Source organism: Streptomyces griseofuscus (assembly GCF_014673495.1).
In the GTDB taxonomy this organism is placed as follows: Bacteria; Actinomycetota; Actinomycetes; order Streptomycetales; family Streptomycetaceae; genus Streptomyces; species Streptomyces murinus.
The window spans coordinates 2,457,219-2,687,904 of sequence record NZ_CP051006.1; the positions used below are offsets into that span (position 1 = coordinate 2,457,219).

Annotated in this window: 184 protein-coding genes, 1 tRNA gene, 3 rRNA genes, 2 pseudogenes and 1 riboswitch (2 of these 191 only partly in view); of the genes and pseudogenes, 67 read left to right on the forward strand and 123 right to left on the reverse strand. The window is 71.3% G+C overall.

Annotated features, from left to right (window positions below; all coding sequences use genetic code 11):
* Together HEP81_RS10710 and HEP81_RS10715 are read right to left on the reverse strand one after the other, a co-directional pair.
* Positions 1-57, reverse strand: the beginning of a protein-coding gene (locus HEP81_RS10710) for a pPIWI_RE_Y domain-containing protein (protein ID WP_157854407.1). Its footprint begins 1,089 nt before the window's first position; the window shows 57 of its 1,146 coding nt (coding positions 1-57); it begins with the start codon at positions 55-57; its stop codon lies beyond the left edge, outside the window.
* Complete coding sequence (locus HEP81_RS10715) at positions 54-1,616, reverse strand: PD-(D/E)XK nuclease family protein (protein WP_037654190.1); 1,563 nt, start codon at positions 1,614-1,616, stop codon at positions 54-56. Before HEP81_RS10715 ends, HEP81_RS10710 begins: the two co-directional genes overlap by 4 nt.
* 39 nt (positions 1,617-1,655) lie before the next feature.
* Between HEP81_RS10715 and HEP81_RS10720 the strand changes: the two genes are divergently transcribed.
* Positions 1,656-2,558: a serine/threonine protein kinase gene (locus tag HEP81_RS10720; protein ID WP_157854405.1), complete on the forward strand. Its 903-nt coding sequence runs from the start codon at positions 1,656-1,658 to the stop codon at positions 2,556-2,558.
* 30 nt (positions 2,559-2,588) lie between these two features.
* Here the strand turns inward: HEP81_RS10720 and HEP81_RS10725 are convergent, their stop codons facing one another.
* Both HEP81_RS10725 and HEP81_RS10730 read right to left on the reverse strand, forming a co-directional pair.
* Positions 2,589-4,607, reverse strand: coding sequence for a tetratricopeptide repeat protein (locus HEP81_RS10725; protein WP_167739847.1), 2,019 nt, complete (start codon positions 4,605-4,607; stop codon positions 2,589-2,591).
* Positions 4,558-5,349, reverse strand: a complete 792-nt coding sequence (locus HEP81_RS10730) for an AfsR/SARP family transcriptional regulator (protein WP_037654185.1) — start codon at positions 5,347-5,349, stop codon at positions 4,558-4,560. Before HEP81_RS10730 ends, HEP81_RS10725 begins: the two co-directional genes overlap by 50 nt.
* 245 nt (positions 5,350-5,594) lie before the next feature.
* Between HEP81_RS10730 and HEP81_RS10735 the strand changes: the two genes are divergently transcribed.
* The 4 genes from HEP81_RS10735 to HEP81_RS42140 all read left to right on the forward strand — a co-directional run bounded on the left by HEP81_RS10735 (position 5,595) and on the right by HEP81_RS42140 (position 7,342).
* Positions 5,595-5,753 (forward strand): hypothetical protein, encoded by a 159-nt coding sequence (locus HEP81_RS10735; protein WP_157854403.1) that lies wholly within the window; start codon positions 5,595-5,597, stop codon positions 5,751-5,753.
* A 335-nt stretch (positions 5,754-6,088) separates the two neighbouring features.
* On the forward strand, positions 6,089-6,811 hold the full coding sequence (locus HEP81_RS10740) for a hypothetical protein (protein WP_190275979.1): 723 nt from the start codon (positions 6,089-6,091) through the stop codon (positions 6,809-6,811).
* 35 nt (positions 6,812-6,846) lie between these two features.
* The gene (locus HEP81_RS10745) at positions 6,847-7,089 is read left to right on the forward strand and encodes a helix-turn-helix domain-containing protein (RefSeq protein WP_051850084.1); all 243 of its coding nucleotides are present in this window, start codon (positions 6,847-6,849) and stop codon (positions 7,087-7,089) included.
* A 124-nt stretch (positions 7,090-7,213) separates the two neighbouring features.
* A complete protein-coding gene (locus HEP81_RS42140; protein WP_274599484.1) occupies positions 7,214-7,342 on the forward strand; it encodes a hypothetical protein in 129 nt (42 codons plus the stop codon).
* A 138-nt stretch (positions 7,343-7,480) separates the two neighbouring features.
* Here HEP81_RS42140 and HEP81_RS10750 read toward each other — a convergent pair whose 3' ends face one another.
* The 4 genes and pseudogenes from HEP81_RS10750 to HEP81_RS10765 form a co-directional block, all read right to left on the reverse strand.
* Positions 7,481-7,873 (reverse strand): type II toxin-antitoxin system death-on-curing family toxin, encoded by a 393-nt coding sequence (locus HEP81_RS10750; protein WP_037654179.1) that lies wholly within the window; start codon positions 7,871-7,873, stop codon positions 7,481-7,483.
* Positions 7,870-8,064 (reverse strand): annotated as a pseudogene (locus HEP81_RS42325) (ribbon-helix-helix protein, CopG family). The gene HEP81_RS10750 and the pseudogene HEP81_RS42325 overlap by 4 nt, the downstream one beginning before the upstream one ends.
* 420 nt (positions 8,065-8,484) lie before the next feature.
* Positions 8,485-9,813, reverse strand: coding sequence for a class I SAM-dependent RNA methyltransferase (locus HEP81_RS10760; RefSeq protein WP_037654177.1), 1,329 nt, complete (start codon positions 9,811-9,813; stop codon positions 8,485-8,487).
* A 158-nt stretch (positions 9,814-9,971) separates the two neighbouring features.
* Complete coding sequence (locus HEP81_RS10765) at positions 9,972-12,047, reverse strand: APC family permease (protein ID WP_037654175.1); 2,076 nt, start codon at positions 12,045-12,047, stop codon at positions 9,972-9,974.
* Between the two features lie 420 nt (positions 12,048-12,467).
* On the opposite strand from HEP81_RS10765, the gene HEP81_RS10770 reads away from it, so the two are divergent.
* Positions 12,468-13,139, forward strand: coding sequence for a potassium channel family protein (locus HEP81_RS10770; protein ID WP_037654174.1), 672 nt, complete (start codon positions 12,468-12,470; stop codon positions 13,137-13,139).
* Positions 13,139-13,813 carry a potassium channel family protein gene (locus HEP81_RS10775; RefSeq protein WP_037654173.1) on the forward strand — a complete coding sequence of 225 codons (675 nt, stop codon included), beginning with the start codon at positions 13,139-13,141 and terminating at the stop codon, positions 13,811-13,813. Before HEP81_RS10770 ends, HEP81_RS10775 begins: the two co-directional genes overlap by 1 nt.
* Before the next feature lie 189 nt (positions 13,814-14,002).
* Here the strand turns inward: HEP81_RS10775 and HEP81_RS10780 are convergent, their stop codons facing one another.
* From HEP81_RS10780 to HEP81_RS10810, 7 genes are all read right to left on the reverse strand, one after another.
* Positions 14,003-14,800: a DUF3159 domain-containing protein gene (locus HEP81_RS10780; protein WP_037654169.1), complete on the reverse strand. Its 798-nt coding sequence runs from the start codon at positions 14,798-14,800 to the stop codon at positions 14,003-14,005.
* 3 nt (positions 14,801-14,803) lie between these two features.
* Positions 14,804-15,202 carry an OB-fold nucleic acid binding domain-containing protein gene (locus HEP81_RS10785; RefSeq protein WP_078967283.1) on the reverse strand — a complete coding sequence of 133 codons (399 nt, stop codon included), beginning with the start codon at positions 15,200-15,202 and terminating at the stop codon, positions 14,804-14,806.
* Between the two features lie 68 nt (positions 15,203-15,270).
* The gene (locus HEP81_RS10790; protein ID WP_037654166.1) at positions 15,271-15,984 is read right to left on the reverse strand and encodes a response regulator; all 714 of its coding nucleotides are present in this window, start codon (positions 15,982-15,984) and stop codon (positions 15,271-15,273) included.
* Positions 15,978-18,572, reverse strand: coding sequence for a sensor histidine kinase (locus HEP81_RS10795; RefSeq protein ID WP_037654165.1), 2,595 nt, complete (start codon positions 18,570-18,572; stop codon positions 15,978-15,980). The genes HEP81_RS10790 and HEP81_RS10795 overlap by 7 nt, the downstream gene beginning before the upstream one ends.
* Before the next feature lie 194 nt (positions 18,573-18,766).
* Positions 18,767-19,531: a DUF3710 domain-containing protein gene (locus tag HEP81_RS10800; RefSeq protein WP_037654164.1), complete on the reverse strand. Its 765-nt coding sequence runs from the start codon at positions 19,529-19,531 to the stop codon at positions 18,767-18,769.
* Between the two features lies 1 nt (position 19,532).
* Positions 19,533-20,111 (reverse strand): dUTP diphosphatase, encoded by a 579-nt coding sequence (dut, locus tag HEP81_RS10805; RefSeq protein WP_051850075.1) that lies wholly within the window; start codon positions 20,109-20,111, stop codon positions 19,533-19,535.
* Positions 20,108-20,692 (reverse strand): PaaI family thioesterase, encoded by a 585-nt coding sequence (locus HEP81_RS10810; RefSeq protein WP_037654161.1) that lies wholly within the window; start codon positions 20,690-20,692, stop codon positions 20,108-20,110. The genes dut and HEP81_RS10810 overlap by 4 nt, the downstream gene beginning before the upstream one ends.
* 81 nt (positions 20,693-20,773) lie before the next feature.
* Here HEP81_RS10810 and HEP81_RS10815 point away from each other — a divergent pair, with 81 nt between their 5' ends.
* Positions 20,774-21,256 carry a DUF3093 domain-containing protein gene (locus tag HEP81_RS10815; RefSeq protein ID WP_037654158.1) on the forward strand — a complete coding sequence of 161 codons (483 nt, stop codon included), beginning with the start codon at positions 20,774-20,776 and terminating at the stop codon, positions 21,254-21,256.
* 84 nt (positions 21,257-21,340) lie between these two features.
* On the opposite strand, the gene HEP81_RS10820 is transcribed toward HEP81_RS10815, so the two are convergent.
* From HEP81_RS10820 to HEP81_RS10835, 4 genes are all read right to left on the reverse strand, one after another.
* The gene (locus tag HEP81_RS10820) at positions 21,341-22,255 is read right to left on the reverse strand and encodes a hypothetical protein (protein ID WP_037654157.1); all 915 of its coding nucleotides are present in this window, start codon (positions 22,253-22,255) and stop codon (positions 21,341-21,343) included.
* Positions 22,256-22,268: 13 nt separating this feature from the next.
* A complete protein-coding gene (locus tag HEP81_RS10825; protein ID WP_037654155.1) occupies positions 22,269-22,565 on the reverse strand; it encodes a DUF4193 domain-containing protein in 297 nt (98 codons plus the stop codon).
* Positions 22,566-22,967: 402 nt separating this feature from the next.
* Positions 22,968-24,215: a sensor histidine kinase gene (locus HEP81_RS10830; protein WP_037654154.1), complete on the reverse strand. Its 1,248-nt coding sequence runs from the start codon at positions 24,213-24,215 to the stop codon at positions 22,968-22,970.
* Between the two features lie 6 nt (positions 24,216-24,221).
* On the reverse strand, positions 24,222-24,875 hold the full coding sequence (locus tag HEP81_RS10835; RefSeq protein ID WP_007387794.1) for a response regulator transcription factor: 654 nt from the start codon (positions 24,873-24,875) through the stop codon (positions 24,222-24,224).
* A gap of 413 nt (positions 24,876-25,288) precedes the next feature.
* Here HEP81_RS10835 and HEP81_RS10840 point away from each other — a divergent pair, with 413 nt between their 5' ends.
* A complete protein-coding gene (locus HEP81_RS10840) occupies positions 25,289-25,462 on the forward strand; it encodes a hypothetical protein (RefSeq protein WP_164932606.1) in 174 nt (57 codons plus the stop codon).
* A gap of 111 nt (positions 25,463-25,573) precedes the next feature.
* Here the strand turns inward: HEP81_RS10840 and HEP81_RS10845 are convergent, their stop codons facing one another.
* Positions 25,574-26,389, reverse strand: coding sequence for an inositol monophosphatase family protein (locus tag HEP81_RS10845; RefSeq protein WP_037654151.1), 816 nt, complete (start codon positions 26,387-26,389; stop codon positions 25,574-25,576).
* 8 nt (positions 26,390-26,397) lie between these two features.
* Positions 26,398-27,525, reverse strand: coding sequence for a ferrochelatase (locus HEP81_RS10850; RefSeq protein WP_037654150.1), 1,128 nt, complete (start codon positions 27,523-27,525; stop codon positions 26,398-26,400).
* Between the two features lie 173 nt (positions 27,526-27,698).
* On the opposite strand from HEP81_RS10850, the gene HEP81_RS10855 reads away from it, so the two are divergent.
* Together HEP81_RS10855 and HEP81_RS10860 are read left to right on the forward strand one after the other, a co-directional pair.
* Positions 27,699-28,952: an MFS transporter gene (locus HEP81_RS10855; RefSeq protein WP_037654149.1), complete on the forward strand. Its 1,254-nt coding sequence runs from the start codon at positions 27,699-27,701 to the stop codon at positions 28,950-28,952.
* Positions 28,900-30,231 carry a D-arabinono-1,4-lactone oxidase gene (locus HEP81_RS10860; protein WP_037654148.1) on the forward strand — a complete coding sequence of 444 codons (1,332 nt, stop codon included), beginning with the start codon at positions 28,900-28,902 and terminating at the stop codon, positions 30,229-30,231. Before HEP81_RS10855 ends, HEP81_RS10860 begins: the two co-directional genes overlap by 53 nt.
* On the opposite strand, the gene HEP81_RS10865 is transcribed toward HEP81_RS10860, so the two are convergent.
* Positions 30,155-30,934, reverse strand: coding sequence for a hypothetical protein (locus HEP81_RS10865; RefSeq protein WP_037654147.1), 780 nt, complete (start codon positions 30,932-30,934; stop codon positions 30,155-30,157). The genes HEP81_RS10860 and HEP81_RS10865 overlap by 77 nt on opposite strands.
* Before the next feature lie 480 nt (positions 30,935-31,414).
* Here HEP81_RS10865 and sepH point away from each other — a divergent pair, with 480 nt between their 5' ends.
* A complete protein-coding gene (gene sepH / locus HEP81_RS10870) occupies positions 31,415-32,458 on the forward strand; it encodes a septation protein SepH (protein ID WP_037654365.1) in 1,044 nt (347 codons plus the stop codon).
* 68 nt (positions 32,459-32,526) lie between these two features.
* On the opposite strand, the gene HEP81_RS10875 is transcribed toward sepH, so the two are convergent.
* Positions 32,527-33,378 (reverse strand): sulfurtransferase, encoded by an 852-nt coding sequence (locus tag HEP81_RS10875; protein ID WP_037654146.1) that lies wholly within the window; start codon positions 33,376-33,378, stop codon positions 32,527-32,529.
* Positions 33,379-33,712: 334 nt separating this feature from the next.
* On the opposite strand from HEP81_RS10875, the gene HEP81_RS10880 reads away from it, so the two are divergent.
* Positions 33,713-34,504: a VOC family protein gene (locus HEP81_RS10880; RefSeq protein ID WP_037654145.1), complete on the forward strand. Its 792-nt coding sequence runs from the start codon at positions 33,713-33,715 to the stop codon at positions 34,502-34,504.
* Positions 34,505-34,548: 44 nt separating this feature from the next.
* On the opposite strand, the gene HEP81_RS10885 is transcribed toward HEP81_RS10880, so the two are convergent.
* Genes HEP81_RS10885 through HEP81_RS10905 form a run of 5 tightly spaced genes read right to left on the reverse strand, consistent with a single transcriptional unit; the run spans position 34,549 to position 40,392 of the window.
* The gene (locus HEP81_RS10885) at positions 34,549-35,199 is read right to left on the reverse strand and encodes a thymidine kinase (RefSeq protein WP_037654144.1); all 651 of its coding nucleotides are present in this window, start codon (positions 35,197-35,199) and stop codon (positions 34,549-34,551) included.
* A 53-nt stretch (positions 35,200-35,252) separates the two neighbouring features.
* Entirely contained in the window at positions 35,253-36,443 is a 1,191-nt protein-coding gene (locus HEP81_RS10890; protein WP_037654143.1) for an alkaline phosphatase family protein, read from the reverse strand.
* On the reverse strand, positions 36,443-37,039 hold the full coding sequence (locus tag HEP81_RS10895; RefSeq protein WP_037654142.1) for a DUF5998 family protein: 597 nt from the start codon (positions 37,037-37,039) through the stop codon (positions 36,443-36,445). Before HEP81_RS10895 ends, HEP81_RS10890 begins: the two co-directional genes overlap by 1 nt.
* Position 37,040: 1 nt before the next feature.
* Entirely contained in the window at positions 37,041-37,493 is a 453-nt protein-coding gene (locus tag HEP81_RS10900) for a hypothetical protein (RefSeq protein WP_051850074.1), read from the reverse strand.
* Positions 37,494-37,503: 10 nt separating this feature from the next.
* The gene (locus HEP81_RS10905) at positions 37,504-40,392 is read right to left on the reverse strand and encodes a bifunctional acetate--CoA ligase family protein/GNAT family N-acetyltransferase (RefSeq protein ID WP_172636840.1); all 2,889 of its coding nucleotides are present in this window, start codon (positions 40,390-40,392) and stop codon (positions 37,504-37,506) included.
* 145 nt (positions 40,393-40,537) lie between these two features.
* On the opposite strand from HEP81_RS10905, the gene HEP81_RS10910 reads away from it, so the two are divergent.
* Positions 40,538-40,819, forward strand: a complete 282-nt coding sequence (locus tag HEP81_RS10910) for an HPr family phosphocarrier protein (RefSeq protein ID WP_037654141.1) — start codon at positions 40,538-40,540, stop codon at positions 40,817-40,819.
* Between the two features lie 214 nt (positions 40,820-41,033).
* On the opposite strand, the gene HEP81_RS10915 is transcribed toward HEP81_RS10910, so the two are convergent.
* The 4 genes from HEP81_RS10915 to HEP81_RS10930 all read right to left on the reverse strand — a co-directional run bounded on the left by HEP81_RS10915 (position 41,034) and on the right by HEP81_RS10930 (position 45,844).
* Positions 41,034-41,720: a GntR family transcriptional regulator gene (locus HEP81_RS10915; RefSeq protein ID WP_037654140.1), complete on the reverse strand. Its 687-nt coding sequence runs from the start codon at positions 41,718-41,720 to the stop codon at positions 41,034-41,036.
* Between the two features lie 199 nt (positions 41,721-41,919).
* Positions 41,920-42,663 (reverse strand): M23 family metallopeptidase, encoded by a 744-nt coding sequence (locus HEP81_RS10920; protein ID WP_037654139.1) that lies wholly within the window; start codon positions 42,661-42,663, stop codon positions 41,920-41,922.
* 13 nt (positions 42,664-42,676) lie between these two features.
* Positions 42,677-42,835: riboswitch (cyclic di-AMP (ydaO/yuaA leader) on the reverse strand.
* A gap of 226 nt (positions 42,836-43,061) precedes the next feature.
* Positions 43,062-44,432, reverse strand: coding sequence for a M16 family metallopeptidase (locus HEP81_RS10925; protein WP_037654360.1), 1,371 nt, complete (start codon positions 44,430-44,432; stop codon positions 43,062-43,064).
* A 17-nt stretch (positions 44,433-44,449) separates the two neighbouring features.
* Positions 44,450-45,844: a M16 family metallopeptidase gene (locus HEP81_RS10930; RefSeq protein ID WP_037654137.1), complete on the reverse strand. Its 1,395-nt coding sequence runs from the start codon at positions 45,842-45,844 to the stop codon at positions 44,450-44,452.
* A gap of 294 nt (positions 45,845-46,138) precedes the next feature.
* Here HEP81_RS10930 and HEP81_RS10935 point away from each other — a divergent pair, with 294 nt between their 5' ends.
* Entirely contained in the window at positions 46,139-48,598 is a 2,460-nt protein-coding gene (locus HEP81_RS10935) for a DNA gyrase/topoisomerase IV subunit A (RefSeq protein WP_037654134.1), read from the forward strand.
* Here HEP81_RS10935 and HEP81_RS10940 read toward each other — a convergent pair whose 3' ends face one another.
* Together HEP81_RS10940 and HEP81_RS10945 are read right to left on the reverse strand one after the other, a co-directional pair.
* On the reverse strand, positions 48,599-49,717 hold the full coding sequence (locus HEP81_RS10940) for a CobW family GTP-binding protein (RefSeq protein WP_037654131.1): 1,119 nt from the start codon (positions 49,715-49,717) through the stop codon (positions 48,599-48,601). It abuts the gene before it with no gap.
* A 216-nt stretch (positions 49,718-49,933) separates the two neighbouring features.
* A complete protein-coding gene (locus tag HEP81_RS10945; RefSeq protein ID WP_037654129.1) occupies positions 49,934-51,082 on the reverse strand; it encodes a citrate synthase/methylcitrate synthase in 1,149 nt (382 codons plus the stop codon).
* Between the two features lie 120 nt (positions 51,083-51,202).
* Here HEP81_RS10945 and HEP81_RS10950 point away from each other — a divergent pair, with 120 nt between their 5' ends.
* From HEP81_RS10950 to HEP81_RS10960, 3 genes are all read left to right on the forward strand, one after another.
* The gene (locus HEP81_RS10950; RefSeq protein WP_037654127.1) at positions 51,203-52,465 is read left to right on the forward strand and encodes a citrate synthase; all 1,263 of its coding nucleotides are present in this window, start codon (positions 51,203-51,205) and stop codon (positions 52,463-52,465) included.
* A gap of 118 nt (positions 52,466-52,583) precedes the next feature.
* On the forward strand, positions 52,584-53,525 hold the full coding sequence (locus HEP81_RS10955; RefSeq protein WP_037654125.1) for a sucrase ferredoxin: 942 nt from the start codon (positions 52,584-52,586) through the stop codon (positions 53,523-53,525).
* 36 nt (positions 53,526-53,561) lie between these two features.
* Positions 53,562-55,226, forward strand: a complete 1,665-nt coding sequence (locus HEP81_RS10960) for an ATP-binding protein (RefSeq protein ID WP_190275980.1) — start codon at positions 53,562-53,564, stop codon at positions 55,224-55,226.
* Between the two features lie 21 nt (positions 55,227-55,247).
* Here HEP81_RS10960 and HEP81_RS10965 read toward each other — a convergent pair whose 3' ends face one another.
* The 3 genes from HEP81_RS10965 to HEP81_RS10975 form a co-directional block, all read right to left on the reverse strand.
* The gene (locus HEP81_RS10965; protein ID WP_037654123.1) at positions 55,248-56,300 is read right to left on the reverse strand and encodes an ABC transporter substrate-binding protein; all 1,053 of its coding nucleotides are present in this window, start codon (positions 56,298-56,300) and stop codon (positions 55,248-55,250) included.
* A 112-nt stretch (positions 56,301-56,412) separates the two neighbouring features.
* Positions 56,413-57,276 (reverse strand): ABC transporter permease, encoded by an 864-nt coding sequence (locus HEP81_RS10970; protein WP_037654121.1) that lies wholly within the window; start codon positions 57,274-57,276, stop codon positions 56,413-56,415.
* Positions 57,266-58,081, reverse strand: a complete 816-nt coding sequence (locus HEP81_RS10975) for an ABC transporter ATP-binding protein (RefSeq protein ID WP_037654120.1) — start codon at positions 58,079-58,081, stop codon at positions 57,266-57,268. Before HEP81_RS10975 ends, HEP81_RS10970 begins: the two co-directional genes overlap by 11 nt.
* Before the next feature lie 158 nt (positions 58,082-58,239).
* On the opposite strand from HEP81_RS10975, the gene HEP81_RS10980 reads away from it, so the two are divergent.
* Positions 58,240-58,932 (forward strand): response regulator, encoded by a 693-nt coding sequence (locus HEP81_RS10980; protein WP_037654117.1) that lies wholly within the window; start codon positions 58,240-58,242, stop codon positions 58,930-58,932.
* Positions 58,933-58,951: 19 nt separating this feature from the next.
* Here the strand turns inward: HEP81_RS10980 and HEP81_RS10985 are convergent, their stop codons facing one another.
* The 6 genes from HEP81_RS10985 to HEP81_RS11010 form a co-directional block, all read right to left on the reverse strand.
* Complete coding sequence (locus HEP81_RS10985) at positions 58,952-60,556, reverse strand: solute symporter family protein (protein WP_037654115.1); 1,605 nt, start codon at positions 60,554-60,556, stop codon at positions 58,952-58,954.
* Positions 60,553-61,101 carry a DUF485 domain-containing protein gene (locus HEP81_RS10990; protein WP_078967282.1) on the reverse strand — a complete coding sequence of 183 codons (549 nt, stop codon included), beginning with the start codon at positions 61,099-61,101 and terminating at the stop codon, positions 60,553-60,555. Before HEP81_RS10990 ends, HEP81_RS10985 begins: the two co-directional genes overlap by 4 nt.
* Before the next feature lie 70 nt (positions 61,102-61,171).
* Entirely contained in the window at positions 61,172-61,867 is a 696-nt protein-coding gene (locus HEP81_RS10995; protein WP_037654111.1) for a response regulator transcription factor, read from the reverse strand.
* A complete protein-coding gene (locus HEP81_RS11000; RefSeq protein WP_037654109.1) occupies positions 61,864-63,015 on the reverse strand; it encodes a sensor histidine kinase in 1,152 nt (383 codons plus the stop codon). Before HEP81_RS11000 ends, HEP81_RS10995 begins: the two co-directional genes overlap by 4 nt.
* On the reverse strand, positions 63,012-63,563 hold the full coding sequence (locus HEP81_RS11005; protein ID WP_037654107.1) for a DUF1453 family protein: 552 nt from the start codon (positions 63,561-63,563) through the stop codon (positions 63,012-63,014). Before HEP81_RS11005 ends, HEP81_RS11000 begins: the two co-directional genes overlap by 4 nt.
* Before the next feature lie 689 nt (positions 63,564-64,252).
* On the reverse strand, positions 64,253-66,376 hold the full coding sequence (locus HEP81_RS11010; RefSeq protein WP_037654104.1) for a DNA gyrase/topoisomerase IV subunit B: 2,124 nt from the start codon (positions 66,374-66,376) through the stop codon (positions 64,253-64,255).
* Between the two features lie 439 nt (positions 66,377-66,815).
* Between HEP81_RS11010 and HEP81_RS11015 the strand changes: the two genes are divergently transcribed.
* Positions 66,816-67,046 (forward strand): DUF7455 domain-containing protein, encoded by a 231-nt coding sequence (locus HEP81_RS11015; RefSeq protein WP_037654102.1) that lies wholly within the window; start codon positions 66,816-66,818, stop codon positions 67,044-67,046.
* Positions 67,047-67,155: 109 nt separating this feature from the next.
* Here the strand turns inward: HEP81_RS11015 and HEP81_RS11020 are convergent, their stop codons facing one another.
* The 6 genes from HEP81_RS11020 to HEP81_RS11045 all read right to left on the reverse strand — a co-directional run bounded on the left by HEP81_RS11020 (position 67,156) and on the right by HEP81_RS11045 (position 75,826).
* Positions 67,156-68,052 (reverse strand): serine protease, encoded by an 897-nt coding sequence (locus HEP81_RS11020; protein ID WP_051850073.1) that lies wholly within the window; start codon positions 68,050-68,052, stop codon positions 67,156-67,158.
* 140 nt (positions 68,053-68,192) lie between these two features.
* Positions 68,193-69,728 carry an RNA polymerase sigma factor gene (locus tag HEP81_RS11025; RefSeq protein WP_037654354.1) on the reverse strand — a complete coding sequence of 512 codons (1,536 nt, stop codon included), beginning with the start codon at positions 69,726-69,728 and terminating at the stop codon, positions 68,193-68,195.
* A gap of 408 nt (positions 69,729-70,136) precedes the next feature.
* Positions 70,137-71,024, reverse strand: a complete 888-nt coding sequence (locus tag HEP81_RS11030) for a FadR/GntR family transcriptional regulator (protein WP_078967281.1) — start codon at positions 71,022-71,024, stop codon at positions 70,137-70,139.
* A gap of 166 nt (positions 71,025-71,190) precedes the next feature.
* Positions 71,191-73,398, reverse strand: coding sequence for an ABC transporter ATP-binding protein (locus HEP81_RS11035; protein ID WP_479681814.1), 2,208 nt, complete (start codon positions 73,396-73,398; stop codon positions 71,191-71,193).
* Between the two features lie 139 nt (positions 73,399-73,537).
* Positions 73,538-74,296 carry an NUDIX hydrolase gene (locus HEP81_RS11040; protein ID WP_037663211.1) on the reverse strand — a complete coding sequence of 253 codons (759 nt, stop codon included), beginning with the start codon at positions 74,294-74,296 and terminating at the stop codon, positions 73,538-73,540.
* Between the two features lie 108 nt (positions 74,297-74,404).
* Positions 74,405-75,826 carry a DUF4192 domain-containing protein gene (locus tag HEP81_RS11045; protein WP_051850670.1) on the reverse strand — a complete coding sequence of 474 codons (1,422 nt, stop codon included), beginning with the start codon at positions 75,824-75,826 and terminating at the stop codon, positions 74,405-74,407.
* 133 nt (positions 75,827-75,959) lie between these two features.
* Between HEP81_RS11045 and HEP81_RS11050 the strand changes: the two genes are divergently transcribed.
* Together HEP81_RS11050 and HEP81_RS11055 are read left to right on the forward strand one after the other, a co-directional pair.
* A complete protein-coding gene (locus HEP81_RS11050; RefSeq protein WP_037663213.1) occupies positions 75,960-78,140 on the forward strand; it encodes a RecQ family ATP-dependent DNA helicase in 2,181 nt (726 codons plus the stop codon).
* Between the two features lie 1,019 nt (positions 78,141-79,159).
* Complete coding sequence (locus HEP81_RS11055; protein ID WP_037663216.1) at positions 79,160-79,774, forward strand: hypothetical protein; 615 nt, start codon at positions 79,160-79,162, stop codon at positions 79,772-79,774.
* Between the two features lie 374 nt (positions 79,775-80,148).
* Here the strand turns inward: HEP81_RS11055 and HEP81_RS11060 are convergent, their stop codons facing one another.
* From HEP81_RS11060 to HEP81_RS11085, 7 genes are all read right to left on the reverse strand, one after another.
* On the reverse strand, positions 80,149-80,772 hold the full coding sequence (locus tag HEP81_RS11060; protein WP_078967745.1) for a hypothetical protein: 624 nt from the start codon (positions 80,770-80,772) through the stop codon (positions 80,149-80,151).
* A 69-nt stretch (positions 80,773-80,841) separates the two neighbouring features.
* Positions 80,842-81,543, reverse strand: coding sequence for a ribonuclease HII (locus HEP81_RS11065; RefSeq protein ID WP_037663219.1), 702 nt, complete (start codon positions 81,541-81,543; stop codon positions 80,842-80,844).
* Positions 81,544-81,874: 331 nt separating this feature from the next.
* Complete coding sequence (locus tag HEP81_RS11070; RefSeq protein ID WP_051850671.1) at positions 81,875-82,165, reverse strand: hypothetical protein; 291 nt, start codon at positions 82,163-82,165, stop codon at positions 81,875-81,877.
* Between the two features lie 46 nt (positions 82,166-82,211).
* Complete coding sequence (locus HEP81_RS11075) at positions 82,212-82,934, reverse strand: zinc-binding dehydrogenase (protein WP_157854659.1); 723 nt, start codon at positions 82,932-82,934, stop codon at positions 82,212-82,214.
* Entirely contained in the window at positions 82,820-83,182 is a 363-nt protein-coding gene (locus HEP81_RS42655; protein ID WP_421673954.1) for an alcohol dehydrogenase catalytic domain-containing protein, read from the reverse strand. The genes HEP81_RS11075 and HEP81_RS42655 overlap by 115 nt, the downstream gene beginning before the upstream one ends.
* Positions 83,175-84,623 carry an MFS transporter gene (locus HEP81_RS11080; RefSeq protein WP_037663221.1) on the reverse strand — a complete coding sequence of 483 codons (1,449 nt, stop codon included), beginning with the start codon at positions 84,621-84,623 and terminating at the stop codon, positions 83,175-83,177. The genes HEP81_RS42655 and HEP81_RS11080 overlap by 8 nt, the downstream gene beginning before the upstream one ends.
* 370 nt (positions 84,624-84,993) lie before the next feature.
* Entirely contained in the window at positions 84,994-85,560 is a 567-nt protein-coding gene (locus HEP81_RS11085; protein ID WP_243279376.1) for a TetR/AcrR family transcriptional regulator, read from the reverse strand.
* A gap of 266 nt (positions 85,561-85,826) precedes the next feature.
* Here HEP81_RS11085 and HEP81_RS11090 point away from each other — a divergent pair, with 266 nt between their 5' ends.
* Positions 85,827-86,090: a hypothetical protein gene (locus HEP81_RS11090; RefSeq protein WP_051850673.1), complete on the forward strand. Its 264-nt coding sequence runs from the start codon at positions 85,827-85,829 to the stop codon at positions 86,088-86,090.
* 49 nt (positions 86,091-86,139) lie between these two features.
* Here the strand turns inward: HEP81_RS11090 and HEP81_RS11095 are convergent, their stop codons facing one another.
* From HEP81_RS11095 to HEP81_RS11105, 3 genes are all read right to left on the reverse strand, one after another.
* On the reverse strand, positions 86,140-87,045 hold the full coding sequence (locus HEP81_RS11095; RefSeq protein ID WP_037663225.1) for an ADP-ribosylglycohydrolase family protein: 906 nt from the start codon (positions 87,043-87,045) through the stop codon (positions 86,140-86,142).
* Positions 87,046-87,057: 12 nt separating this feature from the next.
* Complete coding sequence (locus tag HEP81_RS11100) at positions 87,058-87,717, reverse strand: histidine phosphatase family protein (RefSeq protein WP_037663228.1); 660 nt, start codon at positions 87,715-87,717, stop codon at positions 87,058-87,060.
* Positions 87,718-87,821: 104 nt separating this feature from the next.
* The gene (locus HEP81_RS11105) at positions 87,822-88,427 is read right to left on the reverse strand and encodes a YdbC family protein (RefSeq protein ID WP_037663230.1); all 606 of its coding nucleotides are present in this window, start codon (positions 88,425-88,427) and stop codon (positions 87,822-87,824) included.
* A gap of 149 nt (positions 88,428-88,576) precedes the next feature.
* Here HEP81_RS11105 and HEP81_RS11110 point away from each other — a divergent pair, with 149 nt between their 5' ends.
* Both HEP81_RS11110 and HEP81_RS11115 read left to right on the forward strand, forming a co-directional pair.
* Positions 88,577-89,104 (forward strand): TerD family protein, encoded by a 528-nt coding sequence (locus HEP81_RS11110; RefSeq protein ID WP_037663231.1) that lies wholly within the window; start codon positions 88,577-88,579, stop codon positions 89,102-89,104.
* A 20-nt stretch (positions 89,105-89,124) separates the two neighbouring features.
* Complete coding sequence (locus HEP81_RS11115; RefSeq protein WP_037663232.1) at positions 89,125-90,195, forward strand: protein kinase family protein; 1,071 nt, start codon at positions 89,125-89,127, stop codon at positions 90,193-90,195.
* 195 nt (positions 90,196-90,390) lie between these two features.
* Here the strand turns inward: HEP81_RS11115 and HEP81_RS11120 are convergent, their stop codons facing one another.
* Both HEP81_RS11120 and nrdR read right to left on the reverse strand, forming a co-directional pair.
* Entirely contained in the window at positions 90,391-93,291 is a 2,901-nt protein-coding gene (locus tag HEP81_RS11120) for a vitamin B12-dependent ribonucleotide reductase (RefSeq protein ID WP_037663235.1), read from the reverse strand.
* Between the two features lie 163 nt (positions 93,292-93,454).
* Positions 93,455-94,024 (reverse strand): transcriptional regulator NrdR, encoded by a 570-nt coding sequence (gene nrdR / locus HEP81_RS11125; RefSeq protein ID WP_037663286.1) that lies wholly within the window; start codon positions 94,022-94,024, stop codon positions 93,455-93,457.
* A 586-nt stretch (positions 94,025-94,610) separates the two neighbouring features.
* Here nrdR and lexA point away from each other — a divergent pair.
* Entirely contained in the window at positions 94,611-95,390 is a 780-nt protein-coding gene (lexA, locus tag HEP81_RS11130; protein ID WP_037663236.1) for a transcriptional repressor LexA, read from the forward strand.
* Between the two features lie 80 nt (positions 95,391-95,470).
* On the opposite strand, the gene HEP81_RS11135 is transcribed toward lexA, so the two are convergent.
* The 4 genes from HEP81_RS11135 to HEP81_RS11150 form a co-directional block, all read right to left on the reverse strand.
* Positions 95,471-97,480 carry an ATP-dependent DNA helicase gene (locus HEP81_RS11135; protein WP_037663238.1) on the reverse strand — a complete coding sequence of 670 codons (2,010 nt, stop codon included), beginning with the start codon at positions 97,478-97,480 and terminating at the stop codon, positions 95,471-95,473.
* 76 nt (positions 97,481-97,556) lie between these two features.
* Positions 97,557-98,192: a GNAT family N-acetyltransferase gene (locus tag HEP81_RS11140; protein ID WP_078967749.1), complete on the reverse strand. Its 636-nt coding sequence runs from the start codon at positions 98,190-98,192 to the stop codon at positions 97,557-97,559.
* A gap of 88 nt (positions 98,193-98,280) precedes the next feature.
* Positions 98,281-100,257, reverse strand: coding sequence for an IucA/IucC family protein (locus HEP81_RS11145; RefSeq protein WP_037663240.1), 1,977 nt, complete (start codon positions 100,255-100,257; stop codon positions 98,281-98,283).
* A gap of 346 nt (positions 100,258-100,603) precedes the next feature.
* Positions 100,604-102,277, reverse strand: coding sequence for a diaminobutyrate--2-oxoglutarate transaminase family protein (locus HEP81_RS11150; RefSeq protein WP_063755290.1), 1,674 nt, complete (start codon positions 102,275-102,277; stop codon positions 100,604-100,606).
* 304 nt (positions 102,278-102,581) lie between these two features.
* On the opposite strand from HEP81_RS11150, the gene HEP81_RS11155 reads away from it, so the two are divergent.
* The gene (locus HEP81_RS11155) at positions 102,582-103,811 is read left to right on the forward strand and encodes a trypsin-like serine peptidase (protein WP_182789200.1); all 1,230 of its coding nucleotides are present in this window, start codon (positions 102,582-102,584) and stop codon (positions 103,809-103,811) included.
* Between the two features lie 107 nt (positions 103,812-103,918).
* On the opposite strand, the gene hflX is transcribed toward HEP81_RS11155, so the two are convergent.
* The 6 genes from hflX to miaA all read right to left on the reverse strand — a co-directional run bounded on the left by hflX (position 103,919) and on the right by miaA (position 113,061).
* Complete coding sequence (gene hflX / locus HEP81_RS11160) at positions 103,919-105,409, reverse strand: GTPase HflX (RefSeq protein WP_037663242.1); 1,491 nt, start codon at positions 105,407-105,409, stop codon at positions 103,919-103,921.
* Positions 105,410-106,019: 610 nt separating this feature from the next.
* Positions 106,020-107,630 carry a M1 family metallopeptidase gene (locus tag HEP81_RS11165; RefSeq protein WP_078967746.1) on the reverse strand — a complete coding sequence of 537 codons (1,611 nt, stop codon included), beginning with the start codon at positions 107,628-107,630 and terminating at the stop codon, positions 106,020-106,022.
* 276 nt (positions 107,631-107,906) lie between these two features.
* A complete protein-coding gene (locus HEP81_RS11170; protein ID WP_037663243.1) occupies positions 107,907-110,105 on the reverse strand; it encodes a RelA/SpoT family protein in 2,199 nt (732 codons plus the stop codon).
* Positions 110,106-110,387: 282 nt separating this feature from the next.
* Positions 110,388-111,257 carry a diaminopimelate epimerase gene (dapF, locus tag HEP81_RS11175; RefSeq protein WP_037663244.1) on the reverse strand — a complete coding sequence of 290 codons (870 nt, stop codon included), beginning with the start codon at positions 111,255-111,257 and terminating at the stop codon, positions 110,388-110,390.
* 97 nt (positions 111,258-111,354) lie between these two features.
* On the reverse strand, positions 111,355-112,014 hold the full coding sequence (locus HEP81_RS11180) for a hypothetical protein (RefSeq protein ID WP_037663246.1): 660 nt from the start codon (positions 112,012-112,014) through the stop codon (positions 111,355-111,357).
* A gap of 108 nt (positions 112,015-112,122) precedes the next feature.
* On the reverse strand, positions 112,123-113,061 hold the full coding sequence (gene miaA / locus HEP81_RS11185; RefSeq protein WP_037663248.1) for a tRNA (adenosine(37)-N6)-dimethylallyltransferase MiaA: 939 nt from the start codon (positions 113,059-113,061) through the stop codon (positions 112,123-112,125).
* A 376-nt stretch (positions 113,062-113,437) separates the two neighbouring features.
* Between miaA and HEP81_RS11190 the strand changes: the two genes are divergently transcribed.
* A complete protein-coding gene (locus HEP81_RS11190) occupies positions 113,438-113,722 on the forward strand; it encodes an antitoxin (RefSeq protein ID WP_037663251.1) in 285 nt (94 codons plus the stop codon).
* Positions 113,723-113,881: 159 nt separating this feature from the next.
* Here the strand turns inward: HEP81_RS11190 and HEP81_RS11195 are convergent, their stop codons facing one another.
* Both HEP81_RS11195 and miaB read right to left on the reverse strand, forming a co-directional pair.
* Positions 113,882-114,598, reverse strand: coding sequence for a class III extradiol dioxygenase subunit B-like domain-containing protein (locus tag HEP81_RS11195; RefSeq protein WP_037663253.1), 717 nt, complete (start codon positions 114,596-114,598; stop codon positions 113,882-113,884).
* 543 nt (positions 114,599-115,141) lie between these two features.
* A complete protein-coding gene (gene miaB / locus HEP81_RS11200; RefSeq protein WP_106980091.1) occupies positions 115,142-116,668 on the reverse strand; it encodes a tRNA (N6-isopentenyl adenosine(37)-C2)-methylthiotransferase MiaB in 1,527 nt (508 codons plus the stop codon).
* A 728-nt stretch (positions 116,669-117,396) separates the two neighbouring features.
* On the opposite strand from miaB, the gene HEP81_RS11205 reads away from it, so the two are divergent.
* From HEP81_RS11205 to HEP81_RS11245, 9 genes are all read left to right on the forward strand, one after another.
* Positions 117,397-121,821, forward strand: a complete 4,425-nt coding sequence (locus HEP81_RS11205) for a non-ribosomal peptide synthetase (protein WP_051850674.1) — start codon at positions 117,397-117,399, stop codon at positions 121,819-121,821.
* A gap of 6 nt (positions 121,822-121,827) precedes the next feature.
* Positions 121,828-122,097, forward strand: a complete 270-nt coding sequence (locus HEP81_RS11210; RefSeq protein WP_051850675.1) for an acyl carrier protein — start codon at positions 121,828-121,830, stop codon at positions 122,095-122,097.
* Between the two features lie 5 nt (positions 122,098-122,102).
* Positions 122,103-122,855 carry a thioesterase II family protein gene (locus tag HEP81_RS11215; protein ID WP_037663298.1) on the forward strand — a complete coding sequence of 251 codons (753 nt, stop codon included), beginning with the start codon at positions 122,103-122,105 and terminating at the stop codon, positions 122,853-122,855.
* Positions 122,849-123,475, forward strand: coding sequence for a LysE family translocator (locus HEP81_RS11220; RefSeq protein WP_093679379.1), 627 nt, complete (start codon positions 122,849-122,851; stop codon positions 123,473-123,475). The genes HEP81_RS11215 and HEP81_RS11220 overlap by 7 nt, the downstream gene beginning before the upstream one ends.
* Positions 123,476-123,601: 126 nt before the next feature.
* Positions 123,602-123,961, forward strand: coding sequence for a DUF6204 family protein (locus tag HEP81_RS11225; RefSeq protein ID WP_037663257.1), 360 nt, complete (start codon positions 123,602-123,604; stop codon positions 123,959-123,961).
* A gap of 89 nt (positions 123,962-124,050) precedes the next feature.
* Positions 124,051-124,491 (forward strand): MarR family winged helix-turn-helix transcriptional regulator, encoded by a 441-nt coding sequence (locus HEP81_RS11230; protein ID WP_037663259.1) that lies wholly within the window; start codon positions 124,051-124,053, stop codon positions 124,489-124,491.
* Between the two features lie 130 nt (positions 124,492-124,621).
* Positions 124,622-125,314 (forward strand): TetR/AcrR family transcriptional regulator, encoded by a 693-nt coding sequence (locus tag HEP81_RS11235; RefSeq protein ID WP_243279377.1) that lies wholly within the window; start codon positions 124,622-124,624, stop codon positions 125,312-125,314.
* Positions 125,212-125,883, forward strand: a complete 672-nt coding sequence (locus HEP81_RS11240) for an enoyl-CoA hydratase-related protein (RefSeq protein ID WP_037663262.1) — start codon at positions 125,212-125,214, stop codon at positions 125,881-125,883. Before HEP81_RS11235 ends, HEP81_RS11240 begins: the two co-directional genes overlap by 103 nt.
* A 99-nt stretch (positions 125,884-125,982) precedes the next feature.
* A complete protein-coding gene (locus tag HEP81_RS11245; protein ID WP_037663263.1) occupies positions 125,983-126,438 on the forward strand; it encodes a PaaI family thioesterase in 456 nt (151 codons plus the stop codon).
* Here the strand turns inward: HEP81_RS11245 and HEP81_RS11250 are convergent.
* Positions 126,435-126,863, reverse strand: coding sequence for a pyrophosphohydrolase domain-containing protein (locus HEP81_RS11250; protein WP_037663265.1), 429 nt, complete (start codon positions 126,861-126,863; stop codon positions 126,435-126,437). The two genes, HEP81_RS11245 and HEP81_RS11250, sit on opposite strands and share 4 nt — an antisense overlap.
* 121 nt (positions 126,864-126,984) lie before the next feature.
* Here HEP81_RS11250 and HEP81_RS11255 point away from each other — a divergent pair, with 121 nt between their 5' ends.
* Positions 126,985-127,983, forward strand: a complete 999-nt coding sequence (locus HEP81_RS11255) for a TAXI family TRAP transporter solute-binding subunit (protein WP_037663267.1) — start codon at positions 126,985-126,987, stop codon at positions 127,981-127,983.
* Here the strand turns inward: HEP81_RS11255 and HEP81_RS11260 are convergent.
* Positions 127,973-129,373, reverse strand: coding sequence for a sensor histidine kinase (locus HEP81_RS11260; protein ID WP_037663269.1), 1,401 nt, complete (start codon positions 129,371-129,373; stop codon positions 127,973-127,975). The genes HEP81_RS11255 and HEP81_RS11260 overlap by 11 nt on opposite strands.
* A gap of 9 nt (positions 129,374-129,382) precedes the next feature.
* A complete protein-coding gene (locus tag HEP81_RS11265; protein WP_037663270.1) occupies positions 129,383-130,069 on the reverse strand; it encodes a response regulator transcription factor in 687 nt (228 codons plus the stop codon).
* A 293-nt stretch (positions 130,070-130,362) separates the two neighbouring features.
* On the opposite strand from HEP81_RS11265, the gene HEP81_RS11270 reads away from it, so the two are divergent.
* From HEP81_RS11270 to HEP81_RS11300, 8 genes are all read left to right on the forward strand, one after another.
* Positions 130,363-131,139, forward strand: a complete 777-nt coding sequence (locus tag HEP81_RS11270; RefSeq protein WP_037663271.1) for an amino acid ABC transporter ATP-binding protein — start codon at positions 130,363-130,365, stop codon at positions 131,137-131,139.
* 81 nt (positions 131,140-131,220) lie between these two features.
* Positions 131,221-132,054: a glutamate ABC transporter substrate-binding protein gene (locus HEP81_RS11275; protein ID WP_037663272.1), complete on the forward strand. Its 834-nt coding sequence runs from the start codon at positions 131,221-131,223 to the stop codon at positions 132,052-132,054.
* Between the two features lie 79 nt (positions 132,055-132,133).
* Positions 132,134-132,799 (forward strand): amino acid ABC transporter permease, encoded by a 666-nt coding sequence (locus HEP81_RS11280; RefSeq protein ID WP_037663273.1) that lies wholly within the window; start codon positions 132,134-132,136, stop codon positions 132,797-132,799.
* Entirely contained in the window at positions 132,796-133,731 is a 936-nt protein-coding gene (locus tag HEP81_RS11285) for an amino acid ABC transporter permease (RefSeq protein WP_037663276.1), read from the forward strand. The genes HEP81_RS11280 and HEP81_RS11285 overlap by 4 nt, the downstream gene beginning before the upstream one ends.
* 179 nt (positions 133,732-133,910) lie before the next feature.
* Positions 133,911-135,512, forward strand: coding sequence for an FAD-dependent monooxygenase (locus HEP81_RS11290; RefSeq protein ID WP_190275981.1), 1,602 nt, complete (start codon positions 133,911-133,913; stop codon positions 135,510-135,512).
* A 337-nt stretch (positions 135,513-135,849) separates the two neighbouring features.
* Positions 135,850-135,921: a putative leader peptide gene (locus tag HEP81_RS42330; protein WP_309544753.1), complete on the forward strand. Its 72-nt coding sequence runs from the start codon at positions 135,850-135,852 to the stop codon at positions 135,919-135,921.
* A 64-nt stretch (positions 135,922-135,985) separates the two neighbouring features.
* Complete coding sequence (locus tag HEP81_RS11295) at positions 135,986-136,537, forward strand: cupin domain-containing protein (protein WP_078967680.1); 552 nt, start codon at positions 135,986-135,988, stop codon at positions 136,535-136,537.
* Entirely contained in the window at positions 136,534-136,947 is a 414-nt protein-coding gene (locus HEP81_RS11300; protein WP_243279382.1) for a rhodanese-like domain-containing protein, read from the forward strand. The genes HEP81_RS11295 and HEP81_RS11300 overlap by 4 nt, the downstream gene beginning before the upstream one ends.
* A 189-nt stretch (positions 136,948-137,136) precedes the next feature.
* On the opposite strand, the gene recX is transcribed toward HEP81_RS11300, so the two are convergent.
* From recX to HEP81_RS11330, 6 genes are all read right to left on the reverse strand, one after another.
* Positions 137,137-137,955, reverse strand: a complete 819-nt coding sequence (recX, locus tag HEP81_RS11305) for a recombination regulator RecX (RefSeq protein ID WP_037662250.1) — start codon at positions 137,953-137,955, stop codon at positions 137,137-137,139.
* A gap of 2 nt (positions 137,956-137,957) precedes the next feature.
* Entirely contained in the window at positions 137,958-139,082 is a 1,125-nt protein-coding gene (gene recA, locus HEP81_RS11310; RefSeq protein ID WP_037662252.1) for a recombinase RecA, read from the reverse strand.
* Between the two features lie 257 nt (positions 139,083-139,339).
* Positions 139,340-140,614, reverse strand: coding sequence for an AI-2E family transporter (locus tag HEP81_RS11315; protein ID WP_375139855.1), 1,275 nt, complete (start codon positions 140,612-140,614; stop codon positions 139,340-139,342).
* A 136-nt stretch (positions 140,615-140,750) separates the two neighbouring features.
* Positions 140,751-140,945, reverse strand: coding sequence for a DUF3046 domain-containing protein (locus tag HEP81_RS11320; RefSeq protein ID WP_037662254.1), 195 nt, complete (start codon positions 140,943-140,945; stop codon positions 140,751-140,753).
* Between the two features lie 149 nt (positions 140,946-141,094).
* A complete protein-coding gene (locus HEP81_RS11325; protein ID WP_037662257.1) occupies positions 141,095-142,210 on the reverse strand; it encodes a hypothetical protein in 1,116 nt (371 codons plus the stop codon).
* A gap of 148 nt (positions 142,211-142,358) precedes the next feature.
* On the reverse strand, positions 142,359-143,774 hold the full coding sequence (locus HEP81_RS11330) for an NsdA family TPR-like regulatory protein (RefSeq protein WP_063755280.1): 1,416 nt from the start codon (positions 143,772-143,774) through the stop codon (positions 142,359-142,361).
* Between the two features lie 210 nt (positions 143,775-143,984).
* Here HEP81_RS11330 and HEP81_RS11335 point away from each other — a divergent pair, with 210 nt between their 5' ends.
* From HEP81_RS11335 to HEP81_RS11370, 8 genes are all read left to right on the forward strand, one after another.
* Positions 143,985-144,968, forward strand: coding sequence for an acyltransferase domain-containing protein (locus HEP81_RS11335; RefSeq protein ID WP_051850583.1), 984 nt, complete (start codon positions 143,985-143,987; stop codon positions 144,966-144,968).
* A gap of 65 nt (positions 144,969-145,033) precedes the next feature.
* Entirely contained in the window at positions 145,034-146,914 is a 1,881-nt protein-coding gene (locus tag HEP81_RS11340; RefSeq protein WP_037662260.1) for an acyl-CoA dehydrogenase, read from the forward strand.
* Positions 146,911-148,008 (forward strand): 3-oxoacyl-ACP synthase III family protein, encoded by a 1,098-nt coding sequence (locus tag HEP81_RS11345; protein WP_037662261.1) that lies wholly within the window; start codon positions 146,911-146,913, stop codon positions 148,006-148,008. Before HEP81_RS11340 ends, HEP81_RS11345 begins: the two co-directional genes overlap by 4 nt.
* 68 nt (positions 148,009-148,076) lie before the next feature.
* Entirely contained in the window at positions 148,077-148,952 is an 876-nt protein-coding gene (locus HEP81_RS11350) for an SDR family NAD(P)-dependent oxidoreductase (RefSeq protein WP_051850586.1), read from the forward strand.
* 10 nt (positions 148,953-148,962) lie between these two features.
* A complete protein-coding gene (locus tag HEP81_RS11355) occupies positions 148,963-150,075 on the forward strand; it encodes a beta-ketoacyl-ACP synthase III (RefSeq protein ID WP_243279387.1) in 1,113 nt (370 codons plus the stop codon).
* Positions 150,072-150,344 carry an acyl carrier protein gene (locus HEP81_RS11360; RefSeq protein WP_051850584.1) on the forward strand — a complete coding sequence of 91 codons (273 nt, stop codon included), beginning with the start codon at positions 150,072-150,074 and terminating at the stop codon, positions 150,342-150,344. The genes HEP81_RS11355 and HEP81_RS11360 overlap by 4 nt, the downstream gene beginning before the upstream one ends.
* The gene (locus HEP81_RS11365; RefSeq protein WP_037662262.1) at positions 150,341-151,564 is read left to right on the forward strand and encodes a beta-ketoacyl-[acyl-carrier-protein] synthase family protein; all 1,224 of its coding nucleotides are present in this window, start codon (positions 150,341-150,343) and stop codon (positions 151,562-151,564) included. Before HEP81_RS11360 ends, HEP81_RS11365 begins: the two co-directional genes overlap by 4 nt.
* A gap of 191 nt (positions 151,565-151,755) precedes the next feature.
* Complete coding sequence (locus tag HEP81_RS11370; protein ID WP_190275982.1) at positions 151,756-152,751, forward strand: hypothetical protein; 996 nt, start codon at positions 151,756-151,758, stop codon at positions 152,749-152,751.
* A gap of 100 nt (positions 152,752-152,851) precedes the next feature.
* Here the strand turns inward: HEP81_RS11370 and HEP81_RS11375 are convergent, their stop codons facing one another.
* From HEP81_RS11375 to HEP81_RS11385, 3 genes are read right to left on the reverse strand one after another with little or no spacing between them, the layout of a single operon-like run.
* Positions 152,852-153,160 (reverse strand): AzlD domain-containing protein, encoded by a 309-nt coding sequence (locus HEP81_RS11375; protein ID WP_037662266.1) that lies wholly within the window; start codon positions 153,158-153,160, stop codon positions 152,852-152,854.
* Positions 153,157-153,927: an AzlC family ABC transporter permease gene (locus HEP81_RS11380; RefSeq protein ID WP_037662268.1), complete on the reverse strand. Its 771-nt coding sequence runs from the start codon at positions 153,925-153,927 to the stop codon at positions 153,157-153,159. Before HEP81_RS11380 ends, HEP81_RS11375 begins: the two co-directional genes overlap by 4 nt.
* A 53-nt stretch (positions 153,928-153,980) precedes the next feature.
* Positions 153,981-154,922, reverse strand: coding sequence for an AraC family transcriptional regulator (locus HEP81_RS11385; RefSeq protein WP_051850585.1), 942 nt, complete (start codon positions 154,920-154,922; stop codon positions 153,981-153,983).
* 109 nt (positions 154,923-155,031) lie between these two features.
* On the opposite strand from HEP81_RS11385, the gene HEP81_RS11390 reads away from it, so the two are divergent.
* Together HEP81_RS11390 and HEP81_RS11395 are read left to right on the forward strand one after the other, a co-directional pair.
* Positions 155,032-159,999, forward strand: coding sequence for an ATP-dependent helicase (locus HEP81_RS11390; RefSeq protein WP_037662270.1), 4,968 nt, complete (start codon positions 155,032-155,034; stop codon positions 159,997-159,999).
* Positions 160,000-160,438: 439 nt separating this feature from the next.
* Complete coding sequence (locus tag HEP81_RS11395) at positions 160,439-161,284, forward strand: Fpg/Nei family DNA glycosylase (protein WP_037662271.1); 846 nt, start codon at positions 160,439-160,441, stop codon at positions 161,282-161,284.
* A gap of 22 nt (positions 161,285-161,306) precedes the next feature.
* Here HEP81_RS11395 and HEP81_RS11400 read toward each other — a convergent pair whose 3' ends face one another.
* From HEP81_RS11400 to HEP81_RS11445, 10 genes and pseudogenes are all read right to left on the reverse strand, one after another.
* Positions 161,307-161,600: a hypothetical protein gene (locus tag HEP81_RS11400; RefSeq protein WP_037662273.1), complete on the reverse strand. Its 294-nt coding sequence runs from the start codon at positions 161,598-161,600 to the stop codon at positions 161,307-161,309.
* A 59-nt stretch (positions 161,601-161,659) separates the two neighbouring features.
* A complete protein-coding gene (locus tag HEP81_RS11405; RefSeq protein WP_037662276.1) occupies positions 161,660-162,130 on the reverse strand; it encodes a Dps family protein in 471 nt (156 codons plus the stop codon).
* Between the two features lie 253 nt (positions 162,131-162,383).
* Positions 162,384-162,758 carry a helix-turn-helix domain-containing protein gene (locus HEP81_RS11410; protein WP_037662279.1) on the reverse strand — a complete coding sequence of 125 codons (375 nt, stop codon included), beginning with the start codon at positions 162,756-162,758 and terminating at the stop codon, positions 162,384-162,386.
* Between the two features lie 109 nt (positions 162,759-162,867).
* Positions 162,868-163,413 carry a CinA family protein gene (locus tag HEP81_RS11415; RefSeq protein ID WP_037662281.1) on the reverse strand — a complete coding sequence of 182 codons (546 nt, stop codon included), beginning with the start codon at positions 163,411-163,413 and terminating at the stop codon, positions 162,868-162,870.
* Positions 163,410-164,222 carry a CDP-diacylglycerol--glycerol-3-phosphate 3-phosphatidyltransferase gene (gene pgsA, locus HEP81_RS11420; protein ID WP_037662283.1) on the reverse strand — a complete coding sequence of 271 codons (813 nt, stop codon included), beginning with the start codon at positions 164,220-164,222 and terminating at the stop codon, positions 163,410-163,412. The genes HEP81_RS11415 and pgsA overlap by 4 nt, the downstream gene beginning before the upstream one ends.
* Entirely contained in the window at positions 164,219-165,691 is a 1,473-nt protein-coding gene (rimO, locus tag HEP81_RS11425; protein WP_078967681.1) for a 30S ribosomal protein S12 methylthiotransferase RimO, read from the reverse strand. The genes pgsA and rimO overlap by 4 nt, the downstream gene beginning before the upstream one ends.
* A 93-nt stretch (positions 165,692-165,784) precedes the next feature.
* The gene (locus HEP81_RS11430; RefSeq protein ID WP_037662288.1) at positions 165,785-166,627 is read right to left on the reverse strand and encodes a helix-turn-helix domain-containing protein; all 843 of its coding nucleotides are present in this window, start codon (positions 166,625-166,627) and stop codon (positions 165,785-165,787) included.
* Between the two features lie 337 nt (positions 166,628-166,964).
* The gene (locus HEP81_RS11435) at positions 166,965-169,754 is read right to left on the reverse strand and encodes a DNA translocase FtsK (RefSeq protein WP_172636843.1); all 2,790 of its coding nucleotides are present in this window, start codon (positions 169,752-169,754) and stop codon (positions 166,965-166,967) included.
* Between the two features lie 124 nt (positions 169,755-169,878).
* Positions 169,879-170,558, reverse strand: a pseudogene (locus HEP81_RS11440) (response regulator).
* Positions 170,559-170,832: 274 nt separating this feature from the next.
* On the reverse strand, positions 170,833-176,292 hold the full coding sequence (locus HEP81_RS11445) for a HAMP domain-containing protein (RefSeq protein ID WP_106980060.1): 5,460 nt from the start codon (positions 176,290-176,292) through the stop codon (positions 170,833-170,835).
* Positions 176,293-176,701: 409 nt separating this feature from the next.
* On the opposite strand from HEP81_RS11445, the gene HEP81_RS11450 reads away from it, so the two are divergent.
* Positions 176,702-179,464, forward strand: coding sequence for a SpoIIE family protein phosphatase (locus HEP81_RS11450; RefSeq protein WP_037662297.1), 2,763 nt, complete (start codon positions 176,702-176,704; stop codon positions 179,462-179,464).
* Between the two features lie 72 nt (positions 179,465-179,536).
* Here HEP81_RS11450 and HEP81_RS11455 read toward each other — a convergent pair.
* The 8 genes from HEP81_RS11455 to thyX form a co-directional block, all read right to left on the reverse strand.
* Positions 179,537-179,609 (reverse strand) — tRNA-Thr (locus HEP81_RS11455).
* 84 nt (positions 179,610-179,693) lie between these two features.
* Positions 179,694-180,356, reverse strand: a complete 663-nt coding sequence (locus HEP81_RS11460) for a DegT/DnrJ/EryC1/StrS family aminotransferase (protein WP_037662299.1) — start codon at positions 180,354-180,356, stop codon at positions 179,694-179,696.
* A gap of 114 nt (positions 180,357-180,470) precedes the next feature.
* Positions 180,471-180,587, reverse strand: a 5S ribosomal RNA gene (gene rrf / locus HEP81_RS11465).
* Between the two features lie 70 nt (positions 180,588-180,657).
* A 23S ribosomal RNA gene (locus HEP81_RS11470) occupies positions 180,658-183,779 on the reverse strand.
* A 283-nt stretch (positions 183,780-184,062) separates the two neighbouring features.
* A 16S ribosomal RNA gene (locus tag HEP81_RS11475) occupies positions 184,063-185,587 on the reverse strand.
* The 16S, 23S and 5S rRNA genes sit together here, the layout of an rRNA operon.
* 487 nt (positions 185,588-186,074) lie before the next feature.
* Positions 186,075-187,760 carry a ribonuclease J gene (locus HEP81_RS11480; RefSeq protein WP_037654410.1) on the reverse strand — a complete coding sequence of 562 codons (1,686 nt, stop codon included), beginning with the start codon at positions 187,758-187,760 and terminating at the stop codon, positions 186,075-186,077.
* A 195-nt stretch (positions 187,761-187,955) separates the two neighbouring features.
* Complete coding sequence (gene dapA, locus HEP81_RS11485) at positions 187,956-188,855, reverse strand: 4-hydroxy-tetrahydrodipicolinate synthase (protein ID WP_037654412.1); 900 nt, start codon at positions 188,853-188,855, stop codon at positions 187,956-187,958.
* 224 nt (positions 188,856-189,079) lie between these two features.
* Entirely contained in the window at positions 189,080-189,829 is a 750-nt protein-coding gene (gene thyX, locus HEP81_RS11490) for an FAD-dependent thymidylate synthase (RefSeq protein ID WP_037654413.1), read from the reverse strand.
* 178 nt (positions 189,830-190,007) lie between these two features.
* On the opposite strand from thyX, the gene HEP81_RS11495 reads away from it, so the two are divergent.
* Entirely contained in the window at positions 190,008-190,244 is a 237-nt protein-coding gene (locus tag HEP81_RS11495; protein WP_037654415.1) for a hypothetical protein, read from the forward strand.
* Positions 190,245-190,334: 90 nt separating this feature from the next.
* Positions 190,335-190,883 carry a membrane protein gene (locus tag HEP81_RS11500; protein ID WP_037654416.1) on the forward strand — a complete coding sequence of 183 codons (549 nt, stop codon included), beginning with the start codon at positions 190,335-190,337 and terminating at the stop codon, positions 190,881-190,883.
* A 151-nt stretch (positions 190,884-191,034) separates the two neighbouring features.
* On the opposite strand, the gene HEP81_RS11505 is transcribed toward HEP81_RS11500, so the two are convergent.
* The 5 genes from HEP81_RS11505 to rpsO all read right to left on the reverse strand — a co-directional run bounded on the left by HEP81_RS11505 (position 191,035) and on the right by rpsO (position 196,547).
* Positions 191,035-191,490, reverse strand: coding sequence for a membrane protein (locus HEP81_RS11505; RefSeq protein WP_037654417.1), 456 nt, complete (start codon positions 191,488-191,490; stop codon positions 191,035-191,037).
* Between the two features lie 14 nt (positions 191,491-191,504).
* Positions 191,505-192,257 (reverse strand): 4-hydroxy-tetrahydrodipicolinate reductase, encoded by a 753-nt coding sequence (gene dapB, locus HEP81_RS11510; RefSeq protein WP_037654419.1) that lies wholly within the window; start codon positions 192,255-192,257, stop codon positions 191,505-191,507.
* 72 nt (positions 192,258-192,329) lie between these two features.
* Positions 192,330-193,709, reverse strand: a complete 1,380-nt coding sequence (locus HEP81_RS11515; RefSeq protein WP_037654420.1) for a M16 family metallopeptidase — start codon at positions 193,707-193,709, stop codon at positions 192,330-192,332.
* Positions 193,706-195,922, reverse strand: a complete 2,217-nt coding sequence (locus tag HEP81_RS11520; RefSeq protein ID WP_037654422.1) for a polyribonucleotide nucleotidyltransferase — start codon at positions 195,920-195,922, stop codon at positions 193,706-193,708. Before HEP81_RS11520 ends, HEP81_RS11515 begins: the two co-directional genes overlap by 4 nt.
* Before the next feature lie 337 nt (positions 195,923-196,259).
* Positions 196,260-196,547, reverse strand: a complete 288-nt coding sequence (gene rpsO / locus HEP81_RS11525) for a 30S ribosomal protein S15 (RefSeq protein WP_030177470.1) — start codon at positions 196,545-196,547, stop codon at positions 196,260-196,262.
* A 282-nt stretch (positions 196,548-196,829) separates the two neighbouring features.
* Between rpsO and HEP81_RS11530 the strand changes: the two genes are divergently transcribed.
* Entirely contained in the window at positions 196,830-197,123 is a 294-nt protein-coding gene (locus HEP81_RS11530; RefSeq protein ID WP_037654424.1) for a DUF397 domain-containing protein, read from the forward strand.
* A gap of 72 nt (positions 197,124-197,195) precedes the next feature.
* On the opposite strand, the gene HEP81_RS11535 is transcribed toward HEP81_RS11530, so the two are convergent.
* Positions 197,196-198,692: an outer membrane protein assembly factor BamB family protein gene (locus HEP81_RS11535; RefSeq protein ID WP_037654428.1), complete on the reverse strand. Its 1,497-nt coding sequence runs from the start codon at positions 198,690-198,692 to the stop codon at positions 197,196-197,198.
* A 64-nt stretch (positions 198,693-198,756) separates the two neighbouring features.
* A complete protein-coding gene (gene eccD / locus HEP81_RS11540) occupies positions 198,757-200,250 on the reverse strand; it encodes a type VII secretion integral membrane protein EccD (RefSeq protein WP_037654430.1) in 1,494 nt (497 codons plus the stop codon).
* Between the two features lie 305 nt (positions 200,251-200,555).
* Between eccD and eccCa the strand changes: the two genes are divergently transcribed.
* From eccCa to HEP81_RS11560, 4 genes are all read left to right on the forward strand, one after another.
* A complete protein-coding gene (gene eccCa / locus HEP81_RS11545) occupies positions 200,556-204,521 on the forward strand; it encodes a type VII secretion protein EccCa (protein ID WP_078967296.1) in 3,966 nt (1,321 codons plus the stop codon).
* Between the two features lie 236 nt (positions 204,522-204,757).
* On the forward strand, positions 204,758-205,207 hold the full coding sequence (locus tag HEP81_RS11550; protein ID WP_037654433.1) for a hypothetical protein: 450 nt from the start codon (positions 204,758-204,760) through the stop codon (positions 205,205-205,207).
* Entirely contained in the window at positions 205,207-207,423 is a 2,217-nt protein-coding gene (locus HEP81_RS11555) for a DUF6571 family protein (protein ID WP_051850089.1), read from the forward strand. Before HEP81_RS11550 ends, HEP81_RS11555 begins: the two co-directional genes overlap by 1 nt.
* Complete coding sequence (locus HEP81_RS11560; RefSeq protein ID WP_157854417.1) at positions 207,423-208,367, forward strand: hypothetical protein; 945 nt, start codon at positions 207,423-207,425, stop codon at positions 208,365-208,367. Before HEP81_RS11555 ends, HEP81_RS11560 begins: the two co-directional genes overlap by 1 nt.
* 76 nt (positions 208,368-208,443) lie before the next feature.
* Here HEP81_RS11560 and HEP81_RS11565 read toward each other — a convergent pair whose 3' ends face one another.
* From HEP81_RS11565 to eccB, 7 genes are all read right to left on the reverse strand, one after another.
* Entirely contained in the window at positions 208,444-208,746 is a 303-nt protein-coding gene (locus HEP81_RS11565) for a WXG100 family type VII secretion target (protein WP_037654435.1), read from the reverse strand.
* Positions 208,747-208,777: 31 nt separating this feature from the next.
* Positions 208,778-209,116, reverse strand: coding sequence for a WXG100 family type VII secretion target (locus tag HEP81_RS11570; protein ID WP_037654437.1), 339 nt, complete (start codon positions 209,114-209,116; stop codon positions 208,778-208,780).
* A gap of 77 nt (positions 209,117-209,193) precedes the next feature.
* Positions 209,194-210,420, reverse strand: coding sequence for a S8 family serine peptidase (locus HEP81_RS11575; RefSeq protein WP_190275983.1), 1,227 nt, complete (start codon positions 210,418-210,420; stop codon positions 209,194-209,196).
* Between the two features lie 28 nt (positions 210,421-210,448).
* Positions 210,449-212,146, reverse strand: a complete 1,698-nt coding sequence (locus HEP81_RS11580) for a glycoside hydrolase family 25 domain-containing protein (protein ID WP_051850091.1) — start codon at positions 212,144-212,146, stop codon at positions 210,449-210,451.
* Entirely contained in the window at positions 212,146-212,568 is a 423-nt protein-coding gene (locus tag HEP81_RS11585) for a hypothetical protein (RefSeq protein WP_051850092.1), read from the reverse strand. The genes HEP81_RS11580 and HEP81_RS11585 overlap by 1 nt, the downstream gene beginning before the upstream one ends.
* A gap of 153 nt (positions 212,569-212,721) precedes the next feature.
* Positions 212,722-213,969, reverse strand: a complete 1,248-nt coding sequence (gene mycP / locus HEP81_RS11590; RefSeq protein WP_172636845.1) for a type VII secretion-associated serine protease mycosin — start codon at positions 213,967-213,969, stop codon at positions 212,722-212,724.
* A gap of 10 nt (positions 213,970-213,979) precedes the next feature.
* The gene (gene eccB / locus HEP81_RS11595; RefSeq protein ID WP_037654440.1) at positions 213,980-215,509 is read right to left on the reverse strand and encodes a type VII secretion protein EccB; all 1,530 of its coding nucleotides are present in this window, start codon (positions 215,507-215,509) and stop codon (positions 213,980-213,982) included.
* A gap of 363 nt (positions 215,510-215,872) precedes the next feature.
* Here eccB and eccE point away from each other — a divergent pair, with 363 nt between their 5' ends.
* From eccE to HEP81_RS11610, 3 genes are all read left to right on the forward strand, one after another.
* Positions 215,873-217,045 (forward strand): type VII secretion protein EccE, encoded by a 1,173-nt coding sequence (gene eccE, locus HEP81_RS11600; protein WP_037654673.1) that lies wholly within the window; start codon positions 215,873-215,875, stop codon positions 217,043-217,045.
* Positions 217,042-217,821: a hypothetical protein gene (locus HEP81_RS11605; RefSeq protein WP_037654441.1), complete on the forward strand. Its 780-nt coding sequence runs from the start codon at positions 217,042-217,044 to the stop codon at positions 217,819-217,821. The genes eccE and HEP81_RS11605 overlap by 4 nt, the downstream gene beginning before the upstream one ends.
* Positions 217,822-218,132: 311 nt before the next feature.
* The gene (locus tag HEP81_RS11610; RefSeq protein ID WP_051850093.1) at positions 218,133-221,294 is read left to right on the forward strand and encodes an SCO5717 family growth-regulating ATPase; all 3,162 of its coding nucleotides are present in this window, start codon (positions 218,133-218,135) and stop codon (positions 221,292-221,294) included.
* 89 nt (positions 221,295-221,383) lie between these two features.
* Here HEP81_RS11610 and HEP81_RS11615 read toward each other — a convergent pair whose 3' ends face one another.
* The 6 genes from HEP81_RS11615 to infB all read right to left on the reverse strand — a co-directional run.
* Positions 221,384-222,331 carry a bifunctional riboflavin kinase/FAD synthetase gene (locus HEP81_RS11615; protein ID WP_037654443.1) on the reverse strand — a complete coding sequence of 316 codons (948 nt, stop codon included), beginning with the start codon at positions 222,329-222,331 and terminating at the stop codon, positions 221,384-221,386.
* Between the two features lie 141 nt (positions 222,332-222,472).
* Positions 222,473-226,036 (reverse strand): trypsin-like peptidase domain-containing protein, encoded by a 3,564-nt coding sequence (locus HEP81_RS11620; RefSeq protein WP_243279389.1) that lies wholly within the window; start codon positions 226,034-226,036, stop codon positions 222,473-222,475.
* Between the two features lie 242 nt (positions 226,037-226,278).
* Positions 226,279-227,184 (reverse strand): tRNA pseudouridine(55) synthase TruB, encoded by a 906-nt coding sequence (gene truB, locus HEP81_RS11625; protein ID WP_037654445.1) that lies wholly within the window; start codon positions 227,182-227,184, stop codon positions 226,279-226,281.
* Positions 227,181-227,633: a 30S ribosome-binding factor RbfA gene (gene rbfA / locus HEP81_RS11630; RefSeq protein ID WP_037654448.1), complete on the reverse strand. Its 453-nt coding sequence runs from the start codon at positions 227,631-227,633 to the stop codon at positions 227,181-227,183. The genes truB and rbfA overlap by 4 nt, the downstream gene beginning before the upstream one ends.
* A gap of 66 nt (positions 227,634-227,699) precedes the next feature.
* Positions 227,700-227,993, reverse strand: coding sequence for a DUF503 domain-containing protein (locus HEP81_RS11635; protein WP_037654450.1), 294 nt, complete (start codon positions 227,991-227,993; stop codon positions 227,700-227,702).
* Positions 227,994-228,711: 718 nt separating this feature from the next.
* Positions 228,712-230,686, reverse strand: partial view of a translation initiation factor IF-2 gene (gene infB, locus HEP81_RS11640; protein ID WP_078967299.1) — the 3' portion only. 1,082 nt of this gene lie beyond the right edge of the window; the window shows 1,975 of its 3,057 coding nt (coding positions 1,083-3,057); its start codon lies beyond the right edge, outside the window — the gene reads right to left on this strand; its stop codon occupies positions 228,712-228,714.

A 230,686-nucleotide genomic window follows, 5' to 3' on the forward strand; every position in this document is an offset into this window, starting at 1 on the left:
CTCGGGCGCCTCGCCGGCGTCCGGCCGATCGACCCGGCCGACCGACCCCGCCCTCATGCCGCGGCCTCGCTGACGGACGACGCCGTGCACCAGCGGGCCACTTCGCACCGCTCGCAGGAGCGTCCGGGCCGGGCCGCGTACTGGTCGTCACCGTGCCAGTCGGCCACCATCGCCCGCAGTACCTTCTCGGCGGTGACCCGATTGGCCGGGGCGAAGGGATCGATGATCTCCAGGTCGGCGCCGCCAGGGCGCAGCACCTCTAGCTCGACCCGGGCGCGGAACGGTTCACCGCCCAGGTCACCGCGGGCGATCAGTACGACGGCCAGGGCCAACTGCGGATAACGCTCCAGCAGGGGGCGGTCGGACCGCCGGTCGGTGACGGAGGTCTTAGTCTCGCGCCACACCCATGACCCGGCATCCCGGTAGAGCAGGTCGGGCGCGGCCAGGACCACCACGTCGGCGGTGGTGTCGTGCCGCACCACCCGGGGCTCGGTCCGCACATCCGTGCCGTCCCCGACGTACCGCAGCGGGCAGACCGCGGCGTGCCGCCGCAACAGCAGGGCGCCGAGTGCGCGTTCGTCTGAGGGCAGGTCGAATCCTTGCGGGACCCACTCCTCGGGGACCTCGACCGTGCAGGGCCGAGGCGATCCGTGGGCGTGCCGTTCGGCGAGGTAGGCATGCAAGGCCCGGCCGCGCTCGGCCGTCACCTCGCGTTCGACGGAGTCCGCCGTGGGCAGGTGCAGCCGGCGCATGTGGTCACGCGCCGGGCAGGCTCGGTAGGCCCGCCCGCTGGTGACCGACCAGGTGCGGCGGGGCCGGTCGTGCGCCTCGATGCCCAGCAGTCCGGGCGCTGTACGCAGGGCCGGGCACACCGACAGGTAGGGGCATTCGCCACAGGCGGACCCCGGGCGGTATTCCCGTCCGTCCAGTACGCCGGCCAAGGCGGCGGGGCCGTGTTCGCGGTACCGAGCGCGCGCCTCTTCCCGGCTTCCCACGAAGAGCTCCCGCGTACGGCCGTCGAAGAGCGCGAACTCCACGATCCGTACGTGCTCCGGCGGCGGTCCGGGGGCGCCCTCGGCCAGCACCAGGGCGACGGCCGCGGTGAAGCCGTCGGGCGGCAAGTCCCGCAGGCGGTGCACGGGCAGACGAAGCTCGCGGTAGGCACCGTCTGGGGAAGCCAGGCAGCGGCCCCACACGGTGAGGCGGTACTCCTGGGCGTCGCGCGGGTCGGGACCGGACGGCCGGTAGCGGTACGTCCACGGCTCGGGCACCTCGTGCAGGGGACGTTCCGGGTCGAGAGGGAAGGCCGACTCGTACATCTGAACGCCGTGCTCCGACCAGGTCCGCAGACCGTCGTGCAGGGGCCCGGTACGTGTCCGAGGCGGGCTGCCGGCAGGCCCCGAACGGATGTCGCAGGCAGCCATGAAGGGGCCCAGAGCGAAGTGCTCCAGCCTCTCACGGCGGCGCGGTACGGGGTCGGTGGTGTGGTAGCCGCGGGTCTTGAGAGCGTCAGCGGCGGGGCATCGGAACTCTCCCCGCTTGAACATTCCGGCGGATACCGTGATGACTTCGGAGGTGCGGGTGACCCCGTCGGGGGGCAGCCATGGCTGTGACATTTCGTGCTCCATTTCCGTACGGAGGAAAGGTGGATGGCCGTGAGGGAGATCGAGGAGATCGGCGATGTGGAGAGGCGCTACGAAGTGCTGGACATGGTCGGCGACGGCGGCCAAGGCGACCTTTTCCTCGGGCGTGACCGCAACAGCGGGCAGAAGGTGGCGTTAAAGCTTCAGAAGGCCCGGGACCTCGGACCCGAGAGCGATTTCCACTGGGCCGGCGATGAACTCCTCAAAGAGGGATCACGCATGATGATGCTGACGGGAATCCAGGCGATTCCCGAAGTCATCGCCACGGGGACACACCGGCGACGCCGGTGCCTGGTCATGGAATTTGTCGAAGGGCACCAACTGCAGAAGGTCCTGTCGGCGGCCCTGCCCGTCAAGGATCCTGGGACCGTTGCGGCCGTCATCGGCCAACTGTGCGAAATTCTGGCAGAAGTCCACGACCGGCATTTGGTGCACTGCGATCTCAAGCCCGAGAACGTCATCGTGCAGCCGGACGGCCGTCTCCGGCTCATTGACATGGGCCACGCGGTCATGGCGGATCAGGAGACGGAATACGCACGCGGCACGCGCGGCTGGGCCTCCCCCGAGCAATCCGACGCGTGCCCGTCAGGTCTGACGCCGCAAGCGGACATCTTCGCACTTGGCTGCATCCTGCTGGAGATGACCGTGATGCGCCTGCCCTACGGCGGACAGGACGAGCGGGCGGAAGAGGGCACCCCGGTGCTGCCGGCCGACCGGCTCGCCAAACTACCCCCGGAGTTCGCCTCCCTGGCGCTGTGGATGGTCCGGTGGAAGGCGGCGGAGCGCCCCGCTGACGTCCGTGAAGTGTTCGATCGGCTCCGCTGCTACCTACCCCAGCTCGGCTTGCAACGGCCATCGAAGCCCCTGCGCCCGGACCCGACCGAGTACTACCGCACGCATCCGCCCCGGCTTTGACGGTGAGCCGACGGCCGCCGACCAGGCGGGTCACCTCAGCCCTTCCAGCCGCTCCCGGACCTCCCGCACCCCCTCACCGTCCATCAGCTCACGCAGCACGATGACTCTCTCCAGCTCCCGCACCGCCGCGTCGGTGTCGCCGGCGGACACCAGGACATCAGAGAAGAGCATCCGTACCTTGTCCTCGTTGGGCCAGTTCTCCTGTTCGCGGTAGATGTCGGAGGCCTGCCGGTACAGGGCGATGGCCTCCTCCCGTTCGGAACGGGCCAGGTGCACCTTGGCCAGGGTGAACAGCACATCGGCCAGGCCGCTGCGCTCCGCCGTGCGCTCCACCACGCCCAGAGCGTCGGCGCACCGACGGAGCGCCCGCTCGTGCTCGCCCCGGTCGAGGTGGAGCGCGCCGAGGGCGTTCAGAACAGCCGCTTCCCCGACCCGGTCGGACACCTCCCGACACAACTCCAGTGCACGGTGGAGCACTTCCTCCGCTCCCGTCAGGTCGTCCTGCTTGCGCAGGGTGAGCCCGAGCCGGTGCAGCGTATGGGCCAGACTCAGCCGGCCTTCCGTGCTGCGGTCCTCCTCGCTGAGCCGGACGGCCCTGCGCAGGGCGCCCACCGCCAAGTCGTACTCAGCGAGCCGCCAGTGGGTCCCTGCCAACGACCGGTGGACCATGGCACAATCGACCGGACCGGCGACGGCTTCCGCCGCCTCGGCGGCGTACCGGAGGTTCTGCCGCGCATCATCGAGCAGACGGCGGCGCCACTGGTAGATGACCAGGGCCATCGGAAGCAGCCATATGTACCGGTCGATACGCCGATTGATCGCCAAGTGAATGCCTCGCTGGACGGTGGCGTACTCCTCATCCAGGAACGCCATCGCCTCCGCGAGGTCCGCGGGGTCGGTGACCCTGACCGCTCCGGGCTCGCCGGTGGGCAGGGTGCGTTCGCGGTCGAGCACCCGGTCGCAGGCGCGGACGTTGTGCAGCAGGTGTTCCAGCACCTGTCGTACGGTCGCCCCCTCGATCTCCGCGTTCTCTCCGTCCGGCGCCGGCCGCACGTGCCGAAGGGCGAAGGCCCGCACGAGGTCGTGCAGCCCGTAGCGATCGCCCTGATGTTCCACCAGGTTCGCCGCCACGAGGTCCACCAGGGCCAGGTCGGTACGCGTCCCTTCGTCCACTGCCCGTCCCAGATCCATCACCGCCTCCCAGGAAGCGCTGGGCCCGGGGTGGACGGCAAGCTGCCACAGCAGCAGCCGGGCTTCCTCATTCAGCACGCGCACGGAGCAGTTGAGCGCGGCGCGGACCGACAGTTCGTGCTCGGGCAGGTCCAGGGTGTCCAGCTTCGCCCGTTCCAGCTCCTTCTCCATCTCCCGCACCAGGGCAGGGAGGGTGTGCAGCGGACGCGCACCGACCTCCAAGAGCCGGGCCACCACCACGAGGGCCAACGGCAGCCGACCGCAGAGGTGGACCAGCTTGCTGAAGGGCACGGCGTGCTTGGCCCGGTCCTCGGCCGACACTTTCTCCTGGAGTACCTCCAGGGCGTCCGCCTCGTGCAGCGGCTCCATCTTGCGGAACAGCACCTTTCTCTCGGACTGCAGCCGCAAGAGGTCGTTACGACTGGTGACGATCACGGCGCAGGTACCGTCTCCGGGAAGCAGCGGCAGCACCTGCTGGGCGCTGCGCGCGTCGTCGAGGACGATGAGCACCGACCGGTGGGCCAGTGCCGACCGCAGCGCGTTGCTCTTGCTCTCCGTTCCGGTCACCGTGGTGTAGGGCGGCAGCGCGGCCAGAAAGCTGTCCAGGATCTCGTCCGGTTCGGCGGGCCGCACGTCTCCGTCGGCGAATCCGTTCAGTTCGCCGCGCAGCACCCCGTCGGGAAACCGCTCCCGCAGCCGACCGGCGAGGTTCTCGGCCACCGTGGTCTTCCCGACGCCCGCCATGCCGCTGATCAGGACCAGCGCCAGATTGCCGGCGTCCTGTTCCTGGCACACGGCCTCGAAGAGGTCACCGATCAGCTCGTCCTGCCCGATCGGCTTGCGCCTGCCGCCGGGCAACTGGTCGGGAACGGGGGGGCAGGAGCGCCCCGCCCGGCCGGCGGCCCTCTCCCCGGACCTGGTCGATGGCGCTCTGTACATCGACGTCCGCTCTTCCGTTGCGCTTCTCCCACTTCTTGATGAGCCGCTCACGTCGGGCCTCCGGCAGGTCTGCGTGGGCGAGCAGGTAGAACCGGAAGATCTGGGGTAATTCCGGCGCACGCTCGAACCATTTCTCCGTCTCATCGCGCAGCCATTTGACTTCCCATGACTTGTAGGCTGCGTCCAACCGCGCGTACACGGCGGCCATCAACTCGGCCCGTAGCTCCTCCCGACGCAAGTGGAAGCCGGCCTCGGACAGTCCTTGCAGCGGTTCGTCCTCGCCGTCCCACTCCTCCAAGGCCGCGCCGAGCAGCTCGAACTGCGCTTTGCAGGTCAATCCTTCAGCCTGCTTCACCTTTTCGCGAAAACGGAGCAGGTCGACGTCTCCCACCGGCACGCGGAGCGTGCAGTAACCCGACTTGCCGCTATGGGGCACGCACTCCTGGCCCAGCCCCTTCCGCAGGTCGGCGACGACGCGGTCAACCAGATTGCCGACGTCCTCGACGCCCTCCCAGAGGACTTCGGCTATGTCCTTCCTCTTACATCGGCAGTCTGGCGAGGTCACCAGGAGCGCGAACAGGGCCGCCACCTTCGACCCTTCGACCACCCTCCTGCCGCCGCCCCCTTCGGCTCGCACCGGGCCCAGCACGTACCCCTCCATCGCCTTCCCCCTCAGCGCACCGCAGTCAGTGATCCGGCCCCTTGCCGGCGCTCCTTCATCCGTGCGCCGCGCTGTGTCGCTTCATACGCGCTTGCTTCTTCACGCCCCCCGGGGACTCAGTTATCCCTCAGTTTTCGCTCTGCGGCCCCGCTTCACCCCCGGGCACGATGGCACCAGCCGCTCGCAGAAGCACGAAACGGCGGCTTAGTCATCCATCGACTCATCAGAGAGGAACTGCGAACCCGATGAACAGCCGTCAGCGGAACCGCCGGGCAGCCCGTCTGCGCCAGTCCCCCGACTGGCCGCCGAGCCGCCGCCGGCGGGCGGCCGTCCGGACCGAGGACACCACCCCGGCGACCCCGCCCACCGAGGCGCCGGACACCTCGTCCTCCGAGACCGCCTGAGCGCAACAGTCGTGGGTGCCCGTTCTGTACGGGCACCCACCAGCCTCGCGAACTTCGTCACCGGCGAACTCGCGGCCTGGCTGCCGCGCTTGTTACACGCTCGTGGTCAAAGGCGGCGTTACCTGGTCGAGAAGACCACTACCGCATGCTCACGCATCAAAGTGAGGCTGGTGGGACTCGTCTCCGCTTGACGCGGATATGAGGCGATACGTCCCCACCACAGGACACACCTCGTCCAGCATCTCGGTTTCTCCAGCACCTCCGGACTCAGGTTTCCGCAGTCCGAGAGAGGACATTTCCTGATGTATCCGCTGCACAGCAGTGCGTTCGCCTCAGTGAGGCGGCACTTCGACGATCCCCGGACCAGTGACGCGGTCTTCCTGCTCGTTCCCACGGACACCGACGAGGCTGATCCGGTCTGGCTGACCGCCGCCGAGACGCACGAGGCCTTGTACGGCCCCGGCTCCGACCCGCAGTTCGCCACTGCGGTCTGGAAGGAGGTCATCCGCGCGGCGCAGAGCGACCTGACTCCAGACAGCACGGGGAAACTCCTGGCGATCTGGCTGGCCCTGCCCCGGTTGACCGGGACGGCCCACCGGATCTGCACGCGCCTGCGGGCCGACCGGTCGGACGTGGAGGCCGAAATGGTCCTGGCTCTCCTGGAGAAGCTGGCGGATCGGGACGGCGCGAGCTGTCTCACCGACTCCTCCCTGCTGCACGCGGCGCGCGCCAGGGCGTGGCATCTCGCCCGGGAAGGGCTGCGGGAGCTTCCCTCCACCCAGATCGAACGCATCACCGAGGAGCACGCTCTCACTGCGTCCGGCGAGGAGGCGGACGCTCCGGCGGCGGAGAGCCTGGACGTCCGGGTCGACCGTCCGGACGGCCCGGACGGGCTGTGCGCACCGCTGCGTTTCCGGGTGCGCCCGGAGCATCTGCGCCGACAGGGAATCTTCATCAACACCGACGACGGGTCGGCGGGTCACAGCCCCGGGAAGAGGCGACGGCCCGGGCGCCGCGCGGACACCCGGCCGGTCCGCCCTGCGGGGAGGCGAGGGTGAAGGACCCTGCAGAGGGCCGCCTCAGTTTCACGGAGATGTTCGACCTGCCCGTCGCAGTGGACCTGCGCACGGCGGCCCGAGCACTCGGAATCGGCTCGACGACCGCGTACCGGCTGATCCGCGAGCACGAGTTCCCCTGCCCCGTCCTCCGTATCGGACGTAGGTACAGGATTCCGACCAACGAGCTGATGCGCGCCCTGGGGATCGAGGACCGCCCGCTGTACAGCGTGGACCCGGAAGACGACACGGACGATCCGAGCGTCGGCTTCTTACGGTAACCAACGTGCGGCTCCGTGGCATCGACCATGGAGCCGCACGGCCCTGCCTCCTACGACGGGCCGTTCGCCGCCGACGTGCGCCGCACGGTTCTCCACTGCCGCTCGGCAATCGGAGGGCGGAGGGATGCCCTCCTTCTTCGCCGAGCGGTTCGGCAGCCGACAGCCCTGGCGCGTCGGCCAGTTCGTGAACGCGCCGGCGATCACCGACCCGAGCTACGGCGAGCACGCCCGTCAACCCCGAACCTGCCGGTGAGCCGTCGACGCACGCTTCGGCGCCCGCGTCATGATCGCCGCGCCCGGCCGGGGCACGGATCTGAACGGCCCGGCGGACTGCCAGAAGCCAGCACCGCTCTCAGAACCTCATTCCGTCCCGTACCCACGACGTCGAACGTCAGGAAACGGGGAACCAAGCCGACAGGCGCTTTGCAGTAGCCGGTACATCGATGTTGTCCTGCGCGACTTCCTCGACGAACGGGCCAGCCACGGAGACGGGTGGCGGCGCGGTACCGGCGCTGACGCCGTTGAACCGCAGGAAGACACGCATGGCAAGCCAGGCGGTGCGCTTGTTGCCGTCGATCAGCGCGCGATTGCGAGCGACGGAGTGCAGCAGTGCCGCCGCCTTCTCATGCTGCGTGGGATACAGCTCGGCCCCGAACACGTTCGTCCGGGGCCGTTCGATCGCTGACACCAAAAGTCCCATGTCACGCACGCTGTGCTCGGTATCGTTGACCGTGCGGGCGATGGCCAGGATCTCGTCGATATGGATGTAGCGCACTTGGGTCACTTCAGGTAGTCCAGGATCTCCGCATCGCTGTCCATCAGCTCGGCCAGGACGTCATCAACCTTCAGCTCGGCCCGATGCTGGGCGTCACGGATGGCCTCGATGGCAAGTTCCTGCTTGCTGCGACCCTCCCGACGAGCCCGCTCGGTGAGCTTCGCGTCAAGGTCTTCGGGGAGTCAGAGTGTCATCGCCATACAGGAATGATACCGGGCTGGTATCTCGGCGGCGAGGTTATATCAGCCACTCAAGATCGGACACGACGCCGTCCTTCGTGGCCCGGTCGGACCGCGGTCTCGGTTCCGAGGTGCGTGCGACGAGGTAGCAGCACGCGCCACCGCTGGCGAGGTGCAGTCGGCCCCCGAACCGGAGTCCTTGCCCCGCGCCGACGGCCCCGGTCTGCGGCCCAGGGCCGGAGAAGTCCGAGGTTGAGGCTTCCGATATTCGAGCGTCATCCGAGCGTCAAAAATTCTGCATTGCGCATCGCCACGTCGCCGCGAAACCCGAGCCTGCCCTCGAACCTGCAGCTCAGAGCGTTCTGCACAAGCGAACCTGAGTCGACGCATTCCGCGAGCGAAAACAGGTCGAGCTGACCACCTGAAATGCAAAACGGCAGGTCAGATGCCCTTCTCGGCAGGCTCCAGAATCGCCACGCACTCCACATGATGCGTCATCGGAAACAGATCGAACGCCCGCAACATCCGCACCCGATACCCGTTCTCCCCGAAGTACCCCAAATCCCGCGCCAGCGCCGCCGGATCGCACGCCACGTATGCGATGCGTCGTGCCCGCAGGGACGCGAGGTGCTTCACCGTGTCGCGGCCGGCGCCCGCGCGGGGTGGGTCGAGGACGATCAGGTCGACCTCGGTGATGCCCGTGCGCGGGAGGACGGATTCGACCTTGCCCTGTTCGATGCGGACGCGGGGGAAGTCGGCCAGGTTGTGGCGGGCGTCCTCGACGGCGCGCTTGCCGGACTCGATGCCGAGGACCGCGCCCTTGTCGCCGAGGCGGTCGGCGAGGGCGCCGGCGAAGAGGCCGACGCCGCAGTAGAGGTCGAGGGCCATCTCGCCCTTACGCGGCAGCAGGCCCTGCATCACCGCGGTGACGAGGGTGTCCGCCGCCTTCGGGTGGACCTGCCAGAAGCCGCCGGCGCCGACCCGGTGGGTGCGGCCGTCCGCGCGCTCGCGGACGAAGGGGCGGCCGTGCACGCGGTGCACGCCCCCGGCCTTCTCGTCGACCCGCATGACCGAGACCGGCTTGTCCAGCTCGACCAGGGGCAGCCGGCCGCCCGGACGCGGGGTGAGGATCACCTGGCGGTCCTGGGAGCCCGTCGCCGCGATCGCCTCGACCGACTCCATGCCGGCCCAATCGTGCTTCTCGATGCCCAGCTCCGACACGCCGGGCGCCGCGATCATGCAGTGGTCGATGCGCTCGACCTCGTGCGAACGGTGCCGGCGCAGACCGGCGTGGCCCTCCGCGTCGACCGCGTACTGCACCCGGGTGCGCCACTGCGGCACCTCGCCGGCGGGCAGCTTGTCGCCCTCGGCCGGGACCACCGTGCCGTCCCAGCCGGCCTCCTCGGGGGTGAGACCCGCGAGCCGGCGCAGCTGCTCGGCGAGCACGTCCGCCTTCAGCCGGCGCTGGGCGCCCGGCTTGGCGTGCTGCCAATCGCAGCCACCGCAGCGGCCGGGCCCGGCGAAGGGGCAGGGCGCCTCGATACGGTCCTTGGACGCCTCCAGGATGCGTACGGCGTCCGCGCGCAGGAAGCGGGCGCCCTCCTCGCCCTCGGTGACCTTCGCCACCACGCGCTCGCCGGGCAGCGCGTGCCGGACGAAGAGGACCTGGCCCTCGGCGGTACGGGCGATGCAGTGGCCGCCGTGGGCGACGGGGCCGATCTCGACCTCGTACTCCTCGCCCACCAGAGACGTGGTCGGTTCTGCCTGCATGGTGGGGGGCTCCAGAGGATCGGGTTCGCGACGGAGGACGGCAAAGAAGCAGACGAGCTGCGCAGACGGGTCCGGGGCGGTCGAGCGCAGCCCGCTGGACCGACAACAGCCCACCAGTCTACGGCCTCGCCGCCCCGGTCCCGTACCCCGGTGTCTCGTCAGTCCTTGGGCGAGGACCCCGACGACCCCGATGGCTCCGACGGCTCCTTGGGCCGCTCCCCCGCCGGGCCGCGGCGGACCGCGCCGGGCGCGCTCCACTCCTGGCGCCTGCGGGCCCGCATCTTGGCCGCCTCGGAGGAGGCCAGCTGGTAGGGCACGGAGGTGACCATCACACCGGGTGTGAACAGCAGGCGGCCCTTGAGGCGCAGGGCGCTCTGGTTGTGCAGCAGGTGCTCGTACCAGTGGCCGACCACGTACTCGGGGATGATCACGGAGACCGCGTCCCGCGGGGACTCCTTGCGCAGGCCCTTGACGTACTCGATCACCGGCCGGGTGACCTCGCGGTACGGCGAGTCGAGGACCTTCAGCGGTACGTCGATGCCGCGCCGCTCCCACTCCTCGCGCAGCGCCTTGGTCTCGGCCGGGTCCACGTTGACGGTGAGCGCCTCCAGGCTGTCGGAGCGCATCAGCTTGGCGTAGGCCAGGGCCCGCAGAGTCGGCCGGTGGATCTTGGAGATCAGCACCACGGAGTGCACCCGGGAGGGGCGGACCAGGTCGTCGTCCGGCTCCTCGGGCGCGGCGATCTCCTCGGCGACGCGGTCGTAGTGCTTGCGGATCGCGGTCATGGTCGCGAAGAAGATGCACATGCCCAGCAGGGCCACCCAGGCGCCGTGCGTGAACTTGGTGACCAGGACGACGACCAGCACCAGGCCGGTGAGGAAGGCACCGAAGGTGTTGATCGCCCGCGAGCGCATCATGTGGCGCCGCTTGGCCTGGTCCTTCTCGACCGCCAGGTGGCGGTTCCAGTGCCGGACCATGCCGGTCTGGCTCAGCGTGAAGGACACGAACACGCCGACGATGTAGAGCTGGATCAGGCGCGTGGAGTCGGCGCCGTAGATCACGGTCAGCAGCGCGGCGGCGCCTGCGAGCAGCACGATGCCGTTGGAGAAGGCGAGCCGGTCGCCGCGGGTGTGCAGCTGGCGGGGCAGGTAGCGGTCCTGGGCGAGGATCGAGCCGAGCAGCGGGAAGCCGTTGTACGCCGTGTTGGCCGCGAGGAACAGCACCAGCGCGGTGGCGGCGGCCAGGAGCACGAACAGGAAGCTGCCCTTGCCGAAGACCGCCTCGGCGACCTGGGAGATCACCGGGTTCTGGACGTAGCCGGAGCCGATCGGGTGGCCGTTGTGCAGCAGGTCGGTGGCCGGGTTCTCGGCCATGCGCACCTTGGTCGTCGCGGCCAGGGCGATGATGCCGCAGAACATGGTGACGGCCAGCAGGCCCATCGCCGCGAGCGTGCTCGCCGCGTTCTTGGACTTCGGCTTACGGAAGGCCGGGACGCCGTTGGAGATGGCCTCGACGCCGGTCAGGGCGGCACAGCCGGAGGAGAAGGCGCGCAGCAGCAGGAAGACCAGCGCGAAGCCCGCGAGGCCCTGGTGCTCGGCCCTGATGTGGAAGTCGGCGGTCGGCGCCCGCATGGTGTCGCCGAGCACCAGGCCGCGGAAAGCGCCCCACAGGATCATGATGAAGACGCCGCCGACGAACACGTACGTCGGGATGGCGAAGAGCTTGCCGGACTCCTTGACGCCGCGCAGGTTCATGAGCGTCAGCAGGACGATCACGACGGTCGCGCAGAGCACCTTGTGTTCGACCACGAACGGGACGGCCGAGCCGAGGTTCTCGATACCGGAGGCGATGGACACCGCGACGGTCAGCACGTAGTCGACGAGCAGGGCGCTCGCGACGGTGAGGCCGGCCTTGGGACCGAGGTTGGTGGTCGCCACCTCGTAGTCGCCGCCGCCGCTCGGGTAGGCGTGCACGTTCTGGCGGTAGGAGGCGACCACGGTGAACATCAGCACCACGACCGCGACGGCGATCCAGGGGCTGAAGTGGTACGCCGACACGCCCGCGATGGACAGGACCAGCAGAACCTCCCCCGGCGCGTAGGCGACGGAGGACAGCGGGTCGGAAGCGAAGACGGGGAGTGCGATGCGCTTGGGCAGGAGGGTTTCCCCCAGCCGGTCGCTGCGCAGTGCGCGCCCGATCAGGATCCGTTTGGGCACGTCGGTCAGTTTGGACACGAGAGAGGATCGTAAGCCTTCGAACTGGCAGCCGCCCACCCTGTCCGCAATATCTTCCCCATGGGTGAACTCGGCGGTGGAGTGATGTACGGATTCCGTGGCGCGGGCCCGGGTCGTGCCTAGATGGCAAACCCCGTCTGTCACCGACCCCTGGAGGCCCCATGCCGCCGACCGCTGAGCTGATCGGGGCGGTGCTCGCCCTGGCCGGCCTCGGAATCCTGACCGTGTGCAGCGTGCGCAGCATCACTCGAAGACGGGCGGATGAGCCGCTATGAGGCCGTCTGAGCCCCTCTGAGCCCGGTGCGCGGGCGCTACCCGGGCACGGGGGTGCCCGGTGAGGGTGATGCGTGTGTAGCTTGGGCGGCAGTCTGAGAACCTGTTCAGGCCAAGCCAACGACTCTTGACATCGGAAGGACGGTCGTGCACATCGTCATCATGGGCTGCGGGCGAGTAGGCTCCGCTCTCGCCCAGACCCTGGAGCAACAGGGGCACACGGTCGCCGTGATCGACCAGGACCCGACCGCCTTCCGTCGGCTGGGACCGGGATTCGGAGGCCGCCGGGTCACCGGAGTCGGCTTCGACCAGGACACCCTGCGTGAGGCGGGGATCGAGGAGGCGGGCGCCTTCGCGGCCGTCTCCAGCGGCGACAACTCCAACATCATCTCCGCGCGGGTCGCGCGCGAGATGTTCGGCGTGGAGAACGTGGCCGCCCGTATCTACGACCCCCGGCGCGCCGAGGTCTACCAGCGCCTCGGTATCCCGACCGTGGCCACGGTCCGCTGGACCGCCGACCAGATGCTGCGCCGGCTGCTGCCCTCCGGGGCCGAGCCGCTGTGGCGCGACCCCACCGGCGGGGTGCAGCTCGCCGAGGTGCACGCCTCCCCGAAGTGGGTCGGCCACAAGATCAGCAAGATGCAGGAGGACACGGGCGTCCGGGTGGCGTTCCTGACCCGGCTGGGCGAGGCGATCCTGCCCACCTCCCAGACGGTGCTCCAGGAGGGCGACCTCGTGCACGTGATGATGCGGACGGACGACGTGGAAGCGGTCGAGGCGGCGTTCGCCGGGGGCCCGGAAGAAGAGGGCGGTCACTGATGAGGGTCGCCATTGCCGGAGCCGGCGCCGTCGGCCGCTCGATCGCGGGCGAGCTGCTGGAGAACGGCCACGAGATCCTGCTCATCGACAAGGCCCCGACCGCCATCTCGGTGGAGCGGGTGCCGCAGGCCGAGTGGCTGCTGGCCGACGCCTGCGAGATCACGTCCCTAGACGAGGCGGCGCTCCAGCGCTGCAACGTGGTGATCGCCGCCACCGGTGACGACAAGGTCAACCTGGTGGTGTCGCTGCTCGCCAAGACGGAGTACGGCGTCCCGCGTGTCGTCGCCCGGGTCAACAACCCCAAGAACGAGTGGCTGTTCAACGAGGCCTGGGGCGTGGACGTGGCCGTCTCCACCCCGCGTCTGATGTCCGCCCTGGTCGAGGAGGCGGTGAGCGTCGGCGACCTGGTACGGCTGCTGCGCTTCAGCCATGGCGACGCCAACCTCGTGGAGCTGACGCTGCCCGAGGAGTCGGCCCTGGCCGGCACCCAGGTCGGGGACGTGCACTGGCCCGAGGACACCTCGCTGGTGACCATCATCCGGGGCACCCGGGTGCTGACGCCGTCCCGGGAGGACTCCCTGGAGCCGGGCGACGAGCTGCTGTTCGTGGCGGCTCAGGCCCGGGAGGAGCAGCTGGAGGAGCTGCTGTCGGTGCGCAAGCACGAAGAAGGCTGACGGGCCGGAGCGGACGGGCCTGAGGGCCCTGAGCACGCGGAAGGGCGCCCTTGGCGACAAGGGCGCCCTTCGTCGTCGTGACGACCGTCCACGGCACGGAGCACAGCGGCCGAGCGTCTACGGTGCGGAGCACAGCTGCCGAGCGTCTACGGTGCGGGGCGCATCCGCCGACCGGCTACGGCACAGCGCTCACGCCTGCCTGCGATGGCGGCCCGGCATGGCCTCGGGCTCGCCGCTCTCCGCGGCCAGCGCGGCCTTGCGCTCCTTCTCCGCCTTCTCGGCCTGCTCCTCGGCCTCCATCTCCGCGAAGACGTCGATCGGCGCGGGCGCCTTGGCGAGGAAGACCCAGGTGAGCCAGACGGCCAGCAGGAAGGGCGGGATCTTCAGGGCGACGAGGACCCAGCCGAGCCGGGTGGTGTCCGACCACCAGTACAGCGGGAAGAGGATCGCGCACTTGGCGAGCAGGATCAGGCCCCAGGCCCAACTCGACTTCGCGTAGGCCTTCTTGCGGCCCGGGTTGCGGGTGCGCCAGGAGAGGTTCTCCTTGAAGACCGGGCCCAGCACCACACCGATCAGCGGCACCCCGAGGAGGGTGGTGACGATGTAGGCGAGCGCCAGGCCCAGCGTGTAGAGCATGCCGGGGAGGTAGAAGTCCTTGGCATTGCCGGTGAACATGGCGAACACCACGCCGAAGACCACGCCGAACACACCGCTGAAGGCGTGCTTGACGGTGTCCTTCATGGCGAGCCGGACCACGACCAGCGCCAGGGAGACGGCCAGCGCGGCGATCGCCGAGAGATGCAGGTCCTTGTTGACCGTGAAGATCGCGACGAAGAGCAGGCCCGGCACGACCGTCTCGACCATGCCGCGGACGCCGCCGAACGCCTCGAACAGCGCCGCCTCCGTCACCGCACGGGCGTCGCCTTCGCCGGACTCGCCGGGCGGGGTCTGGTCGGTGTCTTCGGTCGGCTTGTCGAGGGACGTCACCGGCTACTCCCGTCCGAGGGGTCGCAGTTCGTACTTCGGATTGAACAGCACCCGGCGGCCTCGGCTCAGCGAGATCCGGCCCGATGCGATCAGCTTGCGCCCCGGTTCTATGCCCACGATGGAACGCCTGCCGAGCCACACCACGTCCAGCGCCGCGGAGCCGTCGAACAGCTCGGCCTCCAGGGCCGGGACTCCGGCGCGCGGACGCAGGGTGACCGTGCGCAAGGTACCAGTTACGGTGACGATCTGCCGGTCCTGGCAGTCGCCGATCTTCGTACAACCCGCTGTCTCGGCGTCCTCGCGCAGCTCCTCGGACTCCAGGTCCTCCTGGGACGTGGAGAGCCGGTCGAGCATGCGCCGGAACCGGCCGGCCGGCTTTTCTGAACGAGGAACAGCACTCATATCTGAAGCGTACCGGGGCCCGCCGACAGCGCCGTATCCCCGCTCACACTTCCCCGGTACGCGCCTTGTCACTTCTCGAACCGGTACCCCATCCCGGGCTCCGTGATGAAGTGCTTCGGGTGCGAGGGATCGGCCTCCAGTTTGCGCCGCAACTGCGCCATGTAGACGCGCAGATAGTTCGTCTCCGTCCCGTACGAGGGCCCCCACACCTCCTGGAGGAGCTGCTTCTGGCTGACCAGGCGCCCTGTGTTGCGGACCAGCACCTCCAGGAGATGCCATTCCGTGGGGGTGAGCCGGACGTCGCGCCCGCCGCGGTGCACCTTCTTGGCGGCCAGGTCGACGGCAAACCCCTCGGTCTCCACGGTGGTGACGTCGTCCTCGCCGGCGCCGACCGGCTCGGCGCGGCGCACGGCGGCGCGCAGCCGGGCCAGCAGTTCGTCCATGCCGAAGGGCTTGGTGACGTAGTCGTCGGCGCCCGCGTCCAGGGCCTCGACCTTCTCGTCGGAGGAGTGGCGGGCGGAGAGCACCAGGATCGGCACCCGGGTCCAGCCGCGCAGGCCCTTGATCACCTCGACGCCGTCCATGTCGGGCAGGCCCAGGTCGAGGACGACGACGTCGGGGTGGCGGGAGGCGGCGAGATCGAGGGCGGTCCTGCCGTCGGCGGCCGCGTCGACGTCGTACTTGCGTGCCTTGAGGTTGATCACGAGGGCGCGCACGATCTGCGGCTCGTCGTCGACCACGAGGACCCGCGTGGGGGTGTGGTCCCCGCTCGGGCTCAGCATAGGGTCTGCCTTTCTGGTTCCGCGCTGCCCGGCCCACCGTGGGCCGGGGCGGGGGTGGACGCCGTTTCGGGGGACTCCGTGACCGGCTGCCGCCCGTGGATGCTGCGCAGGCTCAGGACCATGGTGAGGCCGCCGCCGGGCGTGTCCTCCGCGGTCAGGGTGCCGCCCATGGCCTCGGCGAAGCCCCGGGCGACCGCGAGGCCGAGCCCGACGCCCGCGCCGCGCGGGGCGTCGCCGTAGCGCTGGAAGGGTTCGAAGATACGGTCCTTGGCCTCGTCCGGCACGCCGGGGCCGCGGTCCACCACGCGGACCTCCACCCGGTCGGCGAGGGCGCTGGCGGAGACCAGGACGCGCCGGCTGCCCGGGCTGTACTTGACGGCGTTCTCCACCAGGTTGGCCACCGAGCGCTCCAGCAGCCCGGGGTCGGCCAGGATCATCGGCAGGGTCTCGGGCACGTCCAGGTCGACGCTGTCCTCCGGCACGCCCCCCAGGGCCATCGGTACGACCTCGTCCACGTCGATCTCGCGGATCAGCGGGGTGACGGTGCCGGTCTGGAGGCGGGACATGTCCAGGAGGTTGCCGACGAGGTGGTCGAGCCGGTCGGCGCCCTCCTCGATGCCCTCCAGGAGCTCGGCGCGGTCCTCCTCGGACCAGTCGACGTCGGCGGAGCGCAGCGAGGAGACGGCGGCCTTGATCCCGGCCAGCGGGGTGCGCAGATCATGGCTGACGGCGGCCAGCAGGGCGGTGCGGATGCGGTTGCCCTCGGCGAGCGTCCGGGCCTGGTCGGCCTCCTCCTGGAGGCGTCTGCGGTCGAGGACGACGGCGGCCTGGGCGCCGAAGGCGGCGAGCACCCTGCGGTCCTCGGCGGGCAGCACCCGGCCGGTCAGGGCGAGCGCCATGTGGTCGCCGACGGGCATGTCGACATCGGCGTCCTCGGGGCGCTCCAGGACGGGCCCGAAGCCGGCGCGGCCCGCGCAGGTCCACGGTTCGACGTCACTCTGCCGCTCCAGCAGGGCCGCCGACTCCATGGCGAAGGTCTCCCGGAGCCGCTCCAGCAGCTCCTCCAGGCTGGTCTCGCCGCGCAGCACATTGCCGGCCAGGAAGGACAGGATCTCGGACTCGGCGCGCAGCCGGGCCGCCTGGTGGGTGCGGCGGGCGGCGAGGTCCACCACGGAGGCGACCGACACGGCGACGCCGAAGAAGATCACTATGGCGACGATGTTCTTCGGGTCGGCGATGGTCCAGCGGTGCAGCGGCGGTGTGTAGAAGTAGTTCAGCAGCAAAGAGCCGAAGGCCACCGAGGCGAGGGCGGGCAGCAGGCCGCCGAGCAGGGCCGCCGCGACCGTGACGGCCAGGAACAGCAGCATGTCGTTGGCGAGACCGATGTCGACGGAGTTCAGCAGCAGCGCGAGCACGGCGGGGCCCGCGACCCCCATGGCCCAGCCCGAGAGGATCCGGGTACGGCCGAGGCGGGCGCCGCGGGCCACGGGCAGTCCCCGGCCCTTGGCGACCTCCTCGTGGGTGACGATGTGGACGTCCAGGTCGGGGCCGGACTCCCGGGCGACGGTGGCGCCGACGCCGGGTCCGAAGACGTACTGCCAGGCCTTGCGGCGCGAGGAGCCGAGCACGATCTGGGTGGCGTTGACGCCGCGTGCGAAGTCCAGCAGCGCGGCCGGTATGTCGTCGCCGACCACATGGTGGAAGGTGCCGCCGAGGTCCTCCACGAGGGTGCGCTGGACGGCGAGTTCCTTCGGGGAGGCCGCGGTCAGCCCGTCGCTGCGGGCGATGTAGACGGCGAGCACCTCGCCGCCGGCGCCCTTCTCGGCGAGCCGGGCGGCGCGGCGGATGAGCGTACGGCCCTCGGGTCCGCCGGTCAGCCCGACCACGATCCGCTCCCGCGAACCCCAGATCTTGGAGACCCGGTGCTCGCTGCGGTACTGGTTCAGGTACTCGTCCACCCGGTCGGCGACCCACAGCAGCGCCAGTTCACGCAGGGCGGTGAGGTTGCCGGGGCGGAAGTAGTTGGACAGCGCCGCGTCGACCTTGTCCGGCTGGTAGATGTTCCCGTGCGCCATCCGGCGGCGCAGCGCCTCCGGGGACATGTCGACCAGTTCGATCTGGCCGGCCCGCCGTACCACCTCGTCGGGGACGGTCTCGCGCTGGCGCACCCCGGTGATGGACTCGACCACGTCGCCGAGTGATTCCAGGTGCTGGATATTGACGGTCGAGATGACGTCGATCCCGGCGGCGAGCAGTTCCTCGACGTCCTGCCAGCGCTTGGCGTTGCGCGAGCCGGGGATGTTGGTGTGGGCGAGTTCGTCCACCAGGGCGATGGCGGGCGCCCTGCGCAGCACGGCGTCGACGTCCATCTCCCCGAAGACGCCCCCGCGGTACTCCAGCTCCTTGCGCGGCACCTGTTCGAGGCCGTGCAGCATCACCTCGGTGCGCGGCCGCTCATGGTGCTCCACGAACGCCACGACACAGTCCGTACCGCGCTCGGTGCGCCGATGCGCCTCGGCGAGCATCGCGTACGTCTTCCCGACCCCCGGCGCCGCCCCGAGATAAATCCGCAGCTTCCCGCGTGCCATGGCTCCATTGTCTTCCGCTCACCCCTGCCTACGCAGCGTCGACCTTACGGCCAACGATGGGGATAAACCGGACGGGGGCGGGCGTACGAGAGCACTTTGACGGAACCCTGATGGGCGTGGGGCTCCCGGTTTCGCGCGCGGGCGCGAAAAACGGGCCGCACCTCGCGAAGGCGCGACCCGTCTGCTGGTGACCGTCAGCGGACTTCCGTGATCTCCGGACCCCGCTGAAGCTGTCCCATGCCCCCGGAGAACCGCGAGCCCTCCTCCTGCTGGACCCCCTCGGGAACCATCTGGGCGTCGTTCGGCAGCTTGAGGACGATCGGGTCGCGGGGCGCCATCGGGCCCTCGCCGCGGACCACGACCGTGTCCCGGAAGATCTGCTCAAGGAGCCCGGCGGCCTGCGGCTGCACCGCGCCCTGGCCGGAGATCACACCGCGCAGGAACCAGCGGGGACCGTCGACACCGACGAACCGCACCACCTGGAAGCCGCCGGTGCCGTCCGGCAGCTGCACCGGCACCTGGGCCCGCAGCTCCCAGCCGAGCGGACCCTCGACCTCGTCGATGATGCCGCCCTGCTGGGTGATCCCGGCCGCGATCTCCTCGCGGACCTCGCCCCAGATGCCCTCGCGCTTGGGCGCGGCGAAGGCCTGGAGCTGGACGGCGCTGTCATTCAGGACGACGGTGGCGGCCACGATCGCGTCACCCGCGACCTCGACCCGCAGCTCCATGCCGTCCACGCCCGGCACGAACAGACCGCCGAGATCCACGCGGCCCTCGGCCGGGTCGCGTACCTCGGTGCTGTCCCACGGACCCTCGGGCCGCGGACCGGGCTCCAGCCGGACGCGCTCGCGCTCGGCCTCCGCTTCCTCGTCCGCCTCGGTGTCGACGCTGTCGACGACCTGCTCGGCCTCGCCGGCCGCGTCCTCGGCGGCACCCTTCTTGTTGCGACGTCCGAACACGTCACTGTCCTTCCCGGTCGGATACGACCGAAGCGTATCGATTCCCACCCGTCGGGCCGCCCTCGGCGGACCGACCGCTTGTGCCGCTGTCGTCGCCCACCGCGGCATGGCCACCGGTGGACCCGAAGCCCCCTTCGGCCCGCGCGGAGCCGGGAAGCTCCGCGACCTCCTGGAAGCGGACCCTCTCGACCTGCTGGACGACCAGTTGGGCAATCCGGTCGAAGCGCTCGAACCGCACGCTCTCGCGCGGGTCGAGATTCACCACGATCACCTTGATCTCCCCACGGTACCCGGCATCAACCGTCCCTGGAGCATTCACCAGGGCGACACCGCAGCGGGCGGCGAGACCGGAACGCGGGTGCACGAAGGCCGCGTACCCCTCCGGGAGGGCGATCGACACTCCCGTGGGCAGAAGGGCCCGCTCACCGGGGGCCAGCTCGCATGCCTCGGTGGTGCGCAGATCGGCGCCGGCGTCCCCGGGGTGCTCGTACGCCGGAAGCGGTACGTCCGGATCCACGCGCCGGATCCGCACGTCCAGCGGGGGGCGGCCGGCGGGGTGCACGGGCTCCCGCGGGCTCACGGGTTCACCTCGAAGGCACGGGCCCGGCGGACCTGGTCGGGGTCGCTCATGGCGGCCCGGATCTCCTCCGGGCGGCCGTGGTCGATGAAGTGGTCGACCTTCACCTCGACGAAGAGGGCGTCGGCGCGGACGGCGACGGGCCCGTCGGGGCCGTCGAGGCGGCCGACGGCACGGGAGTAGATCTTCCGCCCGGCGACGGCGGTGACCTCGGCCGCGAGATGGAGCGTGGTGCCGACCGGGACGGGCCGTACGTAGTCGGTCTCCAGGCGGCCGGTCACGGCGACGGTCCGCAGCAGCCAGTTCAGCGAGCCCAGGGTCTCGTCCAGGGCGGTGGCCAGCACCCCGCCGTGCGCGAGGCCGGGAGCGCCCTGGTGGGCGGGCTGGACGGTGAACTCGGCGGTCAGGGCGACGCCCTCACCGGCCCGCGCCTCCAGGTGCAGCCCGTGGGGCTGCCCGGGGCCACAGCCGAAACAGTGTTCGTAGTGGGCGCCGAGAAGGTCCCCGGGCGCGGGCGCGTCGGGGTGCCGTACCGGTTTCACCGCGTCGGCTGGGGGCTGAAGGCTTGCGGAACTACCACTCACGAGCGCAGACCTTACCCGCGCGCCGGCCTGTACAGGATCCCGCGCCGAGCTCGTACAGGAACGCGTGCCAAGCTTGGCTCCATGCAGCACTCCGCGACCCCGTACGAAGAACGCCTCACCGCCCCCCGCTCGTGGTGGCTGATCAGCTTTCTCGTGGGCGTCTCCTTCGCCCTGATCCTCTTCCCGTTCGGCACCCTGCCGATCCTGGGCGGCCTGGTCGGCGGTACGGCCGCGGCCGCGGTGGTCGCCAGCTCGTACGGATCTCCGCGCATCCGCGTGGTCGGCGACTCGCTGATCGCGGGCGAGGCGAAGATCCCGGTGTCGGCGCTGGGCGAGTCCGAGGTGCTGGAGCCGGAGGAGGCCCGCGCCTGGCGCACGCACAAGGCCGATGTCCGCGCGTTCCTGCTGCTGCGCGCGTACATCCCGAGGGCGCTGCGGGTGATCGTCACGGACCCCGAGGACCCGACGCCGTACCTGTATCTCTCGACGCGTGAGCCGGAGCAGCTGGCGGCGGCGATCGAGGCGGCGCGCAAGGCGAACGCGCCCACTCCGGCGGAGAGCTAGGAACCTGCTCCTCGGGAAGTCCCCCGGAAGGGCCCAGGAGGGCCGGAGCGGGCCCGGGAAGGGCCCAGGGGGTCTCGGGGTGGGTCAGAGTTCCTTGTGAAGACCGCGCACTCTCAGGGGCTTCGCAGGCTGTTCCAGGGGCGGCAGCTGCTCCAGCTCCTCCCAGGGCACCTGGATCTTGCGCAGATCGGCGCGGACGCGGGCCGCGAGTCTTCTGGTGTCCCGGCGGTTCAGGACCGCTCCGACCGCGGCTCCCACCATGAAGGGCATCAGTGTGGGCATGTCCCGCACCATCCGCTTCATGATCTGCTGGCGCAGTTCGCGCTTCATGCGGCCGCCGAGGGCCGCGTCGTACGTCGACGGCTTCATCACGTCGATACCGCGCTCCCCCGACCAGGCGGACAGGTACGCGGTGCTGCGGACCTTGAGGTTGCCGGGCGGCCGGTGGCCGTAGACCTCGTGCAGTTCCGCGATGAGTTTCAGTTCGACCGCCGCGACCCCGGTGATCTCCGTGGCCAGTTCGGTCGGCAGGGCGGGCGGTACGGGCAGCATCGCCGCCGCGCCGACCCCGGCCCCGATGGTCGAGGTCCCGGCCGCGGCGCCCGCCACCAGCTTGTCGGCGAGTTCCTCGGGTCCGAGACCGGGGAACTGCCTGCGCAGGGTCGCGAGGTCGCGTACGGGCACTCGCGGGGCGATGTCGATGACACGGTCCGCGAGGTACGCCAGGCCCGCCCGAGCGCGGTCACCGCTCCTGCGGGCGCCTTCCCGGGCGATGACCCGGGCTTTGCCACCGATGACCCGTGCCTGCCGCCTGGCGATGGGCACGGGTCGTCGCTTCGGCACCGGATGGTCGGTCCGGTCCGCCGTCGGTTCGAGCGAGGCCCCCGTGTCCGGGGAGCCACGCTCGTCGTCACGCGCGCCGAGTGGGCCGTCGGGCGGCCCTTGGTCCGCTTTCCGCAGGGAGAAGCGGCGCTTCCGGGGAGGGGTCGAGCCAGTCATGGCCGACCCGTCCTCAGTCGCAGTCGCGGCAGATCGGCTGACCGTTCTTCTCGCGGGCCAGCTGGCTGCGGTGGTGGACCAGGAAGCAGCTCATGCAGGTGAACTCGTCCTGCTGCTTCGGCAGCACCCGGACGGCCAGTTCCTCGTTCGAGAGGTCTGCTCCGGGCAGTTCCAGGCCCTCGGCGGCCTCGAACTCGTCGACGTCCACCGCGGAGGTGGTCTTGTCGTTCCGCCGGGCCTTCAGCTCTTCCAAGCTGTCCGAGTCGACGTCATCGTCTGTCTTGCGTGGAGTGTCGTAGTCGGTTGCCATATCGCTCTCCCCCTCTGGGTGTCTGCGGTGTCTCCAGCGCACGTAACGCGTGAGAGGCCGGACTTGTGCCCGACCTGAGGCGGAGATTTTGCCTCACATCAAGGGCTGTTACTCAATCGACACCCAACCCGATCCCTCAAGAGTGATCGGCTTGGATGGCGGTGAGGACCGTACACGCTTCGAATACCGCACCTCAAAGGCGCCTCATCGTGTACTTCCCGTGATCAAGAGCCCTGAAAACCAGGACTTTTCAGGCTTTCTGCCCTCTGTCATGATCACTGACCGTACATGGCCGGAAATCCGCCCATGTGATCGATCACACAAACAGAAGCCCATTCAGCCCCTGAAAAATTCCGCGTAAAGCGAACATCTCCCGCGTGTGTCGACGGAATGGGCCATGGATCACAGCGGAAGTGTCACACGCATCACGAGGCCACCGCCCTCGCGGGGTCGCGCCGCGATGTGCCCGCCGTGGGCCCTGGCCACGGACCGCACGATGGACAGGCCGAGGCCGACGCCCTTGTCGCTGCCCGTGCGCTCGGTGCGCAGCCGTCTGAAGGGCTCGAAGAGGTTGTCGATCTCGTACGCCGGCACCACCGGACCGGTGTTCGAGACGGTGAGCACCGCCTGGCCGTGCTGGACCTCGGTATCCACCTCGACCCAGCCCCCCTCGGCCACGTTGTACCGCACGGCGTTCTGTACGAGGTTCAGCGCGATGCGCTCCAGGAGCACGCCGTTTCCCTGCACCACGGCCGGTGCGCGCTCGCCGCGGATCTCCACGCCCTTGGCCTCCGCCTCGGAGCGGACCTGGTCGATGGCCTGACCGGCCACCTCGGCCAGGTCGACCGGTTTGCGCTCCACGATCTGGTTGTCGCTGCGGGCGAGCAGCAGCAGGCCCTCGACCAGCTGCTCACTGCGCTCATTGGTGGCCAGCAGCGTCTTGCCGAGCTGCTGGAGCTCCACCGGCGCGCCCGGGTCGGAGAGATGGACCTCCAGGAGCGTGCGGTTGATCGCCAGCGGGGTGCGCAGTTCGTGCGAGGCGTTGCCGACGAAGCGCTGCTGGGCGGTGAAGGCCCGCTGGAGGCGCTCCAGCATCTCGTCGAAGGTGTCCGCCAGCTCCTTGAGCTCGTCGTCCGGGCCGTCCAGCTCGATCCGGCGGGACAGGTCGGAGCCGGCCACCGCGCGGGCGGTGCGGGTGATGCGGCCGAGCGGGGACAGCACCCGGCCGGCCATCGCGTAACCGAACGCGAAGGCGATCACGGCGAGACCCAGCAGGGCCAGCAGCGAGCGGCTGAGCAGGTTGTCCAGGGCGGCCTGGCGCTGGTGGTCCACGCACTGGCTGATCGTGTTGTTGAAGTCGGCCAGCGGCAGGCTGGTGGTGTTGATCGCGGGGCAGTTGTCGCTGGAGACCTTCAGCTCCTGGAAGCTGACGATCTTGAACAGCGGCTGGTTGCCGGTGCTGATGGCCTGCGCGGCGAGCAGGTAGATGATCGACAGCAGCAGGATGCCGGCGATCAGGAACATGCCGCCGTACAGCAGCGTGAGCCGTATCCGGATCGTGGGCCGCAGCCAGGGAAAGGGCGGCTCCGGGCGCCGGGGGTCCCAGGTGGGCTTCGGGGGCGCCTGCGGGGGCGCGGGGGTGGAGGCCATGGTCGATCAGATCCGGTAACCGGAGCCGGGCACGGTGACGATCACGGGGGGCTCGCCGAGTTTGCGGCGCAGGGTCATGACCGTCACCCGGACCACGTTGGTGAACGGGTCGGTGTTCTCGTCCCAGGCCTTCTCCAGCAGCTGTTCCGCCGAGACGACCGCGCCCTCGCTGCGCATCAGCACCTCCAGGACCGCGAACTCCTTGGGCGCGAGCTGGACCTCCTTGCCGTCACGGAAGACCTCGCGGCGGTTGGGGTCCAGCTTGATCCCTGCGCGCTCCAGGACCGGCGGCAGGGGGACGCTGGTGCGGCGGCCGAGGGCGCGCACGCGGGCGATCAGCTCGCTGAACGCGAACGGCTTGGGAAGATAGTCGTCGGCACCGATCTCCAGGCCCTCGACACGGTCGCTGACGTCTCCGGAGGCGGTGAGCATCAGCACTCTGGTGGGCATGCCCAGCTCGACGATCCTGCGGCAGACGTCGTCGCCGTGCACGAGCGGGAGGTCGCGGTCGAGGACGACCACGTCGTAGTCGTTGACGCCGATGCGTTCCAACGCGGCCGCACCGTCGTACACGACGTCGACGGCCATGGCCTCCCGGCGCAGTCCGGTGGCCACCGCATCGGCGAGCAACTGCTCGTCCTCGACGACGAGTACGCGCACGTCCCTTGTCCTTCCTGTGTCCACCCGCGCAGCGCTCCGAGGCGCCGGCGCGGGCAGGGGTGTTCGTGGAGTGTGACCTCCATCCTGCCCTTTTCGGCCATAAGTCGGCTGTAAGCGGGGTCCGGGCGCAGGATCGGGCGCCCTGGGCGGGAATACGAGAATTTCTGTACCGGTGAGGTTTCCCGGATCGGGAGCGGGGGGAGGACGGGTTTACACCCCGCGATCACGCTCTGCATGTGCCGCAGCACCATGCGGTACCTCGCGATCCGCTTGTGCAGGGCGGGCGCGGGTGTCCGGCACCGTAGCCGCGCCCGGCCGGGCGCGCCGGGCACCTGCGGCAGACGTGATCGTCCTTTCCCACCCGGCACACCCCCGTGCCACCGACCCACCGACCCTGGACGAGGGGGCGCAGCATGGACGCTTTCACCGCAGGACTTCTCCAGCGCATAAAGACGACCGAGTCCGACCTGTCGCGGGCCCGCGACGAGGGCGACGACTTCCTCGTGGAAGTGGAGCAGGCAGAGCTGGACGACCTGCGCCGCCTCGCCGCCGAACACGGTGTGGAGGTCGGCGCGACCCGCGTCTGATCCACCGAGCGCACCGGCGCGGCACCGGCACGCGAAGGGACCCCGGCGAATCCAGCGCCGGGGTCCCTTCGCGTCATCCGGGGGACAAACCCTCCGGGTCGTCCGGGGCCGTCAGTCGTGCCAGGCCCCGAAGTCCTCCAGCAGCCCCTGGAGGGGCTCGAAGACGCCCGGGGTCCCCGCCAGCGTCAGCTCCCGTGAGGGGCCCTGTGCGGGCCGTCCACCGGTCAGGGCGCCCGCCTCCCGGGCGATGAGGTCCCCCGCAGCGTAGTCCCACGGGTTCAGCCCGCGCTCGTAGTAGCCGTCGAGCCGGCCGCAGGCCACGTCGCACAGGTCGATGGCCGCGGAGCCGCCCCGCCGGATGTCCCTGACCAGCGGGATGAGCCGGGCGGCCACCTCGGCCTGGTGGGCGCGCACCTCGGTGACGTAGTTGAAGCCGGTGGAGACCAGCGCCTGGTCCAGCGGGGGCGCGGGGCGGCAGGCGAGCGCCCGTTCGCCCTCCCACGCGCCGGTGATCCAGGCGCCGCCGCCGCGTACCGCGTGGTATGTCTCGCCGCGCATCGGGGCCGCGACGACCCCGGCGACGGTCTCGCCGTCCTGCTCGGCGGCGATGGACACCGCCCAGGTGGGCAGGCCGTAGAGGTAGTTCACGGTGCCGTCGAGCGGGTCGATCACCCAGCGCACTCCGCTGGTGCCGGCGGCGGAGGCGCCCTCCTCGCCGAGGAAGCCGTCGTCGGGGCGCTGTCCGGCGATCAGATCGGTGATCAGTTTCTCGGCCGCGATGTCCATCTCGGTGACGACGTCGATCGGGCTGGACTTGGTCCGCGCCACGGCGAGATCGGCCGGTCGGCCGTCCCGCAGCAGCTCGCCGGCGCGGCGGGCGGCATCCTGGGCCAGCCGCAGCAGGTCCCGGTGCAGGGCCTCGGTCACGGGTCTCCTCACGCGTAGGGGCTGTCGGCGCCCGCGGCGGCCGGACGGGGCGCCCGGGACGGGCAGCAGCCGACGGGGCATACGTGGTGGCTCGCACCCAGGGTGCCCAGGGCGCAGGGGATGATGTCCTGGCCGCGCTCGGTGGCGGCGCGCTCCAGGATCAGTTCGCGCACGGCGGCCGCGAACCGGGGGTCGGCGCCCACGGTGGCCGAGCGGCGCACCGGCAGGCCCAGTTCCCCGGCCTTCGCGGTGGCCTCGGTGTCAAGGTCGTACAGGACCTCCATGTGGTCGGACACGAAGCCGATGGGGGCCATGACGACCGCGGGGACACCGGCCGCGTGCCGCTCCTCCAGGTGGTCGCAGATGTCGGGCTCCAGCCACGGGATGTGCGGGGCGCCGGAGCGGGACTGGTAGACGAGGCGCCAGGGGTGGTCCACTCCGGTGCGCTCGCGCACGGCGTCGGCGATCAGCTGGGCCACGTCCAGGTGCTCCTCGACGTAGGCGCCGCCCTCGCCGTGGGCCGCCACGGGGCCGGAGGTGTCGGCGGCGGCCGTGGGGATGGAGTGGGTGCTGAAGGCGATGTGGGCGCCGTCGCGGACGTCCTCGGGGAGGTCGGCGAGGGAGCGCAGCACGCCGTCGACCATCGGTTCGACGAAGCCGGGGTGGTTGAAGTAGTGCCGCAGCTTGTCGATCTTCGGCAGCTCCAGGCCCTCGGCCTCCAGGGCGGCCAGCGCGTCGGCGAGGTTCTCGCGGTACTGGCGGCAGCCCGAGTAGGAGGCGTAGGCGCTGGTGGCGAGGACCAGGATGCGGCGGCGGCCGTCGGCGACCATCTCGCGCAGGGTGTCGGTCAGGTATGGCGCCCAGTTGCGGTTGCCCCAGTAGACCGGCAGGTCCAGGCCGTGCTCGGCGAAGTCCTCGCGCAGGGCCTTCAAAAGGGCGCGGTTCTGGCCGTTGATGGGGCTGACCCCGCCGAACTGGAAGTAGTGCTTCCCGACTTCCTTCAGGCGTTCCTTCGGGATGCCGCGCCCGCGCGTGACGTTCTCCAGGAACGGGACCACGTCGTCGGGGCCCTCGGGGCCGCCGAAGGAGAGCAGCAGCAGGGCGTCGTAGGGAGTTGCATCGAGCGCGTCTGGCATGTCTCGATCCTGCCACCCGGTACCGACACCCCGGCAACCGCGGGGTGAAGAGTCGAGATCCAGTGGGTTTATACCGAAATTTCCCCAGCCGAAATCGAGTGCACTTAGGGTTCCCTAACTCGTAAGCTGTATCCACCGCATTCGCGCCTTACCGGAATCGCCTCGGAGACCACGTGCCCAGCCCCTACAGAGCCCTCTTCGACGTGCCCGGCACCAAGGCCTTCTCGGCCGCGGGGCTCCTCGGCCGGATGCCGCTGTCCATGATGGGCATCGGCGTGGTCACGATGATCTCCCAGCTCACCGGGCGTTACGGGCTCGCGGGTGCGCTGTCGGCCACCATCGCGCTGTCCGCCGCGGTGCTCGGACCGCAGGTCTCCCGGCTGGTGGACCGGCACGGACAGAGCCGGGTGCTGCGGCCCGCGACCCTGGTGGCCCTCGTCGCGGCCACCGGGCTGCTGCTGGCCGCGCACTTCCGGGGGCCGGACTGGGTGCTGTTCGCCTGCGCCGCCGGGATCGGCGCGGTGCCGAGCCTGGGCGCGATGATCCGGGCCCGCTGGGCCGCCCTGTACCGGGGCACGCCCAAGCTGCACACCGCCTACTCGTTCGAGTCGGTCATGGACGAGATCTGCTTCGTCTTCGGGCCGATCATCTCCATCGGCCTGTGCACGGTCTGGTTCCCGGAGGCGGGCCCGCTGCTCGCCGCCGTCTTTCTGGCGGCCGGGGTCTGCTGGCTGACCGCCCTGCGCGCCACCGAGCCCGCGCCGCACCCCCGCGAGCGGCACGGCGGGGGCGGCAGCGCGCTGCGCTCGCCGGGGCTCCAGGTGCTGGTGGCGACCTTCGTGGCGACCGGCGCGATCTTCGGCTCGGTGGACGTCGTCACGGTCGCCTTCGCCGACGAGCGCGGCCACAAGGGCGCCGCGAGCGTGGTGCTCGCCCTGTACGCGGCCGGCTCGTGCGCGGCGGGCGCGGTCTTCGGGCTGCTGCGCCTGGCCGGGGCGGCGGAGCGCCGCTGGCTGCTGGGCGTGGCCGCCATGGCCGTGAGTATGATCCCCCTCCTACTGGTCGGAAACCTGCCGCTTCTGGCCGTGGCGCTGTTCGTTGCGGGGCTGTCCATCGCACCGACGATGATCACGACGATGTCCCTCATCGAAGAGCACGTACCTCGCGCGCAGCTCACCGAGGGCATGACCTGGGTGAGCACCGGCCTCGCGGTCGGCGTGGCGCTCGGTTCCTCGCTGGCCGGTTCGGTGATCGACGCCGCCGGGGCGCGTGCCGGGTACGGGGTCCCGGTGCTCTCCGGGGCCGTCGCGGTCGTGGTCGGTTTCCTCGGGTACCGCCGGCTGCGCAGGCCGGCCGCGGGTCGGGGAGGAACCGTTGAGCAGCACAGCGAGCGGGAAGACGAGCGGCGCGAACAGCACATGGCGTAACTGGGGCGGGAACGTCGCGGCCCGGCCCGTCCGGCAGGTCGCCCCGGTCTCGGTGGAGGAGCTGGCCGAGGCCGTGCGCCGGGCGCGGGAGGACGGGCTGCCGGTGAAGGCCGTCGGCACCGGGCACTCCTTCACCTCGATCGCCGCCACCGACGGCGTATTGATACGCCCTCAACTCTTGACGGGCATACGCAACATTGACCGGGACTCCATGACGGTCACGGTCGAGGCGGGCACCCCGCTCAAGCGACTCAATGCGGCACTGGCGCGCGAGGGTCTGTCGCTCACCAACATGGGCGACATCATGGAGCAGACGGTCTCCGGGGCCACCAGCACCGGCACCCATGGCACGGGCCGTGACTCCGCCTCCATCGCCGCGCAGATCAAGGGCCTCGAACTCGTCACGGCGGACGGCTCGGTGCTCAGCTGCTCCGCGACCGAGAACCCCGAGGTCTTCGCCGCCGCCCGCCTCGGGCTCGGCGCGCTCGGCATCGTCACCGCGATCACCTTCGCCGTGGAACCGCTGTTCCTGCTGACCGCGCGCGAGGAGCCGATGCCCCTCGACCGGGTCCTCGCCGAGTTCGATCAACTCTGGGCGGAGAACGAGCACTTCGAGTTCTACTGGTTCCCGCACACCGGGAACACCAACACCAAGCGCAACAACCGCAGCGCGGGCCCCGAGCAGCCCGTCGGGCAGCTGGCCGGGTGGTTCGAGGACGAGTTCCTCTCCAACGGCCTCTTCCAGGTGACCCAGTGGGTCGGCCGGGCCGCGCCCGCGAGCATCCCGGGGATCGCGAAGATCTCCAGCAGGGTGCTGTCCGCGCGGACGTACACCGACATCCCTTACAAGGTCTTCACCTCGCCGCGCCGGGTGCGCTTCGTGGAGATGGAGTACGCCGTTCCGCGCGCGGCCCTGGTGGAGACGCTGCGCGAGCTGAAGGCGATGGTCGAGCGCTCCGGGCTGCGCATCAGCTTCCCGGTGGAGGTGCGCACCGCCCCGGCCGACGACATCACCCTGTCCACCGCCTCGGGCCGGGACAGCGCCTACATCGCCGTCCATATGTACCGGGGCACGCCGTACCAGTCGTACTTCACCGCCGCCGAGCGGATCTTCACCGCGCACGAGGGGCGGCCGCACTGGGGGAAGGTGCACACCCGGGACGCGGAGTACTTCGCGCGGGTGTATCCGCGGTTCGCTGAGTTCACGGCGTTGCGGGATAGCCTCGACCCGGACCGGCTGTTCCGGAACGACTACTTGCGGAGGGTGCTGGGGCCGTAGGCGCCCCGGTGGAACCGCTCGGCGCGGGGGCCGGTGTGGCCCGGTCCCCGTCGGCCCGCCCGTCCGGCGAGGCGCTCGGGGAGGGCGTCGCGGAGTCCGCCGTACCGCCCTCGGAGCCGGGACCCGGGCTGGAGTCCGTGCCCGAGCCGGAGCCCGACCCCGTGTCCTGGGTGGCGCCGCCGTCCGACGAGGTGCCGTCACCCGGGGAGACATGCGAGGGAAGCTGACCGGGGTCATCCGTTCGGTGGACGGTGGATTTCCGGCCGCCGACCGCGTCGCCGACCGTCGTACCGGAGCCGCCGCTGAAACTGCTGCCGGACACCAGTTCGTACGTCGTGATGCCGCCCATGGTCACCCCGAACACGAGAGCGGCCGCGACCACCGGCCGCCGCCAGCTCTTGACCCGCGCGCGGTAGACGGTGCCCGCGGAGAACTCGCCCTCGGCGGGCGGACCCGGCACCAGGGATGCCTCGGCCGGTGTCTTGGCCACCCGCAACTGCTCCCCGGTGCGCCGGAAGAAGTGCTGGAAGAGAGTGCCGCCGCAGGTGGCGATCACGCTGACGACACCGGCGCCGAGGATCGTGCCGTACACGCCGAAGGAGGAGGCCAGCTTCGCCGCGATGACCGCCGCCAGGGCGCTGCCCGCCACCTGCGGGACGTTCAGGTCGATCCGCTTCCGCTCCGCGTCGGGTGTTTCACGCATACCCGGAACTTGCCTGCCTTTCCCGTACTTGATCGACATCGAGGTACTGACCGCACGAGATAGGGACGTATGCGCGAAACCATTAGTTCCGTTTCTGGGGATTGCGTGAACTTCGCCACGTTCATGATCCACAAATCCGGTTGCGCACGGCTCGGACGCGCTCCTTGCCGGAAGTTGGGCGGCGCGCCAATCCACGTACGTGGCCCGAATGGAGTACTGTTGCGAGCCCTGGGTCCGGCCTCCCACCAGGGTGTCCGCGGCCACCAAGGACCGCCGGGAGGGGGCTAGTTGCACAGGGTGACGGACTTTGTCACTTAGCGTGGCGAACTGGTAACCGTGCCATAACGGCGTTCCAGGGCCCGTGCCCGACACGCCGGGCAACTCGGCAAGGTTGTGGCAGGCTGCACCCGGGCAGGCCACACTCGACTAGCGGAAGCAGCGACGCACGTGACGTCGGCAGGCACCACCCGGGAGGTCCCCATGCCCGAACTGCGTGTCGTGGCCGTCTCGAATGACGGCACACGGCTGGTGCTGAAAGCTGCCGACGCAACGGAGTACACGCTTCCGATCGACGAGCGGCTGCGCGCCGCCGTGCGCGGCGACCGGCCACGCCTCGGCCAGATCGAGATCGAGGTCGAGAGCCATCTGCGCCCCCGTGACATCCAGGCGCGGATACGAGCCGGTGCCACGGCGGAAGAGGTCGCACAGCTCGCGGGCATCCCCGTCGACCGGGTACGGCGCTTCGAGGGTCCGGTGCTGGCCGAACGCGCCTTCATGGCCGAGCGTGCCCGCAAGACCCCGGTCCGCCGCCCCGGTGAGAACTCGGGGCCGCTGCTCGGCGAGGCCGTCCAGGAACGGCTGTTGCTGCGGGGCGCCGAGAAGGACACCGTGCAGTGGGACTCCTGGCGCCGCGACGACGGCACCTGGGAGGTGCTGCTCGTCTACCGGGTCGCCGGTGAACCGCACTCGGCGAGCTGGACGTACGACCCGCCCCGGCGGCTGGTCCAGGCCGTGGACGACGAGGCGCGCTCGCTGATCGGCGAGTCCGACGATCTCGCCGTACCGGAGCCGAGCTTCCCGTTCGTCCCGCGCATCGCCCGGCTGCCGCGCGAGCGTTCGATGGACCGTGCCCTCGACCGGCAGACCGAGCGGGAGCGGCCGAGCCTGCCCGCGCAGTCGTCCGAGCCCGCCGAGGAGACCACCGGCGAACGGGACTCGCTGACCAGCCTGTTGGAGGCGGTGCCCTCCTTCCGCGGCGACCTGGTGGTGCCCGAGCGCACCCCGGAGACCCCGGACGAGCCCGACGAGGAAGCCGCCGTGGAGGAGCCGCCGGCGCCCGCCGCCTCGGCCGGCTCGGCCTACGCGGACGTCCTCATGCCCCGCTCGGTCGGCAGTCACCGCGACCGGCTGACCGGCGCCACCGACCGCCAGGCCGAGGCCGACGGGGTCCGCCCCGGCCGCCGTGCCGCCGTGCCGAGCTGGGACGAGATCGTGTTCGGCACCCGGCGCAAGAAGCAGGAGTAGATCGTCGTACGACGCCAAGAGGGGCGTAACACACAGGTGTTCCGCCCCTCTTGGCGCTGCCGTGGCCGCTACTGCGGGTCGGCGCCCACCGCCACCGGGCGGGACGGGTCCGCGGACCACTCCGACCACGAACCGACGTACAGGGCCGCCGGGATGCCCGCCACCGCGAGCGCCAGCACCTCATGGGCGCCGGACACGCCCGAGCCGCAGTAGACGCCCACCGGCGCGTCCGAGGAGACGCCGAGGGCCTTGAAGCGGTCCTTCAGCTCGACCGCGGGCAGGAACCGTCCGTCGGGGCCCACGTTCTCCGTCGTCGGCGCCGAGACCGCGCCGGGGATGTGCCCGCCGACCCGGTCCACGGGCTCCACCTCGCCCCGGTACCGCTCCCCCGCGCGAGCGTCCAGCAGCACACCCGTACGGGCCAGTTCGGCGGCCCCGTCCGCGTCCAGCAGGCCCGCCGCGTCCGGCGCGGGCACGAAGTCGCCCCCGTCCGGGACGGACGCCCCGGTGGCCAACTCCCCCGTCCAGGACGGCAACCCGCCGTCGAGGACCCGCACGTCCGGGTGACCCGTCCAGCGCAGCATCCACCACGCGCGGGCGGCGGCCCAGCCCTGGCCGCCGTCGTACACGACGACCGGACGGCTCGCCGACACGCCCGCGCGGCGCATGGCGGCGCCGAACTCCGCGAGGTCCGGCAGCGGATGGCGGCCCTGCCCACCCGGGGCCCCGGCCAACTCCCGGTCCAGGTCGACGAAGGCCGCGCCGGGGATGTGCCCGGCCGCGTACTCGGCCCGGCCGTCGAAGGGCGGGGCGCCCGCCGCCTTCGCCAGGCTCAACTGCCAGCGCACGTCCAGCAGGACCGGCGGCGCCTCGCCGGCGAGCGCCTCGGCGAGTTCGGGTGCGGTGATGATGACTGTCATGGCGCCATGCATACGCCAGGGGTGGCCGCGGCGTCCAGGTCCGGCTACTCTGCTCGGCCGGGCAGGCTCGATCACGAACCGTAGGGGATCGGGCACATGCCGTACACCCGACCGACATCAGCCGGACCTCGTCAGGAAGCGGCGAAAGACGTCAGCCCAGGCATTCTTCCGGAAGACACCGCCGGACCGGCGGCGCGGCGACACGACTGGGCCGCGCGACCGTGGAGGATGCGGACACACCGGTACGGGCGTACGCGCCGGCGCGTGCACACACCTGCCGGAGGAGCGGAAGCGACACGGCCACCGCACAAGGCGGCCGGGGAGAGAGTGATCGATGACCGAGGCACGGGAGTCGGCCGGTCCGCAGGCGCTGCGGGCGCCCGGCACACCCTGCTGGGTGAGTCTGATGGCGCACCGGCTCACCGCCACCGAGGAGTTCTACGGGGAGCTGTTCGGCTGGGAGTTCCGGCCGGGCCCGCAGCAGCTCGGCCCGTATGTGCGGGCGTTGCTCGACGGGCGCGAGGTGGCCGGCATGGGCCAGCTGCCGCCGGAGAACCGGCTGCCGATCGCCTGGACGCCCTATCTCGCCTCGGACGACGTGGACCGCACGGCGGAGGCGGTACGGCTGTGCGGCGGCACGGTGGCGGTCGGCCCGCTGGACGCGGCCGAGGCCGGGCGGCTGGCCATCGCGGCGGATCCCTCGGGCGCGGTGTTCGGCATCTGGCAGGCGCCCGCGCATCTGGCCCCGGCGATCACCGGGGTGCCGGGCACGCCCGCGTGGAACGAGCTGATCACGTTTGAGACGGAGAGCGTCGCCAAGTTCTACGCGAGCGTGTTCGGTTATGAGAGGGAGCCGGTGGTGTCCGCCGGGTTCGACTATGTGACCCTGTGCGTCGACGGGCGCCCGGTGGCCGGGGTGCACGGTGTGGGCCATGGGCTGCCCCGGGACCGGGGGCCGTACTGGGCGACGTACTTCGAGGTGGGCGACACCGCGGAGACGCTGCGTCAGGTGACGGGTCTCGGCGGCCGGATCGTGCGCCCGGCCCATGACAGTCCGCACGGGCGGGTGGCCACGGTGGCGGACCCGGAGGGCGCGGTGTTCTCGGTGGTCCAGGATCCACGCTGACGGCTCAATGCCGGCCGCGGGCAGCGGGCGGGCTCCCGGTGGGCTCAGGAGGACGAGACGGGCAGCACGTCCGGGGAGAGGGCCGCCGCGCGGGCCGTCGCGGCGGTCATCCGGCGCCGGTGGTGGCGGCGGCACAGCACCTCGTAACCGATTTCGCCCGCCGCCTGGTTGACGTCCCCGACGACGACCTGGGCGCCCTCGACGACCATCTCGCCGCCGACCGTACGGGCGTTGTGCGTGGCGCGGGCGCCGCACCAGCACAGCGCCTCCACCTGGAGCACCTCGACACGGTCGGCCAGCTCCACGAGCCGCTGGGAGCCGGGGAAGAGCTTGGAGCGGAAGTCGGTGGTGATGCCGAAGGCGAAGACGTCCACGCCGAGGTCGTCCACCACGCGGGCCAGCTGGTCGATCTGCACGGGCGCGAGGAACTGCGCCTCGTCCGCGATCACATAGTCGATCCGGCCGCCCTGCGAGAGGTGGTCCACGACGTACACATAGAGGTCCTGGGCGTCGGCGACCTCCACCGCGTCGGTGACCAGGCCGAGGCGCGAGGACAGCTTGCCCGCGCCCGCGCGGTCGTTACGGGTGAATATCATCCCGGCCAGACCGCGCGCGGAGCGGTTGTGCTCGATCTGTAGAGCCAGCGTCGACTTCCCGCAGTCCATCGTTCCGGAGAAGAACACCAGCTCGGGCATGAGAAGTTGAGCACCTTTCGGCGGAGGGGGCGGAACAGCGGACGGGGCGGCGGTCAGGAGCGTACTTCGAGCAGCGGGACCAGCTGCTCCACGGGAGTCATCGAACCGTGGTTGCCCACCAGCGCGGACTCCTTGGGCTCCCGCTCGGAGGCGATGATCAGGACGTCGTCGGACGCGGCCGCGATCACATCGCCGAGCCGGGCGTACACCCGTTCGTCCACGTGCGGCCCGAACCAGCCGGCCTCGATCGCCTCGTCGCGTGAGGCCACCCAGAACTGCTCGCCGAGCACCTCGCGCCAGCAGGTCAGTACGTCGCTCGCGGCGCCCGGCACCGCGTACACATGGCGGGCCCGGCCCTCGCCGCCGAGCAGGGCGACCCCGGCGCTCAGTTCCCAGTCCGTGTCGAAGTCGAAGCGGTGCTCCTCGTCGAACGGCACGTCGATCATGCCGTGGTCGGCGGTGACATAGAGCGCGCTGCGCGGGGGCAGTTGCTCGGCGAGGCGCTGGGCGAGCCGGTCGACGTACATCAGCTGGCCGCGCCAGGTGTCGGAGGCGACGCCGTAGCGGTGGCCCGCGCCGTCGAGTTCGGCGTAGTACGTGTACACCAGCGAGCGGTCCCCGGCGGCCAGTTGCGCGGCCGCGAGGTCCATCCGCTCCTCACCGGACAGCCTGCCGTGGAAGCTGCCGCCGCTGAGCGCGACCTTGGTGAGCGGGGTGTGCTGAAACGTGGGCGAGGAGACCTGCGCGGCGTGCACCCCGGCGTCATGGGCCAGCTGGAAGACGGTGGGGTACGGCTGCCAGCGGCGCGGGTCGGTGTACGGCTGCCAGCGGAGCTGGTTCATCAGCGCGCCGGTGGCCGGGTCGCGGACCGTGTAGCCGGGCAGGCCGTGCGCGCCGGGGGGCAGGCCGGTGCCGACGGAGGCGAGGGAGGCCGCGGTGGTCGCCGGGTAGCCCGCGGTGAGCGGCCGCCCGGTGCCGCCGCGCGAGCTGCCGAGCAGCGAGTTGAGGAAGGGCGCCTCGTCCGGGTGGGCGCGCAGCTGCTCCCAGCCGAGGCCGTCGACCAGGAAGACACAGGCGCGGTCGACCGGGGCCAGCTCGGTGATCCCGGCGGTCATGCCGGGCACGCCCATGCCGGCGGCGAGCGTGGGGAGCAGGTCGGCGAGGGAGCCGGTGCCGTACTCGGGCAGCGGGGCGGTGGCCAGGGCGAGGGGCTCCGGGTGGTCCCAGGCGGAGAGCTGGGACATCAGTGGTCGAGGTCCGCGGTCGCCTCGGAGAGGGCCTGCGCGAAGGTGAGCGCCTCGCGCACCGTCTCGGGGCCGTCCCCGGCCTCGCTGACGCGCAGGCTGAGGTCGTCCGCCGTGGAGTTGCCCGTGTAGCCGTGGTCGGCGTCGCAGTTGGGGTCACCGCAGGCGGCGGGCTCCAGGTCGATACGGCTGACCGCGCCCCAGCCGATGGTGAGCACGACCTCGCGGGGCAGGGTGCCCGGGGTGTACTGCTCGGGGTTGGCGACCACCCGGCTGACCACCACGGACGAGATCCGGCCGAGCTTCACCGACTCGGTGGAGGTGGTGGCGTACGGCGTCGGGGAGGTGCTGTCGGCGGCCTGCTCGTCGGTGTGGCTGACGATGAAGCGCTGGCCGGTGAGGACCAGGACGGTCACATGGCGGCGCACCTCGTTCTGGTCGAACGTGGTCTCCTGGTGGACCAGGTACGACCGGATGGGCTCGCCGCCCACGGCAGCCTCCACCGCCTCGGCCACGAGGGCCGGGTAGTAGCCGCTGCGCTCGATCGCCGCTCGCAGCCCCTGGGTCGTCGTACTGGTCTTGGCCATGGCGTCCATCCTAGTCCGTGGACAGGGGCACTCCGGGCCAACGGGGCGGGCCGCCGGCGGTGGCTCCGGGCGCGTCAGGGGCGCCGGAACCGGGCGTCCGCGGGTCCGGCGGCCGCGTGTTCCTCGGGACCTGCCCGTGTCTGATCTCCACCCGCTCGGCGGCGATCAGACAGGACACGGGTTCAGATCCACCGGCGTCCGCCTCGAACGCGACCAGGACGGGCGGCCGCTCCCCGAGGCTTTGGGCCAGGCGCTCGGCCTCCTCGGCGGCCGGCGCGCGGAAGACCGGGTCCTGGAAGGCGGGCGGGCAGGACACCAGGGCGGGTGCGACGAAGACCACTTCCAGGGCGTGGTGGTGCGTGAGGTCGTGATCGGCGGCCAGCCGCAGTGCCCCCGCGTCCCAGCCGGTCACCTCCCAATCCCACCAGCTGCCCTCGGGGAGCCGCTGCCCGGCGATCTCCATCGGGCGCCGCTCAGTAGGCCGGCATGGTGCGCGGGCCGTGGTCGTCGCGGGCGGGCGGGGGCGCGAGGCGGACGGTGGCGCCGAGGACGTTCGCGCCGTGCGGGGCCACGACGACGGGCTCCAGGGTGACGGCGACCACCTCGGGGTGGTCGTCGACCAGACGGGATACCCGCAGCAGCAGTTCCTCCAGGGCGGGGGTGTCGACGGGGGTGGAGCCGCGCCAGCCGAACAGCAGGGGCGCGGTGCGGATCGCGCGCACCAGGGAGGTCGCCTCCCGGTCGGTGACCGGGATCAGCCGGTGCGCCGTGTCGTCCAGCAGCTGGGAGGCCGCGCCGGCGAGACCGAAGGACAGCACGGCTCCGGCCGCCGGGTCGATCACGGTCCGTACGACGGTGTCGACGCCCCGGGGTGCCATCCCCTGCACCACCGGGCGCAGCTCCTCCGGCTTGCCGAACAGCTCGCTCAACTCCGTGTACGCCCGGCGCAGTTGCTCCTCGTCCGCCAGGTCGAGGCGGACGCCGCCCAGGTCGGCGCGGTGCCGCAGGTGCGGGGCGGTCGCCTTCAGGGCCACCGGGTAGCCCAGGGTGCGGGCGGCCGCCACGGCGTCGTCGGGGGTGGGCGCGGGGAGCGCGCGGCGCACCCGGATGCCGTACTTCGCGAGCAGCTCGCAGGTCTGCGCGTCCGAGATCGTGAGCCCCTCCCCGCGCTCCAGCAGCTCCCCGATCAGCCGCGCGGCCCCCTTCTCGTCGATGTCCTCGTACTCCGGCACCCTTCCGGGCTCGGCCGCCTCCCGCCGCCACTGCCCGTACCGCACCGCTTCGGCGAGCGCGCGTACGGCACGTTCGGCGGCGGGGTAGGCGGGGATGAGGCGGGGGGCTTCCGAGGCAGGCGCCCGGTCCGCCGCCGCGGTGGGCGGACGTTCCGCAGGGCGGAGCGGGTGGGCACCGTCACCGGCGCCGCCACCAGCGCCGGGCGTCTTTTCGGGGCCGGGTGCCCTCTCGGCACCGGCTGCCCGCACCGCGGCCGGTGCCGTACTCGCCGCCGCCGACAACGCCTCAGCCAGCCCGCCCAACTCCACATGCACCACCAGCACCGGCTTGCCCGGTACCCCTGCGGCTGCCGACCGCAGGGCCTCGGCCAGCTCCGCGTCCCCCGGTGACGCCTCGCCGATCGCGGGTATCGCCGTCACCACGACGGAGTCGTTCGTGTCGTCGGCCAGCGCGGCGCTCAGCGCCCGGTGGAAGTCCTCCGGCGTGGCACCGGTCGTCAGATCGAGCGGGCGCGCCGGCCGCAGCCCCTCGGCCAGGCACCGGTCGTACGTCAGCACGCCCAGCGACTCGGAGTTCCCGAGGATCGCCACCCGGGGTCCGGCGGGCAGCGGCTGCCGGGCGAGCAGCAGCCCGGCGTCGACCAGTTCCGTGATGGTGTCGACCCGGATCACCCCGGCCTGGCGCAGCAGCGCGGAGACGGTCGCGTGCGGCAGCCGCGTGGCGCGCACCGCGTGTCCCTGCGGGGCCGTGCCGGTGCCCTGCACCACGACCAGCGGCTTGGCCGCCGCCGTCCGCCGGGCGAGCCGGGTGAACTTGCGCGGGTTGCCGATGGTCTCCAGGTACATGAGGACGACGTCGGTGTCCGGGTCCTCGTACCAGTACTGGAGGACATCGTTGCCGGACACGTCCGCCCGGTTGCCCGCGGAGACGAACGTGGAGACGCCGGTGGTCCCGGTGACCCCGCCGCCGCGCCGGTGCAGCCGGGACAGCAGCGCGATGCCGATGGCGCCGGACTGGGCGAACATGCCGATGCGGCCGGGGCGCGGCATCTCGGGGGCGAGGGAGGCGTTCAGCCGTACGTCCGCGGCGGTGTTGATGACGCCGAACGCGTTGGGCCCGATGATCCGCATGCCGTAGGCGCGCGCCTTCTGCACCAGCGCCCGCTGCCGCTCCTTGCCCTCGGGGCCGCTCTCGGCGTACCCGGCGCTGAGCACGACGAGCCCCTGGACGCCGTGTTCCCCGCACTCGGCGACCACCGCGGGCACGTACTCGGCCGGTACGGCGACGACGGCGAGGTCCACCGGTCCTTCGACGTCCCGCACACAGCGGTACGCGGCCACCCCGTCGACCTCGGTCAGGTCCTCGGGGAACGCCTTGTTCACGGCGTACAGCGGGCCCTCGTACCCGGCGTCGCGGATGTTGGCGAGGACGCTGCGGCCGACCCCGCCGGGCGCGCGGCCGACGCCGATGACAGCGACGGAGCCGGGCGCGAGCAGCCGCTGCACCGAGCGTGCCTCGGCGCGCTGCTCGCGCGCGTACTGCACGGCGAGGGCGCGGTCCGTGGGTTCGAGATCCAGTTCCAGGCGTACGACGCCGTCCTCGAAGCTGCGCTTCTGGGTGTACCCGGCGTCCGTGAACACCTTGATCATCTTGTTGTTGGCGGGCAGTACCTCGGCGGCGAAGCGGCGGATGCCCCGCTCCCGGGCGACGGCCGCGATGTGCTCGAGGAGGGCGGAGGCGACTCCCCTGCCCTGGTGGGCGTCCTGTACCAAGAAGGCGACTTCCGCCTCGTCGGCGGGTCCGGACGCGGGCGCGCCGCCGGCCCCGATGCGGTCGTAGCGCACGGTCGCGATGAACTCGCCGCCCACGGTGGCCGCGAGGCCCACCCGGTCCACGAAGTCGTGGTGCGTGAAGCGGTGGACGTCCTTGGCGGAGAGCCGGGGGTAAGGGGCAAAGAAACGGTAGTACTTGGACTCGTCCGAGACCTGCTCGTAGAAGTGGACCAGGCGGTCGGCGTCGTCGACGGTGATGGGCCGGATGCGGGCGGTCCCTCCGTCCCGCAGCACCACGTCCGCCTCCCAGTGCGCGGGATACTCGTACCGGCTCCGCGGTTCCGCCGAGGTTCGCATGGGCCCCAGCGTACGGCTCGCGTACGACAACGGCGCGGGGCACTCTGTGGAGCACGGCGGAGGGGGTGCGCAGCCCCTCTTCTGGCACGCTTCACGATATGGAACACTGGTCTAGACAACCCTGAACAGTGAAGGGCAGCAACACATGGCTGAGCGCCGCGTCAACGTCGGCTGGGCCGAGGGTCTTCACGCCCGCCCCGCCTCCATCTTCGTCCGGGCCGCCACGGCCGCAGGCATCCCGGTGACGATCTGCAAGGCCGGTGGCACCCCGGTCAACGCGGCCTCCATGCTGGGCGTTCTGGGCCTGGGCGCCCAGGGCGGCGAGGAGATCGTGCTCGCCTCCGATGCCGAGGGCGCGGACGCCGCCCTGGACCGGCTGGCCAAGCTGGTCGCCGAGGGCCTGGAAGAGCTGCCCGAGACGGTCTGAGCGGGATCCGGGTCCGTCCGCGCGGACCCGGGACGATCCGAGCGGGATATCGAGAAGCCGCGCCATCCTCAGTGGGTGGCGCGGCTTCCGCGTTTTCGGCGCGCCACCGTATTGGTCGCGGCCGGCATTCACCGTGACCCGTTCACGGGAATTCAGGGCATCCGGAAATACACGGCCGTCGAATATCCCGCCCACTTTGTATACGGCACCGGTGTTAATTCCCCGCACCGGACATGTTTACGACATGTTGCGAAGTCCGCGTGCGCGGCGCGGCCCCGGGGACGCGCAGCCGGTGCGCCGCCGTCGCCCGCTCGGTGTGCAGCGCGGTCACCGCGCGGGCGCGCTCGCCGTCGCCGCGGGCCACCGCGTCCACGATCGCGCCGTGCTCCGCCCAGGTCCCGACCACGTCGGGCGGGGTGTCCACCGTGTACATCCAGGCGATCTTGTGGCGCAGCTGGACGAGTGCCGAGGTCAGCGAGGGGCTGCCGCAGGACTGGGCCAGCGTCTCGTGGAACCAGCCGTCCAGGGCGCGGAGATCCTCGCTGCCGCCCCGCCTGGCGCGCTCCTGGCCCAGCCGGACCAGTCCGCGCAGCACCTTCAGATGGGCCTCGGTACGGCGCCGGGCGGCGCGCGCGGCACCGAGCGGCTCCAGCAGCAGGCGCATCTCCAGCAGGTCGGCGGCCTCCTGCTCGGTCGGCTCGGCCACGCACGCGCCCGCGTGCCGGCGGGTCACCACGAAGCCCTCCGCCTCCAAGGTGCGCAGGGCCTCGCGCACGGGGACGCGGGAGACGCCGTAGCGGCGGGCGAGCACCTCCTCGGTGAGGCGGCCGCCGCGTTCGAGGGCGCCGGCGACGATGTCGTCCCGGATCGCCGTGCACACCGATTGCGCCGGAATACGCATGACCGACCTCCGCCTTAATACCCGCGACACGACACCGACGACGGACGCGTTTTTCCGTGACTCTATTCCACCGCGCCGTAATTTCCGATGGCGGGCCCCGAACCATGGATATTTTTTGGACAGGATCCGGCGAGAACCGCCGGGGAATGGCGAAAGCCCCGGCCGGGTGGGCCAGGGCTTTCGATGCCGTGCGGGTCGGTCAGACGTTCACGCCGTGGCCGCGGAGGTAGGCGAGGGGGTCGACGTCGGAGCCGTAGTCGGGGCCGCTGCGCGCCTCGAAGTGCAGATGCGGGCCGGTGGCATTGCCGGTCGCGCCGGACAGGCCGATCTGCTGGCCCGCGGTGACCTGCTGGCCCACCGTGACACCGATGGACGACAGATGGCCGTACTGGGTGTACATGCCGTCGGCCATGCGGAGCACGATCTGGTTGCCGTACGCCCCGCCCCAGCCGGTGGAGACGACGGTGCCGACGCCGACCGCATGCACGGGGGTGCCGGTCATGGCGTGGAAGTCGATGCCGGTGTGGGAGCCGGAGGACCACAGAGAGCTGCTGGCCTTGTAACCGGTGGACACGTAGGAGTGCGCGATCGGCGCCACGAAGGCGTTCAGCCGCTTGCGCTCGGCCTCGCGGGCGGCGCGGGCCTTGGCCGCACGGGCCTCCTTGGCGCGCACCGCGGCGGCCTTCTCGGCCGCCTCGTGCTCGGCGATCCGCTGCTGGGCGACGGCCTGGGCGTCGATGTGCTCGGCGAGGTCGTCGCTGGCGGTGAGCACCGGGGTGAGGCCGGTCTGCTCGACGGTGTGCTCGGCGGCGAGCGCCGGGGACGCGGCGAGGGTGCCGATGACACCGGTGGTCGTCAGGGCCGCGACGCCGGCCGCCTGGGCGGTGGCGCGCTTGACCCGGCCGGGCTTGCGGTGCTTCCCGGTGGCGCATATGAACGCCATGCGTGTGGCTGTTCCTTTCCTTCCCTCTCGCCTACCGGGTTAGCTGACGGGTTCGGAGCAGGAAGGTCTCCTACGGGCCCCGCGCTCGCGCACGGACGCCCGATTCACCCCAGGGACATGTGGGTCCCCGGCTCCCCTGACTCGCGTCTCGGGGACTCGGCGATGGCTGTCCGGTGCCGCGGCTGCGGCGCACTGCCCGACGGACAACCCGGACGACGCTAAGCGGACCGGCTCTCAATCCTCAAACAGAACGCGGCTTTTGTAGCGCATCCCACAGGGCAGACGGGCAACCTCCGCCTCAATTCGGACATCTTGTGGAGAGAGTGGAACAAAGTGGGGCCCTGACGGCCCGTGGGCCGTCAGGGCCCCACCCGTAAGGGGGCCGTCCGGGTGCGCGGTTACTCGGCCGCCACCACGGTGACCTCGCCGATGCCCAGCGCCTCCACCGGCGCCTTGATCTCCGAGGCGTCACCCACGAGAACCGTCACCAGACGGTCCACCGGGAAGGCGTTGACGGCCGCCGCGGTGGCCTCCACGGTGCCCGTCGCGGCCAACTGCCGGTAGAGCGTCGCCTGGAAGTCGTCGGGCAGATGCTGCTCCACCTGGTCGGCGAGCGTGCCCGCGACGGCCGCCGCGGTCTCGTACTTCAGCGGCGCGACCCCGACCAGGTTCTGTACGGCGACGTCCCGCTCGGCGTCGGTCAGGCCCTCCGCCGCGAGGGTGCGCAGCACCTTCCACAGGTCGTCGAGCGCGGGGCCGGTGTTGGGCGTGTCCACGGAGCCGCTGATGGCCAGCATGGAGGCGCCGTTGCCGTCGGGTCCGGAGCGGAGCACCTGACCGAACGCGCGCACACCGTAGGTGTAGCCCTTCTCCTCGCGCAGGACGCGGTCCAGGCGGGAGGTCAGGGTGCCGCCGAGGCAGTAGGTGCCGAGTACCTGGGCGGGCCACACCCGGTCGTGCCGGTCCGAGCCGACCCGGCCGATGAGCAGCTGCGTCTGGACGGCGCCGGGCCGGTCCACGATGACGACACGCCCGGTGTCGTCGGCCGTGACCGCGGGCACGGGGCGGGGTTCGCCCGGGGTGCCGGCCCAGGCGCCCAGGGTCTCGCCGAGCAGCGCGTCCAGGTCGATGCCGGTGAGGTCGCCGACCACGACCGCGGTGGCGGTGGCGGGGCGCACGTGGCGGTCGTAGAAGGCGCGTACGGCGGCCGCGTCGATCTTCTCGACGGTCTCCTCGGTGCCCTGGCGCGGCCGGGACATGCGCGAAGTCGCCGGGAACAGCTCCTTGGAGAGCTCCTTGGCGGCGCGGCGGGCCGGGCTGGCCAGCTCATGCGGGATCTCGTCCAGGCGGTTGCGGACCAGCCGCTCGATCTCGCTCTCGGCGAAGGCGGGGGCCCGCAGCGCGTCGGCGACGAGGCCGAGACCCTTGGCCAGGCGCGAGGCGGGGACCTCCAGGCTGATCCGGACGCCGGGGTGGTCCGCGTGGGCGTCCAGGGTGGCGCCCGCGCGCTCCAGCTCGGCGGCGAACTCCTCGGCGGAGTGCTTGTCGGTGCCCTCGGAGAAGGCGCGCGCCATGATGGTCGCGACGCCGTCCAGGCCGGTCGGCTCGGCGTCCAGGGGGGCGTCCAGGAGCACCTCGACGGCGACGACCTGCTGGCCGGGACGGTGGCAGCGCAGCACGGTCAGGCCGTTGTCGAGCGCGCCGCGCTCGGGGGCCGGGAAGGCCCACGGCTTCGCCTCACCGGCCTGCGGCTGCGGGTGGAAGTCCATGGTGGCGAGCTGCTCGGTCACTTGGCCGTCTCCTCGTTCTCGTTTCCGGCCTCTACGGTGGCCTCCGACTCCGGGTCCTCCGGCACATCGGCGTCCTCGACGGCCTGCGGGGACTTCGGTTCGTAGACCAGGACGGCGCGGTTGTCGGGGCGCAGCCGGGCCTTGGCGACCTCCCGGACCTCCTCGGGGGTGACCTCCAGGATGCGCTGCACGGCGTTCAGGGCGAGCTGCGGGTCGCCGAACAGGACGGCGTAGCGGCACAGTTCGTCGGCGCGGCCCGCGACGGTGCCGAGCCGGTCCAGCCACTCGCGCTCCAACTGGGCCTGGGCGCGCTCCATCTCCTCCGCGGTGGGGCCCTCCTCGGCGAACCGGGCCAGCTCCTCGTCGATGGCGGTCTCGATGACCGGCACCTCGACATCGCCGGAGGTCTTCACGTCCAGCCAGCCCATGGAGGGCGCCCCGGCCAGCCGCAGCAGCCCGAAGCCGGCCGCGACGGCCGTACGGTCGCGCCGCACCAGCCGGTTGTACAGCCGCGAGGACTCGCCGCCGCCGAGGACGGTCAGGGCGAGGTCGGCCGCGTCGCAGTCGCGCGTGCCGTCCTGCGGCAGCCGGTAGGCGGCCATCAGGGCGCGCGCCGGGACCTCCTCGACGACGACCTCGCGCAGCTGCTCGCCGATGACCTCCGGCAGGGAGCCGTCGCGGGGCGCGGACTTGCCGTCATGGCCCGGGATGGAGCCGAAGTACTTCTCGATCCAGGCGAGGGTCTGCTCGGGGTCGATGTCGCCGACCACGGAGAGCACCGCGTTGTTCGGCGCGTAATAGGTGCGGAAGAACTGGCGGGCGTCCTCCAGGGTGGCCGCGTCCAGGTCCGCCATCGAGCCGATCGGCGTGTGGTGGTAGGGGTGGCCCTCGGGGTACGACAGGGCGGTCAGCTTCTCGAACGCGGTGCCGTAGGGGACGTTGTCGTAGCGCTGGCGGCGCTCGTTCTTGACGACGTCGCGCTGGTTCTCCATGGACTCGTCGTCCAGCGCGGTCAGCAGCGAGCCCATGCGGTCGGCCTCAAGCCAGAGCGCGAGCTCCAGCTGGTGGGCGGGCATGGTCTCGAAGTAGTTGGTGCGCTCGAAGCTGGTGGTGCCGTTGAGCGAGCCGCCGGCGCCCTGCACCAGTTCGAAGTGGCCGTTGCCCTTGACCTGCCCGGAACCCTGGAACATCAGGTGCTCGAAGAGGTGGGCCAGGCCGGTGCGCCCCTCGACCTCGTGGCGGGAGCCGACGTCGTACCAGAGGCAGACCGCCGCCACGGGGGTCAGGTGGTCCTCGGAGAGCACCACGCGCAGACCGTTGGCCAGGCGATGCTCGGTCGCTGTCAGGCCCCCGGAGCCTGCCTGGGCTGTGGTCGTGTGACCCATGGGCATGTACGTCCCTTCGCGAGCGGAGGCGGTTGTGAAAACCGCGTTCTTCCTGCCGTTCCTGCCACTGTATGCAAAGCGTGCGAGGCCCCGGCGAAGTTCCCGCGGCACGTACGCCGACAGCGGATCGCGTAGCCTGCCTCGCACCCGGATCACGGTGATCGTCCGGGGCGGCGGTCCGGGTTGTCAGTGCCCCGGTCCACAATGGTCCGCGACAGATCCGTCAGACGCTTCAGCACGAGCGAGCCGAAGGGTGCGCGCCCCGAAGGCGAGCGACCAGATCAGGAGGAGCCGGCAGCGATGGCCCGCCGCAGCACGAAGACCCCGCCGCCCGACGATTCGTACGAGGAGAAGATCCTCGACATCGACGTCGTGGACGAGATGCGTGGCTCCTACCTCGAGTACGCGTACTCGGTCATCTACTCGCGCGCCCTGCCGGACGCTCGTGACGGCCTCAAGCCGGTGCACCGCCGGATCGTCTATCAGATGAACGAAATGGGCCTGCGCCCCGAACGCGGCTATGTGAAGTGCGCGCGTGTCGTGGGCGAGGTCATGGGCAAGCTCCACCCGCACGGCGACGCGTCGATCTACGACGCCCTGGTGCGCATGGCCCAGCCCTTCTCCATGCGGCTGCCGCTGGTCGACGGCCACGGCAACTTCGGCTCGCTGGGCAACGACGACCCGCCGGCCGCCATGCGCTACACCGAGTGCCGGATGGCCGAGGCCACCAGCCTGATGACCGAGTCCATCGACGAGGACACGGTCGACTTCACGCCGAACTACGACGGCCAGGAGCAGGAGCCGGTCGCCCTGCCCGCCGCCTTCCCGAACCTGCTGGTCAACGGCTCCTCGGGCATCGCGGTCGGCATGGCGACCAACATGCCGCCGCACAATCTGCGCGAGGTCGTGGCCGCCGCCCGCCATCTGGTCAGGAACCCGAACGCGGACCTGGACGCGCTGATGAAGCACGTCCCCGGCCCGGACCTGCCCACCGGCGGCCGGATCGTCGGCCTGGACGGCATCCGGGACGCGTACGCGACCGGCCGCGGCACCTTCAAGATGCGCGCGACGGTCTCGGTCGAGCCCGTGACCGCCCGCCGCAAGGGCCTGGTGGTCACCGAACTGCCGTTCGCGGTGGGCCCGGAGAAGGTCATCGCGAAGATCAAGGACCTGGTCAACGCGAAGAAGGTCCAGGGCATCGCCGACGTCAAGGACCTCACCGACCGCGAGCACGGACTGCGCCTGGTCATCGAGATCAAGAACGGCTTCGTGCCCGAGGCCATCCTGGAGCAGCTCTACAAGCTGACGCCGATGGAGGAGTCCTTCGGCATCAACAACGTGGCCCTGGTGGACGGCCAGCCGCTCACCCTGGGTCTGAAGGAACTCCTCGAGGTCTACCTCGATCACCGCTTCAACGTGGTGCGGCGGCGCAGCGAGTTCCGCCGCAGCAAGAAGAGCGACCGGCTGCACCTGGTCGAGGGTCTGCTGACCGCCCTGGTCGACATCGACGAGGTCATCCGGCTGATCCGGTCCAGCGACAACTCCGCGCAGGCCAAGGAGCGCCTGATGGGGCGCTTCTCGCTGAGCGAGGTGCAGACGCAGTACATCCTCGACACGCCGCTGCGCCGGCTCACCAAGTACGACCGCATCGAGCTGGAGGCGGAGAAGGACAAGCTCACCGAGGAGATCGCGGAGCTGACCCGGATCCTGGACTCCGACCAGGAGCTGCGCAAGCTGGTCTCGGCCGAACTGGCCGCCGTGGCCAAGAAGTTCGGCACCGACCGGCGCACCGTCCTGCTGGAGGCCGGCGGCGCCCCCGCGGCGGTTGTGCCGCTCCAGGTGGCCGACGACCCGTGCCGGGTGCTGCTGTCCTCCACGGGGCTGCTGGCGCGTACGGCGACCGCCGAGCCGTTCCCCGACCAGGCGGGCGGCAAGCGGGTCAAGCACGACGTGATCATCTCGGCGGTGCCGGCGACGGCGCGCGGTGAGATCGGCGCGGTGACCTCGACGGGCCGGCTGCTGCGGATCAATGTGGTCGACCTGCCGCAACTGCCCGAGGCGACGGGCGCGCCGAACCTCTCCGGCGGCGCGCCGCTCGCGGAGTTCGTGTCCCTGGAGGACGACGAGAGCGTGGTCTGCCTGACCACGCTGGACGAGTCCTCCCCCGGCCTCGCGCTCGGCACCGAGCAGGGTGTGGTCAAGCGCGTGGTGCCCGACTACCCGTCCAACAAGGGCGAGTTGGAGGTCATCACGCTCAAGGAGGGCGACCGGATCGTCGGCGCGGTGGAGCTGCGCACCGGCGAGGAGGACCTGGTCTTCATCACGGACGACGCGCAGCTGCTGCGCTTCCAGTCCTCGATCGTGCGTCCGCAGGGCCGCCCGGCGGGCGGTATGGCGGGCATCAAGCTCACCGAGGGCGCGAAGGTCATCTGCTTCACGGCGGTCGACCCGGCCGCCGACGCCGTGGTCTTCACGGTGGCCGGCTCACGCGGCACCCTGGACGACTCGGTGCAGACGACGGCCAAGCTGACGCCGTTCGACCAGTACCCGCGCAAGGGCCGGGCCACCGGCGGCGTGCGCTGCCAGCGGTTCCTGAAGGGCGAGGACTGTCTGGCGCTGGCCTGGACGGGCCCGGTGCCCGCGCGCGCGGCGCAGAAGAACGGCACCCCGGCCGAGCTGCCGGAACCGGACCCGCGCCGGGACGGCTCCGGCACCTCGCTGCCGAAGACGGTGTCGGTGGTCGCGGGGCCGGTCTTCTAGCTAGCCGCCGTAGGGCTCCGGGTCGGGTTCGTCCTCGGAGCCCTGTACGTAGCGCAGGACGCCCCACATGCCGTGCTCGTCGGCGTGCGGGGCGTCGCTCTCGCAGCCCTTCAGTTCCGTGCCGAGCGCCTCGGTGTCGATGCCGGAGCCGATCAGCACCAGCTGGGTGCGGCGTTCTTCGGCGGGCGCCCAGGGCTCGGGGTAGAAGCGCAGGAACCGGCCGACGGCGTGCATGGTGTACCGGTTGCGGAGGTCGTTGGGGCCGAGGTCGACATGTCCCTTGATCCGGTACAGCCCCTCGGGCCGGCTGTCCAGGAACCGCATCAGACGGCGCGGGTCCAGAGGGACGCCGGAGACGAAGGACAGGCTGTCGTAGCCGGTGTGCAGGTGTCCTGCGTGGCCGTTGCCGCCGAGGCCGTCCGTGCCGTCGTCGTCGCCCTGGTCGTGCAGATCGTCGAAGGACAGCTGGCCGATGCGTTCCTCGCTCGGCCGGCAGTCGAAGAGGAACTCGGGGTCGACGCGCCCGTAGGTGGCGGGCACGACGGCGGCCCGGTCGGTCAGCGACCCCACCAGAGCGAGCACCCGTTCGGGGTCCGCGGCCCGGTCCAGCTTGTTGACGACGGCCAGGTCGGCGAGGGCGAGATGCCGGTCGATCTCGGGGTGCCGCGCGCGCGTGTCGTCGAACTCGGCGGCGTCCACGACCTCGACCAGACCGCCGTACACGATGCCGGGATGCTCGCTGGCGAGCACCATCCGCACCAGTTCCTGGGGTTCGGCGAGTCCGCTGGCCTCGATGACGATCACATCGACACCGGCCTCGGGCGCGGCGAGCTTGCCCAGGTAGACGTCGAGTTCACCGGCGTCCACGGCACAGCACAGGCAGCCGTTGCCGAGGGAGACGGTGGAGTCGCCGAGGGCACCCGCGACGGCCAGCGCGTCGATCTCTATGGCGCCGAAGTCATTGACGATCGCCCCGATCCTGCTGCCCGCGCTGCGGTGCAGCAGGTGATTGAGGAGCGTGGTCTTCCCCGAGCCGAGAAACCCGGCCAGGACGACGACCGGAATCTGCTGATGGGGACGACGACCGCCGTCCGTCTCGTGCGCCGAGCTGTTCCCCAAGGGGCGACCTTTCTCCTGTGACCGGGCTGCGGACCAGGATAAAAGGGTTCGGGGGTGAGAACGGGCGGCGGGAGGGGCGGCCGAAGGCGCCCGAGGTGGCGCGGGGCGCGTCCCGGTCCCGGAATCCGGCAGAAGGACTCGGACCCGGGCGGCCCGATCGACCCGGCGAGGGGGTCGGCCCGGCGAGGCGCACGGCCCGCTGGGGTGGTCGGCCCGTCACACCGCCGGTTCCGGCCCCACATACCGCGCCGCCGGGCGGATGATCTTCGAGTCGGCGGCCTGTTCCAGGATGTTGGCGCTCCAGCCCACCACCCGGCCCGCCGCGAAGGTCGGGGTGAACATCTCCCGGGGCAGGCCGCACAGTTCCATGACCACCCCGGCGTAGAACTCGACGTTGGTGTGGAGTTCACGGCCGGGCTTCAGCTCGGCGAGGACGGCTTCGACCCGGCGTTCGACCTCCACCGCGAACTCCACCCGGGGGCCCCCGAAGCCGAGGGCGATCTCCCGGAGCATCCGCGAACGCGGGTCCTCCGTGCGGTAGACGGCGTGTCCAAAGCCCATGATCCGCTCGCCGGCCAGCACCCGTTCCCGGATCCAGGCATCGACACGGTCAGGCGTGCCGATCTCGTCCAGTGTGTCCAGGGCCCGGCTGGGCGCCCCTCCGTGCAACGGACCGGACAGTGCGCCCACGGCACCGGTGAGACAGGCCGCCGCGTCGGCCCCGGTGGACGCGATGACCCGGGCCGTAAAGGTTGATGCATTGAATCCGTGATCAATGGTGGAGATCAAGTATTGCTCGACCGCCCGCGCTCGGCGTGGATCGGGCACCGAACCGGTCAACATGTACAGGTAGTTGGCGGCGTGCGGCAGGTCCTCCCGCGGCTCCACGGGCTCAAGCCCCCGCCCCAGCCGGTACAGCGCGGTGAGCAACGTGGGTACGGCGGCGCAGGCGGCGAGCGTGTCGGCGCGGCGCCGGTCGGCGTCCAGGTCGTACAGCGGCCGGAATCCCCGTGCCGCGCCCAGCAGGGACAGCCCGGTGCGCAGTCCGGCCAGCGGACCGGAGACGCGGCTCGCGGCGGCGATCGCGGGCAGGCTCGCCCGGACCTCCTCGGGCAGCCGCCGCAGCGCCGCGGTCTCGGCGGCGAAGGCGGCAGCACGCTCGGCGTCCGGCAGGGTGCCGTGCACGAGCAGGTGCCAGACGTCCTCGAAACGGCGAGTGGCGGCGAGGTCGACGGCGGAGTACTGCCGGTAGTGGTAGAAGCCCTCCTGCCCCCGTACGTCGCCGATCTCCGTCTCGGTGACGACGACACCGGCGAGACCGCGGGGGACGTCGACGAGGGGCGTTGCGGTCCTGTTGATGGCCATGATTGTCCTCTCTGAGCTTGATCCGACTGTCCACTCTTGACGTAAAACCTGTCAATATTGATTGAATCAATATAAAGAGGTTGGCCATCAAGATGTGCAGAGACCGCTACGGTGACCCTCATGCGCGATCACGAATCCGCCCCCAACCGCACGGGGCGAAGGCTGACCACCAAGGAGACCGCCGAACTGCTCGGTGTGAAGCCCGAGACCGTCTACGCGTATGTCAGCCGCGGCCTGCTGAGCAGCAAGCGCGAGCCCGGCGGCCGTGCCAGCACCTTCGAGGCGCGCGAGGTGGAGGACCTGGCCCGGCGTAACCGCCGTGAGAGCGCCGGGATCCCGGGCTCCGGCGGCGATCTCTCGGTGCGCACCCGGATCACCCTGATCGAGGCCGACCGGTACTACTACCGGGGCGTCGACGCCACCGAACTGGCCGCCCGGCACTCCTACGAGGAGGTCGCCGAGTGGCTGTGGACCGGCCGGCTCGTCCCCGGTACGGCCTTCACCGCACCCGAGGCGACCGTGCGCGCCGCCCGCTGGGCCGTGGAGGCGCTGCCCGAGCACACCTCCCCCATCGACCGGCTGCGGGTCGCGACGATCGCCGCGGCGGCCGAGGACCCGCTGCGCTTCGACCTGTCCGAAGAGGCCGTCCTGAACACGGCGCGCGTGCTCATCCCCACGCTCGTCGACGCCCTGCCGCCGATCGCGCACGACCCGGGGGGCGACGCGCCGCTCGCCCACCGCCTGTGGTCCCGGCTGACCGCCCGCCCGGCGGACGAGGACGCCGTGCGCGTACTGGACGCCGCGCTGGTCCTGCTCGCCGATCACGACCTGGCCGCCTCCACGCTCGCGGTCCGGGTCGCCGCCTCCGCGCGGGCGCACGCCTACGCGACCGTCTCGGCCGGGCTCGGCGTCCTGGAGGGCCCGCTGCACGGCGCCAGCAGCGGGCTGGCCCACCGGATGCTGCTGGACGTGCTCGAACTGGGCAACGCGGGCCCGGTGATCGCCGACGAACTGCGCGCCGGCCGCCGCGTCCCCGGGCTCGGCCACCGCATCTACACCGGCGAGGACCCCCGCGCACAGGTCCTGTTCGGTCTGCTGGAACGGCTCCCCCGCGCCGAACCCGCCCTGCTCGCCGCCCGCGACATCGTCGCCACGACCGCCCGGCACACCCCGCTGCACGCCAATGTCGACCTGGCGCTCGCGGTGTTCACCTCCTCCTTCGGCATGCCCGCCACCGCCGGCGAGACGATCTTCGCCGTCGCCCGTATCGCGGGCTGGATCGCGCACGCCCTGGAGGAGTACGGCGAACGCCCGCTGCGGATGCGCCCCGTCGGCCACTACGTCGGCCCGCGCCCGCCGCAGCCCCTCCCTCAGGCCGACTGAGTCCCCACGGCTCGCCCACCGGGAGCCACACCCCTCCGGCAGCCCGGCGCCCTGCCCTGGACGGGGCACGGCCCCGGCCGGAAGTCGCCCTGGCCTGAGTCAGGTTAGGCTCACCTCTGTGAGTAGGTGCGCGTCCGTCTCCCTGAGCCTCGACGAGCCCGTTTCGGCGACGGCGGCCACGGCGACGACCTGGCTGCTGCTGGAACAGCCCGGCCCGTGGGGCGCCAAAGCGCTCACTTCGAGCCATCTGGACCCGGCGGTCGGCCGCGCCCTGGAGACGGCCGCGTCGGGCACCGGGGTACGCGTGGCCCTCATCCGGCGCCCCGGCCGCCACGCGGACCCCGGCTTCGGCGAGATGCGCCAGGTCTACGCCGCCCACACCGTGCCGGGCCGCGGCTGGCTGCGCGCGGCCACCACCCGTGATCCCCGCCACCTGCTCGACCTGGACCTCGGCGCCCTCGGCGCGGGCGACCACCGCTCCTTCGACGCGGTGCTCGGCGGGCGCCCGCACACCGGCGATCCGCTCGCGCTCGTGTGCACCAACGGCAAGCGCGACCGCTGCTGTGCCCTGCTGGGCCGACCGCTCGCCACCGAGCTCGCCGCGTCGGGGGAAGACGGGGTCTGGGAGGTCACTCATCTGGGTGGACATCGCTTCGCGCCGACGGTGCTCGTGCTGCCGTACGGATACGTCTACGGCCGCGCCGACGCGCGCACCCTCAAGAAGGCCCTGGACAGCGTCCGGGAGGGCCGGGTGGCGGTCGCCGGGTGCCGCGGCTGCTCCGCTTTCGAACGCCCCGGGCAGGCGGCCGAGCTGGCGGTGCGTGAGGCGGCGGGCGAGTACCGGGCGGGCGTGCTGCGCGTCGTACGGACCGACGGTGCGGCGCCGCGCTGGGCGGTGACCGTCGCCCATGCCGACGGCCGCCGCTGGCGGGTCACCGTGGCGCGCGGGGCGTCGCTGCCGCCGCGCCCGGAGAGCTGCGGCGCCGCGGTGCTCGGCACACCGGCGCGGATGACCGTCGTCGCGGTGCGTGAGCTGCGCCCGACGGCGCTGGCGAGCTGAACCACGCGGCGGGCGCACCCCGTACTGTCGTCCCCCATGAGTCCGACTCCCTCCGCACGCCGTCTGCGCCTCGGTATGCCACGGCGGGTGTTCTCGCAGGTGCTGCTCATGCAGGTGACCATCGCCGCGGGCGTCGCGGTGCTGGTGACCGGCCTGTTCCTCGCGCCGCTGAGCAAACAGCTGGACCACGAGGCGATGCGCCGCGCGCTGGCCATCGCCGAGACCACGGCCCAGGACCCACAGATCGCCCAGGGCCTGCTGACCACGCCGCCGACCAAGGACGGCCCGGTGCAGCAGGAGGCCGAGCGGATCCGGCGCGCCACGCACGCCGAGTACATCGTGGTCCTGGACCGGCACTGGGTGCGCTGGTCGCATCCGACCGCGTCGCAGATCGGCCGCATAGTGTCCACGAGCCCCTCCGGCGCCCTCGCGGGCAAGGAGGTCATGGAGATCGACCGGGGCACCCTGGGACGCTCCGCGCGCGGCAAGGTGCCGCTGTACGACGCCCACCACCGCCTGATCGGGGCGGTCTCGGTCGGCATCGCCTACGACAGCGTGCGCGCCCGGCTGATCGGTGTCATCCCGGGGCTGCTCGCCTACGCGGGCGGCGCTCTCGCGGTGGGTGCCCTGGCCGCCTGGCTGATCGCCCGCCGGGTGCAGCGGCAGACCCGGGACCTGGCGTTCTCCGACATCTCGGCGCTGCTCGCGGAGCGCGAGGCGATGCTGCACGGCATCCGTGAGGGCGTGGTCGCCCTGGACCGGGGCGGCAGGATCCGGCTGCTCAACGACGAGGCGCGGCGGCTGCTGGGCATCGGCGACGAGGCCGTGGGCCGCGCCCCCGACGAGGCGCTCGGGGAAGGCCGTACGACCGATGTGCTCGCCGGGCGGGTGACCGGCACCGATCTGCTGACGGTGCGCGGCCGGCGGGTGCTGGTCGCCAATCGGATGCCCACCGACGACGGCGGTGCGGTGGCCACCCTGCGCGACCGCACCGAACTGGAGCAGCTGGGGCGCGAACTCGACTCCACACGCGGGCTGATCGACGCCCTGCGTGCCCAGGACCACGAGCACGCCAACCGGATGCACACCCTGCTCGGGCTGCTGGAACTGGAGATGTACGACGACGCGGTGGAGTTCGTCGGGGAGGTGGTCGGGGATCACCGGGTCACCGCCGAACAGGTCACCGAGAAGGTCCAGGACCCGTTGCTGGCCGCCCTGCTGGTCGGCAAGGCGACGGTGGCGGCCGAGCGCGGCGTCGCCCTGTGGGTGTCGGAACGCAGCAGGCTCCCGGACCGGCTGGTCGACCCGCGGGGGCTGGTCACGGTCGTCGGCAACCTGGTGGACAACGCCCTGGACGCGGTCGCGGGCACTCCGCACGCGCGCGTGGAGGTCGAGTTGCGCGTCGAGGGGCGTACGGTCGTGCTCCGGGTGCGGGACACCGGGCCCGGAGTGCCGGTGGATCAGCGGGAGTTGGTCTTCACCGAGGGGTGGTCCACCAAGCGGGCGCCCGTGCACGGCAAGCGGGGGCTCGGGCTGTCGCTGGTGCGCCGGCTCGCCGAGCGCCAGGGCGGCAGCGCGACCGTGGACACCGCGGGCGGGGGCGGTGCGGAGTTCACGGTGGTGCTGCCGGAGGCGCTGGGCGAGCCGGAGCTGGAGCCCGGGCCCGGACGGCAGCCCGAGCCCACGGCACGCAACAATTGATTACCTTGATCGCCCGCCGTACTACTTGACCGCCTTGGCGAACTCGGTCGTGTAGGTCTTGCTCAGGTCGACGTTCGCGTTCTTGATGTTGGGGTTGAACGCCTTGAGCACCTTCTCCACGGTCTCGGGACCGTTCTCCGGCATCACACCGTCGTCGGTGAACATCGGCAGGGTGCTCTTCACGGACTGGGTGTAGAGCGCCTTGTCGCCCTGGGAGTAGTCGGCGGGCATCTTGGCGGCTATCTCGTCGGCGCTGTGGGTGGACATCCACTTGAGCGTCTTGACGAATGCATTGACCAATTTCTGGACGGTCGCCTTGTGTCCGTTCACCCAGTCCGTCTGCATGTACAGACTTGACGACGGGTACGGCCCGCCCAGCGCCTGCTGCGAGCCCTCGGGGGTGCGCATGTCGAGCAGGATCTTGCCGGCCTTCTTGTCGAGGATCGTCGCCACGGTCGGGTCGGTGGTCATGCCGCCGTCGATCGAGCCCTGCTGGAGCGCCGCGATGAAGGTCGGTCCCGCGCCCACCGCGACCGGCGTGAACTCGCTGACGTCCACGCCGTTCTTGACCGCCAGGTACTTGGTGAGGAAGTCGGTCGAGGACCCGAGCCCGGTCACGCCCAGCTTGCGGCCCTTGAAGTCCTTGGGCGAGGTGACATCGCCCGCGGCCTTGGCGGACACGACCTCCACCTCGCCCGGGGCGCGCGAGAACTGGACGACCGACTCGACCGACTTGCCCTTCACCTGGAGGTCGAGGGTGTGGTCGTAGAAGCCGACCGCGCCCTGCACCTGGCCGGCGACGAGCGCGGTCTCGGCCTGGACTCCGGCGGGCTCGGACATGAGCTGGACGTTCAGGCCCTCGTCCTGGAAGTAGCCGAGGCGCTGGGTGAGCATCGCGGGCATGTAGATGACCTTGTCGAGGCCGCCGACCATGATCTTGACGCTCTCGCCCTTGCCGCCGCCCCCGCCGGAGCCGGTCGCGGAACCGGCCGCGTCGTTGGCGCAGGCGGTGAGCGAGGACAGGGCGAGCAGGCCGGCGGCGGCCAGGGAGGCGTGTCTGGCGGTCTTGCGCATGACGGTTCACGTCCTTGTGAGAGGGCGGTGCGGGTGAGGGTGTGGGGGGCTGGTCCTGCGGCGGGCCGGCCGGTGGTCCGGACCGGGCCGCCCGGCTGCCGGAGCCGGTGGGTCAGCTGTCCGAACCGGCGGGCTTCCAGCGGAAGATGCGCCGCTCGGCGAAGGTGAGCAGGCCCTCTGCGGCGAGGGCGACGACGGCGAGGATGACCATCGCGGCGTACACACCGGCGGCGTTGAAGGTGTTCTGCGACTGCGCGACGAGCAGGCCGATGCCCTTGGTCGCGCCGATGTACTCGCCGACGATGGCGCCGATCAGCGCGAAGCCGAAGCTGACATGGAGACTGGTGAAGATCCAGGAGGTGGCCGACGGGACGACCACCTGGAGGGTCACCCTGCGATCGCTCGCGCCCAGGACGCGGGCGTTGGCCACCAGATTGCGGTCCACCTCGCGGGCGCCCTGGAAGGCGTTGAAGAACACCGGGAAGAAGACCAGCACCACGGCGGAGGCGACCTTGGAGGAGGGGCCGAGTCCGAACCAGATCAGGAAGATGGGCGCAAGGACGATCCGGGGAATCGAGTTGAGCACCTTGATGTATGGACCAAGCACCTCGGCGAGCAGGCCGATCCGGCCCAGTGCGATGCCGAGGAGGACACCGGCGACCACACCCACGAGCCAGCCGAGCAGGGCCTCGTAGAGCGTGTACCAGACCTGCTCGCCCAGGGAGCCTAGCGCGGTGCCGTGCATCATCCACGTGGCGATCTGGTCCCAGATCTTGGAGGGCATCGAGAAGTTGAACGGATCGATGACCTTCGCCCGGGACAGCGCCTCCCACAGACCGAGCACGGCGACCAGGAGCACCACCCGCGCGGTGTTGACGAGGAGCTTGCGGCGGCGGGCGGCCCGGGCGCGGCTCTGCGCGCGGTCGGGGGTCTTGGCGGTGCCGGCGACCGGGGTGTCGAGAACCTCAGGCGACATGGGCGGCACCCCTCTCGCGGGTGATGCGGACCTCTTCGCCGAGCGACTCCCAGATCTCCCGGTAGATCTCGATGAACCGTGGCTGGAGGCGCACCGCCTCGACCTTGCGCGGCCGGGGCAGATCGATCTCGAAGACCTGCTTGACGGTCGCGGGCCCGGCGGTCATCACGACGACCTTGTCGGCCAGCGCGATGGACTCCTCCAGGTCGTGGGTGACGAAGACGACCGAGGCGCCGGTGCCCTCCCACAGCTCCAGCAGCTCGTCCGACATCAGCGCCCGGGTCTGCACGTCGAGCGCCGAGAACGGCTCGTCCATCAGCAGGATCTCGGGGTCGTTGACGAAGGTGGCGGCGAGGGCGACGCGCTTGCGCTGGCCGCCGGAGAGCTGGTGCGGGTAGCGGTCCTCGAAGGCGGCGAGCCCGACCCGGGCCAGCCACTCGCGGGCCTTCTGCCGGGCCTCCGCCTTGGGGACGCCCCGGAAGCGGGGGCCCGCCATGACGTTCGACAGCACGGTGCGCCAGGGGAAGGTGGCGTCCTGCTGGAAGACGAAGCCGACCTTGTCGCCGACACCGCCGACCGGCTCCCCGGCCACCATCACCTCACCCTCGGTGGGCTCCTCCAGCCCGCTGACCAGCGTCAGCGTGGTGGACTTGCCGCAGCCGGTCGGCCCCACGACGGCCACGAACTCACCGCGTCCCACGGTGAGATCCAGACCGCGCACGGCCGTGTGCAGTCCCCCTGACGGGGTTCTGAAGGTCTTGCTCGCGCCCCGCAGCTCGATGGCGGGGCCGGTGTGTGCGCTCATGACCCGGGACGGTAGGTCCGCCCCTGTACGAGCAGCAGTCTTGTGTGCACAAGGCGTTCTTTTGCTCGCAAGAACCTGTTGTGCTCTTTTTGCTCGCGCTACAACTGCGGAGCCGCACAGGCGGGCCGGACGCCCGCCGGCCTTGAAGGAGAGGCCTGATGATTGACGTCCTGGTGGTCGACGACGACTTCCGCGTCGCTGAGATAAACGCCAAATACGTGGGAAAGGTTCCGGGGTTCCGGGTGGCCGCCCGCGCGCACAGTGCCGCCCAGGCACTGGCCGCCGTGGAGCGCGGCGCCATCGATCTGGTGCTGCTCGACCACTATCTGCCGGACCGCACCGGCCTGGAACTCGTCCACCGGATGCGGGAACAGGGCCATGGCGCGGACGTCATCATGATCACGGCGGCCGGTGATGTCGCCACCGTCCAGCAGGCGATGCGCCTGGGCGCCCTGCACTATCTGGTGAAGCCGTTCACCTTCGCCGCACTGCGCACCCGTCTCGACTCCTACGCCGCGCTGCGCCGCACCGTCGACCGGGTGGGCGGCCGGGGTGTGGCGGGCCAGGAACAGGTGGACCGGATCTTCGGGGCGCTGCGTACCGCTCCCGCCCCATCCGCGCCCGGACTGCCGAGCGGCCACACCGCGCCCACGACGGACCTGATATGCGACGTGCTGTACGGCGCCGACCATCCGCTCTCCGCCCACGAGGTCGCCGCCCGCACCGGCCTGAGCCGCTCCACGGCCCAGCGCTACCTCCGCCATCTGGAACAGGCCGGCCGCCTGCGGCTCTCCCTGAAGTACGGCGACACCGGGCGCCCGGAGCACCGGTACGCATGGGTGGCGCCGTGACGGTGGCCGCACGGCAACGTTAGGCGGCCCCGGCCCCGGTGAGGGAGCGCACCTCGGTCTCGGCGTACTTGGCCTCGTCCGGCGTCTCGTCCGAGGTGACCGTGCCCAGCCAGCCGGCGAGAAAGCCGAGCGGGATGGAGACGATGCCCGGGTTCTGCAACGGGAAGTACTGGAAGTCGACGCCGGGGAACAGCGAGCCGCGGCAGCCGGACACCACCGGGGAGAGCAGTACGAGCCCGAGTGCCGGGACCAGTCCGCCGTACACGGCCCACACCGCGCCACGGGTGGTGAAGCCGCGCCAGAACAGCGAGTACATCAGCACCGGCAGGTTCGCCGACGCGGCGACCGCGAAGGCGACTCCGACCAGGTAGGCGACGTTGAGGTCCCGGGCCAGCAGTCCGAGCGCGATCGCCACGACACCGATCCCGACGGCGGCGATCCGCGCCGCGGCCACCTCGCCCCGCACCCCGCCCTTCTGTCCGCCGCGCGAGCGCCGGAGACAGGCGTACAGGTCGTGGGCCACGGAGGCGGAGGAGGCGAGGGTGATGCCGGCGACCACCGCGAGGATCGTGGCGAAGGCGACGGCGGCGACCACCGCGAACAGAACCGTTCCTCCGGTGGAGCCCGCCCCGCCGCCCAGGTCGAGGGCGAGCAGGGGCATCGCGGTGTTCCCGGCCGCGTTCGAGGCACGCAGGGCTCCCGGGCCCACGACCGCCGCCGCGCCGAACCCGAGGACGATCGTCAGCAGATAGAACCCGCCGATCAGACCGATCGCCCACACCGCGGAACGGCGCGCGGCGCGTGCGGTCGGCACCGTGTAGAAGCGGGACAGGATGTGCGGCAGCCCCGCGGTGCCCAGCACCAGAGCGAGGCCGAGGCTGATGAAGTCGAGGCGGGCGGTCCAGCTCCCGCCGTACTTCAGGCCGGGCGCCAGAAAGGCGTCCCCGTGGCCGCTGCGCCGCGCGGCCGTCACCAGCAACTGGTCGACATCGCCATGGAATCGCAGCAGCAGGAGCACGGTCAGCGCGATCGTCCCGCCGAGCAGCAGCACCGCCTTGACGATCTGGATCCAGGTGGTGGCCCGCATCCCGCCCAGCGACACATAGATCACCATCAGGGCGCCGACCCCGATGACCGTCCACGCCTGGGCCGCCCCGCTGGTGCGCCCCAGCAGCAGCGCCACCAGGCTGCCGGCGCCGACCATCTGCGCCACCAGGTACAGCACGGACACCACGACCGACGAGGTGCCCGCCGCGATCCGCACCGGGCGCTCGCTCATCCGCGCGGCCACCACGTCGGCCAGGGTGAACCGCCCGCAGTTGCGCACCAGTTCGGCGACCAGGAACAGCACCACCAGCCACGCCACGAGAAAGCCGACCACATACAGCAGCCCGTCGTAGCCGTACAGCGCGATGAGCCCGGTGACGCCCAGGAAGGAGGCCGCCGAGATGTAGTCGCCCGTGATGGCAAAACCATTCTCCATGGGGGAGAACAGCCGCCCGCCCGTGTAGAACTCCTCCGCCGAACCGCGCCGCCGCCGGCTCACCCATGTCGTGATCCCGAGGGTGACCGCGACGAACCCGCTGAACAACAGCAGCGCCAGCGTCTGATGATCGCCGGTCACCGGGCACCTCCCCGCGTCTCCCGGGTCAACTCCTGAGTGTCCCAGCGCAGTTCCAGCGCCGCCCGGTCCCGCCGCAGCCGCGCGTGCCGGGTGTAGGCCCAGGTGAGCAGGAACGTGGTGAGGAACTGCCCCAGCCCCGCGAGCATCGCCACGTTCACCGCGCCCACCACGGGCCTCGCCATCAGCCCCGGAGCGGTGGTCGCCGCGATCACGTACGCCACGTACCAGCTCAGGAAGACCGCGACCCCCGGCACCACGAACCGCCGGTATCTGCCCCGTACTTCCTGGAAGGCGGCGCTGCGCTGCACCTCGACGTACACCTCGCGGGCGCGCGCTGCCGCCGCGTCCGGCTCCCCGCGTGCCGGGGGCACGGTCGGCGCGAGTGACCCGGCGCCGTACGGCTCGTCCCAGCCCAGGGCCGACGGGTCGTACCAAGGGTCCTCGTGCCGCACTTCGCGGCTGGGTGCGCCGTGGTCCCTCCGGTTCTCGGCCGAACGCTCGGGACCGTCCCCCGCTCCCCGGGCACGATCATCGCTTGACTGCATGCCCAAGGATGGACAGACCCGGAAGTTCCGTGACTCTTCTTCTCCGGGCTCTTCACCCCATCAGGTGACCTCACCCGGGCGGCCGCACCAGCCCTTTGGCGTAGGCGTAACGCACCGCCTGCGCCCGGTCCTTGAGTCCCGTCTTCGCGAACAGGTTGTTGATGTGCGTCTTCACGGTCGCGTTCGAGACATGCAGCCTGTGGGCGATCTCCTGGTTGCTGAGTCCCTCGGCGATCAGCACCAGGACCTCGGTCTCGCGCACGGTCAGCCCATCCGGTGGGACAGGCGGCGTGGGCATGACCGCGGCCGACTGGGGCTCGGCCTGCGACAGCCGCTCCAGCAGACGGCGCTGCACGCTCGGCGACAGCCCCGCCTCCCCCGACAGCACGCTCTCCACGGCGCGTACGATCTCCTCGCCGCCCGCGTCCTTGGTCAGATACCCCCGGGCACCGGCCCGCAGCGCGGGGAACAGCGACTCGTCGTCCGCGTACGTGGTGAGCACCACCACCTGGGTGCCGGGGTACTGGTCCCGGATCCGCCGGGTGGCCTCCACGCCGTCGCAACGGGGCATCCGGAGGTCCATCAGAACGACGTCCGGGGCGAGCTCCCCGACCAGCCGCACCGCCTCCTCGCCGTCACCCGCGGCGCCGATGACCTCGACGCCCGGCAGCAGCCCGAGCAGCATCACGATGCCTTCCCGGACGACGGTCTGATCGTCGGCGACCACCACCCGCGCCGGCTTCTTCTCCACCTCCGGCTCGGTCATACGGGCACCTTCAGTGTCACCGCGAACCCCTCCTCGTCCGGCCCCGCGTCCAGCGAGCCGCCCAGCAGTTCGGCGCGCTCGCGCATACCGAGCAGACCGTACCCGCCGCCGGAGGAGGTGAGATCGCCGGGCCGTCCGCCCGAGTCCCGCACATTCAGCGTCACTTGGTGATCGCTGTAGTCGAGACGCAGGTCCACCTTGGCGCCCTGGGCGTGCTTGCGGATGTTCGTCAACGCCTCCTGGGCGACCCGGCGCACGGCCTGGGAGGCCTCGGCCGGCAGGGGCCTGGGCTCACCCGTGACGGTGACCGCGGCACCCTCGGCCCCGCTGACGAGTTCACCGAGGAAGTCCTCCAGCGGCGTCAGTTCGCCCCGCAGCGCGGACAGTGCCTGTCTGGTCTCGGCGAGGCCGTCGCGGGCCATGCCCCGGGCGGCCACCACGCGCTCCAGGATCCGCTCCCGGTCGGCGCCCCGCTCGATCAGCAGCCGGGCCGCCTCCAGGTGAACGAGTTGCGCGGAGAGGCTGTGGGCCAGCACGTCGTGGATCTCCCGGGCGATTCTGGCCCGCTCGGCGAGTGCCGCGGACTCGGCCTCGGCGACTCTCGCGGCCCGCTCCTGGTCGAGCAGCCGCTGTGCGTTGCCGCGGGCCTCCGCGTCCAGCCGCAGGACGTACCCGGCGAGGGCCATGCCCGCGACCGAGGCGGCGGTGGTCAGCCAGACGTCGTTGTTGAAGGCGGAGTACGCGGCGAGGCCCGCCGAGGTCACCGGGGTCGCGGCCGCGAGCGGAAGCCGCTCCAGGGCGGTGATCCCGCAACCGCACCACAGGACGAGGGCCAGTGCCCTGAATCCCGTGGCCTCGGCGGCGACCGCGATGCCCATGAGCGCCGCCAGCAGGAGCAGGGAGGGGAGCAGCCGATGCTGGTAGGTGGTGCGGAAGAAGGCCCAGCCGAGGAATCCGGCGGCGACGACGCCCGCGAGGGCGGCGACCGCGGTCCAGACGCCGACATGCTTCTGGTTGTACGCGCCCCACAGCAGCAGGGCGATCACCAGAACCCTGACGGCCCAGGCGAGCAGGCGGCGGGGGCGGGTGGTTCCGGCGCGGCCCAGCGCCTCTTTCGAGGGCCACCGCGTCCAGGCGTTCTCGGTCACAGGCGCTCCTCTCCGGCGGGCCTGCCGTCACCGTACGCCGCGGCGGGGCGGCTCGTGGCGCCGAGAGGCTGGGTGGTCAGGGGCGTACGGGCGCCGAGGGTGCTCGCCCGCCAGGTCAGGATCCCGGCGCGGACCAGCAGGGATGCGGCGAAGCCGAGGAGCAGGGCGGAGCTGTGCTGGTGCAGGCCGAGGGCGGCACCGATGGCGAAGAGGCCCATGCGCAGGGCGATGCCGGCGATCCAGACGGCGGCGCTCGCCTTGGTGCCCTTGCTCCACACCACGCCGTCCGGCTCGGTCCAGACGTGGGTGGTCCAGGCCCAGCCCGCACCCATGGCCAGGCCGATGAGGAGTTCCACAGCGAGCAGTGCGGCGGACCCGACGCGGTGGTGGGCGTCGAGAATGCCGGGCTCGCGCAGCGCTATGACCCCGAGGATCAGCGGCAGCAGCCACCAGCGGCGGTCCGTGTCGATCGGGCGTGCGCGGAACTGCCGTACCAGCACGAGCGCGACGACGGCCACGATCACCAGCGCGTTGGCGAGCCCCACCATCAGATCCTCCGTGAGCGAGAAGTCGTTCGCCGGGAGCGAGCGCTGCCCGACGCTTCGAATTTACGGAAATTCGCAGGTCGGGAGATCGGAGCCGGGGTGGATCACAGGTGGAGATCTTGGAGGGCGGGCCTCCACCCACGGGTGGAGACGGGGCAGGGGTGGGGTGCGCGGGCCGGGTGCTCGGCCGGGGCGGGCGCGGGAGCGGCACGTGTCCGATCAACCGCGCAGAGGGACGGGCCCCGGCGGCTCGGATCCCGTGAGCAGGATCTGTCGGGACCTGCCCGGCCGGCCCCGATCGGTGACGGCGTCCGCCGGCTGACGGGCCTGTCCACGGCCGCCATGTACCGCGGCACCGGTGACCCGCTGACCCTGGAAGAGGTACGCGAGCAGACCCGGGTGCTTCTCGGACGGGACCTGGCCATGCGCAACCCCCGGTGGCTGTCGCGCTACGGCAACGCCACCCGCCGCGAGAGTCGCGTGAGCCGACCGAGCCGCCCCAGGGACAAACCCGCGGCCCACTCCCCGCAGACCGCCCTCACCGAAACGCATGTCGACATGTCGACGTGCCGATCCCGGTACGTCGACGTGCCCTGGAGGGGCCAGGACCACCCCGGCCCCTCCCGACCCACGCGCACGGCTTCAGCCGAACCCCCACCGGCCGGGACTCTCGCCCCGGCCGGCCGCAGGCGTCACGCGTCGATCCGCGACCTGTCCAAGGTCGCCGCCGAGCCGGAGATGAACTCCTTGCGAGGGGCCACGTCATTGCCCATCAGGAGGTCGAAGACCTGTTCGGCGGCTTCGAGGTCGGAGAGGTTGATGCGGCGCAGGGTGCGGTGGCGGGGGTCCATGGTGGTCTCGGCCAGCTGGTCGGCGTCCATCTCGCCGAGGCCCTTGTAGCGCTGGATGGAGTCCTTGTAGCGGACGCCCTTGGTCTGGAACTCCATGAGCTTGTCGCGCAGCTCGCGGTCCGAGTACGTGTAGACGTACTTGTCCTGGCCCTTCTTCGGCTGGACGATCTCGATGCGGTGCAACGGCGGCACCGCGGCGAAGACACGGCCGGCCTCGACCATGGGCCGCATGTAGCGCTGGAACAGCGTGAGCAGCAGGCAGCGGATGTGCGAGCCGTCCACATCGGCGTCGGTCATCATGATGATCTTGCCGTAGCGGGCCTGGTCGATGTCGAAGGTGCGTCCCGAGCCCGCTCCTATGACCTGGATGATCGCGCCGCACTCGGCGTTCTTGAGCATGTCGGTCACCGACGAGCGCTGCACATTGAGGATCTTGCCGCGGATCGGCAGCAGGGCCTGGAACTCGGAGTTCCGAGCCAGCTTGGCGGTGCCGAGCGCCGAGTCGCCCTCGACGATGAACAGCTCGCTGCGGTCGACGTCGTCACTGCGGCAGTCGGCGAGCTTGGCCGGCAGGGACGAGGACTCCAGGGCGGTCTTGCGCCGCTGGGCGTCCTTGTGCTGACGGGCCGCGACACGCGTCCTGGCGGCGGCGACCACCTTCTCCATGACGACCCGGGCCTGGGCTGCGGCGTCCCGCTTCGTGGCGGTCAGGAACGCCTTCAGCTCCTTGGCGACCACCTGGTTCACGATGCGACGGGCCGCCGAGGTGCCGAGGACCTCCTTGGTCTGGCCCTCGAACTGCGGCTCGGCCAGGCGCACGGTGACAACGGCGGTGAGGCCCTCCAGGGCGTCGTCCTTGACGATGTTGTCCTCGGCCACGCGCAGCATCTTCTTGGCGCGCAGCACGTCGTTCATCGTCTGGGTGAGGGCCTGCTCGAAGCCTGAGACGTGAGTGCCGCCCTTGGGGGTGGCGATGATGTTGACGAAGGACCGAAGATTCGTGTCGTAGCCCGTGCCCCAGCGCATCGCGACGTCGACGCCCAGTTCGCGGGCGACCTCGGTCGGGGTCATCTGGCCGTGCTCGTCCAGGACGGGGACGGTCTCCTTGAAGGTGCCCTTGCCGGAGAAGCGGAGCACGTCACAGACCGGCTTGTCGGCCGCCAGGTACTCGCAGAACTCGCTGATGCCGCCGTCGAAGCGGAAGGACTCCTCGCCCTTGCTGCCGCCCTCGCCCAGGCCGAACTCGTCGCGGACGACGATGGTCAGGCCGGGCACCAGGAAGGCGGTCTGCCGGGCGCGCTGGTGCAGCGTGTTCAGGGAGAGCTTGGCGTCCTTGAGGAAGATCTGCCGGTCCGCCCAGTAGCGCACGCGCGTGCCGGTGCGGGACTTGGGGATCTTCTTGGCCTTGCGCAGACCGCTCTTGGCCTCGAACTTCGCGTCCGCTCCGGAGCCCGAGAAGGCGCCCGGCACGCCGCGCCGGAAGCTGATGGCGTGGGTGTTGCCGTCGCGGTCCACCTCGACGTCGAGGCGGGCGGAGAGCGCGTTGACCACGGAGGCACCGACGCCGTGCAGACCGCCGGAGGCGGCGTACGAGCCGCCGCCGAACTTGCCGCCCGCGTGGAGCTTGGTCATGACGACCTCCACGCCGGACAGGCCGGTCTTGGGCTCCACGTCCACGGGGATGCCACGGCCGTTGTCGCGCACCTCCACGGACGCGTCGTCGTGGAGGATCACCTCGATGTGGTCGCAGTAGCCGCCGAGGGCTTCGTCCACCGAGTTGTCGATGATCTCCCACAGGCAGTGCATCAGACCGCGGCTGTCGGTCGATCCGATGTACATGCCCGGACGCTTGCGCACCGCCTCAAGACCCTCGAGGACGAGCAGGTGCCGCGCGGTGTAGTTGGAACCGTCGCGGTCTGCTCCTGCCAGCAGCGCTGTGGACGGCACGGACGTATCGGCGGTCACGCGGTTCGCTCCTCGCTGAATTTCAGGTTGCCCCCTTCTGGGTAAGGGGGAGGCTTCAGTTGCCCGTCAGAGGGTACCGAGGCCTGGTAGAGCCGGTGTAACGCCACCCTCGTCGGCTACTCAGACTAGTCCAGGCTCGTATACACGTTCGATCCCTCGTTGGGGTGAAGTGCATATCACGTTCCCTTGGAGGCATGAACCATTTAGGCTCCGGGCACGTCCTCATGAACAACCGGCAAGCCAGCCGGGAGGACCGAGATACTAGACAGCGCGAACCCGTAAGCATCCCCAACACGCACTACGGCACATTCGCCGCCAACCGGCAGCAGACAGCCGCCTCGGAAGATTTTTTCCAGGAAAAGCCACGAGCGGGAACGTTTTCGGGCTGGTTGGATGTTGACCCTGGTACGACAGCTCGTCGAGCTAGAGAAGAGGCGACGTGACTACTGTTCTGACCCCCGCGAGCCCGCTGACGGCCGCTGATCGCTGCGACCGCTGCGGCGCCCAGGCATACCTGCGCGTCGTCCTGCTCAGCGGCGGAGAGCTGCTCTTCTGCGCCCACCACGGTCGCAAGTTCGAGCCGGAACTCAAGAAGATCGCCGCTGAGATACAGGACGAGACGGAGCGGCTGACGACCGCGCCGAGCACCGCTTCCGAAGAAGAGCACTGAATCTCCTACGGACGACGAGCCAGCACCGGCACAGGCCGATGCACGGGCGGCCGCTCCTCCCTGGAGCGACCGCCCGTGCTCATATCCTCATCACCCCCGCGCAGGACCCTCAGGAGCTCCTGAGGAGCCTCTCGCGGGCTTTTGCGGGCGCTTTCCCGTCCCCGCCGTCGCCGCCCGTCCCGAGGGCTCGTACGACCTCGGAGACACGGGTGTAGACGCCGGGGCTCCCGGCCCGCCCGCAGCCGCTGCCCCAGGACACGAGCCCGATCAGCCGCCCGCCGGCCACCAGCGGGCCACCACTGTCCCCCTGGCACGCGTCCGGGCCCCCGGCGGCCTCTCCCGCGCAGAGCATGCTGGCGGCCCGGTAGACGCCGTCCGGGCCGCCCGGATAGGCGCGGCCACAACGGTCGTCGGCGAGCACATGCACATCCGCGGCATGGAGCCGGTGCGCGTAGGCGCCGCCACCGGTCAGGTCGCCCCAGCCGGAGACCAGGGCCTTGGTGCCCGGCGTGTAGGCCGGGTCGCCCGGTCCCGCCATCGCGATGACCGCGCTCTGCGGCAGTGGCTCGGCGAGCATGACGACGGCGAAGTCGCCGGAGTTCGTCGCGCTGTCGAAGCCCGGATTGACCCGGACGTCCCGTACGGCGATCTCCTGACCCCCGTCGGACAGCAGGTCCGTACGGCCCGCGATGACCTTGAGGTCGCGCACGCGGGCGGGCGGCGCCCCGAGGACGTCCTCGTTCATGCAGTGGGCGGCCGTGAGCACCGTGGTGCGGGCGATCGCGACGCCGCCGCAGAACTGGCCCGCGCGGGTGCCTCCGAACCGGTCACGGCTGGACAGCGCCACCGTCCACGGGGCCTGCGAGACATCGATGGGGAATCCCCCCACGACCACGCTCCGGACCGCCGTGGGCGCCGCCGGGGACGCGCTCATCAGGGGTATGGCGGTGACGGTGGCCGCGAGGACGAGCGGCCGGATCAGTGCACGGCCAGGGGAACGGCGCATGTCGACTCCTCACTCAGGGCGGTAACTGGAGAACCCAGAGTGATCCACATGGTCTCCGCTCGCAGCACGAAGGCCCGGCTCCCACGAGGGGAGCCGGGCCTTCGGTGTCGTACGACCGGCCCTGTGGGCCGGATCGCGGACTAGTCGAGGTAGTCGCGCAGCACCTGGGAGCGCGACGGGTGGCGCAGCTTCGACATGGTCTTGGACTCGATCTGGCGGATGCGCTCACGCGTCACGCCGTAGACCTTGCCGATCTCGTCCAGGGTCTTCGGCTGGCCGTCGGTGAGGCCGAAGCGCATGGAGACGACGCCGGCCTCGCGCTCGGAGAGGGTGTCCAGGACCGAGTGCAGCTGCTCCTGGAGGAGGGTGAAGCTGACGGCGTCCGCGGGGACGACGGCCTCGGAGTCCTCGATGAGGTCACCGAACTCGCTGTCGCCGTCCTCACCCAGGGGGGTGTGCAGGGAGATGGGCTCGCGGCCGTACTTCTGGACCTCGATGACCTTCTCCGGGGTCATGTCGAGTTCCTTGGCCAGCTCCTCCGGGGTGGGCTCGCGGCCCAGGTCCTGGAGCATCTGGCGCTGCACACGGGCGAGCTTGTTGATGACCTCGACCATGTGCACCGGGATACGGATGGTGCGGGCCTGGTCGGCCATGGCGCGGGTGATCGCCTGTCGGATCCACCAGGTGGCGTACGTGGAGAACTTGTAGCCCTTGGTGTAGTCGAACTTCTCGACGGCGCGGATCAGACCGAGGTTGCCCTCCTGGATGAGGTCCAGGAAGAGCATGCCGCGGCCGGTGTAGCGCTTGGCCAGGGAGACCACCAGACGGAGGTTGGCCTCCAGCAGGTGGTTCTTGGCGCGGCGGCCGTCCTCGGCGATGATCTCCAGCTCGCGCTTGAGCTTCGGGGCGAGCTTGTCGGCGTTCGCGAGCTTGTCCTCGGCGAACAGGCCGGCCTCGATGCGCTTGGCGAGCTCGACCTCCTGCTCGGCGTTGAGCAGGGGGACCTTACCGATCTGCTTCAGGTAGTCCTTGACCGGGTCGGCGGTGGCGCCGGCCGCGGCGACCTGCTGCGCGGGCGCGTCGTCCTCGTCCTCGTCGGACAGGACGAAGCCCGCGTTCTCGGTGCCCTCGGGCTCGTCGCCGACCTTGGTGTCCTCAAGGACCTCGTCCTCGAGGATCTCGGCGTCGTCCTTCTTGCCCGAGGTCTTCTTTGCCGCCGTCTTCTTGGCGGTGGTCTTCTTGGCAACCGCCTTCTTGGCGGTCGTCTTCTTGGCCGCGGCCTTCTTGGCGGGCGAGGCCTCATCGGCGGGATCGGCCGGGGTGGCGGACGCCTCGGGGGCGGCCGTGGTGGCGGTGGCCTTCCTGGTGGTCACCGTCTTCGCCGCGACCGTCTTGGTGGCGGTGCGCTTGGCCGGGCTCTTCGCTGCGACGCTCTTTCGGGTGCGCTTGGGCTCTGCTGCACTGACCATCAGCGTCACACCCTCTTCCTCAAGAATCTGGTTGAGGCTGCGCAGTACGTTCTTCCACTGAGTGGCCGGAATCTGGTCAGCTTCGAAGGCCCGACGCACATCGTCGCCGGCGATCTGCCCCTCAGCCTTTCCCCGCTCAATGAGCGCCATGACAGAGACGGACTCGGCGATCTCCGGCGGGAGCGTACGGGATGTGCTGGCCGACACGAACAACCTCTCGGAACGTTGGAAAACGGCTTCCGGCACCGTCCACTGCGGACGGGAACCGACCACCGGCCTGGGGATGGGCCGACGGCGCGGGCGCGGGCCGGGAAGATGCACAGCGCCATGTCTGGCGTCCGTATTCCCTTCGCGGCTGTCACCTCTTAGGTCATCGCGCTGTTCCCATGAGTGTTACGCCCATTCTGCGTGGCCCGAGTCACACCCCGTAAGCGAACAAAGACGGTCAGACATGGGCAAAAGGTATCGCCCGCCGCATCGCCGGACCCCGCCGGGCTCCTGAAGGGATCCGGCGGGGTCCGGCGACGGCGGGTGTGACGACCTGCACCCGGGCCGACGCGCCATGGGAACCGCGGGGACGCCGCACACCGGCGACCGCACCGCCCGCGGGGCGGGTCAGTGCTCGCGCGGGGCGGGAACCACCCGCTCCACCTCGGGATGCGCCGTGAGCAGCTGGCGCATGGCGGCCTCCGCCGCGCCGCCGTCGCCGGTGCCGAGGGCGTCGACGATCCGCGCGTGCTGGGCGAGGGACGCGTCGTTCGGCCGGTCGCAGGCCGTGACCGGGCCGCCGGAGACCTGGAGGGCGGCGCCGACGATGCCGGAGAGGTGCTCCAGCATGCGGTTGCTCGCGACCTGGATGAGCAGCGCGTGGAACTCGGTGTCGGCGCGCGAGTAGGTGAGCGCGTCGCCCTGCGCCATGGCGTGGCTCATGATCTCCACCATGTCGGACAGGCGCTGCTGCACCTCCTCGCGGCCGTGTCCGGCGGCGAGACGGGCGGCGAGCGGCTCGATGGTCCAGCGCAGCTCGCTGAGCTCGCGGCGCTGGTCGTCGCGCTGGGGGCCGAAGGCCCGCCACTCGATGATGTCCGGGTCGAGGAGGTTCCAGTCGCTGACCGGACGCACCCGCGTGCCCACGTTCGGCCGGGCGCTGACCAGGCCCTTGGCCTCCAGGACGCGGAGGGACTCGCGGACGACGGTGCGGGAGACCTCGAAGCGCTGGCCGATCTCCTCGGGCACCAGCGGACGGTCCGCGCCCAGGTCGCCCGAGACGATCATCTGACCCAGCTGCTGGACGAGTTGGCCGTGCAGCCCGCGGCCGCGGTTGCCCGCGGGCCGCCGGCCGACCCGGCCCAGCTCGGATTCGCCTCCGTCCCAGGCGGGCGTTCCGACGCGATCGCCCACCGGGGCGTCGCCGTAGGAGTAGCGGTCGAGTTCGCCCGGACCGACCAGACCGGAGTCGGTGGAACGGGCGGCGGTCATCATGGTGTGCGCAAGGGTACTCACGGATCCTTTGTCGGCGTCGTTTCCAACTCCCTTGAGGTCTTTGGTGAAAAGCACACGAAAGGGTGATCGCTCACCCCGTCGCAATTGACGCCTTATCGGAAAGAAACGAGCTACCCACGGGGAGTTGTGGGCACAAGCGGCATCAGAACCGCAAGAACCCCGGTCATCAGGCCCTGGCGCGCAGGGTTGTGAACAGATACGCGCACAGCAGTGCCGCGAGGGACAACGCCATTGCGCCACCTACGGGTTGGACGAGTATCCGCGCCACCGCGAGCAGGTACCGGTCCCCTCCGAACGGCCACTGGAGCAGGAACACCTCCCGCATCCGCGACGGGAGATCGGCCACCGTGCGCTCGGCCGGACCCCGGAACGCCGTGTGCATGAGGGGTACGACGGCCACGGGTACGGCGAGGACGGCGGCGAGCCCGCCCGAGGTGGAGCGGAAGACGCCGGCCGCGAGCACACCGGCCCAGGCACACCCGATGACGAGTGCGATCCAACTCGCGCTCAGCGAGAGCCAGTCATCGGGAACCTGGGTCAGCTCCCTGCCGTAGACGAGATAGAGCGCCTCGGCGTCGCAGCCCGCGACGAGGAAGGCGAGCAGTGCCGCGGTGGCGCCGGTGACGAGGAGTTTCGCGGTCAGCAGCCCGAGTCGGCGGGGCACGGTGCCGCGGTCCGCGGCGAGGGCGGGGTGGCGGAACTCGTCCCCGAAGGCCAGCGCCCCGAGCAGTCCGGCGGCGAGCGCGACGGGCGGCAGCGGCAGTTCCCGGGGCCAGGCCGCGAACAGCCGCGCCTGCGGGGTGTGGCCGATTCCGGCCAGCGCCACGGCGGTCAGCACGGACAGCACGAGCACCGCGCCGCAGGTCAGGAACCCGGTGCCGACGCCCGCGGCCCGCCGGATCTCGTATCGCAGGGGGCGTAGTGGGGTGGGGGCGGGACGGACGGAGATGGGGGGCGGGAGGGGGGAGTCCGTGTCGAAGGAGTGAGCGCCGGCGTCGTTCCCGCCGGTCCGGGTCTCGGGGCTCATCGTCCACGACTGACGGGCGAACGGGCTTCTGGCGCCGGGCAGGAGGGTGCGGAGGGCGGAGATGCGGGTGGTGGCGATGCGGGACGGGACGAGGCGGGTCGGAACGAGGCGTGCGTGGATGAGGCGTGTCCGGCCGGTTTCCGGCCTCCCGGGGTGGGGGGCGGCGGTCTCGGCGTCGACAGCCGCGCGCGCCTCGGCCCGGTGCGGGGCCTCGGCGGGCTCGGCCGACGAGGCCGGGCCCGGGGCTGATGCGGTCGAGAGCGCCGGTGCCGCCGAGGAGTTGGGCCGAGGCGGCCTCCGCGCGGCGGGGGCCGAGGTGGTGGACTCCGTGCGCGTCATGGTGAGCGGGTCCGACGCGGAGAAGCCGAACACGGTCTTCTCGCGCTCCGGTGGCGTACGACCGCCCGCCGGGCCGCCCACGGTCGGCGCACGCTCGGACAGCGCGCCGTCCGCGGCGGAGCCGGGACCCATGTCGCCGATCTCGTCGGCGAGTTGGTGGACGAGGATGCCGTGCCGGAAGGCCGTCTCGCCGATCACCGAGGTCGTGGTGCCGTACACGGAGAGGCGGTTGCCGCCCTCACGTACGACCTCGACGGAACGACGGCCGGTGCGGGCCTCCTTGGTGAGCGCGGCCGCGAGGCGCCCGGCGTACGGACTGCGCACGGCCACGCGCGGGCGCAGCCGGGTGCGGGCGAACTCCCCGGCCGGCTGGTCGGCGACGAGCCTGCCCGCGTCGAGCGTGACGACCCGGTCGGCGATGCGCGCGGCCTCCCTCGGGTCGCCTGTGGTCGTCAGTACGGTGCCGCCCTGATCGGCGTGGGCGCGCAGCATGCCGTGCAGCCACTGCGCCTCGCCGGGGGAGAGTCCGCGGGTGGGGTCGTCCAGGACGAGCGTGTGCGGGTCGGGCAGCAGGGCACAGGCCAGGCCGAGCCTGCGATCCATGCCGCGCGAGAGCGTGCCGAGCCGTTCCTCGCGGAAGCTGACGAGGCCGACGGCTTCGAGGACCTCGTCGGCGCGGCGCCCCGGGACGCCCGACGCCGCGCACAGCATGCGCAGATGTCCGCGGACCGAGCGGGCCGGATGCCCCGGTACGTCGCCGAGCAGCACGCCGACCTCACGTGCCGGATGGGCGATCCGGTACAGGGGCCGTCCCCTGAAGTAGGTGATGCCGCGACCGGGGCGCAGGGCGAGCATCAGCCTCAGGGCCGTGGTCTTGCCCGCACCGGTGGCCCCCAGGAGCACGGTGATCCGGCCGGCGCGCGCTTCGAAGGAGACGTCGTCGACAGCGGGCGGCCGCGCCTTGCGGGAGGTGCTGGTTAGTCCGAAGGCTTGGATCACCTGCACCAAGATAGCGTGCGATGTCCGGTTTTTTGGTGTATGGGGCGGTTTGGCGATGCATGCCACGCCCCTGCACCCGTGCCTGTCCACCGTTCGACGCAACGGGGGTCCTGCCCTTTGCGCCCACGCCCGGGCTCCGCGGCGCCGGTCAGACCTCGGGGCGCAGCATCGGCGGGTTGAGCAGCGTGGCGCCACCGGCCCTGAAGAGCTGGGCCGGGCGGCCGCCCTGGCGTGTGGTCGTGCCTCCCGTCGGGACGAGGAACCCGGGGGTTCCGGTGACCTTGCGGTGGAAGTTGCGCGGGTCGAGGGCCACCCCCCACACCGCTTCGTACACCCGGCGCAGCTCGCCGACGGTGAACTCGGGCGGGCAGAACGCGGTGGCCAGCGAGGAGTACTCGATCTTGGAGCGGGCCCGCTCCACGCCGTCGGCGAGGATCTGGGCGTGGTCGAAGGCCAGTGGCGCGACGGGCTCGCCGTCGCGGCCGTAGCCGCCCTGCTGGAGCAGTTCCTCGACCGGGGCCCAGCGCGCATTGCTGGCGTCGCCGCCCGCGCGGGGTGCGGGCAGGTCGGGGGCGAGCGCGAGGTGCGCCACGCTGACCACACGCATCCGCGGGTCCCGGTCGGGGTCGCCGTAGGTGGCGAGTTGCTCCAGGTGCGCTCCGTTGTCCTGGGCCGGGGTCGAGGGGTCGTGCGCGTGCAGCCCGGTCTCCTCGGCCAGTTCGCGCGCCGCCGCCTGGCTCAGGTCCTCGTCGGCCCGTACGAAGCCGCCGGGCAGCGCCCATCGACCCTGGAAGGGTGACTCGCCCCGGCGGACCGCCAACGCGCACAGCGCATGACGGCGAACGGTCAGCACGACCAGGTCCACGGTGACGGCGAAGGGCGGAAAGGCTGACGGGTCGTAGGGCATGCCGCGATCATAGTCGTCTTCCTGACGATAAACACGCCCTTCGCCGGCGGCACCGCCGGTGCTTCCGCTTCGTCGCGTTATGGGAGGCGAGGCAGGTTCCCGTCCGGTTCAGGTCGTGGTCTCCTCCGTTCCCTTGGCGGGCATGCGGGTGCCCGCCGGGTGCCGGGTGCTCGCGCGCGGAGCCCGGCCGGCGGCCTGACCGGGGCTCGCCGGACGACGCCGCTGCCCGGGCACGCGGGCGGCGCGGGGGCCGTCCCCGGCGGCGGCGAGGGCGGACCGCAACCGGCGCCTGCGACGGATGCGCGCGGCCGGATCCGGTTCGCCTGCGGGTGCCGGGCCAGCCATGCTTTCCGCGCGTCCCGGGGGTTCGGTCGCCCCCGAGGCGTCTGCCGAAGGTTCCGCGCCCGGCGCTCCCCCGGGGCGCCCCACCCGCAGGCACCGGCGGATCGATTCCACGTCCAGTCCCTCATTGCACGCCTGGTGCAGAAGGCGGGCGAAGAGGTAGTCAGGGTCGGCGCCCAGCGCCATGGCCAGGGCCTCGCGGGCTTCGAGTTCATCGCCCATGGACCAGGCGACCCAGCCGGCCAGGGTCAGCGGAGGGGCGGCGTGCTCGGCGTACGGACCGACGCAGCGGCGGGCGAGGGCGCGCCAGAGCCGGAGCGCGGGGGCCGCTTCGTCGCCCTCCATCCAGGCGGCGGCGCGGTCGCGGGTGTTGCGGTCCTGGAGGCCGAGGATCAGCCGGGCCGCCTCGTCGTGTCCGATCAGGCCGTCGTCGCGCAGGTCGGCCGGGAGGGCGCCCGCGACCGGGGTCGCCGCGGCGAGGCGGTGGATGACGCGCTCGGCGAGGACGATGGTCTCCTCGGCGACCTCCGCGCGCCCCGCCTCGTCGAGGATGCGGGGCACCAGGGCCAGCCCGCCCGCGTCGAGGGCGACCTCCTGCTCCCGTGCCGCGGCGGCCTCCCAGGGCTGGAGCCGGGCGCGCAACTCCTTGAGGGTGCCCCGGACTTGGATGCCGGCGTAGGTGGCCGCGGCGGCGAGGACGGAGGTGCCGGGCAGGCCCATCGGCGTACCGTCCTCGGGGCAGCAGTCCTCGGCGGGGCAGCAGTACGACCAATAGCGGCCGTCGGAGATGCAGAGTGCCTCGATGACCGGCACGTCCAGGTCGCCGCACTGGATGCGCAGCAGATGGGCGAGGCGGGCGAGACGGCGTTTGACGTCCCGGCCGCGCTCTCCCGGGGCGGGTTCCTGGCAGACGTAGGCCACCAGCTGTTCGGGTTTGGCGCCCCGCCGCTCGCTGCTGGTGACCAGGCCCCGGGCCAGCTGCCGGGCGGCCTCCTCCCAGTCCTCCTCGTGCGCGGGGATGCCGAGCCGGGCCCGGCCGCCGAACCTGCCCTTGCCGTCGCTGTCGTGCAAGGCGACCAGGACCATGCTGTCCTCCGGTCGGTAGCCCAGCAGATAGGGCAGGGCGTCGGCCAGTTCGGCCGGGCTGCGCAGGGTGACCTGCGCGGTGGTTTCGCTGTGATTCGTCATGCGCCGACGATCTCGCGGATCCCGCGAACCCGCTCGGGCCTGTGGATAAGTCGAATCAGGGACACGACAAGCCGTCGAGGGTTGTCCACAGATCTGCGGGCGGCCCGCCCGTTCGTCGGTCCCGTCCTGTTGTATGGAACGCATGGAGCACGAGCACACGAGCAACGCGGATCTCCGGGCAGGGGCGGATGCCGTCCTCGCCCGGCTCGTCGGGGACACCACGGGCGCCGCCCGGCTGCGCGAGGACCAGTGGCGGGCCATCGAGGCGCTGGTCGCCGACCGGCGCCGGGCGCTGGTCGTGCAGCGCACGGGATGGGGCAAGTCCGCGGTGTACTTCGTGGCGACCTCGCTGCTGCGGGCCCGGGGCAGCGGGCCGACCGTGATCGTCTCGCCGCTGCTCGCGCTCATGCGCAACCAGGTGGAGGCGGCGGCCCGCGCCGGTATCCACGCCCGGACCATCAACTCCTCGAACACCGAGGAGTGGGAGGACGTGCAGGCCGCGATCGCCGCCGGCGAGGTCGATGTCCTACTCGTCTCGCCCGAGCGGCTCAACAACCCCGACTTCCGCGACCAGGTCCTGCCCAAGCTGTCCGCGGCGACCGGACTGCTGGTCGTGGACGAGGCGCACTGCATCTCCGACTGGGGCCACGACTTCCGCCCCGACTACCGGCGGCTGCGCACCATGCTCGCCGACCTCCCGCCCGGCGTCCCCGTGCTGGCCACGACCGCGACGGCCAACGCCCGGGTGACCGCCGACGTCGCCGAGCAGCTGGGCACCGGTGGCGGCTCCGACGCGCTGGTGCTGCGCGGCCCGCTGGACCGGGAGAGCCTGAGCCTCGGGGTGCTGCGGCTCCCGGACGCGGCGCACCGGATGGCCTGGCTCGCCGACCATCTCGACGATCTGCCGGGCTCCGGCATCATCTACACCCTCACGGTCGCCGCCGCCGAGGAGGTCACCGCGTTCCTGCGGCAGCGGGGCCACACCGTCGCCTCGTACACGGGCCGGACGGAGAACGCCGACCGGCAGCAGGCGGAGGAGGATCTGCTGGCCAACCGGGTCAAGGCGCTGGTCGCCACCTCCGCGCTCGGCATGGGCTTCGACAAGCCCGATCTCGGATTCGTGGTCCATCTCGGCTCGCCCTCCTCCCCCATCGCCTACTACCAGCAGGTGGGCCGCGCAGGGCGCGGGGTGGAGCACGCGGAGGTGCTGCTGCTGCCGGGCCGGGAGGACGAGGCGATCTGGGAGTACTTCGCCTCGCTCGCCTTCCCCTCCGAGGAACTGGTGCGGCGCACCCTGGACGTCCTCGCCCGCGCGGACAAGCCCCTGTCCCTGCCCGCCCTGGAGCCCCTGGTCGAGCTGCGCCGCTCCCGCCTGGAGACCATGCTCAAGGTCCTCGACGTGGACGGGGCGGTGCGCCGGGTCAAGGGCGGCTGGCTCGCGACCGGGCAGCCGTGGTCGTACGACGCCGAGCGGTACGCGTGGGTGGCGCGGCAGCGGGCGGCCGAGCAGCAGGCGATGCGCGCGTACGCGAGCACCACCGAGTGCCGGATGGAGTTCCTGCAAAGGCAGCTGGACGACGAGGGGGCCAAGCCGTGCGGCCGCTGCGACAACTGCGCAGGGCCGCGCTTCGCGGCCGACGCCTCCTCGGCGGCCCTCGACGCGGCACGCAGTGATCTGGGCCGCGCGGGGGTGGAGGTGGAGCCCCGGCGGATGTGGCCGACCGGGCTCGGGGCCATCGGGATCGGCCTCAAGGGGCGTATTCCGGCCGGTGAGCAGGCGGCGCCGGGGCGGGCGCTGGGGCGGCTCTCGGACATCGGCTGGGGCAATCGGCTCCGCCCGCTGCTCGCGCCGCGGACGCCGGACGGGCCCGTGCCGGACGACGTGGCCCGCGCCGTGATCGAGGTGCTGGCCGACTGGGCCAAGGGACCCGGTGGCTGGGCGCCCGGGGCCGAGAGCGCCCAGCCGAGGCCGGTGGGAGTGGTCACCGTCGCCTCACGCACCCGGCCTCAGCTCGTGCGCTCCCTGGGCGCGCGGATCGCGGAGACCGGGCGGCTGCCGCTGCTGGGGTCCGTGACGTACGACGAGGACGCGCCCCGGGTGTCGCGCAGCAACAGCGCGCAGCGGCTCAAGGCGCTCGACGGCGCGTTGGCGGTGCCGCCCGCCCTCGCGACGGCACTGGCCGAGGCGAACGGTCCGGTGCTGCTGATCGACGACTTCACGGAGACCGGCTGGACCCTCGCGGTCGCGGCACGTCTGCTCCGCCGGGCCGGTGCGAAGGGGGTACTGCCGCTCGTCCTCGCGGTGCAGGGGTGACCGGGGTGGGGGCCCGGCGCGCGGCTTCGGATCGGCAGCACCGGGTGCTCGGCTCGGGGGGCGGGGGCGCGCAGCCCTGAAGGGGGCGGCCAGCTTGGAAGTGGGGAGCAGCTGGTTTCGGAGGGTCGGGAGCGTTCGGCCCGGTGGTCGGGAGGGTGCGCCGCCCGGAAGAGAGGCGCAGACCGGAAAGGCCGGGAAAGCCTGCGCGGAAGGTCGGGCGCGGTCGGCGCGCGGTCGGGGGGTGCTCGGCACGGGGACGGGGAGTGCTCGGCGCGGAGGGTCGGAGGGTGATCTGCCCGGCAGGTCGAGTGGGCCAGCCCGGGAGGTCCGGGGTGGCCGGCTCGGAAGGTCGGGGAGAAGCCGACTCGGAAAGTCGGGGCAGCCGGCCCGGAAGGTCAGGCGGCCGGCCCGGAAGGTCAGCGCGGTCGGCCCGGAGAATCGGGGGCGGCCCGGAGAATCGGGGGCGGCCGGTCCGCAACCCGGCCGGTGTCGGCCCGAACGCCGGGCAGCGTCGACCCCCCGAAGAGCTCGACCCCCGTCGGCCCGGACACCGGACGTTGTAGGCCCGCGGCTCGGCCGGTGTCAGCCTGAAGAGGCTCAGCCGATGTCAGCTCGAAGATGCTCAGCCGGTACCGGCTCGAACGCCGAGCGGTCCCGGCCCCAAGCCCAGCCGATCTCGGCCCGGAGGCCAACCCACATCGGCCCGAAACTCAGCCGGTATCGGCCCGAACGGCAGGCGTTGTCGGTTCGATGGGCAGGGCGTGTTCGGGGTAGCAGCTCTGGAGACGCGCGGGCGCTCCATGCGTCATCCGGTGGAGCCCTGGGTAGGGATATAAGCCACGCACCACCCGATACCCGGCGGCGGCCCCAATTGCTCGTTGCCGCATTCCAGTTCGACAGGAAGAATTGAGATCCGCTCCCCGCACGGTCGGTCCGTGATCCGGTTGGGCTTCGCTGCGGTGCGCGGTCCCCGAATCCGACCTCGCCCGCTGTGTGGGCGCGTAGCCGAAGGGAGGAACGTGACCTTCGGATTCGCCTCGTCCCCGGCGGCCTCGTTGTCGACGTCCGCCGCTTCCGCCAGCCGTGTGCTGGAGCCGGCGGAGTGGGCCGCCGCGGGGATCCCGCTGCTGCGCAACCCCCGTGAGGTCGTCAGCGGACTGCACGCCCGGCATCATCCGCGGCCGTCCACCGCGGTCGTGGCCGTCCTCGATCCGGACGAACGGCTGTGTGCCAGCGCCTCGTTCACCCGCCGGGCCGCCCTGGCGGACGGCTGGATGTTCCGCAACGCCCTGCTGTCCCAGCTGCGCCGGGTCATACCCCACGACCTGCGCCGCCGTACCCCGGTACGCACCGCCGTCCTGCTCTACTGCCGTGAGGGCGACGCGCGTTGGACCGAGGAGGACGGTGCCTGGATGTGGGGCCTGCGCGACGCCTGCACGCTGCACGGGCTGCGGTGCGGGGCGTACATCACACTGACCCACGACGGCTGGCAGGTGCTGGGCGAGGGGCGCGGTGGTCGTCGGCCGCACGCGCACTCGGCGCCGGAGCCGTTCGCCACGGCGGATGCCCCGCCGCCCGTACCGCGCACCGGCGGACCGGTCTCCGAGGTCCTGCGCCGCGCGGCCGCCCGCTGAGCGTCGACACGGAGCCGGTGCGGAGCCGTACGGAGTCGGTACGGAGCCGACGGTGGGTACGGCGGACCGGGCCAAGCGTCAAGCAGCAGGCGGCAAGCGCCGAGCGCGGGCACGGATATGTCCATGTCCTGCTCAGGCGCCACGGATCCGCTCGGGCACCGCGGTCGACTAAGGCGACCATGGGCCCGGCCGGCCGATGACCTGCCGTACTCCACCGCAGGGCGTCCCGGGGTCTGCCAGGCACCTCCCCCGCAGGGGTGCCCCCAGGCCCGTCAAGACGCTGGGGGGAGGCACACGGCCGACCGGCATGCCGAAGGGCGCACCGTGCGGTGCCCCCTCGGACGGTTGCCGGCTCCGGGAACCCGGCGGGTGGTTCAGGCGCCGGTGCCGAGGACCGCGTTGATCTGCTGCGGGTCGCCGCAGACGATCAGCAGGGCTCCGGCACGGGTGTGGGCCAGCGAGAGGACGTCGGCGGAGGCGGCGCCCCCGTTGACGGCCACGACGACCACCGGGCGGGAGCCGGCACGGGAGGCGATGGCGGCGTCCGTGTAGAAGACGTCGTCACCCGCGTCGTGCTGCGCCCAGTAGGCGGTCTCGCCGAACGACAACTCGTGCTCGGCCCACGGGTGCTGGGCACCCGTGGTGATCACCAGCACGTCGCCGGGGGCGCGGCCCGAGTCCAGCAGCAGGTCGACGGCCTCCTCGGCGGCGTCGATCGCACCCTCGGCCGAGGCCGGGATCAGCTGGATCTGCGGGCCCGCGACTGCGGCGGGGACAGCCGGACCGGAGGGACCGGGCTTGGCCGGAGCCACGTCACGCGGCGTGCGCTGCACCGGCGGCACGGGCCGCTGAGGGCCGGGACGACCGGGGCGGGACGGCGCCACGGGACGGGGGCCGGGTACGGGGCGAGGGGTCGGCGCGGTGCGGTTGCTGGCCGGCGTGACGCGGGGACCCTGGGCACTCTCGTGAATCTGAGGCTCCTCGGGAATGAGAGGCATGAGCTGATTTTTATCAAACGTTGAAGTGGCGCTGATGAACGGGGTGGCACATCAGTGCGATCGGAACCGTCAGAAGTCGAAGCCGAGCTGACCCTCGATCTCCGGAACGCTTCCGTCCGCCCAGTTGCGGGCCTTCTTGAGATGCCGCCACTGGGGCAGCGCATCAAGATACGCCCACGACAAACGGTGGAGCGGGGTGGGGCCCCGCTCTTCCAGTGCGGCCTTGTGCACGGGTGACGGATACCCGGCGTTGTCCGCAAACCCGAAGTCTGCATGGTCGACAGCCAGTTCGGCCATCATTTTGTCGCGCTGAACCTTGGCGATCACCGAGGCCGCCGCGACGGCGACGCACGAGCGATCACCCTTGATCACCGTACGCACCTGCCACGGGGCACCGAGGTAGTCGTGCTTCCCGTCGAGGATCACGGCGTCGGGGCGGACCGGCAGTGCGTCCAGGGCGCGGACCGCGGCGAGCCGCAGCGCGGCCGTCATGCCCATGCCGTCGATCTCCTCGGGAGAAGCATGCCCCACCGCGTAGGCCGTCACCCACGCCCGCAGGATCTCGTCCAGCGCGGTGCGCCGCTTGATGGTCAGCAGCTTGGAGTCGGTCAGGCCCGCGGGAGGTCGACGCAGTCCGGTGATCGCCGCGCAGACGGTGACGGGCCCGGCCCAGGCGCCGCGCCCCACCTCGTCGACACCGGCGATGACCTTCGCTCCGGTCGTGGCACGCAGGGAGCGCTCGACAGTGTGAGTGGGAGGTTCGTACGGCATGGCGCCCTTAGATTACGCCGCCGGGGGCAGTGGCCGACACCCCGGTCGCCCTCGTGGCAGCCAGGGCGCCGGCCGACGGCCCGCCATACCGGAACCTGAGTCGCCGGATTTGCTGGTGCACGCCAGCCGGAAGGATCATCGACCACCCATTCGGAAGGGCCGCCGGTCGCGCCGGAGCGAGCCCAATATCGCTGTCTTGCACAGAGGTTGCCCTAGAGAAAAAGCCTGGGCGGTTGACTCGCCGGTGCCCGCCGCGCAGGGGATCCTTTCCGGAGGATCGCATTCGGGAATCACAGTTCGTTCTCCGCGGCGCGTGTCCGGTTCATCTCTCTCAGTCTGCTGATCTCGTCCCTGATCGGTTGCGGCACATCGCCGTGTGTTCGTCCAGGACGTGGAGAAAGCCGGACGGGCCCCCGCGGTGCTGGATGTATGGCCAGCCGGTCTCGCTGACGGTGGCCGGGTAGAAGCGGTCGCGTTCGGCGATGAACTGCTGCTCCACCGGCCCGAGCGGGTCGGGCTCGTCGGGTCCGTCCAGTTGCCGCGGCATGGCGTGGGCGCTGCCGTTGCGTTCCTGGACGCCCCGGACCGAGGCGGTGTAGGCGATGCGGGCGAAGCGGGTCATGGGCGCGTCTCCATCGCCATCGGACTCCGTCCGGCCTGCGGGCGGCTCAGTGCCCCGGCTGGAGGAGGAGTTTGCCGGTGGTGGTGCCGGACTGGAGGTCGGCGTGGGCCTCGCCGGCCCGGTCGAAGCCGTAGCAGCCCCCGATCGCGGTCTTCAGCACGCCCTCGCGCAGCCAGCGGAAGACGTCGGCGGCGCGTGCGGTCAGCTCTTCCGGGTCGGTGGCGTGGTCGACCAGCGTGGGGCGGTGAGGAAGAGCGAGACGCGGGGCGCGAGGGACCCGGGTCGAACGGTGGCGCGGGCCCGGAGGCGGCACCGACCAGGACGACATCCCGCGCGGCCGCAGCGCGGCGAGCCCCGCCTCGAAGGTGTCCTTGCCGATGCCGTCGTAGACGACGTCCACCCCCCTGCCGCCGGTGAGGTCGAGGACCCGCCGGGTCAGCTCGTCGGGGTCCGCGCCGCGGACGATGACGTGCCGGGCGCCGACCGCCTCGGCCGCTGCCGCTTTGCCCGGCGCGGAGACGGTGCCGATGACGCGGGCGCCACGGCGGGACAGCAGCCGCACGAGGTGCTGCCCGAGCCCGCCGGCGGCGGTGAGCACAAGCGCGGTCTCGCCCCGGGTCGCCGGGTAGTTGGACTCCGTCAGATAGTGGGCGGTCAGGCCCTGGAGCATGCTCGCGGCGACGCCGGCGTCCGGGATGTCGTCGGGGACGCGGACCGCGGCACGGGCGGGAGCGCGACGAGTTCGACGTAGGAACCGGGGGCCGCGCACCAGGCGACGCGGTCGCCGGGGCGGAAGCCGGTGACGTCGGCGCCGATGGCGAGGACGGTGTCCGCGCCCTCGCCGCCCGGGACGAAGGGGGCGCGGAGCGCAGCGCGGCCCCGCGTTCGTAGATGTCCTTGAAGTTGACCCCGGCGGCGGTCAGGCGGACCAGGAGGTCGCCGCGGCCGGGGCGCGACCGCTCCCCGTGCCGGAGGGCGCCCGGTGGACGGGCAGGGGGCGGGGCGCGGATCAGGCAGTCTCCTTGCGCGGCACGTACCGCACGCTCAGGGCGATGATGGCGAAGAAGCAGACCGCCACCAGAACGACACTCAGGCGCAGGCCGAACAGGATGTCGTGCATGCCGATCAGGGAGCCGAGCAGCGCCACGCCCATCGCCATGCCCACCTGACGGGCGGTGTTGAGGACGCCGGAGCCGAGGCCGGCGTAGGCCGGGTCGATGGCCAGCAGCGCGGCGGCGTTCAGGCTCGGCGAGAACACGCCGCAGCCGAGGCCGGTCAGACCGGTGCCGATGGCGAACAGCAGCCAGGTGTTCTGGTCGGTGACGCCCAGCAGCAGGACGCTGCCGATGAACGAGGACAGCGCGCCGCTCCACAGCAGGAACCGGGGACCGCGGTGCACGAGGCGGCGGTTGAGGACGATGGTGCCGAACACCCAGGCCACGCCGAAGGGCAGGAAGTACACGCCGGTCTTCTCGGCGCTCAGGCCCCATCGCTGCTGGAGGTAGATGGCGAGCATGAACTGCAGTCCGTAGCCGCCGAACTGGAAGGCGAAGCCGTTGGTGATGGAGGCGGAGAAGGCGGAGCGCCGGAACACGGCCAACGGCAGCATCGGGTGCTGGGAGCGGGCCTCGACGGCGACGAAGGCGACGGCGGTGATGACCGAGACGGCCAGCAGGAGCAGCGGGGCCGGGGCGAACCAGCCGAGCGAGCCGCCCTCGATGAGGTAGGAGACGATCGCGGAGAGGGCGACGATGCCGGTCAGCTGGCCGGACAGGTCGGCGGCGCGGGACTCCCGCCGGGGGGTCTCGCCGGCGTAGCGCTGGGCAAGGTAGAGGGTGACCAGACCGACGGGCACGTTGATGAGGAAGATCGAGCGCCAGCCGAGCAGTTCGGTCAGAGCGCCGCCGCCGAGCGGGCCGGCGACGAGGGCCAGTCCGCCGGTGGCGCCCCAGACGGTGATGGCCTTGGCGCGTTCGAGCGGGTCGGGGTAGGTGCGGGCGATGATGGCCAGCGTGGTGGGCAGCAGGCCACCGGCCGCGATGCCCTGGAGGAAGCGGGCCACCACCAGGACGGTCAGGTTGGGGCTGAGCGCGCACAGCAGGGACGCGGCGGTGAACGCGGCGAGCGAGGAGACGAACAGGCGGCGCGCGCCCCAGCGGTCGCTGATGCTGCCCGCCGTGAGCAGGATGCCGGCCAGCGGGATGGTGTAGATGGTGACGACCCACTGGAGGGCGGCCATCGAGCCGTGGACGTCGCGTTCGATGGCGGGCAGGGCGATGTTCAGCGCGCTGCCGTCCAGCAGGATCATGAAGAAGCCCAGGCAGACGGCGGCAAGGGCGAGCGCGGTGTGGCGGGCGCCGCGCACCGGGCCGGCCGGCGGAGCGGGCGTGGCGGGCGCGGGCGGTGCGGCTAACGGCTGCCGCGCCGTGCTCGCCGACGAGTCGGGAACGGTGGTCATGAGGTGGTCCTTCTTTCGCTCGCGGTGCGGGGGCGGGGCCCGGCGAGCGGGATGGCGTGAGGATGCGAGAGCCGGGGGCGCGACGGTCGAGGCGGTGCGGTGCGGGCCGGACGGTGCGCGGGGGGGGCCGGCGCCACACGGACGATGTGGTGCGACGGTCACGAGTGCCCGTGCGAAACGGACGAAAGCCCTGCCACAAGGGCGGGTTGCGGCGACGGGCGAAGCCGCCACCGCGAGGACGGGTCGACGCGACGGACAAAGACGGGCCGCGAGAGCGAGTTGCAGGGCGGGTAGAGGGAGAGGCGGTGCCGCGAGGGCTAGTCGATACGGCGGACCGTGGCGGTGCCACGTGAGCGACGGGTCGTGCGCTTCAGGCTCTGAGCTGGTCCAGGGCGCTCTTCGCGGCCTCGGTGGCCTGGCGGAAGGCCGCCTGGTCCTGCTGGGCGCGGGCGAGCACGTAGCCGCCCTGGATGGTGGCGATAACGAGCGAGGCAGTGGCCTCGGGGTCGGTGTCGGGACGCAGTTCGCCGTCGCGCACGCCCTCGGCGAGCACGCCGGCGATGCGCTGCCGCAGCCAGGTGAAGAACTCCCCTGCAGGGGCGCGCAGTTGGTCGTCAGCCACGACGTCGGGGTCTTGGACGAGCCGGCCGACGCGGCAGCCGGCGAGCGGGTTGCGCTCCGTGTCGAGGTAGGCGCCGAGGCGTTCCAGCGCCGTCGTGCCGCTGTCGAGCGCCGCCTCCGTGGCGAGGCGCAGCTGCCCCGCGGAGCGCCGGATGGCGGCGGCGGCCAGATCGGCCTTGCCGGAGAAGTGGTGGTACATGCTCCCCTGTCCGGCACGAGAGCGCTTCTGGATCAACGCAGGGCTGGTCGCCGCGTAGCCGCGCTCCCACAGCAGCTCGGCAGCAGCCTCGACGAGATGGTCCTTCGTCGGCTTCATGCGCTCACCGTACATACTAGTAGGTACAGAACGCAAGGCAGAGCCCTGCCGATACGACCGGCAGGGGCTCAGGGCTCAGGGCTCGAAGGGGGTGCGCCTCGGGGCGCCGTACGGCGAGCGGCTCAGGCGGCGCCGACCCGCACCCTTATCGCCACGGCGAGCGCGCCCGTGCCCGCGCCGTCAAGGCCCGAGGTGGCGCACATGTCGCGCACCGTCGGATTCTTGATGAGGAGCAGGACGTCACCGCGGCCATCCTCTCCGCGTGGGTGAAGGCGGGGCGGCCGCAGAGCGAGGAGCCGTACGTCGCCCAGATATTCGCCGACATCATCGAGCCCGGCGCCCGCTCCGGCGAACTCGCCCCCGACCTCGCGCCCGAGCGCGTCGGCAATCTTCCGCGGGACGTCTACTCCGACGCTCTCTACCGCTGGTCACAGCACACGCAGGCCGGCAGGGCCAGCGAGTTGGACGACGAACTCCAGGCGGGCCTGAAGGTGCTACCGGACGGCATCGCCACCGTGGAGCACGTCTGACCGGCCCAAGTCCCTCACCGGTAGGGCTCGTCGGGGTGCACCGCGCCGGTCAGAGGATTGCCGCCACCCACTCGGGCAGTGCCTCCGCCCGTCGTGTCCACTCGGCGGGCGGTGCCCCGGCCTTGCCCGCGGCGAGGACGCCGCCCACGATCGCGCAGGTGGTGTCGACGTCGCCGCCCACCCGGGCCGTCGTCCAGAACGCCGTCTCGAAGTCGCCGAGGCCGCGCGCGGCGGACCACAGGGCGAAGGGCACGGTGTCATGGGCCGTCCTGCGGCGGCCGCAGCCCAGCACGGCGGCGACGGTGCCGGCGTCGCCGTAGTCGAGCATGTCGCGGGCGCGGCGCAGGCCCTGGCCGACCGCGCTCTTCGGGACGAGCGCGATCACGCCGTCGAGGAGTGCCTCGGGGGTGGGCGGCCCGTCCGGCGAACCGGCCAGCGCCGCGGCCGCCGCCACCGCCATCGCGCCGACCACGGCCTCCCGGTGCTGGTGCGTGGGGTAGGCGGAGATCTCGGCCTGGTGGGTGGCCTGCTCCGGGTCGTCCGCGTACCAGGCGCCCAGGGGCGCGGTCCGCATCGCCGCGCCGCTGCCCCAGGAGCCCCGCCCGTGGAAGAGGGCGGCGGCGGGCCCGCGCCAGTCCTCGCCCTGCCGCACGAGGCTCAGCAGCCGGCTCGCGGTGGGGCCGTAGCCCCGGTCCGGGTCGTGGTGGTCGGCGAAGGAGCGGGCGAGGGCGTCCTGGTCGATGCGCTGGTGCGCGGCGAGCACGGCGAGGACCGAACAGGCCATCTCGGTGTCGTCCGTCCACGGCCAGGGGCCGGGCGGCAGCTCGCGCCGTTTGAGCAGGGGGTGATGGGCCGGGACGAAGAACTGGGCGCCCAGGGCGTCCCCGACGGCCAGTCCGCGCAGGCTCGCCAGGGCGCGCTCACGGCGTCCGCGGGAAGAGAGGTGTGCGGTCATCGCTCCCCCACTCTATCCGGTGGCCCAGTCCGGCACCGGTTCACGCCAGCGTTCGAAGGGCCGGTCGAGTGTGTAGCGGCCGTCCTCGCCGAGGACCAGCATCCGCATCTCGGCGTTGTCCGGATTGGACAGGGATTCGAATTCGGCGACCGTCCAGTGGAACCAGCGCATGCAGAACAGCCGCATCGCGAGGCCGTGGGTCACCAGGAGCACGTTGGGCGGGTGGTCGGGGGCCTCGAAGCTGCGGAAGAGGCTCTCCAGGAAGCCGCCGACCCGGTCGTAGACATCGGCACCGGACTCGCCCTGCGGGAAGCGGAAGAAGAAGTGGCCGTAGGCGTCGCGGTAGGCCTTCTGCAGGCGTACGTCGTCGCGGTCCTGCCAGTTGCCCCAGTCCTGCTCGCGCAGCCGGGGCTCCTCTCGCACGCGTATGAGGTCGGGGTCGAGCCCGAAGGCGCCGAGGGTCTCGAGGGTGCGGCGGTACGGGGAGACGTACACGCTCACGCGTTCGGGCCCGAACAGCTCCCGGAGCCGTTCGCCGGTCTCCTCGGCCTGCCGCCGGCCGAGGTCGGTCAGCGCCAGGGCGTGGTCCGGTTCGCGCTCGTACACGGAGTCGTCGGTGTTGCCCGTCGACTCGCCGTGCCGGACAAGGACGATGCGCCGTGGTCGTGCCATGCCGAAACCCTAGAGCGAGGGGTGGGGAACCGGGGAATCGTACGGGGTCCATACAGCGCACATCACAGACCTCGTTGCCGGACCGACCGGCCGGTATCCCGGTGCTAGACCGTCCAGGACGGCTCCAGGTCGACGATGTCGCCGGAGAGGGCCGCGATGTCCGCCTCGGTCTGGGCGCGCAGGGCGAGCCGTTCGATCCGTTCGGTGCGGTACTTGCCGTGCTCGGCGGCGGCCCGCCACATCGAAAGGATCAGGAACTCCTGCTCGGGGGCCTCGCCGAACATGCCGCGGATCATGCCGGGCGATCCCGCCATGGCCGGGTTCCAGACCTTCTCCTGCATCAGGGTGAAGTGCTCCACGCGCTCCTCGTGAACCCGGCACAGGGCGAGTCTGAGCAGGTCGGAGTCGGTGAAGCGGGGTTCGAAGCCGGTCTTCACGTCGAAGCGGTACTCGAACAGCCTGACCTGGGCGTCTTTGAAGGTGCCGACCTGGGCGGCGGCGAGGCGGTCGTGGGAGCGGGCCATGAAGGAGTCGTAGAAGGCGCGGCTCTCCCAGAAGGCGACGATGTGCGCCACGTCGGGCCGCCGCCGGCTCCAGCCTCCGCCCTGTCCCCGGAAACCCGGCTCTCCCGGGAGCCCCGCCCATTTCCGCTGCCCCCGCTCGAACCCCCGGCGGTCCACCACGGTGCAGCGAATCCACTTGACCAGCACCGCGCCATCGTAAGGCCACCGGCGTGGCGTCGGTCACGCTCCGGTGGAGTTCGTCCGCGCGCGGGGGCCGGGTACGTGGCACGATGGGCAAGGTTCCTCGGCTGAACGGGAGTTGGGGACGCGGTGCCCACAGGGGAAGGGGAGGCCCGGTGACCGGTTTCAGCAAGGGAATGCACAAGGTCGAGGTCGCGCTCAAGTGGGACCCCAGTCCCACGGGTACGGCACCCACGGATCTCGACATCATCGCGGCGACCTTCGACGCGCGGGACCCGTACGGCGCGCCGGCGTATCTGGTGCACTTCGACAGCCGTTCGCCCGACGGCACCATCTTCCTCAACCGGGACAGCACGGACGGGCGGGGCTTCGGCTGGGACGAGGTCATGACCCTGGAGGTCGACCGGCTCAGCGAGCGGTACGGTCGTGTGGTGGTGGGCGTCGTCATCCAGCAGCAGCCGGTGCGCCGTACGTTCTCCGGTGTCCTCAACCCGGCCATGCGCGTCCGCGAGGGCTACACCGTCCTGTCCGAGGACGACTTCACCGCCGTCCATGACGCGACGGCCGCCACCATCGCCGAGTTCGTCCGCAACGAGTCGGGCGAGTGGATCTTCCACCCCGGTGTCCACGGCTTCCAGGAGGACCCGGAGAGCTTCACCCGGGTGATGGGGCGCGCGCGATAGCGGGCGTAGGCCGGCCGTCGGTGCCCGTCGCTTCGGACGACGCGCGCTCGGCCGCCCACGGCACCGTCGCCACCTCCCTCGCCCGGCGAAGTGACCGCCGACTGGGCGAACTTGTCGATGCCGCCGTGCCGCTCGGAACCGGTATCGGTGGGAGGTGCGCGCTGCTGGAGGTGGACGGGAAGCCGGTGTTCGTGAAGCGGGTGCCGCTCACCGAGTTGGAGCGGCGGCCGGAGCATGTACGGTCCACCGCCAACCTGTTCGGGCTGCCCACCTTCTGTCAGTACGGCATCGGCGGGCCCGGTTTCGGGGCGTGGCGGGAGCTCGCGGTTCAGATCATGACGACGAACTGGGTGCTCGGAGGGCGGTTTCGGGGGTTTCCGCTGATGTACCACTGGCGTGTACTGCCGGACACCGCGCCCACGCCGGCCCCGGAACTCGCGGACGTGGAAAGGGCCGTGGCCTATTGGGGCGGCGGCCCGGAGGTACGACGCCGTATCGAGGGCCTGCGGCAGTCGTCCGCGAGTCTGGTGCTGTTCCTGGAGTACATCCCCCGGACGCTCCACGAGTGGTTCACCGAGCGGGTGCGGGCCGGTGCGGAGTCAGCCGACCGGGCCTGTGCGCTGGTGGAGCGTGAGCTGGCGGCCGGTACGTCCTTCATGAACGCTCACGGGCTCGTGCACTTCGACGCCCACTTCCAGAACATCCTGACCGACGGCCGGCGCCTCTACTTCGCCGACTTCGGCCTCGCCCTCTCCGCCCGCTTCGCTCTCTCGGAGTCCGAGAGCGGCTTCCTCGGACTGCACCGGGCCTACGATCGCTGCTACACGCTCAACTGGCTGGTGAACTGGCTGATCACGGCCCTGTACGGTTCCGATCGGACCGAACGCCACGCGCTCGTCCACGCCATGGCGGAAGGCCAGGACCCGCCGCCCGGACCGCCGGGAGCCACAGCACTCCTCTCCCGGCACGCCCCCCTCGCCGCGATCCTCACCGACTTCCACACCAGGCTCCAGGACGACAGCCGCGAGACCCCTTACCCCGCACAGGCACTGCAGCGGGCTCTCCAGCCGGCCGGACCACATCGGGACTGAGCGGACGAGGGTCAAGGGTGCGGCTGGGTTGTCCGGCCGCGGTCGCTGCCGGCAGGTCCTGGGACGTGCGGCACACGACGCACGAGATGCCGTCGGACACGACGACAGTGGGCGCCGGCCATATGGTCGGCGCCCACTGTCGTCAGGGCTCAGTGGATCGCGTCGGGCACGGTGGGCGACGCGGTCCGGTCAGGGTCAGCTGCAACCGCTCGTCGAGCCGCAGCCCTCGCAGATGTAGCAGGAGCCGGCGCGCTGCATCTTGGTGCCGCAGGAGAAGCAGAGCGGGGCGTCGGCCTGGATGCCCAGCTGCATCTCGACCAGTTCGGCGCTGGTGTGAGCCTGCTTCGGGGCCGGCTTGGCGGCCTCGGGCTCGGCCTTCGGGGCGGCGGCGACGGCCGCCGGCTCCTGGGCGCGGGGCGCCGACTGGGCCAGGCCCTCGACGTCGACCTCGTCGTCGGCCGGCTCGTAGGAACCGGTCTCCAGGTGCCGCTGGCGCTCCTCGGCGGAGTGGATGCCGAGCGCGGAGCGGGTCTCGAAGGGCAGGAAGTCCAGCGCCAGGCGGCGGAAGATGTAGTCCACGATGGACTGCGCCATCCGCACGTCCGGGTCGTCCGTCATACCGGCCGGCTCGAAGCGCATGTTGGTGAACTTCGAGACGTACGTCTCCAGCGGCACGCCGTACTGGAGGCCGACGGAGACCGCGATGGAGAAGGCGTCCATCATGCCCGCGAGGGTCGAGCCCTGCTTGGACATCTTCAGGAAGACCTCGCCGAGACCGTCGTCCGGGTAGGAGTTGGCGGTCATGTAGCCCTCGGCGCCGCCGACGGTGAACGACGTGGTGATGCCGGGACGACCCTTCGGAAGGCGCTTGCGGACCGGGCGGTACTCGACGACCTTCTCGACCGCGGTACGGATCGTGTCCTCGGCCTTCTCGGTGATCTCGGCCTTCTCCTCCTCCTTCTTCTTGGCGGAGAGCGGCTGGCCGACCTTGCAGTTGTCCCGGTAGATCGCGAGCGCCTTGACGCCGAGCTTCCAGGCCTCGAAGTAGATCTCCTCGACCTCCTCGACGGTCGCCGTCTCCGGCATGTTGACCGTCTTGGAGATTGCGCCGGAGATCCACGGCTGGATCGCGGCCATCATGCGGACGTGGCCCATCGGGGAGATGGCCCGCTCGCCCATGGCGCAGTCGAAGACCTCGTAGTGCTCCTGCTTGAGACCGGGGGCGTCGATCACATTGCCGTTGTCGGCGATGTGGGCGACGATCGCCTCGATCTGCTCCTCCTGGTAGCCCAGGCGGCGCAGGGCCTGCGGCACGGTGCCGTTGACGATCTGCATCGAGCCGCCGCCGACGAGCTTCTTGAACTTCACGAGCGCGAGGTCGGGCTCGACGCCGGTGGTGTCGCAGGACATCGCAAGACCGATGGTGCCGGTCGGGGCGAGCACGGACGCCTGGGAGTTGCGGAAGCCGTTCTTGTCGCCGAGGCGGACCACGTCCTGCCAGGCCTCGGTGGCGGCGGCCCACACCGGGGTGTCCAGGTCGTCCATGCGGACGGCCTTGCCGTTGGCGTCGGCGTGCTGCCGCATGACGCGCTTGTGGGCGTCCGCGTTACGGGCGTAGCCGTCGTACGGGCCGACGACCGCGGCCAGTTCGGCGGAGCGGCGGTAGGCGGTGCCGGTCATCAGGGAGGTGATGGCGGCGGCCAGGGCGCGGCCGCCCTCGGAGTCGTACGCGTGGCCGGTGGCCATCAGCAGGGCGCCGAGGTTGGCGTAGCCGATGCCGAGCTGGCGGAAGGCGCGGGTGTTCTCGCCGATCTTCTGGGTCGGGAAGTCCGCGAAGCAGATCGAGATGTCCATCGCGGTGATGACCAGCTCGACGACCTGCTGGAAGCGCTCGGCCTCGAAGGACTGGTGGCCCTGGCCGTCGTCCTTCAGGAACTTCATCAGGTTCAGCGAGGCGAGGTTGCAGGACGTGTTGTCCAGGTGCATGTACTCGCTGCACGGGTTCGACGCGGTGATCCGGCCGGACTCGGGGCAGGTGTGCCAGTTGTTGATCGTGTCGTCGTACTGGATGCCCGGGTCGGCGCAGGCCCACGCGGCCTCGGCGATCTTGCGGAAGAGCGACTTGGCGTCGACCTCCTCGATGACCTCGCCGGTCATCCGGGCGCGCAGCCCGAAGTCGCCGCCCGCCTCGACGGCCGTCATGAACTCGTCGTTCACACGGACCGAGTTGTTGGCGTTCTGGTACTGGACGGAGGCGATGTCGTCGCCGCCCAGGTCCATGTCGAAGCCCGCGTCGCGCAGGACGCGGATCTTCTCCTCCTCCTTGACCTTGGTCTCGATGAAGTCCTCGATGTCGGGGTGGTCGACGTCGAGCACGACCATCTTGGCCGCGCGGCGGGTGGCGCCACCGGACTTGATGGTGCCGGCGGAGGCGTCGGCGCCGCGCATGAAGGAGACCGGACCCGAGGCGTTGCCGCCGGAGGAGAGCAGTTCCTTGGAGGAGCGGATGCGGGACAGGTTCAGGCCCGCGCCGGAACCGCCCTTGAAGATCATGCCCTCTTCCTTGTACCAGTCGAGGATCGACTCCATGGAGTCGTCGACGGACAGGATGAAGCAGGCGGAGACCTGCTGGGGCTGCGGGGTGCCGACGTTGAACCAGACCGGGCTGTTGAAGCTGAAGATCTGGTGCAGGAGCGCGTAGGCGAGCTCGTGCTCGAAGATCTCCGCGTCGGCGGGCGAGGCGAAGTACTTGTGGTCCTCACCGGCCTTCCGGTACGTCTTCACGATGCGGTCGATCAGCTGCTTGAGGCCGGTCTCGCGCTGCGGGGTGCCGACGGCGCCCCGGAAGTACTTGCTGGTGACGATGTTGACCGCGTTCACCGACCAGAAGTCGGGGAACTCGACGCCACGCTGCTCGAAGTTGACCGAGCCGTCGCGCCAGTTGGTCATGACGACGTCACGGCTCACCCACTCGACCTCGTCGTACGGGTGTACGCCGGGCGTGGTGTGGATGCGCTCGATGTGCAGTCCCTTGTTTCCCGCCTTGCCGCCCTTGGCGCGGGAACCTCGTGCCGGACCGCTCGCCGTCTCTGTCATGCCGCCTCCCTGTAGGGCAAAAACGCCCAGAAGTGCCCCGTTTGTTCCCGTGGCACGGTGTTCTGTCTTGTGCTGCGGGCGCCCTCACCAGCCGCCCGCAACAGGTCTTCGGTCGCCGCCTCGCGGCGGGGTCCGGGCCCTCTCCCGGTCTCCCGCGCGCCGGTCAGTCGGCGGCTTGCGCGGGCTGGGGGACCTGGGAGGTCCCGCCGGGCCCGCGTTCGTCTTCCTGGCTCCCCGCGGCCTCGGCCGTCTCGTCCGCCGGGCCCGACCCGTCAGCGGCGGGGCCGTGCGTCGCCTGCCGCAGTTCCGCGACGGCGGCCTCGAAGTCGTCGAGCGAGTCGAACGCCCGGTAGACCGAGGCGAACCGCAGATAGGCGACGAGGTCGAGCTCCTGCAACGGGCCGAGTATGGCCAGACCCACGTCATGGGTGGTCAGCTCGGCACTGCCGGTGGCCCGCACCGCCTCCTCGACCCGCTGGCCGAGCTGGGCGAGCGCGTCCTCGGTGACCGGCCGCCCCTGGCACGCCTTGCGCACGCCGTTGATGACCTTGGTACGACTGAAGGGCTCGGTGACTCCGGACCGCTTCACCACCATGAGCGAGCACGTCTCCACGGTCGTGAAGCGACGGGAGCAGTCGGGGCACTGGCGACGCCTGCGGATCGACGTGCCGTCGTCGGTCGTACGGCTGTCGACCACACGGCTGTCGGGGTGCCTGCAGAAGGGGCAGTGCATGATCTCCAACCCTCCTCACAGCAGACTCGATGGCCTCGCCGAGTCCCAGGGGCCTCGCGAAGCAGCCCTAAGCATAGGCGATCGCAGAACCGTCTCCGACCCGGGTCACCACAACTTGTGGGCTGCTGTAGCCATCCAACCACTAGATGTGGGGATCGGCTCATTCATCGAGGCCGGGGCGTGTGTCGCGCGGAAACGGCGGTCCGGGGCGCAGCGCAGGCCGCCGAGCACGCCGGCCGGAAAGGGACACGCGGGCGCGGGACCGTACCCCTGCGGCGCTTACGGAGATACCGTGGGCGCCGCACGGAGGATGCGTAGGACTCCGGCGCAGAACGGACCCCGCGTCCCGGCGGGACGGGTTCCGGATGACAGACTGGGGAAGCGCCCACGAGGTCGGCGACCCCGGCGGGAAAGAGTACAACGCAGACAAAGAGCACTTTTGCCCGCCCCGTGCCGCGTCAGCCCATACACCCAAACACTCGATCGCAACAGGTGAATCGCACTTTTTCACTCGAACGTGTGTTTGGCGCAACCTTTCGAAAGCAACTACCGTTGTCCAGCAGGGAGACCATCGAGAGGGGCCGACGTGACCACCACCGCAGACAGTGCCACCATCACCGCCCAGGACCGCTCCCAGGGCCGGGTCGAGCCGGTACATGCGATGAACGAAGCCACGAATCCCGAAGGACCCCGGCGCTCCCTGCCGGGCCGACCTCCAGGCATCCGGGCGGACAGCTCCGGACTCACCGACCGGCAGCGCCGGGTGATCGAGGTCATCAGGGACTCCGTGCAGCGGCGCGGATACCCGCCGTCCATGCGGGAGATCGGCCAGGCCGTCGGCCTCTCCAGCACGTCCTCCGTGGCGCACCAGCTGATGGCGCTGGAGCGCAAGGGCTTCCTGCGCCGCGATCCGCACCGCCCGCGCGCCTATGAGGTGCGCGGCTCCGACCAGGCCGTGTCGGTGCAGCCCACGGACACCAGCGGCAAGCCCGCCGCGTCGTACGTCCCGCTGGTCGGCCGGATCGCCGCCGGTGGGCCGATCCTCGCGGAGGAATCCGTGGAGGACGTCTTCCCGCTCCCCCGCCAGTTGGTCGGCGACGGAGAGCTGTTCGTCCTCAAGGTCGTCGGCGACTCCATGATCGAGGCCGCGATCTGCGACGGCGACTGGGTCACCGTGCGCCGCCAGCCGGTCGCGGAGAACGGCGACATCGTGGCCGCCATGCTGGATGGCGAGGCCACGGTGAAGCGCTTCAAGCGCGAGGACGGCCATGTCTGGCTCCTCCCGCACAACGCGGCGTACGAGCCGATCCCCGGCGACGACGCCACCATCCTGGGCAAGGTGGTCGCCGTACTGCGGCGCGTGTGACGCCCGCGGCGAGCGGCCCCCCGCTCGCCCCCTGACCGGGCCCCGGAACCTCTGCGCCGGTTCCGGGGCCCTGCCTTTGCCTACGAGGAGCCCTCGGCTTCCTCCGGCTGCCGCACCGCTTCCTCCACCTGCTTCGCCGCCGCGTCGATCGCCGAGAGCGACCTGCGGACCTGGTTACGGTCCGTGGTGTACCAGAACTCCGGCAGGGACGCCTTGAGGTACGAGCCGTACCGCGCCGTGGCCAGGCGCTGGTCGAGTACGGCGACCACGCCCCGGTCCCCCGACGCACGCACCAGGCGGCCGGCGCCCTGGGCCATCAGCAGGGCGGCGTGGGTGGCGGCCACCGCCATGAATCCATTGCCGCCCGCGTCCTCCACCGCCTTCTGGCGGGCGCTCATCAGCGGGTCGTCCGGGCGCGGGAACGGGATCTTGTCCATGACCACCAGCTGGCAGCTGGGCCCGGGCACATCCACGCCCTGCCACAGCGACAGCGTGCCGAACAGGCAGGTCTTCGGGTCGGCCGCGAAGTTCTTGATCAGCTCGCCGAGCGTCTCCTCGCCCTGGAGCAGGATCGGGTACTCGGGGATCCGTACGCGCAGGTCCTCGGCGGCGAGCTGCGCGGCCCGCATGGAGGAGAACAGCCCGAGGGTACGGCCGCCGGCCGCCTGGATCAGCTCCGTCAGCTCGTCGAGCATGTCGCCGCGATCGCCGTCCCGCGCGGGGCGGGACAGATGCTTGGCGACGTACAGGATGCCCTGCTTGCGGTAGTCGAAGGGGGAGCCGACATCGAGGCCCTTCCACTGCGGGAGGTCCTCGCCCTCGACGCCCTCGGGGCCGAGCCCCAGGGAGGCGCCGACGCCGTTGAAGTCGCCGCCCAGCTTGAGGGTGGCGGAGGTGAGGACGACGGCGCGGTCGGCGAACAGCTTCTCCCGCAGCAGCCCCGAGACGGACATGGGGGCGATGCGCAGGGAGGCGCCGAAGCGGTCGTGCCGTTCGTACCAGACGACGTCCCACTCCGAGCCGTTCAGGACCCGCTCCGCCACGTCGTGGACCGTCTCGACCGAGGCCAGGGCCTGCTTGCGGACGGCGTCCTCGTCCTGGACGGACTTGTCGCGGGTGGTGCCGAGCGCGGAGATGACCGTCCGGGAGGCGTCCCGCAGCGTCATCAGGGCGTAGCCGAGGTCCTCCGGGATCTCCTCCAGACGACCCGGCAGGGCCAGCTCCATCAGCCGCTCGAAGCCCTCGGCCGCGGTCTGGAGCTGGTCAGCCGCCTTCTCGTTGACGAGTTTCGCGGCGCGGCGCACGGCCCGGTTGACCTGGCCGGGGGTCAGCTCGCCGGTGGCGACGCCGGTGACCCGGGAGACGAGTTCATGCGCCTCGTCCACGATCAGCACCTCGTGCTGGGGCAGCACCGGGGCGCCCTCGATGGCGTCGATGGCCAGCAGCGCGTGGTTGGTGACGACGACCTCGGCGAGCTTGGCGCGCTCTCGGGCCGCCTCCGCGAAGCACTCCGCGCCGTACGCGCACTTGGTGGCGCCCAGGCACTCCCGCGAGGACACCGAGATCTGCGCCCAGGCGCGGTCCGAGACGCCCGGGGTGAGATCGTCCCGGTCGCCGGTCTCGGTCTCGTCGGACCAGTCGCGCAGCCGCAGCAGGTCCTGGCCCAGCTTGCTGGTGGGCGCGGCGGCCTCGAACTGGTCGAAGAGGCCGTCCTCCTCGTCCTGCGGCATGCCTTCGTGCAGCCGGTGCAGGCACAGGTAGTTGGAGCGGCCCTTGAGCATCGCGAACTCGGGGCGGCGGCGCAGCAGCGGGTGCAGGGCGTCGACCGTGCGCGGCAAGTCGCGTTCGACCAGCTGGCGCTGGAGGGCGAGGGTGGCCGTCGCGACGACCACTCTCTCCCCGTGCGCGAGCGCGGGCACGAGATAGCCCAGCGACTTTCCGGTGCCGGTGCCGGCCTGGACCAGCAGATGGGATCCGTCGTCGATCGCCTCGGCGACCGATTCGGCCATGGTCACCTGGCCGGGGCGCTCCGTGCCGCCGACCGCGGCGACGGCGGCATGCAGGAGTTCGGGGAGGGAGGGCTTCGTCATAGCCTGACCACCCTACGGCCCGGGACTGACAACCGGAGGCCGTTCACACCCATGGTGAGACCCCGCTCACTCGACGCTACAGCACATCGCGCAGCACCCGGTCCCGGATCATGAGCGCGGCCCGTTTGCCGGGCAGGTCGACCTCGGCCGCGTACCGGAATCCGGCGCCGAGGAACGCGGCGAGCGAGGGTGTGTTGCGGTGATCGGGTTCGGCCACGACGCGGGCGCAGGCGGGGCGCCGGTCCAGGACGAGGTCGGCCACGGCCCGCAGCAGCGCGGAGCCGAGTCCACGGCCGCGGTCCCCCGCGGCGCCGAGCAGCAGGTGGATGCCGGTGTCATGGGGCAGGACCGGGCAGTGGAGGGCCAGCGGGTCCAGGTCGGCGCGGTAGATCTCCCAGTAGCTCATCGGGGTGCCGTCCAGGACGCCGAGGCAGGGCACGCTCCGTCCGTCGCCGTCGAGTTGGGCGCGCAGATGGTCCGCCGTGCGGTGGCGGGGTCCGGCCAGTTCCCAGAACTCGGCGACGGCGGGGTCGTTCATCCAGGCGTGGACGAGGGGGAGGTCGCGGTCGAGGCGGACGGGGACCAACTGGAAGGTGCCGACGGGGGTCGGCACCGGTTCCCAGGAGGCGTGGAGGCCGTCGAGGAGGTCGTCGGTGAGGTCGAGAGTCCTGACAGTGGATTCGATGGTCCCGTCGGTGAGTGCGACGGTCATGTCGGTGAAGAGGTCCAGGAACTCGGTAGGGGCGGTGCGCACATCGGTGGGCGGCACGGCGGGTTCCTCTCTGCTCTGCCCAAGGGTCTTACGGGTGCAGGGGGTTGGCGATGGTGACGTACACGGACTGGGTGTCGACCGGGCCGACGAGTTCGTCCAGGCCGTGCAGCCGGGTCAGCAGGTTCGCCTTGCAGCGCAGGACGGGTGAGTCGAGCAGCCGGGCGGGCAGGGGGGTGCGCAGGGCCGTGGGGCCGGTGGCGAGGCCGGTGAGGAAGCGGCGGAACGCGGCGAGCAGCAGGCGTTCGTCGGCGAGGTGCTGGGAGCCGAGGGCGCCGATCAGGCCGAGGACGTTGTTGACGGCGAGGTAGTAGGCGAAGCGTTCGTCGGTGACCTCGTCGGGGACGAAGGTGTCGCTGTGCTCACCGATGCCGGGCAGCCGGGCGTCGAGTTCGGCTCGGCGGGACGCGCGGAAGTAGTAGCCCTGGTTGTCCCGGTAGCGGCCGCCCCTGGGCCAGCCGTCGCGGTCGAGCAGGACGAGGGTGTTCTGCTGGTGTGCTTCGAGGGCGATGCCCGCCTCGGCGTCCAGCCAGAGAACGGGGCGGACGACCTGCTCCAGGTAGCGCAGGAACCACTCCGTGGCGACGGCGGCGACGGGACGGCCGGTGCGGGCGGCGAGCCGGGCGACGAGCAGGGCGAGCCGGGAGCGCATGGGAGGGAAGGGGGCGTCCAGGACGTAGGGAGCGTCGGGGGCTCCGGAAACACAAGGGGTGCCGGGGTCGAAGGGGGCACCGGAGCCGAAGGGGGCATCGGAGCCGAAGGCGGTGGCTTCGGTGAGCGGCCGGGGGGAGATCAGTCCCGCGAGGCAGCCGGCGTCGTCGGCCGGGGTGAAGGGGTTGTGCCGGATCACCACGTCGAGGCCGGGCACCGGCCGCCCGTCGGGGTCGTCCACGGCGAGCCAGGCCGGGTCGCGCACGATGTCGAAGCCGGGGTGGGCGGCCTGCCACTGCTTGAACAGGCCCGCGCGCAGCAGCCGGTGCACCTCGACACCGCGCCGCAGCTCCTTGCGCAGGTTCTCCCGGCGGGAGTTGGTGATGCGCAGGCCCAGCGACAGCTTGAGCATCGCGGGGGCGCCGGAGCGGTAGACGGTGCGTACGGAGGAGGTGGGGTACCAGGCGGGGCCGACCGGGCCGAGGTCCCTGAGCAGTCCCGCGTCGAACAGTGCGGCGACGGCGGCGCGGTGCCGTACCTCGCGGGCCTGCCAGGGGTGCAGCGGGAGGGCGGTGTGTCCGTCGGGCAGGGGAAGGGCGGTACCTGCCAGGTGCCGGGTGAGGTGGTCGGCGGGGACGGGGCGGCCGCGCTCGGTCCAGGCCGAGTCGCCGGCGAGCAGCGCGGGGGCCACGGCCAGCCAGTGCAGCGGGAAGGAGCCACGCGTCTCCGGCGCGTAGCGGCCGGCCTCGGCCTCGGTCAGGCCCTCGCGGCTCTTGGGGGTCGGGTGCAGGGGGTGGCCGAGGAGGAGGGCCTGTTCGGCGCCGAGGAAGAGGTCGGGGCCGTCGGCGGGGCGGGCGCGCCGGTCGCGGATGAAGCCGGCGGTACGACGAAGGGAGTCGGCGACCCGGGCCACCAGGTAGCCGTCGTCACCGCCCGCGCTCTCCCTGGTGAGCAGCGCCGCGAGGGTGACGGCGTCGACGGGCGGGGCGGTCTCGGGCGCGTCGGCGAACCGGGGCGGTCCGAAGCGGTGCCAGCCGGCCGGGGACCAGTACCGGACCGGGGCGAGCAGACAGGTGCCGGTGGCGGGCAGCACGATGCGCAGGGTGCCGGTCGTCGGGGCGCGCAGGCCGGTCTCCCGCACCCAGCAGCGCAGCAGGTTGTCCACGGCGGCGGCCTGCGCCGCGGCCGAGGCGTCGGGATCGTCGAGCGGGTCCGCGCCGGGCTCCGTCCAGCGGCTCGGGTCCACGATCCGTCGGCGCTGCTGTGGAACCGCCTCGACGTACGGCGCGCCGGTCCCGGGCGCCCCGCGCTCGTCAGGACCGCCGAAGGGGCCGTCGGGTGTGGGGGTGGCGTTCAAGACGGCTCCTCGGGAGGTGTGCGGGGCCGGGGCGACGGGGCCCGGTTCGGCGGTGTCGGGGAGGGCGGCTGCGCTGGGCGGAGAGGGGACTTCAGGTCGGCCACCGATCCGTCCTCGGGCCTCGGCAGCGGGACGGAGGGGAGAGACGGGGAAGGGCGGGGCGGGTGCGGCGGGACGGCGGGGGCCGGTGCCCGTGCGGTGGCCGGAGACGGTCGTGGTGCGCGGGTGGCTCGGGGTCGTCGGCGGCTTCGGGGCGGCAGTCGGCCGGGCTGAGGGCGGCCGGCACGGCTGGGCGGGGGCGGCCGGCACGGTCGGGCGGGGCTGCCTGGTGCGGCAGCCCCGCCGGTCAGTCCGTGCCCGGGCCCGGGCACGGATCCGAGTCGTGTCCGCGTGCCCCGTGCGGGCCGTGCCTCTCCTCGTCCCGGGCCACCGCGGCCACCGCGTCCGTCAGCCGGTCCAGTACGGCCGCCGTCTGCTCGTCGCTGATCGTCAGCGGCGGCAGCAGCCGGACCACCGAGGAGTGCCGGCCGCCGAGCTCCACGATGAGCCCTCGCCGCAGGCACTCGCGCTGCACGGCGGCGGCGAGTCGGGGGGCGGCGGGACGAGGCGTACGAGCGGGCGCCGTGGCGAAGTCGTAGGCACCGGGGCGCGTTTCGAAGGACGCGGCGCCCGGCTCGTGGGCCCCGCGCCCCCCGCCGGAAGGCGCCGCACCGAAGTCGTGGGCCCCGGGTTCCCTGCCGGAGGCCGCGGCGCTCGGATCGTAGGCACCGTGCGCCCCGTCGCCGGACGGCCCGGTGGCGAAGCGGTGGTCCAGGAACTCCGCACCGCCCCGGCCGACGGCGGCGGACCCCGCACCGAACGCGGGCTCCTCCGTCCCCTCCGGTTCCACCAGCTCCACGCCGATCATCAGCCCCCGCCCCCTGACCTCCCCCACGCACGCCAACCCGCCGAGGTCCGCGCGCAGTTGCTCCATCACCCGGGCCCCGAGCCGCCCCGCCCGCTCCGCGAGCCCGTTCTCCCGGACGTACGCCAGCGTCGCCGTGCCCGCCGCCATCGCGAGCTGATTGCCGCGGAACGTGCCCGCGTGGGCGCCCGGTTGCCAGACGTCGAGGTCGTCGCGGTAGACGATGACGGCCAGCGGGAGGCTGCCGCCGATGGCCTTGGAGAGGACCATCACATCGGGGGTGATGCCGCTGTGGTCGACGGCCCAGAAGGCGCCGGTGCGGCCGACGCCGGTCTGCACCTCGTCGGCGATCAGCGGGATCGCGCGGTCCGCGGTGAGGCGGCGCATCCGGCGCAGCCAGTCGTCCGGGGCCGGCAGCACTCCGCCCTCGCCCTGCACCGGCTCCAGGATCATCCCGGCGGGCAGCGGCACCCCGGACTTGGGGTCGTCCAGGAGCGACTCGGTCCAGCGGGCGGCGAGTTCGGCGCCGCGCGGGCCGCCGACGCCGAAGGGGCAGCGGTAGTCCTGCGGATAGGGCAGCCGGGCGGCCTGGACCTCGGGCGCGCCCCCGGAGACGGCCAGCGCGCCGGCCGTCATGCCGTGATACGCGCCGGTGAAGGCGAGGAAACCGCTGCGGCCGGTCGCGGTCCGGACCAGTTTGAGCGCGGCCTCGACGGCGTCCGTCCCGGCCGGTCCGCAGAACTGCACCCGCGCCCGCCCGGCGAGACCCGGCGGCAGGGTGCGGAACAGCTCGGTGGTGAACGCGTCCTTGACCGGGGTCGCCAGGTCGAGGACCGACAACGGGGCGCCGGAGTCCAGGACTTGGCGCACGGCCGCCAGGACCACCGGATGGTTGTGGCCGAGCGTGAGCGTGCCCGCGCCGGAGAGGCAGTCCAGATAGCGGCGGCCGTCCGCGCCCTCGATGGTCAGCCCGCGCGCCCGCACGGGCACGATGGGCAGGGTCCGTGCGTAGGTGCGCGCCGAGGACTCGCGCGCCGACTGGCGCCGCAGGATCCCCTCGTGCACGGCACCCGCCGGCCCGTGTGCTTCTTCCGCCAACGACTCGGTCACGGCCACGGCTGGCTGTCCTCCCGCTGTAAACAGGCGAGTTGATCCACGGGGACCAAGGACAGGCAGCGGGCCCCCCGCCGCCTACAACCGCTCACCGGGCGCCGGGGTCACGGCCTCGCCCCGGATCGATGTGCCCTCCGCGCGCCGCTCGTAGCGAAACCGTTGCCGTACCGGCAAAAGCCGGGGGCGCCGAACGCATAGGGTGTGATGCCGTTCCGAAGGTCATGGCACCGGCCCGAACTCTCCCTGAGGGGGCCGCCGCTGCCTGGCCGAGCGCCGAAGTTCCGTCACCACACGGGGAGTCACGAGCATGCGATCCATACGGCCGTCGTCCACCGACCGGCGAGGAAGGGGCATCCGCACCCGCCGCGCCTCGACCTCGCTGGCGGCGGTCGCCCTCGCCTCGGCACTGGCGCTGACCGCCACGGCCTGCAACGGCGACGACCAAGCCGACGGCAATCCGTCCGCCTCCGCCGCGGCGGCCGGTGCCGGCGACGGAAAGATCAAGATCCCGGACGATGTGCGCCAGAAGCTCAAGGAGCACGGGATCGACATCGACAAGTGGAAGAACGGCGCCTGGAAGGACTGGAACCGCAAGGACTGGCTGCGCCAGGCCAACGACTTCATCAACCCGATCATCAAGGGCCTGTGGGACCCGGACCGGATGCGGCACGCGGGCGACCCGGACAAGGGCGTGCACGACAACGACATCTCCGGCGACCAGGGCGTGACCGACCCGACCCCGCAGCCGGTGAAGGCGCGGCAGGTCGCGGCGCCGTACCACGCCAACGCGGCCGCCTCGGGCAAGGTGTTCTTCGACTCCCCCGAGGGCCACATGGTCTGCTCGGGCACCGTCGTGGAGGACCCCGCGCACCCCGGCAAGTCCAACCTCGTGTGGACGGCGGGCCACTGTGTGCACGCCGGCAAGAGCGGCGGCTGGTACCGCAACCTCGCCTTCGTGCCGTCGTACAACAACGCGGCCCAGTCGGTCGACCAGCTCCAGCACGCCTCCCGGGAGCAGATCGCCCCGTACGGCGTCTGGTGGGCGGACGCGGCGCAGACCTCCCAGCAGTGGATCGACAAGGGCGGCGAGACCGGTGGCGACGGGGCGCCGTACGACTTCGCGGTCATCCATGTGACGCCGGAGCAGGGCAACGGCGGCAAGTCGCTGGAGGAGACCGTCGGCGGGGCGCTGCCGGTGGACTTCGACGCGCCCGCCGTGCCGAAGGTGCGGGACATGACGGCCTCGGGCTACCCGGCGGCGCCGCCGTACGACGGCCAGCTGCTCTACCAGTGCGAGGACAAGCCGGGCCGGCTGTCGATGGACCAGGCCGACCCGACGATGTACCGGATCGGCTGCACCATGACCGGTGGCGCCTCGGGTGGCGGCTGGGTGGAGACCGGCTCGGACGGCAAGCCCGCGCTGGTGTCCAACACCTCGATCGGCCCGGTGACGTCCGGCTGGCTGGCGGGTCCCCGCTTCGGTGAGGTGGCCAAGGGCGTGTACAAGTCGGTCAGCGACAAGTTCGCCGGACAGTAAGGCCGGACAGTAAGCCTTACGGATCGCCTGTACGACCGTAGGCCGGTACGGCGAAGGCCCGCCGCCCCCGAGGGGGTGGCGGGCCTTCGCCGTCGTACCGCCGTGGGTCAGCCCGCGGAGACCGGCGTGTACGGCGCCAGGTCCGCGGCCAGTTCCTCGTGCACCCGGACCTTGAGCAGGGTGCCCTCCGCGGTGTGCTCCTCGGAGATCACCTCGCCCTCGGTGTGGGCGCGCGCGACCAGCTTGCCGTGGGTGTACGGCACCAGCGCCTCGACCTCGACCTCGGGGCGCGGCAGCTCCTCGTCGATGAGCGCGAGCAGCTCGGCGATGCCCTGGCCGGTGCGGGCCGAGACGGCGATGGAGCGCTTCTCGACGCGCAGCAGCCGCTGGAGGACCAGCGGGTCGGCCGCGTCCGCCTTGTTGATCACGACGATCTCGGGCACGCCGGTGGCGCCGACGTCCCGGATGACCTCGCGCACGGCGGCGAGCTGCTCCTCGGGGACCGGGTGCGAGCCGTCCACCACATGCAGGATCAGGTCGGAGTCGCCGACCTCCTCCATGGTGGAGCGGAACGCCTCGACCAGGTGGTGGGGCAGATGCCGGACGAAGCCGACGGTGTCCGCCAGGGTGTACAGCCGGCCGCTCGGGGTCTCCGCCCGGCGCACGGTCGGGTCCAGGGTCGCGAACAGCGCGTTCTCGACCAGGACGCCCGCGCCGGTGAGCCGGTTGAGCAGGGAGGACTTGCCGGCGTTGGTGTAACCGGCGATGGCGACGGAGGGCACCTTGTTGCGCCGGCGCTCCTGGCGCTTGATCTCGCGGCCGGTCTTCATGTCCGCGATCTCCCGGCGCATCTTCGCCATCTTCTCGCGGATCCGGCGCCGGTCCGTCTCGATCTTGGTCTCACCGGGACCACGCGTGGCGAGGCCGCCGCGACCGCCACCCATCTGCCGGGACAGCGACTGGCCCCAGCCGCGCAGCCTCGGCAGCATGTACTGCATCTGGGCGAGCGCGACCTGCGCCTTGCCCTCACGGGACTTGGCGTGCTGGGCGAAGATGTCCAGGATCAGGGCGGTGCGGTCGATGACCTTGACCTTGACGACGTCCTCCAGCTGGATCAGCTGGCCGGGGCTCAGTTCACCGTCGCAGATCACGGTGTCCGCGCCCGTCTCCATGACGATGTCGCGCAGCTCCAGGGCCTTGCCGGAGCCGATGTAGGTGGCCGCGTCGGGCTTGTCGCGGCGCTGGATGACGCCGTCGAGCACGAGGGCGCCCGCCGTCTCCGCGAGGGCGGCCAGCTCCGCGAGGGAGTTGTCGGCGTCCTGCACGGTGCCGGTGGTCCACACGCCGACGAGCACGACCCGCTCCAGGCGGAGCTGGCGGTACTCGACCTCGGTGACGTCCTCCAGCTCGGTGGACAGACCCACCACACGGCGCAGGGCCGCGCGCTCGGAGCGGTCGAACTGCTCGCCGTCCCGCTCTCCGTCGATCTCGTGGCTCCAGGCGACGTCCTCTTCCATCAGGGCATCGGCCCGAAGACCCTCGGGGTAGGCGTGCGCCGTGCGCTTGGCGTCCTGGGAAGGGGAAGAAGAGGAGGTCATTGGATCCTTACGTCGATGGGAGTGCCATGGCGGCGTCGGTACGGCGGCCCGGCAGGACCGCTCGTCATGGTCAACGCTCGGGTACCCCGGGAGATTCCCGTGTCCCGCGCGGCGCCGACCCGAAGATGGTCGCACGAGGCGGCGCGCCGCGTCACCGTGTTATCGCGGGGATGGATCGGGGCCGCCGCCCCCGTTTCGCGGGTCCGGGACGACGGCGTCGCCCTTCCCTCCCGGGGCCGAAGCGCCGCCGCCTCGCTCCCGTGCCGGGGGCGGAGCGGCGCCGTCGCCGTCCCGGCCCGGGGCCGAAGCACCGCCGCCTCGCGCCCTTGCCAGGGTCGGAGCGCCGTCGCCGTCCCGGCCCAAGACCGGAGCAACGCCGCCGCCCTCCCCTCCCGGGGCCGAAGCGCCGCCGCCTCGCTCCCGTGCCGGGGGCGGAGCGGCGCCGTCGCCGTCCCGGCCCGGGGCCGAAGCACCGCCGCCTCGCGCCCTTGCCAGGGTCGAAGCGCCGCCGCCGTCCCGGCCCAAGACCGGAGCAACGCCGCCCTCCCCTCCAGGGGCCGGAGCGCCGCCGTAGGGCTCCCGTGCCGGGGTCGGGGCGCCGTCCGCCGGGTCACCTGTGGGCCGGTCGCTTGGCTGCCTTCGGGGACTTCGCGGGCGGGTCGGCGGGCTTCCAGTCCGGGTGGCCGGGCATCGGCGGGGTCTTCTCGCCGTACAGCCAGCCGTGCAGGAAGCCGCTCAGGTCCCGGCCGGCGACCTCGGAGGCCAGGGCGATGTAGTCGTCGGTGGAGGCGTTGGCGTCGCGATGGTCGCGGACCCAGAGCCGTTCCAGGCGCTCGAAGGCGGGGCGGCCGATCTCCTGCCGCAGGGCGTACAGGGCGAGGGCCGCGCCGTCGTAGACGCTGGGCCGGAAGATGCTGATCTTCTGGCCGGGCTCGGGCAGCTTGGGCTGGGCGGGCGGACCGCCGGAGGCGCGCCAGCCGTCGGAGGCGGCATAGGCGGCCTTCATCCGGTCGATCATCGGCCGGTGGCCCTTCTCCTCCGCGTACAGGGCCTCGTACCAGGTCGCGTGCCCCTCGTTCAGCCACACATCGGACCAGGTGGCGGGGCTGACGCTGTCGCCGAACCACTGGTGGGACAGCTCGTGCACCATGACCGACTCGACGTACCACTTGGGGTAGGCCGGCTCGGTGAACAGGTTCTTCTCGAAGAGCGAGAGGGTCTGTGTCTCCAGTTCGAACCCGGTGGTGGCGTTCGCCATGATCACGCCGTACGTCTCGAACGGGTACGGGCCGACCTTGCCCTCCATCCAGGCGATCTGGTCGGGCGTCTTGGCGAGCCAGGGTTCGAGGGTCTTGCGGTCGGCGCTGGGCACGACATCGCGCAGGGGCAGTCCGTGGGGGCCCTCGCGGCGCGGCACGTCGGAGCGGCCGATGGAGACCTGGGCCAGCTCGGTGGCCATGGGGTGCTCGGTGCGATAGGTCCAGGTGGTGCTGGAGCCGGTGCGCCGCGAGCCGGTGGGCAGCCCGTTGGCGACCACGGTGTAGGCGTTGGGCGCGGTGACCCGGAAGGTGAACATCGCCTTGTCGGAGGGGTGGTCGTTGCACGGGAAGACCAGATGGGCGGCGTCGGCCTGGTTCGCCATGACGAGTCCGTCGGTGGTGGGCACCCAGCCGCCGTCGCCCTTCTGGTCCCCGGTGGGCCGGGGGTCGCTGGTGTGCCGCACGGTGATCCGGACCCAGTCGCCCCGGCGCAGCGGCTGGACGGGGGTGACGACCAGGTCCTCCCCGGCGCTCTGGAAGTCCGCGGGGACCCCGTCGACCTCGACGGAGCGGACGGTGCCGCGCGCGAAGTCCAGGTTGAGGCGGTCCAGGTCGGCGGTGACCCAGGCGTCGATGGTGGTGACGGCCTGGAGCGGCTTGTCGTTGGCGCCGGGGTAGGTGAGGTCCACGTCGTACGACGCGACGTCGTATCCGGGGTTGCCCAGCGTCGGGTACAGCCGGTCACCGATGCCGAGCGGCACGGGCGGGGCGGCGGCCCCGAGCAGGCACAGGGAGCAGACGGAGGCGGCGGAGGCGAGCAGGACGGCCTTGCGGCGGCGGGGGGCAGTCCCGCGCCGGGGGCCGGAGGCGGGGGCGGACCGCTGTCGGGTGGCGGGGACAGAGGTGGCCGGGTGGTGGGTGGCGGGGGCAGGGGTGGCCCGGTGGCCGGGGTTGAGCAGCATGGACCACCGCTACCAGCGCCCGCCCGCCGCACGTCGACGACGCGCGCCTGTCCCACTCGAACGGGTTGCCCGCGGTGGGCGGGGCGCCGGAACGTCCGGCCCATCCCTGAGCGGCCGCCCGCCCCGGCCGACGAAGCGGCCCCGGACGCCCGGCGCACCTGGGGACGGCCCGCCGAGGAGGTTCGCGGGCGCGGTGCGGCGGCCCGCCGAGAGGTTCGCGGGCGCGGTGCGGCGGCCCGCCGAGGAGGTTCGCGGGAGCGGTGCCCGGTCCGGCCGCTACGGCAGTCTCGGTGCCGGTGTCTGGTTCTGGGTGCGGCTCACGTCGTAGACGCCCGGGACGTCGCGCATGGCGCGCATGAGGGCGGGCAGGCCCGCGGCGTCGGGGAGTTGGAGGGTGTAGGTGTGGCGCACCCGCTGCTCGCTCGGTGGTTCGACCGTGGCGGAGACGATGTCGCCGCCCGCCAGCGCGATGGCCTCGGTGAGGTCGGCGAGCAGACCCCGGCGGCCGAACGATTCGGCGACCAGGGTGACCCGGCACGCGGTGCTCTCCCCCCAGCGGACTCCGATCTCCGTGCGCCCCCGGCTCTTCATGTGCGCCACCGCGACGCACTCCACACGGTGCACGGTCACCACCCCCCCGCGTACCGGGAAGCCGGTGATCTCGTCGGGCGGCACGGGCGTACAGCATCCGGCGAGGCGTACGGCGGCGCCGGGGCGGTCGGTGCGGACGTCGGCGCCCTGGGGGCGTCCCCCGGGCCCGGACTCGTGGGAGCGCCGTTCGCGGAAGTCGGCGTCGGCACGGTACCCGGCCGGCTCGTCGGCGGGGGCGCCGCCGCCGGGGTGCGTGGTCAGCCAGCGCTGGATGGCGATGCGGGCGGCCGGGGTGTGGGCGTGCTCCAGCCACTCGCGGGAGGGCTCCGAGGCGGGGTCCTGGCCCATGAGGAGTTCGACGGTGTCGCCGTCCTTCAGGACCGTGCTCAGCGTGGCCAGGCGACCGTTGACGCGGGCGCCGATACAGGCGTGCGCGTCCTCGCCGTACTGCCCGTAGGCGGCGTCCACGCAGCTGGCGCCCTCGGGCAGGCCCAGGGTGCCGCCGTCCGGGCGGAAGACGGTGATCTCCCGGTCCTGGGCGAGGTCCTCGCGCAGGGTCGACCAGAAGGTGTCCGGGTCGGGCGCGGCCTGCTGCCACTCCAGGAGGCGGGAGAGCCAGCCGGGCCGGGTGGGGTCGGCGCGCTCGCCGTCGACGGGGTCGTCGGCGCCCGGGCCGTCCGTGGCGGTGGCGTCCGTGCCGGAGGCGTAGGGGTTGCCGAGCGCGACGACGCCGGCCTCGGCGACCTTGTGCATCTGGTGGGTGCGGATGAGGACTTCGACGACCTGCCCGTCGGGGCGGGCGACGGCCGTGTGCAGCGACTGGTACAGGTTGAACTTGGGTACCGCGATGAAGTCCTTGAACTCCGAGACCACCGGCGTCATACAGGTGTGCAACTCGCCCAGCACGCCGTAACAGTCGGCGTCCTCGCCCACCAGCACCAGCAGCCGGCCGAAGTCGGCACCCCGCAACTGCCCCCGTTTACGGGCCACTCGGTGCACGGAGACGAAGTGACGCGGGCGGATGAGGACTTCGGCGGAGATCCCGGCCTCGCGCAGCACCCCGCGCATCTCCTCGGCGACCACGGCGAGCGGGTCGGCGGTGCGGGCCGCGTTCTCCGCGATGAGTTCCCTGGTGTGCTCGTACTCCTCGGGGTGGAGGATGGCGAAGACCAGGTCCTCCAGTTCGGTCTTCAGGGCCTGGACGCCGAGGCGTTCGGCGAGCGGGATGAGGACGTCGCGGGTGACGCCCGCGATCCGCTCCTGTTTCTCGCGGCGCATCACACCGAGGGTGCGCATGTTGTGCAGCCGGTCGGCGAGTTTGATCGACATCACGCGCACATCGCTGCCGGTGGCCACGAGCATCTTGCGGAAGGTCTCGGGTTCGGCGGCGGCCCCGTAGTCGACCTTCTCCAGCTTGGTGACGCCGTCGACCAGGTAGCGGACCTCCTCGCCGAACTGCTCGCGCACCTGCTCCAGCGTCACCTCGGTGTCCTCGACGGTGTCGTGCAGCAGCGAGGCCGTCAACGTCGTGGTCTCGGCGCCCAGTTCGGCGAGGATGAGGGTCACGGCGAGCGGATGCGTGATGTACGGCTCGCCGCTCTTGCGCATCTGGCCGCGGTGCGAGGACTCGGCCAGCACATAGGCGCGGCGCAGGGGTTCGAGGTCGGCGTCGGGATGGTGTGCGCGGTGCGCCTCCACCACATGGCCGATCGCGTCGGGCAGTCTGTCCCGGGCGGTCGGCCCGAGCAGCGCGGCCCGGCCGAGCCGGCGCAGGTCGATCCTGGGCCGGGACTTCCGGCGCACCGACGCGGGTGCCACAGCGGCCGTCGCGGCCGTGGGCACCACCGGGACCGGGGTCGAGGGGTTCGTGGCCTCCGCACTCATGGGCACCTCCGGCTCGTGGACCGGCGGACGGAGCCCCAGGGCATGCGCGGCTCAGGGTGCCGACGCTCCCCCGTCCGTGCCGGTGCTTGATGCTATCGAGCCCACCACGTGCGACAGACCGCCTCTCGCCGAGCGTGAAACGGATCACCCATTCGAGCGACAAAAAGGAGGTTTAAGTTTTGCGCCACCTGCCCTGGCGTCGTCCGTGGATTCGATCCGGCCCCGGCCCCCGGAACCGCTGCTCCGGCTGTCCGAGGCCGTCATGAGGGTGGTTTCGGCAGGTCAGCGAAGCGCGTTTTCCAGCCACTCGCCGTCGATCGCGCCTTCGGCGACGATCACCGCGGGGCCGGTCATCTCGATCTGTCCGTCCGGCCGTTCGGTGATGACCAGGCGGCCGCCGGGCACGTCCACGGTGTATGTCGCGGGGGTGCCGGTGACGGCCGGGTCGGCGCCGTCCCGGCGGGCGGCGGCCACGGCGACGGCGCAGGCGCCGGTGCCGCAGGAACGGGTCTCGCCGGAGCCGCGCTCATGCACCCGCATCGCGACATGGCGGGGGCCGCGGTCCACGACGAACTCGACGTTGACCCCGTCCGGGTAGGCGCCCTCGGGGCTGACCGGCGGCGGGCTGTACAGGTCACCGGCGTGCGCGAGGTCGGCCACGAAGGCGACCGCGTGCGGGTTGCCCATGTTGACGTTCCGCGCGGGCCAGCTGCGCTCGCCGACGCGCACCGTGACCTCTCCCTCGGGCAGACGCGCGCCGCCCATGCCGACGGTCACGTCCCCGTCCTTGGCGATGTGCACGCTCTTGACGCCGCCGCGGGTGGCGATGGTGAGGTCGCCCTCGGCGACATGCCCGGCGTGCTGGAGGTAGCGGGCGAAGACGCGGACGCCGTTGCCGCACATCTCCGCGATCGAGCCGTCGCCGTTGCGGTAGTCCATGAACCACTCGGCCTCGCCGGCCAGCTCCCGCGCCTCGGGGTGCGCGGCGGAGCGCACCACGTGCAGCACACCGTCGCCGCCGATGCCGGCCCGGCGGTCGCACAGGGCGGCCACGGCGGCCGGGGACAGCTCGATGGCGTTGTCGGGGTCCGGGACGATCACGAAGTCGTTCTCCGTGCCGTGACCCTTGAGGAAGGCGATCCGCGTGCTCATTCCTCGATCGTACGGGGTCGGTACGACAGAGGTTCCACGACGGCGACGGGGCCGCGGCGGCAGGGGCGCCCTGCTCCAGGGGCCTGCTCGGGCCCGGTCAGCGCAGCCGTGCCACGCGCCACACGGCGAGTACGGCCACCACGGCGACCAGCAGGGCGTAGCCGAGGACGACGCGCCAGTCCGGGCGGCGGCCGGAGCCGCGCGGGGGCAGGCCGGGCCAGGTGTAGCCCACGCGGCGGGCGGCCATCATGCCCCAGCCGGCGGCGCAGCAGCAGATCAGCAGGCCGAGCATGGCGATGACCGCGCCGCTGTCGCCGTCGAAGGCGAGCGGGAAGGCGAACATCAGGGAGCCGACGGCGGACAGTCCCACGATGGGCGCGAGCTGCCAGATGCGCAGCCGGCGCTGCGGGCGCAGCTCGACCTCGACCTCGGGACCGCTGGTGTACATCTCCTCGGGCGCCGGACCGTCCTCGGTCACGCCGTCCGTGGTCTCGTCGGGCCCGTCGTCGGCAAGCCGGTCCTCGGCCTCGGCTTCCACGAGGGGATGCTCGCCCTCGGGCACGAGACCGTCGTCGAAGCCGTCGTCGAGGCTGTCCCGAAGACCCTCCCTCGGGACCTCCACAAGGTCCTCGCGGAGATCCTCTCGGGAACCCTCGTCCTGGGTGCCTTCTCGGGGCCCCTCGTCCTGGTCCGCTCGGTCACCCTCGGTGGTGACGCGCTCGGCACCCGGTGCGGTGTCGCGAGGGCCGGCCTCCATCGCCACGCGCCCTCCCAACTAGGACTCCACTTGGTCGATCGAAGCACGATGATGGCACGGCGCCGAACGCGCCGATGACCGGCGGCGCATCCCGATGCCATCACGTGATCAGGCTGTGACCGGCCGTTCGACCAACGTCAGGGCCTGCCCCGGAAGTTCCCCCCGGTCGGCTTCGGCGCCGCTCAGCCAGTGCACACGGGGGTCGCGGCGGAACCAGGAATCCTGCCGGCGCGCGAAGCGCTTGGTGGCGCGCACGGTCTCGGCGCGCGCCTCCGCTTCGGTGCAGTCACCGGCCAGCGCCGCGAGCACCTGCTGGTATCCCAGCGCGCGCGAGGCCGTACGCCCCTCGCGCAACCCCCGCGCCTCCAGGGCGCGTACCTCGTCCACGAGACCGTCGTCCCACATCCGGTCGACACGGCGCGTGATCCGGTCGTCCAGCTCCGGGCGGGCCACGTCGACGCCGATCTGGACGGTGTCGTAGACCGAGTCATGGCCCGGGAGGTTGGCGGTGAAGGGCTGGCCGGTGATCTCGATCACCTCCAGGGCACGGACGATACGGCGGCCGTTGCCGGGCAGGATCGCGCGCGCGGCCTCGGGGTCGGCGGCGGCCAGGCGGGCGTGCAGGGCGCCGGAGCCGCGCAGCGCCAGCTCCTCCTCCAGGCGGGCGCGGACCTCGGGGTCGGTGCCGGGGAACTCCAGGTTGTCGACGGCGCCGCGGACGTACAGCCCGGAGCCGCCGACGAGGATCGGCCAGCGGCCCTCGGCGAGCAGTGCGTCGATATGGCCGCGGGCCAGCTTCTGGTACTCGGCGACCGAGGCGGTGGCCGTGACGTCCCAGACGTCCAGGAGGTGGTGGGGTACGCCGCCGCGCTCCTCGGGCGTCAGCTTGGCGGTGCCGATGTCCATCCCCTGGTACAGCTGCATCGAGTCGGCGTTGACGACCTCGCCGCCGAGTTGCTGGGCCAGGAAGACTCCGAGATCGGACTTTCCGGCCGCGGTGGGTCCGACGACGGCGATGACGCGGGGGGCGGGGGATGCGCTGCTCACCGCACCAGTCTCGCAAACCTCGCGACGGGGTCTCGAACGAGTTACGTGACAGAGGCTGTCGCCGGGTCGTTGCCCGGGGCGAGGTGCCCTGTGCGGGCCGCGCGAGGCGGTGACCCGGGCGGCGTGGCCGTACGCACCGTGTGACGCGGGAATTCGCCCGCGCGAGTACCGTATGGAGTGGATATGGGCATGATTTCACGGCTCCTGGGCAGGTCGAAGTCGACTCGGCAGGCGTCGGTGGAGGCGGCCGAGGCGGAGGAGACGGAGCTGGTGCGGGCGGCCGGCACGGACGAGCCGCCGGAGGCCACTCAGATCCCCGGCAGCAGTCCGCCAAGGGCGTCGGCAAGTAACCCGCGAGGGAAGGTGGATCTGGACCATGGGTCTGTTCGACAACATGAAGGCCAAGCTCGGCCCGGCCAAGGACAAGGTGTCCGACCTCGCGCGCCAGCACGGCGACAAGGTGTCCCAGGGCCTCGACAAGGCGGCCAAGGCCGTCGACGACCGCACCAAGCACAAGTACAGCGACAAGATCCAGGCGGGCACGGGCAAGGCGAAGGACGCCATGGACCGGCTGGCGCACATGGACGAGCATCCGGACGGCACGCCGGGCGCGGAGCCGAATCCGCCCACACCGCCGCAGGGGCCGCCGCCGGCTTCGTGAGCGTGCCCTAAAGGGTGTTGCACAACGCAGTCAGCGCTGGTTTCACCCCATGATCTGCCCTGAGTGCGTCACTTTGTCCGATTTCATGGCGACTGGCAATGCCTGCTGATGTTCGCACGAGGCGCTGCGCGATCTTCCGGACCGATGTGCAACACCCTTTTAGGACCAGGTGGCGACCATGTAACCCACCCCGTACGGCGCGTCCTCGTACAGCAGGCTGCCGTCGAGGTCCGTGCCCTCGGCGGTGCCGGCCAGGATCTGCCAGGGGGCGCGGCCCGACGACTTCAGGGTGCGGGCGAGGTCGGCGTCCAGGGAGAGCAGGGCGGGGAGGTCGGCGGCGGCCAGGGCGCGGGCGGCCGCGGCGTCGTACGGGGCCGCGCGTTCGTCCAGGTAACCGGGGGCCTTGACCGTACGGCACGCACTCCCGTCGCCGAGGACGAGGAGGGCCACGCGATCGGCGCGCTCTCCGAGTTCCCGCCCCCTCCCGGCGCACCGCTCGGGCGCGAGCGTCTCCTCCACGCCAAGACCCTCGACCGGGGCGTCCGCCCAGCCGGTCCGCTCCAGCAGCCAGGCGCCGACGGCCAGCGAGGACGGCAGCTCGCGCTCCGCCGTCGCGCCCTGTGCGCCGCCCCCCAGACGGACGTCCAGGTCGACGCCGTACCCCTTGAACGACCCGCGGCCGCCTTGCGGGAACACCCCGCCCTCGCCCGGTCCGGCGGGCCCGACGACGATCAGCAGATCCGGCCGGGCGGCCGCGAGCACACCGAGCGCGTCCGCACAGGCCGCACGCACGGCGTCCATCTCGGGCGCGGCACCCACGGCGACCTCGGGCACGAGCAGCGGCGGACAGGGACAGACGGCGGCGGCGACAAGCATGATCGGCAGAGTAACCCGCCGCGCTCACGGCCGGGCAGCCTGGCAGGGGCTATGGCCCCGCCGGTGCCAGCGCCCCCCCTGCACGGGCCTGGCCCTCACGAAGTCGGCGGCCGGAGCCGCCGCACGCACCGGCGCAGCCTCACGGGCCCGGTCGCCACCCACCGGTGGACTGGAGCCTCACCCCGCGCACGACACAGCCGGGCAGCCGGCCGGGGCCCGCGCCGCGGCGCGGGCCGCCCCCAGGGTGTGTCGGCGCAGTTTCATGGCCCATTTCCTCGCCGACAGACACCAGGAACCGTCCCTGCGGCACCGACGCAAACGAGCAGCCCAGCCCCAGAGCCGCCGCCGACCGGTGCCAGGAGCCGTCGCCCTGCCACCGGCGCAGGCGAAGGGTCCGGCCGGGGCGCGTCTCCCCGTCGGTGTCAGCCCGGCTTCCGTGCTGGCCCCCTAGGTGTCAGCACCACCTCAGCGCCCGCCGAGCTGAGCCGTCGCCCCGCACGGTCGCCCCCTCGGTCACAGCCGTCCCTCAGGCACAGCCGTCCCTCAGTCGCAGCCGCACCCGCTGGTCGCCGCCGGGAGGGGGGCCGGGGCGCCGATCTGGGGGAGGCCCAGCATGACGCCGGTGGGCTTGGCGGCCGCCTCGGACGTGCGCTTCTCCCAGGCGTCGCCCGCGCGGGTGCGGCGTACGGCGAGGACCTGGCCCTCGGCGAGGAGGTGGTGCGGGGCGGCGTACGTCACCTCGACGGTGACCACGTCGCCGGGCCGTACCTCCTGCTCCGGCTTGGTGAAGTGGACCAGGCGGTTGTCGGGGGCGCGCCCGGAGAGCCGGTGCGTGGCGCCGTCCTTGCGGCCCTCGCCCTCCGCGACCATCAGCTCCAGCGTGCGGCCGACCTGCTTCTTGTTCTCCTCCCAGGAGATCTCCTCCTGGAGGGCGACGAGCCGCTCGTACCGCGCCTGCACGACCTCCTTGGGGATCTGGTTCTCCATGGTCGCGGCCGGTGTGCCGGGGCGGATGGAGTACTGGAAGGTGAAGGCCTGCGCGAACCGCGCCTCGCGCACGGCGTGCAGCGTCTCCTCGAAGTCCGCCTCGGTCTCGCCGGGGAAGCCCACGATGATGTCGGTGGTGATCGCCGCGTGCGGGATCGCCGCGCGCACCTTCTCGATGATCCCGAGGTACCGCTCCTGCCGGTAGGAGCGGCGCATCGCCTTGAGGACCGTGTCCGAGCCGGACTGGAGCGGCATGTGCAGCTGCGGCATCACGTTCGGCGTCTCGGCCATGGCGGCGATGACGTCGTCGGTGAAGTCACGCGGGTGCGGGGAGGTGAACCGGACCCGCTCCAGGCCCTCGATGTTGCCGCAGGCGCGCAGCAGCTTGCTGAAGGCCTCGCGGTCGCCGATGTCGGAGCCGTACGCGTTGACGTTCTGACCGAGCAGCGTGATCTCCGAGACGCCCTCGGCGACCAGCGCCTCGACCTCGGCGAGGATGTCGCCGGGCCGGCGGTCCTTCTCCTTGCCGCGCAGCGCGGGGACGATGCAGAAGGTGCAGGTGTTGTTGCAGCCGACGGAGATCGAGACCCAGGCGGCGTACGCGCTCTCGCGGCGCGTCGGCAGCGTGGAGGGGAACGCCTCCAGCGACTCGGCGATCTCGACCTGCGCCTCCTCCTGGACGCGGGCGCGCTCCAGCAGCACGGGGAGTTTGCCGATGTTGTGCGTGCCGAAGACGACGTCCACCCAGGGCGCCTTGCGCACGATGGTGTCGCGGTCCTTCTGGGCGAGGCAGCCGCCGACCGCGATCTGCATGCCGGGCCGGGACGCCTTGCGCGGCGCGAGCCGGCCGAGGTTGCCGTACAGCCGGTTGTCGGCGTTCTCCCGTACCGCGCACGTGTTGAAGACGACGACGTCCGCGTCGCCGTCGGCGTCCTCCGGCGCCCGCACGTACCCGGCCTCTTCCAGCAGCCCGGCCAATCGCTCGGAATCGTGGACGTTCATCTGGCACCCATAGGTGCGGATCTCGTAGCTCTTGGGTGCGGGCACGTCCACTGCGGGGCTCCGGTCGCTGCTGCTGGTCATGGCTCAAGGGTAGGCGGTCCCGGGGAGGGGTCCGCCGCCCCGTTCACCAGGGCCCGGTTCCGGCCAACGGGCGGGCAAAGAGCACCCCAGGAGACCTGGTCGCCCCTTCGGCGACGACCGGGAAGCGGAATGTCCCGTTACCGGGATGCGCCCATCGAGTCCCGGTTTCCGGAATCGGGACCGGCACGGGAATGCCCGCTTTACGGCGGCCGCCGGATTTCGCCGACGACATATTCGACCGCTTGACCGTCTCCGGCGGGCGCTGCTTGGCTACCCCCGGATTCACCTGGCCAGACCCGCTATACAGGGAGTTTTGTGCGTACGGGGGAAATTCGCCGATCTCTGTCGGGCCCGCTCCACCTGGAGATTGACGGGCCCCCAGTCGCGCCCGCGGAAGAATGCGCCGCGCATATGTGAATGATAAATCATCGATGCCCTGAGGTGATCTGAGGCGACTACAAGGCGATCCGGGCCGACCCGGTTCGATTCGATTCGATTCGGCCTTGATCCGATTCGAGCCGGCCTCGATGACCTTGATGACCTTGATCCGATCCGGTGCGGCCTTGATCGGCGTATTCGTTCTCCGCTGCCCTCGCCCCGCGCGCAGGCCCGCCCGCATCCCGTACTCACCCCACGCACCACACGCGCACCGCACGCACCGCACCGCCGCCTTCACGCACCGTCCTACCGGCACAACTCGTCTGTGACCCCCAGGAAGAGGGAGCTTCATGAAGGTCCGCAGTTCCATGACCGCCCCCGGGCAGGAGCGGTTCGAGCCGTTCCCGCTGACCGAGATCCAGTACGCGTACTGGGTCGGCCGGGGTCCCAACTTCGTGCTGGGGAACGTGGCCCCGCACGCCTACTTCGAGCTGGAGGGCCGCCGCCTCGACCCCGATGTGCTGTCCCGGGCCTGGCGCCGGCTGGTGGAGCGGCACGACATGCTGCGCGCGGTCGTCGGCCCCGACGGACGCCAGCAGGTGCTCCAGAACGCGCCCCGGTTCGAGGTCCGATGTACCGACGTGCGCTCCGCCTCCGCGAAGGACAGGGAGCGCGCGCTGCTCGACACCCGGGAGGAGATGTCCCACCGGGTGTACTCGGCCGCCGACTGGCCGCTGTTCGACCTGCGGCTGACCCGGCTGCCCGACCACGACCGGCTGCATGTCAGCGTCGACCTGCTGATGGTCGACCTGGCCAGCCTCACCCTGCTGTTCAGCGAGTGGAGCGCGCTGTGCCAGGACCCCGGCCTCGAACTGCCGCCGGTGGACGTCACCTTCCGCGACTACGCCCTGGAACTCCAGCGCGGCTCCGGAGCCCCCCGCTACCAGAAGGCGCTCGCCTACTGGACCTCCCGGGCCGCCGCCCTCGCCCCGCCACCCGAACTCCCCCTGGCCAAGTCGCCGGTGAGCGTGCACCGGCCGCGCTTCACCCACCGCGAGTTCCATCTGCCCAAGGACAAGTGGCGCATCCTGCAGGGGCGTTGCGAGGAGCGGGGGCTGACCCCGACCGCCGTCCTCGCGGCCCTGTTCTCCGAGGTTCTCGCGGTCTGGGGCGGCTCCCGCCGGTTCACCCTCAATCTCACCCTGTTCAACCGGTTGCCGCTGCTGCTCGCCGACGCCGGAGACGGCAGGCGCACGGTCCATCCCCATCTGCGGCGCATGGTCGGCGACTTCACCTCCATCTGCCTGCTGGAGACCGACGCCTCCACGGGCCGTACGCTCGCCGAGCGGGTCGAGGCCACCCAGGCGCAGCTCCAGCACGATCTGCGCTACCGGCAGGTCAGCGCCCTGGAGGCGCTGCGCGAACGGCGCCGGCTGGGGCTCCAGAGCGGCTTCGAGACGATGCCCGTGGTCTTCACCAGCGGCCTCGGCACCGCCGCGGACGTCTCCGGGCCGCTGAGCTACTTCGGCGACATCACCTACCGGGTGAGCCAGACCCCGCAGGTCTGGCTGGACCACCAGGTGGTGGACCTCACCGGCTCCCTCGACCTGACCTGGGACTGTGTGGAGGAGCTCTTCCCGGAGGGCCTGCTCGACGACATGTTCGCCGCCTACACCTCGCTGGTCGCCCGGCTCGCCGACGACGACTCGATGTGGGCCGAGGAGATCATCGTGGAGCTGCCCGGGCATCAGCTCGCCGGCCGTGACCGCGCCAACGACACGAGCGGTGAGCGTCCCTCGGGCCTGCTGCACGAGCCGTTCCTCGCACAGGCGGCCCGGCACCCCGAGCGGCCCGCCGTACTGAGCGGGTCCGGCGCCCTGACGTTCGGCGAACTGGCCGCGCAGGCAGGGACGGTGGCCGCCGAGGTCGCCGCGCTCGGCACGGCCGGGCTGCGCGACCGGCTGGTCGGCATCGGCCTGCACAAGGGCGCCGACCAGATCGCGGCCGCGTACGGCGTGCTGCTGGCGGGCGGCGCCTATCTGCCCGTGAGCCCGGCGCTGCCCGAGCGGCGCAGGGCCGGGCTGCTGGGCGACGGCCGGGCCCTCGCGGTCCTCACCGACGCGGCGACGGACGGCCTCGGCTGGCCCGCGTCCCTCCCCCGCCCCCGTGTCGACCGGGCGCGTCCCGGGGCGCCGGAATCCGCGGGCCACTCGCGCACCGGCGCCGCCCCCGCGGACGCCGATCCCGGCGACCTGGCCTACGTCCTCTACACGTCCGGCTCCACCGGCACCCCCAAGGGGGTGATGATCGAGCACCACGCCGCCCTCAACACCGTCGCCGACATCAACGAGCGGTTCGGCGTGGGCCCCGAGGACCGGGTCTTCGGCCTCGCCGACCTCGGCTTCGACCTGTCGGTGTACGACACCTTCGGCGCGCTCGGCGCCGGTGCGGCCCTGGTGCTGCCCGACCCGGAGCTGCGTTCGGAGCCGGCCCACTGGTCCAAGCTGATGAGCGAGCACGGCGTGACGGTGTGGAACTCCGTCCCGGCACAGATGCAGATGCTCGTCGAGCACCTGGAGGTGGGCGGCGAACTCCCGGACCGGCTGCGGCTGATCCTGCTGAGCGGCGACTGGATACCCGTCGATCTGCCCGGCCGGATCCGCGGGCTGTGGCCCGAGGTGAAGATCGTCTCGCTGGGCGGCGCGACCGAGGCGTCGATCTGGTCGATCCACCATGTCGTGGACGAGGTGGAACCGGGCGCGAAGACCATTCCGTACGGTGTGCCGCTGCGCAACCAGAGCTTCCATGTGCTCGACGCGCGCATGGACCCGTGCCCGGTGTGGACCCCGGGCGAGCTGTACATCGGCGGTGTGGGTCTGGCCCGCGGCTACTGGGCCGACGAGGAGCGCACCGCGGCGTCCTTCGTGACCCACCCCCGTACCGGCGAACGGCTGTACCGCACCGGTGACTTCGGCCGCTACCGCGCCGACGGCACGATCGAGTTCCTGGGCCGCCGGGACGGCCAGGTGAAGATCAACGGGCACCGGGTGGAGCTCGGTGAGATCGAGGCGACGCTCGCCGCGCATCCGGGCGTGGACAGCGCGGTCGTGGTGAAGTCCGCCGACCAGGACAGCGCGGCGCGCCTGCTGGGATACGTCGTACCCGGCCATGCCGTACCCGCCCACGAGGACACGCTGTTCGTGACCGAGCGGGCCGACGAGGCGCTGCGCGCGGGGCAGTGGCAGGCGCTCGCCGGGACGGCCGGGCGCCCCGCCGAGGGACCGTCGCCGGACGAGCTGCGCACCGTCTGGGACGCACTGAACGAGGTGTACGCCACCGCCACCGCGAGCGCCTTCCGCGCCTTCGGGCTGCCCCATCTGCCGGGCGAGCCGTTCGACCCGGCGGCCCTGCGCGGCGTCGGGGTGGCCCCCCGCTACGAGCGCTGGCTGGCTCGTGCCGTGGCCGCGCTGGAGGTGACGGGGTATCTGCGGCGCACCGGCGACGGCCTGGTGGTGGCCCGCGAACTGCCCGCGGAGCTCCCCGAGTCGCTGTGCGAGCGCGCCCGCCGCGCCCTCGGCGAGCTGCTGGGGGTCCCCGAGGACGTCACCGACTGGATGCTCGGCCTGGCCGGGAACCTGGCGGGCGTCCTGACCCAGAGCGTCCACTCCGCCGAGCTGTACGCCTCGGACCGCACCCCCGGTGTCTACGCCCGCCTCTTCGGTCCGACGTACGCCGCCGCGACCGCCGCGGTGCGGGAGATGGCCGAGGGCTGGCCCGCCGACCGGCCGCTGAACGTGCTGGAGGTCGGGGCCGGGTACGGCTCGCTCACCCGGCATCTGCTGCCGCTGCTGCCCGCCGACCGCACCGAGTACGTCTTCACCGACGTCTCCCGCTACTTCCTCGACCGCGCGGAGACCGAGTTCGCGGCGTACCCCTTCCTGCGCTGCGACCTGTTCGACCTGGACCGGCCGCCGACCGCGCAGGGCTTCGACGGACGGTCGGCCGACCTGGTGATCGCCGCCAGCGTGCTGCACGACATGCGCCAGGTGCGGCGGACGCTGGCCGCCCTGCGCTCGGTGCTCGCGCCCGGCGGTGTGCTGCTGCTGGTCGAACAGACCACCTTCCACCCGTGGTTCGACCTCGTCATGGGACTCCAGCAGGGGTTCGACAACTTCGAGGACACCGAACTGCGCCAGGACCACTGCCTGTTGGACCGCGCGCAATGGCAGCAGGAGCTGACCGCCGCCGGGTTCACCCGCTCGGAGCTGCTGACCACCACGGGCGGCCCCGCGTCGGTCGGCTTCGACGTGCTCGTCGCCCAAGGGCCCGCGGTGCGGCGCCGGTTCGCCCCGGAGGAGCTGCGCGCCTTCGTCGCCGAGCGGCTCGCCCGGCACATGGTGCCGGCCCAGCTGTTCGCTCTGGACGAGCTGCCGCTGAGCCCCACCGGCAAGGTGGACCGCGCCGCGCTCGCCCAGGCCGGCCGGCGCGGCAGCGTACGGGGCAGGCCGGCCCGGCCGCCGCGCACGGACCGGCAGCGCAAGCTGGTCGACATCTGGAAGGAGGTGCTCGGCCTGAACCAGATCGATCTGGCCGACGACTTCCTGGAGCTGGGCGGCGACTCCCTGCTGGCCGCGCGGCTGGCGGCACAGCTCCAGTCGGCGTTCGGGGTGCCCGTCCCGATCCGCACGGTCCTGGAGTACACCACGGTCGAAGCGCTCGACGGACATCTGGAGCAGCTCCTCGGCCCGTCCGAGCCCATCACCGAGGAAAGGTGAGCAACGGTGACCACCACGGCTTCCCCGCACACTCCCGACTCCGCCGTCGACTGGGTCGTCGGCTTCATCGCCGAACTGCTCGACGTGTCGCCGGACCAGATCGACCCGGCCACCGAACTGGGGCTGCTCGGCGTCGACTCGGCCACCACGCTGGTCATCTGCGCCAAGGCCCGCGATGAACTGGGCGTCCCGCTGCGGCCCAAGGAGGTCTTCGACCACTTCACGGCCGACGCCCTCGCCGGCCATCTGGCCGCCCGGCTGCGGACGGGGGTGTGAGGCACGTGTCCGACTGGTTGCTCAGCGGCACGCCGCGCGCCGCCGCCTGCGACCTGTACTGCTTTCCGCACGGGGGCGGTACGGCCGCCGAGTATCTGCGCTGGTCCCGCGATCTGCGCACGGCGCGGGTGCACGCGGTCCAGCTGCCGGGCCGGGTGCCGCGGCTGACCGAGGCCATGCCCGCCTCGATGCGGGAACTGGTCGAGGCGTTCCTCGCCGAAGTGCCGCTCGCCACCGGCCGGTTCGTCCTCTTCGGGCACAGCCTGGGCGCCCTGTTCGCCTACGAGGTGACACGCGCCCTGGCCGCCGCCGGACGCCCGCTGCCGGCCCGGCTGGTCGTCTCGGGCTTCCGTGCACCCCATCTGCCGTACCCGGGCGGGCAGTTGCACCGGCTCCCCGACGACGAGCTGCTGGACGCCGTCGCCGGGCTGCACGGCGGGCTGCCCGAGGAGGTGCTGGCCTCGGCGGAGCTGCGGGAGCTGGCGGCGGGCGCGCTGCGCGCGGACTACCGGGTGCTGGAGACGTACGTCTGGCAGCCCGGCGATCCGCTGCCGGTGCCGCTCACCGTGTTCGGCGGCGAGGACGACCGGATCACGGTGGGGGAACTGGAGGCCTGGGGCGAGCACACCTCGGCCGGGGCGAGCGTCCGCCGCTTTCCGGGCGGCCACTTCTATCTGCGCGAGCGGCCGGCGCCGGTCCTGCGGGCGCTGGCCGGGGCCCTCGCCTCGGTCCGCGCGGAACGGAGCGCGCCGTGCTGACCTTCGCCGCGGCCTGCCTGGTCCTCATCGTGATCCCCGGCCCCGACCAGGCCCTGATGACCCGCAACGCGCTGGCCGAGGGGCGCAGGGCAGGCCTGTTGACCATGCTCGGTGGGGTGCTCGGCCTCAGCGTCCACGTCTCCGCGGCCTCGCTCGGCATCTCGGCCCTGCTGCTGGCCTCCGCCACCGCCTTCACTGTGCTGAAGGTGGTGGGGGCGACCTATCTGGTCTGGATGGGCATCGCGACCCTGCGCGGCGCCCGCCGGACCCTGCGGGAGGGCCCGCCGGACGACGGCGCCGAAGGCGCTACGGCGGCCCGGGCGGGCCGGGGCCGCCGGATGCTGCGGCAGGGGTTCCTGTCCAACGCGCTCAACCCGAAGGTGGCCCTGTTCTTCGTCACCTTCCTCCCGCAGTTCCTGCCCTCCCGGGGCAGCGTGCTGCCCCACGCCCTGCTGCTGTCCCTCGTGTTCGCGATCCTCTATCTGTGCTGGTTCACCCTGTACGTGATCAGCGTGGACCGCCTCGGCCGGGTACTGCGCCGGCCACGGGTGCGGGCCCGCATCGAGCAGGTGACGGGGCTGCTGCTGATAGGTTTCGCGGCCCGGCTGGCCTTCCAGTAGCCCGAAAGCCGGGGCGGGTTCACGACGTGTGCGCCGAGCGCGGCGCGCATGTCGGCCCGTCCCGGCACCGACACCGGCGCGAAAAGCCGGTGGAGAACCATCCCCCGGCATGCCTAAGGTCGCGGGATGAACACCCGAACCTTCCGGATCACCGTGCGCGGTGTCTTCGACGGCCTCACCGACGACCAGCGTGCCGTGCTGCTCGCCGACGCCGCCGCCCATGACGTGCTGCGCGCCGCCTTCACCCCCGAGGGCACCCTGACCTACGACATCGCCGCCCGCCCGGCCTTCGTCTTCCGCTTCTCCGACACCGGCGAGAAGGAGGAGGACATCCTGGACGCCACCGAACGCGCCGAGACGGCCGCCGCGACCTGGCTCTCCGAACGCGGCTACGGCTTCAAGAACCTCCGCTCCTCCGCCGAGGACCTCTCCCAGGCCCCCCTGAGCAAACGCCAGCGCCGGGCGGCACGGTCAGCCGAGGCGTGACTCCTTCGCGTTCATCCACCTCATAAACTTGACTACTCAAGGAACTCTCAAGGAACACTCAAGGAGCTGCTTCCGGATGGACATGGACCATGAGTGACGCCCTGGACACCGCTCTGCGTCTCGTACGGGCCCAGGCGGCGCTCGTACGGCGGTTCGACGCCCGGCTCGGCGGGCTGCACGGAGTGAGCCTCGCCGACTTCACCCTGCTGCTCCGACTGGGACAGGCGCCCGGCGGCCGGATGCGGCGGGTCGATCTCGCCGAGGCGCTGGGGCTGACGGCCTCCGGGGTCACCCGGGCACTGGTTCCCCTGGAGCGGATCGGACTGGTGACCCGGGAGCCGGACGTCCGGGACGCACGCGTGGCCTATGCGTCGCTGACCGGCACGGGCCGGGCCCGGCTGAAGGAGATGCTGGCCACAGCCGAGGAGACCGCCGAGGACCTCTTCGCCGCCCCGGCCTGGGGAGAGGAGGAAGTCCCGCTCCTCGCAAGCCTGTTGACCCGACTGGGCGGCACCGGGCCGCGGACCTGAGGCGAGGGCGCCGCAAACCAGGTCGCGACCGGCTCACTCCCTTGCATGCTCTATGCCATACACCATAAGTTACCAACGGGTAGTCCGCCGGGGGGGTACCGCGCCCCGGTGTCGGAAAGGTGGTGGGCGGGTGGGTCCGCGCAAGAGTGGCAGTCGGGAGCGGAGGGTTCTCAGTGCCGCGGCCCTGCTGCGCGAGTACGGCGCGGGCGGGACGAGTGTCGACAAGGTGCTCGCGCACAGCGGCGCTCCCCGGGGCTCGGTGTACCACCACTTTCCCGGTGGGCGGGCGCAGCTCATCGACGAGGCGGTGGCGCACGCCGGGGACTTCGTCGCGGGGCTGATCGACGCCGCCGCGCGGGCGGACGACCCGGTCGCGGCCGTGGACGCGTTCTTCGCGCTGTGGCGTGAGCAGTTGGTGGGCAGCGACTTCAGGGCGGGCTGTCCGATCGTCGCGGTGGCCGTGGAGGCCAACGGCGAGGCACCCGGTCCCGCCCGGTCCGCCGCCGCCGTCTTCGGACGCTGGCAGCAGGCGCTCGCCACCCTGTTCGTCCGGCACGGACTGAGCGAGGAACGCGGTCGCAGGCTGGGCGCCTTCGTCATCGCCGCGGCCGAGGGCGCGGTGGTCATGTGCCGGGCCGAGCGGAGCACCGCGCCGCTGGACGCGGCCGCCGCCGAGATCCACGAACTGCTCGCCCACGCCCTGCGCCAGAAGGAGTCGTCATGCCCTCACTCGACCGTCAGGACAACGTCTTCGTCCTCGACCTCGGAGACGGAGAGAACCGCTTCCACCCCGACTGGCTCACCGCCGTCGACACCGCGTTGACGGAGGTGGAGAAGGCGGAGGGGCCGCGCGCCCTGGTCACCGCCGCCACGGGCAAGTTCTGGTCCAACGGGCTCGACCTGGACTGGCTGCTCGCGCACGCCGACCGGCACCAGGAGTACATCGTCTCCGTGCACCAGCTGTTCGCGCGGATGCTGTCGCTGCCGATCGTCACCGTAGCCGCGCTCCAGGGGCACACCTTCGCCGCCGGCGCGATGCTCTCCCTCACCCACGACCTGCGGGTCATGCGTGCCGACCGCGGCTTCTGGTGCCTGCCCGAGGCGGACATCGACATCCCCTTCACCCCCGGGATGTCCGCCCTCATCCAGTCCCGGCTCGCGCCCCGGACCGCCCACGAGTCCATGGTCACCGCCCGCCGCTACGGCGGCCCGGACGCCGCGGCCGCCGGCATCGTGGACCGGGCGGTCGCCGAGGACGCGGTGCTCTCCACCGCCGTCGAGACCGCCCAGGGCCAGGCGGCCAAGGCCGGCGACACCCTCGGCACCATCAAGAACCGCATGTACGGTGCCGTCCTCGCCGCCCTGCGCGACACCGTGGCCCCGCTGGGCTGACCCCCGCAGCCGGCCTCCGCCCCTTCGACCGCTCCACCGCGCGCCCCGGTTCGTCTCGCCCGGGGTGTCCGCGATGACACCAGCCAAGGAGAACCACCCATGACCACCGTCGACTTCGCCGCCATGACCGGCCTCGAACTGATGCGCTGGGTCCAGAGCGAGCGCCCCGCCGACATCCCCTCCATCGGCCGGCTGCTCGGCATGCGCTTCGACGAGGTCGAGCACGGCCGGGTCGTCGTCTCCCTCGACACCCGCCCCGACTTCGCCAACCCCCTCGGCACCGTCCACGGCGGCATCGCCGCGACCCTCCTGGACTCCGCCATGGGCTGCGCGGTGCACACCACGCTGCCCGCCGGGGTGGGGTACACCACCCTCGAACTCAAGGTCAACTACATCCGCGCGGCCCGCACCGACGGACAGACCCTGACGGCCGAGGGCACGGTCATCCACGCCGGCCGCCGCACCGCGACCGCGGAGGGGAAGGTGCTGGACGACCAGGGCAAGCTGATCGCCCACGCCACCACGACGTGCATCGTCCTCGGAACGGCCGCCTAGGCGCCCGTCTCCACGGCACCGTCCTGCGCCGCCGGTATCCAGCCCTGGCGGCGCAGGACCGAGGACACGTCCGGTGCCCGGTAGTGCTCGCCCTTGAGGACCTTGCCGTCGGCGCGGCGGCTGATCTGTCCGTCGGGGCCGATCTTGCTCATGTTGGCGCGGTGGATCTCGGCGATCACCTGGTCCAGGTCGATGCCGTGGACCAGGGCGGTGCCGTACGCCACGTACACCACGTCCGCCAGTTCGTGCGCCAGCTTGTCCAGCGGGCCCTCGACCGAGACCTCGCCGACCTCGGCGGCCTCCTCGGCGAGCATGTCCCAGCGGTGGGCGGCCAGTTCGGGGGAGACCTCGGTGGGGGTGCTGCGGGCATCGAGGCCGAAGGCGCGGTGGAACTCACGGACGAGATCGACGGGCGAAGTGCTCATGCGGCGACTCTAACGGCCACCACTGACAACACCCGCCGCCCGCCGCCCCCCTCCCGGCCCGCGGTCCACCTCACAGCGCCGGCCCTGGTCAGCGTCGTACCCCGCCTGGCAGGATCGCGGCATGTCCAAGCTGTTCCCCCGCATCGGCAGACGCCGGGCGCTGTCCGTCGCGGTCGCCGGTGTCGTCGTCATCGGTCTGCTGGCGTGGTGGCTGCTGCCCCTGGGCGAGAAGCCGCCGGGCGGGACGATCGTCTTCAGCACCGGCACGCCCAAGGGGGTGTACCAGGAGTACGGCGAGCGGCTGCGCACCGAGCTGGCCAAGGACATGCCCGGGCTGAAGGTGAAGCTCCTCAACAGCGCGGGCTCCCAGGAGAACGTGCGGCGGGTGGCGACCGGGAAGGCCGACTTCACCATCGCGGCGGCCGACGCGGTGCAGACGTACGAGCTCGGGCACGGCAGCGGCGCCGGGAAGCTGCGCGGGGTGGCCCGGCTCTACGACGACTACGTGCATCTCGTCGTGCGCAGCGACTCGGACATCCACGACATCGACGACCTGCGGCACAAGCGGGTCGCGACCGGGCTGCCCAACTCGGGCGTGAAGCTCATCGCCGACCGGGTGCTGCGGGCCGCCGGCATCGATCCGCGCACGGACATCACCGCCGCCTCCGACGGCATAGACACCGGACCCGACCGGCTGGAACAGGGCGGGATCGACGCGTTCTTCTGGTCCGGCGGCCTGCCCACCAAGGGGCTGGTCACGCTGGCGAAGAAGGGCGCCTTCCGGTTCATCCCGATCGACGCCGACCTCGTCACCGAGCTGCACGCACAGGGCGAGGAGACGCGCTACTACCGGGCCACCAACATGCCCGAGTCGGCGTACCCGGACGTCCAGCACGGCGTTGAGGTGCCGACGATCGCGGTGTCCAACCTGCTGATGACCCGCGCGGACATGGACCCCCGGCTCACCGAGTGGGTGACCCACACCGTGATCAAGAGCCGCGACGGCATCGGCGCCCATGTCCACTCCGCCCAGCTCGTCGACCTGCGCACCGCCATCTACACCGATCCCCTCCCGCTCCAGGAGGGCGCCCGGCGCTACTACCGCTCGGTCAAGCCCTGAACCTCGGCACCGACACCGTCACCCGCAGCCCCCGCGGCTCGTGCGGGCCGTAGGCTATCGAGCCGCCGCCCGCCTCCAGGAGGGCGCGGGTGATGGACAGGCCGAGCCCTGACCCCTTGACGTTCTGATGCCGGCCGCTGCGCCAGAAACGGTCGCCCACGCGCGCGAGTTCCTCCTCGGTGAGGCCGGGTCCGGTGTCGGTGACGACGACCCTGGAGGTGTCCCCCTCGAAGGAGACGGAGACCTCGACGGCGCCTCCCTCGGGGGTGAACTTCACCGCGTTGTCGATCACCGCGTCCAGCGCGCTGGACAGCGTGATCGGGTCGGCCCAGCCGGTGGTGGCCGGGCAGTCGCCGGTCAGCCGGACCCCCTGGGCCTCGGCGGCCGGCGTCCAGGCGGCCAGCCGTTCCTCCGCGAGGGCGCCTATGTCGGTCAGGCTCAGATCGGCCTCGGCGTGCTCGGCGAGCGCCAGGTCGAGCAGGTCGTCCAGGACATGAGCGAGGCGCTTGCCCTCGGTGCGCACCGAGGCGATCTCCTCGTTGTCCTCCGGGAGTTCGAGCGCGAGGAGTTCGATACGCAGCAGCAGCGCGGACAGCGGGTTGCGCAGCTGATGGGAGGCGTCGGCGACGAAGGCGCGCTGCTGTTCCAGCACTTCCTCGACATGGTCCGCCATCTCGTTGAACGAGTGGGCCAGACGCCGGAGTTCGGGGGGCCCGCCGGCGGCCGCCACCCGGGACTTCAGACGCCCGGTGGCGATGTCGTGGGTGGTGGCGTCCAGGACCCGGACCGGCCGCAGCACCCAGCCGGTCAGCCGTAGCGCCGCGCCGACGGCGAGCAGCATGGCGGCGATCTCACCGGCCCCGATGAGCAGCCAGCCGTGCAGGATCCGCAGCCGCAGCGGCCCGGTGGGCGAGTCGGTGACGACGACCGCGATCACATCCCCGTCCCGGATCACCGGTGAGGCGACCACCAGCCGGCTGTGCTGCCAGGGCCACGCCTGCTGGGGGTCGTGGCTGCGCCGGCTGAGCAGCGCCTCGTCGAACGCCTCCCGGACCTCCCCCGACGGCGGTACGAACCAGTCGCCGGGCGCGTTGGCCATGGCGGAGCCGTTGCGGTAGAAGACGCCGGCGCGAATGCCGTAGACGTCGTAGTAGCTGTCGAGTTCGCTGCGCAAGGTCTCCCAGCGCTCGTCCGTGCCGGTGCGCCGGGAGCCGCCGGGGCCCTCGGTGACGAACTGGGCGAGCGCGGCGAAGCGTGCCGTGTCGTCGATCCGGTCGACCACGACCCGCTGTTGCTCGGAGGCGGCCATGCTGACGGCGAGCGGGACGCCGAGGGCGAGGAGTACGGCCGCCATCAGGACGATGAGCAGCGGCAGCAGCCGTGTGCGCACCCGTCCCCGCTAGGCGGCCGGGGCGACGAGCCGGTAGCCGACGCCGCGGACGGTCTCGATGAGCGCGGGCAGGCGCAGCTTGGCGCGCAGGGAGGCGACATGCACCTCCAGGGTGCGTCCGGTGCCCTCCCAACTGGTCTGCCAGACCTCGCTGATGATCTGCTCCCGCCGGAAGACCACACCGGGGCGCTGGGCGAGCAGCGCCAGCAGGTCGAACTCCTTGCGGGTCAGCTGGACGACGGAGCTGTCCACGCTGACCTGGCGGGTCGGCAGTTCGATCCGCATCGGACCGAGGTGCAGCAGGCTGTCCGCGGTCTGCGCGGACTCCTCGTGGGCGGTGCGCCGGCTGACGGCGTGGATCCGGGCGAGCAGTTCCCCGGTGTCGTACGGCTTCACCACGTAGTCGTCGGCGCCCAGGTTGAGCCCGTGGATGCGGGAGCGGACGTCGGAGCGGGCGGTGACCATGATCACGGGGGTGCTGGTGCGTTTGCGGATCTTGCCGCAGACCTCGTAGCCGTCCTGGTCGGGCAGGCCCAGATCGAGCAGTACCACGCCGAAGCCGTCGCTCTCGGGGACGAGCGCGCGCAGGGCCTCCTCGCCGTTGCGCGCATGGGTGACATCGAATCCATGCCTGGTCAGCACGGCGGACAGGGCCGCGGCGACATGGTTGTCGTCCTCGACGAGCAGCAGTCTCATTCCGGCCCCCTCCGGTTCAGTGGTCGTACGGACATTGTTTATCCGCCTTGCAGATCATGTGCCCGCACGCGGGCACCATGGCAGTGACGCCGATGGAGCAGGACGCCGTCAAGTGGCTTCCGGTTGCCCGTCGCTTCCGTTATGCGGCCGATACGCATCCTGACGGGTACCGCTACGACATGTGTACGGCGGCTACCGGATCGTGATGCTCAGATCTCCCTCAGATGTGATGACGCAGGTCACAGCCCGTCATTACTGTCCTCCGAAACCGAGGAGGACGGAGCCGTGAAGCGATGACCGAAGTATCGGTGGCCAAGGAGGACAGGGCCGCTTCCGACGAACTGGTCGTCCTGAAGAGCGTCAACAAGCACTTCGGCGCGTTGCACGTGCTCCAGGACATCGACCTGACGATCGACCGCGGCGAGGTCGTGGTCGTCATCGGGCCCTCCGGGTCCGGCAAGTCGACCCTGTGCCGCACCATCAACCGCCTGGAGACGATCGACTCGGGCACCATCACGATCGACGGCAAGCCCCTGCCGCACGAGGGCCGGGAGCTGGCGCGGCTGCGCGCCGACGTCGGGATGGTCTTCCAGTCCTTCAACCTCTTCGCGCACAAGACCGTGCTCGAGAACGTCATGCTGGGCCAGATCAAGGTCCGCAAGGCCGACAAGAAGCAGGCCGAGGAGAAAGCGCGGGCCCTGCTCGACCGGGTCGGCGTGGGCACCCAGGCGGACAAGTACCCCGCCCAGCTGTCCGGCGGCCAGCAGCAGCGTGTCGCCATCGCCCGGGCGCTGGCGATGAACCCGAAGGTCATGCTCTTCGACGAGCCGACCTCGGCCCTCGACCCCGAGATGATCAATGAAGTCCTGGACGTCATGCGGCAGCTGGCGCGCGAGGGCATGACGATGATCGTCGTCACCCATGAGATGGGCTTCGCGCGCTCGGCCGCCAACCGGGTGGTGTTCATGGCGGACGGCCGGATCGTCGAACAGGCCGCGCCCGACCAGTTCTTCAGCAACCCGCGCAGCGACCGGGCCAAGGACTTCCTGTCCAAGATCCTGCACCACTGAGGCCGCGGGCGGCCGTCGCAGGCGCCTGGATCGATTTCTCCCGACGGGCCTCGTCCCGCACCACTTCGAAGGATGTTCAGCATGCAGCTCCGCAAGGTCACCGCCGCCTCGGCCGCCGTCCTCGCCCTCAGCCTCGCCGCCACCGCGTGCGGCGGCGACAAGAAGGACGACAACGGGTCCTCCGGCGGCAAGAAGATCGCCATCGGCATCAAGTTCGACCAGCCCGGCCTCGGCCAGAAAACGCCGCAGGGCTACGCGGGTTTCGATGTCGACGTGGCCACCTATGTCGCCAAGAAGCTCGGCTACGGCCCGGACCAGATCGAGTGGAAGGAGTCGAAGAGCGCCGACCGCGAGACCATGCTCCAGCGCGGTGACGTCCAGTTCATCGCCGCCACGTACTCGATCACCCCGGAGCGCGAGCAGAAGGTCGACTTCGCCGGCCCGTACCTGCTGGCCCACCAGGACGTGCTGCTGCGCGCCGACGAGACGGCCATCAAGGCGCCGAAGGACCTGAACGGCAAGAAGCTGTGTTCGGTCTCCGGCTCGACCTCGGCCCAGAACCTCAAGGCCAAGCTGAACCTCAAGACCGACCTCGTCACGTACCCGACCTACTCGGCGTGTCTCTCCGGTCTCCAGAGCGGCGCCATCGACGCCCTCACCACGGACGACTCGATCCTCGCGGGTTACGCCGCCCAGGCCCAGTTCAAGGGCAAGTTCAAGCTCGGCAACTTCAAGATGACCAACGAGAACTACGGGATCGGCGTCAAGAAGGGCAGCGACCTCAAGGCGAAGATCAACACGGCCCTGGAGTCGATGGTCTCCGACGGGTCCTGGGCCGCGGCCGTGAAGAAGAACTTCGGTCCGGCCGACTACAAGAACGAGCCCGCGCCGAAGATCGGCGACGTCAAGAGCTGAGGCAACGCCCTGCCGGTGCGCCGCCTTTGACGACGGCGGCGCACCGTGGGCATCCCTACACGCGGAAGCGCGGGAGATCGTGTTCGACTTTCTTGGACATTACGACGTACTGGGCGCCTTCTGGACGACGGTGCAGCTCACCCTGCTGTCGGCCGTGGGCTCCCTGGTCTGGGGCACCCTGCTGGCCGCCATGCGGGTGGGCCCGGTACCGCTGATGCGCGGTTTCGCCACCGCCTATGTGAACATCGTGCGGAACATCCCGCTCACGGTGATCATTCTGTTCTCCTCGCTCGGTCTGAACCAGACGCTGGGCATCAGTCTGGGCGCCAAGGGCTTCGACGCGATCAACTTCCGGCTGGCCGTGCTCGGTCTGATCGTCTACACCTCGGCCTTCGTGTGCGAGGCGATCCGGGCCGGCATCAACACGGTGCCGGTCGGCCAGGCGGAGGCGGCACGGGCCATCGGTCTCAGCTTCTCCCAGGTGCTGGGCCTGGTCGTGCTCCCGCAGGCCTTCCGCGCGACCGTCGGACCGCTGACCAACGTACTGATCGCGCTGACGAAGAACACGACGGTGGCCGCCGCGATCAACGTGGCGGAGGCGGCCCTGCTGATGAAGAAGATGATCGAGAACGAGGCGCAGCTGATGTCGATCTCGGCGGTCATCGCCTTCGGCTTCGTCTGCCTGACCCTGCCGACCGGCCTGATCCTCGGCTGGGTGGGCAAGAAGGTGGCGGTGAAGCGATGACTTCCGTCCTGTACGACGCTCCGGGGCCCCGCGCCAAGCGGCGCAACGTCCTGTACACGGCGGCCTTCCTGGTCGTCCTCGCGGCCCTCCTCTGGTGGGTTTACAGCGCCCTCAGCGACAAAGGCCAGCTGGACTGGGCCCTGTGGAAGCCCTTCTTCTCCGGCTCCGAGGCGTACACCACGTACATCTGGCCGGGCCTCCAGAAGACCCTGGAGGCGGCGGCGCTGGCGATGGTCATCGCGCTTCCGCTGGGCGCGGTCCTCGGCATCGCACGGCTCTCGGACCACGCCTGGGTGCGGGTGATCGCCGCGGTCCTGGTCGAGTTCTTCCGCGCGATCCCCGTACTGGTCCTGATGATCTTCGGGCTCGCGCTCTTCGCCCAGTACACCGATGTCAGTTCGGACGACCGGCCGTTCTACGCGGTCGTCACCGGACTGGTGCTGTACAACGCGTCGGTGCTCGCGGAGATCGTCCGCGCGGGCATCCTCTCGCTGCCCAAGGGCCAGTCCGAGGCGGCCCTGGCGATCGGTCTGCGCAAGGGCCAGCTGATGCGGCTCGTGCTGCTGCCGCAGTCGGTCACCGTGATGCTCCCGGCGATCGTCAGCCAGCTGGTGGTCATCGTGAAGGACACCGCCCTCGGTGGCGCGGTCCTCACCTTCCCCGAACTGCTGGCCTCGGCCAACACGATGAGCGGCTACTACGGCAACTTCATCGCCTCGCTCACCGTCGTGGCCGTGATCTACGTGCTCATCAACTTCTCGCTGACCTCCTTCGCGCACTGGCTGGAGGGCCGGCTGCGGCGGGGCAAGAAGTCGACCGGCGCGGTGCTGGGCGCGCAGGACGTGGCGCACATCGCGGGCACGGCGGCGACCGGCGCGGATCCGGCCGGTCATCCCTCCGGCATCGGTGACATCAACGGCACCAAGAAATGACGATCATTCAAGTCCCATGATTGGGCCGGGGGCAGTGGCATGATCGCCACTGCCCCCGAGGGTCACTTGACGCATACTCTGCCAATGGGTTGCATACGTTCTGTGATCGTGCACCCGGCCTCACCTTGCTGTTCACCCACTGCCGTCGAGGCATCGCCGCGGACAGGGGGCGCCGCGCCTTGGACCCGGTGATCATCGTCGGAGCGGGGCCCGTCGGGCTCACGCTCGCCCTGGCGCTGGCCCGCCAGGAGGTGCCGGCCGTCGTCCTGGACGAGGGCCCCGGCAAGGAGGAACCCCGCCCGGCGCGCACCGCCGTACTGCGCCCCGACACGGCCGCGCTGCTGGAACGGCTGACCGGGACGGCCCTCGACCACCACGGCGTGCGCTGGACCGGCTGGCGCGCGATGCGCCGCCGCCAGGTGGTGAGCGAGATCGCCTTCGCCCCGGACGAGCCCGCCCCGGTCCATATCGCCCAGCACGTGATCTCGGGCCTGCTGCGGGCGGCCGCCACCGATCAGCCACTGGTGGAGATCGCCGCCGACAGCCGCCTGGACTCGATCGAGCAGGAGCCCTCCGGCGTCACCGCGCACACCCGGGGCCCCAACGGCACCTATTGGCGCGGGAGTTACCTGGTGGGCTGCGACGGCACCCGCTCGACCGTGCGCAAGCTCCAGGACATCCGCTTCCCCGGCCGTACGGCGGTGGAGCGGCACGCGGTCGCCGCGCTACGCACGGAACTCCCCTGGACCGACCAGGCGTTGCTCCACCGGATGCCGCCATGGCGGTCGTCCGGGCCCTTCGCCGGAGAGGTGACCGCCCGCCCCCTGCCGGACGGCGCCTGGCGGCTGGACTGGCTGCTGCCGCCCGGCAAGGACCTCGTCACGCCCGAACTGCTGGTGGCCCGGATCCGCGAGACCCTCGCGGGCTGGACCGACGGTGCCACACCGGCGTACGACCTGCTCGACACCGGCGTCCACACGGTGCACCACCGGCTGGCCCGGCGGTGGCGCGACGGCCGTGTCTTCCTCGCGGGGGACGCGGCGCATCTGCTGGGCGCGCTGGGCACGCAGGGTCTTGACGAGGGGCTGCGGGACGCCGACAACCTCGCCTGGAAGCTGGCCTCCGCCTGGCACCACGGGCCGCACGAGGCGCTGCTCGACAGCTACCAGGCGGAGCGGCGCGCGGTGGTCGCCGCCCGGCTGCGCGCCACCGACCAGGCGCTGCCGGGGCGGCGCGGCGGGGGCGGGCTGCGGCACATCGTCCCGGGCACGGCCCGCGGCCACGACGCCCTGCTCACCGACGGCCATCTGGGCCGCGGAGCGCTCGGCGCGCCGGGCGCGTACACCTCCTCCCCGCTCGCGCCCCGCCACCTTGAGGGCGAGATCCCCGTCGACACCCCGCGCGGCGCCCCGGTGAGCGACGTCCGGGTCACGGCGGAGGACGGCTCCTTCGTCGGCCTGCGCGACCGCCTCGGCCGCGGCAGGCTGCTCGTGCTGCTGATCGCCCCCGGCACCGGCGTCTGGGACCGCAAGCACTGGGTCTCCGCGGGTGTGATGCCCCGCCTGGCCGCCGCGGTGACGGCCCTTCCGCACCCGGCCGAGCTGCTGGTCGCCGAGTCCTACCCGGGCGCCCCGGCGCACAGCGTCCTGCTGGTACGCCCCGACGGCCACCTGGTCACCGCCCTGACCGGCGTCCGCCCCGCCGCCCTGTACGCGGCGGCGGAGGCGGCGGTGGGGGGAGCGGTGGAGGAGGGGGTGGGGGCGGAGGCGGGGGTGCGTTGAGGGAGCGGCGGGGAGGGGCCGCCCGGCGGGGGTGGTTCTGGGGGGCTCGGTGGGGGCGGGTGCGGTTCGCGGTGTTGAGGTGCAGCTCGGGGCGTTGACCAGCGTCGGCCCGAGGCGCGTTGCCGTTGCCCAAGGGGGCCGACTCGGAGCGCGCACGGGACGCGCACTCGTGGCGTGCACCGCCCCTGAGCCCCATGCGCTCCGCTCCCCTCTCCCCCTCGCTCCCCTGTCACTCCCCCTCACTCCCCCGCGCGCCGTCACCCTCCGTCCACATCGTGACCGTCTGTTGACCGCCTTTTCGCCGGCGTGCTGTACTCCCGTCGTGACCGACACCTGTGTGCGCCTGTGGCGGAGGGTCCATATGGACCTCGTCCGCTATGCGGGCTGTGTGTGTCGGCCGTCCTGCTGAATTCGCATCCTCTTTTTTCTCCGGGCGCCGCCGTGTGCCCGTTCCGCGAACCCTCTTCAGGACGGTGCACGTGTCCCTCTCGTCCCCCTCGACGTCTCCTTCGGCGTCCCCCGCCACCGGCTCCGCGCCGACCCAGGCGGACCTCCTCGCATTCGTACGGAGCACGGCGGCCGACGCCGGGCTGCTCGCCTCGCTCCCGCTGGATCCGGAGGGCCGCACCTGGGTACGGCTGGAGGGACCCGGTGGCAGCGAGGCCTGGCTGATCGGCTGGCCGCCCGGTGCCGGCACCGGATGGCACGACCACGCCGAGTCCGTCGGCGCCTTCCTCACCGCCTCCGGCGAGCTGAAGGAGAACTCGCTCGCCGCCCGGCTGCCCACCGACGGCTGGAAGACCCTGGAACTCACCGAGGACGTGGACCGCGAGCGCCTGCTGCCCGCGGGACAGGGCCGCGCCTTCGGCCGCCACCATGTGCACGAGGTCCTCAACGAGTCCCCCGACCGACACGCGATCTCCGTCCACGCCTACTACCCACCGCTCCCCCGCATCCGCCGCTACAGTCGCTCGGGCCAGGTGCTGCGCCTGGAGCAGGTCGAACGCCCGGAGGACTGGCAGTGAGCGCCGCCCCGCACCAACACCCGGTCGGCATCGACGAGTTGCTGGAGCGGGTCCGCACCGGCTACCGGCGCGTCGAAGCGCGGGAGGCGTACGACACGGCGCGCGCCGGTGAGGCCCTGCTGGTCGACATCCGGTACGCGGCCCTGCGTGAGCGGGACGGGCTGATCCCCGGCGCCGTCGTCGTCGAGCGCAACGAGCTGGAGTGGCGCCTGGACCCCCGAGGCAGCCACCGCCTCCCCGAGGCCACCGGGCACGATCTGCGCATCGTGCTGATCTGCAACGAGGGCTACGCCTCCTCCCTCGCCGCCGCCTCCCTCCACCAACTCGGCCTGCACCGGGCCACCGACCTGGTCGGCGGCTTCCAGTCCTGGCGCTCGGCCGGCCTGCCGGTGACCCCACCGGGAGCCTGACCGCGCGCTCGCGGATCCAGGGGTACCGGCACGTTACGGCGACCCGTCGTCCTGGATCGGGACAATCCCCCGCCGGCGCCCCCTGTGAGTACACCCCGTCGCCGCAACCATCGCCGTCGTCCCCGGACGGAACACCTCGTCGCCACGCCCCGTCGGCTCACCCGCCCCCCGATGCGCCATCAGAAGCCGTCAGAAGTCAGACTCCCCGAGAAAGTCCGCGTCCTCACCCTCCTCCTCCAACGCCCGGCGCACGACGCGCAGGGACATCCCCTCGGGGTAGCCCTTGCGGGCAAGCATGCCGGCGAGGCGGCGGATGCGTTTGTCGCGGTCGAGGCCCCGAGTGGCGCGCAGCTTGCGGGCGACGAGTTCCCGGGCGGTCTCCTCCTCCTGGTCGGAGTCGAGTTGCCCGACCGCCTCCTCGATCAGCGTCGAGTCGACCCCCTTGGTACGCAGCTCCCGGGCGAGGGCCCGCCGGGCCAGCCCCCGGCCATGGTGCCGGGACTCCACCCAGGCATCCGCGAACGCGCCGTCGTCGATCAGTCCGACCTCCTCGAACCGCGACAGCACCTCCTCGGCCACGTCCTCGGGGATCTCCCGCTTGCGCAGGGCGTCCGCGAGCTGCTTGCGGGTGCGTGGGGTCCCGGTGAGCAGGCGCAGGCAGATCGCCCGTGCCCGCTCAGCCGGGTCTCCCGAAGGCTCCCCCCGCTCGGCCCTCGACGAGGAGGGGCCGCCTTCGTCCTCACCGGCACCGGACGGCTGCTCCCCGAAGCCACGCCGTCGACGGCCCCGCCTCCGGCCGCCCCGGGAGCCGGGACCGATCGAGCCGCCCCCGTACGGCTCACCGCTCCCGTCGCCCGACAGGGCACCGTCCCCGTATGCGTCGTCTCCACCGGCCGTGTACGCGTCGTCACCGCCCGGGGCATACGCCGGGTGCTCCCCGGTGCCCCTCCCCCGTGAGGCACCGGGGGTGGCGTACTCGTACTCGGACCAGTCGGTTCGTCGTGTCACGGTCAGCTCTTGACAGCGGCGGCCTTGGGCTTGGTGGCCTTGACGGCGGGGGCGGCTGCCGTCTTGGCGGTGTCCTCGGCCGGGGCGGCACCCGCGGCGTCCGCACCGGGCTCGGCCGACGGCTCCTCCGGCCGGACACCCACGCCCAGCTTCTCCTTGATCTTCCTCTCGATCTCGTTGGCCAGGTCGGGATTGTCCTTGAGGAAGTTGCGCGCGTTCTCCTTGCCCTGGCCGAGCTGGTCGCCCTCGTACGTGTACCAGGCGCCGGCCTTGCGGACGAAGCCGTGCTCCACGCCCATGTCGATCAGACCGCCCTCGCGGCTGATGCCCTGGCCGTAGAGGATGTCGAACTCGGCCTGCTTGAAGGGGGGCGCGACCTTGTTCTTGACGACCTTGCAGCGGGTGCGGTTGCCGACCGCCTCGGTGCCGTCCTTCAGGGTCTCGATGCGGCGGATGTCGATGCGCACCGAGGCGTAGAACTTCAGCGCCCGGCCACCGGTCGTGGTCTCCGGGGAGCCGAACATGACGCCGATCTTCTCGCGGAGCTGGTTGATGAAGATGGCGGTGGTCTTGGACTGGTTGAGCGCGCTGGTGATCTTCCGCAGCGCCTGGCTCATCAGACGGGCCTGGAGACCGACGTGGCTGTCGCCCATCTCGCCCTCGATCTCCGCGCGCGGCACGAGCGCGGCGACGGAGTCGATGACGATCAGGTCGAGCGCGCCGGAGCGGACCAGCATGTCCACGATCTCCAGCGCCTGCTCGCCGTTGTCCGGCTGCGACAGGATCAGGTTGTCGATGTCGACGCCCAGCTTGCGCGCGTACTCGGGGTCGAGGGCGTGCTCGGCGTCCACGAACGCGACCTGGCCGCCGGCCTTCTGCGCGTTCGCCACGGCGTGCAGTGTCAGGGTCGTCTTACCGGAGGACTCCGGTCCATAGATCTCCACGACACGGCCGCGCGGCAGGCCGCCGACACCGAGGGCCACGTCGAGCGCGGTCGAGCCGGTCGGGATGACCTCGATGGGCTCCCTCGACCGCTCGCCCATGCGCATGACCGCGCCCTTGCCGAATTGTCGTTCAATCTGTGCGAGCGCGGCGTCGAGCGCCTTCTCGCGGTCGGTTCCTGCCATGGGTTCCACCCGGTTTGCTTGAGTCGATCGCTTCACGTCAAAGACGCTAACGCCTGCCACTGACAATGCGCCCCGACGCCGGCCCGGCCTGTGGATAACCAGGGTGCATATCCACCCAAGCCATGACCAAATCCCCGGTCCACTGCCTCGCCGGAGCCTTCATGAGAATGGATGTTCGATTTTTGTGTCAAGCGACACCCCGTCGTGTCGGGATGTCGCTTCGAGAGTCGCGGTACGGGAGAGCCCGGGGGAGCCCGCTACCGCCGAGCGCGCGCGGCCCGCAGCCGCGCGAGCACACCGGAGCTGCCCTGAGCCCGCCCGCGGTGCCCGTTCACCCGGGGGTCGTCGGTGACGTCGTACCGCTTGACGTAGGCGCCCAGGAACGCCTGAAGGGTGGCCACGGCGGGGATGGAGATCAGCGCGCCGACGGCACCCAGCAGGGCCGTGCCCACGATGACCGAGCCGAAGGCGACGGCGGGGTGGATGTCCACGCTCTTGGCGGTCAGCTTGGGCTGGAGCATGTAGTTCTCGAACTGCTGGTAGATCACGACGAAGACCAGCACCCACACCGCGTACCAGGGGGCGACGGTGAACGCGATCAGCATCGGCAGCGCGCCCGCGAGATAGGTGCCGATGGTGGGGACGAACTGCGAGACCAGTCCCACCCAGACGCCGAGCACGGGTGCGTACGGCACACCCAGGGCTTGCAGCAGGATGTAGTGCGCGACACCGGAGACGAGCGCCATGAGGCCGCGCGAGTAGAGGTAGCCGCCCGTCTTGTCGACGGCTATCTCCCAGGCGCGCAGCACCTCGGACTGGCGCGCGGGCGGCAGTACCGAGCACAGGGCGCGGCGCAGCCGGGGGCCGTCGGCGGCGAAGTAGAACGAGAACAGCGCCACGGTCAGCAGCTGGAAGAGGCCGCCGAGCACCTGCTGGGACACGTCGAGGACACCGGCCGCGCTGTTCTGCGCGTACTTGCGCAGCCAGTCGGAGTGCAGCAGTCCCTCCTGGACGTCGACCCGTCTGAGGTTGGCGTGGAAGGTCTGGTTGATCCAGTGGATGAGCGAGTCCAGGTAGTCCGGGAAGCCCTCGATCATCTTGATGATCTGGCCGGCCAGCATCGATCCGAGCAGGGTGACGAATCCCGCGGCGGCGACGGTCAGGACGAAGAAGACCAGGAAGGTGGCGAGCCCCCTGCGCATGCCGCGGGCGGCCATCCGGCTCACGGCGGGCTCGACCGCCAGGGCCAGGAAGAACGCGATCAGGATGTTGATCAGCAGCCCGGTGAGCTGGTGGAAGGCCCAGCTGCCCAGCTGGAAGGCGGCGATCAGCGCGAGCGCGAGCACCATGGCGCGCGGCAGCCAGCGCGGCATACGGCCGTCCGGCGTGCGGCCACCGGGCAGGCGACCGTCCGGCGTACGGCCGTCCGGCGTGGCGGCGTCGGCGACCGGTGGCCGGTCGGTCGTCGCCGTCGGGCCGGCCGGTTCCGCGGGCCGGGTCAGCTGCTCGGTGTCCTCGTCAGTGCGTGCCACGCGCCAAGTCTCGCCCACTCCACCGACAAGCGGCGCCCACCTGCGGCTTTCGTGACCGATCGGTGCCGTAGCGTCGACTTCACATCGGGCGTACGGGGCATTTCAGTCACGATCATCACGATGTCGGGCGGCGCCCTCAGCGCCGTTCCCCCGGCACGTCCATGACCGTGCACACCACACGCCACACGTCCTTGGCCGCCCAGCCGGCGTCCAGCGCCTCGTTCACCGTGCGGCCGCCCAGCTCCGACATCACATGATCGCGCGCGAAGGTCTCGGCGTACCCCGGACCGAAGTGTTCCGCCATCCGCTCCCAGAAAACCGTCAACCGCATGAATCCCGCTCCATACCCACCTGCACGTTTCCCGCCTCTCGCACCCCGCCTGCCCGCGTCGGGCAGAAAGCGCGTGTACGTACGCAGCGTAGAACCAGAGCGGGCACGCCCAGGCGGGTGGGCGAGAGGGGGACGGTGAGGGCGGCCGATCAGCGCGCCGGGGCCGAGCGGGGCATCAGGAGGGGTTCCGGGTAGGAGCGGACCTCGCGGCGGATATGGCTCGCGGGGCCCAGGCCGTTCATGATCCGGCCGATCTCCCGCCGCCCGCGGCCGTCGGGCGTGGCGTCCACCAGGGTGATCGTCGCCGCGTCGATGTCCTGCGGGCGCAGGCTGGTCGGCGTCGTGACGTCATGGACCCGCAGCTTGGCCTCGGCGGCCTGGCAGACGGCCGTACGGACGGCGGGGGCCGAGCGGCGTCCGGCGACCAGCAGGATGTCGGACTGGCTCAGCGCCGCGGCGACCGCCGTGTGGAGGTCCTCCATGGTGTAGCACCACTCCGAGGGATGCTGGCCGCGCAGCCGGGGGTAGCGGCGGCGCAGCACCTTGAGGATGGCCGCCGCCTCGGAGACGACGGACCCGGGTGTCACCACGAAGGCGAGGCGGTCCGGATCGCCGACGGCGACGGACTCCGCCTCCTGCCGTGAGCGCACCGCGACCGGCGCGGCGCCGCTGGTCCGCGCCTCCCAAGGCGGCGGTCCCACGGCCTGGGAGCCCACGAGGACGACTTCGTCCCCCCGGTCGGTGAACCGGTGCAGCGCGTTGTTCGCGTTCCGGGGCGCGGGGCACGCGCGGGTCGCGGGGCATCCGCACGACTCCCAGGAGGGGGCGGCGGCCGTCTGCGCGGGCACGGAACCCGCGGGCGCCCGGCCGTCGGCGTCGGTCGTCGGCGCCATGACGTACAGCAGCCGGCGCGTGCGCAGCACGGCCCGGAAGGAGTCGATCTGCCGCCCCGCGAAGGCCAGCGCCGCCGAGTCCTTCGCGTCCGCCGCCAGGGCCAGTCCGTGATGGCCGCCTTCGGGTCTCTCGTAGGTGACGGCGAAGACCGTGGTCGCCGCGTCGGGCAGGTGCTCGTGCAGACAGGCGGCGGGCAGGGCCCGGCTCCGCGGCGCGAGCCCGCTGTTGCGGGTCAGCGCCGCGAGCAGGCCGTGGGCGGGGCAGTCGACGCGGCCACGCGCGGGGTGGGTGAAGGACGTGGCGACCGTGAGGGTGCCGGGAGGGACGCGGAGGGTGGCGCGGAAGACTTCGGACAGGGCGCTGCGGTTCATTTTCCTGCTGTCATACGAAGGGAATGAGTGACCGGGGTACCGCGCTGCCATCCAACCGGCGAGATCGTCCGTCTTTCCGTCACCGATCCCGTTTTCACTCTGCTGGAGCAGTCGGGCCGGGACGCGGACGGGTTCTCGTGCTATGGGATCAACGATCTTTCCCGGAAGGGTCGTTACCGGTTCCGCTGCCGTCTCCGTTGCCGTGCCGGTGATCGTGGGCGGCCCGGGAGTGCGTCACGCGGGCGCGGGCCAGGACCGCCGCCGCGGCGGGGTGGGCCGAGTGCGGCCGGAGCAAGGCGTGCAGAGCGCGCAACCGGTCGTCGGCGCGGGCGCTGCGGATGTGCGGGTACACGTCGAGGAAGTCCTGCCAGGTGTGGCACGCCTGGTCGAGGTGGCCGGCCGATAGCTGGGTCTCGGCCAGTTCGGCGGTCCCCAGCGCCACGGCACGCCACTCCTCGGCGGGCCGGTACCGCCGGGACAGCTGGAGGGCCCGTACAGCGCCGCTGAGATCGCCGGAGCTCCTGGCCACGACGGCCCGCTGGAGCGCGAGGGAGCCCTGGTGGAAGGCGCCGACGGAGGTGTCGCCGCTCACGGATCTCTCCAGGCACCGTTCGGCCGAGGTGAGCAGGCCGACGACCCCGGTCCCGCCGGTGCCCGCGCGCGCCACCGCCAACTGGCCGTAGAGGAAGGCCTGCTGGTGCGGTGGCGTGTACCGGGCTCCGACGCGTACGGCGTCCTCGGCCAGGTCCTGGGCCTCCGCGAACCGCCCCAGGGCGTGCGCCTGCACACTCAGGCCGCGCAGGCCGAGCGCCTGCCCTATCGGATCGCCCGCCTCCCCGGCCAGCTGAATGCTGGTCAGGTAGAGGCGCTGGGCTGCGGCCTGGTGGTTCATGTCGAAGTGGGCGAACGCGCACAGGTAGGCGAGCTGTGCGGCCACGGTGAACAACTCCCGTCGGACGGCGGGTTTCATGTCGCATCTCAGCCAAGGCAGCAGCGTGGTCGACAGGTACTGGCGCAGGGGGACGCGGACCGCGCCGGAGCCGAAGGTGCTGTCCGTCCGGGAGAAGAGGGTCAGGAGTTCCTGGGCGGAGGCCACCTGGCTCATGCCGATACGGCTCGGCGGGCCGGCCGCGGGGACGGGGGGCCGCGATTGCGCGGGCGGGGACTCGTACGGTCCTCCCGCCGCCAGCAGGGCGTAGGGGTCGGCCAGGGCGAGACCGCATCGGCAGGTGCCGTGCAGTATCCGGTCCAGGCGTGCCACGGCGCCTCCTTCGCCCGTGCTGTCCCCCTCGGGGCTCGGCCGGCCGGGGGCGAGGAGCCCAGTGTCCTCCGCGCGTACCCGCCTGTCGAGGCGTCGTGAGAGGGCCTGCGCGACGAGTTGGGGCACGGGAGGGCGCGGCCGGCTGCCCGTCAGCCAGTGGGCGACCGTGGTGCGGTCGTAGTGGTACGGGGTTCCCTGGGCGGCACCCAGGGCGTTGACCTCGCGGGCGAGCCGGGCGCCGCTCCAGCCTGCCTCGGCCAGCAGGATCCGCAGGGCCTGGTTCGGAGTACGGGGCGATCGCACGTTGCTCTTCCTGTCCCGAGCGACCGGTCGTCAGTACGAACGTTCAACGCCATTTCGGGTTCAACAGGTTCGCGCCCTTGCGGGCCCATATTCACGCGCCGGGTTCCGGCAGGCTCGTCATGTGCCAAGAGCCGCGGCGACCACATCCCCGCGGGACCCCCCACCCCTCGTCCCGCGTGCATCGCCCCCTTGATCGAAGGAAAGTGCCCGATGTCCACCCGTTCCACCCACGGACTTCCTTCCCTGTCCTCAGGGAAGCGTCCCGTTCATCTGTTCCCCGGGCAAGGTGACTTCTCCGTCACTTCTCTGGTCCGCGCCGTACGGACCGCGGACGTCCTGCGCGACGCCGTGGGCGAGGTTTTCGGACAGCTCGACGACATAGCCGCCGAACACGATCTGCCCCTTCTCGCGACACGTTTACTGGGCTCCCGGCCGCCAAGCGCGCGCGAACTCGCCGAGGCGCCCGCCGGAACCATCCAACTCGCCACGTACGGGGCCTCGCTGGCGGTCCACCGAGCGCTGAGCCGTGTCTACGGGCCGCCGGCCGCGGTCGTCGGCGTCAGCTTCGGGGAGATCGCGGCGGTCGCCGCCGCCGGTGTGCTCACGGTGGCGGACGGGGCGCGCGCGGCCCTCGACCTCACGCGGGTCCTGGCCTTCTGCCCGGGCGGGCTGACCGTGCTCGGCTGCGCGGCGGACCACGCGGCCCGGCTGCTCGCGACCGCCGGGGCCGCGGACACCGTGGTTGCGGTGGTCAACGACGACCGCACGGTGGTGGTCTCCGGCCCGTCGGCCGACCTGGTCCGGGTGGAGAAGACGGCCGGGGAACTGGGCACGTCCGCCGTCCGGCTGCGGCTGCCGTTCTCCTCGCACCACCCCGCGCTCGCCCCGCAGGCCGAGGCGTTCGCCACCCTGCTGCGCGCCTACCCCTGGTCCAGGGCCCGCTGCCCGGTGTTCTCCGCCGTGGCCCAGCGCTCCTACCGCCCGGACGACGATCTGCGCCTCGGTCTGGCCGACTGCCTGGTCAAACCCGCCGTCGTACCCACCGTGCTGCACCAACTGCACACCTGCCGCCCGGACCTGCTCCTCGAAGCGGGCACGGGCGACGCGCTGGCGACCGCGGCGCGCCGGGTGCTGGACCCGTGCGGCGGGCCGCCCGTGCACGCGCCGCTCGCGGACCCCGACTTCCCCTGGTGACATCCCCCTTCCCCCGGCAACGCCCTCTCCCCCGGTGATCCCCCTCTTCCCCCGGAGGCCCACCCATGCTCACCGACACCCTGCCCGTCACCGCCTGCGCCGAACTGCACCGGATCCTGCACGGCCCATGCCCTCCCGAAAGCCTCTGCGAGCCGCGCGCCGGCACCGGGACCGGCACCAGCCGCAGCACCCGTGACGACACCGACTCCCGCCCGTCCGGCGGCGCCCGACTGCTCCAAAACCTCGGCCTGATGGGCCGGGCCCTCCCCGCCCCGGAGAAGATCTTCGAGGACCCGGCGCGGCTCGCGGCCGTCCATGCCTGGGCCGCCGTCACCGACCCGCCGCTGTGCCTGGCCGCGCTGGTGCACCACACGCTCTGCCTCGGATCCATGACCCAACTCGGTTCGGATCCGGCGTATCTGGCGGAGCGCGTGGCGGCCCTGACCGCCGGCCGCGCCAAGGGCGTCTACCTGATCACCGAGGCAGGCCAGGCGAACAGCCATCTGGCGACCCGGACCCGTGCCACGTACGACCCGGCCACCGGGGAGTTCGTCCTGGACACGCCGGACGCCGAGGCGGCCAAGTTCGGCAGCGCGGGCACCCGGGACGTCCCCCAGACGGCGGTGGTGCTCGCCCGGCTGTTCACCGACGGCACCGACCGGGGGGTCTTCGGCTTCGTGGTCGACCTGACCGACCGCGCGGGGCCGCTGCCCGGCGTCGAGTTGTCGTCGCCGATCACCCTGGGCGCGCTGCCCCTGGACTACGTCCTCGTACGGTTCCGGCGGCTGCGGGTGCCCGACGGCCACTGGCTGGCCGACGGGGCGGCCATCGGTGCGGACGGCGCCTTCCACGACCCGGCCGGATCGGCCGAGCGCCGGCTCCAGCGCACCCTGCGGGTGGGCCAGGGGCTGTGGGCGCTCATGCCGGCCGTGGCCGCCGCGACCGCCCGCCAGTCCGCCGTACAGGCCGTCAACTACGCGCGGCAGCGCCGTACCCAGAGCCGGCTGGCTCCGGGCGTGCCGCTGCTGTCGTACCGGACCCAGCAGCGCGCGGTCCTCGGCGCGCTGGCCGACGCCTTCGCGCTGACCTGCGCCGCGCACGGGGCGCGCGCCCTGTGGACGGAATCCCTCGCCGCGCCCTCGGGCGGTGCGGAAACCGACGCGATGGGGTTCACCCCCTGGACCGCCGTCAACCGGCCGCTCGCCGCCTACAAGGCGGCGTCCGTACGGCTCGCCGCCGAGGTCAGCGCGGAATGCCAGCGCAGGTGCGGCTTCTCCGGTCATCTGGACGTCAACCGGCTGGCCGGATACCACGGCTTCCACCACGCCTTCGACGCGGCGGGCGGCGACAGCCAGCTCATCCTGTACGACATCGGGCGCTCCCTGGTCGAGGAGAGCGCGGACGCGCCCGCCCCGACCGGGGGTACGGCGGACGGCGCGGCCCGGCCCTCGGCCACCTCCCCCTCCTGGTGGCCGGAAGTCGCCCGCACCCACCGGGCCGGGCTCGCCGCGCACCTCGCGGGCCGACTGCGTGGCCTGAAGCACGGTTCCCCGTTCGACGCCTGGAACCCGCTGCTGGAGGACGCGGGCCTTCTGGGCGAGCTGTACGCCGACGGCTTGATGGCCGAGGACGTCCTGAACGTGCTCGGCGAGGTACGCGACGAGAGAGCGCGCACCGTCCTGAGTGCGCTGGCCGCCCTGCACGGGGCCATGGCCGCCCGCCGCTGGTCCGCCTCGCTGCTCGCGCACGAGACCCTGCGGCCCGCGGACGTCCAGGCGCTCACCGATGTCATCGACCACCTCTGCGACGAACTGCGCCCGCATCTCCCCCTGCTCACCGAGGCGTTCGTGCACGGCGACGGGGCGACGGACGCCCCGCTGGCCGCGGCCGACTACAACGCCGCGCTGCGGGCCACGCTCACCTGGACCCGAGGAGCCATCACATGACGTACACCCGCCCCATCGGCGTGCTGGGCATGGGCACCTATCTGCCCTCCACGGTCCGCACCAACGCGGAGGTGGCCGCGGGCGCCGGGGTCACACCGGAATGGATCAGCGAACGCACCGGCGTCCGTGAACGCCATGTGGCCGCCCCGGGCGAGGCCGCATCCGACCTGGCGGCGCACGCGGTCCGTTCGGCGGTCCGGGCCGCCGGTCTCGACATGGCCGACATCGGCCTGCTGATCTGCGGCACCTCGACCCCCGACGAGCTGGGCCCGGCCACCGCCTGCCGGATCCAGACGCTGACCGGGGCCGACCGCGCGGTCGCGCTCGACGTCAGCGCCGCCTGCTCGGGCTGGCTGTTCGCCGCCAAGGTGGCCCACGACTGGCTGCGTACGGCCGAGGGGGGCACCCGGTACGCGGTCGCCGTCGGTGTCGAGGCGTACTCCCGGTTCCTCGATCCGGCCGACCGGGGCACCGCCGTCCTGTTCGCCGACGGAGCGGCGGCCGCCGTACTCGGACCGGTGGCCGAGCCCGGGGGGTTCGCGCAGTTCAGTCTGGGCTCCGACGGCGCGCTCGCCGACCGTGTGCTCATTCCCGCGGGCGGCAGCCGCCGTCCGGCCAGCGCGGCCACGCTCGCCGGCCGCGACCACTTCATCCGCATGGACGGCCGCGCCATCGGCCGGTTCATCACGGATGTCCTCCCCCATCTGATCACCGACGCCCTCGACCGGGCGGGACTGGCGCTGGCGGACGTGGACTGTGTCGTCGCCCACCAGCCGAACCCCGTACTGCTGCGGCGGATCGGGGCCGATCTCGGCATCCCCGACGACCGCATGGTGGTCGTCGGCGACGAGGTGGGCAACATCGGCGCGGCCAGCACGCCGTACGCCCTGGCGCGCGCCGTCGACGCCCGGCCACTGAAACCCGGCGACCGGATCCTGCTGGCCGCCTTCGGCGCCGGCATGACCTGGGGCAGCGCCCTGCTCACCTGGAGCGGCGCGCCCGCCGTCGCCGCGGACCCAGCGTCCGGCCCGCGATCCGTACCGTCCGCCGACCGGACGACCGGACGGTCCACCTCACAAGGAGCCGCTCGATGAACACCACGAACCACTCCACGAACGCCCCGGGCCGCTCGACGGACACCGCGGATCGCCCGACGAACGTCATGGACCGCCCGACGACCGCCACTGGCCGCTCGACGAACGTCATGGACCTGTTCCGCCTGGACGACGCGCGCGCGTTGGTCACCGGCGCCTCCCGGGGCATCGGCAAGGCGGTCGCGGAGGCACTCGCCGACGCCGGATGCGATCTGGCACTGACCGCGCGGACCCTGCCCGCCCTGGAGGACACCGTGCGCGCCGTACAGGAACGTGGCCGCAAGGCCGTCGTCCTGGACGGTGACCTCGCCCGGCCGGGTGTCGCCGAGGCGCTGGTCGACCGGGCGAGCGCGGCGCTGGGCGGCCTGGACATCGTCGTCCACAACGCGGGCACCCTGCCGACCGCCGCGGACGGCAGCCCCCTGATGGCCCCGCTCCAGCACGCCCGCCAGGAGGACTGGGAGGCGGTCGTCGCCGTCAATCTCAACGCCACGGCCGCGCTGTGCCGGGCCGCGCACCCGCACCTGGCCCAGTCCTCGCGCGCCAGTCTGATCCTGATGTCCTCGGCCGCCGGGATCGTCGGCGCCCCGATGATGGAGGCGTACGCCGCGACCAAGGCGGCCCAGATATCGCTCACGCGGAGTCTCGCGGTCGGCTGGGCACGGCAGGGTATCCGCGTCAACGCGCTGTGCCCTGGCTGGACGCGCACCGACATGACCGCCTTCGCCAGCGCGCCCGGCCCGGTCTCCGACTGGCTCACCAGCCATGTGCCGATGGGCCGTTGGGCGGATGCGGACGAGGTGGTCGGCGCCGCGCTGTTCCTCGCCGCTCCCGCCTCCTCCATCGTCACCGGGCACGCGCTCGTCGTGGACGGCGGACTGTCCGTCGCCGACGGCGGCCTGGCCGGCCACCCCAAGCCCCCCTCGCCCTTCGCCGCGGAGTGAGTGACCACCCTTGGACGAAACCCTCGACGCCCCTGTGCGCCCGCCGGTCACCGGTTCGGCGGACACCGCCACCGCCGTCATCACCGGCATCGGCGCCTGCCTCCCGCCGCGCGTGGTCGACAACGACACCGTGATCGCGCGCGGCGGGCTGCGCACGGACGACACCTGGATCAGGGAACGCACCGGCATCGCCCGCAGGCGCCACGCGGACGCCGGTACCAGCACCGGGGACCTCGCCGTCGGCGCCGGGCGGGCGGCCCTCGTCTCCGCCGGGGACCGGCGCCCCCAGATGCTGCTGCTGGCCACCAGCACGCCCGACCATCCCTGCCCGGCCACCGCGCCCGCCGTGGCGCACCGGCTCGGCCTGGAGGGCATACCGGCCTTCGACCTCTCCGCGGTGTGCTCCGGCTTCCTGTACGCGCTGGCCATGGCGACCGCGCTGATCCGGGCCGGCACCTGCGCCACGGTGCTGGTGATCGCCTCGGACACCTACACCACCATCGTCAACCCGCTCGACCGGGAGACCGCGCCGATCTTCGGCGACGGCGCGGGCGCGGTCCTCGTCACCGCGGGCCACGCGGCCGAACCCGGCGCCGTGGGCGCCCTCGACCTGGGCTCCGACGGCAGCGGCGGCGATCTCATCACCATCCCCTGCGGCGGCTCCCGGCACCCCCGCCGGCTGCCCGGCACCGACCCGGACGGGCACTACTTCCGTATGCGGGGCCGCGCGGTCTACGCGCACGCGGTCCGCCGGATGACCCGGTCCGCCGACTCCGCGCTACGAGGGGCCGGCTGGGCGCCGGAGACCGTACGGGCCTTCGTCGGCCACCAGGCCAACCAGCGCATCCTGGACTCGGTCGCGGACCGGCTGGGGATCGCGCCCGCCCACCGGTTCGGCAACATCGCGGAACTCGGCAACACCGCCGCCGCCTCCATCCCGCTGGTGCTGGCCGACCCCTCGGTCCACCAGCGTGTCGAAACGGGCGCCCGCACGCTGCTGACCGCGTTCGGCGGCGGACTCACCTGGGCCTCCGCCGCCCTCAACTGGCCCGATGTCACCCCCATGTCGCAACAACCGCCATCCCCCGACCACCCGTTCGTGTCTTCGAGGAGCGACTCATGAACCATGTCTACGACCGTCTCGTGAACCTGCTGCACAAGAAGTTCGAGGTCCCCGCCGACCGCCTCGGGCCCACCGCCACCCTCGGCGAACTCGACCTGGACTCCCTTGCCGTGGTGGAGCTCTACGTCACCCTCCAGGAGGAGTGGGGTGTCGCCCTGGACGACTCGGCGGCATCCGCGGAGCTGACCGTCGCCGAGGTGGCCCGCTCGGTGAGCGAGCAACTGGAGCCGCCCACCGGGCCGGTGCCGCACGACGGAAGCGGACGGTGAGCGACCGGATCGCCGTCACCGGGCTCGGACTGGTGACCCCGGGCGGGATCGGAGTGGGCCCCACCTGGGAGAGCCTGTGCGCGGGCAGGCCGGCGGCACACAGCGATCCCGCCCTGCACGACGGCCCGGTGACCATGTCGTGCCGGGTGCCCCCGCCGGACGCGGGCCCCGGCCGGCTCTGGCGGTTCGACCCCGCCACCCGTTTTCTGCTCACCGCCGCCCAAGAGGCCCTGGCCCGCGCGGGTCTGGAGCCTGCGGAATGGGATCCGGCGCGGGTGGCGGTGGTCGTGGGCACGGCGGCGGGCGGGGTCGGCACGCTGGAGGCCCAGCACCGCAAACTGCTCACCGCCGGTCACGGTGTCCTCTCGCCGATGACCCTGCCCGCGTTCCTGCCCAACATGGCGGCGGGCCAACTGGCCCTGGAACTGGGTGTCACGGGCCCCTCCCTCCAGACCTCCACGGCCTGCGCGTCGGGCGCCACGGCCGCCGTCACGGCCGCTCTGCTGCTGACCGCCGGCGCCTGTGACATCGCCGTCGCCGCGGGGACCGACGCCATGGTGACCCCGCTGTGCGCGTCGGCGTTCGCCAAACTCGGCGCCCTGTCGCGCCGGGACCATGAACCCGAACATGCCTCGCGCCCCTTCGACAAGGACCGCGACGGCTTCGTGCTTGGGGAGGGCTGCGGTGTCCTGCTCCTGGAGCGCGAGCCGCACGCACGGGCGCGCGGGGCCGTGCCGCTGGCGCTGCTCACCGGCCATGGCAGCACCGGTGACGCCCACCATCCCACGGCGCCGCATCCCGAGGGGGCGGGGCTGCGGGCGGCCACCATGGCGGCCCTGGCGGGCGCGGGCGCGCGCCCCGACGACGTCGACCACATCAACGCCCACGGGACGAGCACCCGTCTCAACGACGCGGTGGAGGCGGCCGTGATCAGGGACCTCTACCCCCGCAGGCCCCCCTCGGTCACATCGGCCAAGGGCGTCCTCGGGCACACCATGGGAGCGGCGGGCGCCATCGAGGCCGCCGTCACCGTCCTGACCATCGCGCACGGGACCGCGCCTCCAACGGCGAACTTCTCCGCCCCCGACGACACCACCGCCGGCCTGGACATCGTCAGCCGCACGCCCCGCCCCCAGACCGTCCGCCTGGCCCTCAGCCACTCCCTGGGCTTCGGAGGCCACAACACGGTCCTCGCGTTCGCGGCACCCTCGTACACATGACGAGGACCCTTCGTACACGTGACAAGGAAGGGAGAACATGCCCGAAGCCATGCCCGAAGCCATGCCCGACGTCATGTCCGACGTCATGTCCTAAGAGACCGTCAACCGCGTGAACCCGGTATCCCGCCCCTGAGAGTGGGGCCCGCCCGGGACCGCTTGCCAAGGCCGCATTCCGTCCTACGGTCTGACGCATGGCCGAAACCGGAGCTTCCCCACTCCCCTGCACGCCCCCGGCGCGCTCCCCGCTCTTCAGCGCCGAACAGTTCATGTGGCTCACCGCGCGCGTGCTCGAACAGCGCCTTTTCGCATACCACTTCCTGCGCGGCGCCCCGGACGCGGTGGAGACGGCGCTGGACGCCTATCGCAATGAGGACGGCGGGTACGGGCACGCCCTGGAGCCCGATCTGCGCGGACCGGAGAGCCAGCCCCTGCACACCGCGCACGCGCTGCGCGTCCTGGACGCCGTCGGGCGCTGCAGCGGGCAGCGCGTGGAGCGTGTGTGCCGCTATCTGACCTCCGTCTCCACCGCGGACGGCGCGCTGCCGGCGGTCCATCCGAGCGCCCGCGGGTATCCGGCGGCGCCGCTCGTCCAGGGCTTTCCCACGGACCCGGACACGCCCACGCAGGCGGCCTCCCGAGGTTCGCTGGCGGCCACCGGCCCCGTGGTGGGGCTGCTGCACCGCAACGAGGTGTGGCACGCCTGGCTGTTCCGGGCCACCGACTTCTGCTGGCAGGCCGTCGCAAACCTGGAGCAGCCGCGTCCGCACGAGGTGCTGGCCGCCGTGGCCTTCCTGGACTCCGTACCCGACCGTCCGCGCGCGGAGGCCGCCGCGGACCGGCTCGGTCGCCTGGTGCGCGCACAGCGGCTCGCGGCACTGGACCCGGACGGCCCGGTGACGGGGGAGCGCCGGGTCCCCCAGCAGGTGGCGCACCGGGGTGATCCGGCACCGGGCCCCCGCCACTTCCCGCACGACTTCGCGAAGAGCCCCGCGTCCCTCGCGCGCGCCTGGTTCACCGACGAGGAGATGGCCCGCTCCCTGGACCACCTGGCCGCCGGACAGCAGGACGACGGCGGCTGGCCGGTCCGCCGCCGGGCATGGGCACCGGTCCCCGCGTTCGAGGCGCGCGCCCTGGTGACGATCGAGGCACTGTGCACGCTGCGGGCGTACGGCCGCTTCGTGGGCTGACCAGGTTCAAACGCGGTGCGGGTCCGGATGCGGTTGGAGTTCGGGTCCGGTGCCGGTTCGTGTCCGATGCCGATTCGGATCCGATGCGTTGCGCGGCCGCTCAGCCGCCGAGCGCGCGGACACCCGCCGTCACCAGTACGGCCGCCCCGACGACCACCAGGAACGGCGCGCGCAGCACCAGGGCCACGGCGGCCGCCCCGAGCCCCGCGGCCCTGGCGTCCAGCATCAGCGCCTGCCCCTGGGCGAACGTCTGCTGTGCGGTGAGCGCGGCGAGGAGGGCGACGGGCAGCAGCGCGGCGAGCCGCCGTACGAGGGGCCGCTCGATGACATGGGCCGGTACCAGCAGGCCGGCGAGCTTGACGGCGTAGCAGCCGAGCACGGTCAGACCGATCGCGATCCAGGTGTTCATCGGCCCTCCTCCATGGCCTTGTCCTCCGCCTCGGAGGTGTCCTTGGCCCTGTCCTTCGAGATCTCGTCCAGGTCCTGGGGGGCACGGGGTCCGCGCCGCCCCGACACGAACAGGGCGACCGGCGCGGCCAGGGCCGCCACCAGGACCGGCACTCCGGCCGGGAGTACGGGCAGCAGGCCGAGCCCCAGCAGCACCGCGAGGCCCGCGACCGCGCGCTCGGTGGCCGTCCTCAGCATCGGCGCGAGCAGGGCCAGGAACACCGCGGGCCCTGCCGCGTCCAGCCCCCACGCGCGCGTGTCGCCGATGGCCTTGGCACCCAGGGCCCCGAGCAGGGTCGTGAGGTTCCACAGCACGTAGAGGGTGACTCCGGTGACCGTGAAGCCGATCCGGGCGGCGCGCCGGGTCGGCTGCGCCAGGGTGACCGCCGTGGTCTCGTCGATCACCCACTGGGCGGCGAAGGGCCGTACCGCGCGCGGAAGGGCGAGGAGCTGGGAGAGACGCAGCCCGTAGAAGGCGTTGCGTACCCCCAGGAAGAAGGCCCCGGCCGCCGCCGTGTACGGGTTGCCTCCGGCGGCCAGCGCTCCGACCAGGGCGAACTGGGAGGCGCCGGTGAACACCAGGAGGCTCAGCGCGCAGGTCTGGAGCAGTCCGAGCCCGCCGCCGGCCGAGGTCACCCCGAAGGCGAACCCGGACAGTCCTACGGCGACGCCGACCCCGAGGGCGTCCCGTACGACCGCCGCGTCCGGCTTGGCCGCCCCGTCCGCCATGTCCACTGGTGTTGTCTGCTGCTGTGCCACGCCCGGGACGCTACGGGCGAACGTCAGTCCGAGTCTTGTACGTTCTTGCGCCCTCGCACCTCCGCACGCCCGTGTACCTCCGCGCGCCCGCGTACGTCGTTGCGCTCCCGCTGGTAGGCGCCCGGGGGCACGCCGACGATCCGGGCGAAGTGACGGTTGAGGTGCGGCTGGTCGGTGAAGCCGACGGCGACGGCCGCCTCGGCGGGCCGGGTACCGGTGTCCAGGAGGAGCCGCGCGCGCCGTACCCGGGCGTCGGTCAGCCAGGCGTGCGGTGGCATGCCGTAGCTGTCGCGAAAGGCCCGCAGCAGCGCGAACGGGCTGGTCCCGAGGTCGGTGGCGAGCCGCTCCAGGGTCGGCGGCTCGGCCATGCGCTCCTCCAGCACGGCCCGCGCGCGTGCCGCGATCCGGGCCCCGGCCGTGCGTGGCCGCCGCTCGGGCAGGGTGCCGCCGTTCAGCCGGAGCAGCCGAGTCACGGCGACCCGGAGCAGGGTGTCGGCGGCCAGCGCGTTGCCCTCCTCGGCGGCGCGGAGCACGTCATGGACGAGGCGGACGGTGGCGGGGTCGTCGAGGACGGGGCTGACGAAGCCGGGGGCGCCGCGCAGGGTGCTGGTCTCCGCCGCTATCGCCGCCACCACCTCGGGCGCCGGGTAGACCGCGCCGTACCGCCAGCCCTCCGGGACCCCGGCCCGGCCGGTGTGCGGGGTGTCCGGGTTGACCAGCGCGAGGGCTCCCGCGCCGACGAAGACGTCGGAGCCGCCGTGGTGGAACACCTCCACGCCGTCGGCGATTGCGGCGATCACGAAGTTCTCGTGAGTGTGCCGGACGAAGGTCTTGTGGACGTACCGGGCGCGCAGCAGATCCACGCCAGGCAGTTCCTCGTAGCGCCAGTGCCGCGCCCGCTCCACCGCCCGTCCCGCCCGCTCGCGGGTCGGGCGGTCGTCCCGCCGTCCAGCCGTGCCTGCCATGGGTCCATTGTCCGCCGCGGCGGCCGCGTCCCGCTCCTCGCCCACCCTCGACGGCGGGGCATTTGCCCAGGTCAGCACGATTGTCAGTGGGCGGGTGCAGGATGGACGCATGGTCAGCTCCGCACATCGGGCCCTCGACGGTTTCTCCCCCGCGACCCGCGGCTGGTTCACGGGGGCGTTCTCCGCGCCCACCGCGGCCCAGGCGGGCGCGTGGGGCGCCATCCAGGCGGGTTCGGATGTGCTGGTGGTCGCGCCGACCGGCTCCGGCAAGACGCTGGCCGCGTTCCTCGCCGCCCTGGACCAGCTGGCCGCGACCCCGCCCCCGGCCGACCCGCGAAAGCGCTGCCGGGTGCTGTACGTCTCGCCGCTGAAGGCCCTCGCGGTCGACGTCGAGCGCAATCTGCGCAGTCCGCTGACCGGTATCCGCCAGGAGTCCGTCCGCCTCGGCCTGCCGGAACCCGAGATCAAGGTCGGCATCCGCTCCGGCGACACCCCGCCCGCCGAGCGCCGCGCGCTGTCCACCCGGCCGCCGGACATCCTGATCACCACCCCCGAGTCGCTCTTCCTGATGCTGACCTCGGCCACCCGCGACGCGCTCACGGGCGTGGAGACGGTGATCCTGGACGAGGTGCACGCGGTCGCGGGCACCAAGCGCGGCGCGCATCTCGCGCTGACGCTGGAGCGCCTCGACGAACTGCTCCCGAAGCCGGCCCGCCGGATCGGCCTGTCGGCGACCGTGCGCCCGGTGGACGAGATCGCCCGTTATCTCTCGCCGCGCCGCAAGGTGGAGATCGTCCAGCCGGAGTCCGGCAAGGAGTTCGACCTCTCGGTGGTCGTACCGATCGAGGACATGGGCGAGCTGGGCGGCTCCCCGGCCACCGACGCGGCCGACGGCGGGGAGCGGCCCTCGATCTGGCCGCATGTGGAGGAACGGATCGCCGATCTGGTCCAGTCGCACCGCTCCACCATCGTTTTCGCCAACTCCCGCCGCCTGGCCGAACGCCTGTGCAACCGGCTCAACGAGATCGCGTACGAGCGCGCGACGGGCGAGCCACTTTCCGAGCACCACTCCCCCGCCCAGCTGATGGGCGGGTCGGGCGCGGCCCAGGGCGCGCCCCCGGTGATCGCCCGGGCCCACCACGGCTCGGTGTCCAAGGAGCAGCGCGCGCTGGTCGAGGAGGACCTGAAGGCGGGCCGGCTGCCCGCCGTGGTCGCCACCTCCAGCCTGGAGCTGGGCATCGACATGGGCGCCGTCGATCTCGTCGTCCAGGTGGAGTCGCCGCCCTCGGTGGCCTCCGGGCTCCAGCGTGTCGGCCGCGCCGGACACCAGGTGGGCGCCGTCTCCACCGGTGTGGTCTTCCCCAAGTACCGGGGCGACCTGGTGCAGGCGGCCGTGGTGACCGAGCGGATGCGTTCGGGCGCCATCGAGTCCCTGCGGGTGCCCGCGAACCCCCTGGACGTACTCGCCCAGCAGATCGTCGCCATGACGGCCCTGGACACCTGGCAGTTCGACGACCTGCTGGCCATGGTCCGCCGCGCGGCCCCGTTCGCCTCGCTCCCGGAATCGGCGTTCACCGCGGTCCTCGACATGCTCGCGGGCCGCTATCCCTCGGACGCGTTCGCGGAGCTGCGCCCCCGCGTGGTGTGGGACCGCGTGGCGGGCACCATCACCGGCCGCCCCGGCGCCCAGCGGCTGGCCGTCACCTCCGGCGGCACCATCCCGGACCGCGGTCTGTTCGGGGTCTTCCTCGCCGGCAGCGACCCCAAGAAGGGCGGCGGCCGGGTCGGCGAGCTGGACGAGGAGATGGTCTACGAGTCCCGGGTGGGCGACGTCTTCACGCTGGGCACGAGTTCCTGGCGCATCGAGGACATCACCCGCGACCGGGTCCTGGTCTCCCCCGCGCCGGGCGTGCCGGGCCGGCTGCCGTTCTGGAAGGGCGACCAGCTGGGCCGCCCGCTCGAACTGGGCCGCGCGGTGGGCGCGTTCCTGCGCGAGGTCGGCTCGCTGCCCGAGGGCGACGCCCGGCTGCGGCTGCTCGCCGCGGGCCTGGACGCATGGGCGGCGGACAACGTGCTGGCGTATCTGCGGGAGCAGCGCGAGGCCTGCGGCCATGTCCCGGACGACCGTACGATCGTCGTGGAGCGCTTCCGCGACGAACTGGGCGACTGGCGGGTCGTCGTCCACTCCCCCTTCGGTGCCCAGGTGCACGCCCCCTGGGCGCTCGCGCTCGGCGCCCGGCTGTCCGAGCGGTACGGCATGGACGCCCAGGTGATGCACGCCGACGACGGCATCGTGCTGCGGCTGCCGGACGCCGATCTGATGAGCCTGGACCTGCTCGACCAGGAGCCCATGAAGCCGGGCGCGCCCTTCCCCGGGGACAGTGAGCAGCCGCCCGTGGGCGCGGCGGACGTCGCCTTCGACAAGGGCGACGTCGACCAGGTGGTCACCGAACAGGTCGGCGGCTCCGCCCTGTTCGCCTCCCGGTTCCGCGAGTGCGCCGCGCGTGCCCTGCTGCTGCCGCGCCGCAGCCCGGGCAAGCGCACCCCGCTGTGGCAGCAGCGTCAGCGCGCGGCGCAACTGCTCCAGGTGGCGAGCGAGTTCGGCTCGTTCCCGATCGTCCTGGAGGCCGTCCGCGAATGCCTCCAGGACGTCTTCGACGTGCCGGGCCTCGCCGAGCTGATGGGCGACATCGAGTCCCGCAAGGTGCGCCTGGTCGAGGTCACCACCCCGGAGCCGTCCCCCTTCGCCCGCTCCCTGCTGTTCGGGTATGTCGCCCAGTTCCTGTACGAGGGCGATTCCCCGCTGGCCGAGCGCCGTGCCGCCGCGCTCTCCCTGGACTCCCGGCTGCTGGCCGAACTGCTCGGCCAGGCGGAGCTGCGCGAACTGCTCGACGCCGAGGTGCTGACCGAGCTGGAGCGCGAACTCCAGTGGCTCACCGAGGACCGCCGGGTCAAGGACGTGGAGGGCGTCGCCGATGTGCTGCGGATGCTCGGCCCGCTCACCGAGGCCGAGTTGGTCGCGCGTGGCGCCGATCCGCACTGGGTGCGGGAGCTGGCCGGGGCCCGCCGGGCGATCAAGGTCCGGATCTCCGGCGCCGACCACTGGGCGGCGATCGAGGACGCGGGCCGGCTGCGCGACGCGCTCGGCACCGCGCTGCCCGTCGGCGTCCCGGAAGCCTTCACCGAACCGGTCAAGGACCCGCTGGGCGACCTCCTCGCACGCTATGCCCGTACGCACGGCCCGTTCACCTCGGCCACCGCCGCCGACCGCTTCGGACTGGGCGTCGCGATCACCGACGGCGCCCTCCAGCGGCTCGCCGCGAGCGGCCGGGTGGTGCAGGGCGAGTTCCATCCGGCGGGCATCGGCCAGGAGTGGTGCGATGCCACGGTGCTACGGCGACTGCGCCGCCGCTCCCTTGCGGCCCTGCGGCACGAACTGGAGCCGGTACCGCCCGCCGCGCTCGGGCAGTTCCTGCCGCAGTGGCAGCACATCGGCAAGGGCCACGGTCTGCGCGGCGTGGACGGACTGGTGCGCGCGATCGAGCAGTTGCAGGGCGCCTCGGTGCCCGCCTCCGCGCTGGAGAAGCTGGTCCTGCCGTCCCGGGTGGCGAACTACACGCCGTCGATGCTGGACGAGTTGACCGCGGCCGGCGAGGTGCTGTGGGCCGGCGCGGGCGCGCTGCCCGGCAAGGACGGCTGGGTCTCCCTCTATCTGGCGGACGCGGCACCCCTGTTGCTCCCGCCGCCGCATCCGCTGGAGCTGACGGCGCTGCACCAGTCCGTCCTGGACGCGCTGTCCGGTGGCTACGGCCTGTTCTTCCGGCAGATCGCCGACCAGGTCCGCGCCACCACGCACCCCGACGCCACCGACCCCCAACTGGCCGACATCCTCTGGGACCTGGCCTGGTCGGGCCGGCTCACCAATGACACGCTGGCGCCGATGCGCTCCCTGCTGGGCTCGGGCCGTACGGCGGGTTCGACCGCCCATCGTGCCAAGCGCGCGGTGCCGCGCGGGCGCTACGGCTCCCTGACGGCCGCGGCGCGTACGGCCTCCCGTACCGGCCCGCCGACCGTCGCGGGGCGCTGGTCCCTGCTGCCCGCGGCCGAGCCCGACCCCACGGTGCGCGCGCACGCGCTGGCCCGCACCCTGCTGGACCGGCACGGCGTGGTGACCCGGGGCGCGGTCGCCGCGGAGGGCGTGGAAGGGGGCTTCTCGGCGGTGTACCGGGTGCTGTCCGCCTTCGAGGACAGCGGCCAGGCCAGGCGCGGTTATGTGGTCGAGGGGCTCGGCGCGGCCCAGTTCGCCATGGACGGCGCGGTGGACCGGCTGCGCGCGGTGTCCAACGCACGGGACCGCGGCGAGTCCCTGCCCGCCCCGGCGGGCGGCTTCCCGGCACCCGGGTTCACCGATCCGCACGGCTTCCCGGGCATCGACGGCGGCCCGCACAGCCACAGCCCGTCCTCTTCCGGCGCCGACGCGGGCTTCGCCCACCCCGGTCTCGACGGCGACTTCACCTGGCCGCCGACCGACCCCGACGGCCAGGGCGCTCCCCGCGACCTCGCCGACCCCTTCTCCGCCCCCGGCTACGGCGGCCCTCGGGGCGGCGGATCCACCGGCCCTGGCTCGGGCTCCCCCTGGGAGGACCGGGGCCCGCGGCGGAACCACGGCCGGGACCGTTCCCCCGACTCCCGTGCCGTCGTCCTCGCCGCGGCGGACCCGGCGAACGCCTACGGCGCGGCCCTGTCCTGGCCCGAGCCACCCACCGGCGCCGGGCACAAACCGGGCCGCAAGGCGGGTTCCCTGGTCGTCCTGGTGGAGGGCGAGCTGACCCTGTACATGGAGCGCGGCGGCAAGACCCTCCTCGCCTGGCCGATCACCCCGGACACCGCGGCCGTGGACGACCCCCGGCTGCGGGCGGCCGCCGAAACCCTGGCCGCCGCCGCCCGCGCCGGCTCCCTCGGCACGGTCACCGTCGAACGGATCAACAACACCCCGGCCCTGACCTCCCCCATAGGCGCCCTGCTGGAATCGGCAGGCTTCGTGGCCACACCACGGGGGCTGCGCCTGAGAGCGTGAGCCGGGGGCGCGAGACGGGCGCGCCCGGCCAGGACGATGGGGCTCCTGGGCGGGGAGCCCGGAGCGGGTGCTGCCGCGCCGGAGCACCGAGGCCCGGGCCCGCCCTCCCGCCGGACCTCCACCGATACCGCCGGCTCTCGCGCCACCGATCCCGCCGGTCCTCGCGCCCCGCCCTCACCGATGTGCTCTGCCACTCGCGCCACCGATCCCGCCCGTCCTCGCGCCCCGCCCTCACCGATGTGCTCTGCCACTCGCCCCAACGAACCCTCCCGCTCCCGCAGACCTGCCCGAACGGACCGCCCCCTCACGCCCCAACACTCTCCCGCACCCGCTCGGGCCCACCCCCTCCACCAGGCCGCCCGCACCGTCGCCGCCCCCTGCCGACGCCGCCCTCTCCCCGTCCACCCCGCCCCCGCCTCCCCCATGGCACCCTTGACCCATGCCCGAAGGTGACACGGTCTGGCAGGCCGCGCGGCGGTTGCACGAGGCGCTCGCGGGTGAGGTGCTGATCCGTAGCGACTTCCGGGTGCCGAAGTACGCGACCGTCGATCTCACCGGCCGCCGGGTGCTGAGCACGGTTCCGCGCGGCAAACATCTGCTCACCCGGTTCGAGGGCGGCCTGACCCTGCACACGCATCTGCGGATGGAGGGCGCGTGGAAGGTGTACGGCGCGGGCGAGCGCTGGCGCGGCGGTCCCGGGCACCAGATCCGCGTGATCCTCGGCACCGAGCACCGCACGGCCGTCGGATACCGCCTCCAGGTGCTCGAACTGCTGCGCACCACCGAGGAGGAGCGGGTGGTGGGCCACCTCGGTCCCGATCTGCTCGGCCCCGACTGGGATCCGGAGCGCGCGCTGGCCAATCTGCGCACGGATCCCGCCCGCCCCCTCGGCGAGGCCCTGCTCGACCAGCGCAATCTGGCCGGGATCGGCAACATCTACAAGAGCGAGCTGTGCTTCCTGCTCGGCGCCACCCCCTGGCTGCCCGTCGGCGCGCTCCCCGCGGACCGTGCCGAGAAGCTGCCCGGCCTCGCGCACCGACTGCTGGAGGCCAACCGAGACCGCCCGGTCCGCCAGACCACGGGCCTGCGCCACCAGGACCTGTTCGTGTACGGCCGGGCGCCCCGCCCCTGTCTGCGCTGCCGCACCTCGGTCCGCGTGGCCGACCAGGGCGACGGCTCCCAGGAACGTCCCACCTACTGGTGCCCCACCTGCCAGACCGGCCCCGCCCCGGCGCCGGACGCCCCCCAGCGCTGGCGCGAGCGACACCGTCGTAGTCCTAGCTGACGCACCCGCCGGACCCGACGGCTCACGGGCCGGGAAACCCCCGCGAACGTCCTTGTGCGGACAGCCCGGCGGCGTCGGCACCCGTACCGGTCCGCCCCGCCCGCCAGGCCGCCGCCCACCGCCCCGGGGCCAGCTCCCCCTGCGCCTTCCCCTTGGGCGCGCAGTGCACCGGCAGCACGCTGAGCCCCCATCCGCCGGCCGCGACCGCGGCCTCCAGCACGCCCGCGCCCTGCCCGAGGGCGAGCCGCAGCACCGCCCACCACCAGACCGCGCCGCATGCCAGCGCCAGCGTCCGGCGCACCGCCCGCCCCGTCATGCGCGCCACCTCCCGCCGGACGCCGGCTCGCACCCGCTACCCGGCGGCACCGGCGGACGCTACGCGTTCTCCGCCTGGAACATCCAGTGATGCTTCTCCAGGTCGGCCGTTATCTGGATGAAGATGTCCTGGGACACCGGGTCCGGCGCCTCGGTCGTGTGCACACGCTCCCGCATCCGGGTGATGACGGAACCGAGGGCGTCCACCATCGCACCGACCGCGTCCCCGTCCTTGATCCATCCGGACGGAGTCGTTTTGATCCCGCTGGTCGAGGAAACGGTGGCGGCGCGGCCGTCCGGCGGGACGCCCAGCGCCGAGGCGCGCTCGGCCACGGTGTCGGAGTGGGTGCGGGCGGAGGCGACGACCTCGTCCAGCTGGAGGTGGATGGAGCGGAAGCGGGGCCCGACGATGTTCCAGTGGATCTGCTTGGCGACCAGGGACAGGTCCACCAGGTCGACCAGCGCGCCTTGCAGCGCCTCGGCCACGGTCTTCAGGTCCGCGTCGGCCAACGGGCTCTTCACGACGTACATCCGCTTCCTCCGGCGCTCCGGCGGCCCTCATGGCCGACATGTCCCTCCACCATGACCGCCCCACCAGGACCCGGCAAATGGACGTATGGAAGCGCGTACACGCAGACATATGGATGTACAGCACCAGACGCATACGGGCGCACAGCACGAGGCCCCGGCCACGCTCCCCGGGGATCTCCCGAGAAGCCCGGCCGGGGCCTCGTCCATGTCTGGCTGTGTCTGGCTGTGCCCGTCGGGCGCGGCGCCGCGTAGGTCAGGCGGCGACCACGTCCACCGCCTTCGCGGGTGCCTTGATGGTCACCCGTTCCGGTGGCACACCGGTCACCGAGACGGAACCCAGCATCGGACGGACCGACGTGGGTACGGGCTCGGTGGCCGCGGCGGACTGGGCCAGCTCGGCGAGCGCCAGTTCGTCGCTCACTTCACGCATGAGTTCCGACATCCGTACGTCCAGCGCGTCGCAGATGGCGGAGAGCAGCTCGGAGGAAGCCTCCTTCTGCCCCCGCTCCACCTCGGAGAGATAGCCGAGTGAGACTCGGGCGGACGAGGAGACTTCGCGCAGAGTACGGCCCTGGCGTTGGCGCTGCCGACGCAGCACGTCACCCAGCAGGCGACGGAGCAGAATCATCGGTGGCTCCCTCCTCGGACCGCGTAGCCGCATCCTTCACGCCCCACCGTACCGCCTCGCGCTGCGGCCGTGCGGGGAGCGATGTCGTGTTCACTCAGGGCTGCAAACATCAAAACCCCCCGTTCCGTTCCGTATCCTGTGCCCGCTCATTTCCGAACTGTTCGCCCGCGATCCGCTCCAGGAGCAGTGCGAGTACGCTCCGTACACTCTCCCTACGGATTTCCGTACGGCTGCCGTTCAACCGCAGGGCCTCCACTTTTCCGCCACCGGCGGAAGGCGCGGCCGGTGTCAGCGATCCGTCAGCGGCCACGAAGACCGTGCCGACCGGTTGGCCGTCCTGCGGGTCGGGGCCGGCGACCCCGGTGGTCGCGATGCCCCAGTCGGCATCCAGAGCCTTGCGTACCCCGGCCGCCATCTGGGCCGCGACCTGCGGGTCCACCGCTCCGCGCCGCTCCAGCAGGGCGGCGTCGACGCCCAGCAGCCGGTGCTTGAGTTCCGTGGCGTAGGCCGTGACCGAGCCCCGGAACACCTTGGAGGCTCCGGGTACCGCGGTGATCTCCGCCGCCACCAGGCCACCCGTGAGCGACTCGGCGACCGCGAGGGTCTCGCCCCTCACTGTCAGTAGTCGCACCAGTTCCGTGGCCGGGGAACTCACGCTTCCGTCTCCTCCAACGCCGCCGCGCGCTCGGCGATTCCCTGCCTGCGCAGCACAATGGCTTGTCTTACATAGTCAAGTCCGGTGGCAACGGTCAGGACGACCGCCGCTGCCATCACCCAGAACCGGAGTGAGGCCAGCCATCCGGTGAGCGCCAGCACATACATGCCGACGGCCACGCCCTGGGTCAGGGTCTTGAGCTTGCCGCCGCGGCTGGCCGGGATCACGCCGTAGCGAATGACCAGAAAACGCATCAGTGTGATGCCGAGTTCCCGGCCGAGGATCACGATCGTCACCCACCACGGCAGATCGCCGAGCGAGGAGAGACAGATCAGCGCCGCCCCCATGATCGCCTTGTCGGCGATGGGGTCGGCGATCTTGCCGAAGTCGGTGACCAGGTTGTAGGTGCGCGCGAGATGGCCGTCGAACAGGTCGGTGATCATGGCGATGGCGAAGGCCGCCCAGGCCAGCGAGCGCCAGGCCGGGTCGTAGCCGCCGTCCGCCAGCATCAGCGCCACGAAGCCGGGCACCAGGACCAGCCGGAGCATGGTCAGCAGATTGGCGACGTTCCACACACTCGCCTGGTTGACCGCCGCGGCCGTGATCTTGCCGCCGCGCGCAGGCCTGCCCTCGGCCGTGGCGTCGGCGGCGGACTCGCCACCGGAAGCGGACCGGCCGGGCACAGCCGCACCGGGAGCGGACGCGGAACCGGAGACCTCGGACGCAACGCCGTCGGCAGCGGCGGCGGTACCCCGTGCGCCCTGCGCGCCGGAGGGGCCGCCCGCGGCGGATGCCGGGACTCCGGTCATCTGCCCGCCTCCTCACTACACGCGAGCGAGCCGGTCAGCGGCTCGGCCACCAGGTCGACACCCTCCGTACCGACCACCTTCGCCTCGACCATACGTCCCACGGCGAGGCCCTCGCCGCTCGTGAGCAGCACCTGGCCGTCGGTCTCGGGCGCCTGGTGCGCGGCCCGGCCGTACACACCCTCTTCCTCGTCGACCGACTCCACCATGACGTGCACGCTCTCGCCGACACGCTCCTCGGCGCGCTGCGAGACCAGCTCCTCGGCGAGCCGGGAGATGTGGGCCAGCCGCTCGGCCACGACGTCCTCGTCCAGCTTGTTGTCGTAGGTGGCCGCCTCGGTGCCGTCCTCGTCCGAGTAGCCGAAGACACCGATGGCGTCCAGGCGGGCGCCGGTCAGGAAGCGCTCCAGCTCGGCGAGGTCCGCCTCGCTCTCGCCGGGGAAGCCGACGATGAAGTTGGAGCGCACACCGGCCTCGGGGGCCTTGGAGCGGATGGTGTCGAGCAGCTCCAGGAAGCGGTCGGTGTCACCGAAGCGGCGCATGGAGCGCAGCACGGCGGGCGCCGAGTGCTGGAAGGAGAGGTCGAAGTACGGCGCGATCTTGGGCGTCGAGGTCAGTACGTCGATCAGCCCGGGGCGCATCTCGGCCGGCTGGAGGTAGCTCACCCGGACCCGCTCGATGCCGTCGATCCCGGCCAGTTCGGGCAGCAGGGACTCCAGGAGGCGGATGTCGCCGAGGTCCTTGCCGTACGACGTGTTGTTCTCGGAGACCAGCATGATCTCCTTCACACCCTGCTCGGCCAGCCAGCGCGACTCGTTGAGCACATCGCTGGGGCGGCGGGAGATGAAGGAGCCGCGGAAGGACGGGATGGCGCAGAAGGAGCAGCGCCGGTCGCAGCCGGAGGCGAGCTTCACCGAGGCCACGGGGGCGCCGTCGAGCCGGCGGCGCAGGGGCGCGCGGGGGCCGGAGGCGGGCGCCAGGCCCTCGGGCAGATCGCTGGGGCCGTGGCCCGGCAGTGCGACGGAGGCCGCCGAGTCCTGGCGCTCGGCCGGGCTGATCGGCAGCAGCTTGCGGCGGTCGCGCGGGGTGTGCGAGGCGTGGACACCGCCGGCCAGGATGGTCTGGAGGCGGTCGGAGATGTCGGTGTAGTCGTCGAAGCCGAGCACACCGTCGGCCTCGGGCAGCGCCTCGGCCAGTTCCTTGCCGTACCGCTCGGCCATGCAGCCCACCGCCACGACGGCCTGGGTTCTGCCATGGCCCTTGAGGTCGTTGGCCTCCAGGAGGGCGTCGACGGAGTCCTTCTTGGCGGCCTCGACAAAGCCACAGGTGTTCACGACGGCGACGTCGGCGTCCTCGGCGTCCTCGACCAGCTGCCAGCCGTCCGCCTCCAAACGGCCTGCGAGCTCCTCGGAATCCACCTCGTTACGAGCGCAGCCGAGAGTGACGAGTGCGACGGTACGGCGTTCAGGCATGGGCTCAAGAGTACTTTGTCTCACCGACAGCCCATGTCGACGGGGTTGGCCGAACTCGGCCGACCCCGTCGGCGGGGTTCGCGGCGGGCCGGATCAGCCCGCGACCGGGTCGCCCTTGGTGTACGTCAGACGCTCCACGGCGCCGGGCCGGAAGTTGTCCTCGATCTTCTTGCCGTTCACATACAGCTCGATCGCACCGGCGTCACCGAGGATCAGATTGATCTTGGCGCTGTCCTGGAAGGTCTTGGACTGGCCCTTGTCCAGCAGGCCGTCGAAGAGCATCCGCCCGTTGTGGTCCTTGGCCGAGATCCAGCTGCGTCCGTTGGGCGCGCTGACCTGGACGGTGACCTTGTCCTGCGGGGCGGCCGCGATGGCGCTGTCGGTGGGCTCCGGGGTCGGGTCGGTGGGCTTGTCCTTGGTGGGCGCGGGCGAGGCGGCCTTGCTGGCGGCGGGCGTGGAGCCCTCGGCGAGCTGCGACTTGGAGTCGCTGCCACCGTCGCTGCCCTTGACCGCGGTGAAGCCGACGAAACCGATCACCACGACGATCGCGGCGACCATCGCCGCGGTCCAGTTGGGGCCCCGGCGCTCGGGACGGATCCGCTCGGCCTCGAACAGGGGCGCCGCGGGAGTGGGCGCGGGCCGGCCGCCGTGCTCGGCGTCGTACTGGGCGACCAACGGCTCGGGATCGAGATGGACGGCCCTGGCCAGGTTCCGGATGTGGCCGCGCGCATACACGGCGCCGCCGCAGGGGCCGAAGTCGTCCGCCTCGATGGCGTGCACGATGGCGAGGCGGACACGAGTGGCGCTGCTGACGTCGTCCACGGTGAGCCCGGCCGCGATCCGCGCCTGCTGGAGGGCACGGCCCACGGAGATTCGGGCTTCCTGGGACTCGTCTGGGAAGGGACGCTCGTCTTCAGGGGAGTTGCCGATGGACACGGGGGCGCCTTTCGAGCGTGTAGCCACCTGTGCTGGGAGCTCAGTCTAGGGGGGGTACGAAAGGGTGGGGCAACCGGGCGGTAGGAACTTCTACGCCATCGGAATGGCCCGACACTCCGAGGGCTGAACAGGTGGATACCCCGAGAAGGGACGCTCACCTGTCCTCTCGCTCAACTTGACGTAGGACAAAGGGAAACGGTTGCCCGCCGCTCTCTAACGGGTGGATCACGGCGGGCGGGAGCGCAGCACGACGGCACGGCTGGATCACGCCGGAACGAACGCAGTACGGCGCACCTCCGCCCGGCGTTCGTCGTGCGGAACCGGGCGGCTCTTATTACTATCCCTCGGATTCGCCGCGAATCACGGCGAGCACGCCGTCCAGTTCGTCGGGTTTCACCAGAACGTCACGCGCCTTGGATCCCTCGCTGGGCCCCACGATGTTGCGGGACTCCATGAGGTCCATCAGCCGGCCGGCCTTGGCGAAGCCGACGCGCAGCTTGCGCTGGAGCATGGACGTGGACCCGAACTGGGTGGACACGACGAGTTCGGCCGCCTGGCAGAGCAGGTCCAGGTCGTCGCCGATGTCCTCGTCGATCTCCTTCTTCTGCTTGGTGCCGACCGTGACGTCCTCGCGGAAGACCGGCGTCATCTGCTCCTTGCAGTGCCGTACGACCTCCGCGACCTCCTCCTCGGTCACGAAGGCGCCCTGCATACGGGTCGGCTTGTTGGCGCCCATCGGCAGGAAGAGGCCGTCGCCCTTGCCGATCAGCTTCTCGGCGCCGGGCTGGTCGAGGATGACGCGGGAGTCGGCCAGCGAGGAGGTGGCGAAGGCGAGCCGGGAGGGCACGTTGGCCTTGATCAGACCGGTGACCACGTCGACGGAGGGGCGCTGGGTCGCGAGCACCAGGTGGATGCCGGCGGCGCGCGCGAGCTGGGTGATGCGCACGATCGAGTCCTCGACGTCGCGCGGGGCGACCATCATCAGGTCGGCCAGCTCGTCCACGATCACCAGCAGGTACGGGTACGGCTGGAGCTCGCGCTCGCTGCCCTCCGGCGGCTTGGCCCGGCCCTCGCGCACGGCCCGGTTGAAGTCGTCGATGTGCCGGTAGCCGTAGGCGGCGAGGTCGTCGTAGCGCAGGTCCATCTCGCGCACCACCCACTGGAGCGCCTCGGCGGCCCGCTTGGGGTTGGTGATGATCGGCGTGATCAGGTGCGGGATGCCCTCGTAGGCGGTCAGCTCGACCCGCTTGGGGTCGACCAGGATCATCCGCACGTCCTCCGGGGTCGCGCGCATCATGATCGAGGTGATCAGACAGTTGATGCAGGACGACTTGCCGGAGCCGGTGGCGCCTGCGACCAGCATGTGCGGCATCTTCGCCAGCGAGTGCATGACATAGCCGCCCTCGACGTCCTTGCCGAAGGCGACCAGCATCGGGTCGTCGTCCTCGGCGGACTCCGCGAGCCGCAGCACATCACCGAGGTTGACCATCTCCCGGTCGGTGTTGGGGATCTCGATGCCCACCGCGGACTTGCCGGGGATGGGGCTGATGATCCGCACGTCCGGGCTGGCGACGGCGTACGCGATGTTCTTGGTGAGGGCGGTGATCCGCTCCACCTTCACGGCCGGGCCGAGCTCGACCTCATAGCGGGTGACCGTCGGGCCGCGGGTGAAGCCGGTGACGGCCGCGTCGACCTTGAACTCGGTGAAGACCTGGGTGAGCGAGGCGACTATGGCGTCATTGGCCTCGCTGCGCACCTTGCCGGGCCCGCCGCGCTGGAGCAGGTCCAGGGCGGGCAGCGAGTAGGTGATGTCGCCGGCCAGCTGCAACTGCTCCGCGCGCGGGGGCAGCTCGCGCGGCTCCTCGGGGGCCTTCTTCGTGAGATCGGGTACGACGGAGCCCTTGCCCTGCTCGGGGCGGGCGGCCGGGACCGGCTTGGCGGGCGCCGGGGCGGCCTTGGCTGCGGCCGGCTCCGGGTCCGCGGTGACGGGCGCCTCGGGGGCCGGGACCGGGGTGGTCTCCTCGCGGTCGCCGACGCTGACGCCCTGGGTGAGGTCGGCGACCAGCGGGGAGGGCGGCAGGCCGTGCTGCACGGCGCCGTCGAGCGCGGCGGCGGCAGCGGCGGCCACGTCCACGGCGTCCATCCGGCGCCGCGGATCCGGCTGGGGCACCGCGGAGCGCCTGGGGCGGCCGCGACGGCCGGAGAGGGCCTCTTCCTCGGCCTCGTCGGGGTCGTACGCCCGGGGGCCGCCCGAGCGGCCGCGGGAGCGCGCGGGCAGCGCCTCGCGCCACTGCTCCTCGTAGCGCTCGTCGTCCTCGCCGAACTCCTCCGGCTCGTGTTCGTGCAGCACCCCGAGGCGCACCCCGAGGGCGCGCAGCCGCTGCGGGATGGCGTTGACGGGGGTGGCGGTCACCACGAGCAGCCCGAAGACGGTCAGCAGCACCAGCAGCGGCACGGCGAGCATCTCGGTCATGGTGTACGTCAGCGGGGTGGCCGTCGCCCAGCCGATGAGGCCGCCGGCGTCCCTTATGGCCTGCATGCCGTCGCTGCGGGCGGGCGAGCCGCACGCGATGTGGACCTGGCCGAGCACCCCGATCAGGAGCGCGGACAGGCCGATCACGATCCGCCCGTTGGCCTCCGGCTTCTCCGGATGCCGGATGAGCCGTACGGCGATCACCGCGAGCAGTATCGGCACCAGCAGGTCGAGCCGGCCGAAGGCGCCGGTGACCAGGACCTCCACCAGGTCGCCGACGGGGCCCTTGAGGTCGGCCCAGGTGCCGGCGGCGACGATCAGCGCGATGCCGAACAGCAGCAGCGCCACGCCGTCCTTGCGATGGGCCGGGTCGAGGTTCTTGGCGCCCTGCCCTATGCCGCGGAATACGGCGCCGACCGCGTGCGCGAGCCCGAGCCAGAGGGCGCGCGCCAGGCGGTACACGCCCCCGGTGGGGCTGGGCGCCGATTTGGGCGGCACCTTCCTGGCCGCGGTCTTCCGGGCGGGCGCCTTCTTCGCGGGCGCCTTCCTGGCCGGGGCCTTCTTCGCGGCGACGGCCTTCTTCGCCGGACCCTTCGCGGGAGCGGCAGCCTTCTTCGCGGGCTGCTTCTTGGCTGCGGAGGGACGTGAGGCCATGGGTCTGAGGTTACCGGTGGAGACGACGGTGGACACGTGTGCCCACAGCTTCACCCGTTCGTGTCGCCCCTGCCGGGGCGCGGAACTGACGTGGGCTCATGGGCAACGGGAGCCTCGGGACGGCTCAGTTGGCCGGTGACACCGCGGGACCGCCCGCGCCGGTGCCCGGCTCCAGGGCGTCGAGCGCGCGGCGCAGTCCGGTGAGTTTGCGCTCCAGATGGGCCGCCGTGGCCACCGCGGCCGCGTCCGCGGAGTCGTCGTCCAGCTGTTTGGACAGTGCCTCCGCCTGCTCCTCGACGGCCGCGAGCCGCGCGGACAGCTCGGCGAGCAGCCCGGCCGACTCCCTGCCGCCGACCGCGCCCTTGCCGCCGCCCTCCAACTGGAGCCGCAGCAGCGCCGCCTGCTCGCGCAGCTGGCAGTTCTTCATGTACAGCTCGACGAAAACCGAGACCTTGGCGCGCAGCACCCAGGGGTCGAACGGCTTGGAGATGTAGTCCACCGCGCCGGCCGCGTAACCCCGGAAGGTGTGGTGCGGGCCGTGGTTGATCGCGGTGAGGAAGATGATCGGGATGTCCCGGGTCCGCTCGCGCCGCTTGATGTGCGCCGCTGTCTCGAACCCGTCCATGCCCGGCATCTGGACGTCCAGCAGAATGACCGCGAAATCGTCCGTGAGCAGTGCTTTGAGCGCTTCCTCCCCGCTCGATGCCCGCACCAGCGTCTGATCGAGCGCAGAGAGGATGGCCTCCAGCGCCAGCAGATTCTCCGGCCGGTCATCGACAGGAGGATCTTGGCCTTCTGCACCATGGCCCGCCCTCCTCGCCCCGGCGGTACACCGGGCGCCGCCCCAGGGGACGACTCCCTTTCGCCGCCCGTCCTTGTGCCGGTCATCGTAGCCGCACCCCGCTTGTCGCCACACCCTGTCACCGCGATGTCACCGTGCACACAGCGGAAACGCGGCGGGAGCCCGGATGGTTCCCGGAACCCCACGTTCCCACACGTCCCCAACCACCTTAAGCGCACAACTCCGCGCACCGGCCGGGGGTTCCCCGGGTGTTCACACCATGGTCGGCCGATCCCGTCACTTCCCCCCCATCCACTGCTGGAGCACGCCCAGCAGATGGTCCGAGTCCACCGGCTTGGTCACGTAGTCGGAGGCGCCCGCCTCGATCGCCTTCTCCCGGTCGCCCTTCATCGCCTTCGCGGTCAGCGCGATGATCGGCAGCCCGGCGAACTGCGGCATCCTGCGGATCGCCGTGGTCGTCGCGTAGCCGTCCATCTCCGGCATCATGATGTCCATCAGGACGACCGCCACGTCGTCGTGCTGCTCCAGGACCTCGATGCCCTCGCGGCCGTTCTCGGCGTACAGCACCGAAAGGCCGTGCTGCTCAAGGACGCTGGTGAGCGCGAAGACATTGCGGATGTCGTCGTCGACGATCAGCACCTTCTGCCCGCCGAAACGCACCCCGCGCGCGGACTGCGGCGCGTCGTCCTGCCCGGGGGCCGCCGCCCACTGCTCCGCGCGCTGCTCGCCCTGCGGAAGGCTCCGCCTGCGGCGCCGGAAGAGCGCCGCGGGCCCGTTCTGCATCTCCAGGTACGACTTGACCTCGGCCGGCGTCTCGATCTCGGGGGTGGACAGCTGCGAGGCCTGCTCCGCCGCGGCGGCCGCCAGGTCCCCGGCCTCCAGCGGGACCACCGACTGCTGGTAGCCCTGCGGCGGCAGCTCGCTCGGGTACAGCGGCAGGTACAGCGTGAACGTGGAGCCGCGGCCCGGTTCGCTCTGCGCGTGGATCTCACCGCCGAGCAGCTGCGCGATCTCCCGTGAGATCGACAGACCGAGGCCCGTGCCGCCGTACTTGCGGCTGGTGGTGCCGTCCGCCTGCTTGAACGCCTCGAAGATCACCCGCATCTTGCTGGCCGCGATCCCGATGCCGGTGTCCGTCACCGAGAACGCGATCAGCTCGCCGTCCGGATCGGTGAGCGACCCGGCCTCCAGCAACTGCTCCCGGATGTTCTGCGGCACATCCGCGCCCGCCGGCCGGATGACCAGCTCCACCGACCCGGAATCGGTGAACTTCACCGCGTTGGACAGCAGATTGCGCAGCACCTGGAGCAGCCGCTGCTCGTCGGTGTGCAGGGTCGCGGGCAGCTCCGGGGAGACCCGCACCGACAGGTCCAGGCCCTTCTCCGCGGTCAGCGGCCGGAAGGTGGCCTCCACGTAGTCCACGAGCTGGACGAGCGCGATCCGGGTCGGCGAGACGTCCATCTTGCCCGCCTCGACCTTCGCGAGGTCCAGGATGTCGTTGATCAGCTGGAGCAGATCGGAACCCGCGCCGTGGATGGTCTCGGCGAACTCGACCTGCTTGGGCGACAGATTGCCCTCGGCGTTGTCGGCGAGCAGCTTGGCCAGGATCAGCAGCGAGTTCAGCGGCGTGCGCAGCTCGTGCGACATGTTGGCCAGGAACTCGCTCTTGTAGCGCATGGACACCGCGAGTTGCTCGGCGCGCTCCTCCAGGACCTGCCGCGCCTCCTCGATCTCGGTGTTCTTCACCTCGATGTCCCGGTTCTGCCGGGCCAGCAGCTCGGCCTTCTCCTCCAGTTCGGCGTTGGAGTCCTGGAGCGCCTTCTGCCGGTTCTCCAGCTCCGCGGACCGCTCGCGCAGTTGCTCGGTCAGCTCCTGCGACTGCTCCAGCAGCTGCTCGGTCTTGGTGTTGACCGAGATGGTGTTGACGCTGGTCGCGATCACCTCGGCGATCTGGTTCAGGAAGTCCTTCTGGATCTGCGTGAACGGCGTGAAGGAGGCCAGTTCGATCACCCCGAGCACGGTGTCCTCGAACAGCACCGGCAGTACGATCACCTGCGCGGGCGGGGCCTCGCCGAGCCCGGAGGAGATCTTCAGATAGCCGCTCGGCGCGTCCGAGACCAGAATGGTGCGCTTCTCCTGGGCGGCCGTGCCGACCAGCGCCTCACCGGGCCGGAACGACGTCGGCATGGAGCCCATCGAGTAGCCGTACGAGCCCAGCATGCGCAGCTCGTAGGCATCCTTGCCGTCACCGGCGTCCTTGCCCTCCATGCGCGACATCGCCAGGAAGAACGCGCCGTGCTGCGCGGAGACCACCGGCGTCAGCTCGCTCATGATCAGCGAGGCCACGTCCTGGAGGTCGCGGCGGCCCTGCATGAGCGCGGAGATGCGGGCCAGGTTGCCCTTGAGCCAGTCCTGCTCCTTGTTGGCGATCGTGGTGTCGCGCAGGTTCGCGATCATCTTGTTGATGTAGTCCTGGAGTTCCTGGATCTCGCCGGACGCGTCGACGTCGATCTTCAGGTTCAGGTCGCCGCGGGTCACCGCGGTCGCCACCCGCGCGATGGCGCGCACCTGCCGGGTCAGGTTCCCGGCCATCTCGTTCACCGACTCCGTCAGGTCCCGCCAGGTGCCGTCCACGTCCCGCACCCGCGCCTGCCCGCCCAGCTGGCCCTCGGTGCCCACCTCGCGGGCCACCCGGGTGACCTCCTCGGCGAAGCTGGACAGCTGGTCGACCATCGTGTTGATCGTCGTCTTCAGCTCCAGGATCTCGCCCCGGGCGTCGATGTCGATCTTCTTGGTCAGATCGCCCTTGGCGATCGCCGTGGTGACCATCGCGATGTTGCGCACCTGACCGGTCAGGTTGGACGCCATCTGGTTCACCGACTCGGTGAGGTCCTTCCAGGTGCCCGCCACGCCCGGCACATGCGCCTGGCCGCCCAGGATGCCGTCCGTGCCCACCTCGCGGGCCACCTTGGTGACCTGGTCGGCGAACGAACTCAGCGTCTTGACCATCGTGTTGATGGTGTCGGCGAGCTGCGCGACCTCACCGCTCGCCTCGATCGTCACCTGCCGCGTCAGATCGCCGTTGGCGACCGCCGAGGCCACCTGGGAGATGTTGCGCACCTGCATGGTCAGGTTGTTGGCCATCAGGTTGACGTTGTTGCTCAGGTCCTTCCAGATGCCCGTGACACCCGGCACGTGCGCCTGGCCGCCGAGCATGCCCTCGGTACCCACCTCGCGGGCCACCCGGGTCACCTGCTCGGCGAACGACGACAGCTGTACGACCATGGTGTTGACGGTCGTGACCAGCTCCAGGATCTCGCCCTTGGCGTCCACCGTGATCTTCTTCGACAGATCGCCCTTGGCGACCGCGGTCGTGACCTCGGCGATGTTGCGCACCTGGATCGTCAGGTTGTTCGCCATGAAGTTCACCGACTGCGTGAGGTCCTTCCAGGTGCCGGAGACCCCCTGCACCTCGGCCTGACCGCCGAGGATGCCCTCCGTACCCACCTCACGGGCCACCCTGGTGACCTCCTGGGCGAACGACGACAGCTGGTCCACCATCGTGTTCAGGGTGTTCTTCAGCTCCAGGATCTCCCCGCGCGCGTCCACGGTGATCTTCTGGGAGAGGTCACCACCCGCCACCGCGGTGGCGACCTGCGCGATGTTGCGCACCTGGGCCGTCAGGTTCCCGGCCATGCCGTTCACCGAGTCCGTCAGGTCCCGCCACACCCCGGCGACACCGGGCACCTGCGCCTGACCGCCCAGCCGGCCCTCCGTACCCACGTCCCGGGCCACCCGGGTCACCTGGTCGGCGAAGGCGGACAGCTGATCGACCATGGTGTTGATCGTGTTCTTGAGCTCCAGGATCTCGCCGCGCGCGTCCACGTCGATCTTCTGCGACAGATCGCCGTTGGCCACCGCCGTCGTCACCTGGGCGATATTGCGCACCTGGGACGTGAGGTTTCCGGCCATGAAGTTGACGGAGTCCGTCAGCTCCTTCCAGGTGCCCGACACGCCGTCCACCTGGGCCTGACCGCCGAGCCGGCCCTCGGTGCCCACATCCCGCGCCATCCGCGTGACCTGGTCGGCGAAGCTCGACAGCTGGTCCACCATCGTGTTCACGGTGTTCTTCAGCTTCAGCATCTCGCCGGAGACGTCCACGGTGACCTTCTGCGACAGATCGCCGTTGGCCACCGCCGTCGTCACCTGGGCGATATTGCGCACCTGGCCGGTGAGGTTTCGGAAGGCGGTGTTGACGGAGTCCGTCAGGTCCTTCCACGTCCCCGCCGCGCCCGGCACCTGCGCCTGGCCGCCCAGCTCGCCCTCGACCCCGATCTCCCGCGCGACCCGCGTCACCTCGGCACCGAAGGACGACAGCTGGTCCACCATCCCGTTGACGGTGTTCTTCAACTCCAGCATCTCGCCGGCCACGTCCACCGTGACCTTCTGCGACAGATCGCCGTTGGCCACCGCGGTCGTCACGGCGGCGATGTCCCGCACCTGGGTCGTCAGGTTCCGGAACACCGTGTTGACCGAATCCGTCAGGTCCTTCCAGGTACCGGCCGCGCCCGGCACGTTCGCCTGACCGCCGAGCCGCCCCTCCGCGCCGACCTCGTTGGCCACACGTGTGACCTCGTCCGCGAAGATCCGCAGCGTCTCGGTCATCTGGTTGATCGTCTCGGCGAGCTGCGCCACCTCGCCGCGCGCCTGCACCGTCACCTTCTGCGACAGATCACCGTTCGCCACCGCCGTGGTGACCTGCGAGATCCCGCGCACCTGGGCGGTCAGGTTGCCCGCCATCGTGTTGACGGAGTCGGTCAGTTCCTTCCACACGCCGGCCACCTCGGGCACCTGCGCGCGACCGCCGAGAATGCCCTCGGTGCCCACCTCCCGGGCCACTCGCGTGACCTCCGAGGAGAAGGCCGAAAGCTGGTCCACCATCGTGTTGACGGTGTTCTTCAGCTCCAGCATCTCGCCCGCGACATGCACGGTCACCTTGCGCGACAGATCACCCTTGGCGACCGCCGTCGTCACCAGGGCGATGTCCCGCACCTGCGCGGTGAGCCGGTCCGCCATCGTGTTGACGGACTCCGTCAGGTCCTTCCAGGAACCCGACATGCCCCGCACCCGGGCCTGCCCGCCGAGCTTGCCCTCGGTGCCGACCTCGCTGGCCACCCGGGTGACCTCGTCGGTGAACGTCGACAACTGGTCGACCAGATTGTTGACGGTACGGCCGACCTTCAGGAACTCGCCCCGCAGCGGATGCCCGGTGCCGCCGTCCGGCGCCTGTGTCCGCAGCTCCATGCGCGGCGACAGATCGCCCTCCGCGACCGCGGTCAGCACCCGGCCGACCTCGGAGACCGGTCGTACGAGATCGTCCACCAGCGCGTTGGAGTGGTCGATCGCCGTCGCCCAGGAGCCCTCGCAGGCCCCCGTCTCCAGCCGCTCCGTGAGTTTTCCCTCACGGCCGACCATGCGCCGCACCCGGGCCAGCTCGCCGGTCAGATGCAGATTGCGGTCGGCCACCTCGTTGAAGACCGCCGCGATCTCCGAGATCACGCCGTCGCCGGAGACCGTCAGCCGTTTGCGGAAGTTCCCGTCACGCATCGACACAAGGGCCGCCAGCAGCCGGTTCAGGGCAGCGGTGTCCACCTCGGTGGTGCCGCCACTCCTGCCCAGGGACGGTCCGCCCTTCGCGCGCGTCTTCGTGCCACGCGTCGCTGCGCCAGACTCCACTGTGTCCCTCCCGGGGAATCGACCCTTACTGCCCTAGCGGGACGCTTCCGTCCGGCATACCGGTCTTCGGCATACCGGTTACTTCCGCGTACCGGTTACTGCTGCGTATTTCTGCCAGATGAGATCCGGCCACACCAAGGGCTGCTGCCCGCCGTTCACGGAACACACGCGGCGCGACCCGACCTTCATCAGAAGCTTGCCCAGTGTTTCACCCTGCCCGAACCAGGCCATAACAGTTCGGCAGCTTCGCACATCGTCCGCACACCCTGGGGGGTAAACACCGGCGACCGGCACCCGCTCGGACGGCGAAGGTAAGTAACCTTGCATCCGGCTGTCCAGCCGCACCGGTCCCGTCCGGCCTGGGCGGTGGCACCAGTACGAGCGGGCATCGGAGGGGCGGCCGCAGACCATGACCACCGGACTGATCCCGGGGGCACAGCCCCCGGAACAGCGGCCGACCGACGCGCCGATGCCGCAGCAGCGGCTCGACCCGGCCGGCCCGTCCGCCCTGCCCGCCGACAACCGGCCGAGGAGTTCTGTGATCACCGCGCGCGCGGCCGCCAGTTTCGAGCCCGTCGGACGATCCGTGGCGACCGCCCGGTCCTTCGTCCGCGACACACTCCAGGGCTGGGGCTTCGCCGACATCGTCGACGACGCCGTCGTACTCACGAGCGAACTGGTGACCAACGCGGTCGTGCACGCCGGCACCCACGCGGAGGTGCTCTGCCTGCGCACCGAGGACGGGGTGCGCATCGAGGTCTCCGACCAGTACCCCGAGCGTGAGGTACCACTCCAGGACTCCGCCAGCCCGATGGCCAGCCCCGACCGCGAGGGCGGCCGCGGCCTCCAGCTCTGCGCGGCCCTGGCCAGCCGCTGGGGCGTCGACTACACGCCGACCCACAAGCACGTCTGGTTCCAGCTCAACCTGCCCGAACGACCGGTCGGCACCCGCACCGCGGGACCCGCCCTCCCCGTCGACCTGCTGCCGGTGGCCGACGGCCGGGTCCGCGTCGCCGTCCTCCAGGTCGACCGCAAGGGCACCGTCACCTCCTGGAACGAGGACGCGGAGGAACTCTTCGGCCACCCCGCCGCGCAGGCCGTCGGCAGGCCGCTGACCGAACTCGCCGCCTGGCCGCACACCCCGGGCACCAGCACCGGCGTCGCCGAGGCCCTCCAGCTCTCCCGCTGGGAGGGCAGCTACGGCATCCGCGGCGCCGACGGCCGCGTCGTCCAGGTGTACGCCTCCCACCTGCGGGTCCGTGACACCGGCGGCGAGCCCTCCACCGTGTGCCTGCTGGTGCGCGACCACGAACGCGCCGTACTCCAGACACCCACCCGGGTCCCGGCCGGCGACCAGAACACCGCACAGGACGGCCAGAGCACCGACCCCTTCGAGGTCTTCATCGGCTCCCCCGCCCCCGACGACCTCGACGGCCTGCTCCAGCGCACCGTGGAACGCGCCCGCGACATGCTCGACGGCGACTCCGCGTTCCTGCTGCTGGCCACCGACGACGAGACCGAGCTGGAGGTCCGCGCCTCCACCGGGCTGCCCTCCGCCCGCCAGCGCTTCGCCCGCGTCCCCGTGGAGGCCGGTCCCGGCCGCTACGGCTCCGCGCGCATGCCCGCCGTCCATGACGACCTCAACGCCGTCCCCGGCGCCGTCCCGCTGCTCGGCGGCACCGGCATGCGCTCGGTCGTCACCGTCCCGCTGAAGGTCGAGGGCCGCCTCACCGGCTCCCTCGGCGTCGCCGCGGAGGCGTCGGGCCGGTACTCCAACGAGGAGGCGCTGCGCCTCCAGTTCGCCGCCGACCGCATCGCCCTGGCCGTGGAGTCGGCGCGCCTCGGCGAGCTGGAGCGGCTGCGGCGCGGCTCCCTGAGCTTCCTGGTCGAGGCCTCCGACCTGCTGGCCGGCACCCTGGACCGCGACCAGACGCTGGCCCTCATGGCCCAGATGACGGTGCCCACCCTGGCCACCTGGTGCGCCGTCTACACCATCGCCGACCAGGCCTCGGACCCGTATCTGTCGTACGTGCTGCACGAGGACGAGGAACTCATCGACGGCATCAAGTCGTTGCTGTCGAAGATCGCCCCGCCGGACCCGGTGCCCACGCCCGGCGCGCGCGTGTGGACGGCCCCGGGCGAGGTCGCCCACCAGGCCGCCCTGCGCACCTCCATGCGCACCCTGGGCCTGGCCGACGGGCCCACGCACCGGATCACCGCGGGCATCGGCCCGACCCTCGCCACGGCCTCCGCGGTCGGTGGCGAAACGGTCGTCCTGCCGCTCGTCGCCCGCAACCGGGTCATCGGCATGCTGGTCCTCGGCAAGCCCACCGACGAACACTTCCGCCAGGAGATCCTGGAACTGGCCGAGGACCTGTCCCGCCGGGCCGCCCTCGCCCTGGACAACGCCCGTCTGTACTCGGAGCGCACGGCCATCAGCCAGGCCCTCCAGCGCAGCCTGCTGCCGCCCGGCACCCCGCACATCGACGGCGTCGAGGTGGAGGTCATCTACCGCGCGGCCGGCGAGGGCAATGAGGTGGGCGGCGACTTCTACGACCTCTTCCCCATCGGCAACGGCGCCTACGGCTTCGCCATCGGTGACGTCTGCGGTACGGGACCCAACGCGGCCGCGGTCACCGGCCTCGCCCGGCACGCCCTGCGCCTGCTGGCCCGCGAGGGACTCAGCGGCCCCGCGGTTCTGGAACGGCTGAACTCGGCCATTCTCGACGAGGGCGACCGCAGCCGGTTCCTGACGCTCCTTTACGGCGAGCTGCGGCCCCAGCCGGACGGCAGCGCCGAGCTGAAGGTGGTCTGCGCCGGCCACCCGCTGCCGCTGCGCCTGCGCCAGGACGGCACGGTCACCCCGGCCGCCGAACCGCAGCCCCTGCTGGGCGTCATCGAGGACCTGGAGCTGTACGAGGAGCGGGTCACCCTCGATCCCGGCGATGTGCTGCTCTGCGTCACGGACGGCGTCACCGAGCGCCGCGAGGGCTCCCGCATGCTGGGCGACGACGGCCTCGCGGACGTCCTCACCACCTGCACGGGGCTGACGGCGGGTGCGGTCGCCGCCCGCATCATGCGCGCGGTGGAACGCTTCGCTTCCGACGCCCCGTCCGACGACATGGCCATTCTGGCGATGCGGGTTCCGGGTCTCCACCACAACGAGGGCTGAGCCGGGGCGGCTTGCGGCCGCCCCGGGCACACGAAAAAGACCCCACCCGAAAGGGTGGGGTCTTTATTGCTGAGCCCCCAAACGGAATCGAACCGTTGACCTTCTCCTTACCATGGAGACGCTCTACCGACTGAGCTATAGGGGCCTGTCGTTTTCGAGGTTTCCCTCGCGGCGACAAAGAAACTGTACCCCGAACCGGCCCGACTTCCCAAACTCGTTCGGGAGCCGGTCAGAAGGCGGGCTGGAGCAGTCCACCGAGGGCGTTGCAGGCCGCGGCCACACGCTGCATCTCCCGCTTGGTCAGCGAGGCGTCGACGGGCAGCGCGAGCGTCTCGTCGGCGGCCCGTTCGGTCTGCGGCAGGGACACGCACCGGCGGAACTCCGGCAGCCGGTGCACGGGCGTCTTCACCGGTACCCGGCAGTCGACTCCCTTGGCCCGCAGGGCGCGTGCGAAGGCGTCCCGGTCCGGCCGGCCGTTGCCGGGCACCCGCACCACGTACTGCTGGTAGGTGTGTCCGTCCCCGCCGTCCGGGGTCCGCACACCCTTCAGCTTGGTGTCCAAGTAGGCTGCCCGCTCCCGCCGTTGCGCCGTCTCGTCATAGGGCACCTCGGACTCGCCCTGCTCCAGGATCAGCAGCTCGTGCCGCTGCCCCAGGGCGTGCAGCCGTCCGATGTCGGCCCGCCGGCCGAAGCGGTGGACGACAACGACGGCCGCGGTGCGGGCGGTTACGGCCGCCTCGACCGCCTCGGGGTCCAGACAGTAGGTCACGGGGTCTATGTCGGCGAACACGGGGAGCGCGCCGGCCAGGGTCACTGCCTCGGCGACCTCGACGTTCCCGAAGGCCGGTACGACTACCTCGTCACCGACTCCGACGCCGGCCGCCCTGAGCATTGCGGAGGTTCCCATGTACGGGATGCTCTGCGCGCAGGGTGAACGACACGTTACGCGGAACAAAAAAAGGTCGGACCCTGAACCGAAGTTCAGGATCCGACCTTTTGAAAAATTGTTCGGCGGCGTCCTACTCTCCCACAGGGTCCCCCCTGCAGTACCATCGGCGCTGAAAGGCTTAGCTTCCGGGTTCGGAATGTAACCGGGCGTTTCCCTAACGCTATAACCACCGAAACACTATGAAACTATCAACCAGCAATGGTTGTTCGTGGTTTCAGAACCAACACAGTGGACGCGAGCAACTGAGGACAAGCCCTCGGCCTATTAGTACCGGTCACCTCCACCAGTTACCTGGCTTCCAGATCCGGCCTATCAACCCAGTCGTCTACTGGGAGCCTTACCCCATCAAGTGGGTGGGAGTCCTCATCTCGAAGCAGGCTTCCCGCTTAGATGCTTTCAGCGGTTATCCCTCCCGAACGTAGCCAACCAGCCATGCCCTTGGCAGAACAACTGGCACACCAGAGGTTCGTCCGTCCCGGTCCTCTCGTACTAGGGACAGCCCTTCTCAAGACTCCTACGCGCACAGCGGATAGGGACCGAACTGTCTCACGACGTTCTAAACCCAGCTCGCGTACCGCTTTAATGGGCGAACAGCCCAACCCTTGGGACCGACTCCAGCCCCAGGATGCGACGAGCCGACATCGAGGTGCCAAACCATCCCGTCGATATGGACTCTTGGGGAAGATCAGCCTGTTATCCCCGGGGTACCTTTTATCCGTTGAGCGACGGCGCTTCCACAAGCCACCGCCGGATCACTAGTCCCGACTTTCGTCCCTGCTCGACCCGTCGGTCTCACAGTCAAGCTCCCTTGTGCACTTACACTCAACACCTGATTACCAACCAGGCTGAGGGAACCTTTGGGCGCCTCCGTTACCCTTTAGGAGGCAACCGCCCCAGTTAAACTACCCATCAGACACTGTCCCTGATCCGGATCACGGACCCAGGTTAGACATCCAGCACGACCAGACTGGTATTTCAACGACGACTCCACCCACACTGGCGTATGAGCTTCAAAGTCTCCCAGCTATCCTACACAAGCCGAACCGAACACCAATATCAAACTGTAGTAAAGGTCCCGGGGTCTTTCCGTCCTGCTGCGCGAAACGAGCATCTTTACTCGTAGTGCAATTTCACCGGGCCTATGGTTGAGACAGTCGAGAAGTCGTTACGCCATTCGTGCAGGTCGGAACTTACCCGACAAGGAATTTCGCTACCTTAGGATGGTTATAGTTACCACCGCCGTTTACTGGCGCTTAAGTTCTCAGCTTCGCCCCACCGAAATGGAGCTAACCGGTCCCCTTAACGTTCCAGCACCGGGCAGGCGTCAGTCCGTATACATCGCCTTACGGCTTCGCACGGACCTGTGTTTTTAGTAAACAGTCGCTTCTCGCTGGTCTCTGCGGCCACCCCCAGCTCGAACAGCAAGTGTTCTCACTAGGTGTGGCCCCCCTTCTCCCGAAGTTACGGGGGCATTTTGCCGAGTTCCTTAACCATAGTTCACCCGAACGCCTCGGTATTCTCTACCTGACCACCTGAGTCGGTTTAGGGTACGGGCCGCCATGAAACTCGCTAGAGGCTTTTCTCGACAGCATAGGATCATCCACTTCACCACAATCGGCTCGGCATCAGGTCTCACCCTTATATGAGTGGCGGATTTACCTACCACTCGGGCTACACCCTTACCCCGGGACAACCACCGCCCGGGATGGACTACCTTCCTGCGTCACCCCATCACTCACCTACTAACCGCTTGGTTCAGCGGCTCCACCACTCCCCTCAACTCCGAAGAGATCAGGGCGGCTTCACGGCCTTAGCATCACGATGCTCGATGTTTGACGCTTCACAGCGGGTACCGGAATATCAACCGGTTATCCATCGACTACGCCTGTCGGCCTCGCCTTAGGTCCCGACTTACCCTGGGCAGATCAGCTTGACCCAGGAACCCTTAGTCAATCGGCGCACACGTTTCTCACGTGTGTATCGCTACTCATGCCTGCATTCTCACTCGTCAACCGTCCACAACTACCTTCCGGTGCTGCTTCACCCGGCAGACGACGCTCCCCTACCCATCACAGCACCCGTTGGGGCTATTGCTGCAATGACACGACTTCGGCGGTACGCTTGAGCCCCGCTACATTGTCGGCGCGGAATCACTAGACCAGTGAGCTATTACGCACTCTTTCAAGGGTGGCTGCTTCTAAGCCAACCTCCTGGTTGTCTGTGCGACTCCACATCCTTTCCCACTTAGCGTACGCTTAGGGGCCTTAGTCGATGCTCTGGGCTGTTTCCCTCTCGACCATGGAGCTTATCCCCCACAGTCTCACTGCCGTGCTCTCACTTACCGGCATTCGGAGTTTGGCTAAGGTCAGTAACCCGGTAGGGCCCATCGCCTATCCAGTGCTCTACCTCCGGCAAGAAACACACGACGCTGCACCTAAATGCATTTCGGGGAGAACCAGCTATCACGGAGTTTGATTGGCCTTTCACCCCTAACCACAGGTCATCCCCCAGGTTTTCAACCCTGGTGGGTTCGGTCCTCCACGAAGTCTTACCTCCGCTTCAACCTGCCCATGGCTAGATCACTCCGCTTCGGGTCTTGAGCGTGCTACTAAAATCGCCCTGTTCGGACTCGCTTTCGCTACGGCTTCCCCACACGGGTTAACCTCGCAACACACCGCAAACTCGCAGGCTCATTCTTCAAAAGGCACGCAGTCACGAGAAACACCGAAGTGTTTCCGACGCTCCCACGGCTTGTAGGCACACGGTTTCAGGTACTATTTCACTCCCCTCCCGGGGTACTTTTCACCATTCCCTCACGGTACTATCCGCTATCGGTCACCAGGGAATATTTAGGCTTAGCGGGTGGTCCCGCCAGATTCACACGGGATTTCTCGGGCCCCGTGCTACTTGGGTGTCTCTCAAGCAAGCCGCTGACATTTCGACTACGGGGGTCTTACCCTCTACGCCGGACCTTTCGCATGTCCTTCGTCTACATCAACGGTTTATAACTCGCCCTACGGCCGGCAGACCGTAGAAGAGAGATCCCACAACCCCGCACACGCAACCCCTGCCGGGTCTCACACGCATACGGTTTGGCCTCATCCGGTTTCGCTCGCCACTACTCCCGGAATCACGGTTGTTTTCTCTTCCTGAGGGTACTGAGATGTTTCACTTCCCCTCGTTCCCTCCACACTGCCTATGTGTTCAGCAGCGGGTGACAGCCCATGACGACTGCCGGGTTTCCCCATTCGGAAACCCCCGGATCAAAGCCTGGTTGACGACTCCCCGGGGACTATCGTGGCCTCCCACGTCCTTCATCGGTTCCTGGTGCCAAGGCATCCACCGTGCGCCCTTAAAAACTTGGCCACAGATGCTCGCGTCCACTGTGCAGTTCTCAAACAACGACCAGCCACCCATCACCCCACCAGCCAAACTGGTGAGTGCACTGGGGCCGGTAACTGAAGGAAGATCATTCCCTCAGACACCCAACAGCGTGCCCGGCCAGAATCCGTCCGGGGATCATGCGTTCCACGCTCCGAAGAGCAGTACTGGCAAGCCCCCGACCCGAATAATCCGGCCGAGTAGTCAACGTTCCACCCATGAGCAACCGTGCAAGACATTTGCTTGCAGTCGGCTATGTGCTCCTTAGAAAGGAGGTGATCCAGCCGCACCTTCCGGTACGGCTACCTTGTTACGACTTCGTCCCAATCGCTGGTCCCACCTTCGACAGCTCCCTCCCACAAGGGGTTGGGCCACCGGCTTCGGGTGTTACCGACTTTCGTGACGTGACGGGCGGTGTGTACAAGGCCCGGGAACGTATTCACCGCAGCAATGCTGATCTGCGATTACTAGCGACTCCGACTTCATGGGGTCGAGTTGCAGACCCCAATCCGAACTGAGACCGGCTTTTTGAGATTCGCTCCACCTCACGGTATCGCAGCTCATTGTACCGGCCATTGTAGCACGTGTGCAGCCCAAGACATAAGGGGCATGATGACTTGACGTCGTCCCCACCTTCCTCCGAGTTGACCCCGGCGGTCTCCCGTGAGTCCCCAGCACCACAAGGGCCTGCTGGCAACACGGGACAAGGGTTGCGCTCGTTGCGGGACTTAACCCAACATCTCACGACACGAGCTGACGACAGCCATGCACCACCTGTACACCGACCACAAGGGGGGCACTATCTCTAATGCTTTCCGGTGTATGTCAAGCCTTGGTAAGGTTCTTCGCGTTGCGTCGAATTAAGCCACATGCTCCGCCGCTTGTGCGGGCCCCCGTCAATTCCTTTGAGTTTTAGCCTTGCGGCCGTACTCCCCAGGCGGGGAACTTAATGCGTTAGCTGCGGCACCGACGACGTGGAATGTCGCCAACACCTAGTTCCCACCGTTTACGGCGTGGACTACCAGGGTATCTAATCCTGTTCGCTCCCCACGCTTTCGCTCCTCAGCGTCAGTAATGGCCCAGAGATCCGCCTTCGCCACCGGTGTTCCTCCTGATATCTGCGCATTTCACCGCTACACCAGGAATTCCGATCTCCCCTACCACACTCTAGCTAGCCCGTATCGACTGCAGACTCGGGGTTAAGCCCCGAGCTTTCACAATCGACGTGACAAGCCGCCTACGAGCTCTTTACGCCCAATAATTCCGGACAACGCTTGCGCCCTACGTATTACCGCGGCTGCTGGCACGTAGTTAGCCGGCGCTTCTTCTGCAGGTACCGTCACTTTCGCTTCTTCCCTGCTGAAAGAGGTTTACAACCCGAAGGCCGTCATCCCTCACGCGGCGTCGCTGCATCAGGCTTTCGCCCATTGTGCAATATTCCCCACTGCTGCCTCCCGTAGGAGTCTGGGCCGTGTCTCAGTCCCAGTGTGGCCGGTCGCCCTCTCAGGCCGGCTACCCGTCGTCGCCTTGGTGAGCCATTACCTCACCAACAAGCTGATAGGCCGCGGGCTCATCCTGCACCGCCGGAGCTTTACACCATCAAGGATGCCCAAGATGGTCATATCCGGTATTAGACCCCGTTTCCAGGGCTTGTCCCAGAGTGCAGGGCAGATTGCCCACGTGTTACTCACCCGTTCGCCACTAATCCACCCCGAAGGGCTTCATCGTTCGACTTGCATGTGTTAAGCACGCCGCCAGCGTTCGTCCTGAGCCAGGATCAAACTCTCCGTGAATGTTTACCGGTAATCCGGTGCACAAACTGAAGAGCGGAACGGTCGGAGGAATAGTCCGACCGTTCACAGCGTCCTCGCTGTGTTTATTTCAAAGGAACCACGTCCCGGTCGTGATGACCGGAGACGGGGTATCAACATATCTGGCGTTGACTTTTGGCACGCTGTTGAGTTCTCAAGGAACGGTCGCTTCCTTTGTACTCACCCTCTCGGGCTTTCCTCCGGGCTTCCCTTCGGTGTTTCCGACTCTATCAGATCTTTTCTCGATCCGATTTCCTCGGCGCTTTCCAGGTTTCCGCTTTCGCGTTTCCCTTTCCGGCGGTTCCGACTTTATCAGAAGTTCTGAGTCGGATTTCCCTCCCGGTCCTGGGCACCTTGTCCAGCACGTGAAGTGCTGGGGTTCCCAACCGGGCGAGGTCGTAAACGTACTGGAGCGGGGCGCCCCGATGCAAATCGAGGCGCCCCGCTCCCGGCACGAGCCGACGGGTCGTCAGACCTCCACGACCACAGGCAGGATCATCGGCCTGCGGCGGTAGTTGTCCGAGACCCACTTGCCGAGCGTGCGGCGGATCAGCTGCTGGAGCTGGTGGGGCTCCACGACGCCGTCCTGGGCGGAACGCTCCAGGACCTCGTTGATCTTCGGGACGACCTCGGTGAAGACCGAGTCCTCGATGCCGGAGCCGCGGGCCTGGATGTGCGGGCCCCCGGTGATCTTGCCGGTGGAGGAGTCCACGACCACGAAGACCGAGATGATGCCCTCGTCACCGAGGATCTTGCGGTCCTTGAGCGCGGGCTCGCCCACATCGCCGACGGAGAGCCCGTCGACGTAGACGTAGCCGGCCTGGACCTTGCCGGAGATCTTGGCCTTGCCCTCGACCAGGTCCACCACCACGCCGTCCTCGGCGATGACGATCCGGTCGTGCGGGACGCCCGTGAGCGCGCCCAGCTCGGCGTTGGCGCGCAGATGGCGCCATTCGCCGTGCACCGGCATCAGGTTCTTCGGGCGGCAGATGTTGTAGAAGTACAGCAGCTCGCCCGCGGAGGCGTGACCGGAGACGTGCACCTTGGCGTTGCCCTTGTGGACGACGTTGGCGCCCCAGCGGGTCAGGCCGTTGATCACGCGGTAGACCGCGTTCTCGTTACCGGGGATCAGCGAGGAGGCCAGGATGACCGTGTCGCCGTCGACGATGCGGATCTGGTGGTCGCGGTTGGCCATCCGGGACAGCGCCGCCATCGGCTCGCCCTGGGAGCCCGTGCAGACCAGGACCACCTCGTGGTCGGGCAGGTCGTCCAGCGTCTTGACGTCGACCACCAGGCCCGGCGGGACCTTCAGGTAGCCGAGGTCACGGGCGATGCCCATGTTGCGGACCATGGAGCGGCCGACGAAGGCGACCCGGCGGCCGTACTCGTGCGCCGCGTCCAGGATCTGCTGGATGCGGTGGACATGGCTGGCGAAGCTCGCCACGATGATCCGCTTGCGGGCGCCGGCGAAGACCGTGCGCAGCACGCTGGAGATGTCCCGCTCGTGCGGGGTGAAGCCGGGGACCTCGGCGTTCGTGGAGTCGGTCAGCAGGAGGTCGATGCCCTCCTCGCTGAGCCGCGCGAACGCGTGCAGGTCGGTGAGCCGGTTGTCCAGCGGCAGCTGGTCCATCTTGAAGTCGCCGGTGTGCACCACCATGCCCGCGGGGGTGCGGATGGCGACGGCCAGGGCGTCCGGGATGGAGTGGTTGACGGCGATGAACTCGCAGTCGAAGGGGCCGACGCGCTCGCGGTTCCCCTCGGCCACCTCCAGCGTGTACGGCCGGATGCGGTGCTCCTGGAGCTTGGCCTCGATCAGCGCGAGGGTCAGCTTGGAGCCGATCAGCGGGATGTCCGGCTTCTCGCGGAGCAGGAAGGGGACGCCGCCGATGTGGTCCTCGTGGCCATGGGTGAGGACGATGCCCTCGATGTCGTCGAGGCGGTCCCGGATGGACGAGAAGTCGGGCAGGATCAGGTCGATCCCGGGCTGCTCCTCCTCGGGGAAGAGCACACCGCAGTCGACGATCAGCAGACGGCCGCCGTACTCGAAGACCGTCATGTTGCGGCCGATCTCGCCGAGACCGCCGAGCGGGGTGACCCTCAGGCCGCCCTCGGGGAGCGGCGGGGGCGGGCCGAGTTCAGGATGCGGATGACTCAAAAGACTCTCCTCAACCACACGCGCCACGTACCGGTAGGGCACGTGGCGCGCATGACGTTCGTGCGAAGCAGTTGTCGTTGTGGAATGCGGGACCGGTGGCCCGCGTATTCGGTTGTGGTGTCTTCAGTTGTGAAGCCCCGGAGGCTTCCGGGAGCTTCTGGACCGCGGGGGCCCGGGTGGTGCTGAAGTCTGTTGCTAGAGCTGTACCCCGCCGGCGGCAAGATCGATCTTGAGCTGGGCGATCTCCTCGGGCGAACACTCCACCATGGGCGAGCGCAGCGGGCCGCCGGGCAGTCCCAGCAGGTCGAGCGCGGCCTTGGTGGTCATGACGCCCTGGGTGCGGAACATGCCGGTGTAGACCGGGAGCAGCTTCTGGTGGATCTCGGTGGCCTTGACGACGTCACCCGAGGTGTACGCGTCGACCAGGGCCCGCAGGTCCGGGGTGACCAGGTGGCCGACGACCGAGACGAAGCCGACCGCGCCCACGGACAGCAGGGGCAGGTTCAGCATGTCGTCGCCGGAGTACCAGGCGAGGCCGGACTGGGCGATGGCCCAGCTGGCGCGGCCGAGGTCGCCCTTGGCGTCCTTGTTGGCGACGATCCGGGGGTGCTCGGCGAGCCGGACGAGCGTCTCGGTGTTGATCGGGACGCCGCTGCGGCCGGGGATGTCGTAGAGCATGTTCGGCAGGCCGGTCGCGTCGGCGACGGCCGTGAAGTGCCGGTACAGGCCCTCCTGCGGGGGCTTGTTGTAGTACGGCGTGACGACCAGGAGGCCGTGGACGCCGATGCGCTCGGCCTGCCGGGCCAGCTCGATGCTGTGGTGGGTGTCGTTGGTGCCGACCCCGGCCACGACATGGGCGCGGTCGCCGACCGCTTCCAGGACGGCTCGTACGAGGTCCGATTTCTCCGCGTCGCTGGTGGTGGGGGACTCGCCGGTGGTGCCGTTGACGATCAGGCCGTCGTTGCCTGCGTCCACCAGGTGGGCGGCGAGCCGCTGCGCGCCGTCGAGGTCGAGTGCGCCGTCCGCCGTGAAGGGCGTGACCATGGCGGTGAGGACCCGCCCGAAGGGGGTCTGCGGAGTCGAGGTCGGAGCCATGGGTAACACGCTACTCGGTGCGCTCTGTGCGGTCTGCCCTTGGGGGTCCGGGCAAGTCAGGACAAAAGTGGAACCCGGCACTGCCTGCTCGGGGGTTCAGGCAGTGCCGGGTCCGTTTGATCAGGCTAGATGAACTTCTCTAAATGCCGCAATACGGACACTTCAGGAGGCTGACCCGTACATCCGTTCCGCGCGACGGAACGGCGCCCCGTACGGGGGTCCCGTCACGGCGCGACGCGGCCGTTCGCGTTGTACGCGGCGTACGTCAGCGGCATGAGCTTCGCCCACTCCGCCTCCATCTTCTCGCCCACCATCTCGATCTCCCGCTGCGGGAAGGACGGCACCTTGGCCAGCTCGTGCTGGGTGCGCAGGCCGAGGAAGTGCATCAGGGAGCGCGCGTTGCAGGTGGCGTACATCGAGGAGTACAGGCCCACGGGGAGCACCGAGCGGGCGACCTCACGGGCGACACCCTCGGCGAGAAGCTGCTGGTAGGCGGCGTACGACTGCTCGTACGACGTCTCCAGGGCGCCCTTGACGGCGGAGTGCTGCTCCGGGGTGCCCTCGACGAAGACGTACTTGCCGGGGCGCCCCTGCTGCACGAGCTTGCGGGCGGTGTCGGGGACGTAGAAGACGGGCTCCAGCTCGCGGTAGCGGCCGGACTCCTCGTTGTAGGACCAGCCCACGCGGTGCCGCATGAACTCGCGGAAGACGAAGATCGGGGCGCTGATGAAGAAGGTCATCGAGTTGTGCTCGAACGGGCTGCCGTGCCGGTCGCGCATCAAGTAGTTGATCAGGCCCTTGGAGCGCTCGGGGTCCTTCTTCAGCTCGTCCAGGGACTGCTCGCCTGCGGTGGAGACGCGGGCGGCGAAGAGGACGTCGGCGTCCGAAGCGCTGGACTTCACCAGCTCGACGGTGACATCGCTGCGGAACGTGAGCGACTCGGGGGTGGTCACGGGGGTTGGGGTCCTTCCCATCACTTCGGTGGTTCGCGCCCACCTTACGGGGGCACCCGCCGGGGCCGGAGCCGGACCTCACCCCCGAAAGACGTGCCGAGGATTTTTTCGGACATGGGCACCTTTTGCGGTACTCGATCGTCTGTACCGGTGAGACCCGCACGTTCGACCCCGAATCGGGAAAGGAGTGGCAACCGCGATGTCCCGCCGGCGCGAGCCCGTACCCTTCGCCTTCCTCGCCGAGGGCGACACGTTCCGCAGCAATGTGACTCCCCCGCCGCGCCGCCGAGCGTCCTTCGGTGAGATGGCCGGGCGCTGGTTGCTGGGGCTGACGGTCGTGGCCGGACTGGTCGGCGCGCTGATCATCGGCATGCCGTCGCTGTCCACTCCCGCGGATCCGCCGGCGCCGCAGTCCCGGGCGTCCGAGGGGCACTGACCCTTACGGCGGCTCCGGGCTGGTGAGCGGCCAAGCGGACGGATAGCCTCACCGGGCACAGCCCCCGCGAGGACCGAGTGAGGAACCGCCGTGCCCCTGCCCTTCCTGACGGCCGACCGTACCTTCGAGGCGGCCTCCGAGAGCGCACTGCCGTACGACGACCGGGACCGCTGGCGGCGCCCCTACCGTCCCGGCCCCTGGCGGGTGGGGGTGGCGGCGCTGGTGCTGATGGTGGCGTCGTTCGTGCTGTTCGCGGCGGTGCTGATCGCGTTGACCGGGTCGGCCTCGTCCGCGGTCGTCGTGCTCGGCATCGCTCTGGTGGTGATCGCCGGGGCGCTGCGGCTGCTGCGGATGGGCGTGTGGGTGAGTCCCCGGGGCGTGCGGCAGGTCGGGTTCCTGATGACGCGGACGGTGCCGTGGGCGCGGCTGGGGTCCGTGCGGACGGTGCAGCAGCCGGTGCGGTGGCTGGGGCTGCCGAGGACCGTTCAGGGACAGGCGCTGGTGCGGGTCCCCGCGGAGCGACCGGGGGACGCGGTGCCGCTGCTCACGACGGCCTCACTGGACTTTCTCAATCGGCCGGCGGCGTTCGATCGTGCGGCGGACGTACTGGAGGCGTGGGCGGCGGAACGCTGCCGCTGAGGCTCGGTACTGATCGGGTGCCCTGTGCTGCGGCTGGGCGGGGGTCGGGTCGCTTAACGGCGCTGGCCGGGTGCCGCCTGCGCCCACCCGTGCCGCCCTCAGCGGCACGACTGCCCGCAGCCAAGTGACCCCCGGCCGATGCCCCGCAGGGTCAGGCGTCGGCCGGTGTACGGCCCGCGTGCAGCGCGATCGCCCGTTGCATCGCCTTGCGTGCCCGGGGCGTATCGCGGGCGTCGTGGTAGGCGACCGCCAGGCGGAACCAGCAGCGCCAGTCGTTCGGGGAGGACTCCGTCTCGGCCTTGCGCCTGGCGAAGACCTCGTCCGCCGAGTCGCGGTCGATACGGCCGCCCGCCGTGCGCTTGAGCTCGTCCACGGGCAGGCCCCCCTCCGCGTCGAGTTCGGCGGCGAGCTGGTTGGCCCGGCGGACGAACTGGGTGTTCTTCCACAGGAACCACAATCCGATGACCGGCAGGATCAGCACCGCGATCCCGAAGGTCACGGTGAGGACCGTGCCGGTCTCTATGAGCAGCACACCGCGGCTGCCGACCAGGACGAAGTAGAAGACCAGGACGGCGGCCGTGATGAGGTAATTGATCTTCGCGCGCATGGCAGGGACTGTTCTCAGCTCAGGTCGAGGAAGTGCTCGAGGCCGAAGGTCAGGCCCGGAGTGGTGACCACGCGGCGCGCGCCGAGCAGGATGCCCGGCATGAAGCTGCTGTGGTGCAGGGAGTCGTGGCGGATGGTGAGGGTCTCGCCCTCGGCGCCGAGCAGCACCTCCTGGTGGGCCAGGAGACCGCGCAGCCGTACGGCGTGCACGGGGACGCCGTCCACGTCGGCGCCGCGGGCACCGTCGAGCGCGGTGACCGTGGCGTCCGGGGCCGGCGCGGTGCCGGCCGCGCGGCGGGCCTCGGCGATGAGCTGCGCCGTGCGCGTGGCCGTACCGGACGGCGCGTCGACCTTGTTGGGGTGGTGCAGCTCGACCACCTCGACCGATTCGAAGTAGGGCGCGGCAAGCTGCGCGAACTTCATGGTCAGCACGGCCCCGATGGAGAAGTTCGGGGCGATGAGCACACCGGTCCGAGGGGACTGGTCGAGCCAGCCCCTCAGCTGTGCGAGGCGGTCCTCGGTCCAGCCGGTCGTCCCGACGACCGCGTGGATGCCGTGGCGCACGCAGAAGTCGAGATTGCCCATGACCGAGGCGGGAGTGGTCAGTTCGACGGCGACCTGGGCGCCGGTCTCCGCCAGCGTCTCCAGCTTGTCGCCGCGGCCGAGAGCGGCCACCAGCTCCATGTCCTCGGCGGCCTCCACCGCCTTGACGGCCTCGGACCCGATCCGGCCCTTGGCCCCGAGGACCGCCACGCGCAGCTTGCTCATCTTCGCTTCCTTACCGATCCTTGCCGGCTTGCCGACTTGTCGATGTGCCGTCCGGTGACGGCGGGGCGGGGGTCAGGCGACGACGTCGTGCAGTCGCGCGGCCTGTTTGTCCTTGAGCGGGCCGATGACCGACAGCGACGGGCGCCTGCCCAGGATGTCGCGGGCGACCGCGCGGACCTCGTCCGGGGTGACCGCGGCTATCTTCGCCAGCATGTCGTCCACGGACATCTGCTCGCCCCAGCACAGCTCGCTCTTGCCGATGCGGTTCATCAGCGCGCCGGTGTCCTCCAGGCCGAGCACGGTGGAACCGCGCAACTGGCCGATGGCGCGGGCGATCTCGTCGTCGGTCAGCCCGTCGGTGGCGACCTTGTCGAGTTCGTCGCGGCAGATCCGCAGCACGTCGTGCACCTGGCTGGGACGGCAGCCGGCGTAGACGCCGAACAGACCGCAGTCGGCGAAGCCTGAGGTGTACGAGTACACGCTGTAGGCCAGTCCGCGCTTCTCCCGGACCTCCTGGAAGAGCCGCGAGGACATCCCGCCGCCGAGGGCGGTGTTGAGGACGCCCATGGCCCAGCGGCGGTCGTCGGTGCGGGCGAGGCCCGGCATGCCGAGGACGACATGGGCCTGCTCGGTCTTGCGGCCGAGCAGTTCGACCTTGCCGAAGGTGCGGATCGTACGGCTGCCGTCGCGCGGGGCGATGGGCTGCGCGTCCGGGTTCTTCAGCGCGCCCGCCTTCTCGAAGGCCGCGCGGACCTGGCGTACGACCTTGTCGTGGTCGACGTTGCCGGCGCAGGCGACCACGAGGTGGGTCGGGTCGTAGTGCTTCTTGTAGAAGCGTCGGATCCGGTCGGCGGTCAGGGCGTTGACGGTGTCGACGGTGCCGAGGACGGGGCGGCCGAGGGCGTTGTCGCCGAACATGGTGTGCGCGAACAGGTCGTGCACGCAGTCGCCGGGGTCGTCCTCGGTCATCGCGATCTCTTCGAGGATCGCGCCGCGTTCGACGTCGACGTCCTCCTCGACGATGAGCGAGCCGGTCAGCATGTCGCAGACGACGTCGATGGCCAGCGGCAGGTCGGTGTCGAGCACGCGTGCGTAGTAGCACGTGTACTCCTTGGCCGTGAACGCGTTCATCTCGCCGCCGACGGCGTCGATCGCGGCGGAGATGTCCAGCGCGGAGCGGCGCCCGGTGCGCTTGAAGAGCAGGTGCTCCAGGTAGTGCGTGGCGCCGTTCAGGGACGGGGTCTCGTCACGGGAGCCGACGTGGGCCCAGATGCCGAAGGTCGCGGAGCGGACGGAGGGCAGGGTCTCGGTGACGACACGCAGGCCCCCGGGGAGGGTGGTCTTGCGGACGGTGCCGATGCCGCCGGTGCCCTTGATGAGCGTTTGGGTACGGGCGACGGCCCGCGCCTCCGAAGAGGGGCGGGCCGTCACCTTGGAGCCACGGGACGTCACTGCTCGGCGTCGTCCTTCGCCTCGTCGCCGTCCTCGCCCTCGATCACGGGGATGAGGGACAGCTTGCCTCGGGAGTCGATCTCGGCGATCTCGACCTGGACCTTGTGGCCAACGCCGAGGACGTCCTCGACGTTCTCCACGCGCTTGCCGCCGGCCAGCTTGCGGATCTGCGAGATGTGCAGCAGACCGTCCTTGCCGGGCAGCAGGGAGACGAACGCGCCGAAGGTGGTCGTCTTCACGACCGTACCCAGGTAGCGCTCGCCGACCTCGGGCATCGTCGGGTTGGCGATGCCGTTGATCGTGGCACGGGCGGCCTCGGCGGCCGGGCCGTCGGCGGCACCGATGTAGATGGTGCCGTCGTCCTCGATCGTGATCTCGGCGCCGGTGTCCTCCTGGATCTGGTTGATCATCTTGCCCTTCGGGCCGATGACCTCACCGATCTTGTCGACCGGGATCTTGACGGTGATGATCCGCGGAGCGTTCGGGGACATCTCGTCGGGCCGGTCGATGGCCTCCATCATCACGTCGAGGATGTGGAGACGGGCGTCGCGGGCCTGCTTGAGGGCCGCGGCCAGGACGGAGGCCGGGATGCCGTCCAGCTTGGTGTCGAGCTGGAGGGCGGTCACGAACTCCTTGGTGCCGGCGACCTTGAAGTCCATGTCGCCGAAGGCGTCCTCCGCACCGAGGATGTCGGTGAGGGCGACGTAGTGGGTCTCGCCGTTGATCTCCTGGGAGATCAGGCCCATGGCGATACCGGCGACCGGGGCCTTCAGGGGCACACCGGCGTTCAGCAGCGACATGGTGGAGGCGCAGACGGAGCCCATGGACGTCGAGCCGTTGGAGCCGAGGGCCTCGGACACCTGGCGGATCGCGTAGGGGAACTCCTCACGCGTCGGCAGCACCGGCACCAGGGCGCGCTCGGCGAGGGCGCCGTGGCCGATCTCGCGGCGCTTGGGGGAGCCGACGCGGCCGGTCTCGCCGACGGAGTACGGCGGGAAGTTGTAGTTGTGCATGTAGCGCTTGCGGGTCACCGGGGAGAGGGTGTCCAGCTGCTGCTCCATGCGGAGCATGTTGAGGGTGGTGACGCCCAGGATCTGGGTCTCGCCACGCTCGAACAGCGCGGAACCGTGGACCCGCGGGATGGCCTCGACCTCGGCCGCCAGCGTGCGGATGTCGGTGACACCGCGGCCGTCGATGCGCTTCTTCTCCTTGATCACGCGCTCGCGGACCAGCTGCTTGGTGAGCGAGCGGTACGCGGCGGAGATCTCCTTCTCACGGCCTTCGAACTCCGGCAGGAGCTTCTCGGCGGCGAGCGCCTTGACGCGGTCCAGCTCGGCCTCGCGCTCCTGCTTGCCGGCGATGGTGAGCGCCTGGGCCAGCTCGGGGCGGACGGCGGCCGTCAGGGCCTCGAAGACGTCGTCCTGGTAGTCCAGGAAGACCGGGAACTCACCGGTCGGCTTGGCGGCCTTCGCGGCGAGGTCGGCCTGCGCGCGGCACAGGACCTTGATGAAGGGCTTCGCGGCGTCCAGACCGGCGGCGACGACCTCCTCGGTGGGCGCCTCGGCGCCGCCCTCGACCAGCTTGATGGTCTTGTCGGTGGCCTCGGCCTCGACCATCATGATCGCGACGTCGCCGTCCTCCAGGGCGCGGCCCGCGACGACCATGTCGAAGACGGCGTCCTCGAGCTCGGTGTGCGTCGGGAAGGCGACCCACTGGCCGCGGATCAGCGCGACGCGGACGCCGCCGATCGGGCCGGAGAAGGGCAGACCGGCCAGCTGCGTGGACGCGGAGGCGGCGTTGATCGCCACGACGTCGTACAGGTGGTCGGGGTTGAGCGCCATGATCGTGGCGACGACCTGGATCTCGTTGCGCAGGCCCTTCTTGAAGGACGGGCGCAGCGGGCGGTCGATCAGGCGGCAGGTGAGGATCGCGTCCTCGCTCGGCCGGCCCTCGCGGCGGAAGAAGCTGCCGGGGATCTTGCCGGCGGCGTACATCCGCTCCTCGACGTCCACCGTGAGGGGGAAGAAGTCGAGCTGGTCCTTGGGGTTCTTGGAGGCGGTGGTGGCCGACAGCACCATGGTGTCGTCGTCCAGGTACGCCACGGCGGAGCCGGCGGCCTGCTTGGCCAGGCGGCCCGTCTCGAAGCGGATGGTGCGGGTACCGAAGGCGCCATTGTCGATGACTGCCTCGGCGTAGTGGGTCTCGTTCTCCACTAGCGTTTTCTCCGTTACTTATCGTCTTTTGTCCCTGGCCTGCCCGTGTGGCAGGGGGACGGTGGTGGAGAAGCGCGCCTGGTGCGGGCCGGTCTTCGATCGAAGCACCCGGGGTTCGCTTCCCCCGGGGGCCACTACCGAGGACCGGCGGCGGCGTGGTGCGCTTCTCCTCATGTGTGTCGTGCGTACTGCGTTCTTGTGTTCCGCGTCTTGCGTCTTGCGTTCTGCGGTGTGCTACCACACTACAAAGCGTGAGTGACACCGCGCACGTTTCCGCACGTACAGCAAAGGGAGCGGCTCCCGAGTCCTGCCGGGAACCGCTCCCCTCACGGCGTCTTTACTTGGCGCCGGCCGCACCGCGGCGGATGCCGAGGCGGTCGACCAGCGCGCGGAAGCGCTGGATGTCCTTCTTCGCCAGGTACTGCAGCAGGCGACGGCGCTGACCGACCAGGATCAGCAGGCCACGACGGCTGTGGTGGTCGTGCTTGTGGGTCTTGAGGTGCTCGGTCAGGTCGGAGATCCGACGGGACAGCAGAGCGACCTGGACCTCGGGGGAGCCGGTGTCACCCTCCTTGGTACCGAACTCGCCGATGATCTGCTTCTTCGTAGCGGCGTCGAGCGACACGCGTACTCCTCATAGTCTGTTGAGGCCACCGAGTGCCCCCGGTCTACATCTCGGGGGAGCTTCCGTGACTCGGAAGGCGGGGATCCGCTGCGCGCGGCCTCCAGGGCGTGAGGCTCCGGGGGTGCGTACACGAACGGCCGTCACTCAGGGTACCAGGCGGTCGCGGGCCCGTTTGCCCCGGTCGGCGAACCACTCCGCGAGGCGGCGTGCGGCCACTAGGGTGAGCACCGGGACTGTACGTCACCGGAACCGTACGTGATGTCGGGAAGGGGTCGCCGCGAGATGGCGGAAACGGAAGCCGAGACCAAGGCACGCAAGGAGCGCGAGCGCGACGAGCTGTACGCGCTCGACATCTCGGACGTCGAGTGGCACTGCGCCCCGGGCACCGAGGAGCACGAGGAGCGCGTCGAGATCGCGTACCTCCCCGAGGGAGCCGTGGCCATGCGCTCCTCCCTCGACCCGGACACGGTGCTGCGCTACACGGAGGCCGAGTGGCGGGCGTTCGTGCTGGGCGCGCGGGACGGGGAGTTCGATCTGAAGCCCATGGCGCACAACGGGGGTCTTGACGTGCAGTAGGCGCGTCGGGACACGGGGAAGGGGCGGCGCCCGGGGTGCCGCCCCTTTTCGTACGGGCTCGTAGGGGCGGGGTCAGTGTTTCAGGCCGGCGGTTCCGACGCCGAACACGGAGACGACAGAGCCCCCCTTGCGGTAGTCGTCGAATTCCAGCTGGTAGGGGACGAAGAAGGCGTGGCCGTCCCGGTAGAGAATGAACGAGGACTCGGGGTTGTCCTGGACTTTCCCCCCGTATTTCTCGGTGCCCTGCGGTAGGTGGAACAGCAGGTACGGGGTCTCCTTGCCGGTGCGGGGGTTCCAGTCCACCAGGGCCGCGGGCTGCACGTCGTCCAGGCTGGCGCGGTAGAGGATCAGGTCGTCGCCGTTCATGCGGACGGGGAGGACCGACTGGAATTCCCGGCCCCGGAAAGTGGCGACGGCCTCGCCCTTCCCGATGTCGAATGCCGTGATGTGGTTCGCGGGCTTGAACAGCTCGGTCGAGTCCTTGCTCATGACGAAGACCCGGTCGCGGCCGACCACGATGCCGGTGCACTTGTCGACGACTCCGAAGTAGCCCAAAATCTCGGGGTCGCAGTAGGGCTCGTACTTCTTCAGCGAGATCGTGGCCCGGAGCTCGCCCTCGTCGGGGTCCAGGGTGATCAGGTCCGTGATCGTGAGGTCCCCGGCGGCGACGGCGATCACGGGCGGGTCGGAGGACGGCAGGTAGACGGCCTGGATGCCCTTGCTGACCGGGTACTGCCAGAGGACCTTGCCGCTGCGCGGTGCGAGCTTCTCCACCCGGTAGCTCTTCTCGTCGGACTGCTTGCAGACGACCAGGGCCAGCAGGGCAGGGCCGCCGGCGTAGCCCATGTCGTGGCACTGGGAGGTGGCGAGGGTGGTGTTCCACAGCCGCCTGCCGCTGTCCATGTCGTACGCCGCCGAGCCCTCGCCCCAGGCGATGGCCACGACGCCCCTGGTCAGGGCGATGTTGGTGTCGGTGACATAGGCGAAGTCGGCCGCCGGGATCTTCTGCTTCCAGAGCTGCTTGCCGGTACCGACATCGAACATGAGTACTTGGTCGCAGATGCCGTGCGCCGGCTGGACGACGACCGCGGTCCGGCCGTCGACGGTGATGTCACGGCTGACGGCGCAGACGGAGCCGTCGAGACGCAGGGTCCAGGCCGTGTTGTCGGGGTCCAGCGTGTTGCCGATCTTGTAGCCCGTGATCCGGTTGGCGACGGCCCGCGCGACGATCTTGTCCGTGGCCCAGACACCGGGCGAGTGCCGGGTGACGCCCTTGGCGAGGTCCTCGTCGTGTTGGACGACGGTCTGGCCCTCCGGGGAGACGGGCGCCCGCTCCGTGTTCAGGCGGTTGTCGCGCACCTCGTCCGGGGACTGCCGGGCCGGCTTGGCATCGGTGCGGCCCTTTCCGTCGCCGGCCGAGTGGTACCAGAGCAGACCGCCGCCGACGCACAGCACGATCGCCACGGCCGCGGCGATCGCCCCCAGCAGGCGTCGGCGGCGCCGGCCGCGCGACCGGTCGGCCGCCAGGGCGGACTGCGTGTACGCGGACGGGGGCGGGCCGAAGCTCACGCTGGGGGGTCCTCCTGTTCGCCGCCTCGCCAGGGGCGGGCGGCCCGGCGGTGCGGGGCTCGCGTCACTTGCTGGTCATCGCGCGGGCGGCCGAGTACACGTTGAACACGGCGAGCGCGAGGGGGACCAGGGTGAGCAGGACGAAGCCCTCGACGATCTCCAGGAACCGGCCCCAGAAGGGGCTCAGGCCCTGGCGCGGGACGATGAGTCCGAGGGCCGCCACGAGGGCCGCGCCGGCCGCGATCGCCGCGGCGAGCCAGATGGCGCGGATGTCGAGGCCGGAGCGGTCGCCGGTGAGCGCGTGGCGCAGGACGGACTGCGGCGGGTTGAGCGCCAGTCCGAGGCCGAGCAGCACGAGCGAGCCGAGCCCTGCCGCCAGGAGCGGGGCGACCTGGCCGGTGTAGCGGAAGAGCTGGGCGCGCATCAGCAGGGCCACGGCCGTGGCCAGGGCGAGCAGCTGGGCCCAGATGTCGTCGGAGAAACCGAGCACCGCGCAGGAGGCGAGGGCGGTCAGCGCACAGCCGCCGACGAGTCCGACGAGGATCTCGTGACCGCGGCGGGCCTGGGCCTCGATCCGCTTCATGTCGACCGGCTCCTGGACCACGGTCTCCGTGCCGTAGGCGCTGCTCTGGGCGGAGTTCGGCGGTTCGAAGCCGATGGGCAGCCGGGCGAAGCGCATGGACAGGCCCGGCAGGAAGGCCAGGCCGCCGACCGCGAGGGGCGCGCACAGGGCGGCGATGTCCTTGGGCGTCCAGTGCACGAGGATCGCGGTGAACACGGTGACCAGGCCGAGCCCGGAGGCCAGGACGAAGGCGACGAACGGCGCGTCCCCGCCGGGCGTGCACAGGGTCAGGACGACCGAGGCGAGCAGGACGGCGGCGCAGGCGAGCAGGAACTGGAGCTTGCCGATGCCCTGGCCGTGCGCGAGGGCGAGGAGGCCGGAGCCGGCCACACCGGCGTTGGGCAGGGCGCCGAGGCCCAGGGCGATGGCCGCGCCCCGGTCGTCGTAGACCCGGCCGCGGACGGCGGCGAAGACGACGAGGAGCACTCCGGCGACGCCCGCGAGGATGCCGGGCAGGCTGTGCATGTCGTGCCGGGGGTCGGCCTGCCAGGTGACGAAGGCGAGCAGGGCGGCCAGGACGCCCGCGCCGACCAGGCCCGCGGCGCGGGTCAGGTCGTCGCTCCACAGCGTGCGGTGCCGGGTCACCGAGGAGGCGACCGCCTCGGAGACGTCGTCGAAGACGGCCGGCGGCAGCGACTCGGAGAAGGGCCGCAGGGTGAGCAGTTCACCGTCGAGGATCCGCTGCGCGGAGAAGGAGCGCGCGCTGTCGAGGACGGTGCCGTCCCGGCGCACCAGGTGGTAGCCGACCGGGGCGCCCTCGGCGGGGTCCTGGCGGGAGAGCCGGAGGATCTCCGGGTAGATGTCGGCGACCGGGATGTCGTCGGGCAGCGCCACGTCGATCCGGCTGTCGGGTGCGACGATCGTGACCCGGCAGAAACCGAGCCCCGACCCCGATCCCGTGCCGGGCAGCGCTGTTCCCGTGGTCGTCGTGCTCACCTCGTACTCCCCCTCAGTAATGGTCCTGCGCCCGTGATGTGAAAATCCTGCGCCGGTCCCCGGATGGAATTCCCGGGAATCGACGCAGCGGGCGCCGGCCGGCTCCACCGAGGGTGGTATGCCGCGACGCCTCGCACGGAATACCCCGGTTCACGGGGTTTGTTCGCGTGTGCTCAAGCGAACACCCGGCACCCTACCCCGCACCGGTGACTCATGGAGTCAGTAGGATCACGCGGCGGCCTGCGTCCGTCTGTCAACGGGGGACGGACCTCATTCGTGGGGCCTGGCAAAGGAATTGGGGAGCAGTGAGTCACATCGTCGTGAAGCGCCCGGCGCGGGCGCTGCCGTCCGAAGTGCCCACAGGGGAGGTCGTTCTCCAGCCTCCTCCGGAATTGCCGCGGGGGCCGCAGGAAAGCGTCCTCATGCAGTTGCTGCCGACACTCGGTATGGGTGGTTCGGTGGTCTTCTTCTTCACGAACGGGCAGCCGTTCATGAAGATCATGGGCATGGTGATGATCGCGTCGACGGTCGGTATGTCCATCGCCATGGTCATCCGATTCCGGCGCGGTTCGCAGGGCCAACTCGCCGATGTGCGGCGCGACTACATGCGCTATCTGACACAGACCCGCGGCGCGGCCGTGGACACCGCGAAGGCGCAGCGCGATGCGCAGTACTTCCTGCATCCCTCGCCCGAGCAACTGTGGGCGCTGGTCGCCGAGGGCAGCCGGGTGTGGGAACGCAGGCCGGGCGACGAGGACTTCGCGCAGGTGCGCATCGGGCTGGGCTCCCAGGAGCTGGCCACGCCGCTCATCGCGCCCGAGACCGGCCCGGCCGGCCGGCTGGAGCCGCTGACGGCCGGGGCCATGGAGCGCTTCCTCGATGTCCACGCCACCCTGAACGATCTGCCGATGGCCGTGTCCCTGCGCGCCTTCTACCACGTCACCGTCAGCGGCGACGCGGAGTCCGCGCGCTCGACGGTCCGCGCCCTGACCGGTTCGCTGGCCGCGCTGCACGCCCCCGAGGACCTGATCGTCGCCGTGGCGGCGGGCCGCGAGACGCTGCCGCGCTGGGAGTGGGTCAAGTGGCTGCCGCACGCCCAGGCGCCCGGCGCCGTGGACGGGGCGGGCACGCGCCGGCTGATCGGACCCGACGCCCGGGAGCTGGAGGACCTGCTGGCCGACCGGCTCACCGGCCGCCCCCGGTTCCACCCGAGCGGCGCGCCGCTCCTGGACCAGCCCCACATCGTCGTCGTCCTCGACGGGGTGTCCCTGCCGCAGGACTCCGTGCTGTCCAACATGGAGGGGCTTCAGGGTGTGACGGTGATCGAGGTCGTGCCCGGCGAGCCCACCGCCGCCCGCGGCGACCTCATGGTCATCGCCCAGCCCGCGCTGCTGCGCCTGGAGTCGGCGAACGGCGACATCTACGAGGGCACTCCGGACGTCCTGTCGTACGAGTCCGCCGAGGCCCTCGCCCGCCAGCTGGCCCCGCTGCGGCTGGCCTCCGGCGGTGACGACGACGAACCCCTGCTGGCCAACCTGGAGTTCACCGAGCTGCTGAACCTCGGCGACGCGGCGTCCGTCGATCCGCAGCGCACCTGGCGGCCGCGGGGGCTCGCCGAGCGGCTGCGGGTGCCGATCGGTGTCGGACCGGACGGCCGGCCCGTGATGCTGGACCTCAAGGAGGCCGCTCAGGAGGGCATGGGCCCGCACGGACTGTGCGTGGGCGCGACCGGTTCCGGCAAGTCGGAGCTGCTGCGCACCCTGGTGCTCGGCCTCGCGGTCACCCACTCCTCGGAGACCCTGAACTTCGTCCTCGCCGACTTCAAGGGCGGTGCGACCTTCGCCGGTATGGCGCAGATGCCGCACGTGGCGGCGGTCATCACCAACCTGGCCGACGACCTCACCCTGGTCGACCGCATGGGCGACTCGATCCGCGGCGAGCTGAACCGCCGCCAGGAGATGCTGCGCGACGCGGGCAACTACGCCAACATCCACGACTACGAGAAGGCGCGCGCGGCCGGCGCCCCGCTTCAGCCGATCCCCTCGCTGGTGCTGGTGATCGACGAGTTCTCCGAGCTGCTGACCGCCAAACCCGACTTCATCGAGATGTTCGTGCAGATCGGCCGCATCGGCCGTTCGCTGGGCGTGCATCTGCTGCTGGCCTCGCAGCGCCTGGAGGAGGGCCGGCTGCGCGGTCTGGAGACGTATCTGTCGTACCGGATCGGTCTGCGCACCTTCTCCGCGGCCGAGTCCCGCGCGGCGCTCGGTGTCCCGGACGCCTATGAGCTGCCGAACGTGCCCGGTTCCGGGTTCCTGAAGTTCGGCACCGACGAGATGGTGCGCTTCAAGGCGGCGTACGTCTCCGGGGTGTACCGCTCCGGGGGCAGGCAGGGTGCCGCGGGCGGGGGGCTGCTGCCGGTGGACCGGCGGCCGGTGCTGTTCACGGCCGCGGAGGTGCCGGTGCACTATGCGACGGTGCCGAAGCAGCGCGCGGAGTCGGCGTCCCAGGTCGACGACGCGCTCGCGGACACGGTGCTCGATGTGATCGTGCGCCGGCTGGAGGCGCAGGGTCCGGCGGCGCACCGGGTGTGGCTGCCGCCGCTGGACAGCCCGCCCTCGCTGGACGGGCTGCTGCCCAGGCTCACGGCCGTCGAGGGGCGCGGGCTCACACAGCCCGGTTACGAGGGTGCCGGACGGCTCGTCGTCCCGGTCGGCCTGGTCGACAAGCCGTACGAGCAGCGCCGTGAGCCGCTGTGGCTCGACTTCTCCGGTGCGGCGGGCCATCTCCAGCTGCTGGGCGGCCCGCAGTCCGGCAAGTCCACGCTGCTGCGCTCGCTGATCTGCTCCTTCGCGCTGACGCACACCCCGCACGAGGTGCAGATCTACGGCCTCGACTTCGGCGGCGGCGGTATGGCGGCGGTCTCCGGGCTGCCGCATGTGGGCGGGATCGCCTCGCGGCTGGACCCGGAGCGGGTGCGGCGTACGGTGTCCGAGGTCTACGGGGTGCTGCGGCGCCGCGAGGAGTACTTCCGGACGTCGGGCATCTCCTCGATCCAGGACTTCCGCACCCGGCGCGAGCGCGGCGAGATCTCGGTCACCGACCAGCCGTGGGGCGATGTCTTCCTGATCATCGACGGCTGGGGCAACTTCCGCACGGACTACGACAGTCTGGAGCCGGCCGTCCTGGAGATCGCCTCGCGCGGTCTCGGGTACGGCATCCACCTGGTCCTGACGGCGTCGCGCTCGATGGAGGTCCGCGCGAACCTCAAGGACCACATCATGAACCGCCTCGAACTGCGGCTCGGCGACACCATGGACTCCGAGATCGACCGCAAGGTGGCGGCGAACGTGCCGGCGGGGGTACCCGGTCGCGGTGTGTCGCCGCAGAAGCTGCACTTCATGGCGGCGGTGCCGCGCATCGACGGCCTGACCTCCGACACGGACCTGGCGGACGCGACGGCGGCGCTGGCGGCCGAGGTCTCCCGGCACTGGCAGGCGCCGGGTGCGCCGCAGGTGCGGATGCTGCCCCGGGAACTCCCCGTGGCGCAGCTGCCCGCGGGCGACCGGTTCCCCCGGCAGGGTGTCGCCTTCGGCCTCGACGAGAACGATCTGGAGCCGGTCTTCGTCGACTTCGAGACGGACCCGCTCTTCATGGTCTTCGGCGAGAGCGAGTCGGGTAAGTCGAATCTGCTGCGGCTGCTCATCACTCAGCTGACGCGGCGCTACTCGGGCGACGAGGCGAAGTTCTTCGTGGTCGACAACCGGCGCTCGCTGCTGGATGTCACCCCGGCCTCGCATCTGGCCGAGTACATCCCGATGTCCAACGCCATGGACCACCACATGGTGGCCCTCGCCGACCTGATGAACCGGCGTACGCCCACAGCCGATGTGACGGCCCAGCAGCTACGGGACCGCAGCTGGTGGCGGGGGCCGACGGTGTACGTGGTCGTGGACGACTACGACCTGGTCTCGACGTCCAGCGGAAACCCGCTGAGCGGCCTCACCGATCTGCTGCCGTTCGCCCGTGACGTCGGCGTGCGGTTCATCATCGCGCGCTCCACCGCGGGCGCGGGCCGGGCGTCGTTCGAGGCGTTCATGCAGCGGATGATGGAACTGGGCGCGCAGGGCGTGGTATTGGCGGGCGACCCGAGCGAGGGCGACATCCTCGGCGGCGTACGCCCGCGTCCGATGCCGGCGGGCCGGGGCGTCTTCGTCTCGCGCAGGCGGGGGAAGATGCTGGTGCAGACGGGGTTGGTGGAGGTGGAGTACTGACGCGCGCCGGGAGGACACGGCAGCGCCTCCACCGCGTCCTCCCGATCCTGAGTCCGATCACTGAGCGCGGAACGCGGCATGAGCCGATCCCCTTGTGACGGATGAACCCAACTCCACCTGAATATGGGAGCCTTGGCGCAACGCGAAGACTGAACTGAGTTCGTCGCCGCGGCCGACTCACGGCTTGCCGAGGCCCCCGCGCCGAGCGATCTCAGGAGACGGGGGAGGTGCCACGCGTGGCATGGGACGAATGGGAACAGCTCAAGTCGGACGCGAAGCAGCGCGGTGCGCATATGCAGCTGAACCAGCTCGCCGTTCCGGACGGAGGGGGAGGCGCGGCCCCCACCGGTGATCTGACCGTGAGCCAGGAGGATCTGAAGGCTGTGGGCGACGCCGCCTACTCGCTGTACACAGACTTCGATCAGTGCAACGACATGGCGCGCATATCGTCGATGAAAGCCGCCGGGGGGCTGACCGATCAAGGCTTCGTCCTGGGCGAGGCCCTCGACCATGTGGCGACGCGGTGGGTGGATCAGGTCCAGTCCCTGCTCGACGCGTGCGTGCACATCTATTCGCACCTCGACTTCACCAAGGCCGTTCACCGCGGTGACGAGGAGCGGACCTACGCGACCATCAGCAGCATCTCGACCCTGGACAAGGGCTTTGAGCAGCACCGGGGGTACTGATGGATCTGAACGTGCTGCTGAACGGCGATTTCGCGGAACTCGGCCAGGCGATCACCGACTGGGAGTCGATGACGAAGCGGCTCGCCACCCTCGAAAGCAACGCGCGGAACAATCTCAAGGCCAAGGCCGAGAAGGCTCATTGGGCAGGCGTCAACGCGACGGTCTCCCGGGAGTTCGTGGCGAAGACGGCGGACGAGTTCACGGACGCGCACACGCAGGCGCAGAGCATCACCAACATCCTGACTGATACCCGCGAAGAGCTCATCGGCTATCGCCAGAATCTCCAGGAGACGCTCGACACAGCGCGAAAGAAGAACCTTACGGTCGTGGACGACGGTTGCGGCATGTTCCACGTCCAGATGATCATCCATCCCGACCGGGCCGCCAAAGGCACGACCGTGCCCGAGCACACCGACGTCGACGAAGACCTGCTCCACGACGAGGTGAAGCTGATCCTCAGCAAGGCGACGGAGAGCGACAGCTCGGCGGCACGGGTGCTCAAGTCCCTCGTGGACAGCGTCAAGGAGGGCTTCGCGGACTCCGCCTACGCGGACCGCGACTCCGCCGTCGCCGCGGAGAAGAAGGCCGCGCAGGACACGAAGGACGCCAAGGAGGCCGCGGGGCTGTATTCCCGGCTTGACGGGCTCGACGACGCGGAGATGAAGCGGCTCCTCCAGCTGACGGAGAAGGGCGAGAACTCGCCGGTCTTCGCGAGTGAGCTGATGACGGACCTGAACTACCGCGGCCGGGACAGTCAGGAGGGGCTGCTGCTGCTCGCCCAGAACCTGGAGGGCGGCGGGCTGGACGGGCAGATGTCGGACACCGAACGCCGGCTGCGCGACGCCCTGTCAGTCAACCTCGCCACCGCCACGCGCCCCGACGCGCCCCTCGGCTCTGACGGCGGAGTGCCCTCGGACTGGGCGCGGAAGCTCCTGAAGACGGCCCGTGACGGCAACGACCTGCCCCCGCAGGCCCCCGGCTGTCTCAGCGGCGGGGGCACCGGCCTGGGAATCCTCACCAAGCTCATGGGCTCGGGCAACTCGGTTTACGACGGCAGCCTGTTGTCGGCCACCGGCGACGAGATCCGCGACTACGAGACGCACACCAAACATCCGTACGACGGCATCTCCGACAACTGGCAGGGCACTCAAGAGGATCCGATGAGCGGCCTGATGAAGGCCATGAGCCGTAATCCCGCGGCGGCCGAGTCCTACTTCGATCCGCGTCAGAACGACAACCTCCACTACTTCCTCAAGGACCGGAACTGGCCGGGCGGCGATGTCGAGAACAAGATGCCGCAGGATCTGATCGACAGCTCCGCCCGGCATTACTTCGGTGACGCCCTCGAAGCAGCGTCGACCGGGCACCCGCCCGGCGTCCAGACACCGGAGATACCGGCCCATCACGACCCCGCACAGGCGGCGATCTTCTCCGGCGTCGTGACGGCGTACGGCCATGGCATCGCCGGCGACCCGGTGGGCGGCATGCCCGCGGGACTGCGCCACTCGATGGGCGGCATGCTCTCCGACTACATCGGTGACGTCCACGAGATCCTCGGCCAGGAGCGCGACACGCCCACGGACTACAGCGGACTGACCATCCAGAACAAGGATCTGGTCCCTGTGATGCGCGCGATGGCGGAAGACGGCCATGCCTTCGCGCAGGTGCACGATGCCGAGACGTCGTACGTCGCTCAGGAACTCAACAAGTACGACGGCCAGGCGTACGTGGACAAGAACGCGCCCGGCGCCGACAGGTTGCAGGCGTTCGTGGGCCAGTCGAACTCCGCGCTCGGGCAGATGGACGCGGTGCGCGCGGATGTCATCTACCAGATGGGCGAGGACAAGAAGAGCGTCAATGCCTGGAACAAGATGATGTACTACCACCTGATCGGCGCCCCGGTCACCGGCATCCCGCTGGCGGGAGACACGATCCAGCGCATGGTCGACGTAGGTACCGCCGAGTACCAGAACAACCTCAACTCCCAGGTCGACCAGGAGACGCGGCAGCATCTCGCCGATCACTTCTCCGCCGGTCACCAGCAGGTGGACAAGATGCTGGAGCAAGCCGTGCACGACAAACTTCCGCAGAGCCAGTGGCATCTGATGGACCAGGACCCCGGTCAGTTCGAGAACAACCTCCAGGGCGCCGGACTGACCCGCTACCACGACGGCCTGACGAACGGCGTCGGTTACATGGGGAAGCCCGCAGGCTGATGAATCGAAAGAAGAGGACAGGAGTCGTCCTGGCCGTGACGGTGGCGGTGCTGGTGGCCGCGGCCGGGGTCACCGTCGCCGTACTGCGCGGGGGTGGCAGCGGTCCGGCCGCGGAGCAGAAGTCCTTCTGCTGGGGGACGCTGAAGCGCGGTGACGTCGCCGCGCTCGGCACACATCCCCTGCCTCGGTACGCGTCCGACGAGGGCGACCTCAAGGGGAGCACGCTCGCCACCTGTCAGGTGGGGACGGGGCTCGACGCGCACGGCGTGATGAAACGGTTGCAGTTCTCGCTCTCCGTGGGCGGCTCACCGAGCGACGACGTCTGGCATCTGGCGGACGACGTGGCAGGGGTCTCGCCCTTCCGGGCACCGCTCACGGGCGTGCCCGGCTGGGTCAACCAGAGCATGGCGGGGGTGCTGCTGCCGACGTCGTGCTCCGCCAGGCTCCACTTCGGCGGCGCCGCCTACGTCCGGGTGCAGACCCTGGCCGACCAGGACAAGACGTGGCGTGACGGCACCCTGCAACGGCGGATGGCCGATGTCCTGATGACGGCCGCGACGGGGCTCACGCGTCAACTCGGCTGTTCGAGCGCGTCCTTCAAGGCCCCCGCCACCGCTCCGCGGCTGCTCGAAGGCCACGCGCCCGCCTCCGGAGAGGCATGCGGCCTGCCGGGCTTCGGTGTCCCGGCGAAGTACACCGAGCAGTACGCGACCGACGGCGACTTCCGGCTCTGGAGCTGCGCGCTGCGCGCGGGAAGCGAGGAGGTGCACTTCACCGTCACCCAGGACCCGTACCTGCTCTGGCTGAACGGCTCCGGCTCGGATCGCCGGTCGGCGATCCTGAAGTGTGGCGGCAAGAAGACCCTTGTGCAGACCGGTTCCGAGGACGACGGCCTCGCCCGGGACTTCCGCACGGCACTGGCCCACAAGGCCGACTGCGCTTGACAGGGAGAGGGGTGGGCACCTCCCGCGCGTGCCCACCCCTCGCCCTGCTCACGGCCTTCGATGTACTCGATCCGCTTTACTCGAAGTAGCTGGCGCCCTTGAGGTCGCCACCGCGGTAGTCACCGCCGGCGGAGTGCACCCGCTGGGTGATGGACAGCAGCGCCTGGTGGATGCCGTTGGCGTGCTGGTCCCACTTCACGGACTTGCGCTGGAACGAGTCGTACGCCTCGCCGCCCCAGCCCTCGGCCACGTCGAGGACGCCCTTCTTCAGCGCGCCGAGGTCTTCCTCAAGCTGCTTGGCCACGTTGCCCAGCTCGGTGGCGAGCGCGTCCATGGCGCCGTACTTGACGGACAGATCCTGGTAGTGCGGAGTGGTCATGTCTTCCTCTTCCTCAGGGGATCGATCCCGGTCAGTACAGGTTCAGCGCGGAGGTGCTCGCGCCCGCGTCGACCTCGATCTTGTTGATCGTCGAGTGGAGTTCGTCCTCGAGCGCGGTCTTGTCCTTCTTGTTGAGGTTGATGCCCTCAAGGAAGTCCTCGAGCATGCGGCCGATGGCGGCCATGTGCTCGTTGATCTCGTGCTGCTTCGTCTTGAACGCGTTGGAGCCGTGGCCCGTCCACTGGGTCTCGATCATGTCGATCGTGCCCTGGAGCCGGCCGAGGCACTTCTTGACCGAGTCGTAGCGGTCGATGACGTTCGTCTGGAGCTTTTGTGCGTGTTCATCTACAAACTTACGGCCGTCGGCCATTGCGGCACTCCCCTTCGTGAGAGCTGTGCTCTTGTTGACTGCGCATCACCGAGTGGTGACGCCTTTCCTCTGAACCGTCAGGCACGTCGGCGCGACCGGATCACGGCGAAAGCCGCGCCGCCGATCACCACCAGTGCGGCGGCTCCGACGACGACCCACGTCAGGTTGTTGCCGGACGACTTCGAGCTTGCGTCGGCCGCGGAGGTCGCACCGCCGGGGGTGGACTTGGCGGGGGCCGAGGGGGTGGAGCTGGACGCGGACCCGGAGGGCGAGGTGCCTGGCTTGCCGCGCCAGTTCTCCGTGGCGAGAGGGTCGGCCGTCGCCGAGCCAGGGTTGTAGTGGGGGTTCTCCAGCACCTTGCGGGGACGGACGATCCCGTAGCCGAGGTAGTTGCTGGGGGTGTCCTTGGGCCACTCCCGGCCCGCCGTGTCGATCAGCGAGCGGAGGACCTGATTGGCGGTCCAGTCGGGGTGGGCGGACCAGATGAGGGCGGCGGAGGCGGAGGCGACGGCGGTGGCTTCACTGGTGCCCTGCTGGTGCGCGCAATATGACTGGAAGGTCGCATCACACCACCCGGGCACGTCCACGCCGGGAGCCGAGAGGTCAACCGAATACCCGTGGGTCGAGAACTTTCCCACTTTTCCGGTCTTGTCCAACGCGGCGACGCCGACGACATAAGGAAACGAAACCGGGTATTCGACTTTATTCTTCGACTGGGCGCCGTTTCCCGAGGCCGCGAACATCAGCTTGCCTTTCGAAGCGGCGTACTTGATCGCTGCTTCTTCATCTTCGTACGGGATGTCGTCACCGAAGGACATATTGATGATCTTGACATCACTGTCGGCGACGGCCCTGATCACCTTCGCGACCTCAGGCGCCTTGTTCTCCTCAGACAGGCTCAACTCCTTGCCCGCAATGCGGTAGGGCACAATCTTTGCGCCCGGTGCAAGGCCCTTCAGTCCCCCGCCTCGACCAGTACCAGCGATGATCTCCGCCATCGTCGTGCCGTGACCGGCCAAGTCCTTCGTGGCCCCATAGGAAAGAGACTTCGGTACTTCGTCCGTGAGCACTTGACCCCGGAGGGACGCAGTCGAGGGATTGACGCCCGAGTCGACGACGGCGACTTTGACCCCCTTGCCCGTGCTGGTCTTCCACATCTCGTCGGCCTTCATCGCCGACAGGTACCACTGCTGCGACTGGACGTCGGCGGCAGCCGCGCTGGGCGCCAGGCCCACCGGCAGAGCCATCAGTGCGCCGAGCGCTGCACACGCGGCGGTCAGTCGTCTCGTGCTCGCTGACAACATGCCTCTCGTACGTCCTCGCTTCATCTCGTTACTCGGTCTCCGGCGCCCGCCGCCGGCGCGACTTCTTGTCGTCGCGGTCCCGTGAACGTCGGGATGACGAACGCCCGGGCATGTGCTCGTCGGCGGTGCGAGCGCCGTTCCTGGCCGTCGGCTCCTTGCTGTTGGGCGCCCCGACCGCGCCGCCGGGGGTCATGGGCCTGCGCGAGGACTGTCCCTCGGCGCCCTCCGGCTCGGCGGCCCGGATCACTCCGCGCTGACCGGGTCGCTCGACGGCGTGCGGGTCACGTGCGGCGGGCTCGCCGCCGATGACCTTGCCGCGCGGCACCCTGGAGCCGTTGACGCCCTTCGCGGAGGGAGTGGTCGGCCGGCCGCCGATGACTCCGCCGGAGCGTGCCGCCCCGGTCGGGCCCGATTCACCGACGCGCTCGCCGGGCACTCCACCGGTCCGGGGCGTTCCGCCGACGATGCTGCGGCCGACCGGGCCCCGGCCCATCGGAGCCTTGCCCATGGGGGACTGCCCCATGGGGGTCCTGCCCATCGGCGACGCCGGACCGCGCGCGCCCGCCTGACCGGGTACGACGGGCTGTCGCACCCCACTGATGGGGCCGCGCCCCGTGCCGGTTCCGACTTCCGGTTCCTCGACGGGGGGTACGGTCATCCGCGAAGTCCCGACCGGGCCCCGGACGCCGCCTGTTCCACCGCGTGGCACGGGCATGCCCACGTTCGGAACCATGGGGCCGGTGGGGAAGGGAGTGATCGGTCCACCACCGCCGCCACCAGGACCGGGTGCGGTCGGCGGCGCGACCGGCACCGTGGGCTTCGCGGTGTCCGGAGGCAGAGTGTTGACGCTGTCGATGTTGGTGCCGACGTGCTGGGTCGGGTCCACGTGCACATGCTGCTCCGGCGGCAGGACCACGTGGTGCAGCTTCGTCCCGGTGTCGCCCCCTACCGCGCTGTGCCCGACCGGAGTGGCAACGGAGTGACCGACCGGTGCGCCCGCCACAGGTGTGTGCGGGAGGGACGTCTGACCTCCGCCGACCTTGTCGTCCTGCTTCCACCCAGGGGATGCCGCAGGCACCCCCATGTCCGGCATCTTCCCGAACTTGGGCTCCTCCAGCCCCCGCAGGTTCTCCTCCGAGACCGCGTAGTACGACGCCAGGCGGTTCATCTGGGTGATCGCTTCTTGGCGGTGGTTCTCGACGGCCTGGGCCTGGATGCCGCCCGGGTCCAACTTGGCCTGCTCGGCCACCGAGAAGATCTTGGGTCGGTTGTCGCGGGGTGGCATGGAACTGCTCACCGAGGCGAGTCCCATGCTCGCCGCGGAGACCTGGGTCGCCACGTTGTCCGCGTAGAAGCCGAGCTCGTACGAGTGGTTGACGAGGTCGCCCGCCCAGCTGTGGAACGCGGTGGCCGCCTCGCCGTGCCAGTCGACCCGGCCGATGTGCTCCAAGAGCTCATCGGCGGCGCTCCAGATGGCGTCCCGCGCATCCCAGAGGCCGTTGGCGGCATTCTCCAAGTGCTCGTGGTTCGCGGACTTCACCATGTCGACCATGTCGTTCAGCTGGTGGCCCTCGAAGTCGCTGACCTGGCAGCCGCCGCCCGGCTTGTTGAGGCTCGGCGCGGCGCACTGGCCGCCGCCCATGGCCGACTTCTCCTGCTTGAACTGCTGGTCGGCCGCCCAGCGATCGAACTGGTGCGGATCCGGCTGCTTGTTGTGGTCGCCCATCAGAAGTCCCCGTCGGCCTGCTTGTCGTCGGTGCGCTTCTGGTGCTTGCGCACATCGTCGAACTGCTCGTTGATCTGGGTGCGGATCTCGTGAAACCGACGCCGCTGTTCGAGATCAAGGTTCTCGAAACCGATATCCGCGCCATGCACCGCGATCTGCATCGCCTCGATCTGCAACGTCAGCGACTGGGAGAGCGTCATGAGGCGGTCATGGACCCGCGTGTACTGACTGTGCAGTCCCGTGGCCTCGGGAAATCCACCGTTGCCGCAGAACGAATCGGCGGTGATCGTATGCATCGCCACTTTCTTCGCCGAACCGGGCGAACCCTCGAAAGTCTTGAGCACCGAGTCCACACGCGTCTTGAAGGTCTTCAGAGCCTCCAGACCGACCTTCAGTCCGCCCGTGCCGTCGTCAGGCCGCACGTCGCGCCACCCCCGTTTCCGTCCCCTGCTCGGGGCGGCAGCACTCCCCGAGCGTTCGTCTTCGCAATGCAATCACTGTAGTCAACGGGACTGACACCCCCCAACTGACTTGTGTGACAAGTCTGCTGTAGCCCTGTGACCTTCACGCATCTTTCACGCCGTCGGGCGTCCCGGGCCGCCGCCCGCCGTCCGCCGACGCGCGTCCCGTATCGCCACCGCCACCCCCGCGAGCGCGGCCACCAGCACCGCCGCTCCGACCGCGACGTACGTCGCCAGGCGGGTGTTGCGTTCGTCGGCGGTCTCGCCGAGCACCAGCCTGGCCGGGGTCGGGGCCTCGGCGCGGCTGAGGCCCTCGTGGGCGTCGGGCTTCTCGATGGGGTGTTCGTCGTCCGTCAGGGCGCGGACGGGGTCGACGACGCCCCAGCCGACCAGCATGTCGTGCCCGGCGACCGAGCGTTCCGCGGTCTGCTCGATCTGGGCGACGATCTCGTGCGCCGTCCAGCCGGGGTGCTTCGCCTTGATGAGCGCGGCGACCCCGGCGACGTAGGGCGCCGAGAAGCTCGTACCGTTGTCCGAGCAGTGGCCGCCCTTGGGCACGGTGGAGATCATGTCGACGCCGGGGGCGGCGACGCCCACGAAGTCGCCGGACTGGGAGAAGGACGCGCGCTCGTTGTTGCGGTCCGACGCGGCGACCGCCAGGACACCCGGGTAGGACGCCGGGTACGTGAGCTTGACGTTGCCGTCGAGGCCGTCGTTGCCCGCGGAGGCGACCACCACGATCCCGTGCGCCAGCGCGTCGTTGATCGCGGTGTGCAGGCCGCCGGCCGGCTGGATGGCGTTCGCGGTGTCCTGGGAGATGTTGATGACCTGGGCCTTCTCCTTGATCGCGTGCTCGATCGCCTGGGCGAGGGTGGTGGCGGTGCCGTCGCCCTCCGCGTCGTTCTGCTTGATGGGGATGATGGTCGCCTCGGGTGCCAGGCCCACGAATCCCGTTCCCGGCATGGGCCGGGCGGCGATGATGCCCGCCACGCGGGTGCCGTGGCCGACGGTGTCTGTCGTGCCGTTCGCCTTGCCGCGGTCGATCTTCTGGCCCTTGCCGTTCTTGGTCGGCAGGAAGTTGGCCCCGCTCGACGCGTCCACCGCGTGGGCCAGCTGGGGGTTCTGGGTGTCCACGCCGGTGTCGATGACCGCGACGCGCACGCCCTTGCCCTTGGACTGGCTCCACAGCTCGTCAAGCAGCACGCGTTGCAGGGCCCAGGGGCGCCCGGGATACACCTTGTTGGGGAAGTTGCACTGGTCGGAGAAGGAGTCGGCGGCGGCGGGCGGGGCCAGGACGACTGTGGCGGTGCACAGCGTGGCGGCCGCGATCGCCGCGGTACGGAGCAGACGCGGGTACGACACGTGGCTTCTCCTACGAACCCTGCGGCTGGCTCGCCGCAGTGGTCGACAGGCGGGGGCCGGTCGGCAGGAACATGGACCAGGCGACTGGGATCGGGGCGGGGCTCAGACCGGCGTATCCGAGCCGGGTCTGGGCCAGTTGGGCCTCCTGCTGGAGCTCCTTGCGCTGCTTGTCCGTCATGCCGTACTCGGTGCCCGTGGAGCCGCTGTCGGCGTTGGACTGCATGGCGTAGCGCAGGCCCGTGTCGGTGACGAGGAAGACGCCGCCGGCCTTGGTGTCCGTGCCCTGGAACTGGCGGTAGAGCTGGCCCGATCCGGGGGTGACATAGGCGCTCGACGATCCGGTGGGCAGCTCGGCCGGGAAGTCCGTGCCCGCCCAGGTGTCGAGGGTCGTGGTGCCGTTGCCGGAGTCGACGTGGTCGAGGACGTTGCAGACGGTGCCGCGGCTGCCGCTCGCGGTGCCCGCGTCGTTGACGACCTTCGGGGTGAGGGTCGGCCACTTGCGGTCGGCCGCGAAGGCGGTCGAGCCCGGTACGAAGGCGCCCGCGCTGACGTCGAGGGCCTTGCCCGCCTGGCCGAGGCCGACGAGGTCCTTGCTGTTGAGGAGCAGCTTGGCGGTGAAGTCGGAGACGGGCAGGACCTTGCCCTGTTCGACGACGTAGAACTGCTGGCGGTCGCCGTCGGGGGCCCGCAGCACCATGCCGACCTTGTTCGCGGCGGCGGGCAGGCTGCCCTGGACACCGGCGGGCGCGCTCACGCTTCCCTCGATCCTGGGAAACTCGATCGGGTCACCGGTGTGCAGGGTGTCGAGCCAGTCACGGGAGACGCGTTCGGGCTGCCGGCCGGCGCCGACGAGGGTGCGCAGCAGCAACTCGTCGTTCTTGTCGACCTCGTACGCGGTGCCGCGGGCGTCCACGACGTAGCGCTGCCCGTCCGGGGCGGCGACGTACAGGATGTCCCCGCCGCCGAGTTTCTGACGGGCTCCCTCGGTCTTCTTCTTGTCGCGGGCGGCGAGTACGAACGCCGCCTTCTGGATGGCCCTGCCGCCCGCGCCCGGGCGCTCGCAGACGGCCCAGCGCTTGGCCGCGCCTGCCTCCTGGCTGGAGGGCAGGCGGTCGGGGGCGTACGGGATGCCGATGGTGACGCCGTGCGGGATCTTGCCGTTGTCGAGGATCGACTCATCGACGGTGACCACGTCGCCCTTGCCGTCGGCGAGGAGGAGCTTCGCGGACGCCATGTTGAGCACCGGGTGCAGCTGGGTCCTGCCGTCGGTCTTCAGAACGACGTACCGGGTGGTCGACTTGCTGGCGATGATCACCTTTTCACCCGGGGTGTCCCAGCCCTGCGGTGCGGTCGGGCGGAACATCCCCCAGGCGCCGAACACGGCCATGACGACCACTCCGACGATGGTGCCGGGCAGGACCGCCCGCAACGGCTTGGGGGCGGCTTCCTCCGAGCCGTCGGAGGAGGGCTGGACGAACGCCGCGAGCATGCGCCGCTTCGCAAAGGTGTAGGCGTTGAGTTGATCCCGCCGAGATGCCATCTGCCCCTGATTCTCCCCGTGTGGCCGTCCGGATACCGGTCGAAGACCACTGTCTCCGGCACGCCGTTGTCGGACCGAGCCCCTACTATGCCTGGTGTCTGGCCGGTTCCGCGGAGCGGGTAGGGTACCGGGGCCCTCGTGGGCTCTGCTCAGGGGCCGCATGGCGGGGAGTTGTGAGGAAAATGGGGGGATGAGTTGAGGGCTTCCGGGACGCGGTCTCGCACGCGCCGGCACGGACGGGGAACCGGCCCCTCGACGCCCGGTCCGCAACCGACGGGGACGGGTTCGGCGCCGACCCGGGAACAGCGACTCCCGGATCCGGCGGGCCCGGGCGCCCGCCCGACATTGTCCGGCTCGTTCCGCATGCAACGGCTCGTACTTCCGGAACTCGCACTGGCCGTGCTCGTCGTCGGCTGGGTCATCGGCCCGATGGCCCTGGTGCCCGCCGTGGTCGTCGCCGTCCTGCTGGTCGCCCTCGCGTTCGTCCGGCGCCGCGGGCGCTCACTGCCCGAATGGCTGGCCACCGCGCGGGAGTTGAAGGCCCGGCAGCGCCGTGCCGCGAACACCCCGATACCGCCGGGCACCGAACCCTCGCTGGTCCCCGCGCTCGAATGCGAGCCGAGCCTGCGCACCTACGCGTACGGCGGGCGCGACCGCAGCCCCGTCGGCATCGTCGGTGACGGCACCTTCGTCACCGCTGTTCTCCAGGTGGAGGCCGACGCGACGGCGTTGCGGGCGGAGCGGAGTCGGCAGCCGTTGCCGTTGAGGCTGGTGCGGGACGCGCTGGAGGTGGACGGGATACGGCTGGAGTCGGCGCAGGTGGTGCTGCACACGCAGCCGGCGCCCGCGTTGCATCTGCCGCAGCAGTCGGTGGCCGTCGCCAACTACCTGCCGTTGCAGGAGCAGACCGGGGCCCCGGCCGTGCGGATCACCTGGATCGCGCTGAAGCTGGATCCGGAGGCGTGCGCGGAGGCGGTGGCGGCGCGCGGGGGCGGGCTGCTCGGGGCGCAGAAGTGTGTCGTGCGGAGCGCGGACCATCTGGCGAGTCGGCTGACCGGCGCGGGTTTCCGGGCACGGGTGCTCGACGAGGAGGAGCTGATCGCCGCGCTCGCCACCTCGGCCTGCGCCAATCCGCTGGTCACCGCGGAGGCCGGGCGCAGCGAGACACGGGAACGGCGTACGGAGGAGTCCGGGCGCAGCTGGCGCTGCGACAACCGCCGGCACACCACCTACTGGGTGCGGCGCTGGCCCCAACTGGGCGGCGGGCGCGGCGAATCGCTGCCGCAGCTGGTCGCGCAGGTCACGGCGATACCGGCGCTCGCCACCACCTTCAGCCTCACCCTCGCGCGCGGCGACCGGCAGGAGGTCTCGCTGTGCGGGCATCTGCGGGTGACCGGGCGCAGCGACGACGAACTCGTGGCGGCCCGCCGGGCCTTGGAGGCTGCGGCCCGCAAGGCCGGTGCCGGTCTGGCCCGCCTCGACCGTGAGCAACTGCCCGGCATGCTGGCCACACTGCCCCTCGGAGGTGCGCGGTGACGACGATTCCCACGGCTTCCCCCGACCTGGACCGGCAGGCGGCGGACGGCTCCGGGCCGCGCGGCCTCGGCGAGCGGCTGCGGCACGGCCTCGGACTGCTCGGCCCCCGGCACGGCCGGCACGCGCTGCCCGCCCAGCTGCTGGACGCGCTCGCGCTGCCCATCGGCGATGACGGCGTGGTGGCCGGGGTGGACGCCGAGGGCCAGCCCGCCGTACTGGGCATCAATCGGCCGACGCCCTACGACGTCGTCCTGATCGGCGGCCTGTGGACCGCGCAGGTGCTGGCGCTGCGCTCGGCCGCCACCGGCGCGCGCGTGGCCGTGGAGACCGGCCGGCCGCAGGCCTGGATGCAGATGGTGCACGCCATGGGCGGCGGACAGAACGGACTGTCCGTGTACGACGTCGGGCGCGTGCCCCCGCAGGGTGCCTCGGCCGGTACGCCGGTCGTGGTGGTGCGGGACTGCGGTATGCGGCCCCCGCGCGGCCGGGTGGTGTCCGGGCCCTGGCAGTCGGTGCTGACCCTGCTGCCGTATCTCAGCCCGGTCGCGCCCCGGCTGCTGCGCCAGGCCCGGCTCGCCGGTATCCAGCGGGTCTCGCCGGACGAGGCCGCCGAGCTCGGCCGCACCATGGGGCTCACCCGCACCGAGGTGGAGTCACTGCCGGCGCTGCCGGACGGTGTCACCCTGTGGTGTACCGACCGGGATCGGCAATATGTGCTGACCCAACCGACCGACGCCGAGACCGGATTGCTGGGCACACCTCGACGCATGGACTGAATTGCCCTTGCCTGTTGGGTTTATTCGCTTTCTTTCCCTTTCCCGTTCGTCATCTCTCTTCCGGTTGCTCCCGGTTTCGTGCGACAACTCGGGGGGCGGGCCGGGGGCTTCGGCATGCCTTCCGATCCGGTGTGCGCGAGCCGACAGGCGGGCGGGCCTGCCGAGGGGCGGCTCGTGGTGATTAGGCTGGGAGCGGGCGTGCCGGCAGGACCCGTGGATCGGACTGCCCCTGACCACTACGGACGACTCGAACGACACGACATGGTCGCCCCGCCACGGCATGAGGGTGCTCGACCACACCAGGAGGAACTGTGAGCAGCGATCGGGACGGGATGCGCGGGGGCTGGGGCACACCCGGCGATGACCAGCCCGACGCGGAGGCCGTCGAGACCACCGGCGAGTTCACCATCGACTACGCTCCCCCGGCCTGGTACACGCAGAACGCGGGTGCCTCCGGCGGTTCGATCGGGGGCGCGGGGGGCGTGAGCGGCGCGCAGGGCGGGACCGACGGGGCGCCGGCCTCGGATGTCTCGGGGGCCGCCGGGCCCTCGGGTGCGGCCGGGCTTCCGCCGTTCTCGTCGTCGGGGGGTACGGGGGTCCCGGGGCCGGATGCCGGAATGATGCCGCCGCCGGTCGGGGCTCAGCCTGTCGGCGCCCCTCCGGTCGGTGCGCCGCCTGTCGGGTCTCAGCCGGTCGGGTCTCAGCCGGTCGGTACGCCGCCGCAGGGGACGCCGTTCGCTCCGCCGATGCCGCCGCCCGTGCCGCCTCAGTCGCCGGCGCAGCCCCCGCGGTCGTTCGGTGATTCCGTTCCGATGCCCAGGCTTCCCGACGGGTTCGAGCTCCAGCAGCCGCAGCCGGTCCAGCCCGTTCAGCCGGAGGCCGTGCCCGCCGCGCCGCCGGCCGTCGAGCCGGAGACCTCCAACGGGGATCTGGAGAGCGGGGCGACCATGCGGTTCTCCGCCGTCGCCCTGAAGCGTGAGATGGCCGAGATCGCCGAGCGTGCGGCCGCCATGCAGAAGGCCGCCGCCGAGTCCGAGGCGGCGGACCAGGGCAAGGAGGACGAGCCCGAGGCAGGGGCCGAGGGCGCGGAGGAAGGTGCCTCCGTTGTCGAGTCCGCGTCCGCGTCCGAGTCCGGGGCGAATGGGGAGCGGGGGGACGGAGACCGGGACGCGGGTACGGGCGCCGACAGCGCGGTGACCGGCGACGGTGTCCCGGACTCCGTGGCCACCGCGGACGCCGACTCCGCGCCGGAGGGCTCCGCCCAGGAAGGGGCCGTATCCGCTCAGGAAGAGGCCACCGTCCCGGAGGCTGCTGCCGAGGACGCCCGGGACGCCGCCCCGCAGACCGCCGTTCCCCAGGACGCGGCCCCGCAGGACGCCGTCCACCAAGGCGCGGCTCCGCAGGACCCGGCTCCGCAAGGCCCCGTTCCGCAGAGCGCGGCCCCCCAGGACGCGGCTCCGCAGAGCGCGGCCCCGCAGGACGCCGTCGCCCAGCCCGCTCCCCCGGTGCCGCAGGACTTCCCGGCCGCCTGGACGCCGCCGCCCGCGCCGCAGCACGGTGTGCCCCCGCTGCCGCCGTCGTACCAGCCCGCGGCCCCGGCCCCGGCGGCCCAGTGGCCCGCGCAGCAGCCCATGCCGCCGCAGGCGGGACCGCAGCAGCCCATGCCCCAGCAGGCCGGGCCTCAGCCGCCCGCGCAGCAGCAGCCGGGTCCGGCGCAGGGGCAGCAGCCGCCGTTCCAGCCGCAGGCACCGCAGCCCGCGCCCGCGGTCTGGAACCAGCCGAACCACCCCGGTCACCCCGGTCAGCCCCCGCAGCCGAACCACCCCGGCATGCCCACGCCCCCCGCCCAGCCGGGCCCTCAGGGCGCCCCGCAGCCGAACCAGGCCGGCGGCTACGGCTTCCCGCCGCCCCCGGCGCCCCAGCCCCAACCCCCGGTCCCGGCTCCCAACGCCCCCTCCCCCACCCCTGACGGTGGTTACGGCTTCCCCCAGCAGGGCCAGGGCCCGGCCAACCCCCCGGCCCAGCAGGGCGCCTACGGCTTCCCGCAGCCCAACAACCCCCCGCAGCAGGGCGGTTACGGCTTCCCGCAGCAAGGCCAGCAGCCGCAGGCACAGCCCGACGCCCCCCAGCCCCCCGCCGACCCCCGCGCCGGAGCCGCCTGGCCGCAGGCGATCCAGCACGATCAGCGGCAGCCGACCAACCCCGGTGCCGCGCCGCTGGGTTACACCGCGGCCGTGGAGCTGTCCTCGGACCGGCTGCTGAACAACCGTCGGCAGAAGGCGAAGAGCGGGCGGCCCGCCGCGGCCGGGTCCCGGTTCAAGCTGGGCGGCAAGAAGGAAGAGGCCGAGCGGCAGCGCAAGCTGGAGCTGATCCGTACGCCGGTGCTGTCCTGCTACCGGATCGCGGTCATCAGCCTCAAGGGTGGCGTGGGCAAGACCACCACGACCACCGCGCTGGGCTCCACCCTCGCCACCGAGCGGCAGGACAAGATCCTCGCCATCGACGCCAACCCGGACGCCGGCACCCTCGGCCGACGGGTGCGCCGGGAGACCGGGGCCACCATCCGCGACCTGGTCCAGGCGATCCCGTACCTGAACTCGTACATGGACATCCGCCGGTTCACCTCGCAGGCGCCCTCCGGTCTGGAGATCATCGCCAATGACGTGGACCCGGCCGTCTCGACCACGTTCAACGACGAGGACTACCGGCGCGCGATCGATGTGCTCGGCCGTCAGTACCCGATCATCCTCACCGACTCCGGCACCGGTCTGCTGTACAGCGCCATGCGCGGGGTGCTCGACCTCGCCGACCAGCTGATCATCATCTCCACGCCGTCCGTGGACGGTGCCTCCAGCGCCAGTACGACGTTGGACTGGCTGGCCGCGCACGGGTACTCCGACCTGGTCTCCCGCTCGCTGACCGTGATCTCCGGGGTCCGCGAGACCGGCAAGATGATCAAGGTCGAGGACATCGTGTCGCACTTCGAGACCCGCACCCGCGGGGTCGTCGTCGTGCCCTTCGACGAGCATCTGTCCGCCGGTGCCGAGGTGGACCTCGACATGATGCGGCCGCGCACCCGCGAGGCGTACTTCAACCTCGCCGCGATGATCGCCGAGGACTTCGTGCGCCACCAGCAGGCGCACGGGCTGTGGACCAGCGACGGCAACCCGCCGCCGGTGGCCGCCCCGCCGTTGCCGGGCCCGCAGCAGCTGCCGGGCCAGGGCCAGCCCTATCCGCAGGCCCCGGGCCAGCAGTACCCGCAGGGGCCGGGGCAGCCGTACCCGCAGGGGCCGGGGCAGCCGTACCCGCAGGGGCCGGGGCAGCCGTACCCCGGGCAGCCCGCGCCCGGCCAGCCCTACCCGCCCCAGCAGCAACCGCAGCCGCAGCCGGGCCAGCAGCCCTACCCCCCGCAGCCGGGGCAGCCGTACCCCGGCCAGCCCTACCCGCAGGGGCAGCCCCCGCAGCAGCCGTGACCCCGCTCACGGAATGACGAAAGGGCGGCCGGTGCTCCACGCACCGGCCGCCCTTTCCTTGTCGTCACGCAGAAAGCCCGAGGCAGGGACTACTTCTCCGCCGCCACGATCTCCTTGCACCGCTTCACATCCGCCGCCATCTGCTCCAGCAGCGCTTCCAGCGAGTCGAACTTCGCCTGGCCGCGGACGTAGGCGAGGAAGTCGACGGCGACATGCAGGCCGTACAGATCGAGGCCGACGCGGTCGATGGCGTACGCCTCCACCGTGCGCTCGGTGCCGTCGAACTGAGGGTTCGTGCCCACCGAGATCGCGGCCGGCATGATCTCGCCCTGCGCGTGCAGGTAGCCGGCGTACACACCGTCCGCGGGGATGGCGGTGTGCGGCAGCGTCTCGACGTTCGCGGTGGGGAAGCCCAGCTCGCGGCCGCGCTGGGCGCCGCGCACCACCACGCCCTCCACCCGGTGCGGGCGGCCCAGGATCTCGCGGGCGCCCTCGACATCGCCCTCGGCGACCAGGCGCCGGGTCAGGGTAGAGGAGAACGGCAGGCCGCCGCCCGCCGCGCCGGACACGTACAGGTCGATGACCTCGACCTCGAAGTCGTAGACCTTGCCCTGTTCGGCGAGGAACTCGACATTGCCGGCCGCCTTGTGGCCGAAGCGGAAGTTCGGGCCCTCCACGACCGCCTTGGCGTGCAGCTTGTCCACCAGGACCTTCACCACGAAGTCGGCGGGCGACAGCTTGGAGAACTCGCTGGTGAAGGGGAGGATCAGCACCGCGTCGACGCCCAGTTCGGCCATCAGCTCGCAGCGGCGGTGGTGCGGGGCGAGCAGCGGCGGGTGGCTGCCGGGGCGCACGACCTCGCTGGGGTGCGGGTCGAAGGTGACGACGACGGCCGGGACGCCCAGCTCGCGGGCGCGGTCGACGGCGTGCTTGATGATCAGCTGGTGGCCTCGGTGGACACCGTCGTAGGAACCGATGGTGACGACGCTGCGCCCCCAGTCCTCGGGGATGTCCTCCAAGCCACGCCAGCGCTGCACTGTGACCGCTCCTCGAACCCGTGTCCGTGTCTACCTTGACGATTGTGCAGGTCTAAGGGTGCCATGCCGGGTGCCCGGCGCCCGCATCGGTAGGGGCGCTGTGACCGGGCGCACGTTCACCGTGGCAGCTCAGGGGCGGTGTCAGGCCGGTACCCGCGCGCCCCCGAGATTCTCCAGGGTGCGGCGGGTGCCGGGGCCTACCACGGCGGCCCACTCGTCCGGGGTGCCGGCGAGCCAGCGGGTCATCCGGGTGGCGAACCCGGGGACATGCCGGCCGAGGTCGACCAGGGCGCGGTCGAAGCGGGTGGCGCCCTCGGGGGTGCGGCCCAGGAGCAGTCCGGTGCGGTGCACGAGGGCGCGGACGTCGTCCGCAGGACCGGTCTCGGAGGCCGCCGCGTGCAGAACGGCGACCAGCACGGAGGGTTCCTGTTCGCGGGCGAGCAGGAAGTCCAGGAGTTCGGCGCGCGGCGTACCCGAGGCACCGCTGTCGAAGGTACGACCACCGGAGGTACGGCTGTCGGAAGCACGACTGCCGGAAGTACGGCTGTCGGAGGCGGCGAGGACGGTGGCCAGCGCGGCCCGCAGCGGCTCGGGGCCGTCCCGGAGCAGGCCGGTGACCAGGGGGAACAGGGTCGGGCGGGCGGCGGGGCCGTGATCCAGGCGGCGGTCGACGGCCGCGGCGATGCGCCCGGCGGTCTCCGGGTGCGGGCGCGCCGCTTCCCGCAGCAGGGTCGCGGCGGCGCGGGCGAGGGCCGGGGTGGTGGCATCGGCGAGAAGGCGGCGCAGGCAGTCGGCCGCCTCCCGGTGCGGGCCGCGCAACCGGGTCCGGAAGGCGTCGAGGACCGGGTCCGGATGACTGGCCAGGGCGGGCAGCAGGGCGGTCGCGGGGACGAGCGGGTCGCCGTCGACGAAGTGGCGCAGCGCCTCGGCCAGGTGCCGTTCGCGGGTGCCGGGGGCGCCGGCCAGCAGGGCGTGGGCGCCGCCGTGCAGGGCGTGCTCGGCGGGGCGGGCGAGCACGGCGGTCGCGGCGCGGCACAGCAGCTCGCGGTCCGCGGCCGTCCGCAGATGCGGGGCGGCGCGCAGCGCGAGCGCCATGGCGGCCGGACGCCGGGCGGTGCGCCGCTCGTCGTGCGCCCAGCGGTGCACGGCCCGGCACAGCGCCGACGGCTCCTCCTCGGCCAGCACGGTGAGCAGTTCCTCCGCGTGCCGGTGGCCGCTCTCGGCCAGCGCCTCCGTGAGCGCGTCCAGCGCGCCCTGCCGATGGGTGTGCAGCAGGGCCTGCGCCGCGGTCGCCACGGTGGCGTGCGGGGCCGCGGGCAACGGCCTCTCGTCCTCGAACCACCGTGTCAGACAGGGCTGTACGGCATCGGGTGCGGCGGCCAGCAGCCGGGCCACGGCATCGAGGTACCGCTCGCCCGGCGCGCCCGCGGCGGGATCGGCGAGGACGAGCCGGCGCAGCAGGTCCAGTCGTTCGGCGGCGGTCACGGGCAGGCCGGTCCAGAAGGCGGGCCCGAACTCCCGGGGCACCGGCCGCATATCGCGCCGCCAGGTCACGACGCGCTCGGCGAGCAGCCGCAGCACCTCCGTGTACGGCGTCGCGTCCGGCACCTGCCCCAGGGTCCCGGCGAGCAGCCGGGCGGCCCACCAGGAGCCGGTGTCCAGATCCAGGGCGTCCACCAACTCACGTAGCTGGAAGGCGAGTTGGCGGGAGCCTTGGCGGCGGCCGAGGTGCAGCAGGGCCTGTACGACGGGTCCGACGCGATGGCGCGGCACCGGTGCTCCGCCCTCCTCCGCCCTGGGGTCGCGGGCGCGGTGCACCAGGGTGTGCACGGCCTCGTCCAGGTCGAGGTGCAGGCCCTGGAGCCAGTCGGCCAGTTCCTCGTGGGCGAAGCGGTAGCCGCCCCCGGCCGGCACGAGCAGGCCCTCGGCGAGCACGGCGGAGGCCCAGCCGGTGCCGCCGCCGAGCCGCTCCGGGGCCGGACCCCACGGGAACACCGCCTCGAAGGCCGCCCGGTCCAGCTCCCCCTGCGCCGCACCGAGGCCGCGCCGGGCGGCCTCGTGCACCTGCCCGGCGACCCGCGCCGCGAGCCGTCGTACGGCGGTGCCGCGCAGCCCCCGCTCGGCGGCGAGCCGTACCGCGATGCGCAGGCACATCAGGTCGAGGTGGGCCGCGAACACCTGGTGCCGGTCGACCGGGCCATCGAAGCGGGCCCCGCGCAGTACGGCCCACACCTCGGACAGCAGCCGCAGGGTGAGCGGATGCCGGGCGTCCCGCGCGGCGAGCAGCCCCTCGGGGATCCCGTAACGCGCCCGCGACTTCTCTGCCTCCTCGGGGCCGAGGTCGCCAAGTTCCGCTGTCTGTACGAGGGTTGGGATGAAACCCGCCTGCTCCCAGTGCTCCTCCCGGCAGGCCACCACCAGGCGGGCGCCGGTCTCCCGGAGCCAGGCGACGGTGCCCTCGGTCCACTCGGGGAGCCGGTGGGCCAGGGCGGGGGGCATCTCCTCGGGGCTGTCGAGGAGGAGCAGAAGGGGGCGGCCCGCGCGGGCGGCGAGATGCTCCGGGGAGAGATCGCCGAGGTCGCGGAGGTCGGCATGGCGGGCGGCGGCGACGATACGGGCGGCCCGCTCCAGGGCGCGGCGCGCCGCGTCGGCCACCGAGCCGTCGCCCTCCTCCAGATCGGCGCCGCGCAGCCACAGCGTGGGCTCCGCGCGGCGGGCGGCGAGCGCCGCGAGTTCCGTCGTACGACCGCTGCCCGGTGCGCCGACCAGGCCGAGCACGCACCGGTCGCCGTCCGCGAAGCCGTCCAACTCCGCTGCCACAGCATGGCGTTCGACCGGCTGCACAAGAGCCCTCGGCGGTCCGTCCTGGCCCACCGAGGTGGCGGTCAGCTCCAGGACGCCCGCGAGGTTGAGGTCGGCGCCGTACGCGGGCACGGTGGCCGCGTTACGGGCCACCAGCTCGGCGAGGGGGCCGGCGGCGGCGCGGGGCGGCACCGCGAAGCCGGCGTCGCGGTGCGGGGCGTGCAGCACGGTCCCGAGGACGCCGAGGACAGCGCCCGTACGCGCGTCCACCACCGGTCCCCCGGCCGCCCCGCCCCCGGGGCGCAGCGCGTCCCGGCCGGTCGTTCCGATGGCCAGCTCCAGCGCGTCGCCGATCAGATGGCGGCCGTACGACACCTCGGCGGCGGCCAGCACCCGCGCCTCGCGCCAGCAGCCGGCGGCGACCCGGACGTAGGTACCGGCCGTGACGCTCCCGCGGCAGCTCAGCGGCAGCGGGGGCACGTCCAGGCCCTCGGCGCGCACCAGGGCCAGGTTCCGGGCGGGCAGCGCGGTCACGTCCTCGGCGGCGACCACCAGGGTGCGGTCCCCGGCGCGCAGCACCAGCCGGTCGAGACCGTCGACGGCCTCGTGGCTGGTGAGGAGGGTGCCCTGGTGGTCGGCGAGGAAGCCGATGCCACGGGGGCGGCCGGCGGGGTCCTGGATGTGGACCAGGGGGTCGGTGGTGCGGGTGTCCGCGAGGGGACCGGGGTCCGTGCGGCGGATGCCGAGAGCGGCGTCCGTGTGCGGGCGGGGGGTCGTGAGCACCCGCGCGCCGCGCGCCCCGTCCGTGCGCGCGGGTGTCGATCCCGCCGCGTCCGCCATGTCACCCGTGCCGTGCGCCGTGGCCCCGCGGGCGCTGCCGGTTCGCGGGTCTCCTGCCGTCATCGTCTTGCCTTCCCGCCCTTGCCCGTGCCTGTGGCGACGGTAGGCGGGTGATGATCGGCGGGGCGGCGTGCTCGCGGAACGCGCCCCCTTCCGCTCCCCCGGTTCACTCCGAGCGCCTGCCCGGACGGGTGAATTGGCGGGGGCGGTTGGACAGTCCTAGGGGTGGGGGAAGTGGGGGGACCGTGGAGCGGCGGCTGGGGCACACCCCGTGCCGGCCGCCGCTCCACGGCGAAAGCCCTCGCTCAGGCGAAGACGGCCAGGCTCTTGGCCTTGCCCTTGTGCAGTTCGACGAGCGCCAGGAAACGGCCCTCGGGGTCGAACACGGCGACGGGACCGGCGTCCGCGTACTCGTCGGGCATCTCCAGGCGGACCCCGTTCAGCAGCAGCCTGGCGCGCTTGGCGTCCACCCCCCAGCGCGGGAAGGCGGCCTCGGCGGCCTCGGCGATCGGCATCACGGTCAGCTCCTCCTGGAGCTGGTCCAGCGTCTTCGCCGAGTCGAGCTTGTACGGCCCGACGCGCGTACGGCGCAGTGCGGTGAGGTGCCCGCCTACGCCCAGGTCGGCGCCCAGGTCGCGGGCGAGCGCGCGGATGTAGGTGCCGGAGGAGCAGACGACGGAGACGACCAGGTCCAGGACCAGGGTGCCGTCCTCGGCGACGGCGTCGCGGACGTCGTACACCGTGAAGGAGGAGACGGTCACCGGGCGCGCCGGGATCTCGAACTCCTCGCCCTCGCGGGCCCGCTTGTAGGACCGTACGCCGTCGATCTTGATGGCGCTGACCTTGGACGGGACCTGCATGATGGCGCCGGACAGCTTGGCGATACCGGCGTCGATGGCCTCCCGGGTCACCTTGGAGGCGTCGGTGGACGAGGTGATCTCGCCCTCGGCGTCGTCGGTGAGGGTGTTCTGGCCCAGCCGTACGGTGCCCAGGTACTCCTTCTCGGTCAGCGCGAGGTGACCGAGGAGCTTGGTGGCGCGCTCGACACCGAGGACCAGCACGCCGGTCGCCATCGGGTCGAGGGTGCCGGCGTGGCCGACGCGGCGGGTCCGGGCGATCCCGCGCATCTTGGCGACCACGTCGTGCGAAGTGAAGCCCGACGGCTTGTCGACGATGACAAGGCCGTCGGGCGTGGTGTGCTTCTGCGTCATTCCGCGGCGTCGCCGTCCGTCTCGTCGTCCGCCGGCTTGCGGTACGGGTCCGCGCCGCCGGCGTAGGTGGCGCCCGAGGAGGTCTCGCGCACCTTGGCGTCGGACTGCCGGGCCTTGTCGAGGAGGTCCTCGATGGTCCGGGCGGTGTCCGGCAGGGCGTCCGCGACGAAGGTGAGGGTCGGGGTGAACTTCACCCCGGCCGCGCGTCCGACCTCGGAGCGCAGGATGCCCTTGGCGCTCTCCAGGCCCGCCGCGGCGGCCGTCCGCTCCTCTTCGTCCCCGTACACCGTGTAGAAGACGGTCGCCTCCCGCAGGTCACCCGTCACGCGGGTGTCCGTGATGGTGACGTGCGAGCCGAGCCGCGGGTCCTTGATCCCGCGCTGCAGCTTCTGGGCAACCACCTCTCGGATGAGGTCCGCCAGCCTTTTCGCCCGCGCGTTGTCGGCCACTGGTCCAGCTCCCGTTCTTTCCTGATTCCTTGGTCTTTGTCCGTGGTCTTTGTTCCACGGTCCGTGTCAGTCGTCGTCGCCGTGGAAGCGGCGGCGTACGGACAGCAGCTCCACCTCCGGGCGGGCGGCGACCAGCCGTTCGCACCGGTCCAGTACGTCCGTGACGTGCGCCGCGTCGCCGGAGACCACGGCCAGGCCGATGATCGTCCGCCGGTGGAGGTTCATGTGGTCCACCTCGGCCGCGCTCACCGCGTACTTCCGCTGGAGTTCGGCGACGATCGGGCGGACGACGGAGCGCTTCTCCTTCAGCGAGTGGACGTCGCCGAGGAGGAGGTCGAAGGACAGCGTCCCCACGTACATGTGTGTTGCCGGTTCACCCGCCGGTACGGGATCGATGGCCCCTGCGCCGGGTGGCCGGGGACATCAAGAAACGGTACCGCGTGCGGGGCGCCGGCTCGACAGGGTTTCCCCGCGGGGGCGTCCTCACCGACAGTCCTCACCCACCCACCACCCGACTCGGTCGGCTGTGAGGCCGGGGAACGAAGCGGGTGGCCGGAGGCCGAAGGTACTCGGGGGCCGAGGCCCGAAGGCCCACTGGCCAACGGCCTCCAGGCTGCCGACTCGGCCGGCGCCTCCGGGCTGCTGACCCGGCTGAGCCCAAAAGCCCGGCCGGGGCCGGCAGCACGGACGCCGACGGCCCGAAGTCCCTACTCGGTCCGCCGAGGCCCGAAGGTCTGTCGACCAGCCGGCGCCCCGAAGCCCCTCGGGAACGGCTCGCGACCGGACCCTGCTGGGTCCGGTCGAAGGGCCGAAGGCTGAGACTCGCCGAAAGGCGGAGACCGGTCCGGTCGGGTCGATCGGCCGATCAGCTGATCGGCCGGAGGTCAAAGGCCCCTCTCGGCCGATGCCACGAACCGCGGATGCGGCCCGCCCACACCGCTTCGGTCACAGACCGCGAGCCGGACACCCCGGGGCACTGCCCCGAGCCGTCCGGCCACTGTCCAGCCGACCGCGTCTGGTGGGTGGGCAACCGCCGGCCGACAGGAACCCCCGTCGGCCAGCGGCAACCGTCCGCCGGTTACGCCCGCGGCTTCTCGCGCATCTCGTACGTCGCGATGACGTCGTCGACCTTGATGTCGTTGAAGTTTCCGAGGTTGATACCACCCTCGAAGCCTTCGCGGATCTCGGTGACGTCGTCCTTGAAGCGACGCAGGCCCTCGATGGTGAGGTTCTCCGCGATGACCTTGCCGTCGCGCAGGAGGCGGGCCTTCGTGTTGCGGCGGACCTCGCCGGACCTGACGAGCACACCGGCGAGGTTGCCCAGCTTGGACGAGCGGAAGACCTCGCGGATCTCCGCCGTACCGAGCTCGACCTCTTCGTACTCCGGCTTGAGCATGCCCTTGAGGGCCGCCTCGATCTCCTCGATCGCCTGGTAGATGACCGAGTAGTACCGGACGTCGACGCCCTCGCGCTCCGCCATCTGCGCGGCACGACCGGCCGCACGGACGTTGAAGCCGATGACGATGGCGTCCGAGCCCATGGCCAGGTCGATGTCGGACTCCGTGACCGCACCGACACCGCGGTGCAGGACGCGGATGTCGACCTCTTCGCCGACGTCCAGCTGGAGCAGCGAGGACTCGAGAGCCTCGACCGAACCGGAAGCGTCACCCTTGATGATCAGGTTCAGCTGCTGGACCTCGCCGGCCTTGAGCACCTTGTCCAGGTCCTCCAGGGAGACACGGCGCGTGCGCTTCGCGAAGGCCGCGTTGCGCTCACGGGCCGCACGCTTCTCCGCGATCTGGCGGGCCGTACGGTCCTCCTCGACCACGATGAAGTTGTCACCGGCACCCGGGACGTTGGTCAGACCCAGGACCTGGACCGGCGTCGACGGGCCGGCCTCGGCGACGGTGTTGCCGCTGTCGTCCAGCATCGCGCGGACACGGCCGTACGCGTCGCCGACCACCATGGTGTCGCCGACCCGCAGCGTGCCCCGCTGCACCAGGACCGTCGCGACCGCACCGCGACCGCGGTCCAGGCGGGACTCGATCGCAATACCCTGCGCGTCCTGGTGGGGGTTGGCACGGAGGTCCAGCGCCGCGTCCGCGGTGAGGACGACCGCCTCCAGGAGGCTGTCGATGTGCAGACCCTGCTTGGCGGAGATGTCGACGAACATGGTGTCGCCGCCGTACTCCTCGGCCACCAGGCCGTACTCGGTCAGCTGACCGCGCACCTTGGTCGGGTCGGCGCCCTCGACGTCGATCTTGTTGACCGCGACCACGATCGGCACCTCGGCCGCCTTGGCGTGGTTCAGCGCCTCGACCGTCTGCGGCATGACGCCGTCGTTGGCCGCGACGACCAGGATCGCGATGTCCGTCGACCGGGCACCACGGGCACGCATGGCGGTGAACGCCTCGTGACCCGGGGTGTCGATGAAGGTGATCGCGCGGTCCTCGCCGTTGACCTCGGTCGCGACCTGGTAGGCACCGATGTGCTGGGTGATGCCGCCGGCCTCGCCCGCGATGACGTTCGTCTTGCGGATGGCGTCGAGGAGTCGGGTCTTACCGTGGTCGACGTGACCCATGACGGTCACGACCGGCGGACGGACGACCAGGTCTTCCTCGGTGCCCTCGTTCTCGCCGAACTCCAGGTCGAAGGACTCGAGCAGCTCGCGGTCCTCCTCCTCGGGGCTGACGATCTGAACCGTGTAGTTCATCTCGCCGGCGAGCAGGTGCAGCGTCTCGTCGGAGACGGACTGCGTCGCGGTGACCATCTCGCCGAGGTTCATCATGACCGCGACGAGGGACGCCGGGTTCGCGTTGATCTTCTCCGCGAAGTCGGTGAGCGACGCGCCGCGGGAGAGACGGATGGTCTCGCCGCCGCCGCGCGGCAGCATCACGCCGCCGACGCTCGGGGCCTGCATGGCCTCGTACTCCTGGCGACGCTGCCGCTTCGACTTGCGACCACGACGCGCGGGACCACCGGGACGACCGAAGGCGCCCTGCGTGCCGCCACGGCCACCGGGGCCGCCGGGACGACCGCCGAAGCCGGGACGA

What these genes read in the sequence shown, in the direction of transcription:
- HEP81_RS11080 (WP_037663221.1), bottom strand. Translation starts at nt 84,623, where the DNA reads ATGACCACCGTTCCCGACTCGTCGGCGAGCACGGCGCGGCAGCCGTTA.
- HEP81_RS10975 (WP_037654120.1), bottom strand. Translation starts at nt 58,081, where the DNA reads ATGAGCGCACACACCGGCCCCGCCATCGAGCTGCGGGGCGCGAGCAAG.
- HEP81_RS11245 (WP_037663263.1), top strand. Translation starts at nt 125,983, where the DNA reads ATGACCACCGTCGACTTCGCCGCCATGACCGGCCTCGAACTGATGCGC.
- HEP81_RS10760 (WP_037654177.1), bottom strand. Translation starts at nt 9,813, where the DNA reads ATGCAGGCAGAACCGACCACGTCTCTGGTGGGCGAGGAGTACGAGGTC.
- HEP81_RS11555 (WP_051850089.1), top strand. Translation starts at nt 205,207, where the DNA reads ATGGATCTGAACGTGCTGCTGAACGGCGATTTCGCGGAACTCGGCCAG.
- HEP81_RS10930 (WP_037654137.1), bottom strand. Translation starts at nt 45,844, where the DNA reads ATGCCCATGGGTCACACGACCACAGCCCAGGCAGGCTCCGGGGGCCTG.
- hflX (WP_037663242.1), bottom strand. Translation starts at nt 105,409, where the DNA reads ATGACCTCCTCTTCTTCCCCTTCCCAGGACGCCAAGCGCACGGCGCAC.
- truB (WP_037654445.1), bottom strand. Translation starts at nt 227,184, where the DNA reads ATGACGCAGAAGCACACCACGCCCGACGGCCTTGTCATCGTCGACAAG.
- HEP81_RS10950 (WP_037654127.1), top strand. Translation starts at nt 51,203, where the DNA reads ATGCGCGATCACGAATCCGCCCCCAACCGCACGGGGCGAAGGCTGACC.
- HEP81_RS11190 (WP_037663251.1), top strand. Translation starts at nt 113,438, where the DNA reads ATGGGTCTGTTCGACAACATGAAGGCCAAGCTCGGCCCGGCCAAGGAC.
- HEP81_RS10790 (WP_037654166.1), bottom strand. Translation starts at nt 15,984, where the DNA reads ATGCTGAGCCCGAGCGGGGACCACACCCCCACGCGGGTCCTCGTGGTC.
- HEP81_RS11170 (WP_037663243.1), bottom strand. Translation starts at nt 110,105, where the DNA reads ATGAGTGCGGAGGCCACGAACCCCTCGACCCCGGTCCCGGTGGTGCCC.
- HEP81_RS11020 (WP_051850073.1), bottom strand. Translation starts at nt 68,052, where the DNA reads ATGCGCCGTTCCCCTGGCCGTGCACTGATCCGGCCGCTCGTCCTCGCG.
- HEP81_RS11395 (WP_037662271.1), top strand. Translation starts at nt 160,439, where the DNA reads ATGCCCGAAGGTGACACGGTCTGGCAGGCCGCGCGGCGGTTGCACGAG.
- HEP81_RS11335 (WP_051850583.1), top strand. Translation starts at nt 143,985, where the DNA reads ATGTCCACCCGTTCCACCCACGGACTTCCTTCCCTGTCCTCAGGGAAG.
- HEP81_RS11195 (WP_037663253.1), bottom strand. Translation starts at nt 114,598, where the DNA reads ATGCTTGTCGCCGCCGCCGTCTGTCCCTGTCCGCCGCTGCTCGTGCCC.
- HEP81_RS10905 (WP_172636840.1), bottom strand. Translation starts at nt 40,392, where the DNA reads ATGCGAACCTCGGCGGAACCGCGGAGCCGGTACGAGTATCCCGCGCAC.
- HEP81_RS11380 (WP_037662268.1), bottom strand. Translation starts at nt 153,927, where the DNA reads ATGGCGGACGGGGCGGCCAAGCCGGACGCGGCGGTCGTACGGGACGCC.
- HEP81_RS10865 (WP_037654147.1), bottom strand. Translation starts at nt 30,934, where the DNA reads ATGCGTGAAACACCCGACGCGGAGCGGAAGCGGATCGACCTGAACGTC.
- HEP81_RS10885 (WP_037654144.1), bottom strand. Translation starts at nt 35,199, where the DNA reads ATGCCCGAGCTGGTGTTCTTCTCCGGAACGATGGACTGCGGGAAGTCG.
- HEP81_RS10980 (WP_037654117.1), top strand. Translation starts at nt 58,240, where the DNA reads ATGATTGACGTCCTGGTGGTCGACGACGACTTCCGCGTCGCTGAGATA.
- HEP81_RS11250 (WP_037663265.1), bottom strand. Translation starts at nt 126,863, where the DNA reads ATGAGCACTTCGCCCGTCGATCTCGTCCGTGAGTTCCACCGCGCCTTC.
- HEP81_RS11275 (WP_037663272.1), top strand. Translation starts at nt 131,221, where the DNA reads ATGCAGCTCCGCAAGGTCACCGCCGCCTCGGCCGCCGTCCTCGCCCTC.
- HEP81_RS11635 (WP_037654450.1), bottom strand. Translation starts at nt 227,993, where the DNA reads ATGTACGTGGGGACGCTGTCCTTCGACCTCCTCCTCGGCGACGTCCAC.
- HEP81_RS10875 (WP_037654146.1), bottom strand. Translation starts at nt 33,378, where the DNA reads ATGACAGTCATCATCACCGCACCCGAACTCGCCGAGGCGCTCGCCGGC.
- HEP81_RS10915 (WP_037654140.1), bottom strand. Translation starts at nt 41,720, where the DNA reads ATGCGTATTCCGGCGCAATCGGTGTGCACGGCGATCCGGGACGACATC.
- HEP81_RS11460 (WP_037662299.1), bottom strand. Translation starts at nt 180,356, where the DNA reads ATGCTCAGGGCGGCCGGCGTCGGAGTCGGTGACGAGGTAGTCGTACCG.
- HEP81_RS11370 (WP_190275982.1), top strand. Translation starts at nt 151,756, where the DNA reads ATGGCCGAAACCGGAGCTTCCCCACTCCCCTGCACGCCCCCGGCGCGC.
- HEP81_RS11580 (WP_051850091.1), bottom strand. Translation starts at nt 212,146, where the DNA reads ATGGGCGACCACAACAAGCAGCCGGATCCGCACCAGTTCGATCGCTGG.
- HEP81_RS10945 (WP_037654129.1), bottom strand. Translation starts at nt 51,082, where the DNA reads ATGGCCATCAACAGGACCGCAACGCCCCTCGTCGACGTCCCCCGCGGT.
- HEP81_RS11060 (WP_078967745.1), bottom strand. Translation starts at nt 80,772, where the DNA reads ATGCCTCTCATTCCCGAGGAGCCTCAGATTCACGAGAGTGCCCAGGGT.
- HEP81_RS10840 (WP_164932606.1), top strand. Translation starts at nt 25,289, where the DNA reads ATGGACGCTTTCACCGCAGGACTTCTCCAGCGCATAAAGACGACCGAG.
- nrdR (WP_037663286.1), bottom strand. Translation starts at nt 94,024, where the DNA reads ATGCACTGCCCCTTCTGCAGGCACCCCGACAGCCGTGTGGTCGACAGC.
- HEP81_RS10895 (WP_037654142.1), bottom strand. Translation starts at nt 37,039, where the DNA reads ATGGACGCCATGGCCAAGACCAGTACGACGACCCAGGGGCTGCGAGCG.
- HEP81_RS11095 (WP_037663225.1), bottom strand. Translation starts at nt 87,045, where the DNA reads ATGACCGCACACCTCTCTTCCCGCGGACGCCGTGAGCGCGCCCTGGCG.
- HEP81_RS11205 (WP_051850674.1), top strand. Translation starts at nt 117,397, where the DNA reads ATGAAGGTCCGCAGTTCCATGACCGCCCCCGGGCAGGAGCGGTTCGAG.
- HEP81_RS11155 (WP_182789200.1), top strand. Translation starts at nt 102,582, where the DNA reads ATGCGATCCATACGGCCGTCGTCCACCGACCGGCGAGGAAGGGGCATC.
- HEP81_RS11140 (WP_078967749.1), bottom strand. Translation starts at nt 98,192, where the DNA reads ATGACCGTCGCACTCACCGACGGGACCATCGAATCCACTGTCAGGACT.
- HEP81_RS10900 (WP_051850074.1), bottom strand. Translation starts at nt 37,493, where the DNA reads ATGGAGATCGCCGGGCAGCGGCTCCCCGAGGGCAGCTGGTGGGATTGG.
- HEP81_RS10910 (WP_037654141.1), top strand. Translation starts at nt 40,538, where the DNA reads ATGGCTGAGCGCCGCGTCAACGTCGGCTGGGCCGAGGGTCTTCACGCC.
- HEP81_RS11240 (WP_037663262.1), top strand. Translation starts at nt 125,212, where the DNA reads ATGCCCTCACTCGACCGTCAGGACAACGTCTTCGTCCTCGACCTCGGA.
- HEP81_RS11135 (WP_037663238.1), bottom strand. Translation starts at nt 97,480, where the DNA reads ATGACGAAGCCCTCCCTCCCCGAACTCCTGCATGCCGCCGTCGCCGCG.
- HEP81_RS11390 (WP_037662270.1), top strand. Translation starts at nt 155,032, where the DNA reads ATGGTCAGCTCCGCACATCGGGCCCTCGACGGTTTCTCCCCCGCGACC.
- HEP81_RS11045 (WP_051850670.1), bottom strand. Translation starts at nt 75,826, where the DNA reads ATGACGAATCACAGCGAAACCACCGCGCAGGTCACCCTGCGCAGCCCG.
- HEP81_RS10850 (WP_037654150.1), bottom strand. Translation starts at nt 27,525, where the DNA reads ATGCCAGACGCGCTCGATGCAACTCCCTACGACGCCCTGCTGCTGCTC.
- HEP81_RS11385 (WP_051850585.1), bottom strand. Translation starts at nt 154,922, where the DNA reads ATGGCAGGCACGGCTGGACGGCGGGACGACCGCCCGACCCGCGAGCGG.
- HEP81_RS11405 (WP_037662276.1), bottom strand. Translation starts at nt 162,130, where the DNA reads ATGTACGTCGTGAAGAGCCCGTTGGCCGACGCGGACCTGAAGACCGTG.
- HEP81_RS10965 (WP_037654123.1), bottom strand. Translation starts at nt 56,300, where the DNA reads ATGCGCAAGACCGCCAGACACGCCTCCCTGGCCGCCGCCGGCCTGCTC.
- HEP81_RS11040 (WP_037663211.1), bottom strand. Translation starts at nt 74,296, where the DNA reads ATGCCCTACGACCCGTCAGCCTTTCCGCCCTTCGCCGTCACCGTGGAC.
- HEP81_RS11560 (WP_157854417.1), top strand. Translation starts at nt 207,423, where the DNA reads ATGAATCGAAAGAAGAGGACAGGAGTCGTCCTGGCCGTGACGGTGGCG.
- HEP81_RS11285 (WP_037663276.1), top strand. Translation starts at nt 132,796, where the DNA reads ATGACTTCCGTCCTGTACGACGCTCCGGGGCCCCGCGCCAAGCGGCGC.
- HEP81_RS10745 (WP_051850084.1), top strand. Translation starts at nt 6,847, where the DNA reads ATGTTCGACCTGCCCGTCGCAGTGGACCTGCGCACGGCGGCCCGAGCA.
- recA (WP_037662252.1), bottom strand. Translation starts at nt 139,082, where the DNA reads ATGGCAGGAACCGACCGCGAGAAGGCGCTCGACGCCGCGCTCGCACAG.
- HEP81_RS10920 (WP_037654139.1), bottom strand. Translation starts at nt 42,663, where the DNA reads ATGGCGTTCATATGCGCCACCGGGAAGCACCGCAAGCCCGGCCGGGTC.
- HEP81_RS10935 (WP_037654134.1), top strand. Translation starts at nt 46,139, where the DNA reads ATGGCCCGCCGCAGCACGAAGACCCCGCCGCCCGACGATTCGTACGAG.
- dapA (WP_037654412.1), bottom strand. Translation starts at nt 188,855, where the DNA reads ATGGCTCCGACCTCGACTCCGCAGACCCCCTTCGGGCGGGTCCTCACC.
- eccE (WP_037654673.1), top strand. Translation starts at nt 215,873, where the DNA reads ATGCAACGGCTCGTACTTCCGGAACTCGCACTGGCCGTGCTCGTCGTC.
- HEP81_RS11565 (WP_037654435.1), bottom strand. Translation starts at nt 208,746, where the DNA reads ATGACCACTCCGCACTACCAGGATCTGTCCGTCAAGTACGGCGCCATG.
- HEP81_RS42140 (WP_274599484.1), top strand. Translation starts at nt 7,214, where the DNA reads ATGCCCTCCTTCTTCGCCGAGCGGTTCGGCAGCCGACAGCCCTGGCGC.
- HEP81_RS11120 (WP_037663235.1), bottom strand. Translation starts at nt 93,291, where the DNA reads ATGACAGAGACGGCGAGCGGTCCGGCACGAGGTTCCCGCGCCAAGGGC.
- HEP81_RS10990 (WP_078967282.1), bottom strand. Translation starts at nt 61,101, where the DNA reads ATGCAGTCAAGCGATGATCGTGCCCGGGGAGCGGGGGACGGTCCCGAG.
- HEP81_RS11450 (WP_037662297.1), top strand. Translation starts at nt 176,702, where the DNA reads ATGACCACCGGACTGATCCCGGGGGCACAGCCCCCGGAACAGCGGCCG.
- HEP81_RS11340 (WP_037662260.1), top strand. Translation starts at nt 145,034, where the DNA reads ATGCTCACCGACACCCTGCCCGTCACCGCCTGCGCCGAACTGCACCGG.
- HEP81_RS10995 (WP_037654111.1), bottom strand. Translation starts at nt 61,867, where the DNA reads ATGACCGAGCCGGAGGTGGAGAAGAAGCCGGCGCGGGTGGTGGTCGCC.
- HEP81_RS11085 (WP_243279376.1), bottom strand. Translation starts at nt 85,560, where the DNA reads ATGAAGCCGACGAAGGACCATCTCGTCGAGGCTGCTGCCGAGCTGCTG.
- dapB (WP_037654419.1), bottom strand. Translation starts at nt 192,257, where the DNA reads ATGAGCAAGCTGCGCGTGGCGGTCCTCGGGGCCAAGGGCCGGATCGGG.
- HEP81_RS11225 (WP_037663257.1), top strand. Translation starts at nt 123,602, where the DNA reads ATGAACACCCGAACCTTCCGGATCACCGTGCGCGGTGTCTTCGACGGC.
- HEP81_RS10830 (WP_037654154.1), bottom strand. Translation starts at nt 24,215, where the DNA reads ATGGCCTCCACCCCCGCGCCCCCGCAGGCGCCCCCGAAGCCCACCTGG.
- HEP81_RS10970 (WP_037654121.1), bottom strand. Translation starts at nt 57,276, where the DNA reads ATGTCGCCTGAGGTTCTCGACACCCCGGTCGCCGGCACCGCCAAGACC.
- HEP81_RS11230 (WP_037663259.1), top strand. Translation starts at nt 124,051, where the DNA reads ATGAGTGACGCCCTGGACACCGCTCTGCGTCTCGTACGGGCCCAGGCG.
- HEP81_RS10960 (WP_190275980.1), top strand. Translation starts at nt 53,562, where the DNA reads ATGAGTCCGACTCCCTCCGCACGCCGTCTGCGCCTCGGTATGCCACGG.
- rimO (WP_078967681.1), bottom strand. Translation starts at nt 165,691, where the DNA reads ATGCCTGAACGCCGTACCGTCGCACTCGTCACTCTCGGCTGCGCTCGT.
- HEP81_RS10890 (WP_037654143.1), bottom strand. Translation starts at nt 36,443, where the DNA reads ATGTCCCAGCTCTCCGCCTGGGACCACCCGGAGCCCCTCGCCCTGGCC.
- HEP81_RS11100 (WP_037663228.1), bottom strand. Translation starts at nt 87,717, where the DNA reads ATGGCACGACCACGGCGCATCGTCCTTGTCCGGCACGGCGAGTCGACG.
- HEP81_RS10795 (WP_037654165.1), bottom strand. Translation starts at nt 18,572, where the DNA reads ATGGCACGCGGGAAGCTGCGGATTTATCTCGGGGCGGCGCCGGGGGTC.
- HEP81_RS11400 (WP_037662273.1), bottom strand. Translation starts at nt 161,600, where the DNA reads ATGACGGGGCGGGCGGTGCGCCGGACGCTGGCGCTGGCATGCGGCGCG.
- HEP81_RS10825 (WP_037654155.1), bottom strand. Translation starts at nt 22,565, where the DNA reads ATGGCAACCGACTACGACACTCCACGCAAGACAGACGATGACGTCGAC.
- HEP81_RS11265 (WP_037663270.1), bottom strand. Translation starts at nt 130,069, where the DNA reads ATGAGACTGCTGCTCGTCGAGGACGACAACCATGTCGCCGCGGCCCTG.
- HEP81_RS11065 (WP_037663219.1), bottom strand. Translation starts at nt 81,543, where the DNA reads ATGCCGTACGAACCTCCCACTCACACTGTCGAGCGCTCCCTGCGTGCC.
- thyX (WP_037654413.1), bottom strand. Translation starts at nt 189,829, where the DNA reads ATGGGAAGGACCCCAACCCCCGTGACCACCCCCGAGTCGCTCACGTTC.
- HEP81_RS10925 (WP_037654360.1), bottom strand. Translation starts at nt 44,432, where the DNA reads ATGGACTTCCACCCGCAGCCGCAGGCCGGTGAGGCGAAGCCGTGGGCC.
- HEP81_RS11620 (WP_243279389.1), bottom strand. Translation starts at nt 226,036, where the DNA reads ATGACGGCAGGAGACCCGCGAACCGGCAGCGCCCGCGGGGCCACGGCG.
- HEP81_RS11530 (WP_037654424.1), top strand. Translation starts at nt 196,830, where the DNA reads ATGGCGGAAACGGAAGCCGAGACCAAGGCACGCAAGGAGCGCGAGCGC.
- dapF (WP_037663244.1), bottom strand. Translation starts at nt 111,257, where the DNA reads ATGAGCACGCGGATCGCCTTCCTCAAGGGTCACGGCACGGAGAACGAC.
- HEP81_RS11325 (WP_037662257.1), bottom strand. Translation starts at nt 142,210, where the DNA reads ATGAACCGCAGCGCCCTGTCCGAAGTCTTCCGCGCCACCCTCCGCGTC.
- HEP81_RS11070 (WP_051850671.1), bottom strand. Translation starts at nt 82,165, where the DNA reads ATGACCCGCTTCGCCCGCATCGCCTACACCGCCTCGGTCCGGGGCGTC.
- HEP81_RS11360 (WP_051850584.1), top strand. Translation starts at nt 150,072, where the DNA reads ATGAACCATGTCTACGACCGTCTCGTGAACCTGCTGCACAAGAAGTTC.
- eccB (WP_037654440.1), bottom strand. Translation starts at nt 215,509, where the DNA reads ATGGCATCTCGGCGGGATCAACTCAACGCCTACACCTTTGCGAAGCGG.
- HEP81_RS10820 (WP_037654157.1), bottom strand. Translation starts at nt 22,255, where the DNA reads ATGACTGGCTCGACCCCTCCCCGGAAGCGCCGCTTCTCCCTGCGGAAA.
- HEP81_RS11410 (WP_037662279.1), bottom strand. Translation starts at nt 162,758, where the DNA reads ATGATTCTGCTCCGTCGCCTGCTGGGTGACGTGCTGCGTCGGCAGCGC.
- miaB (WP_106980091.1), bottom strand. Translation starts at nt 116,668, where the DNA reads ATGACCAGCAGCAGCGACCGGAGCCCCGCAGTGGACGTGCCCGCACCC.
- HEP81_RS11005 (WP_037654107.1), bottom strand. Translation starts at nt 63,563, where the DNA reads ATGGTGGGGCTCGCCAACGCGCTGGTGATCGTGGCCGTCGTCGCGCTC.
- HEP81_RS11570 (WP_037654437.1), bottom strand. Translation starts at nt 209,116, where the DNA reads ATGGCCGACGGCCGTAAGTTTGTAGATGAACACGCACAAAAGCTCCAG.
- HEP81_RS11255 (WP_037663267.1), top strand. Translation starts at nt 126,985, where the DNA reads ATGTCCAAGCTGTTCCCCCGCATCGGCAGACGCCGGGCGCTGTCCGTC.
- HEP81_RS11350 (WP_051850586.1), top strand. Translation starts at nt 148,077, where the DNA reads ATGGACCGCCCGACGACCGCCACTGGCCGCTCGACGAACGTCATGGAC.
- HEP81_RS11270 (WP_037663271.1), top strand. Translation starts at nt 130,363, where the DNA reads ATGACCGAAGTATCGGTGGCCAAGGAGGACAGGGCCGCTTCCGACGAA.
- HEP81_RS11505 (WP_037654417.1), bottom strand. Translation starts at nt 191,490, where the DNA reads ATGCGCGCGAAGATCAATTACCTCATCACGGCCGCCGTCCTGGTCTTC.
- HEP81_RS11375 (WP_037662266.1), bottom strand. Translation starts at nt 153,160, where the DNA reads ATGAACACCTGGATCGCGATCGGTCTGACCGTGCTCGGCTGCTACGCC.
- HEP81_RS11435 (WP_172636843.1), bottom strand. Translation starts at nt 169,754, where the DNA reads ATGGCCTCACGTCCCTCCGCAGCCAAGAAGCAGCCCGCGAAGAAGGCT.
- HEP81_RS10715 (WP_037654190.1), bottom strand. Translation starts at nt 1,616, where the DNA reads ATGTCACAGCCATGGCTGCCCCCCGACGGGGTCACCCGCACCTCCGAA.
- HEP81_RS11575 (WP_190275983.1), bottom strand. Translation starts at nt 210,420, where the DNA reads ATGTTGTCAGCGAGCACGAGACGACTGACCGCCGCGTGTGCAGCGCTC.
- HEP81_RS11495 (WP_037654415.1), top strand. Translation starts at nt 190,008, where the DNA reads ATGTCCCGCCGGCGCGAGCCCGTACCCTTCGCCTTCCTCGCCGAGGGC.
- HEP81_RS10775 (WP_037654173.1), top strand. Translation starts at nt 13,139, where the DNA reads ATGAGGGTCGCCATTGCCGGAGCCGGCGCCGTCGGCCGCTCGATCGCG.
- sepH (WP_037654365.1), top strand. Translation starts at nt 31,415, where the DNA reads ATGCCCGAACTGCGTGTCGTGGCCGTCTCGAATGACGGCACACGGCTG.
- HEP81_RS11050 (WP_037663213.1), top strand. Translation starts at nt 75,960, where the DNA reads ATGGAACGCATGGAGCACGAGCACACGAGCAACGCGGATCTCCGGGCA.
- pgsA (WP_037662283.1), bottom strand. Translation starts at nt 164,222, where the DNA reads ATGACCGGAGTCCCGGCATCCGCCGCGGGCGGCCCCTCCGGCGCGCAG.
- HEP81_RS11180 (WP_037663246.1), bottom strand. Translation starts at nt 112,014, where the DNA reads ATGGAGGCCGGCCCTCGCGACACCGCACCGGGTGCCGAGCGCGTCACC.
- HEP81_RS10785 (WP_078967283.1), bottom strand. Translation starts at nt 15,202, where the DNA reads ATGAGTGCTGTTCCTCGTTCAGAAAAGCCGGCCGGCCGGTTCCGGCGC.
- HEP81_RS11345 (WP_037662261.1), top strand. Translation starts at nt 146,911, where the DNA reads ATGACGTACACCCGCCCCATCGGCGTGCTGGGCATGGGCACCTATCTG.
- HEP81_RS10730 (WP_037654185.1), bottom strand. Translation starts at nt 5,349, where the DNA reads ATGGAGGGGTACGTGCTGGGCCCGGTGCGAGCCGAAGGGGGCGGCGGC.
- HEP81_RS10815 (WP_037654158.1), top strand. Translation starts at nt 20,774, where the DNA reads ATGCAGCACTCCGCGACCCCGTACGAAGAACGCCTCACCGCCCCCCGC.
- HEP81_RS11165 (WP_078967746.1), bottom strand. Translation starts at nt 107,630, where the DNA reads ATGCTGCTCAACCCCGGCCACCGGGCCACCCCTGCCCCCGCCACCCAC.
- HEP81_RS11320 (WP_037662254.1), bottom strand. Translation starts at nt 140,945, where the DNA reads ATGCGGTTGACGGTTTTCTGGGAGCGGATGGCGGAACACTTCGGTCCG.
- HEP81_RS10880 (WP_037654145.1), top strand. Translation starts at nt 33,713, where the DNA reads ATGACCGAGGCACGGGAGTCGGCCGGTCCGCAGGCGCTGCGGGCGCCC.
- HEP81_RS10735 (WP_157854403.1), top strand. Translation starts at nt 5,595, where the DNA reads ATGAACAGCCGTCAGCGGAACCGCCGGGCAGCCCGTCTGCGCCAGTCC.